The sequence below is a fragment of the Mycobacterium sp. IS-1556 genome (assembly GCF_001499985.1).
Taxonomy (GTDB): Bacteria; Actinomycetota; Actinomycetes; order Mycobacteriales; family Mycobacteriaceae; genus Mycobacterium.
Map to the genome: position 1 here is coordinate 56,122 of NZ_LQIM01000040.1, position 161,522 is coordinate 217,643.

Annotated in this window: 166 protein-coding genes and 1 riboswitch (1 of these 167 running past the window's edge); of the genes, 80 read left to right on the plus strand and 86 right to left on the minus strand. The window is 67.2% G+C overall.

Annotated features, from left to right (window positions below):
• The 4 genes from AU187_RS21940 to AU187_RS21955 all read right to left on the minus strand — a co-directional run.
• A protein-coding gene (locus AU187_RS21940; RefSeq protein WP_059167279.1) for a flavin-containing monooxygenase crosses the window boundary here: on the minus strand, positions 1-49 show its beginning. It extends 1,529 nt beyond the left edge of the window; only the first 49 of its 1,578 coding nucleotides appear in the window; it begins with the start codon at positions 47-49; its stop codon lies off the left edge, out of view.
• 9 nt (positions 50-58) lie between these two features.
• On the minus strand, positions 59-1,120 hold the full coding sequence (locus tag AU187_RS21945) for an alpha/beta hydrolase (RefSeq protein WP_082691870.1): 1,062 nt from the start codon (positions 1,118-1,120) through the stop codon (positions 59-61).
• Between the two features lie 64 nt (positions 1,121-1,184).
• Entirely contained in the window at positions 1,185-2,801 is a 1,617-nt protein-coding gene (locus AU187_RS21950; RefSeq protein ID WP_059167280.1) for a flavin-containing monooxygenase, read from the minus strand.
• 29 nt (positions 2,802-2,830) lie between these two features.
• Positions 2,831-3,382 carry an SRPBCC family protein gene (locus AU187_RS21955; RefSeq protein WP_082691871.1) on the minus strand — a complete coding sequence of 184 codons (552 nt, stop codon included), beginning with the start codon at positions 3,380-3,382 and terminating at the stop codon, positions 2,831-2,833.
• A gap of 336 nt (positions 3,383-3,718) precedes the next feature.
• Here AU187_RS21955 and AU187_RS21960 point away from each other — a divergent pair, with 336 nt between their 5' ends.
• From AU187_RS21960 to AU187_RS22030, 13 genes are all read left to right on the plus strand, one after another.
• Positions 3,719-4,345, plus strand: a complete 627-nt coding sequence (locus AU187_RS21960) for a class I SAM-dependent methyltransferase (RefSeq protein ID WP_286132114.1) — start codon at positions 3,719-3,721, stop codon at positions 4,343-4,345.
• A complete protein-coding gene (locus tag AU187_RS21965) occupies positions 4,342-4,557 on the plus strand; it encodes a hypothetical protein (protein ID WP_059167282.1) in 216 nt (71 codons plus the stop codon). Before AU187_RS21960 ends, AU187_RS21965 begins: the two co-directional genes overlap by 4 nt.
• Before the next feature lie 591 nt (positions 4,558-5,148).
• On the plus strand, positions 5,149-6,531 hold the full coding sequence (locus AU187_RS21975) for an ABC1 kinase family protein (protein WP_059167284.1): 1,383 nt from the start codon (positions 5,149-5,151) through the stop codon (positions 6,529-6,531).
• A gap of 480 nt (positions 6,532-7,011) precedes the next feature.
• Positions 7,012-7,923: an ABC transporter permease gene (locus tag AU187_RS21985; RefSeq protein ID WP_082691872.1), complete on the plus strand. Its 912-nt coding sequence runs from the start codon at positions 7,012-7,014 to the stop codon at positions 7,921-7,923.
• Complete coding sequence (locus AU187_RS21990) at positions 7,923-8,789, plus strand: MlaE family ABC transporter permease (RefSeq protein ID WP_059099159.1); 867 nt, start codon at positions 7,923-7,925, stop codon at positions 8,787-8,789. The genes AU187_RS21985 and AU187_RS21990 overlap by 1 nt, the downstream gene beginning before the upstream one ends.
• 3 nt (positions 8,790-8,792) lie before the next feature.
• Positions 8,793-9,845, plus strand: coding sequence for an MlaD family protein (locus AU187_RS21995; protein WP_059167286.1), 1,053 nt, complete (start codon positions 8,793-8,795; stop codon positions 9,843-9,845).
• A gap of 2 nt (positions 9,846-9,847) precedes the next feature.
• Complete coding sequence (locus AU187_RS22000) at positions 9,848-10,858, plus strand: MlaD family protein (protein WP_059099161.1); 1,011 nt, start codon at positions 9,848-9,850, stop codon at positions 10,856-10,858.
• On the plus strand, positions 10,855-11,868 hold the full coding sequence (locus AU187_RS22005) for an MlaD family protein (protein WP_059099221.1): 1,014 nt from the start codon (positions 10,855-10,857) through the stop codon (positions 11,866-11,868). The genes AU187_RS22000 and AU187_RS22005 overlap by 4 nt, the downstream gene beginning before the upstream one ends.
• A gap of 1 nt (position 11,869) precedes the next feature.
• Positions 11,870-13,036, plus strand: a complete 1,167-nt coding sequence (locus tag AU187_RS22010) for an MlaD family protein (RefSeq protein ID WP_059167287.1) — start codon at positions 11,870-11,872, stop codon at positions 13,034-13,036.
• On the plus strand, positions 13,033-14,076 hold the full coding sequence (locus AU187_RS22015; protein ID WP_059099163.1) for an MlaD family protein: 1,044 nt from the start codon (positions 13,033-13,035) through the stop codon (positions 14,074-14,076). The genes AU187_RS22010 and AU187_RS22015 overlap by 4 nt, the downstream gene beginning before the upstream one ends.
• The gene (locus AU187_RS22020) at positions 14,073-15,041 is read left to right on the plus strand and encodes an MlaD family protein (protein WP_059099164.1); all 969 of its coding nucleotides are present in this window, start codon (positions 14,073-14,075) and stop codon (positions 15,039-15,041) included. The genes AU187_RS22015 and AU187_RS22020 overlap by 4 nt, the downstream gene beginning before the upstream one ends.
• A 39-nt stretch (positions 15,042-15,080) precedes the next feature.
• Positions 15,081-15,824, plus strand: coding sequence for a PsbP-related protein (locus tag AU187_RS22025; protein WP_059099165.1), 744 nt, complete (start codon positions 15,081-15,083; stop codon positions 15,822-15,824).
• 4 nt (positions 15,825-15,828) lie between these two features.
• A complete protein-coding gene (locus AU187_RS22030; RefSeq protein ID WP_059099166.1) occupies positions 15,829-16,605 on the plus strand; it encodes a hypothetical protein in 777 nt (258 codons plus the stop codon).
• Between the two features lie 9 nt (positions 16,606-16,614).
• Here AU187_RS22030 and AU187_RS22035 read toward each other — a convergent pair whose 3' ends face one another.
• The 8 genes from AU187_RS22035 to AU187_RS22070 form a co-directional block, all read right to left on the minus strand.
• Positions 16,615-18,420 carry an SDR family oxidoreductase gene (locus tag AU187_RS22035; RefSeq protein ID WP_059099167.1) on the minus strand — a complete coding sequence of 602 codons (1,806 nt, stop codon included), beginning with the start codon at positions 18,418-18,420 and terminating at the stop codon, positions 16,615-16,617.
• A 9-nt stretch (positions 18,421-18,429) separates the two neighbouring features.
• On the minus strand, positions 18,430-19,386 hold the full coding sequence (locus AU187_RS22040) for an SAM-dependent methyltransferase (protein ID WP_059099168.1): 957 nt from the start codon (positions 19,384-19,386) through the stop codon (positions 18,430-18,432).
• Between the two features lie 129 nt (positions 19,387-19,515).
• Positions 19,516-20,202, minus strand: coding sequence for a two-component sensory transduction protein RegX (gene regX / locus AU187_RS22045; protein WP_059099169.1), 687 nt, complete (start codon positions 20,200-20,202; stop codon positions 19,516-19,518).
• Positions 20,199-21,383, minus strand: a complete 1,185-nt coding sequence (locus AU187_RS22050) for a sensor histidine kinase (protein WP_059099170.1) — start codon at positions 21,381-21,383, stop codon at positions 20,199-20,201. The genes regX and AU187_RS22050 overlap by 4 nt, the downstream gene beginning before the upstream one ends.
• A gap of 141 nt (positions 21,384-21,524) precedes the next feature.
• A complete protein-coding gene (locus AU187_RS22055) occupies positions 21,525-22,274 on the minus strand; it encodes a phosphoglyceromutase (RefSeq protein ID WP_059099171.1) in 750 nt (249 codons plus the stop codon).
• 108 nt (positions 22,275-22,382) lie between these two features.
• Positions 22,383-22,895, minus strand: coding sequence for a type III secretion system chaperone family protein (locus tag AU187_RS22060; protein ID WP_059099172.1), 513 nt, complete (start codon positions 22,893-22,895; stop codon positions 22,383-22,385).
• Positions 22,892-24,193 (minus strand): D-inositol-3-phosphate glycosyltransferase, encoded by a 1,302-nt coding sequence (gene mshA, locus AU187_RS22065; protein ID WP_059099173.1) that lies wholly within the window; start codon positions 24,191-24,193, stop codon positions 22,892-22,894. Before mshA ends, AU187_RS22060 begins: the two co-directional genes overlap by 4 nt.
• Before the next feature lie 35 nt (positions 24,194-24,228).
• Positions 24,229-25,518, minus strand: a complete 1,290-nt coding sequence (locus AU187_RS22070; RefSeq protein ID WP_059099174.1) for an ROK family protein — start codon at positions 25,516-25,518, stop codon at positions 24,229-24,231.
• Positions 25,519-25,699: 181 nt separating this feature from the next.
• Here AU187_RS22070 and AU187_RS22075 point away from each other — a divergent pair, with 181 nt between their 5' ends.
• On the plus strand, positions 25,700-26,467 hold the full coding sequence (locus AU187_RS22075; protein WP_059099175.1) for an SDR family oxidoreductase: 768 nt from the start codon (positions 25,700-25,702) through the stop codon (positions 26,465-26,467).
• 81 nt (positions 26,468-26,548) lie between these two features.
• On the opposite strand, the gene AU187_RS22080 is transcribed toward AU187_RS22075, so the two are convergent.
• Together AU187_RS22080 and AU187_RS22085 are read right to left on the minus strand one after the other, a co-directional pair.
• On the minus strand, positions 26,549-27,829 hold the full coding sequence (locus AU187_RS22080) for a L,D-transpeptidase (RefSeq protein ID WP_059099176.1): 1,281 nt from the start codon (positions 27,827-27,829) through the stop codon (positions 26,549-26,551).
• A 15-nt stretch (positions 27,830-27,844) separates the two neighbouring features.
• Positions 27,845-28,912: a UDP-N-acetylmuramate dehydrogenase gene (locus tag AU187_RS22085; protein WP_059099177.1), complete on the minus strand. Its 1,068-nt coding sequence runs from the start codon at positions 28,910-28,912 to the stop codon at positions 27,845-27,847.
• A 26-nt stretch (positions 28,913-28,938) separates the two neighbouring features.
• Here AU187_RS22085 and AU187_RS22090 point away from each other — a divergent pair, with 26 nt between their 5' ends.
• Genes AU187_RS22090 through AU187_RS22105 form a run of 4 tightly spaced genes read left to right on the plus strand, consistent with a single transcriptional unit; the run spans position 28,939 to position 32,116 of the window.
• Positions 28,939-29,445 (plus strand): DUF2505 domain-containing protein, encoded by a 507-nt coding sequence (locus AU187_RS22090; protein ID WP_059099178.1) that lies wholly within the window; start codon positions 28,939-28,941, stop codon positions 29,443-29,445.
• A 55-nt stretch (positions 29,446-29,500) separates the two neighbouring features.
• On the plus strand, positions 29,501-30,283 hold the full coding sequence (locus AU187_RS22095) for a class I SAM-dependent methyltransferase (protein WP_059099179.1): 783 nt from the start codon (positions 29,501-29,503) through the stop codon (positions 30,281-30,283).
• Between the two features lie 49 nt (positions 30,284-30,332).
• The gene (locus AU187_RS22100; protein WP_059099180.1) at positions 30,333-31,160 is read left to right on the plus strand and encodes a carbon-nitrogen hydrolase family protein; all 828 of its coding nucleotides are present in this window, start codon (positions 30,333-30,335) and stop codon (positions 31,158-31,160) included.
• A complete protein-coding gene (locus AU187_RS22105) occupies positions 31,157-32,116 on the plus strand; it encodes an LmeA family phospholipid-binding protein (RefSeq protein ID WP_059099181.1) in 960 nt (319 codons plus the stop codon). Before AU187_RS22100 ends, AU187_RS22105 begins: the two co-directional genes overlap by 4 nt.
• A gap of 3 nt (positions 32,117-32,119) precedes the next feature.
• Here the strand turns inward: AU187_RS22105 and AU187_RS22110 are convergent, their stop codons facing one another.
• The 8 genes from AU187_RS22110 to AU187_RS22145 all read right to left on the minus strand — a co-directional run bounded on the left by AU187_RS22110 (position 32,120) and on the right by AU187_RS22145 (position 39,648).
• Positions 32,120-33,592 carry a PrsW family intramembrane metalloprotease gene (locus AU187_RS22110; RefSeq protein ID WP_156442399.1) on the minus strand — a complete coding sequence of 491 codons (1,473 nt, stop codon included), beginning with the start codon at positions 33,590-33,592 and terminating at the stop codon, positions 32,120-32,122.
• A 41-nt stretch (positions 33,593-33,633) separates the two neighbouring features.
• Positions 33,634-35,262, minus strand: a complete 1,629-nt coding sequence (locus AU187_RS22115) for a S53 family peptidase (RefSeq protein ID WP_059099182.1) — start codon at positions 35,260-35,262, stop codon at positions 33,634-33,636.
• A 360-nt stretch (positions 35,263-35,622) separates the two neighbouring features.
• The gene (gene deoC / locus AU187_RS22120) at positions 35,623-36,315 is read right to left on the minus strand and encodes a deoxyribose-phosphate aldolase (protein ID WP_059099183.1); all 693 of its coding nucleotides are present in this window, start codon (positions 36,313-36,315) and stop codon (positions 35,623-35,625) included.
• Entirely contained in the window at positions 36,315-36,743 is a 429-nt protein-coding gene (locus AU187_RS22125; protein WP_082683961.1) for a DUF2599 domain-containing protein, read from the minus strand. Before AU187_RS22125 ends, deoC begins: the two co-directional genes overlap by 1 nt.
• On the minus strand, positions 36,743-37,027 hold the full coding sequence (locus tag AU187_RS22130) for a DUF2516 family protein (RefSeq protein WP_059099184.1): 285 nt from the start codon (positions 37,025-37,027) through the stop codon (positions 36,743-36,745). Before AU187_RS22130 ends, AU187_RS22125 begins: the two co-directional genes overlap by 1 nt.
• A 66-nt stretch (positions 37,028-37,093) precedes the next feature.
• On the minus strand, positions 37,094-37,729 hold the full coding sequence (locus AU187_RS26235) for a hypothetical protein (protein WP_059099185.1): 636 nt from the start codon (positions 37,727-37,729) through the stop codon (positions 37,094-37,096).
• Positions 37,730-37,791: 62 nt separating this feature from the next.
• A complete protein-coding gene (locus tag AU187_RS22140; RefSeq protein ID WP_059164893.1) occupies positions 37,792-38,220 on the minus strand; it encodes a helix-turn-helix domain-containing protein in 429 nt (142 codons plus the stop codon).
• A 90-nt stretch (positions 38,221-38,310) separates the two neighbouring features.
• A complete protein-coding gene (locus AU187_RS22145; protein WP_082683960.1) occupies positions 38,311-39,648 on the minus strand; it encodes a DUF445 domain-containing protein in 1,338 nt (445 codons plus the stop codon).
• Positions 39,649-39,751: 103 nt separating this feature from the next.
• Between AU187_RS22145 and AU187_RS22150 the strand changes: the two genes are divergently transcribed.
• From AU187_RS22150 to AU187_RS22160, 3 genes are all read left to right on the plus strand, one after another.
• Positions 39,752-40,459, plus strand: a complete 708-nt coding sequence (locus tag AU187_RS22150; RefSeq protein ID WP_059099187.1) for a TetR/AcrR family transcriptional regulator — start codon at positions 39,752-39,754, stop codon at positions 40,457-40,459.
• Positions 40,456-41,301 (plus strand): polyphosphate kinase 2 family protein, encoded by an 846-nt coding sequence (locus tag AU187_RS22155; RefSeq protein ID WP_059099188.1) that lies wholly within the window; start codon positions 40,456-40,458, stop codon positions 41,299-41,301. Before AU187_RS22150 ends, AU187_RS22155 begins: the two co-directional genes overlap by 4 nt.
• 115 nt (positions 41,302-41,416) lie before the next feature.
• Entirely contained in the window at positions 41,417-42,256 is an 840-nt protein-coding gene (locus tag AU187_RS22160; RefSeq protein ID WP_059167288.1) for a PDDEXK-like endonuclease domain-containing protein, read from the plus strand.
• A gap of 68 nt (positions 42,257-42,324) precedes the next feature.
• Here AU187_RS22160 and AU187_RS22165 read toward each other — a convergent pair whose 3' ends face one another.
• From AU187_RS22165 to AU187_RS22175, 3 genes are all read right to left on the minus strand, one after another.
• Complete coding sequence (locus tag AU187_RS22165) at positions 42,325-43,179, minus strand: 3-hydroxybutyryl-CoA dehydrogenase (RefSeq protein ID WP_059167289.1); 855 nt, start codon at positions 43,177-43,179, stop codon at positions 42,325-42,327.
• A 184-nt stretch (positions 43,180-43,363) separates the two neighbouring features.
• Positions 43,364-44,650, minus strand: a complete 1,287-nt coding sequence (gene aceA / locus AU187_RS22170) for an isocitrate lyase (protein ID WP_059167290.1) — start codon at positions 44,648-44,650, stop codon at positions 43,364-43,366.
• A gap of 267 nt (positions 44,651-44,917) precedes the next feature.
• On the minus strand, positions 44,918-45,694 hold the full coding sequence (locus AU187_RS22175) for an acyl-[acyl-carrier-protein] thioesterase (RefSeq protein WP_059167332.1): 777 nt from the start codon (positions 45,692-45,694) through the stop codon (positions 44,918-44,920).
• A 125-nt stretch (positions 45,695-45,819) separates the two neighbouring features.
• On the opposite strand from AU187_RS22175, the gene ramB reads away from it, so the two are divergent.
• Positions 45,820-47,247: an acetate metabolism transcriptional regulator RamB gene (gene ramB / locus AU187_RS22180; protein ID WP_059167291.1), complete on the plus strand. Its 1,428-nt coding sequence runs from the start codon at positions 45,820-45,822 to the stop codon at positions 47,245-47,247.
• Positions 47,248-47,257: 10 nt separating this feature from the next.
• On the plus strand, positions 47,258-47,809 hold the full coding sequence (locus tag AU187_RS22185; protein ID WP_059099226.1) for a carboxymuconolactone decarboxylase family protein: 552 nt from the start codon (positions 47,258-47,260) through the stop codon (positions 47,807-47,809).
• 11 nt (positions 47,810-47,820) lie between these two features.
• On the opposite strand, the gene AU187_RS22190 is transcribed toward AU187_RS22185, so the two are convergent.
• From AU187_RS22190 to AU187_RS22205, 4 genes are read right to left on the minus strand one after another with little or no spacing between them, the layout of a single operon-like run.
• A complete protein-coding gene (locus AU187_RS22190) occupies positions 47,821-48,090 on the minus strand; it encodes a hypothetical protein (protein WP_059167292.1) in 270 nt (89 codons plus the stop codon).
• Positions 48,087-49,481: a dihydrolipoyl dehydrogenase gene (gene lpdA, locus AU187_RS22195; protein ID WP_059167293.1), complete on the minus strand. Its 1,395-nt coding sequence runs from the start codon at positions 49,479-49,481 to the stop codon at positions 48,087-48,089. The genes AU187_RS22190 and lpdA overlap by 4 nt, the downstream gene beginning before the upstream one ends.
• A 9-nt stretch (positions 49,482-49,490) precedes the next feature.
• Positions 49,491-52,403, minus strand: coding sequence for an MMPL/RND family transporter (locus AU187_RS22200; protein WP_059167294.1), 2,913 nt, complete (start codon positions 52,401-52,403; stop codon positions 49,491-49,493).
• Positions 52,400-52,807 carry an MmpS family transport accessory protein gene (locus AU187_RS22205; RefSeq protein WP_502687786.1) on the minus strand — a complete coding sequence of 136 codons (408 nt, stop codon included), beginning with the start codon at positions 52,805-52,807 and terminating at the stop codon, positions 52,400-52,402. Before AU187_RS22205 ends, AU187_RS22200 begins: the two co-directional genes overlap by 4 nt.
• Positions 52,808-53,007: 200 nt before the next feature.
• Here AU187_RS22205 and AU187_RS22210 point away from each other — a divergent pair, with 200 nt between their 5' ends.
• Positions 53,008-53,685 carry a TetR/AcrR family transcriptional regulator gene (locus tag AU187_RS22210; protein ID WP_059167296.1) on the plus strand — a complete coding sequence of 226 codons (678 nt, stop codon included), beginning with the start codon at positions 53,008-53,010 and terminating at the stop codon, positions 53,683-53,685.
• A gap of 18 nt (positions 53,686-53,703) precedes the next feature.
• On the opposite strand, the gene AU187_RS22215 is transcribed toward AU187_RS22210, so the two are convergent.
• Genes AU187_RS22215 through adh form a run of 4 tightly spaced genes read right to left on the minus strand, consistent with a single transcriptional unit; the run spans position 53,704 to position 56,562 of the window.
• Positions 53,704-54,186, minus strand: coding sequence for a hypothetical protein (locus AU187_RS22215; RefSeq protein ID WP_059099197.1), 483 nt, complete (start codon positions 54,184-54,186; stop codon positions 53,704-53,706).
• Positions 54,176-54,454 carry a putative holin gene (locus tag AU187_RS22220; protein WP_059167333.1) on the minus strand — a complete coding sequence of 93 codons (279 nt, stop codon included), beginning with the start codon at positions 54,452-54,454 and terminating at the stop codon, positions 54,176-54,178. The genes AU187_RS22215 and AU187_RS22220 overlap by 11 nt, the downstream gene beginning before the upstream one ends.
• 36 nt (positions 54,455-54,490) lie before the next feature.
• Positions 54,491-55,039, minus strand: a complete 549-nt coding sequence (locus AU187_RS22225; protein WP_082691873.1) for a DUF779 domain-containing protein — start codon at positions 55,037-55,039, stop codon at positions 54,491-54,493.
• On the minus strand, positions 55,039-56,562 hold the full coding sequence (gene adh, locus AU187_RS22230; RefSeq protein WP_059099198.1) for an aldehyde dehydrogenase: 1,524 nt from the start codon (positions 56,560-56,562) through the stop codon (positions 55,039-55,041). Before adh ends, AU187_RS22225 begins: the two co-directional genes overlap by 1 nt.
• Positions 56,563-56,618: 56 nt before the next feature.
• Here adh and AU187_RS22235 point away from each other — a divergent pair, with 56 nt between their 5' ends.
• Together AU187_RS22235 and AU187_RS22240 are read left to right on the plus strand one after the other, a co-directional pair.
• On the plus strand, positions 56,619-58,622 hold the full coding sequence (locus AU187_RS22235; protein WP_059167297.1) for a prolyl oligopeptidase family serine peptidase: 2,004 nt from the start codon (positions 56,619-56,621) through the stop codon (positions 58,620-58,622).
• 9 nt (positions 58,623-58,631) lie between these two features.
• Positions 58,632-59,300 (plus strand): class I SAM-dependent methyltransferase, encoded by a 669-nt coding sequence (locus AU187_RS22240; protein WP_059167298.1) that lies wholly within the window; start codon positions 58,632-58,634, stop codon positions 59,298-59,300.
• Here AU187_RS22240 and AU187_RS22245 read toward each other — a convergent pair.
• The 4 genes from AU187_RS22245 to AU187_RS22260 all read right to left on the minus strand — a co-directional run bounded on the left by AU187_RS22245 (position 59,293) and on the right by AU187_RS22260 (position 64,371).
• Entirely contained in the window at positions 59,293-60,546 is a 1,254-nt protein-coding gene (locus tag AU187_RS22245; RefSeq protein ID WP_059167299.1) for a Dyp-type peroxidase, read from the minus strand. The genes AU187_RS22240 and AU187_RS22245 overlap by 8 nt on opposite strands.
• Positions 60,543-61,469 (minus strand): EfeM/EfeO family lipoprotein, encoded by a 927-nt coding sequence (locus AU187_RS22250; protein ID WP_059099202.1) that lies wholly within the window; start codon positions 61,467-61,469, stop codon positions 60,543-60,545. The genes AU187_RS22245 and AU187_RS22250 overlap by 4 nt, the downstream gene beginning before the upstream one ends.
• Positions 61,470-61,658: 189 nt before the next feature.
• On the minus strand, positions 61,659-62,912 hold the full coding sequence (locus AU187_RS22255) for an HNH endonuclease signature motif containing protein (protein ID WP_059167300.1): 1,254 nt from the start codon (positions 62,910-62,912) through the stop codon (positions 61,659-61,661).
• Between the two features lie 115 nt (positions 62,913-63,027).
• The gene (locus AU187_RS22260) at positions 63,028-64,371 is read right to left on the minus strand and encodes a cytochrome P450 (protein ID WP_059099232.1); all 1,344 of its coding nucleotides are present in this window, start codon (positions 64,369-64,371) and stop codon (positions 63,028-63,030) included.
• Positions 64,372-64,413: 42 nt separating this feature from the next.
• Here AU187_RS22260 and AU187_RS22265 point away from each other — a divergent pair, with 42 nt between their 5' ends.
• Positions 64,414-65,328 carry a crotonase/enoyl-CoA hydratase family protein gene (locus tag AU187_RS22265; protein WP_059099233.1) on the plus strand — a complete coding sequence of 305 codons (915 nt, stop codon included), beginning with the start codon at positions 64,414-64,416 and terminating at the stop codon, positions 65,326-65,328.
• A 32-nt stretch (positions 65,329-65,360) separates the two neighbouring features.
• Here the strand turns inward: AU187_RS22265 and AU187_RS22270 are convergent, their stop codons facing one another.
• From AU187_RS22270 to AU187_RS22285, 4 genes are all read right to left on the minus strand, one after another.
• On the minus strand, positions 65,361-66,206 hold the full coding sequence (locus AU187_RS22270; protein ID WP_059099234.1) for a hypothetical protein: 846 nt from the start codon (positions 66,204-66,206) through the stop codon (positions 65,361-65,363).
• A gap of 96 nt (positions 66,207-66,302) precedes the next feature.
• Positions 66,303-67,823, minus strand: a complete 1,521-nt coding sequence (locus AU187_RS22275; RefSeq protein WP_059099235.1) for an aldehyde dehydrogenase family protein — start codon at positions 67,821-67,823, stop codon at positions 66,303-66,305.
• 73 nt (positions 67,824-67,896) lie between these two features.
• A complete protein-coding gene (locus tag AU187_RS22280; protein ID WP_059099236.1) occupies positions 67,897-68,412 on the minus strand; it encodes a mycothiol transferase in 516 nt (171 codons plus the stop codon).
• A gap of 17 nt (positions 68,413-68,429) precedes the next feature.
• A complete protein-coding gene (locus AU187_RS22285) occupies positions 68,430-68,819 on the minus strand; it encodes a VOC family protein (RefSeq protein ID WP_059099317.1) in 390 nt (129 codons plus the stop codon).
• A 22-nt stretch (positions 68,820-68,841) separates the two neighbouring features.
• Between AU187_RS22285 and AU187_RS22290 the strand changes: the two genes are divergently transcribed.
• Together AU187_RS22290 and AU187_RS22295 are read left to right on the plus strand one after the other, a co-directional pair.
• Positions 68,842-70,584, plus strand: a complete 1,743-nt coding sequence (locus tag AU187_RS22290) for an N-acyl-D-amino-acid deacylase family protein (RefSeq protein WP_059099237.1) — start codon at positions 68,842-68,844, stop codon at positions 70,582-70,584.
• A complete protein-coding gene (locus AU187_RS22295; RefSeq protein WP_059099238.1) occupies positions 70,581-71,135 on the plus strand; it encodes a carboxymuconolactone decarboxylase family protein in 555 nt (184 codons plus the stop codon). Before AU187_RS22290 ends, AU187_RS22295 begins: the two co-directional genes overlap by 4 nt.
• Here AU187_RS22295 and AU187_RS22300 read toward each other — a convergent pair.
• The gene (locus tag AU187_RS22300) at positions 71,124-71,948 is read right to left on the minus strand and encodes an SDR family NAD(P)-dependent oxidoreductase (RefSeq protein WP_059099239.1); all 825 of its coding nucleotides are present in this window, start codon (positions 71,946-71,948) and stop codon (positions 71,124-71,126) included. The two genes, AU187_RS22295 and AU187_RS22300, sit on opposite strands and share 12 nt — an antisense overlap.
• A gap of 429 nt (positions 71,949-72,377) precedes the next feature.
• Between AU187_RS22300 and AU187_RS22310 the strand changes: the two genes are divergently transcribed.
• Positions 72,378-72,731, plus strand: coding sequence for a VOC family protein (locus AU187_RS22310; RefSeq protein ID WP_059099318.1), 354 nt, complete (start codon positions 72,378-72,380; stop codon positions 72,729-72,731).
• 10 nt (positions 72,732-72,741) lie between these two features.
• On the opposite strand, the gene AU187_RS22315 is transcribed toward AU187_RS22310, so the two are convergent.
• Positions 72,742-73,254 carry a DinB family protein gene (locus AU187_RS22315; protein WP_059099240.1) on the minus strand — a complete coding sequence of 171 codons (513 nt, stop codon included), beginning with the start codon at positions 73,252-73,254 and terminating at the stop codon, positions 72,742-72,744.
• Positions 73,255-73,693: 439 nt separating this feature from the next.
• On the opposite strand from AU187_RS22315, the gene AU187_RS26090 reads away from it, so the two are divergent.
• Positions 73,694-74,173 (plus strand): endonuclease domain-containing protein, encoded by a 480-nt coding sequence (locus AU187_RS26090; RefSeq protein WP_231740301.1) that lies wholly within the window; start codon positions 73,694-73,696, stop codon positions 74,171-74,173.
• A 111-nt stretch (positions 74,174-74,284) separates the two neighbouring features.
• Here the strand turns inward: AU187_RS26090 and groL are convergent, their stop codons facing one another.
• Positions 74,285-75,910, minus strand: coding sequence for a chaperonin GroEL (groL, locus tag AU187_RS22325; protein WP_059099241.1), 1,626 nt, complete (start codon positions 75,908-75,910; stop codon positions 74,285-74,287).
• A gap of 282 nt (positions 75,911-76,192) precedes the next feature.
• On the opposite strand from groL, the gene AU187_RS22330 reads away from it, so the two are divergent.
• Together AU187_RS22330 and AU187_RS22335 are read left to right on the plus strand one after the other, a co-directional pair.
• Complete coding sequence (locus tag AU187_RS22330) at positions 76,193-76,702, plus strand: cupin domain-containing protein (RefSeq protein WP_059099319.1); 510 nt, start codon at positions 76,193-76,195, stop codon at positions 76,700-76,702.
• A gap of 82 nt (positions 76,703-76,784) precedes the next feature.
• A complete protein-coding gene (locus AU187_RS22335) occupies positions 76,785-78,482 on the plus strand; it encodes a DEAD/DEAH box helicase (protein WP_059099242.1) in 1,698 nt (565 codons plus the stop codon).
• Here the strand turns inward: AU187_RS22335 and AU187_RS22340 are convergent.
• From AU187_RS22340 to AU187_RS22360, 5 genes are read right to left on the minus strand one after another with little or no spacing between them, the layout of a single operon-like run.
• Positions 78,479-78,979 (minus strand): SRPBCC family protein, encoded by a 501-nt coding sequence (locus AU187_RS22340; RefSeq protein WP_059099243.1) that lies wholly within the window; start codon positions 78,977-78,979, stop codon positions 78,479-78,481. The genes AU187_RS22335 and AU187_RS22340 overlap by 4 nt on opposite strands.
• 36 nt (positions 78,980-79,015) lie before the next feature.
• Complete coding sequence (locus tag AU187_RS22345; protein ID WP_231740302.1) at positions 79,016-79,288, minus strand: addiction module protein; 273 nt, start codon at positions 79,286-79,288, stop codon at positions 79,016-79,018.
• The gene (locus tag AU187_RS22350; protein WP_059099245.1) at positions 79,285-80,106 is read right to left on the minus strand and encodes an HAD-IIA family hydrolase; all 822 of its coding nucleotides are present in this window, start codon (positions 80,104-80,106) and stop codon (positions 79,285-79,287) included. Before AU187_RS22350 ends, AU187_RS22345 begins: the two co-directional genes overlap by 4 nt.
• A 25-nt stretch (positions 80,107-80,131) precedes the next feature.
• Entirely contained in the window at positions 80,132-81,601 is a 1,470-nt protein-coding gene (locus tag AU187_RS22355; protein ID WP_059099246.1) for a PH domain-containing protein, read from the minus strand.
• A complete protein-coding gene (locus AU187_RS22360; protein WP_156425467.1) occupies positions 81,598-82,092 on the minus strand; it encodes a PH domain-containing protein in 495 nt (164 codons plus the stop codon). The genes AU187_RS22355 and AU187_RS22360 overlap by 4 nt, the downstream gene beginning before the upstream one ends.
• A 56-nt stretch (positions 82,093-82,148) precedes the next feature.
• Here AU187_RS22360 and AU187_RS22365 point away from each other — a divergent pair, with 56 nt between their 5' ends.
• The 6 genes from AU187_RS22365 (at position 82,149) to AU187_RS22390 (ending at position 88,678) form a co-directional block, all read left to right on the plus strand.
• Positions 82,149-83,060 (plus strand): SDR family NAD(P)-dependent oxidoreductase, encoded by a 912-nt coding sequence (locus AU187_RS22365; RefSeq protein WP_059099321.1) that lies wholly within the window; start codon positions 82,149-82,151, stop codon positions 83,058-83,060.
• Entirely contained in the window at positions 83,060-84,253 is a 1,194-nt protein-coding gene (gene moeA, locus AU187_RS22370; protein ID WP_059099247.1) for a molybdopterin molybdotransferase MoeA, read from the plus strand. The genes AU187_RS22365 and moeA overlap by 1 nt, the downstream gene beginning before the upstream one ends.
• Positions 84,254-84,281: 28 nt before the next feature.
• Complete coding sequence (locus AU187_RS22375) at positions 84,282-84,980, plus strand: phosphatidylserine decarboxylase (protein ID WP_059099248.1); 699 nt, start codon at positions 84,282-84,284, stop codon at positions 84,978-84,980.
• Positions 84,977-85,837 carry a CDP-diacylglycerol--serine O-phosphatidyltransferase gene (gene pssA / locus AU187_RS22380; RefSeq protein ID WP_172800337.1) on the plus strand — a complete coding sequence of 287 codons (861 nt, stop codon included), beginning with the start codon at positions 84,977-84,979 and terminating at the stop codon, positions 85,835-85,837. Before AU187_RS22375 ends, pssA begins: the two co-directional genes overlap by 4 nt.
• Positions 85,830-88,058: an AAA family ATPase gene (locus AU187_RS22385; RefSeq protein ID WP_059099249.1), complete on the plus strand. Its 2,229-nt coding sequence runs from the start codon at positions 85,830-85,832 to the stop codon at positions 88,056-88,058. The genes pssA and AU187_RS22385 overlap by 8 nt, the downstream gene beginning before the upstream one ends.
• A 152-nt stretch (positions 88,059-88,210) precedes the next feature.
• Complete coding sequence (locus AU187_RS22390) at positions 88,211-88,678, plus strand: DUF1707 domain-containing protein (protein WP_059099323.1); 468 nt, start codon at positions 88,211-88,213, stop codon at positions 88,676-88,678.
• Here the strand turns inward: AU187_RS22390 and AU187_RS22395 are convergent.
• A complete protein-coding gene (locus AU187_RS22395) occupies positions 88,645-89,301 on the minus strand; it encodes a response regulator (RefSeq protein WP_059099324.1) in 657 nt (218 codons plus the stop codon). The genes AU187_RS22390 and AU187_RS22395 overlap by 34 nt on opposite strands.
• Positions 89,301-90,272 (minus strand): sensor histidine kinase, encoded by a 972-nt coding sequence (locus AU187_RS22400; protein WP_059099250.1) that lies wholly within the window; start codon positions 90,270-90,272, stop codon positions 89,301-89,303. The genes AU187_RS22395 and AU187_RS22400 overlap by 1 nt, the downstream gene beginning before the upstream one ends.
• Positions 90,273-90,483: 211 nt before the next feature.
• On the opposite strand from AU187_RS22400, the gene AU187_RS22405 reads away from it, so the two are divergent.
• The 12 genes from AU187_RS22405 (at position 90,484) to AU187_RS25580 (ending at position 101,981) form a co-directional block, all read left to right on the plus strand.
• On the plus strand, positions 90,484-90,987 hold the full coding sequence (locus tag AU187_RS22405; protein ID WP_231740303.1) for a CBS domain-containing protein: 504 nt from the start codon (positions 90,484-90,486) through the stop codon (positions 90,985-90,987).
• A 12-nt stretch (positions 90,988-90,999) separates the two neighbouring features.
• Positions 91,000-92,286 carry an ArsB/NhaD family transporter gene (locus AU187_RS22410; protein WP_059099251.1) on the plus strand — a complete coding sequence of 429 codons (1,287 nt, stop codon included), beginning with the start codon at positions 91,000-91,002 and terminating at the stop codon, positions 92,284-92,286.
• Between the two features lie 148 nt (positions 92,287-92,434).
• Positions 92,435-95,320 carry a Na+/H+ antiporter subunit A gene (locus AU187_RS22415; protein ID WP_059099326.1) on the plus strand — a complete coding sequence of 962 codons (2,886 nt, stop codon included), beginning with the start codon at positions 92,435-92,437 and terminating at the stop codon, positions 95,318-95,320.
• Positions 95,317-95,787 carry a Na(+)/H(+) antiporter subunit C gene (locus AU187_RS22420; protein WP_059099252.1) on the plus strand — a complete coding sequence of 157 codons (471 nt, stop codon included), beginning with the start codon at positions 95,317-95,319 and terminating at the stop codon, positions 95,785-95,787. The genes AU187_RS22415 and AU187_RS22420 overlap by 4 nt, the downstream gene beginning before the upstream one ends.
• A gap of 13 nt (positions 95,788-95,800) precedes the next feature.
• Positions 95,801-97,396 carry a Na+/H+ antiporter subunit D gene (locus AU187_RS22425; protein ID WP_059099253.1) on the plus strand — a complete coding sequence of 532 codons (1,596 nt, stop codon included), beginning with the start codon at positions 95,801-95,803 and terminating at the stop codon, positions 97,394-97,396.
• Entirely contained in the window at positions 97,393-97,938 is a 546-nt protein-coding gene (locus tag AU187_RS22430) for a Na+/H+ antiporter subunit E (RefSeq protein WP_059099254.1), read from the plus strand. Before AU187_RS22425 ends, AU187_RS22430 begins: the two co-directional genes overlap by 4 nt.
• Entirely contained in the window at positions 97,935-98,225 is a 291-nt protein-coding gene (locus AU187_RS22435; RefSeq protein WP_059099255.1) for a monovalent cation/H+ antiporter complex subunit F, read from the plus strand. Before AU187_RS22430 ends, AU187_RS22435 begins: the two co-directional genes overlap by 4 nt.
• A complete protein-coding gene (gene mnhG / locus AU187_RS22440; protein WP_059099256.1) occupies positions 98,222-98,584 on the plus strand; it encodes a monovalent cation/H(+) antiporter subunit G in 363 nt (120 codons plus the stop codon). Before AU187_RS22435 ends, mnhG begins: the two co-directional genes overlap by 4 nt.
• Entirely contained in the window at positions 98,571-99,476 is a 906-nt protein-coding gene (locus tag AU187_RS22445; RefSeq protein ID WP_059167301.1) for an SAM-dependent methyltransferase, read from the plus strand. Before mnhG ends, AU187_RS22445 begins: the two co-directional genes overlap by 14 nt.
• 76 nt (positions 99,477-99,552) lie before the next feature.
• A complete protein-coding gene (locus AU187_RS22450; protein ID WP_059099258.1) occupies positions 99,553-99,837 on the plus strand; it encodes a type VII secretion target in 285 nt (94 codons plus the stop codon).
• Between the two features lie 90 nt (positions 99,838-99,927).
• Positions 99,928-101,214, plus strand: coding sequence for a WXG100 family type VII secretion target (locus tag AU187_RS22455; protein WP_156425468.1), 1,287 nt, complete (start codon positions 99,928-99,930; stop codon positions 101,212-101,214).
• Positions 101,211-101,981 (plus strand): hypothetical protein, encoded by a 771-nt coding sequence (locus AU187_RS25580; protein WP_156425469.1) that lies wholly within the window; start codon positions 101,211-101,213, stop codon positions 101,979-101,981. The genes AU187_RS22455 and AU187_RS25580 overlap by 4 nt, the downstream gene beginning before the upstream one ends.
• A 71-nt stretch (positions 101,982-102,052) precedes the next feature.
• Here AU187_RS25580 and AU187_RS22465 read toward each other — a convergent pair whose 3' ends face one another.
• From AU187_RS22465 to napA, 5 genes are read right to left on the minus strand one after another with little or no spacing between them, the layout of a single operon-like run.
• Positions 102,053-102,691, minus strand: a complete 639-nt coding sequence (locus AU187_RS22465) for an LON peptidase substrate-binding domain-containing protein (protein WP_059167302.1) — start codon at positions 102,689-102,691, stop codon at positions 102,053-102,055.
• Position 102,692: 1 nt separating this feature from the next.
• Positions 102,693-103,823, minus strand: coding sequence for a glutamate--cysteine ligase (locus tag AU187_RS22470; RefSeq protein ID WP_059099262.1), 1,131 nt, complete (start codon positions 103,821-103,823; stop codon positions 102,693-102,695).
• A complete protein-coding gene (gene sodC, locus AU187_RS22475; protein ID WP_059099263.1) occupies positions 103,804-104,517 on the minus strand; it encodes a superoxide dismutase[Cu-Zn] in 714 nt (237 codons plus the stop codon). Before sodC ends, AU187_RS22470 begins: the two co-directional genes overlap by 20 nt.
• A 10-nt stretch (positions 104,518-104,527) precedes the next feature.
• Positions 104,528-104,986, minus strand: a complete 459-nt coding sequence (locus tag AU187_RS22480; protein ID WP_156425470.1) for a LytR C-terminal domain-containing protein — start codon at positions 104,984-104,986, stop codon at positions 104,528-104,530.
• A 40-nt stretch (positions 104,987-105,026) separates the two neighbouring features.
• A complete protein-coding gene (napA, locus tag AU187_RS22485) occupies positions 105,027-105,335 on the minus strand; it encodes a nucleoid-associated protein NapA (RefSeq protein ID WP_059099327.1) in 309 nt (102 codons plus the stop codon).
• Between the two features lie 123 nt (positions 105,336-105,458).
• Between napA and AU187_RS22490 the strand changes: the two genes are divergently transcribed.
• From AU187_RS22490 to AU187_RS22535, 10 genes are all read left to right on the plus strand, one after another.
• Entirely contained in the window at positions 105,459-106,052 is a 594-nt protein-coding gene (locus tag AU187_RS22490) for a peptide deformylase (RefSeq protein ID WP_059099265.1), read from the plus strand.
• Entirely contained in the window at positions 106,052-106,942 is an 891-nt protein-coding gene (locus AU187_RS22495; protein ID WP_059099266.1) for an N-acetylglutamate synthase, CG3035 family, read from the plus strand. Before AU187_RS22490 ends, AU187_RS22495 begins: the two co-directional genes overlap by 1 nt.
• Positions 106,943-106,945: 3 nt before the next feature.
• On the plus strand, positions 106,946-107,761 hold the full coding sequence (locus AU187_RS22500) for an exodeoxyribonuclease III (protein ID WP_059167303.1): 816 nt from the start codon (positions 106,946-106,948) through the stop codon (positions 107,759-107,761).
• A gap of 345 nt (positions 107,762-108,106) precedes the next feature.
• Positions 108,107-109,693 carry an HNH endonuclease signature motif containing protein gene (locus AU187_RS22505; RefSeq protein WP_059099268.1) on the plus strand — a complete coding sequence of 529 codons (1,587 nt, stop codon included), beginning with the start codon at positions 108,107-108,109 and terminating at the stop codon, positions 109,691-109,693.
• Between the two features lie 37 nt (positions 109,694-109,730).
• A riboswitch (TPP riboswitch) is annotated at positions 109,731-109,839 on the plus strand.
• Entirely contained in the window at positions 109,833-111,467 is a 1,635-nt protein-coding gene (gene thiC / locus AU187_RS22510; protein ID WP_059099269.1) for a phosphomethylpyrimidine synthase ThiC, read from the plus strand. It overlaps the preceding riboswitch by 7 nt.
• Positions 111,464-112,300, plus strand: coding sequence for a bifunctional hydroxymethylpyrimidine kinase/phosphomethylpyrimidine kinase (gene thiD / locus AU187_RS22515; protein WP_059099270.1), 837 nt, complete (start codon positions 111,464-111,466; stop codon positions 112,298-112,300). The genes thiC and thiD overlap by 4 nt, the downstream gene beginning before the upstream one ends.
• Positions 112,297-112,914 (plus strand): alpha/beta hydrolase family protein, encoded by a 618-nt coding sequence (locus AU187_RS22520; protein ID WP_059099271.1) that lies wholly within the window; start codon positions 112,297-112,299, stop codon positions 112,912-112,914. The genes thiD and AU187_RS22520 overlap by 4 nt, the downstream gene beginning before the upstream one ends.
• A complete protein-coding gene (locus AU187_RS25735; protein ID WP_059099272.1) occupies positions 112,911-113,648 on the plus strand; it encodes a DUF4190 domain-containing protein in 738 nt (245 codons plus the stop codon). Before AU187_RS22520 ends, AU187_RS25735 begins: the two co-directional genes overlap by 4 nt.
• A gap of 43 nt (positions 113,649-113,691) precedes the next feature.
• Positions 113,692-115,179 carry a flavin-containing monooxygenase gene (locus tag AU187_RS22530; RefSeq protein WP_059099328.1) on the plus strand — a complete coding sequence of 496 codons (1,488 nt, stop codon included), beginning with the start codon at positions 113,692-113,694 and terminating at the stop codon, positions 115,177-115,179.
• A gap of 19 nt (positions 115,180-115,198) precedes the next feature.
• On the plus strand, positions 115,199-115,477 hold the full coding sequence (locus tag AU187_RS22535) for a DoxX-related protein (protein ID WP_059099273.1): 279 nt from the start codon (positions 115,199-115,201) through the stop codon (positions 115,475-115,477).
• Here the strand turns inward: AU187_RS22535 and AU187_RS22540 are convergent.
• Positions 115,444-116,685: a TetR/AcrR family transcriptional regulator gene (locus AU187_RS22540; protein WP_059099274.1), complete on the minus strand. Its 1,242-nt coding sequence runs from the start codon at positions 116,683-116,685 to the stop codon at positions 115,444-115,446. The two genes, AU187_RS22535 and AU187_RS22540, sit on opposite strands and share 34 nt — an antisense overlap.
• A 102-nt stretch (positions 116,686-116,787) precedes the next feature.
• Here AU187_RS22540 and AU187_RS22545 point away from each other — a divergent pair, with 102 nt between their 5' ends.
• Genes AU187_RS22545 through AU187_RS22555 form a run of 3 tightly spaced genes read left to right on the plus strand, consistent with a single transcriptional unit; the run spans position 116,788 to position 118,616 of the window.
• Positions 116,788-117,012 carry a hypothetical protein gene (locus AU187_RS22545; protein ID WP_059099275.1) on the plus strand — a complete coding sequence of 75 codons (225 nt, stop codon included), beginning with the start codon at positions 116,788-116,790 and terminating at the stop codon, positions 117,010-117,012.
• Positions 117,013-117,025: 13 nt separating this feature from the next.
• A complete protein-coding gene (locus tag AU187_RS22550) occupies positions 117,026-117,373 on the plus strand; it encodes a hypothetical protein (RefSeq protein WP_059099276.1) in 348 nt (115 codons plus the stop codon).
• A gap of 22 nt (positions 117,374-117,395) precedes the next feature.
• On the plus strand, positions 117,396-118,616 hold the full coding sequence (locus tag AU187_RS22555) for an APC family permease (RefSeq protein ID WP_059099277.1): 1,221 nt from the start codon (positions 117,396-117,398) through the stop codon (positions 118,614-118,616).
• Here AU187_RS22555 and AU187_RS22560 read toward each other — a convergent pair.
• Genes AU187_RS22560 through thiO form a run of 6 tightly spaced genes read right to left on the minus strand, consistent with a single transcriptional unit; the run spans position 118,598 to position 124,336 of the window.
• The gene (locus AU187_RS22560; RefSeq protein ID WP_059099278.1) at positions 118,598-120,049 is read right to left on the minus strand and encodes a M28 family peptidase; all 1,452 of its coding nucleotides are present in this window, start codon (positions 120,047-120,049) and stop codon (positions 118,598-118,600) included. The genes AU187_RS22555 and AU187_RS22560 overlap by 19 nt on opposite strands.
• Complete coding sequence (locus AU187_RS22565; RefSeq protein ID WP_059099279.1) at positions 120,046-121,560, minus strand: M28 family metallopeptidase; 1,515 nt, start codon at positions 121,558-121,560, stop codon at positions 120,046-120,048. Before AU187_RS22565 ends, AU187_RS22560 begins: the two co-directional genes overlap by 4 nt.
• A 6-nt stretch (positions 121,561-121,566) precedes the next feature.
• Entirely contained in the window at positions 121,567-122,355 is a 789-nt protein-coding gene (locus AU187_RS22570) for an SGNH/GDSL hydrolase family protein (RefSeq protein WP_059099280.1), read from the minus strand.
• Positions 122,352-123,110, minus strand: coding sequence for a thiazole synthase (locus AU187_RS22575; RefSeq protein WP_059099281.1), 759 nt, complete (start codon positions 123,108-123,110; stop codon positions 122,352-122,354). The genes AU187_RS22570 and AU187_RS22575 overlap by 4 nt, the downstream gene beginning before the upstream one ends.
• Positions 123,103-123,300: a sulfur carrier protein ThiS gene (gene thiS, locus AU187_RS22580; protein WP_059099282.1), complete on the minus strand. Its 198-nt coding sequence runs from the start codon at positions 123,298-123,300 to the stop codon at positions 123,103-123,105. The genes AU187_RS22575 and thiS overlap by 8 nt, the downstream gene beginning before the upstream one ends.
• Positions 123,301-123,322: 22 nt before the next feature.
• Positions 123,323-124,336: a glycine oxidase ThiO gene (gene thiO, locus AU187_RS22585; protein ID WP_059099283.1), complete on the minus strand. Its 1,014-nt coding sequence runs from the start codon at positions 124,334-124,336 to the stop codon at positions 123,323-123,325.
• Between the two features lie 163 nt (positions 124,337-124,499).
• Between thiO and thiE the strand changes: the two genes are divergently transcribed.
• Positions 124,500-125,171, plus strand: a complete 672-nt coding sequence (gene thiE / locus AU187_RS22590) for a thiamine phosphate synthase (RefSeq protein ID WP_059167304.1) — start codon at positions 124,500-124,502, stop codon at positions 125,169-125,171.
• Here thiE and AU187_RS22595 read toward each other — a convergent pair.
• Complete coding sequence (locus AU187_RS22595; RefSeq protein ID WP_059099285.1) at positions 125,155-125,655, minus strand: NUDIX hydrolase; 501 nt, start codon at positions 125,653-125,655, stop codon at positions 125,155-125,157. The genes thiE and AU187_RS22595 overlap by 17 nt on opposite strands.
• Before the next feature lie 112 nt (positions 125,656-125,767).
• On the opposite strand from AU187_RS22595, the gene glnX reads away from it, so the two are divergent.
• The 4 genes from glnX (at position 125,768) to AU187_RS22615 (ending at position 131,102) form a co-directional block, all read left to right on the plus strand.
• Entirely contained in the window at positions 125,768-127,087 is a 1,320-nt protein-coding gene (gene glnX, locus AU187_RS22600) for a protein kinase G-activating protein GlnX (protein WP_059099286.1), read from the plus strand.
• A 17-nt stretch (positions 127,088-127,104) separates the two neighbouring features.
• The gene (locus tag AU187_RS22605; RefSeq protein ID WP_156425472.1) at positions 127,105-128,061 is read left to right on the plus strand and encodes a glutamate ABC transporter substrate-binding protein; all 957 of its coding nucleotides are present in this window, start codon (positions 127,105-127,107) and stop codon (positions 128,059-128,061) included.
• On the plus strand, positions 128,061-130,331 hold the full coding sequence (locus AU187_RS22610) for a serine/threonine-protein kinase PknG (protein WP_059099288.1): 2,271 nt from the start codon (positions 128,061-128,063) through the stop codon (positions 130,329-130,331). Before AU187_RS22605 ends, AU187_RS22610 begins: the two co-directional genes overlap by 1 nt.
• A 348-nt stretch (positions 130,332-130,679) precedes the next feature.
• The gene (locus tag AU187_RS22615) at positions 130,680-131,102 is read left to right on the plus strand and encodes an STAS domain-containing protein (RefSeq protein ID WP_172800340.1); all 423 of its coding nucleotides are present in this window, start codon (positions 130,680-130,682) and stop codon (positions 131,100-131,102) included.
• On the opposite strand, the gene AU187_RS22620 is transcribed toward AU187_RS22615, so the two are convergent.
• Genes AU187_RS22620 through fgd form a run of 4 tightly spaced genes read right to left on the minus strand, consistent with a single transcriptional unit; the run spans position 131,037 to position 136,310 of the window.
• Positions 131,037-132,179 (minus strand): acetate kinase, encoded by a 1,143-nt coding sequence (locus tag AU187_RS22620; protein WP_059167306.1) that lies wholly within the window; start codon positions 132,177-132,179, stop codon positions 131,037-131,039. The two genes, AU187_RS22615 and AU187_RS22620, sit on opposite strands and share 66 nt — an antisense overlap.
• Positions 132,179-134,281 (minus strand): phosphate acetyltransferase, encoded by a 2,103-nt coding sequence (gene pta / locus AU187_RS22625; RefSeq protein ID WP_231740305.1) that lies wholly within the window; start codon positions 134,279-134,281, stop codon positions 132,179-132,181. Before pta ends, AU187_RS22620 begins: the two co-directional genes overlap by 1 nt.
• Before the next feature lie 21 nt (positions 134,282-134,302).
• A complete protein-coding gene (locus AU187_RS22630; RefSeq protein ID WP_059167307.1) occupies positions 134,303-135,274 on the minus strand; it encodes an endonuclease/exonuclease/phosphatase family protein in 972 nt (323 codons plus the stop codon).
• A gap of 28 nt (positions 135,275-135,302) precedes the next feature.
• Positions 135,303-136,310: a glucose-6-phosphate dehydrogenase (coenzyme-F420) gene (gene fgd, locus AU187_RS22635; RefSeq protein WP_059167308.1), complete on the minus strand. Its 1,008-nt coding sequence runs from the start codon at positions 136,308-136,310 to the stop codon at positions 135,303-135,305.
• Between the two features lie 35 nt (positions 136,311-136,345).
• On the opposite strand from fgd, the gene AU187_RS22640 reads away from it, so the two are divergent.
• Positions 136,346-137,083 carry an MBL fold metallo-hydrolase gene (locus AU187_RS22640; protein WP_059167309.1) on the plus strand — a complete coding sequence of 246 codons (738 nt, stop codon included), beginning with the start codon at positions 136,346-136,348 and terminating at the stop codon, positions 137,081-137,083.
• Here AU187_RS22640 and AU187_RS22645 read toward each other — a convergent pair.
• Positions 137,080-137,358: a hypothetical protein gene (locus tag AU187_RS22645; protein ID WP_059099330.1), complete on the minus strand. Its 279-nt coding sequence runs from the start codon at positions 137,356-137,358 to the stop codon at positions 137,080-137,082. The genes AU187_RS22640 and AU187_RS22645 overlap by 4 nt on opposite strands.
• Positions 137,359-137,411: 53 nt before the next feature.
• The gene (locus AU187_RS22650) at positions 137,412-137,918 is read right to left on the minus strand and encodes a GNAT family N-acetyltransferase (RefSeq protein WP_059167310.1); all 507 of its coding nucleotides are present in this window, start codon (positions 137,916-137,918) and stop codon (positions 137,412-137,414) included.
• Positions 137,919-137,935: 17 nt separating this feature from the next.
• On the opposite strand from AU187_RS22650, the gene AU187_RS22655 reads away from it, so the two are divergent.
• Together AU187_RS22655 and AU187_RS22660 are read left to right on the plus strand one after the other, a co-directional pair.
• Complete coding sequence (locus tag AU187_RS22655; protein ID WP_059167311.1) at positions 137,936-138,796, plus strand: SDR family NAD(P)-dependent oxidoreductase; 861 nt, start codon at positions 137,936-137,938, stop codon at positions 138,794-138,796.
• A gap of 20 nt (positions 138,797-138,816) precedes the next feature.
• On the plus strand, positions 138,817-139,683 hold the full coding sequence (locus tag AU187_RS22660; RefSeq protein ID WP_059167312.1) for an SDR family oxidoreductase: 867 nt from the start codon (positions 138,817-138,819) through the stop codon (positions 139,681-139,683).
• Positions 139,684-139,768: 85 nt separating this feature from the next.
• On the opposite strand, the gene AU187_RS22665 is transcribed toward AU187_RS22660, so the two are convergent.
• The 6 genes from AU187_RS22665 to AU187_RS22690 are packed head-to-tail and all read right to left on the minus strand — an operon-like array spanning position 139,769 to position 144,080.
• Positions 139,769-140,188 (minus strand): hypothetical protein, encoded by a 420-nt coding sequence (locus tag AU187_RS22665; RefSeq protein WP_059099297.1) that lies wholly within the window; start codon positions 140,186-140,188, stop codon positions 139,769-139,771.
• Positions 140,189-141,415: an O-succinylhomoserine sulfhydrylase gene (locus tag AU187_RS22670; RefSeq protein ID WP_059167313.1), complete on the minus strand. Its 1,227-nt coding sequence runs from the start codon at positions 141,413-141,415 to the stop codon at positions 140,189-140,191. It abuts the gene before it with no gap.
• The gene (locus tag AU187_RS22675; RefSeq protein WP_059167314.1) at positions 141,412-141,825 is read right to left on the minus strand and encodes a rhodanese-like domain-containing protein; all 414 of its coding nucleotides are present in this window, start codon (positions 141,823-141,825) and stop codon (positions 141,412-141,414) included. The genes AU187_RS22670 and AU187_RS22675 overlap by 4 nt, the downstream gene beginning before the upstream one ends.
• Positions 141,826-141,845: 20 nt before the next feature.
• Positions 141,846-142,304, minus strand: coding sequence for an Rv0361 family membrane protein (locus AU187_RS22680; RefSeq protein WP_059167315.1), 459 nt, complete (start codon positions 142,302-142,304; stop codon positions 141,846-141,848).
• Between the two features lie 3 nt (positions 142,305-142,307).
• The gene (gene purT / locus AU187_RS22685) at positions 142,308-143,567 is read right to left on the minus strand and encodes a formate-dependent phosphoribosylglycinamide formyltransferase (protein ID WP_059167316.1); all 1,260 of its coding nucleotides are present in this window, start codon (positions 143,565-143,567) and stop codon (positions 142,308-142,310) included.
• A gap of 27 nt (positions 143,568-143,594) precedes the next feature.
• Positions 143,595-144,080 (minus strand): MarR family winged helix-turn-helix transcriptional regulator, encoded by a 486-nt coding sequence (locus AU187_RS22690; protein WP_502687787.1) that lies wholly within the window; start codon positions 144,078-144,080, stop codon positions 143,595-143,597.
• A 55-nt stretch (positions 144,081-144,135) separates the two neighbouring features.
• Between AU187_RS22690 and AU187_RS22695 the strand changes: the two genes are divergently transcribed.
• The 3 genes from AU187_RS22695 to AU187_RS22705 are packed head-to-tail and all read left to right on the plus strand — an operon-like array spanning position 144,136 to position 147,612.
• A complete protein-coding gene (locus tag AU187_RS22695; RefSeq protein WP_059167318.1) occupies positions 144,136-146,154 on the plus strand; it encodes an MMPL family transporter in 2,019 nt (672 codons plus the stop codon).
• Between the two features lie 53 nt (positions 146,155-146,207).
• Positions 146,208-147,416, plus strand: coding sequence for a cytochrome P450 (locus AU187_RS22700; RefSeq protein WP_059167319.1), 1,209 nt, complete (start codon positions 146,208-146,210; stop codon positions 147,414-147,416).
• Between the two features lie 4 nt (positions 147,417-147,420).
• A complete protein-coding gene (locus AU187_RS22705) occupies positions 147,421-147,612 on the plus strand; it encodes a ferredoxin (protein WP_059099305.1) in 192 nt (63 codons plus the stop codon).
• Here the strand turns inward: AU187_RS22705 and AU187_RS22710 are convergent.
• The 3 genes from AU187_RS22710 to AU187_RS22720 form a co-directional block, all read right to left on the minus strand.
• A complete protein-coding gene (locus AU187_RS22710; protein ID WP_059167320.1) occupies positions 147,609-148,280 on the minus strand; it encodes a hypothetical protein in 672 nt (223 codons plus the stop codon). The two genes, AU187_RS22705 and AU187_RS22710, sit on opposite strands and share 4 nt — an antisense overlap.
• Positions 148,281-148,371: 91 nt before the next feature.
• Positions 148,372-149,007 (minus strand): PaaI family thioesterase, encoded by a 636-nt coding sequence (locus AU187_RS22715; RefSeq protein ID WP_059167321.1) that lies wholly within the window; start codon positions 149,005-149,007, stop codon positions 148,372-148,374.
• Entirely contained in the window at positions 149,004-150,299 is a 1,296-nt protein-coding gene (locus AU187_RS22720; RefSeq protein ID WP_059099307.1) for an adenylosuccinate synthase, read from the minus strand. Before AU187_RS22720 ends, AU187_RS22715 begins: the two co-directional genes overlap by 4 nt.
• 79 nt (positions 150,300-150,378) lie before the next feature.
• Between AU187_RS22720 and AU187_RS22725 the strand changes: the two genes are divergently transcribed.
• From AU187_RS22725 to AU187_RS22735, 3 genes are all read left to right on the plus strand, one after another.
• Positions 150,379-150,957, plus strand: a complete 579-nt coding sequence (locus AU187_RS22725; protein ID WP_059167335.1) for a hypothetical protein — start codon at positions 150,379-150,381, stop codon at positions 150,955-150,957.
• 116 nt (positions 150,958-151,073) lie between these two features.
• Entirely contained in the window at positions 151,074-151,853 is a 780-nt protein-coding gene (locus tag AU187_RS22730) for a site-2 protease family protein (protein ID WP_059099308.1), read from the plus strand.
• A 43-nt stretch (positions 151,854-151,896) separates the two neighbouring features.
• Positions 151,897-152,787, plus strand: coding sequence for a cation diffusion facilitator family transporter (locus AU187_RS22735; protein WP_059099309.1), 891 nt, complete (start codon positions 151,897-151,899; stop codon positions 152,785-152,787).
• Here AU187_RS22735 and AU187_RS22740 read toward each other — a convergent pair whose 3' ends face one another.
• Positions 152,788-153,204 (minus strand): DUF3151 domain-containing protein, encoded by a 417-nt coding sequence (locus tag AU187_RS22740; protein ID WP_059099310.1) that lies wholly within the window; start codon positions 153,202-153,204, stop codon positions 152,788-152,790.
• A 116-nt stretch (positions 153,205-153,320) separates the two neighbouring features.
• Between AU187_RS22740 and AU187_RS22745 the strand changes: the two genes are divergently transcribed.
• Complete coding sequence (locus AU187_RS22745; protein ID WP_059099311.1) at positions 153,321-154,211, plus strand: Rv0361 family membrane protein; 891 nt, start codon at positions 153,321-153,323, stop codon at positions 154,209-154,211.
• A gap of 19 nt (positions 154,212-154,230) precedes the next feature.
• Here AU187_RS22745 and fbaA read toward each other — a convergent pair whose 3' ends face one another.
• Complete coding sequence (fbaA, locus tag AU187_RS22750) at positions 154,231-155,271, minus strand: class II fructose-bisphosphate aldolase (protein WP_059099312.1); 1,041 nt, start codon at positions 155,269-155,271, stop codon at positions 154,231-154,233.
• 153 nt (positions 155,272-155,424) lie between these two features.
• Between fbaA and AU187_RS22755 the strand changes: the two genes are divergently transcribed.
• Entirely contained in the window at positions 155,425-156,108 is a 684-nt protein-coding gene (locus AU187_RS22755) for a DedA family protein (protein WP_059099333.1), read from the plus strand.
• Here AU187_RS22755 and nhaA read toward each other — a convergent pair.
• The 5 genes from nhaA to AU187_RS22780 are packed head-to-tail and all read right to left on the minus strand — an operon-like array spanning position 156,105 to position 161,429.
• On the minus strand, positions 156,105-157,961 hold the full coding sequence (gene nhaA, locus AU187_RS22760) for a Na+/H+ antiporter NhaA (protein WP_502687788.1): 1,857 nt from the start codon (positions 157,959-157,961) through the stop codon (positions 156,105-156,107). The genes AU187_RS22755 and nhaA overlap by 4 nt on opposite strands.
• Positions 157,958-159,061, minus strand: coding sequence for a glycoside hydrolase family 76 protein (locus AU187_RS22765; protein ID WP_059099314.1), 1,104 nt, complete (start codon positions 159,059-159,061; stop codon positions 157,958-157,960). Before AU187_RS22765 ends, nhaA begins: the two co-directional genes overlap by 4 nt.
• 15 nt (positions 159,062-159,076) lie before the next feature.
• On the minus strand, positions 159,077-159,748 hold the full coding sequence (locus AU187_RS22770) for a TrmH family RNA methyltransferase (RefSeq protein ID WP_059099315.1): 672 nt from the start codon (positions 159,746-159,748) through the stop codon (positions 159,077-159,079).
• A complete protein-coding gene (locus tag AU187_RS22775; protein WP_059167322.1) occupies positions 159,741-160,640 on the minus strand; it encodes a hypothetical protein in 900 nt (299 codons plus the stop codon). The genes AU187_RS22770 and AU187_RS22775 overlap by 8 nt, the downstream gene beginning before the upstream one ends.
• A gap of 12 nt (positions 160,641-160,652) precedes the next feature.
• Entirely contained in the window at positions 160,653-161,429 is a 777-nt protein-coding gene (locus tag AU187_RS22780) for an SDR family NAD(P)-dependent oxidoreductase (protein ID WP_059156969.1), read from the minus strand.
• Positions 161,430-161,522 lie beyond the last annotated feature (93 nt).

The window sequence follows — 161,522 nt, forward strand, 5'->3', positions numbered from 1 at the left end:
CGACGAGCACCTCGTACTGGGGTTCAGCATGCACTGCGGCGTCGGACATGACGTTTCCCTACCTATCCGAACGGATCGTTGTCAATGGTGCCGGAGCAACGGCGGTCGGTGAGACGACTTCGCAAACAAACTGCACGACGTCCGCAAGGGCCTCGCGCGCTTCGGGGATGACGTCGGCAGCCGCATGGAAGACGTGGATGGCCTTTTCCCAGATCTGCAGTGTGTAGGGAACGCCGGCGTGGGCACACCTGAGCGCGAGAAGTTCAGCGTCGGGGAGCAGTACCTCCTCGGAACCCATCTGGATGAGTACCGGTGGTAGACCGGTGAAGTCGTGGTTCACCGGCGACCACGCCGGGTCGAGCTCTCCGCCGTCGGCCAGACCGCTCACCGCGGACATGGCGAGGATCTTGGCGGAGAGCATGGCGTCGCGCCGGTTGTTCGGATGTTGACGGTGGGGTTCTGGATCCAAGTTGGCCCACGGTGAGATCGCGGCGATGCCACCGGGCATCGGAAGACCTTCGTCGCGGATCGCCAAGGCGATCGCGAAGGCGATGCCGCCACCGGCCGAGTCGCCGGCCAGGACGATCTTGTCGGCAGCGATCCCCTGAACGAGGAGATGCTCGTACGCCTGCAAGCCGTCTGCGTACGCTTCGATGATCCCGGCCTTGGGCAACTGTCGGTAGTCGACGTTGAACACCGGCACACCGCTGTCACGGGCGATGCGACCCACCAGCCGGCGGTGGCTGTGTAGTCCGCCGCCAACGAACGCCCCGCCGTGGAAGTAGAGAATCGCACCCGCGGCGGGATCGTCCGGCGACGGGTGGTCTCGATGCCATACCCATTCGGCTCGAAAGTCAGGAAACGCCACCCGTCGCATGCGCGTTCCCCGCGATGGACGCAACGGAATCGTCGCAAGTTCTGCGGCATTGGAGATCCGAAACGCCGGTTTCCCGCGTAGCGGTCCGTGCACAGCCAAAATTGCAAGTCCATCGAGCGCCGGTCGCAACGTCGCACGGGAAAGCGCGTGGAGCGCGCGCAGTCGCAAGCCGGGCTTGCTGCCGAACTCGACGCGGACGGCGCCGCTGCCGACGTCGACTCGTCGTGTCGTCGATGCGGTCATGCCGAAGTCCCATGATTCCCACGATCCGTCGAGCTGACGGTCAAACGGTCACTGGTGCATTTACTCACGACGGAATACTCACCTCTTCCGGCCGCTGCGGTACAGCACGTTCGCCAGCAGACGACGCGACGGTCCGGTACTCGTAATCGTCACGATCGAATCGGGTGGCCTTGCGGTACGTCTTGAGCAACGGCCATGGCCGGATGTACGGCGACTCGCCCTGCGAGTTGACGAAGTACGTGTTCGAACCTGCGCATCTGTTGCCCAGATAGAAGCTCAGGTTCCGTCCGCTTCTGAGCATGTCTTCATGGAAACGGTCTTGCGCCTCGGGGCGCACTTCCGCGACTGTCGCGCCCCTCCGCCGTGTCTCGGCGATCACGGTCGAGATGTGCCGCATGGCGTTCTCCACGAAGTAGTGGAATGCGGTGCCCGTCCAGGAGTACGGCCCGACCATGATGAACCGATTGGGCACGCCCGATACCGAGGTGCTGTAGTACGCCTTCATGCCGTCGGTGTTGTATGAGTGCCCCAGGTCGAATCCGTTGCGCCCGATCACGGTTCCGGGGCGATAACTCTCCGGGTCGGAGAACACTTCGTAGCCTGTCGCGAGCACTAACGCGTCGATCTTGCGCTCCGTGCCGTCGGCGGTGCGGATGCCGTCCGGGGTGATCTCCTCGATCGGCGTGGTGATCAGGTCGACGTTGTCGCGGTTGAGGTTCGTCAGGTAGCTGCCCGCCAGACCGCCGCGCACGCATACAACCCCGAAATTCGGCGTCAGCTTCTTGCGCGTCTCAGGGTCCTTCACGTTGATCCGTAGCCAACCGCGGTAGAGCTTGTGACCGAGGTAGTCGACGCCAACCGCAGCCCTTCGCCATACCGGAGCGGGTGTATAGACGGCAATGCGGAGCAACCCGTCGATGATCGCCTGGGCCAACAGGTTCACGACGAACGATCCGCCGGGCATCGCGAGAAACCGCTGCATCCACGGCCGAAGCACAAAGTCCGGCTTCGGCATGTAGAGCTGCGTGGTGCGCTGGTAGAGGTCGAGCTGCGCGGCCTTCGGTGCCAGCTGCGGAGCGATCTGCATCGTGGTCGCGCCGACACCGATGATAGCCACCCGTTTGCCGGCGAAATCGTAGTCGTGGTTCCAGTCGGCGGGATATATCCGTTGTCCTTCGAAGGAATCCAGACCGGCGATGTCGGGCCTCGTCTTCGGGTTGATGTAGGCACCGACCGCACTGATGACGAAGCGCGCGGTGATCGTCTCGCCTGTGTCGACATGCAAACGCCACAAGTGGCAGTCGTCGTCCCACATTTCCTTGACGACATTGGTGTTGAATCGCATCTTGGCGGGCAGGCCGTGCTCCGTGGCCAGATCCTCCAGGTACTCCAGTATCTGGTCTCTCTTGGCGAACAAGCGGTCCCAGTCGGGCTTGCGTGCAAACGAGAACTGGTATGTGGTCGACGGTATGTCACATCCCGCATCTGGATAGTGGTGTGTGTACCACGTTCCGCCCATGCCGCCTACCCGGTCGACGATCAGGAAGTTCTGAACACCGATTTCCTGAAGCTTGATTCCCGCACAGATGCCGCCGAGGCCGGCCCCGATGACGACGGTCTCGTATTGCGGCTGCTCGAAAATTTCGGTGACAGCGGCTGATTCGGTTGTTGCCTGCGACATGCCTTGATTTCTCCTGGAGATTCGGCGGATTAGGCGGCAGCGATGGAGGAGCGGGCAGCCAGCCGCTTGCGCATTCCGGGTCCGAACGCGATGCGGTATGCAGTGCGCCAGACCGGCTTGACGTACTTGACGAACCGAAAGGGTGCGCGCGGGTTGATCGCAACCGTCCAGACGACATGGGTGCCACCGTCAGCCGTCTCGTGAAAAGTCACATCCTCGGCGTACTGACGAACCAGGGCGAACTGCATCCAGTTCCCACTCACCACACCGAAAGTGATTCTCTTGAGCGGCTCGTAGCGCCAGAACTGCTCGCGCTCTACCCACAGCACTCGAAACGGGTCATACACGCTGCCCATCTCGCGAACGATCCCGACGCCACGTTCCGGTGACGCGTAGCGGACCCCTGTCCCCGGGAAAGGCAGCCATTCCCAGGCTGCATCGCCATCAAGGACGTCCCATACGTCCTTGGGCGGTGCGTCGAACGTGAACTCAGTGGAGAACACCAGTGGCGCGGTGTCGAACGTCGAATCATCGACGGGCACGGCGGTCCACTGACGATGAAGGATGCCGGTTAAAGCCATGGACACTTTTCTGCTTTCACTCGACGACTGCGACAGATATCGACCTTATTCGGATATTAGTCCTATGTCAATGCTGCTTGAACCGTCTGAGCTGTGTGTTTATGGTGCAATATTGCTTCACTATCCACATAGTCCTATTATCTAGAAGGCCTGCCCGCGTTCGATGACGACGGAATTTGACCGCTGATGTCTCTCACGACAAGTCCCACCGCAACCTCCCGCGCCGTCGGGCTTCTCGATCCTGATCGATGTGGCCGGGTCGAGATCACTGGCGACGGCTACTGCGACGTGCTCGGAGAGGCCGCTCCCCCGGCAGACAGACTCATCCAGCGGCTGATGCGGACAAATGTCTATTCGGCGGGCTACCAACTCCTTCGTCCGGTCGGCCTGAAAGTCGCCGGCGGATTGAAGTCGCCCGGCCGGGACAAGGACCGCACCCGGGTCGCCGACTGGCTGCGTCTTCGTCCGGGCTGCACTGTCCTCGACATCGGCTGTGGGCCGGGGAACTTCACGGGTTGGTTCGGCGCTCAGGTGTTCCCGGACGGCCTCGCCGTCGGAGTGGACGCCTCACACCAGATGTTGCGCCGCGCAGTGGCCGACAACGCCGGTCCCGGCGTCGCGTACCTGCGTGGCGATGCCGAGAACCTTCCGTTTGCCGACGGTGTCGCGGACGCGACGACGTGCTTGGCGGCCCTATACCTCATCAATGAGCCGTTCCAGGCGATCAGGGAATTGGCCCGGGTCCTCAAGCCGGGCGGGCGCATGGTGATCCTCACGAGCCTCGCGCCCGGCGGTGTCAGCACCTCGCGACGAGGCAAGGTGATGCAAAGGGCCAGCGGCGTGCGGATGTTCGGTCGCGACGAGGTCACCGGGTTCCTGCGCGGAGCGGGTCTGATTGACATTCACCAGCACGTCGAAGGGCTGGCGCAGTTCGTGGTCGCCACGAAGGCGGAGCAAGTATGAATCCCGAACGCAATCCGCTGCTGGCGGAGCTGAAGGAGCCTCACGACATGCTGTCCAAGCTGTCGCCCGAGGAGTCAGTGTTGCTGCTGGGCATGCTGCGAAGTGCGAAGGCGAAACTTCAGAAGAGCTCGGATCGCTCCCTCGACGATGTTCTCAACGGTCTTCCTCGACTCATCCGCCCCGCAGCCCGCAAGATTCTGTTCGGGAGGTGAGACATCGTGGCCGACTTGGTGACTCGAGCACAAATCGCGCTTCTTGCAGATCTACTGGAGGCTGACCCCGCGGCGTTGGCCAGCCTGGAGCACCTCGGAGCCGACGGCGTCCGCGCCTTGAGGTGTGCGATGTCCGATGCGCTTTTCGACTCGCTGGCTTCAGTTTTCGCACGCGTGAGCAAGCTGGCGCCACTTGTCCCAAATGCCGTCGTCATTGCCGTCGCTCACAAGGCCGTACCTCCGGAAGTCGCCGGCCGCGCCGGTGGGGCCCTCGGTTTGGCACACGAAGACCGGGCTGTCGGTGTGCTGTCCGGGATGAACCGAACTGCTCGACCTGGCCGCCGTCCTCACCGATGACGGGCTGCGCAACCTCGCGTCCGCGCCGATCCTTGAAGACCAATCCTTCGCAGGGCGTTTCAGCGATGCGGCGGACACAGCCGATCGTCGAAAGACTTGGAAGCGAATCGAACACGCCCTCGAAGCTGTGCGGGAACCGGTGAAGGTCGTCGATTGACACCACGGTCATCGGCCCCCCAAGATCGTCACAGGCGGCAAAGAGGCCGTCCGACGACTCCGACGGAAGCGGGTGCCGTGACTGGTGCCGTCCCCAAGGCCCGAATATCCCGAGGCGGAAAGCTCGGGCGACTCGCCGCCGAACAGGCGGTGCGAAGCGCGGGCACGCGGCTGTCGATGATCGGCCGCTCCCAACGAGCCAAGAGCATTCTCGCCGAGCGCGCGACAATTGAGTCGGCGGATCAATTGGTCACCGTGCTCGGTGGCATGAAGGGCGCAGCGATGAAGCTGGGCCAGATGCTGTCAGTCCTCGATCTCGATCTGGTCCCTGAATCGCATCGCGAGCGGTTTCGCGAGAAGCTCGCCGCGCTCCGCGATCACGCGCCGATCGTCCCGTTCGCATCGATGCGGAAAGTCATCGAGACGGATATCGGCCCGCTGAGGCGGATATTCGCCGATTTCAACGACGAGGCCATCGCCGCCGCGTCCGTCGGACAGGTCTATCGTGCCAAGCTGCGCGATGGCCGCGACGTCGCGGTCAAAGTGCAGTACCCCGGCATTGACACGGCCATCAAGGCCGATATGCGAAACCTCGCGCTGTTCGCCAAAATCGGCAAGACAGTGTGGCCGACGTTGGGCGCCAACGGCTTCCTCGAAGAGATCTCGCGAAATCTGGTGAACGAGCTGGATTACCTCCAAGAGGCCCGCACTCAGCATTACGTCGCCCAGAAGTATCGCGGCCATCCGCTCATCTACATCCCCGACAGTGTTCTCGAATTCAGCAGAGAACGCGTCCTGATCACCGAGTACGTCGACGGGACATCGTTCGACGATCTGCGGAAACTTCCCGCCGAGGAACGCAACGACGTGGGCGAGCTGCTTTACCGCTTCTACATCGGTTCGCTGTTCCAGCACAACGAGTTCTGCGGCGATCCACACCCGGGAAACGTCATGCAGACGGCCGACGGAAAGGTCGTGTTCATCGACTTCGGGCTCTTCAATCGGATGGACCCCACCAACGTCGACTTCGAGCGCGTACTCCTGCGCGCCGCGGTGGAAGGACGAGCCAACGACATCTATCACCTGCTGATCGGCCGGGGCATCGTCGACGCCGATGCCGACATCACCCCACAGGAGTGCCTCGACTATCTGTGGGCGGCCGGTGAGTGGCACCTCGTCGACGACGAGATCACGGTGACGCCCGAGTTGGCCACCGGAGCGCTGGTAGTCGCGATCGATCCACGGGGGTCCGACCACTTCACCGGCATCAAGCGACAGTTGCTGCCGCCGGAGCACATTTTCTCGCGACGAGCCGACTTCTTCACGTTCGGCGCCCTCGGTCAGCTCGTCGCGACCAACAACTGGCATCGCATCGCGCGCGAGTGGATCTACGACGACCCGCCGGCGACCGACATCGGGCGGGCGATCGCCGACTGGGAGAACCGCGCCGGCAAGGGGTAAGCCTGTCGCGCGCCCATCCCTATTGACGCCACCGACAGCAAACATGAAGGTCCGCTGATCTTTCCGGCAATTTCGGTAGCGTTGCTATTTGGATAGTTGTATTATTCAGAAACTCATGGACCGCCGACCGCCGATTTCCCACCCGCACCGGAGTGCAGACTCGCACCACGGACGGCGCAGCGCCGCCAACCCGCCAGGCCGGCATCTGCCCAGGAAAACGAGCGCTTTTCCTAGCGGGAGGCGCGCCCAGAACCGGTGGATTGGAGCGGATCCGCCGGCTGAATTCCTGAGAGTGCTCCGGAATCCCTTGACCGAGCCGACTGTGACCGAGCACACTGATCGCCGGATTCTAGATAGCGGGGCTATCCGGAAAAGCCAGGGGCACGTAGACATCTCCGACACCCCGCGAGCAAGCGTGGCAGCTGTCATCGTCGTCGACGGGGACCGGTTGACGGGGCACGTGAACGAGGGGGTGAGCACTTGACGCAGACCGACACCGCGCCAGCGCCTCCCGCCGAGTCAACCGACGTCGATGCGAGTGGCGAGGACGGCGGCCCTAAGGTCGGCCGCCAACTGTCGACGGCTTTGGCCACGCCAGTGCGTTACGGGACGAGCCAGATCGACAAGTCGCTCAAGACTCTGGGGCGCTTCCTCGAGCTCGGCGCGCAGGCCTTCTACTATCTCGTCACCGATCTGATCCGATTGCGCCACCCATGGCGCGAGACCATCGGTCAGGCCTGGTTCATTGTCAGCGTCACGGCGATACCCGCACTCCTGGTGTCGATCCCGTTCGGCGTCATCGTCGCCGTTCAGGTCGGAAGCATCATCCAGCAAGTCGGTGCGACCGCCATCTCGGGCGCCGCCGGAGGTCTGGGCGTGATCCGCCAGGGCGCGCCGATCGTCGCGGCACTGCTGCTGGGCGGTGCTGCGGGCTCGGCGGTGACCACCGACCTCGGCGCGCGCACCATCCGCGACGAGGTCGACGCGTTGCGGGTGATGGGTATCGACCCGGTTCGCCGGCTGATCACGCCGCGGTTGGCCGCAATACTGCTCGTGGCGCCGTTCCTGTGTGTCTTCATCATCTTCATGGGTCTCGGTGCCGGCTACTTCATCAACGTCGCGTTCCAATCAGGAACGCCCGGAAGCTATCTGGCATCATTCGCCGCATTCGCCAACGTGGCCGATGTCGTGGTAGCGCTGATCAAGACCTGGATCTTCGGCGCGGTGACGATCCTCGTCGCGTGTCAGCGGGGGCTCGAGACCAGAGGCGGAGCTCGCGGAGTGGCCGATGCGGTCAACGCCGCCGTGGTCGTCGGCGTCGTCGCCGTCTTCGTGATGAACCTGGTCATCACGCAGCTGGTGACCATGATCCTGCCGACGAGGGTGGGCTGATGGCCACCCCGTCGAAATTCCTTCCCTTCGGGGCGGCGGCCCGCCTACCCCTGCGCATCGGGGGCGGGACGATGTCGCTGGCCGAACGACTCGGCCATCAGGCCACGTTCCTCGGCCTCGTCCTTGGCGCCGTGCCGAGGACGCTGAAGAACTATCGTCGCCAAACCGGCGCACTGCTTGTCGACATGACGTGGGGCAACGGCTCGATCATCGTCGGTGGCGGCACGATCGGTGTGCTGGTGTTCATGGGTGTCGCGATCGGGGCTTCGGTCGGCATCGAAGGGTTCGCCGCGCTCGACATGGTCGGCATGGGTCCGTTGACGGGCTTCGTCTCCGCCTACGCCAACACCCGCGAAATGGCACCGATGATCGCCGCGATCGGATTCGCCGCGCAGGCGGGGTGCCGGATGACCGCTGAGATCGGCTCGATGCGGATCTCTGAGGAGATCGATGCGTTGGAAGCCCAAGGCATCCGGTCGATTCCGTTTGTGGTGACAACGCGCGTCATTGCGGGCTTCATCACCATCGTTCCGCTTTACGTGGTCACGCTCTTGCTCAGCTACCTGTCCTGCGCACTGGTGGTCAACGTCCTGCACGGCCAGTCGTCGGGCACCTATTACCACTACTTCAACTCGTTCATTCAACCGTCGGACGTTTTGTTCTCGGTCCTCAAGGCCATCATCTTCGTCACCGTCATCATCGCCATTCACGGGTATCAGGGCTACTACGCCACCGGTGGGCCGGAAGGCGTCGGCGCCTCGTCGGGCCGTGCCATCCGCGCCAGCCTCATCTCCATCGTCATTCTCGACATGATCCTCACCCTCATCTTCTGGGGGCGCGACCCTGGCGTTCGGATCTCGGGGTAGCCCATGCCGATCTTCCACGACGAGTCCGGACGAGCAGCCAGCCAAACGAAACTGCGGTTGCGGGGCGTGGTCGTGTTCGCCGCCCTGGCCGTGGCCACCACGCTGCTGGTCCAGCTCGCCTCTGGGAAGTACGAGCCCGCGTTCAACCTCACCGTTGTCGCCAACTCGATCGGTGAGGGCCTCACGCCCGGCGCAGAGGTGAAATTCCGGGGCCTCACGATCGGTTCGGTGAAGAAGCTGGAGGCGATCGGCTACAACAGGCAGAAGCTGACCCTGGTGCTCGACCCACGACAGGCCGCCGCGTTGAAAGCGGATACCGGAGCCCAATTCACCTCATCGAACGTATTCGGCACGGCCGCAGTCGAACTCGTGAGTAGCGGACGCGGTGGTCGGCTCGCACCCGGTCGGACCTTGATGATCGGCGACGACGCGCGGTCCTCGTCGATCACCGGGCTGCTGCGCGAGGGGACCAAGCTCGCATCGGTGCTGGATTCACCCGCGGTCGACCGGATCATCGAGACGCTGCGCAAGCACGCCGACCTCGTCGAACCTTCCGCTCGGTCCCTTTTCGACACCGCCGAGATCCTCGTCGACGCACAGACCGTACCGATCTCACAGTCGCTGTCGGTCATCGCGTCGTTCGTCAACGGCGTCAACGACTTGGTTCCGCTCGCCGGGCTGCTGAACCAGCTCCTGGACGAGTTGACGTTCCTTGTGCAGCCGGGGGGGACCGACCGGACGAACACGATCCTCGTTCAGGTCAGTGGCCTGTTGAACTTCGTCGCCGATCTGTTCAACAAGAACAATCACTGGGTCGTACCGATGGCCAACGGCATCGTCAACGTCGCCGCACCTACCACCTACGCGCTGGGCAGCCTGGCACCGGCCTACGATCGCCTATCGGGGCTGATCGACCGGACCAGTGCAGCTTTCCCCATCATCGACGGCAAGGTCCGGCTGCGCATCGATGTGCTCCTGGACGCGATGCCCGGCCTGGCCGCTGCCCTGCCCGCCGAGCAGCCAGCACCACCGACACCTGTGGCGCCGGGGGGCTGACGGTGAACAAGACCGCACGATCCGCCCTCGCGTTGACAGTGTTTGCCGCGATCGCCTTGGTGTGCGCGCTCATCGTCGTCACCGCGCTGCGCAACCCCGTCGAGGGCGCGGAGTCCACGTACACCGCGACATTCAGCGACGTTTCCGGCCTGTACGTCGGCGACGACGTCCGGATCTCCGGCGTCCAGGTCGGCAAGGTCAAGACCATCCGACTGAACGGCCGCAACGCCGACGTGGAGTTCACTGTGGTGGCCAGTCAACCCGTGTACAGCGAGACCGTAGCTGCCGTCCGCTACCAGAACCTCGTGGGGCAGCGGTATCTGGAACTGGCCCAACCCGATGCCCCAGGCGCCCTGCTACCGGCGGGCTCCACCATCCCGATCGGCTCGACAATCCCGTCGTTCGATGTGGCCAAGCTGTTCAACGGTTTTCGGCCCATCTTCCGTACCTTGGACCCGGCAGAGTTCAACCAGCTCGGTGAGAACCTGCTGCGGCTCATCCAAGGCGACGAATCCGGTATCGGGCCCGTACTGCGCGACCTCGATGAGGTCTCCAAATTCGCCGCCGATCGCCAAGCGGTCTTCATCACCCTGATCCGCAATCTCGGAGAAATCTCGGTCGACCTCGGCGGCAAATCGAAGCAACTGTTCGACCTGATCACGACGCTCAACGGTGTTCTGATCCGACTGACGGCCAAGGCCGAGGGATTCCGTCAAGGCATCGACGAAGCGGTGCCGACACTGCGCAACGTGATCCAGATTCTGCAATACACCGAGCGCACGTTCGACGGTATGACCGTCCCGTTCTACGACCTGACCGCTCGGATGTTCCCCCAGACGCCGACCATCATCGCCGGGCTGTCGCTGGTGCCGTCGCTGATCCAGGGCCTGCGCAACCAACTCATCGAAGACAGGCCCGCTGTACCGCGTTTCACGTGTTCCAACGGCGAGGTGACCCTGCCAGGCATCGGCATCGTCTCCTTCGCCGAACAAAACCTGGTGGTGTGCCGATGAGGCTCTTCCGCCGCAACCGCCCCGCCCTGCTCGACGAGCACGCCGCCGGCGCCCGCAGCCGTCGGATCGGTGTCATCGGCAGCCTCCTCATCGTGGTGTCGCTGGTCGCAGCCGGTGCGCTCTATGTCAACCCCCTCGGGCAGCGCAGCTATACCGCGCACTTTGAAAGCTCGGGTGGGGCGCGGCCCGGTGACGAGATCCGCATCGCGGGAATACCCGTCGGCAAGGTCACCTCAATCGGTCTGGACGGCACCGTGGTCAAGATGACCTTCGAAGTGACGAAGTCACTCGTGATCGGCTCGGACTCCACGCTGGAGATCAAGCTACTCACTCCGCTGGGCGGGCATTACGTGGCGCTCGACCCCAAGGGGATTCACCCGTTGGGCGACAAGGTGATTCCCCCGCAACAGACGGCGACCCCGTTCGAGATCAACGACATCATTCAGGAGGCGACACCCCTGATTCAGGAGGTCGACGGTGACGTCATCCACGACACGTTCAGCGAGGTCGCCAACGCGGCGAACAAGTACCCCGACGCGTTGCGGGATGTCCTCCAGACCGCGAACACCCTGACGACGTCGCTGAGCCAGGTCACCGCGGACTACCACCGCGGACTCGACTTCCTCAACGAGTACTCCAGCGCTTTCGTCGCCGGCCGACAACAACTGGTCGTCATGGCGCAGCAGTTCGCGCTCGTGGGCGCCCGACTCACCACGAAGTCCGTAGAGATCGTCGAATTCTTCAGCCTGCTATCCGAACTCGCGCGCCTCGTCGACCGGTTGATGGTGTTCTACCACGATGAGGTCGCGCCGGTGGCCCACGGCATCGACGACATTTTCGACACGCTGTTCAGCCATCCCGAACGGATCGGCGAAGCGGCCGACGGCCTGGGCCAGATCCTGCGGATCGTGGTTCCGATGCTTAGCGGCAACGGCGTCGTGATCGACGAGAGCGACCGGCTCATGCCTGGCGAGGACGTGTGCATTCCCAACATCACCAGGCAGTGCTGAGATGAGGCCCCTACACTTTCTCCGCAACAGGTTCCGTGCCAAGTTCGTGGGCGTTGCGACCACCGCGATCGTGTTGACGGTGGTCGCCGCCGCGGTCGTCGGCGCAAAGACGTTGCTGCCGAAGATCGATGGCGTCCGTGCGATGTGCGCCGAGTTCACCGACGCGGCGGGTCTGTACACCGGCAACAAGGTGCAATTGCTCGGGATTGAAGTCGGCGAGGTCACGGCGATCACCAACGAGTCCGACCACGTCCGGGTCGACTTCACCGTCCGCAAGGATCTCGACCTGCCCGCCGACGTCGGGGCAGTCACCTACGGCGACTCGATCGTGACCGACCGCCACGTCGAGCTGACCAAGCCCTACGCCGGTGGACCCAAGTTCACCGGGCCGCAATGTATTGCGATCAAGTCCACGAAGACCCCGATCGGGATCAGCGAATCCTTCGCAGCGATCGGCGATCTCGCCGATGCCATCCTGGGCCGCGAGGCAGGCCAAGATCCGTTCAGCGCGCCTGGCGTGGCCGCGATCAATGACAGCCTGGCCGCGGCCAGCCGATCCTTGGACGGCACGGGCGTCACCATCAAGCAGACGCTGCAGAATCTCGTCGCGATGGTCGGTGATCCCTACAAGGCCGACGCCGACTACCGGCAGTTGCTGGAGAACAGCGAAATCTTCACCTCGGGGTGGCTGCGGCACTGGGACACATTCGCGGTCGTGATCAAGACACTGCCTGATACGGCCCTGTTGATAGAGAACCTCTCCGACCACTTCGCAACGGCGTTGAGCAGGCTCGTGCATCTGCTCCCGATATTGAAGGACACCCTCGATCGTTTCGCTCCGCGGGTCTACCACAACATCTCCGACAAGCTGATCCCCTGGGTCACTGACCTCCTCAACGCCTACACCCCTCACATTCTCGAGTTCCTCAACTCGCTTCCGCAGTTCACCAATTGGCTTTCCGACATCTACGAGCCCACATGGGGCACCCACAACGTCACGTATTACCCACCGCGCGTCGCGATCTCACCGACTCAGGCGAGCGCCATCTGCACCGAACTGCGGGCCCGCAACACACCGGGAGCCAATTCCGCGTGCGCACCCGGGACGGCGTCGGACCCCGTCACTCTCGGTCTCACCAACCTCATCCTGGGCGGAGCCCTCGGATGATCGCCGCACGCCTTTGTGTCCCGGTGATCACCGCGCTGGCGCTGGCGCTGACACCCGCGTGCTCACTCGATCCGACCGACCTGCCCGTGCCGGGCTCGTACGTGCCGGGTGACGCGTACCGGATCAAGATTGAGTTCTCCAGCGTGCTGAATCTGCCTGCGAAGGCGAAGGTGGATTCGGGCGGGGTGCAGGTCGGAGTGCTCGATCACGTGGCGCTTGACGGCAGTACCGCGGTGGCCAGCGTCGACATCTCATCGGATGTCCGGCTGCCTCAGAACACCCGCGCTGAACTGCGCCAAGCAACGGTGCTCGGAGACATCTACATCGCGCTGCTGACACCGGATCATCCATCGCCGATCACGCTTCACGATGGCGACGCGATCCCGTTGAGCAACACCGCCCCCGCTGACAACGTCGAGGATGTCCTGCGGTCCGTGTCCGACCTCGCGTCCGGTGGCGGACTGAACACCTTGCAGGACACGGTGATCAAGCTCAACAACGCCTTCCCGAACGACCCCGCTGAGATCACCGAAGTTCAGCAGAAGGTTGCGGGAACGCTGAACGACCTCGCGGCAAATCAGGACACCATCAACGAGATCCTGGCAAGCGCCCGTAACATCAGCAACAGCTTGGTGGAGAACACCGACACGTTCGACCGACTGGTAACCGAAGGCCCCGACAAGCTCATCGGACTCGGCAGCGTCACGCTGAACATCGTGCAGCTTGTGATAGACGCAGGCAAGCTGGCCCGCAACATCTCTCCGGCAATCGATCCGAACACCGCCGAGATACTTCAGATGATCTCGCATGCAACACCTTTCATCGGCGCGGTCGCCACTGCCGACACCACGATTCCGACGATCATGGACAAGACGGTCGACCTCATCCGCGACAAGCTCATCGGCTTCTTCCGTAAGGGCGGGCCCCGTTACACCGTGACCGGACTGCACAATCCGGACGGGTCGATCGGCCTGGATCCGGCGGCCCGCGCCGACGAGGTGATCACCAGGATGCAGACGATGGGCCTACTCGCGCCATGAAGTTCAACGCAGGAGCGACGCTGGTGATCCTCGCAATCATCACGTTGATCGGCGCCGGCTACATGTCCCTCGGGGTGCTCGATATGGGGCCGACGAAGCAGGTCACCCGGATTCAGTTGATGCTCGAAGCTTCCGGCGGCCTGCTCTCGACATCCGATGTCACGATGCGCGGCATCAAGGTCGGACGGGTCACGGACATCCAGGCCACCCCTGCCGGTTTGGCGGTGGCTATTGATCTCGACAGCGAACATCCGGTCCCCGTCGACAGCCCGATCAGCGTCGAAGCCCTCTCCGTGGCCGGTGAACAGTACATCGACTTCAAACCGGAAGTCATTGCGCCGCCCTACTTGTCGGACGGTGCGGTGATACCTGCCGACCGGGTGACAAGCGCCGTCACGGTGAGCGACATCCTCGCCCGCGGTAACGCGTTGTTCTCGGCGCTGAATCATGAGGACTTGCGCACCGTGGTGACCAATCTCGCGGAGGCGATCACCGGCAACGACGAGACCCTCGATTCGTTGGCGACGACGGCAGGTCTCTACGCCCGAATGGTGCAGGAGAACAAGCAACTGCTCAACACGCTCTTCGGCAACCTGTCCACACTTACCACCGGGATGGGCGACCTGAAGGTGGGCGCGGTCTTCTCCGAGACCGGCCATATCCTGCCCAGCGCGGTTCCCGAATTCGTCCGTCTGATCCGCGAATTCGACAGCCTGTCGCAGCTGGGCACCGACATGTTCGGCGACGACGGAGCCATCGAATCCCTCGTCGACAAGATCAGCCAATACATCGAACTGCTCGCCGGGCCCTTGAGTACCTTCGCCACCGTGCTCGAACCGGCGACGGCACCCATCCGCGATGTCGAAATCGACGCCGGACATTGGCTCGACTTCTGGGAGTCCACGTTCAACGACGAAGGCGCCATGCGTCTTCAACTTCTCGTTCCAGAATGGCCACAGCCGTAAGGGGGCATCATGACAATCAGAACAACGAGTGAGGCGGACATGGCAGACAGCTCCGAGGACGACGTCGACGAAGGCGCCACGGTCGAGCAGGAGAGCACCGCCAAGGAGTCGCACGACAAGGTAGACAAGGTAGGCAAGGTAGACGAGAAGCCCGAGCCCGTCGACGAAGATCACAAGCCGGCGTCCTCCCGCCGGAATCCCTGGCAATGGGTTGCCGCTGTGTTGCTCATCGTTCTCATCGGCGTCGGTGTGTTCGGTTATCTCCAGTACAAGAACGCCGCGGACCAGCTCTCGGCGATGCGTCAGGAAGAGGCCAACCGCGCCGCCGCCGCACAGCTGGCGAAGGACTACGCGCTCAAGTCGTTGACGTATTCGTTCAAAGACCCCGACGCATTCTTCCGATCGGTCGAGGAGGGCGTGTCCGACGCGCTGAAGGACAAGTACATCAATGCCGAAGACTTGCTCAAGGGCGTGATGCTTCAGGCGCAGGTCACCTCGACCGGTGAAGTGCTGGCGACGGAGGTGACCCCACAGCCCGGCGATGTCTACCAAGTGGTGGTGTCGGCCAGCCAGACCACCAGGAATTTGCAGAATCCGGAGCCTCGGGTGTCGATAGTTCTCTTGCAGATCACCGTCAACAAAGCGGGCGACACGTGGCAGGTCTCCGATATCGGCCCCAAGACCGGGAGCAAGGCCGCCAACGCCGATCAGGTGCTGCCCAGTCAACCGGGTCCTCCAGCTGAGCCCGGTCCGAGTCCCGGCCGACCGACTCCCCCGCGGTAGCACGATGTTTCGCGCGCTGGTCGGAACGACGGCGGTAACCGCGGCGGTGTTCGCCTGCTGCCCGCCGGTTAGCGCGGACGACACCTTGCCTCGTTGCGCTCACCACAAGACGATGATCAACCCCGCCGAACCGATGGGGCACGAGGACTGCCGGCTCATTTCCACGGATCGGAGGGGTTTGGCGTTCGACGTGACCTACTGGAGTACCGGCGGCCCCTCGGCGCCACCGTTGGCGGTGAAGATCGAGGTCACCGACGGGTCCGGCACCGTCACTCAGACCATCAACGAGGTCACCGAGCCCTCCGACCCGGCGCCGGTCGGCCTGGAGGATCTCGACGGCGACGGCCGCGAGGAAATTATCGTGCCGATCGCGCGTCGGTCGTACAACGGCGGCTCGAACACCCGGTTTTCCGTGTGGCGCGCAGAGGGGGACCGGGCGTATTTCGAACGAACTCAGATGGAGGGGCAAGCCGTCTACCCCAGCGGCGACGGCTACATCGTCACCAATTGGGGCGCATTGACCAGCCGCGATCTCACCTTCTACGTGCCAACCGGCGCCGGGTTCACCGTCGCGGTCACGTTGACCCTTCAGGCCGAGGACATCGACCTGCACACCGGGGAGGTGCGCACGGTGAGCTGCCGTACGCACCAACAAGAGGGTCTGGGCATGATCCGTATGGACATCAAGCGAGCCCAGGACGTCTTCTGCGCCTCACCGGCAGCGATGGCGATATGGCCGGACGCGCAACGGGTTTCGGCCGCCCCTTGGCGCCCGCGGTAGCACACGTCACTACCCTAAAGCGACCTTCCTGGCGGCGATCCGACCGATACCCGGGGCCAGCCTGTGCGCCAGGTACTGTAGCCGCGCTTCGGGCGTCACCGGGACGACGGACTTGTTCTTGCGCACCGCCGCGACGATCTGTTTGGCGACCTTGTCGGGACCGTAGCGGCGGAGTCGATACGCGCGATCGACCGTCGCAAGCTTCTTTTCGGCCTCCTGCTCGGAGAGGCCCGACACCACTGAACTGCGAACGATGTTGGTGTGCACGATGCCTGGGCAAATCGTGCTGACGCCGATACCTGCGGACGCCAACTCGGCGCGTAGGCAGTCGGAGAACATGAATACCGCGGACTTACTGGTCGAGTAGGCGGTGAAGCCCTGCTGCGGTGTGTAGGCGGCCATGCTGGACAGGTTCACGATGTGCCCGCCGAGACCGCGGCTGACCATCTTCGGCCCGAACGCGCGGCAGCCGTTGACAACGCCATACAGGTTGACGTCGAGCACGCGCTTGAACTCGTCGGACGTCGTCGCCAAGAACCGACCGGCCTGGCCCACGCCGGCGTTGTTGACCAGCACGTCGGGTACTCCGTGCGCGGCCACCACCTGCTCGGCATGAGCGACGACCGCCGCCTCGTCGGAGACGTCCAGTTGATAGGCGTGGGCGTCAGCGCCGAGCTCGCCGATCAGCGCGGCCGTCTCCTTCGCCGATGCCAGGTTGACGTCCGAGACGACGACCTCGGCACCGTCGCGGGCGAAGGCAATGGCGGTCTCTCGGCCGATGCCACTGCCTGCACCGGTGATCACCACGAGTTGGTCATCGAACGGCCTTCGCTTCCTGCCCATTTCGGCCCGGCGCAGCCCCCGTGTCGGAGGCAGACCGGAGACCGCGTCGATCAATTCGGTCGTCGCGGTCGCCAGAAGCTCGGGGTGCGAAAACGGCAACCAGTGCCCGCCGCGCACCACTCGCTGCCAAACCGCGGGAGCCCACTTGAGTTCGTCGGAGTAGCTGGCCGCGCGGACTGCGGGATCATTCGTCCCGACGATCACCTGCACCGGAACTTGGGTGAACTGGTCCCGCGGTTTGAGGGCCGACAAGATGTTGGCCCGGTAAATGCGCAACCCGTTGCCGATGTCCCGGTCGAAGGTGGGGCCCAGCCATATCTGGTTTGCGTCGGCCCCCTCGACGCGGGAAAGCCCTGTGCGCCAACGCTCGGCGGTCATTGTCATCCGGAAGAACGCCTTCGGGACGAGCGGCAACGCGAAGTACGCCATGTAGAGAAGCGAAGCCACCTGAGCTAGCACATGTGCGACATTCTTCGGCGTCGGCCGAGACAGCCGATGCCGCGCCCACATCGTCAGGTGCGCGGCGTTGGGGCCCGCAACCGACGTGAAAGAGGCGATCTTGTGCTGCGCGGTCGGATCGCACACGGCCTCCCACATCGCGACGCTGCCCCAGTCGTGGGCGAGCACGTGGACCGGTTTGCCGTCGCCGACTGCATCGATCACGGCGAGGTAGTCGCTGGCGAGGGCTGCCAGCTTGAACTCTCGATAGCTCTTCGGGTTCGACGACTGCCCATGTCCGCGGTTGTCGACGGTCACCACGCGGAACCGATCGATCAGATGTGGCGTGACGGAGTTCCACATGTCGTGCGAGTCCGGCCACCCGTGCAATAGCAGCAGCGTCTCGCCGGCCCGATTGCCTTGCTCGTAAACGGCGATGTCGATGTCGCCGTTGCGCACCACGCGGTGGGTGACCTGCGGTCCCGCGGAGGCCTCCTTCTCGTGACCGCCCACAAGATCCGATACCGATTCCATTGCGATCCCCTATGCCTTGGCCGCCACGGCCACAATGTAATCCGAGAAGAGTGTGGCAAACCGAAAACCCAAGGGAGTGAACGAATAACGAACGACAGGGTTCACATGCCGCATGTCGGCGTCGCGCAATCTCTTCGTCAGGAATCTGCCCAGCGGGGCATAGACGTCATCGGTGATGGGTCGTGTCTGAACATCCACAAAGCCCATGCACTGCAGGAGATCGCGATACCCGGCAAGGTCGGCCGCCGCGGCGACAGCCCATCGGGACGCACGCCGCCAGCCGCGACGCGCAACCTCGCGGCGGGCCAGCGCGGTCAGTGGTGTGCGCGTGGGCACGATGTCGGCCGTCACCAGAAGTCCGCCGGGTTGCAGCACCCGCAGCGCCTCGGCGAAGAAATCCACTCGCGACGGGAAGTGGAAGGCGGATTCCAGCGCCACCACCTTGGTGCACGATTCGTCTTCGAACGGCAGATCGGTCGCGGACGCGTTGACGAAGCTGATCCTGTCGGCCAACCCGGCCTCGGCCACCCGCCGTGTCGCGATTGCGACCTGCTCGGCAGCGACGTTTACTCCGGTGATGTACTCGGGGCCGAACTCGTTGATCCACAACATGTCTTGATCGCCGTAACCGCAGCCGCAGTCCACGATCGTGTCAGATGAGTTGAAGTCGGCGGTGCGCGCGAGCAACCGAGCCAAATCGCGACTCGCTTCGTCCAGGGTCGCCGGACCGTTCTTCCAATGGCCGAAGTTGATGAACAGCGATTCCTCGCCGTACAGATTCTGAGTACCGACGATGTCGTAGATCTGACCGGCCTTCGGACCGCCCGACGACGACAAAGAAACGGCCGCCATCTGTCGCCATTCGTCGGCCCATCGCCCTAGCCGAGCGCCGAGGGATTCATCCCGGGTGTTGCGCGGAATCGTCGTCACGTGCTGTTTCCCATCTGAGAGCGGGCCAACATGCATTACCCATACAGATAGTACTAGATACCTGAGGTACTGGATACCCTTCGTCGTGATCCACTTTTGCGCACGCGAGATCCGGTGTAGTTGGTCGCGCTCACCGCCGCCAACTACACCGAAATCCGAGGGCGGCTAGCCCTCGAGCTTGTAACCGAGGCCGCGGACGGTGACCAGGTGCACCGGGTTCGCGGGATCCGCCTCGATCTTCGACCGCAACCTCTTGACATGCACGTCAAGGGTTTTCGTGTCACCGACGTAGTCGGCGCCCCACACCCGGTCGATGAGCTGGCCGCGGGTCAGCACCCGGCCGCTGTTGCGCATCAGATACTCGAGCAGATCGAACTCCTTGAGCGGCAACGTGATCGGCTCCCCATTCACCGACACCACGTGGCGCTCGACATCCATCCGGACGGGTCCGGCCTCCAGCACGCTGTCGCTGAGGCCGATGTCGTCGTTGTCGGCGCCGCGCCGCAGCACCGCACGGATTCGGGCGATCAGCTCCCGCGCCGAGTACGGCTTGGTGACATAGTCGTCGGCGCCGAGTTCCAGGCCGACCACCTTGTCGATCTCGCTGTCGCGAGCGGTCACCATGATCACCGGAACGCTTGAGCGCGAACGTAATTGCTTGCACACGTCCGTCCCGCTCATACCGGGCAGCATCAAGTCGAGCAGCACGATGTCGGCGCCGGCGCGTTCGAACTCGGCGAGGGCGGTCGGCCCGTCGGTGACGACGGTGGCCTCGAACCCCTCCTTGCGAAGCAGAAAGGCCAGGGGATCGGCCAAGGACTCCTCGTCCTCCACGATCAGCACACTGGTCATTGGTCTCGCTGGTCCTCTCGTTCGTCCGATTCATGATCGGGGTAGGCCGGAATCGACAGCGTGAACGTCGATCCCGTACCCGGCTGACTCCACAGCCGGATGCTTCCGTTGTGGTTGGCCGCGACGTGCTTGACGATCGCCAACCCCAACCCGGTGCCGCCGGTGGCCCGGGAACGCGCCTTGTCGACGCGGAAGAATCGCTCGAACACCCGCTCCTGGTCCTCGCGGGCGATGCCGATACCGCGGTCGGTGACCGCGATCTCGATGGTGTCTCCGCGCCGCCTGCGGCTGATCGAGACCGACGACCCGTGCGGCGAGTAGGCGATCGCGTTGGACACCAGGTTCGCGATCGCGGTGACCAGCAACGACTGGTCACCCAGCGCGCGGAAACCGGTCGGCGCGTCGGTGGTGATCCTGATGTCGGCGTTGTCGGCCGGCACCTTGTGGCGGGACAGCGCCTCGGCGACCACGGTGTCGACGTCGACGGCGTCCAGGGCCGGCAGGGCCTCGGCGCCCTGCAGGCGCGACAGCTCGATCAACTCGCCGACCATGTTGGCCAGCCGGTTGGACTCGGCCACCATCTTCTCGGCGAACCGGCGCACGGTGGCGGGGTCGTCGGCCGACGCGAGCAGCGCCTCGGCCAGCACGCCCATCGCGCCGACCGGGGTCTTGAGCTCGTGGCTGACGTTGGCCACGAAGTCGCGGCGGGTGGCTTCCATCCGGGCGTGCTCGGACTGGTCGTCGACGTAGACGACCGCGAACCGGCGATCCTGCTCGGTCAGCAGTCGAACGTGGCCACGCACCGAGAGCCCGGACCGGCCGGGGTTGGCCCGCTTGTTTCCCGCGAGGTCCACTTCGGTGGGCTCGCCGGTGGTCAGCGTGCGCTCGGCGGCCCGCCAGGCCCGCTCGTCGAGCAGCCGGTCCCGGACCAAGCCCAGCTCACGGGCCCGGTCGTTGGCGTAGACGACATCACGGAAGTGGTCGACCACCACGATTCCCGTGGGTGACCGCGAAGCGACGTGGGAGAGCATCTGCGAGACGGTGATGCCGGCCTGCGCGCTGGCCCGACGCTGGCGACGTTCCCTCAGACGGGGCGCCAGCCCCGCTCCGAGGGCCACACCGGTCACCAGAGCGAGCAGTGCGACCACCGCTGCGAGCAGCAGTGCCGAAACGACACTCACGCGGAAATCGTACGCATCCGGTGAACGTCATCCCAGCAGCGTGCGGCCGAATCGGGACAAGTCACACAAGGAAAGAAGGAAATTCGGGCCCCGGCCTCCCCCTGTTAACCCGATGTTCGCCGTAGCCGCCCTATTGCGCGGCTATTTCGCGCCCTGGGACGCGACGGCGGCGGCGCCCGCGGCCGCGGCTTCGGGATCCAGGTAGGTGCCGCCGATGACGGTCGGCTTGAGATCGGAGTCCAGGTCGTAGCGCAGCGGGATGCCGGTCGGGATGTTGAGCCCGACGACATCCTCGTCGGACATGCCGTCGAGGTACTTGACCAGCGCACGCAGCGAATTGCCATGCGCCGCGATCAGCACGGTCTTGCCCGCCCGCAGGTCCGGTTCGATCGTCTCGGTGTAGTACGGCACGAACCGCTCGACCACGTCCTTGAGGCACTCGGTGCGCGGCGGGCCACCGGGCACGTCGGCGTAGCGCGGGTCGCCGTCCTGGCTGTAGGTGCTGCCGGGGTCGATCGGCGGCGGCGGGGTGTCATAGCTGCGCCGCCACGCCATGAACTGCTCTTCGCCGTACTTGTCCTTGGTCTCGGCCTTGTTCAGCCCTTGCAACGCGCCGTAGTGCCGCTCGTTGAGCCGCCAGTCGCGGTGCACGGGGATCCAGTGCCGGTCGGCCTTGTCCAACGCCAGGTTGGCGGTGGTGATCGCGCGGCGCAGCAACGAGGTGTAGAGCACGTCGGGTTGGCGGTCGAGCTCCTTGATCAGCTCGCCGGCCCGCACTGCTTCGGCGCGACCCTTCTCGGTGAGGTCGACGTCGACCCAGCCGGTGAACAGATTCTTCTCGTTCCAGTCGCTCTCGCCGTGGCGAAGCAGGATCAACGTGCAGTCACCCATGCCGAAATCTTCTCATGGCAGACGGATCGACTTCTGCCCGTACCGAGATCGACGAAATGGCGGGAATCTCGCGAGAAAAGCCGCCAAAACGTAGGTTTCGGCGAGGCGTCAGTCCTCGTCGTCGTCTTCGATCAGGTGGGCGAACGCCTGCAAGTTCTTCAACGACTCGCCGCGCGACACCCGCCACTCCCACTCCTTCTGGATCGACGAGCGAAAACCCAACTCCAGCAACGTGTTGAAGTCGTTGTCGACGGCTTCGAGCACCTGGCCGAGCACGCGGTCGACCTCCTCGGAGGTGACGGATTCCAACGACATCCGGCCGACGAGATAGATGTCGCCGACGTTGTCGAGCGTGTAGGCCACGCCGTAGAGCCGGCGGTTGCGCTTGAGGAGGAACCGGTACACGCCCTCGTGGTTCTCATCGGGTTTGCGGCAGACGAACGCCTCGATCCGCACCGAGTGTTCGCCGATGGACAGGATCGTGTTGGTCTTCAGCCGTCGCTCGCCGGGTAGTTCGACGATGATGCCGGGCAATCCGCCGTGCGCGCCCTCGTGGTGCGTGCAGACCAGGCCGTTCTCCTTGCACGCTTCCTCGATGACCTTCGCCGCGTCGGTGCTCATGCCCGCACCCCTCGTCGCCGCGAGAACCGCCGGCCGGTGCGGCGGGCGCCGCCGTCGCGTGACCGGTGGCGTGCCCGGTAATCGCCGATCGCACGCCCGTAGCTGGCCAGCAGCGCATCGACGGTGCGGGACCACGAGAACGTGGCGGCGTGGGCGATCGCGGCGGGTCTCATGCCGTCGGCGCGCTGCAGCAGATCGCCGATGGCGTGCGCCCAGTCCCCGTCGTCGTGCCCGTCGACCAGGATCCCGGTGACGCCGTCGCGCACCGCGACCGGCAATCCGCCGACCGCCGCGGCCACCACCGGTGTGCCGCACGCTTGCGCTTCCACCGCGACCAGGCCGAAGGACTCCGAATAGCTGGGCACCGCCACCAGATCTGCGGCCCGGTACACGTTGACCAGCTGTTCGCGCGACTGCGGCGGCAGGAACGTCACCCGGTCCGAGATACCCAGATCGTCGGCCAGCCGAACCAACCCGTCCGGGGCCTGCAACCCGTTGCCCGACGGACCGCCCGCCACCAGCACGCGCACCCCGGGCAGCTTGGCGACCGCGCGCAATGCCACGTCGGGCGCCTTCAGCGGCTGGATGCGGCCCACGAATGCGACGATCCGTTCGTCGGCGGCCAGCCCCAGCGCGGCGCGCGCCGCTTTCCGATCCCCCGGCGTGAACACCTCCAGGTCGACGCCCGGGTGCACGACGTCGATCCGCGCCGGATCTGCATGATGCATCGAGATCAGTTGCTGCGCTTCATGTTCGGTGTTGACTATCAACCGGTCGGCTTCGTCGACGACCTGCTGCTCACCGACCGCGCGCAGCGGCGGCTCGGGCGAGTCGCCGTCGGCCAGCGCGGCATTCTTGACCGCGGCCAGGGTGTGCGCGGTGTGCACCAGTGGGACGGCCCAGCGGTCGCGGGCCAGCCAGCCCACCTGACCGGACAACCAGTAGTGCGAGTGCACGATGTCGTAGTAGCCGGGTTCGTGCGTCGCCTCGGCGCGCAGTACCCCCGCAGTGAAGGCGCACAACTGCGTGGGCAGGTCGTACTTGTCCAGCCCCTCGAACGGCCCGGCCACCACGTTGCGCACCAGCACCCCGGGCGCCACCCGCACTGTCGGCGGATCAGACGACGAGGTCGCGCGGGTGAAGATCTCGACCTCGACTCCGCGGCGAGCCATCTGCAGCGCACTCTGCAGCACGTAGACGTTCATGCCGCCGGCATCGCCCGTGCCGGGCTGGGCCAGCGGCGACGTGTGCACCGACAGCACGGCTACGCGTCGGGGCAGTTCCGTTGCTAGGCGCACACAGTCATGTCTACACCGCGCCCGCAGGCGCCCAGTCACGCAGTGGCTTCGGCGGCCTCCCGGCGCTGCGCCCGGCGCATGGCCCCGATCGGGTCGGCGTACAGGCCGCCGAGCGACACCACACCCGCACCGGCCTCCTGAACGCGGTTGCCGAAGACGGTCAGCCGGATCTCGCGCGAAGGCATCACCGAACGCTGCGCGAACGCGGCCGCCGCGACGCTCATGCCCTCGGGATATTCGGTGAACGCCTGGCCGCCAACGATCAGGTCGTCGGGGTTGAGCATGTCGCGCAGCAGCGCGACGGCCTCGCCCAGCACCCGTGCCCGTTCGGCCAGCAGCTCCTGCGCGGGCCGGTTGCCCTGGCGGGCAATCTTGAACAGCGCCTGCATCGTCGAGCCGGGGCCCTCGGCGGCGATGATGCGCGCCTTGCGGGCCGCGATCAGCACCGCTTCGTCACTGACTGTGGACTCCAGTTGCCCTGTGCCACCGAGCAATTCGGACTGCACAGGCAGAGCGGCGATGGTGCCGGGGCCGCTGGCCGGCGAGTGAACCCGGCCGCCGATCGACAGCGCGTAGCCGACGGTTTCGCGGGCATAGACGTACAGGCTCGTCGACGTGTCCGAGGCCTGCCTGCGCCCCCCGAGCAGCAGTTCGGCCCCGGCCATCGCGTCCACATGCGAGGCGACCGACACCGGCAGACCGAGGGTTTCGGCGAGTACCGGCCCGACCGGCGCGTCGGACCAGCCGAGCCGCGGATGGTCGAGGTAACCGGTCGTGCTGTCGACGACGCCGCCGGCCGCCACGCCCACCCAGAGCGGGCGGCGGCGATGCCAGTGGCCCAGGTAACGGCGGGCGCTGTCGGCCAGCGACGCCAGCGCGGTGGCCTGCGGGGCCCGCGGAGTAGGCGTTTCGACGACGTCGAGGGTGCGACCGAAGAGGTCGGCGGCCACGATGCTGGTGCTGCGGGCGCCGATGTGGATCCCCAGCGTGAGGAACGGTTCGTGCTTCACCTCCACGGGCACGCGGGGCCTGCCGATCGCGCCGGAAACCGCGAGGTCGGCGCGTTCGCGCAGTACACCGGCCTCGAGCAGGGCGGTGACCTGGCGGTTGACGGTCGCGATGCTCAGGCCGGTGACCTGGGCGATGACGTCACGGGCGATGGGCCCGCGCAGGCGGGCCGCACTGAACACCGACGCGGCGGCGGCGTCGGCCACCTTCAGCGCCGGCGCGACGACATGCCGGCGGGCCAACAGCGCGCGCTTGGCGTGCTGGGCGCTGCGGACCGACGGCTTCGCGGGAAGTGTGGTGGTGACGGAAGTGCGCATCTGCTTGTCCTTCGGAGAGGTCGGCCGGTGGGTTCTCGGGCCACACCCGGCGACTCAGCAGGACAGCGGTTGTCCGGGGTCAGTCAGGCGCGGCGAAGTGCGCGACAACAACACGCACGCCGGGAACAGGCCTGACTGGACAGCACACGGTGAACTTAGCACGCCAACTAAAGTTGGGCAGATGACGACACCCCGGACCGACAGTCGAGTCGCGGTGGTCACCGGCGCCAGCGCAGGCATCGGCGCGGCCACCGCGAGAACCCTTGCCGCACAAGGTTTTCACGTCGTCTGCGTAGCCCGTCGCCAGCAGCCCATCGAGGCCCTCGCCGAAGAGATCGGCGGCACCGCGATCGTGGCGGACGTCACGTCCACCGAGGCGGTGTCGGCGCTGGCAGAGGCGCTGGACCGGGTACCCGGGCAGGTTTCGGTGCTGGTCAACAACGCCGGAGGCGCGCGAGGACTGGATCCGGTGGCCGAGGCCGACATCGAGCACTGGCGCTGGATGTGGGAGGCAAACGTGCTCGGCACACTGCTGGTGACCCGCGCGCTGTTGCCGAGGCTGATCGACTCCGGCGACGGGTTGATCGTCACCGTCACCTCGATCGCCGCGGTGGAGATCTACGACAATGGCGGCGGGTACACCTCCGCCAAGCATGCCCAAGGCGTGCTGCACCGGACGTTGCGCAGTGAGCTGCTCGGAAAACCCGTGCGGCTCACCGAAGTTGCGCCGGGCATGGTGAAAACCGACTTCTCGCTGAACCGGTTCGAGGGCGACGAGGAACGCGCCGCCAAGGTCTACGAAGGCGTCACCCCGCTGCTGGCCGAAGACGTCGCCGAGATCATCGGGTTCGTCGCGGGCCGACCGTCGCACGTCGACCTGGATCTGATCGTCGTGCGGCCGCGCGATCAGGTCAGCGGCGCCAGCGGATCCCGCTTCAACCGGCGCTAGCCGATCGCAATGTCAGCCTGACAGCGACGCCGCGCATATATAGCCGCGGCGGCGTTCTCAGCGCGACATTGCGTCAATGAACTAGCGGCCGGGGCGGCCGTTGACCGGTTGCGGTGCGCCCGAGGGGGTCGCGGGCGCGGTGCTCGGAATGTCCGGTCCGTTCTGCTCCGACAGCGCCGACATCGCCTTCCATTCGTCCCACGGCACCACCCAGTCCCAGATGTCGCCATCGGAGTACGACAACTCGATGCGGGTCCCGGTGACCTCGACGGGATCGCCGTAAACGGCGGTGTGGAAGTACTGCTCGGCGTCGGACTCCGAGAGGTTGATGCAGCCGTTGGTGACGTTGCTGCTGCCCTGCGAACCGAGGCTGGCGGGGTTGGCGTGGATGAACTCGCCGTTGTTGGAGATCCGCACCGCCCACCGCTCGTGGATGTTGGCGTAACCGGCCGCGGGATTGGTCATCCAGAAGTCTTCGTACTTCTCCGTGACGACGTGGATCCCGCTGCGGGTGACGTTGCGGTCCAGGTCACCCTCGCCGTAGCTGCACGGGAAGTCCATGATCACCGCGCCGTTGGCGTCGAGGACCTGGATGCGGTGCGACGACGCCTCGGCCCTGACGACTTGGCGACGGCCGATCTCGAAGCTCAGCGTCGCGTCCTGCGCGCCGTAGGCGTCGTCGCCGAACGGCACGCCGTACAGCTTGGCGTCGACGTGCACCTTGGTGCCGGCCGGGTAGTACTCGCGGGTGCGCCAGTGCACGCGGGACCCGCCGACCTCGTCGGGCAGCCACGCCCAGCTGCCCTCGACGGGCGGCTCGGTGGTGACCTTGAGCGCCTTCTCCACCGTCGCCTTGTCGCTGATCGGGGCGTCGAACTGGATGATGATCGGGGCGGCCACCCCGACCACCTGGCCGTCGGCGAGCTGGAACTGACCGCTGACCTGGGTGCTGGGGTTGATCGTGGAGAACGAACCGTCGACCTGCACCGCCTTGCCGTCGCGGCCGACGACCGAGCCCTTCCAGGTGTACTCGGCGCCGTAGCCCAGCGGTTCGGTGATCGTGAACTCGGTGCGGTCGCGGTTGAGCGCGCCGGCGACGACCTTGCCGTCGGGGTTGGTCAGGGTGATCCGCTGGAACCAGCCGTTGCTGACCTCGACGCCGGCGCGCTCGGTCGGCGAGATGTCGGTGGCGTCGTTGGCCGGCTTGAAGTTCAGCGTGGGTTCTGCGGGCGCGTCCTGCGCGGACGGTTCGTCGCCGTTGGCCATGCAGGCGGCCAGGGCCCCGGGCGCGACGACACCGACCGCCAGTGCGGTCAGGGCGCGCCGTCGGTTGAACGACGGCAGGGGTTCCCCGGTACTCACGTGGACCCAGCGTACCTACAGCGAACAGCCGATCAGGTCAGGCTCGGCTGTGAGTTCGATCCCGAAACTCGTTCGAACACCGTCACGTACCGTCCTGGCCAGCGCGATCACATCGGCGGTGGTGGCGCCGCCGCGATTGGTGAGCGCCAGCGCGTGCTTGGTCGACAGCCGCACGGAAGCATCCGCGCCCGGATATCCCTTGCCGAAGCCGGCGTGCTCGACGAGCCAACCCGCGGCGAGCTTGACGCCGTCGGGCGCCGGATAGTTGGGCACCGGCCCGTCCTGCTGGGCGCGGATCCGCTCGAACTCGGCGGGCGTGACGACGGGGTTGGTGAAGAACGAGCCGACGCTCCAGGTGTCGTGATCCGGGTTTTCCGAGCCGGCGTCGATGACCATGCCCTTGCTCGAGCGCAGTGCCAGCACCGCCTCACGCACCGCGAGCGGATCGGCGCGCGATCCTTGCTCGACACCCAGCGTGGCGGCCAGTTCGCGGTAGCGCAGCGGCGCGCTGCGCCCGTCGGGGTCCAGGGCGAACTCCACTTCGAGCACGATCGCGTCGTGCGCGCGTTTGAGGACGCTGGTGCGGTAGCCGAACCGCAGCGCGTCCGGGGTGACCCAGCGATCTCTCCCGGTGCGACGGTCCAGCAGCCGCACCCGCCGGATGGTGTCGGCCACCTCCGCGCCGTACGCGCCGACGTTCTGCACCGGTGTCGCGCCGGCGGATCCCGGGATTCCGGACAGGCACTCCAGCCCGCCCAGCCCGTGCGCCAGCGAGGTCACCACGACGTCGTCCCACACCGCGCCGGCCTCGACGCGAACCAGGTTGCCGTCGACGGTGATCTCGGTGTTCGCGAGGTAGATGACGGACAGGTCGGTCAACTGGTCACAGATCACCACGTTCGAGCCGCCCGCCAGCACCAGCGCGTCGTCATCCGGGCCGAGGTTGCGGACCACGTCGATCACTTTCTGGGTGGTGTCGCATGTGATCAGCCGCCGCGCAACGGGTCCGACGCGCAGTGTGGTCAGCGGTGCGAGCGGCACCGCCTCCTCGACCAAAGCGCCCCCGGGTTGCGAACTGACCACGGGCGGTAACGGTAGCCTGACCAGCTATGCCGCGTTCATTCGACATGGCCGCCGAGTACGGGGGCAGCGTCGAACAGGTCCACCGGGCTTTCAGCGACGAACGCTACTGGCTGGCGCGGCTGACCGATTCCGGCGCCGACGACTACTCGCTGGACTCCATGGTCGTCGACGAGCACGGCGGTATCGACGTTGTCACCACTCAAACGCTGCGGGTGGACCGGTTGCCCGGGGTGGTGACCCAGTTTCATCGCGGCGACCTGAGCTTCGTGCGCGAAGAGACCTGGAGCCCGGTCCGCGACGGCAAGGCCGACGCGACGGTCAAGGGGTCGATTCCCGGTGCACCGGCCGGTTTGACCGGCACCGCGGTACTGGCGCCGGCCGGTCCCGGTTCGCGGCTGGAGTTCACCGTCGAGGTCGAGGTTCGGGTGCCGCTCGTCGGCGGCAAGATCGAGAACTTCATCGGCGGTCAACTGGTGGATCTGCTGATCGCCGAGCAGCGCTTCACAACCGTGTGGATCGCCGAGAACGCCTGACGCTCAAGACGGCGCGGTTCCCGGCGTCGCCGTCGTCGCTTTCTAGAATCGGATCATGTGCGGGCCCATCGGTCAGCTGACGCGGGGCACCACCGGCTACAACCGGTTGCGTCGGAGCGATCGCTGGCTCGTCCACGCGCCGCGGGTCCGCGCGACCTTGCTCTCCGCCGAGGACCCGCTCGTCATCGATCTCGGTTATGGCGCGCTTCCGGTCACAACCCTGGAGCTTGCGGCACGGCTCCGCTTGGTGCGCAACGATATTCGTGTAATAGGACTGGAGATTGACCCCGAGCGGGTGCGCACGGCCCGCACCGCGGTAACCGACTCGGTCGAATTCGGCCTCGGCGGTTTCGAATTGGCGGGCATGCATCCGGTCCTGGTGCGGGCGTTCAACGTGCTGCGCCAGTACCCGGTCGAAACCGTCGCGCAGGCGTGGTCGACGATGCAGCGGCAACTGGCACCCGGCGGGCTCATCGTCGACGGCACCTGCGACGAGCTCGGCAGGCGCTGCTGCTGGGTGCTGCTCGACGCCGACGGGCCGATAAGCCTGACCCTGGCATGCGACCCGTTCGCGATCGAGCGACCCTCCGACCTCGCCGAGCGGCTGCCCAAGGTGCTGATCCACCACAACGTCGACGGTCAACCCGTGCACGCGCTGCTGACCGCCGCCGACCGGGCGTGGGCCAGCGTGGCGGGTCACGGGGTGTTCGGCCCGCGGGTGCGGTGGCGTGCGATGCTGGAGACGTTGCGCGACAACGGCTTTCCTGTCGCCCCCGCCCGTCGCCGGATGCGTGACGGGGTGCTGACCGTGCCTTGGTCGACGGTCGCACCGACCTGACGAACCGCCCGTGAGGCGTGATCAACGATCGAAGCCGTAGGCTGGGCCAATGCGGATTGCCCTAGCGCAGATCCTCAGCGGCACCGAGCCTTCCGAGAACCTTGCGCTGGTCGAGGAGTACACCCGGCGCGCCGCGGACGCCGGCGCCCGGATGGTGCTGTTCCCGGAGGCAACGATGTGCCGGTTCGGGGTGCCACTCGCTCCCATCGCCGAGCCGCTGGACGGACCATGGGCGTCGCAGGTGCGGGCGATCGCCGAGCGGGCGGGAATCGTCGTCGTGGCGGGCATGTTCGTGCCGTCCGGCGACGGGCGGGTCTTCAACACGTTGATCGCGACGGGGCCCGGCTCGGACGGACCCATCGATGCGCACTACGAGAAGATCCACCTCTACGACGCGTTCGGCTTCCAGGAGTCCAAGACCGTCGCGCCCGGGCGCGAACCGGTCGTGATCGACGTCGACGGGGTTCGCGTCGGCCTGACGCTGTGTTACGACGTCCGCTTCCCCGAGTTGTACGTCGAGTTGGCCCGACGGGGCGCGCAGCTGATCACCGTCCATGCGTCGTGGGGCAGCGGGCCGGGCAAGCTCGAGCAATGGTCGCTGCTGGCCCGGGCCCGCGCCATCGACACGACCGGCTACGTCGCGGCGGTCGACCAGGCGTGCCCGGACGCCGACATCGCGGCTCTGGGCCCGACCGGTGTGGGGGGCAGCCTGATCGCGTCCCCGACCGGTGAGGTGGTGTCGGCGACGGGCGCCGACCCGCAGTTATTGGTGGCCGACATCGACCTGGACGCCGGGCGCAAGGTCCGCGAGACGATCGCGGTGATGCGCAACCGCGCAGACTTCACCCGCCTCGATAAGGCAGAATCGCGGTCGTGACCGACCCCTGGGCTCGCCCGAACCAACCGCCGCCGCCACCGCCGGGGCCGCCACAAGGTCCGCCTGGGCCGCCACAGGGTCCACCGCCGGGGCCGCCACAAGCTCCGCCCGGGCCGCCACAGGGTCCACCGCCGGGGCCGCCACAAGGTCCACCCGGGCCGCCACAAGGTCCTCAAGGGCCGTCGGCCCCACAGAAGCGTCCGTCGTCCGGTTCGAAGATCAAGGACGTGTTCCGCGATCCGCTGTCGATCGTGCTGATCGTCGTCATCGTGATCGGGCTGACGCTGGCCGGCCTGCTGGCCGGTGAGCTCTACGCTCGCAACCGCGCCAACAACGTCGTCGCCGACGCCACGTCGTGCGTTGTCGAGGATGATGCCACCGCGTCGTTCGGCGTCATGCCGCCCTTCCTGATCCAGCACATGTCCGGTCACTACACGAACATCCACATCGAGACCGCCGGCAACCAGATCCGCGACGCCAAAGGCATGAAGGTCGAGCTGGCGATCCAGGACGTCCGCCTCGAGGACACGGCCACCTCGAGTGGATCGATCGGCTCGCTGGTCGCGGACATCACCTGGTCTTCGGAGGGCATCCACCAGACCATCACCGACTCGATCCCCCTGATCGGTTCATTCGTCACCGGCGTCACGACCAACCCGTCCGAAGGCACCATCGAACTGGAGGGCGCGCTGGGCAACATCGTCACCAAGCCCACGGTGGCCGACGGCGGGATCTCGTTGCAGGTTCTCGAGCTGACCGGGCTCGGCTTCACGCTGCCGCGGGAAACCGTCCAGCCGGCGCTGGATGCGTTCACCTCCGAGCTGACGAAGAATTACCCGCTGGGAGTCAAGGCCGATTCGGTCGATGTCACCGAAGACGGTGTGGTGAGCCGGTTCTCGACGCAGAACGCTGACATCCCCAAGGGCGAACAGGACCCCTGTTTCGCGGCGCTGTGACCGTCAGTCGGTAACCCCGCCCCACCGGAAACTGTTGACGTATCTGCCCATATCCATCGCCAGCTGCAGATTCGCACCGGAGGGATGGCCGGGGCCGAAGTCAGGGCTGAACTTCCGGTACGGGCCGATCGCGGACGCCACCAGCGCGTAGTCGTCGTGCACCGCGACCATCACGATCAGCCGAAGCCGGCTGAAGCTGCTGTTCGCGTCCTGGGGATAGTCGTCGGCGACGACGCCGTAGCCCAGCCGGTAGCCGACCATCGCGTTCGGGATCTCGTAATCCGTTGTGGCGTCCGGGTAATACTTGTCAATCAGATCCTCGGCGATCTGTTTGGGCGTCCGGTTGCCCGCGGGCAACCCGAACAACTCCAGGGTGCCTGTGTCCCCGCCGGTGAACTCCAGGACGACACCGTCGGAGTCGAACGTCACCTCGTATGCGCTACCGGGGCCCGGATACTGGACCGAGAACGCTTCGCCGTCGGCGAAGAACCGCGGGTTCGATTCGACGGGCTCGCCGATCGGTGGCCGCCCGCAGTCCGGTGGGCAGACGACCTTGGCCACCGCCGGAGTGGTCAACACTGCCGCGGCAACACCCGCGACGATCGCGACAGCGACGCCGACGGCGAGTGAACCCAGCACCCGCGTCCGCCTCGCCCGGCCGTCGCGGCCCGTCCGATCCGGCTCCATCGCAACCTGTTGTCCGATGCGCAGCGCGGACAATGCCAGCACGGCCACCGCGGCGTATACGGCCAGCTGCAGGCCGCCGGGCACCGGCGTGAAGTCCACCACTCCCATGACCGCGTAAAGAGCAAGCGTCACAGTCACACTCGCGACGATCGCCCGCACTCGACCCGTCCACAGCGCGATTCCCACCAGACCGCCCAGGGCGGCGGCCGTCACCGGCAGTGCGACGCCTCGCATCCCGGCCTGCAACAGCAGCGAATAAACCGACCGGTCATCGGCCGTCACGCCGGTCGCGAACTGCGGAAACAGCCGGACCAGCGTCGCCGCGGACGTGAACACGACAGCGCTCAACGCGCCGACGGCGTAGCCGTCCAGCGGCCTCGCCGGACGCCGGAACCCCACGATCACCGGCGGAATCAACATGAGAACCGCGCTGCCCAGCGGTATTCCGACGCCCACCAACCCGTGATCCAGATGTGGCCCCCTCGCCGCGAGCGCGACATCTTGAGATTGGGCGACCACCGTTCCCGTCGCCAACGCCCAGCCGATCCCGAGCACCGCCGCCAGCACTGCGGTCGACGCCAGCAGACGAGCGGACACATCGTCGCGCACACCCGCCTCACGCAGGTAGACCACGAACACCAGCGCCACGCCGACCGCGGCGACGGCGATCATCGGCGCCTGCCATCGCAACAGTGCGAACCCGACCAGCACCGCCGACAACACCGCAAGCGCCGCCGCGAACGGCACCCGCGAAGGCGGCGCCAGATGCGGAAACAGCGCGCTGGTCAACGGATCTCGCCACCCTCGGCGGCGCCGTGTCGAGGCCTTCGTCACCGCGACGTCCTCTGCAGGTCGAGAAGGTTGCGGGCGAGGTTGAATGTGTCGGGTGTGCCCAGACCGGTCACCAGGTCATAGCCCGGCAGGGACAGATCGACGGCGTTGCCGCCTCGACGTACGTCGCGGAAGCCGGGCCGGCTCGAACCCTCGGCCGCCCGGTAGAGCAACGGATTGAGATTGCCCAGCGGGCGTCCACCGTTGGCCACCAGGTACTGGTTCATCAGCACGGTCAGCGCCGCCCAGATCGGTGCCGCTTGCGAAGTGCCGCCGCCGATCACCTCGCGCTGGCCGAAGATGAACCGCACGCCGGTGAACGGATCGGCGACCGCCGAGACGTCGGGGACCAGGCGCCGCCGCTCGGTGTCGCGCTCCACCGACAACCGGTTCTGCCACTGCGGGCGGTCGAACAACTTGGACACTCCGCCGCTACTGCCTTGCGTCAGCGGAGAATCCACCCAGGCGTCTTCGCCCAGCCACTGTCCGCGGGTGCCCGTCGACAGCGTGGTGCCGCCGACCGACGTCATCGTCGGCAAGGACGCGACCGCGTCGACGCCGACGTCGTCCGGTCCTGGCGGGGCCGACCACCGTTCGCCGCCTTTACATTCCAGCCCCGCCGTGTCCCCGCTGGCGTCGAACGCCGAGGTGCCGCGCCGCTGCGCAGCGGCCAACGCCGCCGCCACCGGCGCGAGATCGGCCGCGCTGACGAACGCTTCGCATCCCCATCCGATAGACAGACTCCACACCGCGCCGGGATAGTCCCGGTCCACCGACTCGAACAGTTTCCCGAGCTTCTCGTACGCGCCGTCGCCCTCGACCGTCGGTAGCGCGTTGACGACGACCAGCCGCGCGTCGGGCGCAATGGCATGCGCCACTTGCAAATCCATCGCGGCCTCACCGCGCATCTCGGTGGGCTTCCCTCCGACGATCTCAGGGGTGAACCGGGGCAGACCGAAGGTGTCGGCGAACAGGTCGAGGTCGTTCTGCGCGGCGCTGTCGAACGTGAAGAACACGATCGTCGCGCCCTCACCGCTGAACCCGGCGTCGACGAGCGGCGTCGCGTTGTACGCCGACAGCAGCCCCGCCGGCGGTAATCCACCTGCGGGCACATCCAACGGAAGGAAGCCGGGCGCTTTGGTGTGGTGCGGGGTGTAGCTCATGATTCGGCCGACCGCCGTCACGACGCCATGCAATGCCGGCGGCACCGCAGGTTGCGCCGGCGATGCGTAGAACAATTTTCCCGCCGGGGCGCGGTAGTCGTGCACCGGCACTCCGAACGCCCGCCCGAGGTCCGCGGCGGCGCCCTCGACGATCGCCCATTCGTCGCTCGGCCGCCATCGCACCGACAGGTTGCGGGCCTGGCTCCAGTCGATCAGCGCATGGGGTCGGCCTACCGCGTCCAGCGTGACGGTGATCTGGGCGTCAGCGCTGCGCGAGGGACCCAGATCGGTCGAGTTGGCCAGCAGCGCCGCATAAGGACCGGCGATCAGCGCCGGGGCCTGCGACGAACAGGCCGCTGAAGCGGCGATCAGCAGCGCGGCTGCAAGAAGCGCTGAGGTGCGCCGCTTACTGGCCGTGGGGACCGCGATGCCGACCGGGCGTCGGGCCGGGAGCCGGAGGTGCATGGACCGTGGGCGAGAAGGGGTTCGGCTGATCCGGGTCGATGCGCGGAGCTTTCTCCGTCGGCGTCGCGGGGGGCGGCGCCGTGGTCGGCGTCGGAGTCGTTGGCGTGGTCGTTGGCGTGGTAATTGTCGTGGTGGTCGTCGTCTCCGGCGCCTGCTCCTCTTCCTGGGCGCAGCCGGCGGTGAACGCACCCGTCACGAGCACCGCGGCCAAACACGCAACGGCCGGAACTCGACGAAGCAAACCGTTATGAGCGATCATGATCGGATCCTATCCGGGGTTTCACGTGCGCAAGCGTACTGACAACACATCCGCGCGAAGACGACCGTCAGACTACAGCAAATTTGTCAACGGCACGTGAATCAGCGCTCGCGGTCGGTTCCCGGCAGGCCGTCCAGGACCGCCCTGGTGCCGGAGAGGCCCAACCGGCTGGCGCCCGCGTCGAGCATCGCGATCGCGTCGGCTGCCGTCCGGATCCCACCGCTGGCCTTGACCTGCGGCCCAACGCCGGCCATCAGTTCGACGGCCCGCACCGATGCGCCGCCAGCGGGGTGAAAGCCGGTGGAGGTCTTGACGAAATCGGCCCCCGCGTCCGCCGCGGCCCGGCACGTCGTCAGCAACGTGTGCGCATCCCCGAGCAGCAGCAGCGCGGCGGATTCGACGATCACCTTCAGCCGCGCGCGGTCACCGATCGCCGACCGCACCGCGCCGACGTCGGCGCGCACCGCCTCGAAGTCCCCGTGTAGCGCGGCGCCCACGTCGATCACCATGTCGATCTCGCCGGCTCCGTCGTCGACGGCGAGCCGCGCCTCCTCGGCCTTGATCACCGATCGATGCTTGCCGGATGGAAAGCCCACCACCGCGCAGATCACCTGCGCCGACGACGCAGCCCTGCGGGCGACCGCAGTCATCGGCGGAGACACACAGATCGCGTACGTCCCGAGGGCCGCGGCCTCGTCCGCGAGCGCGAGGATGTCGGCCTCGGTGGCCTCGGGTTTGAGCAGCGTGTGGTCGACCAGCGCGGCGACCTCGTCCCGGCGGTAGCTCTTGGCCACTAGAACGGTTCTTCGGTGCCGCCGGGGTTGCAGCCGGCCCGCACCATGTCCTCGTAGGGGACCTCGGGTCGCCATGGCTCGAGGTTCCAACTGGTCTTGCCGGGACTGTAGCGCTCGGCGAATTCCCAGTGGCAGATGAACTGCGGCTTCATCCCGGGGAAGTCCGCGTCGGGCGAAAGCGCGAGCACCTGGGCCCATGCCGCTTCGCCCTGCTCGGGCGTGGCCGGTCCGGACGCCTGGCGGGCGGCCGGGGTCGGATACACCCGCAGACTGGACAAATCGCCCCACTTGGCCCATTCGACATGGTCGACATACGGCGGCGCGGGAGGCACGGGGTTGGCCGACGCCACTGCGGCGGTGAGCAGAGGCACGAGGACGCCAGCGGTCACTGCGGCCGCCCGCAGGCTGACCGCGACGACGCCGCGCACTACCGCGACTTCCCCTGGATCTCCAGGAGTTTGGGCCGCACGTCGACCAGATAGACACCGGCCGCGACGGCGGCGATGGCGGGGCCCAGTACGGAGCCGAGCACCAAGGCCAGCAATCCGGCGACCCCGAGGATCACCAGCCAGACCGGCTTGGTCAGTTTGTCGGCGGCCGTGTAGGCGTCCGGCCGCTGGATCGCCGCGTGGACGAACGCGTACACGGTCGTCACGAGCACGGCGATCTGCAAAATGAAGAGGACGTAACCCACCAAGCCTTGGAGCTGCACGCTCTCAAGACTAAGCGGGTTACGTCCCCTTGGTCGACTTTGGGCCGTCAGACCCGCTGCCGAGTGCTACTTCTGGGTGACCTTCTTGGCCGCAGCCTTCTTGGCCGGAGCCTTCTTGGCCGGGGCTTTCTTCGCCGGAGCCTTCTTGGCCGGGGCCTTCTTGGCGGCGCTCTTCGCCGGCGCGGCGCCCTTCTCGGCCTTCTTCGGCAGCTCGACGCCGACCAGCTTGGCGGCGCGCTCACCCACGGCGCGGGTCTGCGCGGCCACGTTGCCCAGCGCCTCCTGCGTCAGCTCGACGGCCTGGTCGGTGTAGCCCTCGACACGGCCTGCGGCCTCGCTGAAACCGGGCTGGCTGCGCAGCCGCTCGATGGCGGCCTCGCCACGCTCGATGAGCCGGTTGTACGTGCTCTGCGCGGCGTCGGCGTAGCTCTCGGCGAACTTGCGCAGTTCCTCGGCGCTCAACCGCTCGCGCAGCTCACCGAACTGCGTCGGCAGGTCCTCCTGCAGCCGGTCGATCCGCGCACGGGTCTCCTCCACGCGGGTGCGGGAGTCGGAGCGGGCGTCGTCGGCGCGCTCACGGAGCGTCGCGACGATCTCGTTGACCCGCTCGAGTGCCAGATCGGCCGCGCCGACCGCCGCGAGCAGCGGGGCCTTCAGGTCCTCAACGGTCGGCTGGTTCTTGGCCGGGGTGTTCTTTGCCATGGTGCTCGTTTCCTTTCGAGGTATGTCGTTGGTGTCTGTCGGTTGGTCAGTCGAAGAAGTCTCTAGTCAGTCGCCGACTCCTCTTCTGTTTCGTTGCCGATGGCGGCAACTTCGGACTCGTTCTGCTGACGAAACGATGTGTAGATGTCGAGCAGCACCTGCTTCTGCCGCTCGGTGATCGCGGTGTCGTTGACGATGGCGTCGCGGACCTCGCTCGTCTCGCTGGGCTCGAGAATCCCGGCCCTCACATACAGCACCTCCGCGGACACTCGCAGCGCCTTGGCGATCTGATTGAGCACATCCGCGGAGGGTTTGCGCAATCCCCGCTCGATCTGGCTGAGGTAGGGATTGCTGACGCCGGCCTTCTCGGCCAACTGTCGTACGGATACCTGAGCGGCCTCACGCTGCGTGCGGATGAACGTGCCGATGTCCTGTGCGGCGGTCTGCGCAGCGTTGGACACAACGACGGCAAGTTTGTCATCCTGCGACATACGTGGCCCCCTCGTGCAACGGGTATCCAAAAAACGACACCATTACCGTACGACGGGGTGCTAACTTTTGCAAGCACTAGTTAGCGCAGGTCAGAATAGTAGTTGGGCTATCGAATAGATGACCAGCCCCGCCAATGAGCCCACCACGGTGCCGTTGATCCGGATGAATTGCAAGTCCCGGCCGACATGAAGTTCGATGCGCCGACTGGCCTCCTCGGCGTCCCACCGCTCGATGGTTTCGGTGATGATCGCGGTGATCTCGACGCCGTACTCGGCGACCAGGTGCTGGGCCGCCCGGATGATCCAGTTGTCGACCTTGTCGCGCAGATCGGCGTCGTCGCGCAGCGACTCCCCGATGTGGATGACCGAGTCCGCGATCCGGATGCGCAGCGCTGACGACGGGTCGTCGACCGACTCGAGGATGATGCGCTTGGCCGCCGTCCACGCGGTCTCGGCGGCCCTGGCGACCTCGTCGCGGCCCATGATCTGTTCCTTGACGTTCTCGGCGCGCTGGATCGTGGCCTCGTCGTGCTGCAGATCGTCGGCGAACTCGAACAGGAACCGGGTGGCCGAGCGGCGCAGTTCGTGGTCGGGATTGCGGCGCACCTTGTCGGTGAAGTCCATCAGCTCGCGGTGGATGCGGTCGCCGACGAGGTGGTCGACCCAGCGCGGCGACCAGGTCGGCGAATCGCGTTCGATCACCCGCTCGATGACGGGCCCGGCATTCAGCGACCACTGGAACGCGCGGTCGGCGAGCAGCTGCAGCAGGGCTTCCTGACGACGTTCCTCGAGCAGCGTGGCCAGGACGCGACCGACGGGCGGACCCCACTGCGGCTCGGCGAGACGCTTGACGATCATCCGGTCGAGCACGTGCTGCACATCCTCGTCGCGCAGCATTTCCACGAGGACACGCAGCACGGTGGCGGTCTCTGCCGCGACCCGCTCGGCGTGCGCGCGATCGGAAAGCCACTTTCCGAGCCGGCCCGCCACCTCGGCGTCGCGCAGTTTCGTCGAGACCACCTCCGGGGACAGGAAGTTCTCCCGGACGAACGTGCCGAGGCCCTCGCCGAGCTGGTCCTTCTTGCGCTTGATGATCGCGGTGTGCGGGATCGGGATGCCCAGCGGGTGCTTGAACAGTGCGGTCACCGCGAACCAGTCCGCCAGCGCGCCCACCATGCCGGCCTCGGCGGCGGCGCGCACGTAACCCACCCAGCCGGGCGCGCCCATCGACTGCGCCCACGTGCAGAGCAGGAAGATGACGGTGGCCCCGACGAGGAAGCTCAGCGCGACGACCTTCATCCGTCGCAGCCCGCGGCGCCGCTCGGCGTCTGCGGCTGCGTCGGCCCCGGCTAACGACTCGGCGAAGCTGGCCCGCGGTGCGGGCGGAGCCGCCACGGCGCGTCCGCCGGCGCTCGGTCTGTGTGCCACCCCTCCATCATCCGCTACGACGTGGGTGAGGCTCCGGACCGACAACCCGCGCTGTCAAGATCGGCCGTACTATCGGAGAGACGACGAACGGATCACGAGGAAAGTGGCACAGCAGACCGAAGCGATCGCGGTCAAGACGGACGGCCGCAAGCGGCGATGGCACCAGCACAAAGTGGAACGCCGCAACGAGCTGGTGGATGGCACGCTGGAGGCTATCCGGCGCCGCGGCAGCAATGTCAGCATGGACGAGATCGCCGCCGAGATCGGTGTCTCGAAGACGGTGCTGTACCGCTATTTCGTCGACAAGAACGACCTCACGACCGCGGTGATGATGCGGTTCGCGCAGACCACGCTGATCCCGAACATGGCCGCCGCGCTGTCGTCGAACCTGGACGGTTTCGCGCTCACCCGCGAGATCATCCGGGTTTACGTCGAGACGGTGGCCGCCGAGCCGGAGCCTTACCAGTTCGTGATGGCGAACAACTCGGCGAGCAAGAACCAAGCGGTCGCGACATCCGAGAACATCATCGCGCGCATGCTGGCGGTCATGCTGCGGCGTCGGATGGTGGAGGCGGGCATGGAGACCGGCGGCATCGAGCCGTGGGCCTATCACACGGTCGGCGGTGTGCAGCTGGCCACGCACTCGTGGATGTCGAACCCGCGGATGAGTTCTGATGAACTGATCGACTACCTCACCATGCTGTCGTGGAATGCGTTGTGCGGCATCGTCGAAGTGGGCGGATCGCTGCAGCGATTCCGCCAGCAGCCTCACCCGTCGCCGGTGCTGCCGCCCCCGCGGGCCAATCAGTGACCTCCACTTCCGAGATCGCCGAAGCGCTGAGGTTTCGCGCAGGCGACAAGGTGGCCGACATCGATCCCGAGGCCACGCCGGGGTTCAGCGGGTCGAAAAGCGATGGGGCGGCGGTGCAGTCCGATCGCAGCGCACGGTTGGCCGAGCTGCAGGAGATGCTCTACGCGAACTGGAAGGCAGCCGAAGACTCCCGCTCGGTGTTGCTGGTGCTCCAGGGCATGGACGCCGCGGGCAAGGGCGGTATCGTCAAACACGTTGTCGGGGCGGTGAATCCGATGGGCGTGCGCTACACCGCGTTCGGCAAGCCGACACCGGAAGAACTCGAGCATGACTTCCTGTGGCGCATCCGGCGTGCGCTGCCGCCGCCCGGACACATCGGCGTGTTCGACCGGTCGCACTACGAGGACGTGCTCATCGTGCGGGTGCACAATCTGGTGCCGCCCGAAGTGTGGGGTGCGCGCTACGACGAGATCAATGCGTTCGAGCGTGAACTCGTCGACGGCGGAACGACTCTGGTGAAGGTCGCGATGTTCATCTCGCTCGACGAGCAGAAGAAGCAGTTGCTCGAGCGCCTCGACGACCCGACGAAATACTGGAAGTACAACCCCGGCGATGTCGACGAACGCGGCAAGTGGCCCCAGTACCAGGAGGCCTATCAAGCGGTGCTCGATCGTACGTCGACGGATTACGCACCCTGGCACGTCGTGCCGTGCAACCGCAGGTGGTACAGCCGCCTCGCCGTCACCGAATTGCTGATTCAGGCCCTCGAAGGCCTCGACTTGTCTTATCCAGCGGCGGATTTCGACATCAAGGCCGAACGCAAGCGGCTGCTCGACTCCTAGCCCGCCGAGCGCACGCTCCAGGTACGGAAAAGCGCAAAAGATGTACGTGGGCCGTGCGCTCGGCGACAAAAATTTGGTGCGCTCGAGGTGGTCTGCGAGGCACGACGATTGACAGGTGCGCTGCGACGTCTTCCTCGGCTCAGAAGCGCTGGCGTCGGGTGCGGTGACGCGGCGCGGGCTTGCCCGTCGATACGTGAGGCTGCACCGCGACGTGTACGCGCCCACGGGCCTGACGCTGACCCCACGCGATCGGGCCTACGCAGCATGGCTCTGGTCGGGTCGACGGGCCATACTCGTCGCGCATTCGGCTGCCGCGATCCTCGGCAGCCAGTGGATTCCTGAGGATGCGCCGGTCGAGATCGCCCACACGCGCCGGCCCGCGACCGACGGCATCGTCGTCCGCAGCGACGCGCTCGCGGACGACGAAATCGAGTACCTGGACGGCTTCGCGTGCACCACGCCTGAACGCACGGCCTTCGACCTGGGCCGTCGACTCCCGCTGGACACCGCCATTATTCGCATCGACGCACTGCTGAACGCGACCTTGGCCAAACCCGCGGGAGTGGAGGCCATCGCCGAGCGTTACCCCGGCGCGCGCGGTATTCGCAGCCTGCGCGCCGCGCTGGACCTCGTCGACGGTGGCGCCGAATCACCTCAGGAGACGCGGCTTCGGCTGCTACTCGTTCGGGCGGGCCTGCCGCGGCCGGTCACCCAGATTCCGGTGGGGCGCCGGCGTATCGACATGGGGTGGCCGGATTGCCTGGTAGGCGTGGAGTACGACGGGGAACGGCACTTTACGAACCCCGAAGACTACGCCGCCGACATCGAACGCCTCGAATTCCTGGCGAGCCAGCGCTGGTCGATCGTGCGGGTGAGCTCACGACAATTGCGTTACGAGCAAGACCGCATCGTTGCACGGGTCAAACGAGCACGGGAGCGGGCCGGCTGTGGCTAACCCTCGCCGAGTGCACGCTCCAGGTACGGAAAAGCGCCGAAGACGTACGTGGGCCGTACACTCGGCGGCTAATAGGCGTAGAAGCCCTGGCCGGATTTCTTGCCGAGTTGGCCCGCCTCGACCATCCGCAGCAGCAGCGACGGCGGCGCGTAGTGCGGATCCTTGTACTCGTCGTACATCGAGTCGGCGATCAACTTCATCGTGTCGAGCCCGATGAGGTCGGAAAGCCGCAGGGGGCCCATCGGGTGCGACAGCCCCGCCACTATCGCCGTGTCGACGTCCTCGACCGTCGCGACACCCGCCTCGACCATCCGGATCGCCGACAACAGATATGGCACCAGTAGCGCGTTGACCACGAAACCCGAACGGTCAGAACACCGCACGACCTTTTTGCCCAGCGTCTCGCTCGCGAACGCGGCCGTCCGCTGCAGCGCACCATCCGAGGTGACCAGCGTGTTGACCAGTTCGACCAGCGGCAGCACCGGTACCGGGTTGAAGAAGTGCAGCCCCAGCACACGGCTCGGATTCTTCGTCGCCGCAGCGATTTTCATGATCGGGATGCTCGACGTGTTCGACGCCAGCACGGCGTCCGGATCGGTGACGATCTCATCGAGTTCTGCGAAGATCTTGCCCTTGACCGCCTCGTCCTCGACGACGGCCTCGATGACGAGCTGACGGTCCGCCATGTCGGCGAGCGATGTGCTGAACTTCAACCGCGCCAGCGCCGCGTCCCGATCGCTCTCGGAGAGCTTGCCCTTGCTGGCCGCCCGCTCCAGCGATCCGGTGATGCGCTTGCGGCCGGCTTGCACCAGTTCCTCGGAAGGCTCATAGACGACCACATCAGCGCCCGCCTTCGCGCACACCTCGGCGATACCGCCGCCCATCTGACCGGCGCCGACGACGCCCACTCGTTCAATGCTCACGACTTCTCCTCACAGCATCAGGCCCCGCCCAATATAAGGACGGGGCCTGATGGCACGAACCATGGGCTTAGTGGCTCCGGCTTGTCGGTTCCACTTCCTCCTCGCGGCCCGGGGGCCGCGCATCGTCAGTGGAACTGGCTTGTCGGTTCCACTTCCTCCTCGCGGCCCCGGGGGCCGCGCATCGTCAGTGGAACTGACCCTCTTCGGTCGAACCCGCCAGCGCGGTCGTCGACGAGTTGGGGTCGACGGTGGTGGCGATCCGGTCGAAGTAGCCGGCGCCGACCTCGCGCTGGTGCTTGGTCGCGGTGTAACCCCGCTCCTCGGCGGCGAATTCACGCTCCTGCAGCTCGACGTACGCGGTCATCTGGTTGCGGGCGTAGCCGTAGGCCAGATCGAACATCGAGTAGTTCAGGGCGTGGAAGCCGGCCAGCGTGATGAACTGGAATTTGAAGCCCATCGCGCCGAGCTCCTTCTGGAACTTCGCGATCGTCGCGTCGTCGAGGTGCTTCTTCCAGTTGAACGACGGCGAGCAGTTGTAGGCCAGCATCTGGTCGGGGAACTCGGCCTGCACGCCCTCGGCGAACTTCTTGGCCAGCTCCAGGTCCGGGGTGCCGGTCTCCATCCAGATCAGGTCGGAATACGGCGCGTAGGCCTTGGCGCGCGCGATGCACGGCTCGATGCCGTTCTTCACGCGGTAGAAGCCCTCCTTGGTGCGCTCACCGGTGATGAACGGCTGGTCGCGCTCGTCGACGTCGGAGGTGATCAAGGTGGCCGCCTCGGCGTCGGTGCGCGCGATGACGACGGTCGGCACGTCGGCCACGTCGGCGGCCAGGCGAGCCGAGGTCAGGGTGCGGATGTGCTGCTGGGTCGGGATCAGCACCTTGCCACCGAGGTGACCGCACTTCTTCTCCGACGCGAGCTGATCCTCCCAGTGCGAGCCCGCGACACCGGCCGCGATCATCGCCTTCTGCAGCTCGTAGACGTTGAGCGCACCACCGAAGCCGGCCTCACCGTCGGCGACGATCGGCACCAGCCAGTTCTCGACCGAGGTGTCGCCCTCGACCTTGGCGATCTCGTCGGCGCGCAGCAGCGCGTTGTTGATGCGACGCACCACCTGCGGCACCGAGTTCGCCGGGTACAGGCTCTGGTCCGGGTAGGTGTGCCCGGACAGGTTCGCGTCACCGGCGACCTGCCAACCCGACAGGTAGATGGCCTTAAGGCCGGCGCGCACCTGCTGGACGGCCATGTTGCCGGTCAGCGCACCGAGCGCGTTGACGAACTCCATGTCGTGCAGCTGGTTCCACAGCACCTCGGCGCCGCGGCGGGCCAGCGTGGACTCCTCGACGACGCTGCCCTGCAGCGCAACGACGTCCGCAGCGGAGTACTCGCGGGTGACGTTCTTCCAGCGCGGGTTGGTGTCCCAGTCCTTCTGGATCTCCTCGGCGCTCTTCGGCTTGCCAACGCTTGACATGGTGCTCCTTCGAATCTGTTCACTTCGCTGCGGCGCCGCCGGAATACCCGGCTTGTTAACGCCTAAACGGCCTTACCGTTCCGCTGATACGAGGATGCCTCACACTGTTAGCGCAGGTCCAGCCATTTCGTGTGCCAAGTTTCGCCAAGGGCTACCGAAATCTTGCAAAGTTTGCGAAGGCTGTCGTTACCTTAACCGGTTCAGAAGTTACCGGCGAGTAGTGGATTTCCGCAGGTCAGTACGCCCGTACTGTTAACCCGTTGATCATCAAAGCGTGAAGATGCAGGCGACCGCTTTCGCCTCTTCGCCGACCGCGTATGTGAGCGTTGTAACAGTGCGGTCGGTCAGCTCCGGACCGAATTCCTCCGTCGACCCCGGCGGGTGGACGTGGCTGAGAATCTCCATCTTGTCGCCCAGCGCGACGGCCGCATCGTGCTCGATCGCCACGCGCAGCGGATAGCGCGTCAGCTCCGGGTGATGGTGGAGGTAGTCCTCGACGACCGACCAATAGACCGAGTTGTTCATGTGGTCGAAGATGTCGATGTCGCTGACCCGGATCGGGTAGTCGGTGATCTCGTCGGCGTCCTCGCGGCTGCCCGCCGACAGGTACGCCTTCCACCGCAGCCGGTCGACGTCCGTCGTGCGGCGCAGCCCCTCGAGGAAGTCGTCGGAGATGCGCGCCGGCCCCTGGGTCTCCCGGTTGATGTTGATCCAGAAGGCTACGGATTCGATGAGCCCGCCTTTGCGCCCATCGATGCGGACCCGCATCTCGCACCACCGGTTCGACGTGCCCGAACACCAACGGCGCAGCCGGAGCATGTCCTGGAACTCGATCGGGCGGATCATGTCGATCATCGTGCGGCGCACGATCCACAACGGGTGGGTCTCCTGAAATCCCATCTCACGCAACTGGTCCGAACCGATGTCCTGGATGTGTCGCGTGGCCGCGTCGAACTTGAGCCGGCCCTGCCGATCCACGTCGGCGACCCGCAGCGGCCACTCGATGTCGAACACGTCGGGGTGCGGGTCAGGGACGGGCATCATGGCCTTCGCCAGACCCTGTCCCGCCCCGGGGCCAAGCTTGGTGCTCACGAAGGCCGATCCTGCCACAGCACCCGATCTGCCAACAATGCGAAGGTTGTCTTTGCAACGTTGCTACGCTGGTTGACGTGGCGAAAACGTTTGTCGGCGCCCGCGTTCGACAACTTCGCGGAGAGCGCGGATTCAGCCAGGCTGCCTTGGCGCAGATGCTGGACATCTCGCCGAGCTACCTCAACCAGATCGAGCACGACGTGCGGCCGCTGACCGTGGCGGTACTCCTGCGCATCACCGAGGTGTTCGGCGTCGACGCCACGTTCTTCGCCTCGCAGGACGACACCCGGCTGGTCGCGGAGCTGCGCGAGGTCACGCTGGACCGGGACCTCGACGTCGACGTCGACCTGGGCGAGATCGCGGATCTGGTGGCCGCACATCCGAACGTGGCCCGCGCGATGGTCGCCCTGCACCGCCGCTATCAGCTGACCACCACGCAGTTGGCGGCGGCCACCGAGGACCGGTTCTCCGTCGGCAGCGGTTTCAGCTCGGGGTCGGGGTCGATCACGATGCCGCACGAGGAAGTGCGCGACTACTTCTACGAGCGGCAGAACTACCTGCATGAGCTCGACACCGCCGCTGAGGACCTCACGATCCGAATGCGGATGCAGCGCTCGGAGCTGGCCCGCCAGCTGTCGGACCGGCTGACGATGGTGCACGGCGTGCGTATCTCGCGCCGCACCGACCTCGGCGAGACGGTCCTGCACCGATACGACCCGACGACGAAGACGCTGGAGATCAACAATCACCTCTCGTCGGGGCAGACCGTGTTCAAGATGGCCACCGAGTTGGGGTATCTCGAGTTCGGCGACCTCATCGACAAGCTCGTCGAAGAGGGCAAGTTCACCAGCGAAGAGTCGACGCGGTTGGCGCGACTGGGCTTGGCCAACTATTTCGCAGCCGCAATGGTGTTGCCGTATGCGCAGTTTCACGATGTCGCCGAGAACTTCCGTTACGACGTCGAGCGGCTATCGGCGTTCTATTCGGTCAGCTATGAGACCATCGCGCATCGGCTTTCGACACTGCAGCGGCCTTCGATGCGCGGGGTGCCGCTGTCATTCGTCCGCGTCGACCGTGCGGGCAACATGTCGAAACGACAGTCCGCCACCGGTTTTCACTTCTCGTCCAGCGGAGGCACCTGCCCGCTGTGGAACGTCTACGAGACATTCGCCTATCCCGGCAAGATCCTGGTGCAGGTGGCACAGATGCCCGACGGCCGCAACTACATGTGGGTGGCGCGCACGGTCGAACGCCGCGCGCAGCGCTACGGTCAGCCGAGTAAGACGTTCGCGATCGGACTGGGCTGCGAACTGCGGCATGCGCACCGGCTGGTCTATTCGGAGGGGCTCGACCTCTCCGGCGAGGTGGCGACGCCGATCGGTGCGGGCTGCCGGGTCTGCGAGCGGGACAACTGCCCGCAACGCGCCTTCCCCGCACTCGGGCGTGCGCTCGACATCGACGAGCACCGCAGCACCGTCTCGCCCTATCTGGTCAAGCAGCCCTAAACTCGCTGTGGTGAGCGAACTCGAGTCGGCACGCATCGCGCCCGGTGGTATCAAAGAACTCGGCCCCCTCAACTGGGCCATCGCCAAGCTCGGCGCGCGCGCCATTCGTGCGCCCCGGTTCAGCCTGTTCAATGTGCTTGGACAGCACCGGCTTCTGTTCCTGGCGTGGCTGCCCTACAGCGGGCTGCTGCTGGGCCTGTTGAGCAAGCTGCCGGTGCGCGACGCCGAGACCGTGATCCTGCGCGTCGGGCATCTGCGCGACTGCGAATACGAACTGCAGCAGCATCGCCGGCTGGCCCGCACCCGCGGCATCGGCCCGGACCTGCAGAAGAAGATCTTCGAGGGACCCGACGCCGAGGGGCTGACCGACCGCCAGCGTGCGTTGATCACCGCCACTGACGAGTTCGTCGTCACCCGGGGCGTGTCGGCAGAGACCTGGGCGGTGCTCGCCAGACACCTCACCAGAGCGCAGCTGATCGAGTTCTGCATGCTCGCCGCCCAGTACGACGGGCTGGCCGCCACGATCACCACTTTGAAAGTGCCGCTGGACTTTCCGGACTGACCGCCGCGCGGCTAGAGGTAGGTGATGCCGAGCACGATCAGCGACAGCAGCACCGGTGAGACGGGCAGCCCCCACAGGAACGCGGCCCACACCTCGGCCTTGCGCTCATAAGACCGCCGCCCCAGCCACGCGGCGACCGCGCCGCCGACGAACGAGACCCCGGCCACGACCAGCACCCACGTGCTGACGTCCGACGTTGCGGTGGCAAGCGAAATGCCTGCCAGCCACAGGACGTGGCCGACCACCAGTCCGCCGATGCCGGCGACCCAGATCGCTCTCAAAAGTTGATCATGTGGCCGAGCAGCCCGTGGAAGCACTCCTGCAGGGCCTCGGACATGGTCGGGTGCGTGTGCACGTTGCGGGCCAACTCGGTCGCGGTCAGGTCCCACTTCTGCGCCAGGGTCAGTTCCGGCAGCAGTTCGGAGACGTCGTGGCCGATCAGGTGGCCGCCGATCAGCTCGCCGTACTTGGCGTCGGCGATCAGCTTGACGAAGCCGCTGGGGTCGCCGGCGCCGTGTGCCTTGGCGTTCGCGGTGAACGGGAACTTCGCGACCTTGACGTCGTATCCCTCGTCGCGGGCCTGCTCCTCGGTGAGCCCGAAGCTGGCGACCTGCGGCTGACAGAACGTCGCACGCGGCAGCATCCGGTAGTCCCCCAGCGGCAGGGTTTCGGCCCCGGCGATGGTTTCGGCGGCGACGACGCCCTGGGCCTCGGCGACGTGCGCCAGCTGGAGTTTGCCGGTGACGTCACCGATCGCGTAGATGTGCGGCACATTCGTGCGCATGTAGTCGTCGATGCCGATGGCCTTGCGCTCGGTCACGGTGACGCCGGTGTTGTCCAACCCATAGCCCTCGATGTTGGGCGCGAAACCGATTGCCTGCAGCACCTTTTCGGCTTTGATCTCTTGTGAGTCGCCGTCCTTGCTGACCGTGACGGTTACTTCACCGCCGCTGTCGTCGATCGACTCCACCTTGGTGCCGGTGAGGACTTTGACCCCCAGCTTCTTGAACTGCTTCTCGATCTCCTTGGAAACCTCGGCGTCCTCGTTGGGCAGCGCGCGGGGCAGGAACTCGACGACCGTCACGTCCACGCCGTAGTTCTTCAGGACGTAGCCGAACTCCATGCCGATCGCGCCTGCGCCGGCGATGACGATGGACTTCGGCAGCTCGCGCGTCATGATGAGCTCTTCGTAGGTGACCACGTTCTCCGACAGCGACGTGCCGGGCACCAGGCGGGTGCTGCTGCCGGTGGCGATGATGATGTTGTCGAACTCGACGATCTCGGTGTCGCGCTCGTTCAGGTCGACTTCGAGCGTGTGGTCGTCCTTGAACTTGCCGTACCCGTGGATCTCGGTGATCTTGTTCTTCTTCATCAGGTAGTGCACACCCGCAACCCGGCCCTCGGCGACCTTGCGGCTGCGATCGAATGCCACGCCGTAGTCGAACGTCGCCTCCCCGCTGATGCCGAACTGCTTGGCCTCCTTGGTGAAGATGTGCGCGAGTTCCGCGTTGCGCAGCAGCGCCTTCGACGGAATGCAGCCGACGTTGAGGCAGACGCCGCCCCAGTACTTGGGTTCGACGATGGCGGTGTTCAGTCCAAGCTGGGCAGCGCGAATGGCCGCGACATATCCGCCGGGGCCTGCTCCGAGAACGACGACGTCATAGTGGGTCACGCCCCCACACTAATGGGCGTCGGTGATCAGCCCAGCAACGTCCTGCGGATCGCGCTGGATCGGCTTGGGCCACGGCGCCGGGCGCGGGCGCTGACGTACCTGCAGGGGCCACCAGAACCATCGCCCGAGCAGGGTCGCGACCGACGGTGTCATCAATCCTCTGATCACGAAGGTGTCGAAGATCAAGCCCAACGCGATCGTCGTGCCTACCTGCCCGATGACGATCAGGTCGCTGACTGCCATCGTCGCCATGGTGAACGCGAACACCAGGCCGGCGGCGGTGACCACGGGGCCGCTACCGGCCATGGCCCGGATGGTGCCGGTGCGCAGCCCGGCGCGGACTTCTTCTTTCATTCTCGACACCAGCAGCAGGTTGTAGTCCGCGCCGACTGCCACCAGCACGATGATGCCCATCGGCAGCACCATCCAGTGCAAGGGAATTCCAATGATGTGTTGCCACAGCACCACCGACATCCCGAATGCGGTGCCCAGGCTCAACGCCACGGTTCCCACGATGACCAAGGCGGCGACCAAGGCTCGGGTGATGACCATCATGATGACGAGGATCAACAGCAGCGCCGCTGTGACCGCGATGAGCAAGTCGTAGTCGGCGCCCTGCTGCATGTCGTCGAACATCGCCGCGGCGCCGCCGACGTAGACCAACGAACCCTCCAGTGGTGTTCCCTTGATCGCCGCCGCCGCAGCCTTTTTCAGCGGTTCGATGCGGGAGATGCCCTCCTCGGTCAGCGGATCGCCCTGGTGAATGATGGTGAACCGGACGGCATGCCCGTCGGGTGACATCATCAAATCCATACCGCGGATGAAGTCGGCGTTGGTGAACGCTTCCGGCGGAACGTAAAAGGAGTCATCGTTGAGGGCTTCGTCGAACGCTTCACCCATCGCCGCGCTGTCTTCCTGCTGTTCCATGGTCTGGTCCTGCTGCGCCTTCTGAACCTGATACTGGTTCAGCATCATCTGGCGCTGGTTCTTCATCGACTGGATCATCCCCGGCATCACCGCGGTCATCTCCAGCGTCAGGTCGGCCATCCGGTTGATGTCAGGAACCATGTCCTGGAAGTCGTCGGACATGGTCGACATGCCGTCGAGGGTGTCGAAGATCGAACGCAGCGACCAGCAGATGGGGATGTTGAAACAGTGCGGCTCCCAATAGAAGTAGTTGCGCACGGGCCGGAAGAAGTCATCGAAGTCGGCCAGGTTGTCGCGCACTTCCTGCAGAGTCAGGGACGTGTCGCCCATCTTGTCGGCCATACTCCGCGACACCACGGACAGCTCCCGGGTGATCGAGTTCATCTTCTCCATCGAGGCGATGGTGTGGGCCATCTCGTCGGCCTGGGCCAAGATGTTGTCGATGACGCCCTGTTGGTAGTCGTTGGACATGAGCTGGCCGACGCCTTGCTGGCCGATCATGTACGGGATCGTCGTATGTTCGATCGGCTTGCCGTCGGGCCGGGTGATCGCCTGCACCTGGGCGATTCCCTCGACCCTCGACAAGGCCTTCGCGATCTTGTCGATGACCAGGAACCCCGCCGGATTTCGCAGATCGCGGTCGGTCTCGACCATCAGCACATCCGGGTTCATCCTGGCCTCGGAGAAATGCCGGGTCGCGGCCGCGTAACCGACGTTCGCCGAGATGTCGTCGGGCAGAAACAGCCGGTCGTTGTAGGTCGTGTGATAGCCGGGCAGCGCCAGCAGGCCGACCATGCATGCCGCGAGGGCGATCACCATGAACGCACCGGGCCAGCGGACGGTCGAGGTGCCGATCCGACGCCACGCCCGGGTCGACGACTTGGCCCTTGGCTCCAGCACATTGCCGAATCGACTGACCACCGAGATCAGCGCGGGACCGAACGTCAACGCCACCACGATGCCGAACACCATCGCCACGGCCATCGGCGAGCCCATGCTCTCGAAGTACGGCAACCGGGTGAAGTTCAAGCAGAAGGTGGCTCCCGCGATGGTCAGCCCGGACGCCGCCACCACGTGGGCGGTCCCGTGAAACATCGTGTAGTACGCCGATTCTCGGTCCTCTCCGGACCGGCGTGCTTCCTGGTATCGGCCGACCAGGAAGATCCCGTAGTCGACGGCCGTGGCGATGGTCAAGGTGACCACCAGGTTGGTGGCGAAGGTCGTCAGGCCGAAGACATTGTGGAAGCCCAAAAAGGAGATCAACCCGCGCGCGCCGAGCAACCCCATTGCGAGCATGCTGAGCAGCACCAGCGTCGTGGCGATGGACCGGTAGATCACCAACAGCATGACGACGATGACGCCGAAAGTGAGCAATTCGATCGTCCGCATGCTCTTGTCGCCGACGGCGTTCTGATCCGTCGTCGTCGCCGCCGCACCGGTCACGTACACCTCGACGCCCGGGGGCGTCGGGTGTTTCACGACGATGTCGCGAACGGCGCGGACCGACTCGTTGGCCAAGGTCTCGCCCTGGTCGCCGGCGATGTACACCTGGGTGTAGGCGGCCTTCCCGTCGACGCTCTGCGCGCCCGCCGCGGTGAATGAGTCGGACCAGAGGTCCTGCACGTACTGCACGTGGTCGGTGTCGGCGCGCAGATCGCGGACCATCTGTTCGTAGAACTCGAGCGCTTCGGCGCCCAGCTTGTCCTCGCCCTCGAGCACCACCATCACCGAGCTGCTGGTGTCGTACTCCTCGAACGTGGTGCCGACGCGCTTCATCGCGATCATCGACGGCGCGTCCTGAGGACTCATCGAGACCGCGCGTTGCTTGCCCACCACTTCCAGCTGGGGCACCGCGGTGTTGAGGAAGCCGATGATGACGACCCAGCCCACGATGATCGGCAGCGCGAAGAGCCGGATCAACCGCGGAAGCCATGGCCGCTTCGGCCGGGCGATCGGGTTGGCGTCCGTCGGCGCGTCGTCGACTGGGGCGCTCACGCGGACTTCACCAAACAGAAGGTCTGGGCGTTCACACCCGAAGCCGTCTTTTCATCCTTGACCTCGTCGTCGACGGTGATCCGGCAGCCGATCGACCGGCCGTCGGTTTGGGCGATGACGTTCGGCGCCACCGACGGCGCCGTGGTTTCCAACGTCAGCGTCCACGGCAGATTCACGGTTCCGGCGCGCACCGGCTTGCCGTCAAGATCCAGGTAGTTGACCACGGCAGTTCCCGAACCGAAGACCTCGTAGGTCACCACCTTGGGAATGAACTTCTCCGCGGTGTCCGCTCCGATCGGCGTCACCAGGACGGGCTCGGCACCGAAGACCGTCCGCAGATGCGACACCGCGAGATAGCCCGCAGAAACGGCGACCACGATCATGACGGGGAGCCAAAAGCGCATGATCACCTTCAACACCGACGCGCCCCCGACTTCATACCAGCCGGCACGGGTAGTGCGCGGAATCGATCGACGGCAGTCAAAGTGCTGGCCTTTCGGCGTTGTTGACGACCCCGATCTCAAGGGGTGCTAGTCAGACAAGCTAACGAACGAAGCGGACAAGGTCAATCCGCTTTTATGTGCTGCGCATTACACTCGGCCGGATGAATGCGGGTGAGACGCACACGCAGCGGCCGGGCCCCCGGCCGCTGCGTAAGGACGCCGAACGCAACCGCAATCGCGTCCTGCAAGCCGCCCGGGAGTTGTTCGCGGCCAAAGGATTGGAGCCCAATCTCAATGACGTCGCGCACCACGCCGGCGTGGGTGTGGGAACGGTGTACCGGCGGTTCGCCACCAAAGACGACCTCGTCGAGGCGGTGTTCGTCGACGGCCTGGACCAGCTCACTGCATTGGCCGAAGCCGGGCTGCGACATCAGGACGCGTGGGAGGGCTTCGTGTGGTTTGTCGAGCACATGTGCGAGATGACCGCCACCGATCGAGGCCTGCGCGAAATCGCCTTCAGCAAGACCTACGGCGGCGACCGAGTGATAGCAGCACAAGGACGCCTTCACCCGGTGGCCACGAAACTCGTTGAGCGAGCGCAGATCGACGGCCGCCTCCGTTCGGACATCTCCCCCACGGACATGCCGATCATCAGCCTGCTGGCCGGGATGGTCAGTGAGTTCGCCGGTCACGTCGACACGAATCTGTGGCGACGCTACGTCGGTATCCTGTTGGACGGCATGCGTTCTCACGCTGAGAACGAGCCGTTGCCGGTGAGGGCGCTGGACGACGAAGGCCTCGACGCGGCGATGCGGACCTGGGAGCCCGCCAGCCGCTAGGTCACTACGCGGCGAGCCTCAGTACGGGATCAGCCCCACGAAACAGCGGCTGGCCCATTCGCAGTAGTAGAGACCGTGCAATACCGCCGCGCCGGCCACCGCCGCCAACGGCGCCGACATGACCGCGATCGCCAGCGCCGTCACCACCGGTCTGTTCGGCGCCATGGCGAGAAGCAGGCCACCCACCGTCGACGTGACGACGAATACCAGCACGACGAATACCGGCGCCGTCTTGTCGATCGAGTGGTACCACCAGTGGTAGAGGCCCCAGCCGGCCGCTGCGGAGAGCGCCCAGACGCCCGCGACGACGAGCACGAACTGCCACCGCTTGAGGTACTGGTAGTTGCCCGGGACCACCACGGGATGCGCCGGAACGGGTAACGGCTCCGAGGGGACCTGTTCGACGACGGCGCTCAGCGCCTCGAACTCGTCTGTCTGGAACGTCGGCGTATACGGCTGCGTCGGATCGCCGGGCAGTGTGTCGGTTCGTTCAGGCACCATGCACCGCCTGGATCGCCACCAGCACACCGAACCAGCCGGGCGCGATCGCGAGCACGAACGCGCCGACCGTCGTCACCCAACGCCGACCGGACAACAGAATCGCCAGCATGCCGAGCGCACCTGGCACACCGACGACGAGGGCAACGACGACGTCGGGCCGGATGGCCGCGTCGACCACCAGCGTCGAGGCGATCCCGAGGATCAGCCCCACCGCCGTGCCGACGAGGAGGGCACTGGTCAGCAACCACGCCCGAGGCAGCGGGATCACGATCACGAGGTTACGCGGATAGTCCTCGCTGGCCCGTTAGCCGCTCGGCGCGTTAGGTATCGGACACGCATCAATTGCGTCAACGTCAATGACGATGTGGGTGTCCGACGGCGGCGGCCGCTCACCCCGGGCGAAAGCCGCACCCGTGATCGTCTGTTGCTCGGCGAGCAACCGGTTCTCGGCGTCGGTGAACGCCCGGCCGCGAGACAGGAAGCGCACGCCCTCCGGCGCTTCGACGCTGAAGCCGCCGCCTCTCCCGGGTACGACGTCGATCACCAGTTGGGTGTGCTTCCATGCGTCGAACTGCGGCCCGGAGATCCACACCGGCACGCCTTCCCCGACGTCGAGGACCGCCAGCAGCACGTCGCGGTCGCCGACGACGAACTCGCCGTCGGGGTAGCACATCGGCGACGAGCCGTCACAACACCCGCCGGACTGGTGGAACATCAGCGCGCCGTGCCGGTCCTGAAGGCGGCGTAGCAGGTCGGCGGCGGCCGCGGTGATCAACGCCCGCGGCGGTGCCCCGTCGCGATTCGGGTGTCCGAACAGTCGCTCACCGACTGATTCGACACCGAAATCGCTCATCAGAAGAAGCCCTGCGCCTTGTTGCTGTAGGACACCAGCAGGTTCTTCGTCTGCTGGTAGTGGTCGAGCATCATCTTGTGGTTCTCGCGACCGATGCCGGACTGCTTGTAGCCGCCGAAGGCCGCGTGCGCGGGGTACACGTGATAGCAGTTCGTCCAGACGCGGCCCGCCTTGATGTCGCGACCGGCCCGGTACGCGGTGTTGCCGTCGCGCGACCAGACGCCTGCGCCAAGCCCGTACAGGGTGTCGTTCGCGATGGCGATCGCGTCGTCGTAGTCGCTGAACGACGTGACGGCGACGACGGGACCGAAAATCTCCTCCTGGAAGATTCGCATCTTGTTGTCGCCCGCGAAGATCGTCGGCTGAACGTAGTAGCCGCCGTTGAGATCACCGCCGAGTTCGGCACGCTCGCCGCCGGTGACGATCTTGGCGCCCTCGGACTTGCCGATCTCGATGTAGGACAACACCTTTTCCAGCTGATCGTTGGACGCCTGCGAACCGATCATCGTCTCGGTGTCCAGCGGATCACCCTGCCGTACGGCCTTGGTGCGGATGGCGGCGAGCTCGAGGAACTCGTCGTAGATGTCGGCCTGGATCAGGCTACGCGACGGGCACGTGCACACCTCGCCCTGGTTGAGGGCGAACATCGTGAAACCCTCCAACGCCTTGTCCTGATAGTCGTCGGCGGCGGCCAGCACGTCGGAGAAGAAGATGTTCGGGCTCTTGCCGCCGAGCTCCAGCGTGACGGGTATCAGGTTCTGCGACGCGTACTGCATGATCAGCCGGCCGGTGGTGGTCTCGCCGGTGAACGCGATCTTGGCGATCCGGTTGCTCGACGCCAGCGGCTTGCCCGCCTCGAACCCGAAACCGTTGACGACGTTGACCACACCCGCGGGCAGTAGGTCGCCGATCAAGGACATCAGATAGAGCATCGACGCCGGCGTCTGCTCGGCGGGCTTGAGGACGACCGCGTTGCCCGCCGCCAGCGCAGGGGCGAGCTTCCACGTCGCCATCAGGATCGGGAAGTTCCACGGGATGATCTGCCCGACCACGCCGAGCGGTTCATGGAAGTGGTAGGCGACGGTGTCGTCGTCGATCTGGCTCAGCGAGCCCTCCTGCGCGCGGATGGCCCCGGCGAAATAACGGAAGTGGTCGACGGCCAGCGGGATGTCGGCGTTGAGCGTCTCGCGGATCGGCTTGCCGTTGTCCCAGGACTCCGCCAGCGCCAGCGACTCGAGGTTCTCCTCGATGCGGTCGGCGATCTTGTTGAGGATGTTGGCGCGCTCGGCGGGAGCCGTCTTGCCCCACGCGGTCGCGGCGCCGTGCGCGGCGTCGAGCGCCTTGTCGATATCGGCTTCGGTGGAGCGCGGCACCTCGCAGAACGGCTGTCCCGTCACCGGCGTCGGGTTCTCGAAGTACTCCCCCGAAGCCGGCGGAACCCATTCACCGCCGATGAAGTTGCCGTACCGAGACTCGTACGACATCAGGGCATCTGCCGCGCCGGGGCGGGCGTAAGCGGTCATCAGTGACTCCCTCTCGAAACGGTGTAACGGAGCTCACACTACGCCCGGCCGCCACAATGGGTGTCGTGGACGACCCCTACCTCTGGCTCGAAGAGATCACCGGCGATGCAGCGCTCGACTGGGTCCGCAAGCACAACGAGCCCACGCTCGCCCGCTTCGGCGGTGACCGGTTCGAGCAGATGCGCGCCGAGGCTCTGGAGGTGCTCGACACCGACGCGCGCATCCCGTACGTGCGCAGGCGCGGCGACCACCTCTACAACTTCTGGCGCGACGCGAACAACCCGCGTGGCCTGTGGCGACGCACGACGCTGGAGAGCTACCGAACCGAGCAGCCGCAGTGGGACGTCCTGATCGACGTCGATCAGATCGCGGCCGACGACGGCGAGAATTGGGTGTGGGCCGGCGCTGAGGTACTCGAGCCGGACTTCTCGCTGGCGCTGGTAGAACTGTCCCGTGGCGGCGCCGATGCCACCGTGGTTCGCGAATTCGACATGACCACATGGCAGTTCGTCTCCGACGGTTTCGAACTGCCGGAGGCCAAATCGAGCGTGACGTGGCAGGACCGCGACACCGTGCTGGTCGGTACGGACTTCGGCCCCGGCTCGTTGACCGACTCCGGTTACCCGCGGATCGTCAAGCGCTGGCGACGGGGCCAGCCACTGTCCGACGCGCAAACGCTCTTCGAGGGCGAGGCCACCGACGTCAGCGTCGGATGCGGTTACGACGCGACACCGGGCTTCGAGCGATTGCTGATCACGCGGTCGTTCGACTTCTTCAACCGGCACCGCTACGAGTTACGCGGCGACACGCTGATCGAGATCGACGCCCCCTCAGATGCCGGCATCTCCTGGCACCGCGAGTGGTTGCTGATTCGGCCTCGCACCGATTGGACAGTCGGGTCGACTACGTATCGTGCCGGTTCCCTACTCGCCGCGAACTACGCCGAATACCTCGACGGCACAGGCGAACTGCATGTGGTGTTCGAGCCCGACGAGCACTCCAGCCTGGACAACTACGCGTGGACCCGTGACCGCCTGGTACTCGTCACGCTCGTCGACGTGATCAGCCAGGTGACGGTCGTGACACCTGGGACCTGGGAGCGAGCCGAGATCCCCGGAATTCCACCGAACACCAACACCGTCCTGGTGGACGTCGACGAGTACGGCGACGAAATGTTTCTCGACGCCAGCGGTTTCGACACACCGTCGCGGCTGCTGTGGGGCCGTGCCGGCGATGCGGTCACCGAGGTCAAGCGCGCACCGTCGTTCTTCGACGCCGCGGACCTCGAGATCAGCCAGCACTTCGTCGCGTCCGCGGACGGCACCATGATTCCGTATTTCGTTGTGGGGCACCGGTATAAGCAGGCACCCGGACCGACCCTGCTGAGCGGGTACGGTGGCTTCGAGGTGGCCAATACGCCGAGTTACGGCGGCGTTCTCGGCAGGCTATGGCTGAGCCGCGGCGGCACGTTCGTGTTGGCGAACATCCGCGGCGGCGGCGAATACGGCCCGACGTGGCACACCCAGGCCATGCGGGAGAACCGGCACCTCGTCTATGAGGACTTCGCGGCTGTCGCACAGGATCTCGTTGCGCGCGGCACCACCACCGTCGAGCAACTCGGCGCGCAGGGCGGCAGCAACGGCGGACTGCTGATGGGCGTGATGCTGACGCGGTACCCGGAACTGTTCGGCGCACTGGTGTGCAGCGTCCCGCTACTGGACATGCGCCGGTTCCATCTGCTGCTTGCCGGCGCATCCTGGATGGCCGAGTACGGGGACCCGGACGATCCCGACGACTGGGAGTTCATCTCGAAGTACTCGCCCTACCAGAATATTTCGGCGGATCGACGGTACCCGCCGGTGTTGATCACGACCTCGACGCGCGATGACCGGGTGCACCCCGGTCACGCCCGCAAGATGACCGCCGCGCTGGAGGATGCCGGTCATCCGGTCCACTATTACGAGAACATCGAGGGTGGGCATGCGGGCGCGGCGGACAACGCCCAAACCGCTTTCCGCTCGGCGTTGATCTACGAGTTCCTGCACCGAACATTGGGCTAGCCTGAAGCCATGGCCGATCTTCGCGAAAACTGGGCGGGGCGTTTCGGGAAGCTGGGCGGCGGGGCGTACGACTTCGCGGTGCAGCGAGAGTGGCTGGCCAGACCCGCCGGCCGGGTGCTGTGGGGCACCGACACCCGCCTGCTGCGCGACAGCCTCCGTGCGGTGGCCGACCTGCCGGACGGCTCGGCGGTGCTGGACATTCCGTGCGGAGGCGGGCTCGCGCTGCGGGAGTTGCGTGCGAACCAACGGCTACGCTACGTCGCAGCCGATATATCACCGGCCATGTTGGACCGGGCGCGCCATCGAGCCGCCGCGATGGGTCACGATGACATCGAGTTCATCGAGGCCGATATCGAACGGATGCCGTTCGACGACAACGAGTTCGACGTGTGCCTGTGCTTCAACGGTCTGCACTGCCTGCCCGACCCGCCTTCGGCGGTGCAGGAGATCACGCGTTGTCTGAAGCAGGGCGGGCGCCTCGTTGGAGATACGGTCATCCGCGGCGCGGGGCCACGGCAAGACCTCGCCATCGCGGCGTTTCGACGTGGCGGCATCTTCGGGCCCGGCGGCACCGCCGACGACGTGCGCGACTGGCTCACCCATGCGGGGCTTCGGATTGAGAAGCTTCAGCAATCAGGGGGCATCGTCCACTTCGCCGCGACGCGCGACGTCAGCTGAGCAACTGGTCGCCGAGGAACCGGTCGGGGCCGGTGACGCCTGGCAGGATGAAGAAAAACCCGCCGCCGACCGGCATGATGTACTCCTCGAGCGGTTCGCCCTTGAGCCGGTTGGCAACGGTGAGGAAGCCCTTCTCGAGGCTGCGCTGGTAGGCGATGAATGCGAGCCCCTGATCGAGTCGGCCTGCGCCGTCGAATCCGCGGGAGTAGTTGAAACCCCGTCGCAGAATGAGGTTTTCGTCTGTCTGAGGAGTGCGCGGGTTCGCCAGCCGGATGTGCGCGGTGAGCGGTATTCGCTTGCCTTCGGGGTCTTCTGGATAGTCGGGGTCGGTGAACTCGCCGGTCAGTCCGAGCGGCGCGCCGCTGACCTTGCTGCGCCCGATCAGCGCCTCCTGCTCGACGAGCTGCGTGCGGTCCCAGAATTCGACGAACATCCGGATGATGCGGATCGCCTGATAGGAGCCGCCGACTGCCCACTCCGGTTCTCCGTCCTGCGGGCCCACCCAGACGTGGCGATCCATGATCGCGTTGTCGTCGACGTCGAGGTTGGCCGTTCCGTCTTTGAAACCCAACAGGTTTCGCGGCGTCGCGGCCTCGGATGCCTGGCCGGCGCCGATACCCCTGGCGTAGCCGTCGACCATCCACCGCAACACCAGGTCACTGCGGGTGCGACGCATCAGCTGCCGCAGGGCGAAGATGACGGTGTCGCTGTGACCCGCTTCGATGATGATCGACAGATCACCGTGCGACAGTTTGGGATCCAACCGGTCGTTGGCGATGAACGGCATGGTGACCAGTTCCTTGGGCTTGCGGTCGGCCAGCCCGAAGCGGTCATCGAACAGCGACGCCCCGACGCCGACGACTATCGCGAGGTTGTCCGCGGGCGGCTGCTCGCCCAGGATGCCGGAGTCGACGGGCGGGTAGGCCGGATCGCGGGGCTCCGGCGGCTTGCCCGCCATGAGCGCGCGGATCTCTTCGGTGAGGTCCTGCAGGGCGCGTTTCAGGCTGTCGCGGTCCTTCGACTGCACGTTGAACGATGCGACCAGCCCCTGCTCCGGAATGGGCAACGCGGTGATGCCGGTCTGGTGTGCACCGTCGAATGGGACGAAGGCCGCCGCGGGTGCGGTGGGTGATTCGGGGTCCGATGAACAGCCGGCGAGGACCGATCCCGCGCCCACCACGGCACCGGTTCCCAACGCGCCGGAGATGAATCCTCGCCGCGAGAGTTCCGAGCGACCTTCGGTCACTGCAGCTTCAGCACTCCAGACACCTGCGACAGGTTCTCCGACAGCCCGGCGAGCTCGGCCTTCAGCTTGTCGATCACGTCGGGTGTCACAGTGACCTCGGGGCAGCGCGGCGACGGGTAGCGATCGTTCTCGGTGCAGAACAACACCCAGCCGTCACCGCGACGCAGTGGCGCCAAGGTTTCGAACACCGAATTGATTCCGGCGTCGATCTTGCCCAGCAAGGCCGGATCGGCTTGTACGAGTGCGGGATTGAGCTTGCCGACGGCGTCGCGTGCCCCCTGCAGGTTGGCGTCGAAGTCCCAGAGGTCGGTCTTGGAGTAGCGGTCCTCTTCGCCGGTGATCTTGCCCTCGGACACCTCTTCGATCAGCTCCGCGGCGCCGTTGGAGACGTCGACCGGCTTGACCTGAACCGACGGGAATTGCGCCTTAAGGTCGGCGACGTCCTTGTCGAGCTGATCGGCGAACGGCGCGCCGCCCTCGGTGGTGTTCTTCTCGAACAGCAGGAACTCGAGGCGATGCCAGCCGGTGAACTGGGGGTCGTCGACGCCGGCGAAGTCATCCACCCGAGCATCGATCTTGCGGTCGATCTCTTCGACCAGTCCGGCGATCGGCTCGATGCGTTCCCACGGCTGACGTGACGGCGCATAGGCGTCCTGGGCGGCCTTGAGGTCTCCGGCGCGGACCGCATCGGTGAATACCTTGACCACGCGCTGAAGTTCGTCGATGTTGCTCTGCACGTAGGCCTTGTAGTCGGCTGCCGCCTTGTCCAGCACAGCCGGATCGACCGCGGGGGCCGCGCTCGTCGTCGTGGTGGTCGTTCCACTGGCGGACGTCTCGCTGCCAGAGGAGTCGCCACCGGCGCATCCGGACAAGATCAGACCGACTGCGGTTATCGGGACTGCCCAGGCGAGATAGCGGTTCATGTGCACCTCTGCGTTCGGAGAGGCTGAACATAACACCCAGCGAACGCGCGGAGGATAGCCACACCTAAAAATTCAGCCTCGCGGACCGCGTCGCGAAAGGACGTGACGGTCGGCGATGGTCGACGGGTTCAGGAAGGCGTCAACCCGGTTGGCGTTGGCGCGGTGTTGGGATCGGCGATCGTCGCCGGTTCAGTTGGGTGATGGTGGGGGTTGGGGTTCGAAGGGGCTGTACCACCACCAGTCGGCGCGTTCACCGATCGGTCCGCGCCAGGGTGCGACCGCGGGTGGGGGTTGGGTCGGGGGCCGGGCCAGTGATGCGTTGGTCAGCTCTCGCCCGGCGGGATCCGTAACAGTCAGGTTGGGCGCGGGGCCGGTGATGGTGATCTCACCACGGTGATGCATCCGGTGGTGATACGGACACACCAACACCAGGTTGTCCAACTCGGTCGGCCCGCCGTCTTCCCAATGCCGAAGGTGATGAGCGTGCAGACCGCGGGTGGCCTCACAGCCGGGCACCACACACGTCGAATCGCGGTGCTCCAGCGCCCGGCGCAGCCGGCGGCTGATCTGGCGCGTCGTGCGCCCAGCGCCGATCAGCTGCCCGCGGCGTTCCAACCACACCTCACAACTGGCATCACACAACAAATATTGCCGATCGGCCTCAGAGAGCAGCGAACCTAAGTACAGCCAGCCGGCGCGCTTGTCGACATCGCAATGCACGATCACGCTGGTGTGCTGCCCGTGCGGGCGCCGCGCCACCTCAGCGTCCCAGGCCGATTCCACCATCCGCAGGAACGCATCGGTGAGCGTCGGAAACGCAGGCTGCTGATCACCGGCCGGCTCGCCGGTGTCGTGCTCGCGTTTCCACTCGGTGATCAACGCCTCCAGATGCAACTGCAACGCCGCGTCGAACGTCGCCGCCTCCACGTGCGGCAGTTTGATCCGGTAGTAGGTGTAGTGCTCATCGGTGTGCTTGCGGATCGACCGCTGCGGCTCAGGCTTGGGGTCAGGCGTAGGGCGCGGTTCGAGTTTGGTCGCGGTGCGCAGCTGGTTGACCGTGGCCACCGACGCCAGCTTCGCGTAATGCTCATCAGAACCCTGGCCCGCTCGCTGGGCGATCACGCCGACCTGATCCAACGACAATCGGCCCTGCGACATTTCGGCGGTGCAGCGCGGGAACTCCTCGAACCGATCGGCGATCGCAGCCACCGTCTTGGCCGTCGCCTCGGCCATACCCAACTTCCAGGCCACCAACGCCTTGACCGACCGCGCCCCGGTGATCCCCCACAAGTTGTCGTGATCGAGCTCGGCGACGATCTCCACGATGCGCCCATCAATGGCATTGCGCTGACCCGCCAACTCCTCCAACTGCCCAAACAACTCCTCCAAACGCTCGAGGCGACTCAAATCCACCTCAACACCAGACGGAGCGAACGAAACCATAACCGCATCATGACAGCACCCACCGACAAATCCGGCCGCCCGGACGGGGAAGCCTTAACTGTTCACGAATACCTATATATCGAAAACCGGCGAGTGGCAGGCTGATTCGTCGCGACTACCCGATCGAGGAAGGCACCGACCGAGTCGTCCGTCGCACGTCGAACTCTAAAGTCAACTGGTTCAACGTCATCGGCAGCGGCTGGTCCGGGCCCGGCTTCGGATCCGACGTCAACTCCAATCGCAAAGCACTCATCATGTGCGCCAATAGGGTGCTCGTCACGAGCAGCACCAGATTGCGGCCCGGGCACTCCGCCGGCCCGGCCGAGAACGGCACCAATTGTGGATAGCTCTGGGCGGTCCCGTCGAGCCAGATCTGGGGCACGAAGGAATGCGCGAACGGCAACAGGTCGTCGTCACGGTGAAATGCGGGCGTGACGATCATCAGCCCTGCGCCCTTGGCGATGGTCGACCCGTCCGCCCACTGAGTGTCCTCGGTGGTGTCTCGCAGGATTGTCGGCGTGGTCGGCCACAACCGCACCGACTCGAGCACGCATGCCCGCAGATACGGCCGCAGCGACACACGTTCGGGCTCTGCCGCATCGTCCGACGCCAGCGCCCGCTCGGGCGGATGGGTGGCCAGCAATGCCAGCGCACGCAGTGACGCCATGCCGGCCGCGTCGAATGCGAAGAGCCACTGCGGCATCTGTCCCACCGGATCCACCGCGCCGCTCGACGGCGTCTGCGCGACGACGCCCGCTAGACTTCCCGGCTCCGGATCCTCGACGTAACGGTGCAGACCCTCGAGGAACTTCGCGCGTGCACGGTAATGCGGCAGCGACAGAAACGACCAGTTGCCTGCCTTGCGCAGCCGCATCAGCGCATCGGTGATCAATTCGTCGTCTCGCGCACGGTCACCGAGCACCAGGCGACGCACCAGGCGCCACCACGCCGTCATGAACCGCGCCGAATCCAGACGGCCCCGCCTGGCCGCGTCGTCCACCAGTTCCCGGGCTTCCTCGGTGATCGTCCGCGCGAACGAGTCGGCCAGCCGATGGATGTCTGCGCCGCTGTCCAGCACGGCGTCGTTGTATTCGCGCCGCTGCTGACGGATGGGCCCGCGGGAGATCAACACGCCGTGCGGCTGAAACCACTGCAACGCCTTGCGTTTTTCCGTGTTGGCCGGATGAAACGGTGTCGGTGCCTGCGCCAGCACCCGGCCGACGTCCTCGGGATCCAGGATCACCACCATGCGCCTGCCGGGCACCGCCAATTCCACCGGGCCGCGGCCGAACTCGCGCCGCAGGCTCTGCATCCGCTGCACCGCGCGGGAGTCCGCTTGGACCGCTTCAAGTATTCGGACGACGGGCCGCCGTCGCGCGAGCACTCCCGCCGCGATCGACGCGGCGCCGAGGTCGACCAGAGTGGCCGCGGCACGGGCGCCGGTGAGTCGTTTCGTCACCGATCCCGGTTACCCGTCGCTTCCTCTGCCAAACTTGCAGTCATGACGCCGCCCGAGTCCGAGTCGCAGTTCGAAACCCTGCTCTACACCGCCGATCCGCCCATCGCCACCATCACCCTGAATCGCCCGGACCACCTCAACACCATCGTTCCGCCGATGCCCGACGAGATCGAGAAGGCGGTCGGGCTTGCCGAACGCGACCCGGCGGTCAAGGTGATCGTGTTGCGTGGCGCCGGGCGTGCGTTCTCCGGCGGCTACGACTTCGGCGGCGGCTTCACCCACTGGGGCGCCGCAATGACCACCGACGGCCGCTGGGACCCGGGCAAGGATTTCGCGATGGTCAGCGCCCGTGAGACCGGCCCCACGCAGAAGTTCATGGCCATCTGGCGGGCGTCCAAACCCGTCATCGCCCAGGTACACGGCTGGTGCGTCGGCGGGGCCAGTGACTACGCGCTGTGCGCCGACATCGTGATCGCCAGCGACGACGCGGTCATCGGCACGCCGTACGCCCGCATGTGGGGCGCCTACCTCACCGGAATGTGGCTCTACCGGTTGAGCCTGGCGAAGGTGAAGTGGCACTCGTTGACCGGTGAGCCGTTGACCGGAAAGGAAGCCGCCGCAGTCGAACTCATCAACGAATCCGTCCCGTTCGAGAATCTCGAGGCCCGCGTCCAGGAGATCGCTCACAAGCTCGCGCGAATCCCGCTGTCGCAGTTGCAGGCGCAGAAACTCATCGTCAACCAGGCATACGAGAACATGGGCCTGGCCTCGACCCAGACGCTCGGCGGGATACTCGACGGGCTCATGCGCAACACCCCCGACGCGTTGTCCTTCATTGAAACCGCTGCGACTCAAGGCGTTCGGAGCGCAATCGAACAACGAGATGGGCCGTGGGGCGACTACAGCCAGGCACCCCCCGAGAAGCGGCCCGACCCGTCACACGTCATCGAGCCGTGACGGCGTGGCATGACCGTATAGCCACAGACCGGTTATGCGTCACGCCGCCGCAGCCCGCCCAGCATCGAAACGAGCACGCCGAGCACCACCAACACGCCACCGGCCGCGAGGCTCAGATTCAGCCAGTGATGGAAGCTGTCTTCGGCGTGTCTGACCATCACGTCGGCCACCTCGCGAATGTCCCCGGAGAGCCGGTTGAGTGCATCGTTGATGTGACGGCGCACCACCTCCAACGCGGCCCAGCCCGCAGCGCCGACGATCAGCGCTGAAACGCCGAGCGCCGCAATGGCTTTGCCGCGGCGGCGGGCAGCCGCGACCGTCAGCAGCGCGAACACCCCGGTCAGGATCGTCGCGCCGATGCTGACCCACGGCCCCCACGTCGACACCTGCTTGAGCTGACCCGGCCGCCACGTGTCCGAGATCGACACCGGAACGGGCAGCGATTCTGGGGTCTCGACGCCGAAGTTGCCCAACGTCCGGCGGAACGACTCGTCGGCGAGCATCGGAGCCAGGTCGACGATCCACTCGTCGGTGCCCTCCACGTGTTGCGCCGAGTCGGTGAACATCCACCGGTGTCCGATGGCGTTGGCCAACCCGAATTGGCCCGGGAATGTCGGGTTGGCCGTGTAGGCCGAGGCCACCCCGCTGATGAAGGAGTTGTCGACGTCGTAGCCCTTCTCCGACAGCATCGAGGTGACCTCGGTCGTGAGGACGCCGGCCATCGCCTTCTGCAGTTGCGGGTCTTCGGCCGCCGAGGCGGCGAGCGCCGCGTAGCCGTTGGCGTCGACCACGTTTCGTTGCGCCCACATCGTCGGGACGGCCACCGCCAGCAGGACGGTGGTGACGAGCCAGAACAACACGGTCGCGAGCAGCCGCACGCGCGTCCTCCTTCACCGAAAGTACGGTTTCTGACACCAAACGCGAGTAACCGCGTCAGAAACCGTACTCCCGCCGTCGATTGAGCCGGACGTTCGTTACTTGGCGGCCCGCTTCGGGGTGATCAGCGCCAGCTTCGTCATCAGCTTGTTCATCCGCTTCAGCGCCCGGGGCGAGTTGTTGTAGTAGTTGCCGCCCGCGCCGACATTTGTGCGCGGCGCCACCACGGCCTCCTGGCGGCAGTACTTGCGGAGTCCCTCGGCCGCGCCGAACCGGGCTCCCAGGCCCGACGTCTTCCAGCCGCCCATCGGCGCCGTCGTGCACATCAGGTTCGAGATCACGTCGTTGACGTTCACCGCACCGCAGTCCAGGTGTACCGCAACGTCTTTCGCCCGATCGATGTCTTTGGAGAAGACGGCGGCACTCAACCCGTACGGGCTGTCGTTGGCCAGCCGGACCGCCTCGTCGACGCTGGCGACCTTCATGATCGGCAACGTCGGACCGAAGGTCTCCTCGGTCATGCACAGCATCGAGTGGTCCACGTCGACCAGCACGGTGGGCGGATAGAAGTTACCCGGTCCACCCTCGGGACGCTTGCCGCCGGTCAACGCCCGCGCGCCCTTCGCCAGCGCGTCTTCGACGTGCCGGGCCGTGACGGCAACCTGCGACTCGTCGATCAGCGAGCCGAAGTCGTATCCGTCGCCCGCGCCCATTTTCAGCTTCTCGACGTCGCGCACCACCGCGGCGACGAACCGGTCGTAGACCGACTCCAAGACGTAGACCCGCTCCACCGACACGCACGTCTGCCCGGCGTTGAAGAACGCGCCCCACACCGCGGCATGCGCGGCGAGATCGATGTCGGCGTCCTCGAGCACGATCATCGGATCCTTGCCGCCGAGCTCGAGGCTGACCGGGGTGAGGCGGCGGGCGGCGCGCTCCATCACCTTCGCGCCCGTGGCACTGGAGCCGGTGAACTGAATGAAGTCGCAGTTGTCGATGACGGCCTCGGAGACCTCCCGCGCGCCCTGCGCCAACGCCAGCACCTCCGGTGCTCCCGAGTCCAGCCAGCCGCGCAGGAGCAGTTCGGCCGTCAACGGCGTGCGCTCCGACGGCTTGAGCAGTACGGCGCAGCCCGCCGCCAGCGCACCGAGCGCGTCCATCAACGCGTTGGCCACCGGGTAGTTCCACGGCGCGATGATGCCGACGACCGGGCGGGGCCGGTAGTGCACCTCGATCTTCTTGATCGACAGGAACGGCAGCGACGCCGGCCTGCGCTCGGGAGCGAGCGCCTTCTCCATCGTCTTGATGTAGTAGGACGCGATCATGATCAACAGCGGCACTTCCTGCGCCGCGTCGACGGCCGACTTGCCGGTCTCCTTGATCAGCAGCGACTCGATCTCGTCGCGGTGCTCACCGAGCCACACCGCGTAGCGCGCCAACACCTTGGCGCGCCCCTTGGCGCCGCGCGCCTCCCACTGCCGTTGCGCCTCCCGCAGGCCGGCCGCGATGCGCGGCACGTCGGCGGGGTCGGTCCAGCGCACGGTGCCTGCGACGGCTCCGGTCGCGGGATTGTGGATGGTGCTGGTGTCGGGTAGGTCAACATCGGACGTCGCAGTCATGACCCCATGCTAACCATCTCGTGTGATCCAGATCGCAGGGGCGTTGACATGTGTCAAGTCGGCGGCCAGCGGGTCAGGCGATCCCCCGGATATACGCCGCCTGCCCGAGATGCTGCGCTCCGTCATCGACGATGCTCACCAGGCGCACGCTTGCGGTCACCGGGGGGTTCCACCGGTCGTCGACGATTCGGCTCAGTTCCTCGACCGTGACCGACGCGATGTATTCGAGCGTCGCCTTGTGTACGGCGTGGGAGTACCCGGCGAGCAGATCCGCCGATACGCGCACCCGGCCCACTTCCTCGGGGCTGTGCCCGTAGCCCATGTCGTCCCGGGGCAGGTCGAGGCCGAACCGGTCGACCCACCCGTCGCGCAACCACACCTGCTCGGTGCCGGCGATGTCGCTGATCTGGACGTCCTGTTGGCGGGCGCTGTGCCAGATCAACCACGCGATGCTGTTGGCCGTCGCCGTCGGGCGGAAGAACGCGGTCTCGTCGGTCAGCCCGTCGGTGAGGTTCTCGACATGTTCGATGAGCCGGGTGAACGAGTCGCGCAGAAGTTCACGGACCGCCGCCACGTCTGAGTCAGCCATGACCTCGACGTTATACGTCAGCCCTGCGGTCGCGCGCCGTGAAAGACGGCCTCGATGTTGTTGCCGTCCGGATCACGCACGAAGGCGCCGTAATAGCCGGGGTGGTATTCCGGCCACAACCTCGGAGCGTGCAGCGACTCGGCGCCGGCCTCCAATGCGGCGTCGTAGAAGGCCTGCACCGCGTCGGTGTCGGCGGCCTGGAACGCGAAGTGCACCTCGCGGTTGGGACCCGCCGCGTCACCGGCGCTCATGTCGGCGATCCAGAAGTCGGGTTTCCCCTCCGTGCCGTAACCGATGGCGACCTGATAATCCATCTGGCGGGTGAAGCCGAGCACGCCCAGGACCTTGTCGTAGAACGCCTTCGATCTGTCCCAGTCCGCGCAGTTGATTCCGAAGTGATCGATCATCGCCACATCGTAGATTCGACGTATGACATACGAACTCGTCATTCGCGGCGGCACCATCGTCGACGGCCTCGGCGGCGAACCGTACGTCGGCGACGTCGCGGTCTCCGACGGCGTGATAGCGGCGGTCGGCACCGACGGCGTTCCGGTGGGCAGCGGCGCGCGTGAGATCGACGCGACGGGGCTGCTCGTCACCCCGGGATTCGTCGACCTGCACACCCACTACGACGGCCAGGCGATCTGGTCGGACCGGCTGAACCCGTCGTCGGCGCACGGTGTCACGACCGCGGTGATGGGCAACTGCGGGGTCGGCTTCGCCCCATGCCGCGCCGAGGATCACGAGGTGCTCGTCGACGTGATGGCGGGCGTCGAGGACATCCCCGGGGTGGTGATGGTCGACGGGTTGCCGTGGGACTGGGAGACATTCCCCGAATACCTCGACGCGCTGGACTCGCGCCGCAGGGATATCGATGTGGCCGCATATCTTCCGCACTCGCCGCTGCGGGTGTATGTGATGGGTCGTCGCGGTGCCGACCGCGAACCCGCCACGCCCGAGGATCTCGCGCGGATGAAGGCGCTGGCCAAGGAGGCGGTCGAGGTCGGCGCGCTGGGCTTCGCGTCGTCGCGGTTCTCGTTCCACAAGACCGCCAGCGGTGAGCTCATCCCGACCTACGACGCCGCGCAGGCCGAGATCGACGCGATCGCGGCAGGTGTCGCCGAGGGCGGCGGCGGGCTGATCCAATTCGTCCCCGACATCGCCGCCGGCGGTTACGCAGGAGTGCTGCAGTCGGTTTTCGAGGCCGCGCAGGACCACGGGTTGCCGGTGACGTTCACGCTGGCGACGGGCAACTCCGGCGATCCGATCTGGCCGGACGCGATCACGATGGTCGAGAAGTTCAACTCCGCCGCCACCCCGGACTCGGCAATCACCGCCCAGATGTTCCCGCGCCCAATCGGTTTGGTGATCGGACTGGAGCTGACCGGGAATCCGTTCGTGTTCTACCCCAGCTATCAGGAGATCGCGGACCTGCCGCTGGCCGAACGCGTTGCCGAAATGCGCAAGCCGGACGTGCGCGCCCGCATCCTCGCCGACAAGCCCGCCGAGGGCGGACATCCGCTGCTGTACCTGGCCCAGGCATGGAACTGGATCTTCCCGCTGACGGAGAACCCGAACTACGAGCCCGATCCGTCGACGTCGATCGCGGCGCGGGCCGCCGCTCGCGGCGTCACCCCGATGGAAGAGGCCTACGACCGCCTACTAGACGACGACGGCCACGCAATGCTGCTGGTGGCGATGGCCAACTTCGAGAACAACTCGCTCGACACCGTCGGTGAACTGATGCGCCGCGACGACGTCGTGCTGGGTCTCGGCGACGGCGGTGCCCACTACGGAATGATCTGCGACGCAAGCTATCCGACGTTTTTGCTGGCGCACTGGGCGCGGGACCGCGCGAAGAGCAGGCTCGGTGTCGCCGAGGCGGTCCGCGAGTTGACCTCGGTGCCGGCCCGGGTGGCCGGCCTGGCCGACCGCGGCCGAATAGCGGTGGGCTACAAGGCCGATCTGAACGTGATCGACCATGACGCGCTGCGGTTGCACAAGCCCGTCATCACCAACGATCTGCCCGCCGGCGGCCGCCGCCTGGACCAGAGCGCCGACGGCTATGTCGCGACCGTCGTGTCGGGCGAGATCATCGCCGAGAACGGGGTGCCCACCGCCGCCCGACCCGGCAGGTTGATCCGCGGCCGGCAACCGGCGCCCGCTGCATGACGCGGGTCGCACCGCTGCCACCGCCGTGGAGCACGCAGGACGCCGCAGGCATCAACGGGTGGGGGCACCCCGATCGCACCTACGAGCCCTTACTGCTGGTCCGTTGTCTTCAACGTCATCCGAATCTGGCAGCGCGGCTGCGGAAGCTGGGCGAGTCGCTCTACGTCGACGCGCGCCTTCCGCCGCGGCTGCGCACCATTGCGATCCTGCGGATCTGCGCTCTCCTGCGTTGCGAGTACGAGTGGGGTGGTCAGGCTGCGTTCTGGGGTCCGATCGCCGGTGTCAGCGACGACGAGTGTGATGCGCTGGTCACCGGCGCCGATCCGGGCTGGGGTGCGTTCGAGGAGGTGCTGATCGCCGCGGTCGACGAACTGGAGGACACCGGCTCGTGGTCGGACGACACGTGGAAAGCGTTGGGCGACAGCCTCAATGACGAGCAGCGGATGGAGTTGCTGGTCGCAGTCGGGTGGTACCGCACCATCTGCACGCTGTGCAACGGGATGGCGCTGCCGGTCGAGGGTTGGATGCGGCGCTGGCCGTCAGACGGCTGACCGGTCGCGCCGCAGCGCCGGGTGTTGGCCGGCGAGCGTTTTGAGCAGCACCGGCCGCGGAAGCAGTTGCAGCAGACGGGTACTGAGTCGGCTGGGCAGCCCCGCGATCACCGTGCCCTTGTCGCGCTCGAGCGCCTCGACACCGACGCGCGCGACGTCGCGCGAGGGCATCCACATGAACTTGGGGAACGCCGCGGCGAACTTGCGCTCGTCCATCCCGGCGGACTGCAGGAACTCGGTGCGCACCGGTCCAGGCGCCAGCATCGCGACGGTCACGCCGGTGCCCGCGAGTTCGGCTCGCACCCCTTCGGTGTAGGCCTTCACAAACGCCTTGGTGCCCGCGTAGCCGGACTGCCCGGGGAACGGGTGGAAGCCCGCGGTGGATCCGACGTTGAGGATCGCGCCGCGACCACGCGGCACCATCTGCTGCACGGCGCGGGTGGTCAGGTCGATGACGGCCTCGACGTTGACACGTACCTGGGCAATCTCATCGGCCACCTCGGATTTCACCACCCACCCGAGCGTGCCGACGCCGGCGTTGTTGACGAGGATGTCGACCGTCAACCCGCGGGCCTCGATCTCGTCGAACAGGCGGGCGCGGGCGGCGGGGTCGGCGACGTCGCACGCGACGACCTCGGTGCGCACGGCCTTTCCGAGTTCGCCGGCCAGGTCGCGCAGCCGGTCCTCACGGCGGGCGACGAGCGTGACGCCGTGGCCGCGGGCGGCAAGTTCGCGGGCGATGTCGGCGCCGATGCCCGAGGAGGCGCCGGTGACGACGGCGGTGGTGGTCGGCGAGGGAGGCGGCAATGGCATACATGAACCTAACGCTTGGCCGAGCGGACGTATTCTCGGCCTATGAGCGTCAAGGTGGATCTCGACCGATTGGCCGACGTGCTGGGCGACTTCGCGTTCGCCTACCTGATCTCGGTCGGCGACGACTACCGCGCGCACACCGTCTTCGTCGAGCCCGTCTTCCGCGACGGCCGCCTCGACGTCGGCACGGTCGGCAGGCACACGCGCGAGAACACCGAGCGGCACGGCGACGTCACGGTCGTGTGGCCGCCGCGCGAGGCCGGCGGGTACTCGCTGATCGTCGATGGCCGCGCACAACCGTCGAACGAGACGCTGACAATCGAACCGACCCGTGCGGTGCTGCACCGCAAGGCCACCGCGGAGTCGACGTCGACCAGCCCGGACTGTCGGCACGACTGCGTGCCGCTCGACGACAAGTCACCCGCTGCCATGCGCACCACGCGCGTGATAGCTGATCTTCGGGTTGCCGACATCGAGGCCGCCAACAGCTTCTACGTCGACTTCCTGGGTTTGCGCACCGAAGAATTCAACTTGGGTTGGGTGGCCCGCTACACCTCCCCGGACACCGGAGCCAACGTCCAATTGGTCACCCGTGATGCGACCGCCCCGGAGGATCCCGTGGTGTCGGTATGCGTCGACGACGTCGGCGCCGCGTACGCAGACGCGCAGCAGCGCGGCTATGAGATCGTGCATCCGCTGACGACGGAGGCGTGGGGGGTGCAACGCTTCTTCGTCCGGGCACCGGACGGCAACGTCCTCAACATCGTCGACCACCCGGCCTGACGCCGGCGCCTCAAACGCCCGTAGCGCCGTCGATCCGCTCGCGGATGAGGTCGGCTTGCCCGCAGTGGCGGGCGTACTCGCCGATCATGTGCAGGTAGATCCACCGCAGGCTGACTTCACCGCCGTTGAAAGGGCAGGTGTCGGTCAGGTCGCGGGTGGCGCAGTTTGCGCGGGCCTGCATGATCTCGGTGCGCCAAACCGCTTGCGCCGCAGCGAAAGTCGACTGCTCTGACAGGTCGAACCCACCGTCGTGGCCGGACGCGCGAACTGTCGAGCCGTAAATCGGCGGGGCGTCTTCACCGGCCAGCACGCGGCGGAACCAGTTGCGTTCCACCTCGGCCATGTGCTGGACCAGTCCGAGCAGGGTCAGCGGCGACGGTTCGACGCTGGCGGTGCTCAGTTCGACGTCGTCCATCCCTTCGCACTTCATGGCCAGCGTCGCGCGGTAGAAGTCGAGCCATGCTTCCAGCGTCGTGCGTTCGTCGGCGTTCAGCGGCGGGGCGAGCCGTTCGATTTCCGTCACGGGGACAATACAACCGCAGTTATCCACAGGTTGGCGACAAGCGCCCTTTCGACCGCCGCGGTTGTGGGCTGCTATTGAGCGGTGGCGGATTTCGAACGCATCCTCGCTGCAAACGGCGGAGTCGTGTCCGTGGCACAGTTGCGCACAGCAGGATGGTCGTATTCGCAGATCAAGAAGCTGCCGCAGGGTTGGCGGCCGGTCCGGCGGGGTTGGTACGTCAGTCCGGCTGCCAACCCTCACGTCGTTCGAGCCGTTTCGGCCGGGGGTGTGCTTGGTTGCGTGTCGGCGCTACGCCACCGGCACATTTGGGTTTCCCGATTCCGAATTGCACATCCGCTATTCCGCCCGAGCACGCCGGTCCCGTCCCGGAGTTCGCTCCTGCCAGCCCCACCGTCTGAATCCACCCACCATCGGTGCGATCGACCCGATAGAGATCGCGGTGGCGTCGGCGGCGAACTGTCTCGATGCGGAAGGGTTGGTCATCGTGCTCGACTCGATGCTGAACAAGCGGATGATCGACATGGCAGATGCGAGATCAATTGTCGCAGCATCGCGTTTCGCACGCCTCAACCTCGCCGAGCGGTGCGACCCCAAGAGCGAATCGGGAACAGAGACGATGATCAGGTTGCGGCTGCGGGCCGCCGGAATCCACTTGCGGACTCAAGTGGTGATTGCGGGAGTGGGGCGCGTCGACTTTCTCGTGGGCAATCGTCTCATCATCGAAGCCGACAGCCGCGAGCACCACCTGCCCAAGTACCAGGTGGACCGGACACGGGACAGAGTTGCGACCGGGTTGGGGTATCTGGTGATTCGGCTGACGTATGAGGATGTCGTGCATCGCTGGGACGTGGTGTTCGCCGACATTCAATCTGTTATTCGGCGGCGATGGCATCGCCGTGCAATCACAACGTCAGTCTGAGAGCGTCGCCGTGGATATATAGCCGCGACGACGCTCTCAGCGCGACGTTGCGTCAGGCACGAAAAAGCCCGGCCTGCCGAAGCAGACCGGGCTCTTTCCAGTGGGACAGACTCAGAAGTCCATGCCGCCCATGCCACCGGTCGGGTCGGCCGGACCAGCGGCCGCCTTCTCCGGCTTGTCGGCGACGACCGCCTCGGTGGTCAGGAACAGCGCCGCGATGGACGCCGCGTTCTGCAGCGCCGAACGCGTCACCTTCACCGGGTCGGCAACGCCGGCCTTGAGCAGGTCCTCGTAATCACCGGTCGCGGCGTTGAGGCCGACGCCCTTGTCCGAGTTGCGGACCTTCTCGGCCACCACGCCCGGCTCCAGGCCACCGTTGAGGGCGATCTGCTTCAGCGGAGCCTCGAGCGCCACCCGAACGATGTTCGCGCCGGTGGCCTCGTCACCTTCGAGCTTCAGATCGTCCAGCGCCGGCGAGGACTGCAGCAGGGCCACGCCGCCACCGGCGACGATGCCCTCCTCGACGGCCGCCTTGGCGTTGCGGACCGCGTCCTCGATGCGGTGCTTGCGCTCCTTGAGCTCGACCTCGGTGGCAGCGCCGGCCTTGATCACCGCAACACCGCCGGCCAGCTTGGCCAGGCGCTCCTGCAGCTTCTCGCGGTCGTAGTCGCTGTCACTGTTCTCGATCTCGGCGCGGATCTGGGCCACGCGGCCGGCGATGGCGTCGGAATCACCGGCACCCTCGACGATCGTGGTCTCGTCCTTGGTGACGACGACCTTGCGCGCCTTGCCCAGCAGCGAGACGTCGGCGGTCTCGAGCGAGAGCCCGACCTCTTCGCTGATGACCTGACCACCGGTGAGGATGGCCATGTCCTGCAGCATCGCCTTGCGGCGGTCACCGAAGCCCGGGGCCTTGACGGCGACGGACTTGAAGGTGCCGCGGATCTTGTTCACGACGAGCGTGGACAGCGCCTCGCCCTCGACATCCTCGGCGATGATCAGCAGCGGCTTGCCGGACTGGATGACCTTCTCCAGCAGCGGCAGCAGATCCTTGACCGTCGACACCTTCGACGACACGAGCAGGATGTACGGATCCTCGAGGACCGCTTCCTGCCGCTCGGCGTCGGTGACGAAGTAACCCGAGATGTAGCCCTTGTCGAAGCGCATGCCCTCGGTGAGCTCGAGCTGCAGGCCGAAGGTGTTGGACTCCTCGACGGTGATGACACCCTCGTTGCCGACCTTGTCCATGGCCTCGGCGATCAGCTCGCCGATCTGGGTATCACCGGCGGAGATCGCGGCGGTGGCGGCGATCTGCTCCTTGGTCTCGACCTCCTTGGCCGACTTCAGCAGCGTCTCGGTGATCTTCTCGACGGCCTTCTCGATGCCGCGCTTGAGGCCGAGCGGGTTGGCGCCGGCGGCCACGTTGCGCAGACCCTCGCGCACCAGCGCCTGGGCGAGGACCGTTGCCGTCGTGGTGCCGTCGCCGGCGACGTCGTCGGTCTTCTTGGCGACTTCCTTGACCAGCTCAGCGCCGATCTTCTCGTACGGGTCCTCCAGTTCGATCTCCTTGGCGATGGAAACACCATCGTTGGTGATCGTGGGGGCGCCCCACTTCTTCTCCAGGACGACGTTGCGACCCTTGGGCCCCAACGTCACCTTTACCGCGTCGGCGAGGCTGTTCAGGCCCCGCTCGAGGCCCCGGCGGGCCTCTTCGTCGTACGCAATTGTCTTGGCCATTGCGAAGTGTTCCTCCGAAAGTGGGTAGTGCACATCAAGAGCGACCGCGTGCGGGTCGCTCCATCAAAGCTGCGGTCGGGTGCAGTGCCCGCGACGGACGGCTCGGGTGTGCTCCGCAGATGCGGCCCGTTGCCTCACCGTCCCGACCTAGCACTCACCGGTCGCGAGTGCCAATTGCATTTCTAGCACTCGGCCATGGCGAGTGCAAGGTCGTTCGGCGCCGCGTTCCCGCCGCTCGCGGCCCGTCAACGCGCGTCGGCCCGGTGTGGCAGGCTGACGCTGATGTCGCTGTGGGATCCCCGGAACGTGCCACCCTATCCGCCGGCCCGCTACACCGCGGAGGAGCCGGAGGCCAGTGCCTGGTTGCGGCGCGCCACCGAGCCCGCGGACTACGACGCATTCGGTCTGGTGAAGTACCACTATCTGGCGAACCAAAAGGCGACCGACGGCGACTACGGGCTCTACCGCGTGGAGATCGCGCCCAACGGCGGCGGACCCGGACCGCACTTCCACCGCGCCATCTCCGAGGCGTTCTTCGTGTTGTCCGGCACGGTCAGGCTCTACGACGGTAGGGACTGGATCGACGGGCACCCGCACGACTTCCTCTATGTGCCACCGGGCGGCGTCCACGGCTTCCGCAACGAGGCAGACGAGCCGACGTCGCTGCTGATGTTGTTTGCTCCGGGCGCGCCGCGCGAGGCGTACTTCGAAGGGTTGGCCCAACTCGGCGAGCTCACCGACGAGGAGCGCAGCCAGTGGTTCACCAAGCATGACAATCACTTCGTGGAGTGACACGCCGCACGACACGCTTTGAAAGGTGCGCGGCCGTAATCCGTTGCGCTAGGCTGCTGTCCGATCAGTGAGGAGTCTCTGGGTGCGGGCAGAAGCAGCGCCCGACACCCAGGCTTTGCGAGGCTGGCAGCGTCGGGCATTGGTGCGGTATCTTGGCGCCAAACCGCGCGATTTCCTTGCCGTGGCAACTCCCGGCGCGGGTAAGACGACGTTTGCCCTGCGCGTGGCCGGTGAGCTGTTGGCCGACGGCACCGTCGAGCGGATCACCGTCGTCGTGCCGACCGAACACCTCAAAATCCAGTGGGCGCTGGCCGCCGCGAGGCTCGGCCTCTCGCTGGACCCGAAGTTCTCCAACAGCGCCTCGCACACTTCCTCGGAGTACCACGGCGTCGTCGTCACCTACGCCCAGGTGGCCAGCCACCCGACCCGGCATCGGGTGCGCACCGAGAACTACCGCACGCTCGTCGTCTTCGACGAGATCCACCACGGCGGCGACGCGAAGAGCTGGGGCGAGGCGATGCGCGAGGCGTTCGGCGACGCCACCCGCCGACTGTCGCTGACCGGCACCCCGTTCCGCAGCGACGACAGCCCGATCCCGTTCGTCACCTACGAACCCGACGGTGAAGGGGTCCTGCGCTCACGCGCCGACCACATCTACGGCTACTCCGACGCGCTGGCCGACGGCGTGGTGCGGCCGGTGGTGTTCCTGGCCTACTCCGGCGAGGCACGCTGGCGCACCAGCGCCGGCGAGGAGTATGCGGCGCGGCTCGGCGAACCACTCAACGCCGAGCAGACCGCACGCGCGTGGCGCACCGTGCTCAACCCCGAGGGCGAGTGGATTCCCGCGGTTCTGCAGGCCGCCGACACCCGGCTCACGCAGTTGCGCAACGGCGGCGTGCCCGACGCGGGGGCGATGGTGATCGCGTCGGACCAGAAGGCGGCACGCGCCTACGCCAAGGTGCTCACCACGCTGACCGGGGAACCGCCGACGCTCGTGCTCTCCGACGATCCCGGGTCCTCGGAGCGCATCGCCGAGTACGCGGGGGGCAGCAGCCGCTGGCTGGTCGCCGTGCGCATGGTTTCCGAGGGTGTCGACGTGCCGCGGCTGGCCGTCGGCGTATACGCGACCAGCGCGTCGACCCCGCTGTTCTTCGCCCAGGCGATCGGCCGCTTCGTCCGATCCCGTCGTCCCGGCGAGACCGCGAGCATCTTCCTGCCGTCGGTGCCTGCGCTGCTCGACCTGGCCAGCGAGATGGAGGCGCAGCGCGACCACGTGCTCGGCAGGCCGCACCGCGAGTCGCAGGGCGAGTGGGACGACGCGGCCCTCGAGGAGGCCAACAAACAGAAAGACGAGGCGGGCGAGCTCGACAACGGTTTCGAGATGCTGGGCGCCGACGCCGAGCTCGACCAGGTCATCTTCGACGGCTCCTCGTTCGGCACCGCAACGCCTGCGGGCAGCGAGGAGGAGGCCGACTACCTCGGCATCCCCGGGCTGCTCGACGCGGATCAGATGCGAGACCTGTTGCGCCGCAGGCAGGAAGAACAGTTGACTCGCCAGACCGCCTCGGGCGAGGTGCCCCGGGTGTCCACCCACGGCCAGCTCCGCGAACTACGCAAGGAGCTCAACACGCTGGTGTCCATCGCGCACCACCGCACCGGCAAGCCACACGGCTGGATCCACAAGGAGCTGCGCCGGATCTGCGGCGGGCCGGCCGTCGCGGCGGCCACGACGGATCAGCTGCGGGCCCGCATCGAGGCGGTCCGCAGCCTCCAGCCTTAGCGGCGCGCCTCGGCCACGGATGCCAGGTTCTTGAGCGAATTGTCCAGGTGCGACGGGTCGAACGGTGGAAACGGGATGTCGCGACGGTACGACGCGGGAACATTCGACCAGTCATAGGTCAACGTGACCGCCGTGCTGCCCGGCCCCGAGGCCTCGAGGTCGTACCGCCACACCCAACCGCCGAATTCGACTTCCGCGCCGGGCATCATGTTGCCTCGGTCGTCGGGGCCCTGGCCTGGTTGCCACGCGATCGCGTTCGGGCGGTCGAGGATCTCGACGCGGTTGGACATCTCGTAGGCCTTCGCGGGATGGTTGTCGTGGTACATCGCCATCCGGAAGATCTGGCCTGGCTCGGCGAGTGTCTTTCCGTCCAGCGATTCGCGCACCCAGCCCGTGCCGTCGATGTCCTGATGTGTCGAGGGGTCGGCCAGCACGTCGAACACGGTCTCGATTCCAGCGTTGACGGTTGTTCTCGCCTGTATGCGTTCTTCAGTCATGTCGGTACTGACTGGCCCGGCCGCGAGAAGTCATCGCTAAAACACCCCGCAGCCGGCCACCCCGCATACCAGCGAGCTGACCAACAGCAGCGGCCAGAGCGCCACCGCGACCACCAGCGCCGCGATGTTGGCGAAGATCGTGAAGTCGCCGGACAACGCCGCCTCCAACTGCCCGAGCAGCTCGATGTGGAACATCGCATACCCGACGCCGATGACCGTGTAGAGCAACGCGAGCCACAACGCGAGCTCGAGGTAGGTATTGATGCCCCGCTGCAGCAGCATCTGCTGCATCCGTTGCCACATCGTCATCCCCCGAGCTCGAGCAGTTCGGGCAGATCGGCGACGGAGTCGAGTACGTGGTTCGGCTGCATCGCGAATTCGTCTGCGGCCCAACGGTCGAGCGTGTCCTGGCGGAATTTTCCGGTGCGCACGAGAACCCCGGTCATGCCGACCACCTGCGCGGCCAGCACGTCGTTGTTGAGGTCGTCACCGATCATGTACATCTCATCGGGCTCGACGCCGAGACGGCTTGCCGCAGCGAGGAACCCCTCGGGTGCGGGCTTACCGACCGCGGTGGCTTTGCGGCCGGACGTCTCCTCCATCCCGATGAGGTACATGCCGGTGTCGATGCGCAACCCGTCGGTCGTCGTCCATGCGGTGCTGCGGTGCATCGCGACCACCGGGACACCCTGAGCCATCCAGTCGTAGACCCACGACAGCGTCAGGTGGGTGTACTGCGGGCCCGCGCCGCCCAGCAGCACCACGTCCGGGGCGTCGGGGGCTTGGGGCCCGTCGAACTCGTCCGAATACACGATGTCGATACCAGGCATGTCCTCGGCGATCTGCCCGCTGTTGACCAGGAAACACCGGGCGTCGGGATAGGTGTCGCGGACGTACTGCGCGGTCAGCACCGCTGCGGTGATCACCTCGTCGGGGCGGACATGCATCCCCGCCTCGGTGAGCAACTCGGCGATCTGCCCGCGGGTCTTCGTCGTCGTGTTGGTCAGGTACGCGCAGGCAATCTGGTTGTCGGTCAACGCCCGCACGGTGTCTGCCGCACCGGCGATCGGCTGCCACGACGTCACCAGCACGCCGTCGATGTCGAACAGCACCCCACCGATCGCCATGGCCCGACAGTAAACGGCGCGCCGGTCAGCGCAACTCGGACCCCGCGCCCGCCCACCTCGTGTCGGCGACCCATGGCGACGCCTCGGCGGCGATCGACCACGCCAGATCCGCGGGTACGTCGATCACCTGATAGCGCTTGACCCCCGCGGCGGTCGCGGCCACCAACGTCGCGACCCCGGCCCGGCGCTGCATCCAGGTCTGACGCACGGTCCAGCCGATGATGCCCGACGCCTCGATGCAGTCCCGTCGGCGCTGCAGGCTGCCGGTACGTGCGACCAGCCAGCCGTCGCCCACCCGGTGTCCCAACGACCGGGCACGGTCGACGGCCAACAGCGCGCAACCCGCGGCCAGCACGGTCCACGGCGCCCACACCCAGGCCGGCGTCGGCGCGACGAGCAGCGCTACCGCCACGAGCGCGGGCAGTACCAGCGCGCGTGTCCACCGCCGGCGCGTCGCGACGGGGCCGTGCGTGCGAAGGGGACCGGTCACCGCGTCGCGGCGTTCGATCAGGTCGGTCAACATCGCCTCGGCCGTGCGTTTCGGACACGGCGGCAATAGCAGAGACGCCTCGCCCTCTCCCCCGACACCGGTCATCACCGCGTCGAGGCGGGCGCCGCCGAGCAACCGCACCAGCAACGGTTCCCGCAGCGTGCCCCCGCGCAGCCGGCGCATGTCGAAGGTGTGCTCGCGGACCCGGACCAGACCGTGCTTGAGATGCAGCACCTCGAAGTCGCGCCGCAGCTCGAGGTTTCCGTAGCTCAACAACGACTGCAGAACCGAGAGCACCACCGAGGCCGCCAGGATGGCCACCGCCGCAACGGCGATGCTGGCCGCCACCCCGAACCGTTCCGCGGCCGCCAGCCCCGACCGCGCGACCTCCGAGTCGCGGACCGCGCCCTGAGCACCCACCTGGTACACCAGACCGACCGCCGCGGCGATCATCGCGAGCCCGGTGAAGCTGAGCGGGCTGTAGCGCAGCCACGACGGCGTCCACCGGGCGAGCACCCGGCCCGGCGCGCTCGGCTGCTCCGCATCTGCCGCCAGCGAGTCGGCCAGCAGCACCGCGCGCAGCCGGCCCACCTGCTCGGAGCGCACGGCGTCGAGCGCGAACACTGCGTCGCCCCTGGCCTCCTGACCCGTGCCGACCCGCACCACCGTCAACCCCAGCAGCCGGTGCAGTAGCCGCGCCTCGGTGGACACCGATCGAATCCTGTTGCGCGGCACCGAGAGCAGCTTGCGCTGCAATACGCCGGTCCGTAGCTGGACGTCCTCGGCGCCGATGCGGTAGGTGGTGGTGAACCAGCGTGCCAAGCCGATCGCCACGGTCACCCCCAGTGCGGCGTACGCCAGCAGCGGGTTGCCCGTCGCGGTGCCGAGCACCAGCGTCCCGACGATCACCGGGATCTGGCGTATCACCTCGTGCACGGGGTGCACCAACAGCATCCGCGGGCTGAGCCGCTGCCAGTCGCCCTCGACGGGGACGGCGCTCGTCATGTGGCGTCCTCGCCGCCGAGCGCGGCGATGTCGGTGAGGCGCGCGACAACCCCGTCGGCGACGTCGGCGTCCAACGCCACGATGCGCACCGCGCCCGCCGACGACGCGGTCGTCACGGTCACGTTCGCGAGCCCGAACAGCCGATCCAGCGGTCCGCGTTCGGTGTCGACGGTCTGCACGCGCGAGATGGGCGCGATCCGGCGCTCCTGGGTCAGCCAACCGGTGCGGGTGTACACGGCCCGCGGGTCGACGTCCCACCGATGCACCCGGTACCGCCAGAGGGGCACCACCACGACGAACACGGCGATGCCCAGCAGCGTGCCCACCGCCGCGAGTGCGTGCACCCACCACACGTGCGGGTCCACCAACAACCACACGAACTGCCCGACCGCGAGCACCGACCATGGAATCGCCGCGCCGATCGCCCACACCAAGGGCGCCTTGCGGCTCGGCTTGTTCGCGGGGTCGGAGAGATTCACGAGATCGGTCATCAAGCGTCCAGCGTAGGTAACCGCGACGGCATCGGTCGCTGGGTATGTTGAGCGTCATGGGCAGCAAGTGGACCGCGGCCGACATTCCGGATCAGTCCGGGCGGACCGCCATCGTCACCGGCGCGAACAGCGGCCTGGGCTACGACACCGCGGCCGCGCTGGCCGCCAAGGGCGCCCAGGTCGTGCTGGCGGTGCGCAACCTCGACAAGGGGACCGAGGCCAGGGACCGCATCAAGGCGGCCAGCCCCAACGCCGTCATCACACTGCAGGAGCTCGACCTGTCCTCACTCGACAGCGTCCGCAGGGCCGCCGAGGAGCTGCGCGCGGCGCATCCGCGCATCGACCTGCTGATCAACAACGCCGGCGTGATGTACGTGCCGAACCGCGAGCCCACCCGAGACGGCTTCGAAATGCAGTTCGGCACAAACCACCTCGGCCACTTCGCGTTGACCGGCCTGCTGCTCGACCATCTGCTGACCGTCGACGGGTCGCGCATCGTGACGGTCAGCAGCGTCGGGCACCGGATCATGGCCCGAATCCGCTTCGAGGACCCCCACTTCGAAACCGGGTACAACCGGGTGCAGGCCTACGGGCAGTCGAAGCTGGCCAACCTCCTGTTCACCTACGAACTGCAGCGACGGCTCAAACTCAAAGGCGCGCCGACGATCGCCGCGGCCGCGCATCCCGGCTTCTCCGACACCGAGTTGATGCGCTACATCCCCGGCTTCGTTCCCGACTTCGTCTGGAAGATCGCCACCCAGCCGGCGTCGATGGGCGCGCTGTCGACGCTTCGGGCGGCCACCGACCCGGCCGTCCAGGGCGGGCAGTACTACGGTCCCGACGGCATCGGCGAGGTCAAAGGGCACCCGAAAGTCGTTGCCTCGAGCGAACAATCGCACAACGAAGACATCCAGCGCCGGTTGTGGACCATGTCCGAGGAGCTGACCGGCGTCACGTACCCCATCTGATGCGCACCGTCGAAGAGCATCAGCGCGTCGTCGCCGCGTTGATCGCCCGCCGCGCACCGGTCAGCATGCCGATCGCCGACGCGCTGGGCCTGGTGCTGGCCGACGATGTCGTCGCACCGTTGTCGCTGCCCGGCTTCGACAACTCCGCGATGGACGGATACGCCGTGGTCGCCGAGGACGTGGCGGCGGCGACGCCCGAGCATCCGGTCCGACTGCCCGTCGCCGAGGACATCCCGGCGGGCCGCACCGATGTGCTGACGCTGAAACCCGGTACGGCACACCGCATCATGACCGGCGCGATGTTGCCCGCAGGTGCGACCGCGGTGGTGCCGGTCGAGGCGACCGACGCGGCCACCGACACCGTGGAGATCCGCGCCGGCGCGAGACCGGGCAAGCACATCCGGCGGGCCGGCGAGGATGTCACCGCCGGTACGGCGGTGCTGCGCGCCGGGCAGGCGGTCACACCTGCCGCGTTGGGGCTCGCGGCCGCGCTGGGCCTCGGCGAGCTCACCGTGATCCCGCGGCAGCGGGTGCTCGTGATGTCCACCGGCACCGAACTGGTCGCACCCGGCACCCCGCTGGCGCCCGGTCAGATCTACGAGTCGAATGCGGTGATGCTGGCCGCTGCACTGCGCGACGCGGGCGCCGACGTGGTGGCTTCGCCGATGACCGGGGACGACGTCGAGTCGTTCCGCGACGCCCTGGCGCGGCATACCGGCGACGCCGACCTCATCATCACGACCGGGGGCGTGAGCGCGGGCGCCTACGAGGTCGTCAAGGACGCACTCGGCGGATCGGTGGAGTTCGTCAAGGTGGCCATGCAGCCGGGGATGCCGCAAGGCTGCGGGAGAGTGGACAACACACCGATCATCACGCTGCCCGGAAATCCGGTGAGCGCGCTGGTGTCGTTCGAGGTCTTCATCCGGCCGCCGCTGCGCGCCGCGATGGGCCTGCCCAACCCCGACCGGCCGCGACGCACCGCGCTTCTGACCGACGACATCACGTCGCCGCGCGGCAAGCGGCAGTTCCGCCGCGGCGTGCTGGACGCCGACGCCGGAACGGTGACCAGCTACGGCCCACCCGCCTCGCACCACCTGCGCTGGCTGGCGTCGGCGAACTGCCTCCTGGAGATCGCTGAGGACGTCGACGCGTTGCCGGCAGGGTCGCAGGTTCAGGTGTGGGACCTGGCCTGACCGGCTTGGCCCGTAGAATCGCTGCACGATGGCCAGACGCCCCGACCTGAAATCCGGCCCCGCGCGGCTCTTGGCGCTGGCCCGTACCACCATCCCCCCGATGCACCCTGCCGGGCTGCCGTTCGTCGGCGCCAGCCTCGCGGCCGCGGCCCTGGGACGGCGAAACCGGTGGCTGCGCGGTGCCGCGCTGACGTCGGCCGCCGCGAACGCGGCGTTCTTCCGGCACCCCCCGCGGGTGCCCCCGACGCGTCCCGGTTTGGTCGTCGCACCGGCGGACGGCTTGATCTGCCTCATCGAGGAGGCAGCGCCCCCGGCCGAACTCGGTTTACCCGCAACGCCGTTGCCGCGGATCAGCATCTTCCTGTCGATCTTCGACGCGCACGTGCAGCGGGCCCCGGTCGGCGGTGAGGTCGTCGCCGTCGAGCACCGGCCCGGATTGTTCGGCTCGGCCGAACTCGAGGCGGCCAGCGAGGACAACGAACGCAACAGCGTTCTCATCCGCACGGCCGACGGCGTCGAGGTGATCGCCGTGCAGATCGCGGGCCTGGTGGCGCGGCGCATCGTGTGCGACGCCAAAGTGGGCGACAAGTTGGCGATCGGCCAGACCTACGGTTTGATCCGCTACGGCTCACGGCTGGACACGTACCTGCCTGCGGGCTCCAACATCCTGGTGACGACGGGACAGCGCGCGCTGGCGGGCGAGACGGTATTGGCCGAACTGCCGTGATCCGGCCCCGCATCAAACGCTCCGTCGTCAGCCTGCGGATTCTGCCCAGCGCGATGACGGTCGCCGCGATCTGCCTCGGACTGAGCGCGGTCAAGATGGCGCTGGACGACCGGCCGACCGAGGCGATGGCGTTTCTGGCGGTCGCCGCGATCCTCGACGCGCTCGACGGGCGCATCGCCCGCGCCCTCGGCGCGACATCGCGCATGGGCGAGGAGATCGACTCGCTGGCCGACGCCGTGAACTTCGGTGTCGCACCGGCTTTCATCGTTTACGGCACACTGCTGTCGCAGTCGCGGATCGGCTGGATCGTGGTGCTCGTGTATGCGGTGTGCATCGTGCTGCGACTGGCGCGCTTCAACGCGATGCTCGAGGTCGACAAACCGGCTTACGAGAAGAAGTACTTCGTCGGCATGCCCGCACCCGCGGGCGCGATCGGCGCGATCGGTCCGCTGGCCGCCAAGATGCAGTTCGGCGAGGGCTGGTGGACTTCGGAACCCGCGGTCGTCATCTGGATGGTGGGCGTCTCGCTGCTCGTGGTCAGCACGATCCCGATGCGCAAGATCCACACCTTCTCGGTGCCGCCCAACATGGTCGCGCCGCTGCTGGCGCTCGTGGCGATCGGTGTCGCGGCGGCGATTCTCTACGGCTACGTCGTGATCCTGATCATCATCGGCGCCTACGTGGTCCACATCCCGTTCGCGATCCGCACCCGCCGCTTCCTGGCCGCGCATCCGGAGGTATGGGACGACAAACCGCGCCAACAGCGGGCGGCCCGACGGGCGATCCGCCGCGCCCAGCCGCACCGCCGGTCGGTGATGCGACTTGGACTGCGCAAGCCCGGTTCTCGTCATGAGTGAACTGCAGTCCGACCGCCCGGCTCCCCGGCACCAGCTCTCCTTGACCGCGCGGCTGAACACCTCGGCGCTGGACTCGCGCCGAGGGGTGGTCCGTCTACACCCGGAAGCCATTGCCGCGCTTGGTGTTCGCGAATGGGACGCCGTATCGCTCACCGGTTCCCGCACCACGTCCGCCGTGGTGGGCGAGGCACCCGCCGGGGTGCCGGCGGGCACCGCGCTGCTCGACGACGTCACGCTGTCCAACGCCGGACTGCGCGAGGACACCACCGTGCTCGTCGCACCGGTCACCGTCTACGGCGCGCGGTCGGTGACTTTGTCGGGCTCTCGGCTCGCCAGCCAGTCCATCTCCCCCGCGACGCTGCGGCAGGCATTGCTCGGCAAGGTGATGACGGTCGGTGACACCGTGTCGCTGTTGCCGCGCGAACTGGGACCCGACATCCCGAGCTCGCGCGCGACCGCGGCGCTGGCGTCGTCGGTCGGCATCACCTGGACGTCCGAGCTGTTGACGGTGACGGGCACCGATCCGGCGGGACCCGTGAGCGTACAACCGAATTCGGCGGTCGGCTGGGGCGACGCCGCGGCGAGCGGGGCTGCCGCGCCGCCTGCGAACACCACCACCGGCCGGGCCGTGGTCACCGCGCCGGAGAAGACACCGCCGGCGCTCGGCATCGACGACCTCAAAGGCGCACAAGCGCAGGCGCAGCGGCTCACCGAATGGCTCAAGCTGGCGCTCGACCAGCCGGAGCTACTCGAAACACTGGGCGCGACAGCAAATCTCGGCGTACTGGTGTCCGGACCCGCCGGTGTCGGCAAGGCCGCGATGGTGCGTGCGGTCTGCGCCGACCGTCGGCTGGTGGAACTCGACGGCCCCGAGGTGGGCTCGCTGCGCGCCGAGGACCGGCTGACGAGCGTGGCGTCGGCGGTCGCGACCGTCCGCGATGGCGGTGGCGTGCTGCTGATCACCGACATCGACGCGCTGCTGCCGTCCACCGCCGAACCGGTGGCCACGCTGATCCTCACTGAACTTCGCAACGCGGTCGCCACCCCCGGGGTGGCATTCGTCGCGACCTCACAGCAACCCGACAACGTCGACCCGCGGCTACGCGCCCCCGACCTGTGCGACCGCGAGCTCGGATTGAGCCTGCCCGACGGCGCGATCCGCAAGCAGCTGCTGGAAGTGCTGCTGCGCGATGTTCCGGCCAAAGACCTCGACCTCGAGCAGATCGCCGGGCGCACACCGGGATTCGTCGTCGCCGATCTGTCCGCACTGGTGCGTGAGGCGGCGCTGCGGGCCGCCGCGCGAGCCAGCGCCGACGGCGAGCCACCGGCCCTGACCCAGGAGGACCTGCTGGGCGCTACGACCGTCATCCGCCCGCTGTCGCGGTCGGCCACCGAAGAGGTGTCGGTCGGCTCGGTGACGCTCGACGACGTCGGCGACATGGCGGCCACCAAACAGGCGCTGACGGAAGCGGTGCTGTGGCCGCTGCAGCATCCCGACACGTTTCAACGCCTCGGCGTCGCTCCGCCGCGCGGCGTGCTGCTCTACGGGCCACCCGGCTGCGGCAAGACGTTCGTGGTGCGGGCGCTGGCCAGCTCGGGCCGGCTGTCGGTGCACGCGGTCAAGGGCGCCGAGCTGATGGACAAGTGGGTCGGCTCGTCGGAGAAGGCGGTGCGCGAGCTGTTCCGGCGGGCCCGCGACTCGGCGCCGTCGCTGGTGTTCCTCGACGAGATCGACGCGCTGGCGCCGCGGCGCGGCCAGAGCTTCGACTCCGGGGTCACCGATCGCGTGGTGGCCGCACTGCTCACCGAACTCGACGGCATCGAACCGCTGCGCGATGTGGTGGTGCTCGGTGCGACGAACCGGCCCGACCTGATCGACCCCGCGCTGCTGCGCCCGGGCCGGCTGGAGAAGCTGGTGTTCGTCGAACCCCCCGACGCCGAAGCCCGTCGCGAGATCCTGCGCACCGCCGGCAAGTCGATACCGCTGGCTTCCGAGGGTGAGCAGGCCGTCGACCTCGATGCGCTGGCCGGCGAACTCGACGGCTACAGCGCCGCCGATTGCGTGGCACTGCTGCGCGAAGCCGCGCTGACCGCGATGCGACGCTCGATCGACGCCGCCGACGTCACCGCGGCGGACGTCGCCCAGGCCCGCAAGAACGTGCGGCCGTCGCTGGATGCGGCGCAAGTCGAGTCGCTGCGCGCCTTTTCCGCCGCCCGCTGAGTCACCGTCGCGAACAAACGCAAAAGGCCTCAGAAAGGCGGGTTTTGCGAGCAGTTTACGGCTGCTCGGCAAGCGGTATCTTGACAATGGCTAGTTCGCGCGGCATAGTCGACACCCAAGAACTTGTCATTGTCAAGATCGAGGAGGTCGCCATGCCCGCCACCGCACCCGCCGTCCGCGCCGGAGACCCCGATCGGGAGAAGACCGCGGACCTGCTCGGCCAGGCGCTCGCCCAGGGCTACCTCGAAATGCCGGAGTACGAAACGCGACTGCAGGCCGCGTTCGCCGCGACGACCCGCCCCCAACTGCGCGAACTCACCGCCGATTTGCCCGTCGAGCGGCTCAAGCGCAATGACCCGCGGCGGCACGAGGCCCGCAGGCGGTTGGCCCGGCGCGGCGTCCAGATCCATCTGGCCGGCTACCTGACGATGGTCGCGATCGTGCTGACCGTGTGGTTGGCGGTCGGACTGACCGCGGGCGCCTGGTACTTCTGGCCGATCTGGCCGATCCTCGGCGCAGGCATCGGCCTGCTCGGTCACGCGCTGCCCGTCCGGTACGCGCTACCGGCGACGCCCTGCCAGCGCCGTCACGGCTCGATCAATCCGGCGCGAATCGCGTAGCGGGTCAACGCCACTCGATCCTGCAAGCCGAGTTTGGCGAGCAGGTTCGTCCGATGCCGGTCGACGGTCTTGACGCTGATTCCCAACGTGTTCGCGATGTCTCGCGACGAGTACCCCTCGGCGATCAGCTTGAGCACCTCCTCTTCGCGCGGCGTGAGGATGGTCTCGGGCAGCCCGTCGCCCTGCCGCGCGCGGTGCAGATAGTCGCGGATCAACGCCGTCACCGCACCCGCGTACAGAAACGGCTCGCCACGCAGCGTGGCCCGACACGCTTCGAGCAGGTCGCGGTCGGCGACGGACTTCAGCACATAGCCCGACGCACCGGCCTTCAGCGCCTCGAAGAAGTACTGCTCGTTGTCGTACATCGACAGGATTAGGATCCGGACGTGCGGATGGACCCGGTTCATCTCCCTGGCCGCCTGCAGGCCCGTCATTCTGGGCATCGCGATGTCGAGGATCGCCAGATCGACCGGGGTGTTCTCGAGCACCGCGAGTGCCTCATGCCCGTCGGCCGCCTCGGCGACCACCCGCAGATCGGGCTCGGCGTCGAGGATCATCCGCAACCCGCTGCGCACCAGCGCATGATCGTCGGCGAGCAGGATGCGCGCCGGCTGGGCGAACATCACCAACACCGCCGCGACGGAATCGACAGCCGCACCTCGGTGCCGTCACCGGCCGGGGAGGCGATCGTGAGGTCGGCGTCCACCAGCAACGCGCGCTCGCGCATCCCGTTGATCCCGGCGCCCTCGCTGACCACACCGCCGACGCCATCGTCGGCGATGCGCATCGTCAACCGATCGTCGGTGGTGTGCAGATCGAGCCACGCCTTGGTGGCCCCGGCATGTCTGGCGATGTTGGTCAGGCTCTCCTGCGCGACGCGGTAGCACACCAGCTCGACGTCCGGCTTCAGCCGTTCCGATTGCAGGACAATGTGTTTGACGACGGGCAAGCCGGTTGCGTTGGTGAACTCGGTGCACAGCGCGTTGAGCGCACTGTGCAGCCCCAGGTCCTCCAACGCCTCGGGACGCAACCGCCGCGCGATGCTGCGAACCTCGTCGAGGCTCGCGCGGACCGCTTCCTGGGTGTCGGCGAGCTCACCGCGGATCTCGGCGGGTGCACGGTCCACGGCCCGCTTGAGGATGAGCAGCGCCACGGTCAACGTCTGCCCGATCTCGTCGTGCAACTCGCGCGCGATGCGCCGGCGCTCGTTCTCCTGCGCGGCCAGGGCCGACGCGCTGGCCGTGGTGCGTTCGGTCTCGAGGCGGTCCAGCATCGTGTTGAACGACGCGATGAGGTGGCGCAGGTCGCCGTTGCCACGGTCATCGACGCGGTCACTGCGGCGGGGCGGATCGACGCGCCGCATCGATGCGGCGAGCCGGTCGAGCGGCGCCAGGCTCGATCGCAGCAACAGCGCGTTCGCGGACAGGATCACGGCGAGCCCGACGACGAGCACCGGAATCTCGGTGAGCTTGATACGGGAGGACACCGAGGCGGGCGAAACCGCCAGGATCAGCGTGCCCAGCGTGAAGATCAGGCCGTTGATCAGGAAAACCCGCCGAAACAGCGCGGTCGCCGGCGTGCGCGCCCGTTTCATGACCTCAGCGTGGACCGTTGCCTCGGCGTTTGTCCATACACTGCGCCGCCCCGGCCGAATGGGTGTCAGCCCCGATGGCGGCCCCGGTTGAAGGCATCGAAACTGTCCTCACCATGCATATCTCGCCTGGATGGGAGGTCGAGATGCTGACAGGTCGACCCGTTCCGAACGGTTCGTGCAGGGTCGACGAACCGATCGGAGAGCGAGGACGATGACACTTACCGCCGACACCCCCGGGACCGGATGGAACGAGGTCATGCAAGCACACGAGATCGCCGTGACCCCTCCGACGGTCCGGATGGACGATCCGGTGTCCAAGGCCGTGCAACTGATGGTGGTCAACCGGCTGCCGGGGCTCGTCGTGGTCGACGACTCGGACCATCCCGTCGCGGTGCTGCCGGGCACCCAGGTGCTGAGGCTGACCATTCCGGAGTCCTATCGCGAGGACCCGGCACTGGTGCGCACCGTCGACGAGATTCACGCCGACCTGTTCTGGCACGGGCCCGGCCGGCTCACCGTCGGGGACTGCCTACCCACTCCGGTGGCCAAACCGGTCACGGTCGCGCCGGACGCCACGCTGCTGGAGATCGCCACCGTGATGGCCACCAAGCGGAGCCCGCTGATCGCCGTCGTCGACCCGGGCGGCAAGCTCGTCGGCGCGGTGACGTTGGAAAGGCTTTTGACGAGCCTTGCCGTGGCCGGCCCCAACGACTGAGCCACCGGTTCCGTGCTGGCTCCGCTTCTGGCGCTGGCGATTTTCGTTGTCGCCTTTTGGTTTCTGGCGACTGAGCGCGCTAACAAGGTCACGACGGTTCTGGTCGCCGCGGGGCTGATGACCCTGTTGGGTCTGGCGCCCGGGGAGAAGGTGTTCTACTCCGAGCACGAGGGCATCGACTGGAACGTCATCTTCCTCCTGCTCGGCATGATGGTGATCGTCGGCGTCGTCAAACAGACCGGCGTCTTCGACTTCCTGGCGATCTGGGCCGCAAAACGCGCCAAGGGCAGGCCTTTTCGCCTCATGGTCATGCTGATGCTGATCACCGCGGTGGCCTCGCCGGTGCTGGACAACGTCACGATCATCATGCTCGTCGCGCCGGTGACGCTGGTCATCTGCGATCGGCTGGAGATCGCAGCCCAGCCGTTCCTCATCGCGGAGGTGCTCGCGTCGAACATCGGCGGCGCGGCCACCCTCATCGGCGATCCACCCAACATCATCATCGGCAGCCGCGCCGGCCTGACCTTCAACGACTTCCTGGTCAACATGGCGCCCGTGGTGGTGGTGATCTTCGCGCTGTTCGTGGTGTTCACCAAGTGGCTGTTCCGTCACGACCTGCGCGCCCATGAGATGCGCGTCGACAAGGTGATGGTGCTGCAGGAGCGGCGGGCGATCAGAGACACCCGCCTGCTGGTGCGGTCGATGTCCGTGCTCGCACTGGTCATCGTCGGGTTCGGCCTTCACTCGGTGCTGCACGTCGCGCCCTCGATCGTCGCGCTTCTCGGTGCGGGAACGATGCTGCTGGTCACCAACGTCGACGTCGCCGAGGTCCTCCCCGAGGTGGAGTGGCCGACGCTGGTGTTCTTCATGGGTCTGTTCGTCATGGTCGCCGGACTGGTGCACACCGGGGTGATCGGCTGGCTCGGCGATGCGGCGGTCAACCTCTTCGGCGACAACTTCTTCATGGCGGCGACGGGACTGCTGTTCGGGTCCGCGGTGCTCGGCGCGTTCATCGACAACATTCCGTATACGGCGACGATGGCCCCGGTGGTCGAGGACATGGCGGCCCAGGCTCCGGATGCGGAGACCGGCCGGGCGCTGTGGTGGGCGTTCGCGCTGGGCGCCTGCTTCTCCGGCAACGGCACCGCGATCGCCGCGAGCGCGAACGTGGTCGCGATCGGCATCGCCCAGCGCGCCGGTCACCGCATCAGCTTCTGGCGCTTCACCCGCTACGGCATCGTGGTGACGCTGCTCAGCACCTTGCTGGCGTGGGTGTACGTCTGGCTGCGGTACTTCTGATGGATCTGTCGCTCGCGACGCCGGGAGGTACCCCTGATCGGCCCACGTAGAATATCCATCAACCGAAGGCCATTACTCGGCTGACACCCCGACCATCAGTTCTCCGGTTGGCGGCCGCGTGCCGTCCAACCCAACCGATCGGAGTGCCCTGCTCGCCGTTCTGCTCGCCCACGCGGTCGCCACCGCGCTGGCGCCGCTGCTTGTCTACAGGTGGGGGCGGACGGCGTTCTACCCGCTGGCGCTGGTGCCGCTCGTCTCGCTGATCTGGGTGGCGCTGAACTGGCCGGCGGCTGGTCGGTCGAGAACCGTCGACGTGCCGTGGGTGCCCGAGCTGTCGATGGACATCACGCTGCGCTTCGACGCGCTCGCGGCGATCATGAGCGTGCTGGTGCTCGGGATCGGTGCGTTGGTGCTGTTCTACTGCGCCGACTACTTCCAGCACCACGACGGCCGCGTCGAGAACCGGTTGCCCAGTTTCGCCGCCGAACTGGTCGCGTTCTCCGGCGCGATGTTCGGCCTGGTGATCAGCGACAACATGTTGATGCTCTACGTGTTCTGGGAGATCACCACGGTGCTGTCGTTCCTGCTGGTCGGCCATTACGCCGAGCGCGTCACCAGCAGGCGGGCGGCGACCCAGGCGCTGCTCGTGACGACGTTCGGCGGGCTGGCGATGCTGGTCGGCATCATCGTGCTCGGCAACATCGCCGGCACCTACCTGCTGTCTGAACTGCTCGCATCGCCCCCCGCGGGAGCGGCGGTGTCGGTCGCCGTCGTGCTCATCCTCGTCGGTGCGCTGTCGAAGTCGGCGATCGTGCCGCTGCACTTCTGGCTGCCGGGCGCGATGGCCGCCCCGACACCGGTCAGCGCCTATCTGCACGCGGCGGCCATGGTCAAGGCCGGTGTCTACCTCGTCGCACGCATGACACCCGGGTTCGCCGACGTGGCCCCGTGGCGACCGATGGTCATCTCGCTGGGGCTGCTGACCATGCTGTTGGCGGGTTGGCGCGCGGTCCGCGAGTACGACCTCAAGCTGATTCTGGCGTTCGGCACGGTCAGCCAGTTGGGGCTGATCACCGTGATGGTCGGCACGGGCGGCAGCGACATGATGCTCGGCGGGCTGGCCATGCTGGTTGCGCACGCCATGTTCAAGGCGGCGCTGTTCATGGTCGTCGGCATCATCGACCACGCCACCGGCACGCGTGACATCCGCAGGCTGGCCTGGCTCGGCGACCGCGCGCGCCCGCTGCTGATCATCGCGATCGGCGCGACCGCGAGCATGGCCGCGTTGCCGCCGTTCTTCGGTTTCGTCGCCAAGGAGGCCGACTTCGAGACCGTGCTGTACAGCCCGTATCTCGGTACCGCTTCGCCTTTCGTGCTGGCCGGCATCGTGCTCGGCTCGGTGTTCACCACCATCTACAGCTTGCGCTTCCTGTTCGGTGCGTTCGGCCGCAAAGGACAGCGACAACCGAGCAGGCGCGTCGCCGAGATGCACCGCACGAAGCTCGCGTTCATGGCCGCGCCGGCCATCCTCTCGGCGGCGGGACTGGCGTTCGGGATCTGGCCCGTCGGCATCGGCGACGTGCTGGAGGACTACGCCGACACGGTGCCCGGCGGCGAGGACTACCACCTCGCGCTGTGGCACGGGGTGAACCTGCCGCTGCTGTTGTCGGTGCTCGTGGTCGCGACGGGCATCGCCGCCTTCGTCGGGCGCGAGCGGTTGCGCAAGATCCGCACCGTGCGCGAACCGCTGGGCAACGCCGATCACATCTACGACGGCGTCGTGCGCAAGCTGGACCTGTGGTCGGTGGAGCTCACCGCGGTGACCCAGCGCGGTTCGATCCCCGCGACCCAGACGGCGATCCTGTCGACGCTCGTGTTGGTGCCGACGATGGTGCTGGCGCTCGGCGCCCGTGACCGCCCGAACTTCGCGCTGTGGGGTTCGCCGCTGCAGGTGGTGATCGGCCTGATCATCCTGGCCGCCGCACTGGGTGCGCTGGTGATGCGAAACCGGTTGGCGGCGGTGCTGCTGGTCGGCGTGACCGGCTACGGCTGCGGCGCGATCTTCGCGTTGCACGGCGCACCCGACCTCGCCCTGACCCAGTTCCTCGTCGAGACGCTGACGCTCGTGGTGTTCGTGCTGGTGCTTCGGACGTTGCCCGCCGAGGCGGACCGCGTCCACATCAAACGGAATCGCTGGCCGCGGGCCATGCTGGCGCTCGCGGTCGGTGCGACCGTGACCACGCTGACCGTGTACGCGATGGCCGCGCGCACCGGCGTCCCGATCGCGTCGTTGATCCCCGATGCGGCGTACTACCGCGGCCACGGCGCCAATGCCGTCAACGTGCTGCTGGTCGACATTCGCGCCTGGGACACCATGGGCGAGATCATGGTGCTCCTGGTCGCGGCGACCGGGGTGGCCTCAATGGTGTTCCGGCACAGGAGGTTCGGGGCACCACCGCGGGTGGCCGATGCCGGCCAGCCGGACATCGGGCGGCTTCCTGCGATCCTGAACACCAGCCCGGCGGCCGGGGAGATCACCTGGCTGCGGGGCAGCGAACTGCGCGACCCGCGGCACCGGTCGCTGATCCTGGAGGTCGCCACCCGGCTCGTCTTCCCGCTGATCATGGTGTTGTCGGCGTACTTCTTCTTCGCCGGGCACAACACCCCCGGCGGCGGATTCGCCGGCGGGTTGACCGCGGGCCTGGCGCTGGTGCTGCGCTATCTCGCGGGCGGACGTTACGAGCTCGGCGAGACGCTGCCGTTGGATGCGGGCAAGATCCTCGGCGTGGGCCTGTGCCTCTCGGCGGGCACCGCGTTCGCATCGCTGCTCGTGGGCGCGCCCGCGTTGTCGTCGGCGCTCATCGAGATCGAGGTACCGGTGCTCGGCACCGTCAAGTTCGTCACCGCGTTGTTCTTCGACCTCGGGGTGTACCTGATCGTCGTGGGCCTGGTGCTCGACGTGTTGCGCAGCCTCGGCGCCCGGATCGACGTGGAGTTGAGCCAGGAACAGAAGACGGCGGTGGCGGCCCGATGACCACCGCTTTCGTGCCACTCGTCCTGCTCGGCGGGCTCACCAGCGCCGGTGTCTACCTGCTGCTCGAGCGCAACCTGACCCGAATGTTGTTGGGACTGCTGCTGATCGGCAATGCGATCAATCTGTTGATCCTGGTGGTCGGCGGCCCGTCCGGTAATCCACCGGTGCGGGGCCGCACCAGTGAGGGCCACACCACCACCGCAGATCCGTTGGCGCAGGCGATGATCCTGACGGCCATCGTGATCACGATGGGCATCGCGGCGTTCGTACTGGCGATGGCGTACCGCAGCTACCGGTTGACCACCGAGGAGGAAGTGGGCGTCGACCCGGAGGATGCCAAGGTCTCCGAGCTGGCCGCGCTGGACACCGCCGCCGTCGAGGAGGACCGTCCCCGCCCCGATCGTTCGCGCGACACCGATGCGCCCGACGAATTGGACGCGCTGCCCGGATTCGAGGGCTCCAAATGACGGGCGGGCGCGCATGACGTTGGCGGGTACGTTGACACCGCTGCCGGTGCTGATCCCGACGCTCGGCGCGGCGGCCACGCTGATCGCCGGTCGACGGCCCCGACTGCAGCGACTCGTCACGCTTGTCGCGCTGTCGGTCGTCGTCGCGGTGTGCGGCGCGCTGCTCTACCTCGCCGACCGGGACGGCACCCTCGTGCTCTACGTCGGCGGCTGGGGCCAGTCGGTGCCCGGGATGGGACCGCTGGGCATCACGCTGGTGGTGGACCGTCTGTCGGCGATGATGCTCGTGGTGTCGTCGATCGTGTTGTTGGCCGTGGTGTTCTACGCGATCGGCCAGGGCATCCGCGACGGCGACGAACGCCAGCCCGTGTCGATCTTCATGCCGACCTATCTGGTGCTGTCGGCCGGCGTCTACATGGCGTTCCTGGCCGGCGACCTGTTCAACCTCTTCGTCGGATTCGAGGTGCTACTGGCGGCGAGCTTCGTGCTGCTGACCATCGGGGCGAGCAAAGACCGTGTCCGCGCCGGCATCTCGTACGTGATGGTGTCGATGGTCTCGTCGCTGATATTCCTGTTCGGTATCGCACTCGTCTACGCGGCCACCGGGACGCTGAACCTGGCGGAGCTCGCGGTGCGCCTCGACGACGTGTCGACCGGCACCCGCTCGGCGATGTTCGCCGTGCTGCTGGTGGCCTTCGGCATCAAGGCCGCCGTGTTCCCGCTGTCGGCGTGGCTGCCCGACTCCTACCCGACGGCGCCCGCACCCGTGACCGCCGTGTTCGCCGGGCTGCTGACCAAAGTCGGTGTGTACGCGATCATCCGGGCGCACTCGCTGCTGTTCCCCAGCGGCGGCCTCGACCCAGTGCTCTTGGTGGCCGCCCTGCTGACCATGATCATCGGCATCCTCGGCGCGATCGCGCAGAGCGACATCAAGCGACTTCTGTCGTTCACGCTGGTGAGCCACATCGGTTACATGGTGTTCGGCATCGCGCTGTCCAACCAGCTCGGCATGTCGGGCGCGATCTACTATGTGGCACACCACATTCTGGTGCAGACGACGCTGTTCCTGGTGGTCGGGCTGATCGAACGCCAGGCCGGTGCGTCGACGATGGACCGCCTCGGCGGCTTGGCGGCCGCCAGCCCGCTGCTGGCGTTCGTGTTCGTCGTGCCCGCGCTCAATCTCGGTGGCATACCGCCGTTCTCCGGCTTCATCGGCAAGATCGCGCTGCTGGAGGCGGGCGCGCAGGACGGCTCGGTGCTGGCTTGGACGCTGGTCGGCGGCGGCGTGGTGACCAGTTTGTTGACGCTCTACGTGGTGGCGCGGGTGTGGACCAAGGCGTTCTGGCGATCTCGCGAGGATGCGCCCGAGGGTCATCTGTCTGCAGCGTCACCCTCGGCGTTGCTCGATGAACCCGAGGACATCGAGTTCGTCGACCGCGACCACGTCGGTCGCATGCCGGCCGGGATGGTCGCGCCCACCGGCGCGCTGATCGCCGTCGGGCTGGCGCTGACCGTGCTCGCCGGGCCCATCTTCGGCTACAGCGAGCGGGCCGCCGGCGAGGTGTTGGACCGCGGCCAGTACATCACCGCCGTGGTGGGTCCGCGATGAGCGCGCCCGTGCGAAGTATCGCGTTGCGCCTCTGGGTGATCTGCTGGCTGGTGCTCGTCTGGGTCCTCCTGTGGGGCAACCTCTCTGCGGCCAACCTGCTTTCGGGCCTCGCTGTCGCGTTGTTGATCACGCTGCTGTTGCCGCTGCCGGCCGTGCCCGTCGAAGGCAAAGTGCACCTGCTGTCCCTGATCCGGCTGCTGCTGACCGTCGCCTACCGGTTGGTGCTGTCCTCGATGCAGGTCGCGTTGCTCGCGGTGAAGCCCCGTCCCCCGCTGTCGGCTGTGCTACGCGCGCAGCTTTCGGTGAAATCGGATCTGGTGCTGGCGCTGGCGGTCAACATCTTCAACCTGATTCCCGGCTCGATCGTGCTCGAGATCGACCAAACTCGGCGGCTGCTCTACATGCACGTCATCGACGTCGGCTCGGACCGCGCGCTGAGCGCGTTCTACCACCAGGTGGCCGTGGTGGAGCGGCTGCTGGTCGCGACGTTCGAACGTCAGGAAGACTGGCGGCCCGCGGCTGCCGAGGAGGACGACGCATGAACACCGTCTGGGTCATCGCCGCCGTGATGATCACCGCTGCGGCGGCGATCACGATGTTCCGTCTTCTGGCCGGGCCGAGCACACTGGACCGTCTGGTGGCGGTCGACACCCTCATCGCGGTGGCGATGTGCGGGATCGGTATCTGGGCCGCCTACAGCCTGGACAGCACCGTGACGTACGGCTTGACCGCGTTGGCGTTGATCAGCTTCGTCGGCACGGTGAGCGTCGCGCGTTTCCGTGTGCCCGACGTCGAGACTCCACCGGCAGCTCGGAGGAGGCGGCGATGAACGTCCTCGACATCGTCACGAGCGTGCTTGTGCTGGGCGGCTCGACACTCGCGCTGACCGCGGCGATCGGCGTGGTGCGCTTCCCCGACACGTTGACCCGGATGCACGCGGCTTCCAAACCGCAGGTGCTCGGCCTCCTGTTGGTGCTCGCCGGCGCCGCGATCCGGCTGCGCGGCCAGGCCGACGTCGGCATGCTCGTGCTGACCGGATTGTTCACGGTGATCACCGCGCCGGTGGTGGCGAACCGGGTTGGTCAGCTCGCGTACCGGGAACAGAACGTCCGAGACGATCTTTTGACCACGGACGAGATCGACGAGTTCGCCGATCACATGGAAAGCGGTGGCAATGGCCAGGACTGAGGACGACAGCTGGGACATCACCGAAAGTGTCGGCGCGACTGCGCTGGGTGTGGCTTGGTCCCGCGCGCTCGAGCAGGACAGCGATTGCCCGCTGTTCACCGACCCCTACGCGAAGATGTTCGTCGACGCTGCGGTGGAGCGAGGTTGGCAACTGCCGCCGACTTACATGGTCGAGCGGATCAAGGCCATCGGAGGGTATGCGGCCTCGCGCACCAAGTGGTTCGACGAGTTCTTCGTCGCCGCGGGCGCCAACGGGATCGACCAGGCGGTGATCCTCGCCGCCGGACTCGACGCGCGGGCCTGGCGGCTGCCGTGGATCGACGACACCGTGGTCTACGAGATCGACCAGCCGATGGTGTTGGCGTTCAAGGCCGAGACGCTGCGCAAGCACGAGGCGACACTCGCCGCCACGTATGCCCCGGTGCCGATCGACCTTCGTGACGATTGGCCGAGAGCGTTGCGCGACGCGGGGTTTGACGCCAGCGAGCCGACCGCGTGGGCTGCCGAAGGACTGCTGCCATACCTACCTGCCAGCGGTCAGGATCTGCTGTTCGAACGCATTCACGAACTCAGTGCGCTCGGCAGCCGGATCGGCGTCGAGTCGTTCGGCGCGGGCTTCTTCGACCCGGAGTATCTCGCGAGTCGACGCGAGAAGCTGCAGCAGTACCGGCAGGAGGCCGGCGTAGAGGACGACGAGAACGTGTTCGACGTCGAGCATCTGTGGTTCGTCGAAGAGCGCACCGAGGTGACCGACTGGCTGACCGACCACGGTTGGGAAGTGACCGCTATCGCTGCCGCGGATTTGATGGACCGCTACGGCCGATGCGCGGCCGGCGAAGCCGACGAGTCCACGCCCCGAACGGTTTTCATCGAGGGCCACAAGATCTGCTGATGCTCGCGTGCTGAGCCGATGGTGTCGGCCAATTGACGTCAGGTCAGGGGGGCCGGTGTCGGGTAACTTCTAGGCCATGGAGGTTGATCCTGAGATCCTGAAGGCGTTCGCCGGTCAAGTCGATACGGCGTCATCGCTGATCCGTGAAGCTGACGTCGGCAACAAGGTGTCCGATGCCGCTGACGGCTTACCCGGTTCCACTACTCAGTGGGCTGCACGACTGGTCGGTGGGCATGTGACAGAGCGGGCCGACGCGATAGCCGCGAATGTCAGCAGGATCGGCGCGGCGGTCCGCGGTGCGGGCAACACCTACGAGGTGACCGACTCCGACCTTGCGGGAAATTTCAAGGGGATCTTCTAACCGGTGCTCCCATCTCGTTCGCGCCTCGAGGGCTGGAACCCTGACTCGCTAACTTTCACGGGCTCGACGGTCATGACGAGCGGTGAATCCGTGGAACAGGCTGTCGACCGCATCAGCAACAACCTCAAGATCATGCCCGAGACCAAGGCGTGGTCCGGTGAGGCGCACGACGCGGCCTCGGGCATGTTCGACCGCGCGCACCAGACAGCCGCAGAGTTCAGCGACTACACCACCGCGATCGCTGGTGCCCTCAGAGAAGGCGCCACCACTATCGGTGCTGCCCGAAAAGCGCTGCTGGACAAAGCTGACGATATCGACCGCGGCCCACTTAGCGTGTCGGAGGGATGGGTGGTGTTGATCGATCCGGGCTCTCAAACTGCCGACCAGATCGCCCAGCTGATGAATCAAGTCGCGACCGAACAGGCCGCCGTCAACGAGTTGTTGGTGGCCGTCGGCGACGCCGACACGACCACAGCCGACAAGGTGGTGGCCGTGGCAAAGCCGTTCGGTTTCGCGCCTCCTGACACCGGCGGACTGCCTGGCATGATGGCTCCCGGCGCGCAGCGACCGGCAGACGACGTCCCGGATCCTCGCGACCCGCTTGGGCTCATGCAACAAGCGACCGTGCGCGGTGAGGAGATGGCCATGACTGTCCGCGAGACAACATCGCGGTACAACGACGAAGGCCATTTCGAAAAGACTTTGCTCATGCAGGACGGAAGCAGGCATGTCATCACCGAGTACAAGCCCGATTACAAGAACGGCGTCCCCGACATGACAACCGATGACCACTACGACGCCGACGGCAATCTGATCTCGTGGACTAGCTCGACACGCACGCCGCGGGGTTACAAGAAGACCATCATGAACTGGGCGGACGGGACACAGTACGTCATCGACGAAACGCCGGAAGGCGTGCGCAATGGAGCTTTCACCTTGCCTGACGGCCGACCTGGCGTTCTCCCGCCCGATAGCCCCCTGCTCGTGCAGACCGTCCCCGACCGCATTGGAGATGTCCTGACTGGCTTGGAAACGCACATCGATCGCGGCGGCAAGATCCCGATGCTCTCGATGGACGCAGTGGAGAAGGTCGGGGCCGGCGCCAAGTACGGCGGACCAGCCCTGGGTGTGATGTCAGCGATGTACGACTTCCTCGCGGCGCCGACTCCCGCCGACAAATGTGTTTCGGTCTTCGCAGGCACCTTCGCGCTCGCCGGCAATGCCGGTGGTGCGGCGGGCGGGGCAATTGCCGGCGGCGCAATACCCGTCATCGGTCCTGTGGCCGCTCCGGCACTTGCCGTCGGCGGGTCAGTGGCTGCCGGCGCGTGGATGAAGTCCGTCGGCACCAAGGTTGGCGAGGTGTTGTGCGGAGCATGAAGGCACTGCCCCCACCGCCAAACTGGGACAAAGGTCTGTCCGTCTTGGGGAAGCTCGGGCTTCTGATCGTCGGGGGCGGCGTTGTTTACGGCTTGGCTCAAACGGTGGTCGCGCTGCAGCGTGGCTCCGCCCTCGCTGCGCTGACTGCTGGCGGAATGACTGTGTTTTTCGCTGGATTCGCCGCCACGCTCGCGACGACCTTTTTCAGCTCACCCGCACGGTTTGCTTCCTCTGATGGTCGCGGAACGACGGTGCGTATCAATCCCTTGATCGTCTGGTGCTACGGGGTCGCCTCTGTCGGCGGTGCGGTCGGATCGGCTTGCTACGTCGCGTTTGTTTCACGAGGAGTTGCAGAGCTACCTTTCACCACGCCAGGGCCGGATACCGTCACCCGATACTTGATGATCAGCCTGCTGGTGCTCTCACTGACTGGACTGGCGGCGATACTCAGGCGCCCCGGGGCGGCCTACTTACGCATCGGACCCGACGGAGTCGAAAACGCTGACATCTTGCGAACCCGCAATGCGCGATGGGCTGACATCGTAGATATCACCGATATGGCCGACAAGCGGACCCGAAACCCAATTGTTCTCGTGCTCAACGACGCCCAGTCAATCGTCGTACCAAACGCCGACCGCTACGAGCCCGACTTCGGGCCGCTGTACTGGATGGTCCGCCACTACTGGAAGCATCCGGAAGACCGCGACGAACTCACGGACGGACGCGCGCTCGAGCGGCTGCGCAACGCGCAGTTCGTCCCCGAGTAGCCGCCGAATCTGAACATACGCGCGATAATCTGCCGAAATCGCATGTCATAACTTCAGTTTCGGCCGAGCGCCTACTCCCCCGACGAGAGCTGGAACTCGACCATCGCGGTCACGGTCTCCACGGCGTCGCTGAGCGACGCGAGCCGCTCGGCAGCAGAAGGCGCCGCCAGCACCGCATAGCGGTCTGCCTGGCCCATCGGCAGCCGAGACGCCAACGCGTACAACCACTTACCAGCGTCATCGGAGGCATCGGCTCCTCTCACGATGTCGCGGGCGTCGACCTCGGCGCCGCGGGCGGCGGCGATGCGTTCGAACAATGCGACGATGCGGTCCTCGACATCACGGATCGCATCCACCTCGACGGGGTCGCCCGGTGCGTCCGGCCACGGCTCGACCGCGGCGCGCGGGTACGGATCGTCGGGTTGCCACTCGATCACCCGGATACGTTCGCCCATCATGCATTTCAACCGATATCGGCCATCGCCGAAGTCTGCGACCTCCGCGATGTGCGCGAGTGCACCGATGTCGCTGCGGGTGTCCCCGCCGCCGACCTCCCGGCCCGCCGCAATCAGCACCACGCCGAACGCCGGGTCCGACTCCGCCAGACAGTCCGAAACCAGCGCACTGTAACGGGGTTCGAAGATGCGCAGCGGGAGTTCCTCGCCGGGCAGCATGGCCACCTGCAGCGGGAACATCGGGATTGCCGGCACGTCAGATGTCCAGTTCGGCGACCAGGGCGTCGACCACCGCACGCAAGTCACCGTCGTGCTCCTCGGCGACGCGGCGTTGCCGTTGATACGACGCGCCGGAGGTGTAGATGTCGGCGACGCGCCTCAGTTCGTCGGCACAGTGCAGCGACGCGGCCACCGGTTCGAGCCGGTTCAGCAACTCGTCCAGATCCTCGGTCACCAGCCGCTCGTTGCTGTCGGCATCCTGGATGATGATCGCGTCCAACCCGTATCGCGCCGCGCGCCACTTGTTTTCCTGCACATGCCACGGCGGCATGGTGGGCAGCGACTCACCCGCGTCCAGGCGCCGGTCGAGGTCGACGACCAGACAATGCGTCAGCGCCACCAGCGCACTCAGCTCGCGCAGATTGGACACACCGTCGAAGACTCGCACCTCCACCGTGCCGATGTGCGGGGAAGGCCGGATATCCCAACGGATTTCGTTCATGTGGTCGATGATGCCGGTCTTCTTCTGGTCGTATACGAAGCGTTCCCACTCCGCCCATGTCTGGAAGTGGAACGGCAGCCCGGCCGTCGGCAACTGCTGGAACATCATCGCCCGGTTGGAGGCGTAACCGGTGTCCTCACCGTCCCAGAACGGCGACGACGCCGACAACGCCAGCAGGTGCGGGTAGTGGTTGAGCAGCGAGGTGTTGATCGCCATTACCTTGTGCGCCGACCGAACTCCCACGTGCACATGCACGCCCCAGATCAGCATCTGCCTGCCCCACCACTGGGTCCGTTTGATCAGTTCGGCGTAGCGCGGGGCGTCGGTGAGGCTGCCCGGCGACCATTTCGCGAACGGATGCGTGCCGGCGCAGAACAGGTCCATGCCGCGGTTGCGGACGATCTGGCGGGCGGTCCCCAGCGTCGAGCGCAGGTCGTCCATCGCCTCGGGCACCGAATCGCAGATCCCCGTGACGAACTCGACCGTGTTGCGCAGCAGCTCTTTGTGCACGCGCGGGTTGTCGCCGAGTTCTTCGATGACCGCGGCCGCCCCGTTGCTCAAATCACGCGTCGTGGCGTCGACGAGGGCGAACTCCCACTCCACCCCGACGGTCGGCCGAGGCGAGCCGGCGAAGTCGATGCGGCTGTTAGCCGGTACCGATAACACCGCATGCCACCCGCGAGCCGGCGTCACCGGTCGCCAGAGTGGCCGCGTCCGGTGGCGGATCACCGTTGACCTGCTGGTAGCGCTCCGGCGGGATGTTGGCGAAATTGTCCGCCTTCTCGTGGATGATGATCGCCGTTCCCGCGCCCCCGGTGAGTTCCTCGGCGGTGAACGCGTCGGTCGTCGTCACCAACTTCGCCGAACCGTCCTCGCGGACCTGCAGTGACGACAGGTCACCACTGGCCGGGTGCCCGCTGTGCCCGGGCACCTGGAAGTGTCCGCCCGCGGAGTTGAAGTTCCCGGGTGCGCCGCCGGTGGGCGCGACCGAGTTGGCCTCGCACTTGCCGACCTGGTGAATGTGCATGCCGTGGAAGCCGGGCGTGAGCTCACCGGGTGTCGTCGTCTCCACGGTGACCGTGGCATAGCCGCCGCTGAACTGGATGTCGGCCTTGGCGACCGGGGTGCCGTCAGCCATTTTCAGTTCGGCCGTGAGTTTCTCGCCGCCGGGCTGACCTTCGCCCTGGCCTTCGCCGTGACCGCCGCTTCCCTCACCCGGCGGCGCCGCGGGCGCTGGAGAACCGGTCCAGACGGACGGTGTCGTGCCGGGCGCGCTGCTGGGTTGTTCGGGTGCGGCGCAGGCGCTCAACGCGAGAGCGGGGACGGAGAACAAGGCAGCAGCGGCGACGGTCTTGAACATGCGCAAGAGCCTAACCGGTGACCACCACGACGACACCCGGCGGTTGCTCGGCGAGCCCGGGCACCCGCGGTTCGACGGGCGCCTCGAGCAGTCGGCCCACCTCTTCGGCGGCCTCGCGCTCGCCGGGGGCGTCACTGAAGTACACGGTGGTGGCGGTCACCTCCGGCAGTTCCAGGTTGCCGGTCTCGGTGACGTTCCAGCCGGCCTCGCGCAACCGGTTGGCCGCCTCCTCGGCCGCGCCCTGCACCGTCGAGATGTTGAAGACGCGGACTTCGGCCTTTTCCGGGGCCGCCGGTGTGCTCGTCGGCGTGCTGGTCGTCGTCGTTGTGGCCAGCGGCGCCTGAGCGTCGTCGTCGTCGCTGTCGGAACCCATCGCCTGAAACGCCACCAACAGGAACACCACGCCGAGAAAGAGCAGCACCATCACCATGGCGCGCAGTGGCAACCCGGACGAGTCTCGCTGGTTCATTGCGCCCACCTTATCGAGCGGGCCACGGGGCCCGGGAAACTCAGGTGACGTCGAAGCCGAGACGGCGCGCCGCCCGGGCCTTCTGCCGGCTGGCCCGCAGCCGTCGCAACCGTTTGACCAGCATCGGGTCCGCCGCGAGCGCCTCAGGCCGGTCGACCAACGCGTTCAGCACCTGGTAGTAGCGGGTCGCCGACATGGAGAACAGTTCCCTGATGGCGTCTTCCTTGGAGCCCGCGTACTTCCACCACTGCCGTTCGAACGCGAGAATGTCGTGCTCGCGCCGGGTCAGCCCGTCGGAGAGTTCGGAGTTGTCCCCGGATTGCTCAGTCCGCGCGATCGCGCCGTCCATCTGGCTTTTGGACCCTTCCGACAACTTGAATGACATCGCTGTGGTTCGGCGCTCATTCAACCACGGGTTTGGTTGATGAGCCGTCCGACATGCCCGCGAGTCGGCTCATTAAGCTTTCCGAGCATGGCAGTCGTTCCGATCCGCATCGTAGGAGATCCCGTCCTGCACACCGCCACCGAGCCGGTGCCTGTCGGGGACGACGGTTCGCTGCCCGCCGATGTCGCGGACTTGATCGCCGACCTCTACGACACGATGGACGCCGCGAACGGGGTCGGTCTGGCCGCGAATCAGATCGGGGTCGCCAAGCGGGTGTTCGTCTACGACTGCGCGGAGGTGCGGGGCCGCATCACCCGTCGCCGCGGCGTGGTCGTCAACCCGGTGCTGGAAACCTCCGAGGTGCCCGAGACCATGCCCGATCCGGACGACGACGACGAGGGTTGCCTTTCGGTGCCGGGCGAGTCGTTCCCGACGGGGCGGGCCACCTGGGCGCGGGTGACCGGCCTTGACGCCGACGGCACGCCGATCACCATCGAGGGAACCGACCTGTTCGCCCGGATGTTGCAGCACGAGACCGGCCACCTCGACGGCTTTCTGTATCTGGACCGGTTGGTCGGCAGGCACGCGCGCAGCGCCAAACGCACGGTGAAGTCGCACGGCTGGGGTGTGCCGGGCTTGTCGTGGCTGCCCGGTAAGGATCCGGATCCGTTCGGGCACTGATGCAATTACCTCCGGCCGGAGTTCGGGTGATGATCCGCTACCGGCTGCCCGCGGGTTCGGAACCGCCGCTCAACGACGTGGTCGGCCACCTTTTGGAGACCGGTCCGACGCTGAGGGTGCGCACCAAACACGGCGACACCGTGTCCGTCGACGCCGACGACGTGGTCGTCATCAAGGAACTGCCGCCGGCGACCGTGCGCACCGCCGACATCCGCAACCTCGAACACGCGGCGGCGCTGGCATGGCCGGGGATCGAACGACGATGGGTCCGCGGGTGGCTCCTGCGCGCCGCCGGCGGCCACACCCATCGCGCCAATTCCGCTGTGCCGCTAGGTTTCGAAGCGGACGCCTCGGCACTATCCGAAATCGCCGACTGGTACGGCGAGCGCGGACTGACGCCGTGGTTGTCGGTTCCGGACCGGCTATACCGGCTCGCCGATGCCCCGCCGCACCTCGAGACCGTTGTCATGGCGCGCGACATCAGCGCCGAAAACTGCTCTCCGACAGTGCTTCTCGGTGCCATACCGAATCCCGAGTGGCTAGCGCTGTATTCACGCGACGTGCCGGTCGACGTGTTGACTGCGGTCGTGGACGGCGAGGTCACGTTCGCGACGATCCCCGGTGCGGCGGTCGGCCGGGCCGCGGTGACAACTGCACCCGACGGCCGGCGCTGGGTGGGATTGTCGGCGGTGCGGGTGGCCGAGACAGCGCGCGGACGGGGCATGGCGCGGCAACTGTGTTCGGCGCTGCTGGGCTGGGGCGCCGAGCATGGCGCGGCTCGCGGCTACGTGCAGGTGCTGGCCGACAATGCGGCGGCCATTCGACTTTACGAGTCGATCGGGTTCGCGGTGCAGCACCGAAGCCGCTATATCGACGCTCGTAGCCTGTAGGCCATGCGGATCGCCACCTGGAACGTCAACTCGATCCGGGCCCGGGTCGAGCGGGTCACCGACTGGCTCGAGCGGGCCGACGTCGACGTGCTGGCGATGCAAGAGACCAAGTGCAGCGACGAGCAGTTTCCGACGATGCCGTTTCTCGCCGCCGGTTACGAGGTGACGCACTGCGGCTTCAACCAGTGGAACGGGGTGGCGATCGCGTCCCGGGTGGGAATCGACGACGTGCAGGTCGGTTTCGAGGGGCAACCGACCTGGAGCGACAAACCCGAAGTGGAAGCGGCGGCCGAAGCTCGAGCGCTCGGCGCCACGTGCAACGGCGTCCGGGTGTGGAGCCTGTATGTGCCCAACGGCCGGTACGTCGGCTCGCCGCACTACTTGTACAAGCTGCAATGGCTTGCGGCGCTGCGTGATACGGCACACAAGTGGTTGTCAGACGATCCCGCCGCGCAGATCGCGCTCGTCGGGGACTGGAACATCGCGCCGACCGACGAGGACGTGTGGAGCGTCGACTTCTACCGCGGCAGTACCCATGTCACCGAGCCGGAACGCGAGGCGTTCGACGCGGTGGTCGAGGCCGGGTTCACCGATGTGGTGCGGCCGTTCGCGCCGGGCCCAGCGGTCTACACGTACTGGGACTACACCCAGTTACGGTTCCCGAAGAACCGCGGGATGCGCATCGACTTCGTCCTCGGCTCGCCCGCGCTCGCGGCGCGCGTCACGCATGCCGAGATCGTCCGGGACGAACGCAAGAGCGGAAAGGACCGCATCGGCGCGCCCAGTGATCACGCCCCGGTGCTGATCGAGTTCTCCTGACGGAGATTTGTCAGACCGGTTCACCGCACTAACTCGCCCGCTGGTAGCGCGCCGCGGTGGCCTTGGTGATTGCTCTGCGCTCGGTCAACGTCGACCCCACCCACTGGGCGTATGCGCGCAATTTCAATGACGCAACGAATACCCATTCGCGCACATTTCAGATGAGTCAACGCGCTCGCCGAGCATGCCCCACCGGCGCCCGACGTCGAATACGTCGGCAACGGCCGACGCCGCGGCCCACGCCCCGAAAAAAGCAAACCGTCACCGATGTCCTGACACAGAACTGTCACCGATGTCCTGAGACATCACAGAAATTTGTCAGACCGGCCTGACATAATCGAACACATGTTCGATACAATCGGTCCGGACGCAGCAATCGCCGCGATAGAGGCGAGCCTGCGCCAGGAGTCGACGCTGATGGCGCACCGGATGGCCGCCATCGCCGCCCTGCTGGCTTCCCGCACGGCCGAGGCCGAAGGCATCGACCCTGATCCCGGCTGGTCGATGGTGACCGGATTCGCTCGGACGTCGGCTGAGATAGCAGCCGCGATGAACATGGCTCCGTCGGTCGCGAGTCGACTGGTGTCGCACGCGGAGTCTCTCGTCACCCGCCTACCGAAACTCGCGAGGCTGCTCGAACAGGGCGCCGTCGACTGGACAACCACACAGCTGATCATCACGCGTACCGAGTTGGTCTGCGACTCACTGATCGGCCGGATCGACGAGGCAATGGCGGAACGGCTCGCGCGGTGGCAGACGTGGTCGCGCCGGCGCGTTAAGGACGTGGTGGACAGGTTGGTGTGCGAGATCGACCCAGAGGCCGCCAAGGAACGGCGCGCATCGTCTGAGCGCGACCGTTACATCAGCGTTTCGCCTCAAATCGACGGGACGGCTCAGCTGCGCGGACGCATCAGCGCGAGGGCCGGGGCGGCCTTCGACCGACGGCTCTCACAGCTCGCTATGTCGGTGTGCGCGAACGACTCCCGCACCGTCGCTCAGCGGCGCGCCGATGCGCTGGACGCACTCACCGAGGGGCGCGGTCTGCCATGCGACTGCGGCCGGTCGGATTGCCCCGCCCGCCCGGAGGAAGGGGCGCAGTCCTCGCGAGTCGCCACGGTGCTCAACATCATCGCAAGGGAGGAAACGGTCGTCGGCGAATCAGACCAGCCCGGATACCTGGAGGGCTTCGGCGTCATCGACGCCGATTTGGTGCGCGAGATCGCCGAGACAGCGACGATGCGCCCGCTCGAGCCGCCCATCGTCACTCCCGAGCAGTCGGTGCGGTACCAACCCTCGGCCGAGGTCAACCGCTGGGTCCGCTTCCGCGACCTGACGTGCCGGTTCCCCGGATGCGACCGACAGGCCGCCATCTGCGACCTCGACCACACGACACCGTTCAATCACGCCGACCCGGCCGCCGGCGGGTTGACCGTTCCGTGGGGCTTGGCCGACTACTGCCGAGAACATCACCGCATGAAGACATTCCACGGCGGTCCCGACGGGTGGCGTGACGAACAACTGTCCGACGGGACGATCGTCTGGACGTCACCGACGGGCAGGACCTATCGGACCTCCCCTGCCGGGTTCGACCTCTTCCCGCAGATGCGACCCGCGTGCGCAGAGCCGACGCCTCGCAAGCGAAACCACAAGCGGGAGAGGGCCACCCGAATCAAGCGGCTGCGGGCCCAGTTGGCAACTCAGCGGCCGATCAACGCCGAACAGCGCCGCAGGCTCCGGGAGCGACGACGTGAGATCGAGGGACGTCAATGGCGCAATCGATCACGCTTCCTGAAAATCGTCTTCAAAGGCACGGCCCCGAGCACCAGCCCGTGGTGCCGCTGGATCGACGATCCGTTCGAGCCCGAAGACCTGCCACCCGACTGGGAACCGCCACCTCCACCGCCGCCCGGTCCGGACGAACCGCCGTTCTGACGCTTCCTACTCCCGACCGGCTGCGCTAACGTGGCTGGCGTCCACACACGGGAGCGCACACCAGTGCGCTGAGAGGACGGGTGGGCCCGTCGACCGTACGAACCTGACCGGGTAATGCCGGCGTAGGGAGAAATTCAAGATGACGCATGTCACCGTCAATCCGTCCGTGACCACCGGCCCCATCGAGGGCAGCACCAAGATCTATCGCGACGTCGACGGTGTGCCGGGCGCGAAGGTGCCGTTCCGCCGGGTGAACCTGTCCAACGGTGAGCACCTGGACCTGTACGACACCTCCGGCCCGTACACCGACCCCGCGGCGAGCCTCGACCTGCATGCGGGCCTACCGCCGAGACCCGGCGTGACGCGCGACCGCGGCACGCAATTGCAGCGGGCCCGTGCCGGCGAGATCACCGCCGAAATGGCGTTCATCGCCGAACGCGAGGGCGTGGCCGCCGAGTTGGTGCGTGACGAGGTGGCTCGCGGTCGTGCCGTGATCCCCGCCAACCATCACCATCCCGAGAGCGAGCCGATGATCATCGGCAAGGCCTTCGGGGTGAAAGTCAATGCCAATATCGGTAATTCGGCAGTGACAAGTTCAATCGCCGAAGAGGTCGACAAGATGGTGTGGGCGACGCGATGGGGTGCCGACACGATCATGGACCTGTCCACCGGCCGCGACATCCACACCACGCGCGAGTGGATCCTGCGCAACTCTCCGGTGCCGGTCGGAACCGTGCCGATCTACCAGGCGCTGGAAAAAGTCAACGGCGATCCCGCCGAATTGACCTGGGAACTGTACCGCGACACCGTGATCGAGCAGTGCGAACAGGGTGTCGACTACATGACCGTGCACGCCGGTGTGCTGCTGCGCTATGTGCCCCTGACGGCCAAGCGCGTCACCGGCATCGTCAGTCGCGGCGGTTCCATCATGGCTGCCTGGTGCCTGGCGCATCACCGGGAATCGTTCCTCTACACCCATTTCGATGAGCTGTGCGAGATACTGCAGCGTTACGACGTGACGTTCTCGCTCGGCGACGGCCTGCGGCCCGGCTCGATCGCCGACGCCAACGACGCGGCCCAGTTCGCCGAGCTGCGTACCCTCGGCGAACTCACCAAGGTCGCGAAATCGCATGGCGTGCAGGTGATGATCGAGGGACCCGGTCACGTGCCGATGCACAAGATCGTCGAGAACGTGCGCCTGGAAGAGGAGTGGTGCGAGGAGGCGCCGTTCTACACGCTGGGGCCGTTGGCCACCGACATCGCTCCCGCCTACGACCACATCACCAGCGCCATCGGCGCGGCGATCATCGCCCAGGCGGGCACCGCGATGCTGTGTTACGTCACGCCGAAGGAACACCTCGGTCTGCCCGACCGCAAGGACGTCAAGGACGGCGTGATCGCCTACAAGATCGCCGCGCATGCCGCCGATCTCGCCAAGGGCCACCCACGCGCGCAGGAACGTGACGACGCCCTGTCGCGCGCACGCTTCGAGTTCCGGTGGAACGACCAGTTCGCACTGTCGCTGGATCCCGACACCGCGCGCGCGTTCCACGACGAGACGCTGCCGGCCGAGCCGGCGAAGACCGCCCACTTCTGCTCGATGTGCGGGCCGAAGTTCTGCTCCATGCGGATCACGCAGGACGTCCGCGATTACGCCGCCAAGCACGGACTCGAGACCGAAGAAGACATCGAGGCCGCACTTTCGAAGGGCATGGCCGAGAAGTCGCGCGAGTTCGCCGAACACGGCAACCGCGTGTACCTCCCGCTGGCATGACCTACCTGCCGCTGCCCGAACCGGGTACCACACCGGTGCGAGTGATGACGATCGCCGGATCCGATTCGGGCGGCGGCGCGGGCATCCAGGCCGACATGCGCACGTTCGCCCTGTTGGGCGTGCACAGTCTCGTCGCGGTCACCGCGGTGACGGTGCAGAACTCGATGGGCGTCAAGGGTTTTCACGAGGTCCCGCTCGACGTCATCGCCGGACAGATCGAGGCGGTGGCGTCCGACATCGGTGTGCAAGCCGCCAAGACGGGGATGCTGGCGTCTTCGGACATCATCGACACCATCGCCGACGTGTGGCGCCGGCAGGGCCTCGCGGGCGCGGTACCCCTGGTGGTGGACCCGGTGTGCGCCTCGATGCACGGCGATCCGCTGTTGCATCCCAGTGCCCTGGATTCCCTGAGGACACAACTGTTTCCGCTCGCGACGCTGGTCACCCCGAACCTCGACGAGGTGCGCCTGCTGGTCGGGATCGATGTCGTCGACGACGCCACGCAGCGTGAGGCCGCCCGCGCGCTGCACGCCCTCGGACCGCAGTGGGCGCTGGTCAAGGGCGGGCACCTGCGCACGTCGACGCGGAGCCCGGACCTGCTGTTCGACGGCGCCGACTTCCACGAGTTCGAGGCCACACGTATCGACACCGGACATGACCACGGCGCCGGCGACACGTTGGCCGCCGCCGTCGCCAGCGCACTGGCCCACGGATATCCGATGCCCGATGCCGTAGCGTTCGGCAAGCGCTGGGTCACCGAATGTCTGCGCGCCGCTTACCCGTTGGGCCACGGCCACGGCCCGGTGTCCGCACTCTTCAGGCTGACCGAGTGAACCTCGAGCAGATCGCGGGCATCGCCCACACACCCGATGGTGCTCCCGCGGGCGTCGTCGTCCTCACCCATGGTGCAGGCGGCAGCCGAGAGGCGCCGCTACTCAAGAAGATCTGCGATGAGTGGGCCCGCCGCGGGTGGCTTGCAGTGCGGTACAACCTGCCGTACCGACGGCGCCGACCGAAGGGGCCGCCGTCCGGATCCGCCAAGGCCGACCAGGCCGGGGTGGTCGAGGCCATCGGTGTCGCTCGTGAACTGGCCGACGGTCCGGTCATCGCCGGCGGGCACTCGTACGGCGGCAGGATGACGTCGATGGCGATCGCCGAAGCGCTCGCCGACATCGACGTGCTGACGCTGTTCTCCTATCCGCTGCATCCGCCCGGCAAGCCGGAACGTGCCCGCACCGAACACCTCCCGCGCATCGCGACACCGACGGTGTTCACCCACGGCACCGCCGACCCGTTCGGTTCGATCGACGAGCTGCGGCCGGCCGCCGCGTTGATCGACGCACGCACCGAGGTCGTGGAGATCACCGGCGCCCGGCACGACCTGGGCTCCAAGACCCTCGATGTGCCCGCGCTCGCGGTCGACGCCGCGATACGGTTGCTCGCGTGACCACGCCGCCGGGCCCGCCCCCGCCGTACGGACCGCCGCCGTCGCCCTACGGCGAGCAGCCCAACCCGTACCCGCCGCCCGAATCCCCGTACCCGCCGCCACCGGCGGCTCCGTACCCGCCGCCGCCACCGCCTCCGTATTCGGACCAGGGACCGGGCTACTACCCACCGCCCCAGCAGCGGCCGACGAACTGGTGGGCCATCGTCGCGCTGATCTTCGGGCTGCTCGGCGGCGTGGTGATCAGCGTGGTCTGCGGCATCGTCGGCTTGAAGAAGGCCAAGGAGGGCCAGGGCGGCCGGGGTCTGGCGATCGCGGGGCTGGTGCTGTCGGCGCTGTGGGTGCTGGTGATCGTCGCAGGCCTGCTGTTCTATTTCATGATCAGCGAGGACACCGTGACCGCGACCGAAGTGAGGCAGGGCGACTGCCTCGCCGAGATCCCGGGCGACACGCGGGTGCGCACCGTGCAGACCGTCGGGTGCGACGAGAGCCACGCCGGTGAGGTGTTCGCGGTGCTGCAGATGCCCGACGGCGATTTCCCGGGCCAAGCCGCGATCGACGCCTACGCCGAGAAGTGCGCCCCCGAACTGGCGGCCTACTCACCCGCGGCGATGACCGACGATTCGGTCCAGTTGTATGTGCTTTATCCCACAGCCGAGACGTGGGCCGAGGGTGATCGCGCCGTCACCTGCGTTGCGACGCTGGATCCGCCGCGTACCGGTTCGATAAAGGGGTAAGCCCGAACCCGTAAGTGTGTGGTACCTGAGGTACCGTTTTTACATGACTTCGGAACAATTCGACGCCGTCATCATCGGCGCCGGTTTCGGTGGCATCGGCGCGGCTATCCAGCTCAAGCGGATGGGCTACGAGAATTTCGTGATCGTCGACCGCGAGTCCGATCTCGGCGGCACCTGGTACGTCAACCACTATCCCGGTCTCGCCGTGGACGTTCCCACCACAAGTTACTCGTACAACTTCGAACCCAACCCGAAGTGGTCGCGGATCTACTCGACCGGCGCGGAGATCAGGCAGTACGCCAACGAGGTCGCCGACAAGTACGACGTCCGCCGCCACATGCGCTTCGAGACCACCGTCGAGGGCGCCCGTTGGGATGAGGACGCCCGGGTCTGGAGCATTGCACTGAGGGGCGGCGAAACGCTCGTCGCCCGCTTTCTCATCACCGCGACCGGCTTCCTGTCGCAACCACGCCTGCCGGACATCCCCGGCATCGCCGACTTCGAGGGCAAAGTCATCCACACTGCCGCCTGGGACGACGACTACGACCCTGCCGGGCGCCGCGTCGCGATCATCGGCACCGGCTCCACCGCCGTTCAGCTGATCCCCGAGCTGGCCAAGACAGCCGGCGTCCTGACGGTTTATCAACGCACCGCGACCTACGTGTACCCCCGAATCGACTTCGGCTTGTCCGACCGTGCCAAGCGACTGTTCGCCAGGATCCCGCTGACCCAGCGGCTTGTCCGCGCCGTCACCGACGCCATCTACGAGTTCTTCGCTTACACGTCGCTGCACCATCGCCGGCTTCTCTTCCGCCGTCTCCTCGTCGGCGCGGGAGACGTCGACAAGATGTTCCGGTTCGCCTCGATCCGCGACAAGAAGCTTCGCGCCAAGCTCACGCCCGGCTATGACTTCGGCTGCAAGCGGCCGACATTCTCCAACAGCTACTACCGGACCTTCACCAAGCCGAACGTGAACCTGCAGGCCGACGGTATCGACCACATCGAAGCCGACGGCATCGTCAACGTCGACGGCACCAAGACGATCATCGACACTCTCGTCCTCGCCACCGGATACGACCTGTGGGAAGCAAACTTCCCCGCGATCGAGATCATCGGGCGTGAGGGCCGAGACCTCGGAAAGTGGTGGCGGGAAACCCGATTCCAGGCCTATCAAGGGATGTCGATGCCGTACTTCCCGAACTACCTCAGCCTGGCCAGCCCGTTCGCCTTCATCGGGTTCAACTTCTTCAACTCGGTGGAATATCAGATGCGGCACATGGAACGGCTGTTTGGTGAGATGAAGCGCCGCGGAGCAACGACATTCGAAATCACCGAGGATGCCAATGCCCGCGACCTGGCGCGGATGACCGAACTCAACGGCGACTCGGTGTTCACGAGAGGGAACTGCGTGGCATCCCGGTCCTACTATTTCAACCCGAGCGGCGAGGCGACGCTGCTGCGCCCGATGCGGACCCGTACCGCGTTCCAGGAGGCCGCCACGTTCCCGCTGAGCGACTACCGAATCGCGTGAGCAGATAGGAAGAGCAGCTGTGTCACTTCAGGAGTCGCGCAGCGGTTCGCGCGCGGCCACGTTGGCAGGTCTGGGCGTCGCCGCCACGGGTCTCGCGCACTTCGCCAAGCCAGAGCTGTTCGAGTCGGTGACCGTACAGGCGTTTCCCGACAACACCCGCGAGTACATCTACCTCAACGGCGCCATCGAGACCGCACTCGGACTCGGGCTGGCCATCCGCAAGACCCGCAAACTGGCGCTCGTCGGGGCTGTCGGTTACCTGGCCTACTTGGCGGGCAACGTGGCGCGTAACCGGTAGCGGCCGACCAGCGTCACGTCCAGCAGCCGCTGCAGGACCGCCCGGTTCTGCGGCGTGTTCGCGTATCGCATCAACCGGCCCATGTCGATCACCAGGGACATGGCCGCGTGCACGGCGAACCGGGCCTGACCCGGCGTCCACTCCGGCCGCACCGCAACCACCAACTCCATCCAGGACTCGACGGTGGCGCGCTGCATGTTGCGCAGGATCTTCTGGTCGGTCGGCGACATGTTGAGCCGCTCGGTGTAGTAAACGTAGTCGAGTTCGGGCTGCGCGAACGACCTGGCCACGTAGGCGTCGATGACCGCGCTCAGCGCGTCTTCGGGGTCCGCGATCGAACCGGTGATGGCCGTCATCTCCTCCGAGAGCCGATCGGCCGCGCGGCGGAACGCCGCCGCCAGAATGTCGCTCTTGCCGGCGAAGTAGCGGTAGATGCCCGACGCGGGCATGCCGACCGCCGCGGCGATGTCCTCCATGCTCGTGTCGCGGTACCCCTTGATGTTGAACAACCGCATCGACTCGTTGAGCAGCGCTTCGTATTTCGACGGCTCGGTACCCGTGGGAAGCGGCGCGGGCGGCTGCTCGGTGACAGGGTCGATGTCGGGCAGTTCCATCGCCACGACCGCTTGCGCTAGGTCGGCCAACAGCGCCCGCACCTGGACGGCGGGCAGCTTCGCTCGATGGTCGACGATGCTGCCGATGACCGACAACACGGCGATGGACAGCGTCCAGCGTTGCCGTGACGTCAGCTCCGGCCGCAGGACACCGAGCGGGTGTTGGATGCGGTGGTGGACGGTGCGCATCTGTGCGATGAGCGACGCCTGGTCGTCGCCGCGTAGATAACGGCCTTCCCAGCGATAGAGGCCACCCGATTCCCGATTCGCCATCGCGGTGTCGGTGAGCGCGGCGACCAACCGGCGCAGTTGCACTTGCGGATCCTCGGTCGCGGACCCGTCGGCGAACGCCGTGGCGTCTACCAGCTGTTGTCCCAGGCTCAGCACGGCATCGCGGAACAGGTCGTACTTGCTCGCGTAGTGCCGATACAGCGCGGCCGCCGAGATCCCTACCCGGGATGCGATCGCTTCCATGCTCACGCCGTAGAAGCCCAGCGCGCTGAACGCCTCGGCGGATGCGCGGGCGATCTGCGCCTTGCGGTCCTTCGGCCGGCGCCGGACCGCGTCACCGCTCGCCGGCCGAGTGCGCGACATGGCAACACGATAACGGACCAAGCGCCTACATATCGGCCCACTTCGGTTGCCAATAATGAGCGAACTTGCCCGATCAAGCAGAATGGCCATTAACATAAGGGCGTGTTCGGGGCGCTGCGCAAGATTCTGGGCTTTCAGGTCTCCATCGGCGAGCTGATCACGGTGGCGCTGGTCATCGGCACGCCGTATCTGCTCGTCGGCGTTTTCTGGTCCACCATGCACACCGAACATCTGCGGCAGATGGCGGGAGCCGACCTGGTCGTCTCGTATCTCGGGGCGATCGTATCCTGGCCGGTGCTGCTGTTCGCAGACGTCTGTATGACATGAACGGGGGAACAGGTTGTCTCAGCGACATCATCGACTCGCCTATACCGGCATCGTCGCCGGCGTCGTGCTGATCATCGGCTTGCTGGCGATGAACTTCCCGGTGTTTCTGGACAGCTACGACCAGTACGGCTGGCAGATCAAGTGCGGGACGGGTTACGTCACCAATCTCACCCAGGCGGCCGCGACCGTCGGTGAGGACAACTACGTCGAGCAGTGCGAGAACGCGCTGCTCGGCCGCCGGATGTGGACGATCTCGATGGTGGTGCTCGCCGGCGCGGTACTTCTCACCACCCTGGTCGCGGCCGCGACGACCTCCGCGCGCGAGTCGTTGCAGCCGCACCACAACGCCGCACCTCATTAAGGCCTGAACTAGCATTCCGGCGGTGAGCACGCCGGACGGCCCAGCGCTGCACCGGCGCCTCGGCACCTTCGACGCGGTGACCATCGGGCTGGGCTCGATGATCGGTGCAGGCATCTTCGTCGCCCTCGGACCCGCCGCGGCCGCGGCGGGGTCGGCGCTGCTCATCGGTCTCGCGATCGCCGCCGTGGTGGCCTACTGCAACGCGACATCGTCGGCGCGGCTGGCGGCGCGCTATCCGCAGTCGGGCGGCACCTACGTCTACGGACGCGAACGCCTCGGCGAATTCTGGGGCTTCACCGCGGGCTGGAGCTTCATCGTCGGCAAGACCGCGTCGTGCGCGGCGATGGCACTCACGGTCGGCTACTACGTGTGGCCCGCCTCGGCGCGCGGGGTCGCGGTCGGCGCGGTCGTCGCGTTGACCGCCGTGAACTACGCCGGGATTCAGAAGTCGGCAGTGCTGACCCGCGTCGTCGTCGCCCTGGTGCTCGCGGTGCTCAGCGCCGTGGTGGTGACGGTCCTCGGCTTCGGCGAAGTTGATACCGCCCAATTGTCACTCCACGCCGATGCCTCGCTCACAGGCGTGTTGCAGTCCGCCGGCTTGCTGTTCTTCGCGTTCGCGGGCTACGCGCGGATCGCGACCCTCGGTGAGGAGGTCCGCGATCCCGCCCGGACCATCCCTCGCGCGATACCGCTGGCGCTGGCCATCACGCTCGCCGTCTACACCCTCGTCGCAATCGCGGTGCTGGGCGAATTGGGCAGCGACGCACTTGCTTCCGCGACGGCGCCACTGGCCGATGCGGTGACCCAGGCCGGCTTCCCCGGCCTCGACGCCGTGGTGCGCGCCGGCGCCGCTGTGGCAGCGCTCGGCGCGCTGCTGACGCTGATCCTCGGGGTGTCACGCACCACGCTGGCGATGGCGCGTGACCGCCGCCTGCCGCACGCATTGTCGGCCGTGCACCCGCGGTTCGGCAGCCCGCACCGCGCCGAGGTGGTGGTCGGGGTGGCCGTCGCCGCGCTGGCCGTGGCCGTCGACGTACGCGACGCGATCGGGTTCTCGTCGTTCGCGGTGCTCCTCTACTACGCGATCGCCAACGCATCGGCCTGGACCCTGGGCCGCCGAACGATTCCGACGATCGGGCTGGCGGGCTGCCTGCTGCTGGCCGTCCTGTTGCCGCTCTCGTCTGTGCTTGTCGGCGGGGTCGTCGTGCTCGTGGGCGCCGTCGCCTACCGGCTGCGCCGCTGATCCCGTGGCGGAACGCCGTTGACCCCGTCGAGCGACCGCGCGTAGGTGCCGACGGCGTAGGCGACCGCCGGCCCGAGCACCGAGAGCGCGTCCCGGTTGATGCTGTCGACGGTGTCCCGTTTGGTCCGATAGTTCGGGTCGAACGGGACTCCCGCTCGGCCACCCCAAAGACGCGCCTGCACTTCACTTTTGCGTTGCGAGGCGCCGGCCGTCAGACCGCCGATCGGCACCCCCGCGGCGAGAAACGGGTAGTAGTCGGTGAACTGGCTCAGCGGCATGTCGGCGGGCCGCACGCCCGCGGTGTTGAGGTAGGCGGCCAGCGTGCGTTCGAGACCGGCCGAACCGGCAGGCACCGAGCGGGTGGGGATCTCCGGGTTGGGCTGGGCCGACTGGTCACCGTCGTAGGTGAAGTAGCCGGCATTGGGCGAGCCGAGCATGTCGAAGTTCAAATACAGCGCGATGTCGCGCAGTTCGTCCGGCGAGAGTCCCTGCAGGTATTTCGTCGGCCCGGCCGACCCGTTCTCCTCCGACGCCCAGAACGCGAAGCGCACCGCGTTGGCCGCCGGCGGCTGCGAACCCAACGCCGCCGCGGTCTCCAGCAGCGCAGCGATTCCCGTCGCGTCGTCGTTCACGCCCGGGCTGGCAGCGGAGCTGTCGAGATGTGCGCCGGCCAGGACGACGTTGTGAGGGTCTCCGGACCTGGTCTGCGCCACTACATTTCGGGTTCTCTTCATGACCGGCTCGCCGTCGAGGATCAGCCGCACCGGCGCCGTGGTCCGCCGCAGGGCGGTGTCGGCGTTCCGGTCGATCACCCCGACCGGAACGGTGAGGTCCTGGTAGTAGCCCGGCGTGAACAGACCGGCGGGGCTGCCGCCCGGTCCCGGGGTGCTGACCACGAGAAGGCCGACGGCGCCCTCGGAGACCGCCGCGTTCTGTTTGTCGACGACCGAGCAGCCGGTGTCGTCGACGACGGCGATCGCGCCCCGCACCGATGTGCCGTCGTAGTCGGACGCACGGCAGCCGGCGGCTTTGCGCGGCCGCAGCGTGACGGCGTTCAGACCGCCGGGCGGAGTGGTGATCAGTAGAGACGCCTGGTCGACGGGGAACTCGCGCCCGCCCACCCGCATCGCGGGGTTGCCGCCCTGGATACGGTCGAGCAGCTCGAACTCCGGAGTCGTGACGTCGAATCCCCTGTCGCGCAGGAAATTCGCGACATAGTCGACGGTGGCGTCGTAGCCGGCGGTGCCCTCGGCGCGGTTACCGTCGTTGCCGTCGGCGATCTCCTGCAGCTTGCGCAGGTGGGTGAACATTCCGTCGACGCCGACCTTGGCCGCCAGGTCCTGCGGCGTCGGCGGCGGCTCCTGCGATGAGCACGACGTCAGTGCCGCGACGACCCCGACAACGACTCCGATACTGGCCGCCCACCGTCTCATGAGGCGAGCGCGTGGCGGGTCCGCAGATCGCGGGTGGGCAAGCCGTTGGGGCCACCTTGATCTTGCGCGTAGATACCGATCGCGTACGACACCCCCGCGCCGTGGATGCCCAGCGCGGTGCGATCGATGTGGTCCAGGGTGTCGGAAGCCTTGTGGTAGTTGGGGTCGAACGGCTGGCCGGCCTCGCCGCCCCAACTCTCGGCCTGCTCGGGTGTCATGTCCTTCTCGGCGCCCGAGAAGGTGCCGCCTGACGGGATGCCGGCCAGGGCGAATCCGTCATAGTCGGAGCGGCCGTCGAAAGTCGTGTCCTCTGCCGGTTTTCCGGCCGCGTCGAGGTATGCCACCAGGGTGCGTTCGATGCCCGCCGAGCCTTCGGGTATCCGGCTCGGGGCGCCGTCCGCGTCGGGCGGCAGGGATAGGTTTCCGTCGTAGGTGAAGTAGCCCGGATTCGGCGATGCGACCATGTCATAGTTCAGGTACATCGAAATGTCTTTGAGCGCCTCGACATCCAGCGACTGCAGATAGTTGTTCGACCCGAACAGCCCGACCTCCTCAGCACCCCAGAAGCCGAACCGTACCGCGTTGCGCACGTCGGGGGAACCGCCCAACTGCACCGCGGCCTCGAGGACAGCTGCCACTCCGGAGCCGTTGTCGTTGATGCCGGGTCCCTCCGGGACACTGTCGAGATGGGCTCCGGCCATCACGACGTTGTGCGTGTCGCCGGTCTTGGTCTGGGCGATGACATTGCGGGTGTGTTCTGTACGCACGCCCGCATTGAGTTTGAGCGTGGTGTCGCCCGGAGCGGCCCGCAGCCGTTCGCCCTCGGCCTTGGAGATGCTCACGACGGGGATCTCCACCTCGGTGTCTTCCCCGAGGGTGCCTCCCATCTCGTCGTTCTCCTCGTTGTTGGCGACGATCAAGGCCACCGCTCCGCGTTCGGCCGCCGCCTGCTCCTTGTCCGAGAACGGGCACACGCCGCGGTCGACGAGCACGACGGCGCCCTTGACGGGTAGGCCCTCGTAGTCGGAGGCCGTGCATCCCGGCGTGTCCTCGACGCGGGCGGGCACCAGTGGCCCCGACACGCCGTCGGGCGGCGTGCCGATCGTGAAGTTCAACGGCTTCGCGGTGATCTCGGTACCGCCGACGGTCAGCGCAGGTTCGTCGGCGAACGGTAGCCGCACCTCGAACTCGGGTGTCTGCACGTCGAAACCGTTGTCGCGCAGTATGTCAGCGACGTACTCGACGCTGGCGTCGTAACCCGCTGTGCCCAGCGCCCGGTTACCGTCGTTGGCGTCGGCGATCTCCTGCAACCGGACCAGGTGCGCGTACATGGCGTCGGCGGAGGTTCGCTGCGCGAGCGTCCTGGCGAACTCCACGGCCGCGGGTGCGACGCCGGCCTGCGTGGTGGGCGGCTGCACCGTCGGTTGCTCTTTGTCGCGGCCGCATCCGCCGAGCACCACGACGGCGGCCGACATCAGCGCGATTGCTTTCGAAACCCTTGTGTGGCTCATTGCCCACTACGTTAGCGTCGCCGGGCCCGTCAGCTGAGCGACAACAAACTCCGCCACGGCGCGCATGCCCGCCGCGTTGGGATGCAAGGGGGCAGGGGTGCCAGGCTGGAAAAGTGTGAGCAGCCCGAAATTCGTGGCCCAGGGATCGGCCGACCAGGCGTGATGTGCGCGGCTGGGCTCGGCGACCCGTACCAGTCCGCAGCCGGTGGTGGCCGCCGCTTCGGCGGTCAGCCGCTCCAGCGTTGCGGCGACGTGACGGCCGGCCGCGACGTCGGTCTCGGACAGCGGCGGCGCCGCCGTACCGGCAGGCGGCAGCAAGGTGAGGTAGTCGACGAACAACACCGTCGCGCGCGGTGAGCGGGTACGCAAAGTCCGGCCGACCTCCTCGAGCGACGCGGCGACCTCGGTCAGCGCCGCCTCGCGGGCCCGCGGGTCCAGTTGTGCGCGCAGCAGCCCGCCCAGCAGCGGCACCTTTCGTAGGGCGGGCGGCAGGCCGGCGGCGAACAACATCTGTACGTAGCCGACATCGTTGCCGCCGATGGTCACGGTGACCAGGTCCTCGCTGCCGTCCAACGCCGAAACCTGCGGCGGCGCATCATATTGCGCCTCGTGCAGCACATTGGCTGTGGTCGCGCCGGAATACGTCACGTCGACGAGGTCGAGCCCCAACTTCTCGGCGACCAGGTGCGGGTAGTTGCGCGCCGATCGGCCCGCGCGCCGGGGTGCGCCATCGGCACGGGGCGCGATTCCCGGGCCGGCCGCCATCGAACTTCCCAGTGCGACATAACGACTCATGGGGCCGGACTGGAAGCCCGGGCCCAGAACCGCTTCGGAATGCGACCCGCCTGCCGCGCCAGATGACCGGCGGTGACGGCGGCGGCCATCGCTGCGGCCATGGCGGGCGGATCCGCGGCACGGGTGACGGCGGAGGCCAGGAGCACGGCGTCGCAACCGAGTTCCATCGCCAACGCGGCGTCGCTGGCGGTGCCGATGCCCGCGTCCAGCACCACGGGAACCGAAGCGGCCTCGACGATCATCTCGATGTTGTGCGGGTTGGCGATGCCCAGACCGGTGCCGATCGGCGAACCCAGCGGCATCACCGCCGCGCATCCGATGTCTTCGAGCCGGCGCGCGAGCACCGGGTCATCGTTGGTATAGGGCAGCACGATGAAGCCATCGTCGACCAATTGCTCTGCCGCCCTGACCAGTTCGACCGCGTCGGGTAGCAGCGTGCGTTCGTCGGCGATGACCTCGAGCTTCACCCAGTCGGAGTGCAGCGCCTCGCGCGCGAGTTGCGCGGTCAGCACCGCCTCGGCCGCGCCGCGGCAACCCGCGGTGTTGGGCAACGGCGTGATGCCCAGGCGGTTGAGCAGCTCGAGCACTCCGGTGCCGCCCTCGGCGTCGACGCGCCGCATCGCCACGGTGGTCAATTCGGTACCGGAGGCGACGAGCGCCTCTTCCAGCACAGCGAGGTTCGCCGCGCCGCCGGTGCCGAGGATGAGCCGCGAACCGAACTCGCGACCGGCGATGGTCAGTTTCGTATCAGCCACCCTGCACCGCCGTCACCACCTCGACGCGGGCGCCCTCGGACAGCGCGATATGCCACTCCGACTTCGGCAACACCGACCAGTCCACCGCGACCGCGATGCCCTTCTCCGGGAAGCCCAGTCGTTCCATGAGCGCGGCGACCGTCGTCTGCGCATCCACTTCAACCGCTTCGTCGTTGACAAGTACCTTCATCGCATTGCTCCTCGCGTACGCGTCATCGCATTGCTCCAACCATCACATCGAGTTCGGCCGCGATCCGTTCGGCGGTCCACGGCGCGAGAAGAAATCCGTTGCGCCCATGGCCCGCAGCGACCAGTGTGCGCTCATCGAGGCGTTCGACGAGCGGCAGTCCATCGACGGTCATCGGCCGAAGGCCCGCAGCGCATTCGGCGAATTCGTACTCGCCCAGGGCGGGCATCACCGCACATGCGTCGTCGAGCAGTTCGCGTACTCCCGTCACCGCCGGTGCGGTGTCGCGGCCGTGTTCGTATTGGGTCGCGCCGACCACGACTCCGTCGGCGCGGGGCACCAGGTACACCTGCCTGCCGTGAACCCGGGCGCGAACGACCCGCGTCGGTACGGGCATGCAGCCGCGGCGCCACCGCAGTCGCAGCACCTCGCCCTTGACCGGGCGGATCGGCAGATCGGGCCAAAGGGTGGGCGCGTCAACGCCGTTCGCGATGACCACGGCGTCGGCCTCTACCTGGGCGAGATCTGACACGGGCGGCGCCCACTGCACCCCGAGCCGCTCACACAGCGCGGCCAGCTCCCGCACCACCGCGCGGTTGTCGACGGCCAGTTCGGTTTCGGCGCGAAAGCCGTGCCGGATACCTTGTGCCAGCAGCGGTTCGATGTCCCGGGCGCTCGACGTCACCGTCACCGGATGCCCCTGGGCCGCCAGCCACTCGCCGACGGTCCTGAGGTCGGCGGCGTCGGCGCGGTCGACGGCGACGACCAGGGACTCACGTGCGGTGACGACGTCGTCGGGCAGGCCGTCGAGGAAGCCGCCGTGCCACAGGTGCAGCGACTCCAGCCCCAGCTGCAGCAGCTTCTCCTCGCCGGGCCAGCCCTCGCTGTGCGGGGCCAGCATGCCGCCCGCGACCCACGACGCGCCCCGTTCGTCGGTGCGGTGCACGCGCACGTTCCAGCCGCCCATCAGCGCGCGACGCGCCACGGCCAACCCGATGACGCCGCCGCCGATCACGGCGAGACTTGCGTTGGTCAACATCCCTCCCTTCGCCGGCATGACCCGGATCAGGTGCGACGGTAAGGGCAGGTGCGCATGCCCACTCTCAGTCCCCGGTCCCGGGACTCCCGCGTTCGTCAATCCACCCTACCCGGCGGCGTCAGCGACGATCGGGCGTGCGGCGCCGATCGGCTAGCGTCGCGGTGTGCACGAACCTCGGAAGCGCCTGGCCACCGCGTCGCTGTACCTGTGCACCGACGCCCGCCGTGAACTGGGCGATCTCGCGGAGTTCGCCGACGCGGCGTTGGCCGGCGGCGTCGACCTCATCCAGCTCCGGGACAAGGGGTCAGCGGGCGAGCAGCGGTTCGGCCCTCTGGAGGCGCGTCAGGAACTCGAGGCGCTCGAGGTGCTCGGCGACGCCGCGCGCCGCCACAACGCACTGCTGGCCGTCAACGACCGCGCGGACATCGCCGTGGCCGCCGGCGCGGACGTGTTGCACCTGGGCCAGGACGATCTTCCGCTTGCTGTCGCCCACGACATCGTCGGCGATCGGCCGGTGATCGGCCGTTCCACCCACGACGTCGATCAGGTCGACGCCGCGATCGCCGAAGCCGTCGACTACTTCTGCGTCGGCCCCTGCTGGCCCACGCCGACCAAACCGGGCCGGCCCGCCCCCGGCCTCGACCTGGTCCGGCACGCGGCCCGGCGGGATACGGCCAAGCCGTGGTTCGCGATCGGCGGCATCGACGCAGCGCGGTTGCCCGAAGTGCTGGCGGCCGGCGCGCGGCGCATCGTCGTGGTGCGGGCGATCACAGCCGCCGAGGATCCTCGAGCGGCCGCCGCACAGTTGAAGGCGGCGCTCAGAGCTGCGGGTTGACAAGAAGCGGGATCGAGGCGAACTCGTCGCGCAGCCGCTCCCAACTCGCGGCGAAGCCGGGATGCAGCGGCAACTCGGCGACCTCGTCGACGGCGACCCAGCGCAACTCGGCGCTTTCCTGGTTGGGCACGGTGTGCAGCATCGCGGGCGCATCGGCGATGACCGTGCTGTACGTCCAGCTGACTCCATCGGCCGCGACGATCTTCGTCTGGACCACCTTGCGCACGGTCAGCCGGTCCTGCGGCAGGCCCGCCTCTTCGTGCGCCTCCCGGATGGCGGCCTGCTCGGCCGTCTCGTGACTGTCCCGCGCGCCGCCGGGCAGACCCCAGGTGCCGCCCTGATGACTCCACGGCGCCCGGTGCTGGAGCAGCACCACCGCAGCGCCGTTGTGGCCGGGAGCCCGCAGCAGTAGGCCGGCCGCGCCGTACCTACCCCAGTAGGCCTGGCCCGCCGAAACCACCCAGCCGTCACCGTCGCCACGCACGCCTCAACAATAGGGGCGCCCGCGTTGCCGGAAACTCTTAGACTTCTTTTATACAGTTGAGAGCGGTCGGAACGACGAGCCGGAAAGCGATGCTGATGAGGTCCGCGCGAACGTGACTGTGGAGTTGGCGCACCCGTCGACGGAGCCGCTCGCCTCGCGGTCACCGGGAACACCGGCGCACCAACGGTGGTGGTTCCTGTGGACCACACCCGGCCGGATCCTGACCATCGGGGTGGTGCTCTCCGCGCTCGTGATCGCCAGCGCATTCGCCACCTCGACGACGATCAACGACCGTCAGCAGGCACTCACCACGGTGCTCAACCACACCGAACCGCTGGCGTTCGCCGCCGGACAGCTGTATACGACGCTCTCGGTGGCCGATGCCGCCGCGGCCACGGCGTTCATCGCCGGCGCGGAGCCCCGCGACGTCCGGCACCGATACGAACAGGCGATCACCGACGCGTCGGTCGCGGTGACCCGGGCATCGAGCGGGCTCACCGACGAGGATCTGGTGCAGTTGCTCGGCCGGGTCAACGCCGAGCTGTCGATGTACACCGGTCTGGTCGAGACCGCGCGCACCAACAACCGATCGGGCAACCCGGTCGGCTCCTCCTACCTGTCCGAGGCGTCGGCGTTGATGCAGACCCAGATCCTGCCCAGCGCGCAGCGGCTCTACGAAGAGACCTCGGCACGGGTGGATGCCGAGACCAGCGCGTCCACCCGGATCCCGGGCCCGGTCATCCTCGTCGTTCTGGCGACCCTGTTGTTCGGCGTGTTCGCCAACCGCTGGCTGGCCCGCCGCACCCGCAGGCGGATCAACATCGGCTTCGTCGCGGGCGGCCTGGCGGTGCTGATCATGTTGATCTGGGTGGGGACGGCGCTGATCATCTCGACCGCCGACAGCCGCAGCGCCAAGGACACCGCCGCGGAGTCCCTGAAGACCATCACGAACCTCGCGATCACCGCCCAGCAGGCGCGCGCCGATGAGACGCTCTCGTTGATCCGGCGCGGCGACGAGGAGGTGCGCAAGCAGTCCTACTACCAACGCATCGACATGATGCAGCAACAGCTTTCGGACTATCTGGCTCGCGACGACGCGATCGACAAGACCGATCTCGCCGAGGCCGAACAACTGTTGAAGAAGTGGCGCGCCGCAGACGACCGGATCAACGCCTACATCGGCGTCGGTAACTACCAGGCCGCGACCCAGGTGGCGTTGGGCACCGGCGAGGACGACTCCACGCCGGCGTTCAACAAGCTCGACGAGGCGCTGAGCAAGGGCATCGAAGAGAGCCGGAACCAGTTGCGCAACGACATCATCAACGCTCACCGGGTGTTGTCCGGCGCGACCGTCGGAGCCGCGGTACTCAGCGTCGCCGCGGCAGTCGCGGTGGCGCTGGGACTCTGGCCGAGGTTGAGTGAGTACCGGTGACAGCCAGGCTTTTCGGGGTGCTCTTCGGGATCCTCACCAGCGCCGCACTGGTGCTCACCGGATGCGGACAGGCGGCGTCGGTGACGTCGACGCCCAATGTCACGCTGCCGCCGCCCACCCCGGCCGGCATGGAGGAGCTGCCGCCCCGGCCAGTTCGCCCGCCGGACGAATCCGAGGACGAGTGCAACCGCACGGCGAGCCTGCGACCGTTCAACACCCGAGCCGAGGCCGATGCGGCGGTCGCGGACATCCGCGCGCGCGGCCGGCTGGTCGTGGGGCTCGACATCGGCAGCAACCTGTTCTCGTTCCGCGACCCGATCACCGGTCAGGTCACCGGATTCGACGTCGACATCGCCGGTGAGATCGCGCGCGACATCTTCGGCACCCCGTCCCAGGTGGAGTTCCGCATCCTGTCGTCGGCCGACCGCATCGCCGCCCTGCAGAACAACCAGGTCGACGTCGTCGTCAAGACCATGACGATCACCTGCGAACGCAAGAAAGTGGTCGGCTTCTCCACCGTCTACCTGACTGCCAATCAGCGCATCCTCGCGCCCCGCGACTCGACGATCCGGCAGGCGTCGGACCTGTCGGGCCGGCGGGTGTGCGTCGCCAAGGGCACGACGTCGCTGCAGCGGATCCAGCAGATCACCCCGTCACCGATCATCGTCGGGGTGGTGACGTGGGCTGACTGTCTGGTGGCGCTGCAGCAGCGGCAGGTCGACGCGGTCAGCACCGACGACTCGATCCTGGCCGGCCTGGTGTCACAGGATCCGTACCTGCACATCGTCGGGCCGAGCCTCAATGAGGAGCCTTACGGCATCGGGATCAACCGGGAGAACACCGGTTTGATCCGGTTCGTCAACGGCACGCTCGAACGTATCCGCCGTGACGGCACGTGGAACACGTTGTACCGCAAGTGGCTCACGGTGCTCGGGCCCGCGCCCGCGCCCCCGGTTGCGAGGTACTCCGACTGATGTCCGAGACACAGCGCGAAGAGTTCGACGAGGGCCCGGGCACACAACCCGCGAGCTTCGACGACATGGGCATGGACTCGGCGTCGACCATCCGCCCGATGGCCACCCAGGCGGTGTTCCGGCCGCAGTTCGACGACGACTCCGAGGGCGCCTCGGTGGGCACCGGCGACACCGAGCCGCAGGACCACACCACCACGACGAGGGCATTGTCGCGGACGCGGCGCCTCGGTGGCGGCCTGGTGGAGATCCCGCGGGTGCCCGCCAAGGACCCGCTCGAAGCGCTGATGTCCAGCCCGGTGGTCGCCGAGTCCAAACGGTTCTGCTGGAACTGCGGACGTCCCGTCGGCCGCTCCGGCGGCGGCAAACGCGCCCAGTCGGAAGGCTGGTGCCCGCACTGCGGTAGCCCGTACTCCTTTCTGCCCCAGCTGAATCCGGGTGACATGGTCGCCGACCAGTACGAGATCAAGGGCTGCATCGCGCACGGCGGACTGGGCTGGGTGTACCTGGCGTTCGACCACAACGTCAACGAGCGGCCCGTGGTGCTCAAGGGTCTGGTGCACTCCGGCGACGCCGAGGCGCAGAAGATCGCGATGGCCGAACGGCAGTTCCTCGCCGAGGTGACCCATCCCGGCATCGTGAAGATCTACAACTTCGTCGAGCACGAGGACAAGCACGGCAACCCCGTCGGCTACATCGTGATGGAGTACGTCGGCGGCACCTCGCTCAAACAGGCCAAGGGTGAGAAGCTGCCCGTCGCCCAAGCCATTGGCTACATGCTCGAGATCCTGCCGGCGCTGGGCTATCTGCACTCGATCGGGCTGACCTACAACGACCTCAAGCCCGAGAACATAATGATCACCGAGGAGCAGCTCAAGTTGATCGACCTCGGTGCGGTGTCGACGATCAACTCGTTCGGCTACCTCTACGGCACCCCGGGATACCAGGCGCCCGAGATCGTGCGCACCGGGCCGACGGTGGCGACCGACATCTACACCGTCGGGCGCACCCTCGCCGCGCTGACCCTCAACCTGCGCACCCGCAAGGGCCGTTACGTCGACGGGCTGCCCGAGGACGATCCGGTGCTGGCCGAGTACGACTCGTTCGGCCGCGCGCTGCGCCGGGCGATCGACCCGGACCCCCGGCGCCGGTTCGGCAGCGCGGACGAGATGTCGGGCCAGCTGCTCGGCGTGCTGCGCGAAGTCGTGGCCAAGGACACCGGGTCGCCGAGACCCGGTCTGTCGACGGTCTTTTCGCCCGCCCGGTCCACGTTCGGCATCGATCTGCTGGTCGCGCACACCGACGTGTACCTGGACGGGCAGGTGCACTCCGAACGGCTGACGGCCCAGGAGATCGTCAAGGCGCTGCCGGTTCCGCTGGTGGACCCGACCGACGTCGGCGCGGCGGTGTTGTCGGCCAGCGTGTTGAGCCAACCCGTGCAGACGCTCGACCAGCTGCGGGCGGCTCGGCACGGGGCGCTGGAGTCCGAGGGCATCGATCTGTCCGACTCGGTCGAGCTGCCGCTGATGGAGGCGCGCGCCCTGCTGGACCTTGGCGACGTCGCCAAGGCCACCCGAAAGCTCGACGACCTGGCCGGGCGGGTGGGCTGGCCCTGGCGGCTGGTCTGGTTCAAGGCGGTGTCCGAGCTGCTGACCGCCGACTATGTTTCGGCGACAAAGCATTTCACCGAGGTGCTGGACACCATGCCCGGTGAGCTGGCGCCCAAGCTGGCCCTGGCGGCCACGGCTGAACTGGCCGGCGGCGCCGCTCAGCAAACCCCGGCGGGCAAGTTCTACAACACGGTGTGGTCCACCGACAACGGGGTGATCTCGGCGGGCTTCGGACTGGCCCGCGCACAGTCTGCGGCCGGTGAGCGAGACGCCGCCGTCAAGACGTTGGACAAGGTGCCGGCGATGTCCCGGCATTTCACCACCGCCCGGCTGACCAGTGCGGTCACGCTGCTTTCCGGCCGGTCGTCGAGCGAGATCACCGAGCAGCAGATCCGCGACGCGGCCCGCCGCGTGGAGGCGCTGCCCGACACCGAACCGCGGGTGTTGCAGATCCGGGCCCTGGTGCTGGGCACCGCGATGGACTGGCTGGCCGACAACACCGCGAGCACCAACCACATCCTCGGCTTCCCGTTCACCGAGCACGGGCTGCAGCTCGGCGTGGAGGCGTCGCTTCGCGCCCTCGCCCGCGTGTCGCCCACCCAGGCGCATCGCTATGCGCTGGTCGACCTCGCCAACAGTGTCCGCCCGACGAGCACGTTCTAGCGGTCCGGCCACGCCGTCCTGGCCGCTCGCCGCTTGGCAAAAGTCGTCGTCGCCGCCGGCGACCCCACACGATGGGAGCCTACGGAATCCGTAGGCGGCGTCAGCAAACCCGGCCCCACGGAGCGCTTCTTTACAGCGTCCGCGCATGTAGTAACACTCGATGGTCTGCTCGCGGAATCCGTAGTAATCTGCATCACAGGTTGAGGTCACAGCCAACTGCAGAAGTCATCGGGGTGTGAACTCCCGACGTGCGGCTCGGAGAAACAGTAAGGCGCCCTGACGGCATCGGCGGTTTCAAATGCGTCTCGACAACAGGAGTGCACCGTGTCCGCTGTAGGAACCTGCAGGGTGTTCCGGCCGGATCCCCGGTCGTTCGATCGGTGCGAACACCATCACCGCGCTAGCTTCTCGGCGTCTCACCGGAAAGGTTCGACGGTCCTCGTGACGGTCGATGGAGAGCTCGATGCGACCAACAGCCGCGCCCTCGCCGGATACGTGGAAGGACAGATCGCGGGCACCAGACGCCTGGTGATCGACCTTCGGCTCGTCGACTTCTTCGGCACGGCGGGATTCGCCGCCCTGCACTACATCAACGTGATCTGTTCACGGAGCGGGATCGACTGGGAGGTGCGCTGCGGCAGGCAGGTGCGCCGGCTGCTGGCCATCTGCGATCCCGCGGGCGAGCTGCCGCTCGACAAGCCGCGCTCACTGCTCGACGAGGTGGGTGCAGGCGCGAGCGATCGCCAACTCCTCATCAGTGGGAACCACTAGCACCGTCGTCGGGGAACTATCGGCCGAGATGCGCCGGGCCGTCTTCTCGGGGCTGGCGTTGAGCCGTTCATCGAGCTCGATTCCCAACGGCGCCAGCCCGCTCAGCGCGTCGCGGCGCACCGCCGCGTCGTTCTCGCCGACACCCGCCGTGAACGTGATGACGTCGGCGGAGACCAGCAGCGCCAGGTACGCGCCGATGTACTTGCGCAGCCGGTGGATATACACGTCGTACGCCAATTGTGCTGCGGTATCCCCGGATTCGATGCGCTGGTGAAGGACCCGGAAATCGATTTCGCCGCCGAGGCCACGTACACCGGATCGGCGGTTGAGCATCTCCTCGATGTCCTCGACGCCCATGTTCGCGGTGCGCCACAGGTAAACCAGCACACCGGGATCGATGTCTCCGGACCGGGTGCCCATCACCAGCCCCTCCATCGGAGTCAATCCCATGGAGGTGTCCACCGGGCGTCCACCGACGATGGCCGACGCCGATGCGCCGTTGCCCAGGTGCAACACGATCTGGCGCAGTGAGTCCAGCGGCTCCCCCAGATACGCGGCGGCCTGTTCGCTGACGTACTGGTGCGACGTGCCGTGGAAGCCGTATCGACGGATGTGCCACTGCGCGGCAACGTCGCGGTCGATCGCGTAGTTCGCGGCCGCAGGCGGTAGATCGTGGAAGAACGCGGTGTCGAAGACAGCGACATGGGGCAGGTCGGGCAGCGCCTTGCGCGCCTCCTCGATACCCAACAGCGCGGGCGGATTGTGTAGGGGCGCAAGGGCGGACAATTCGTCGATCTTGGCGACCAGCGCGTCGTCGATGAGTGTCGGCTGATAGATGTCCGGACCGCCGTGGACGACCCGGTGCCCGACGGCGACGAGCCCGAGCGTGTCGAGCCGCTGCCCCGACTCCGCCATCTGGTCGAACGCCTTCTGCAGCGCCTCGGCGTGGTCGCGAACCTGGCCCTCCCCGATACGCTCGACGATGCCGTCCACCACCATATCCGCTGAATCAGGCTCGACGACAGCATATTTGAGCGACGACGAACCCGAGTTGAGCACCAGGACGCTGCGGGCCATCAGAGTGTCTGCGCCTGGATGGCGGTGATCGCCACGGTGTTGACGATGTCCTCCACCAACGCCCCGCGCGAGAGGTCGTTGACGGGTTTCTTCAGCCCCTGCAGCACCGGTCCGATCGCGATCGCGCCCGCGCTGCGCTGCACCGCCTTGTAGGTGTTGTTGCCGGTGTTGAGGTCCGGGAAGATCAGCACCGTCGCTCGGCCGGCCACCTTCGAGTCCGGCATCTTGGACTTCGCCACCGACGGTTCCACCGCGGCGTCGTACTGGATCGGCCCGTCGACGAGCAGATCCGGCTCCCGCGCGATGACCAGTTCGGTTGCCGCCCTGACCTTCTCGACCTCCGCGCCGGATCCGCTGGTGCCCGTCGAGTAGGACAGCATCGCGACCCGCGGTTCGATTCCGAAGCTGGCCGCGGTGCGTGCCGACGAGATCGCGATGTCGGCCAGTTGCTCCGAGGTCGGATCCGGGACGATCGCGCAGTCACCGTAGGCCAGTACCCGGTCGGCCAGGCACATCAGGAAGATGCTGGACACGGTCTCGACGTCGGGTAGCGTCTTGATGATCTCGAACGCCGGTCGCACCGTGTGCGCGGTGGTGTGCCGCGCCCCGGACACCATGCCATCGACCATGTCGTTGTACACCAGCATGGTGCCGAAGTACGAGACGTCGTGGATGGTCTCGCGGGCCTGTTCGACGGTGACGCCCTTGTGCTTTCGCAGTTCGGCGTACTGCTCTGCGAACTTGTCGCACAAGTCGCTGGTCTGCGGGTTGAGCACCGTGGCGCCGGAGATGTCGACGCCCAGTTCGGCTGCGCGGGGCCGGATCTGCGATTCGTCGCCGAGGATCGTCAGCTCGGCGACGCCGCGGTGCAGCAGCCGGCCCGCCGCGGTCAGGATGCGGTCATCGTCACCCTCCGGCAGCACGATGTGCTTACGGTCGGACCGCGCCCAGTCCAGCAACTGGTAGGTGAACATCTGCGGAGTGACTACCGCCGGTATCGGGATCGCCAGCTGGGCAAGCAGTTCCGCGATGTCGACGTGGGACTCCATCAGCGCCAGTGCCGTGTCGATCTTGCGCACCGAAGTCGCCGTCACCCGGCCGCGGGCCGACGCCACCCGGCTCGCCGTCTCGAACGTCCGAAACCTGGTTGCGATGATCGGCAACCGCAACCCCAGCCCCGACACCAACGCGGCGATCGCCGGATGCAGTTCCAGGCCACCGTTGAGGATGATGCAGGACAGTGACGGAAAGCCCTCGGCGGCATGGGCACTGGCCAACGCGAGCACGACGTCGGACCGGTCACCCGCCGCGATCACGGCGACACCCTCGGTGAGTCGCTCGAGTACCCGTTCGGCGGTCATGCCCGCGACCATCAGATCCATCGCCTCACGTGACAGCAGCGCCGGATCACCGCTGAGCAGCGTGCCTTCCACGGCCTGCTGCAGTTCGGCGACCGAGGGCGCGACCAGCAGCGGCTCCTCCGGCAGCGCGTAGCACTTGGGCTCGAAGCGTTTCAGCGCGTCGGTCACCGCGGACAGCTGAGCCGGATCGCAGCGGTTGGCGACGACAGCCGCGGTGTGCGCGTGCTGGGCGGCGATCTCGCCGAGGCAGATGTCGACGATGTGGGCGACCTGCTCGGGAGTGCGATCCTTGGCTTTCACCGCCAGCACCACCGGGGCGCCGAGGTTGGCCGCGATACGCGCGTTGGTCGACAGCTCGCTGGGCGCGGCGACGTCGGTGTAGTCGCTGCCGACGATCAACACCGCGTCGCAGCGGTCGGCCACTCGGTGGTACCGGTCGACGATGTCGGCCAGCGCGCCGTCGGGGTCGTCGTGCAGCCGCTCGTAGCCGACGCCCACGCAGTCGTCGTAGGGCAGCCCGGCGGTGCTGTGTTCGAGCAGCAGTTCGAGGATGTAGTCGCGGTCCTCGCCGAGCCGGGTGATCGGCCGGAAGACACCGACTTTGGCCACCGTGGCCGTCAGCCGGTGCAGGATGCCCAGCGCGACCGTCGACTTGCCGGTGTCCCCTTCCGGCGATGCCACGTAGATGGCGGTTGAGCGCTCGCGTGAAGACAACGGCTCCGGAACGGGGTCGGCGGGCACGCGACCCAGCCTAAGGCAATCTCATCCTGCGGTCGGTTCCATCGGCACGTCGACGGTGGTCGCGAGTCCGCGGTGGTCGGAGCCTGGAAGCGGGGCGGTGTAGGCCGCCGTCGCCGCACAGTTACGCGTCAGCACATGGTCGATGCCGATCACCGGCAACCGGAACCGCTTGCCGGGATAGCTGCGGGTCATGCCCGCGCCGGCCTGCTCGGCAGCGTCGCGATACCCCTCTGCCAGCAGGGCCCGGAACGGTCGCATGTCGTAGGTGGCGTTGAGGTCGCCGGCGACGACGACCGCGCCGGAACCGGCGTCACGGGCGACGGCCCGCAGCGTCTCGGGTAACCGCGCGATGTCGCCGCTGAACCAGCGCAACGGCTGCACCCACGGCGCGGCCAGGTGCACGGCGAGCACGGTCAGGTCGGCCCGTACCCCGGGCACGCGGACGCGGGCGCTGAGCATCGGCATCTGATAGCCCGCGACGGAGGCGGAGGCCACGATCGGATGACGGCTCCACACGCCGATGCCCGCCGCCATCGGGCGCGGGTCGAGCACCCGGTGGCCGAACGCGGCGTCGAGTCCGGCGGCCGACATCGCGTTCGCGGCTTCCGGCGTCATCTCCTGCACGACGAGCACATCCGCCGACCCGGTCGCCAGTTCGACGATCGCACGCGCGTCCGCCCGCCCCATACCGAGGTTGGCCGTCACGACCCGCAGCGCAACCGAGGGCACCGGGGTCTTCTCCGGCCCGAAGTACCGCGGGGCGAGCACGGCGAGCATCACCAGGCACAACACCGCGGCCAGGATCGTCGGTACCCACCGCCGCGCCACGGCGAACAGCGCCATGGCCGCGATGCCCGCCGCTGTCAGGTACGGCGCCGCCGCCGCGAGGATCAGCACGATCTCGTGATCGATCGGCAGATAGCGTGACAGCAGCCCTGCGAGCGCCACCGCGAACGCGAGCGCGCCGAGGACCGTTGCCGGTACTCGAATCATCTTGTGCGGGAGGGGTTCTCGACGTGAATCAGCCGAGGCGGCGCAGCCGCGGCTCGAGGTCGCGCTGAAACAGCTCGAGGAACCGGCGCTGATCGTGGCCGGGGGCGTGGAACACCAGGTGGTTCAGCCCCCACTCGACGTACTGGCCGACCTTCTCGACGGCCTCGTCCGGATCCGACGCGACGATCCACCGTTTGGCCACCTGCTCGATGGGCAGTTCGTCGGCGGCCTTCTCCATCTCGATCGGATCATCGATGGAGTGCTTCTGCTCTGCGGTCAGCGACAGCGGCGCCCAGAACCGGGTGTTCTCCAACGCAAGCTCGGGGTCGGTGTCGTAGGAGATCTTGATCTCGATCATCCGGTCGATGTCGTCGACGTTTCTGCCCGCGGCCGCTGCGCCTTCGGAAACGGCGGGGATGAGCTTGTCTTTGTAGAGCTCCTCGCCCTTGCCGCTGGTGCAGATGAACCCGTCGCCAGCGCGGCCCGCGTACTTGGCGACCACCGGCCCTCCCGCCGCGATGTACACCGGGATGCCACCCTCAGGCACGTCGTAGATCGAGGCGCCCTTCGTGCGGTAGTACTCGCCGTCGAAGTCGACCCGGTCCCCCAGCCACAACTCGCGCATCAGCTTGACCGACTCCCGCAGCCGGGCGAAACGCTCCTTGAACTCCGGCCAGTCGCCCTCGTAGCCGGTGGCGATCTCGTTGAGCGCCTCGCCGGTGCCCACGCCGAGGAAGATCCGGTTCGGATACAGACAGCCCATCGTCGCGAAGGCCTGCGCAATCACCGCGGGGTTGTACCGGAACGTCGGGGTCAGCACCGAGGTGCCGAGGATCAGGCTCTTGGTGCGCTCGCCGACCGCGGTCATCCACGCCAGGGAAAACGGTGCGTGACCGCCCTCGTGGCGCCACGGCTGGAAGTGGTCGCTGACCGTCGCGCTGTCCATGCCGTGCTCTTCGGCGGCCACGGCCAGCTCGACCAGTTCCCGTGGCGCGAACTGCTCCGCCGACGCCTTGTATCCGAGTTTCAAGTCCACACGTCGTTTCTACTCCACCCTCCTAAACTCGCGGCATGGCAGCAGAGCTGAGCGCCATCACCGACAGCGTCCACTTCGCCTACACCGAACTGGTCAACTGGACGCTGGTCACCGACGACACCGGGGTGGTGTTGATCGACACCGGCTTCCCCGGCAACCGCGACGACGTGTTGCGGTCGGTGCGCCAGCTCGGCTTCGACGTCGACGACCTGCGCGCAATTGTGTTGACGCACGCGCACATCGACCACTTCGGCTCGGCGATCTGGTTCGCGAAAACGCACGGCACGCCGGTGTACTGCCACGCCGCCGAGGTCGGTCACGCCAAGCGGGAGTATCTCGAGCAGGCGTCGCCGGTCGACATCGCCAGGCACATCTGGCAGCCGCGCTACCTCACGTGGTCGGTGGCGATCACCCGCAAGGGCGGGATGGTGCGCGACGGAATATCCTCCGCGCAGGCCCTCACCGCAGAGGTCGCGGCGGGCCTGCCCGGCAAGCCGATGGCGATTCCAACGCCGGGCCACACCGGCGGGCACTGCTCATTTCTCGTCGACGGTGTGCTGGTGAGCGGTGATGCGTTGGTCACCGGTCATCCGCTGCTGTCGCACGACGGGCCGCAACTGCTGCCGGGCCTGTTCAACCACGACCAGGACGGCTGCGTGCGCAGCCTGGCCGCGCTCGGCCTGTTGGACACCGAGGTGCTGCTGCCGGGGCACGGCCCGGTGTGGCGGGGGTCGATCCGAGACGCGGCGGAGGCCGCGGCGGCCAGAACTTAGACGATTTTCTGGTAGCCGAGCAGGAAGACCGCGGTCAGGCACAGGCCGCACGCGACCACGATCGTCGGCATCAGGATCATGGCGTCGAGCTCGTCGTCATCGAGCACGTCGCTTTCGAAGCGGCCGAACAGCACCCGCGCCACCCCGGTTCGGCGGAAGGTGTGCACCATGGTGCGGACGGCTTTGCTCTCGCGTCGTCGACCGATGAACACCCGCGACGCCACCCCGATCAGAAACGTCAACAGACCGGCCGCAACCAGCAGCCAGCCGACCATCGTCTGCGATAACGCCACAATCACCCCCGGTGTCGGCGACACCTCGATTCAGCTTATCGGCCGGGGCGCAGGTCCTTGGCGAACGCGATCGGATACACCTCGCCGTCGGCGGGTAGCGGCTCGTCGAGGCGCGTGTAGCCCGCGGACAGGTACAGCGCCTCGGCTTCGGGTTGGCGGTCGCCGGTCGTCAGGTAGACGCGGGCATAGCCGCGGGCGACGATCTCGCGCTCCAGTTCGCCCAGCAGCGCCTTGGCGTAGCCACGCTGCCGGTGGTCGCTGTCGGTCCAGATCCGCTTGAGTTCGGCGGTGGCATCGTCGAACCGGCGGAACGCACCGCCGGTAACGGGTCGTCCGCCGCTCAGGCCGATGAGCAGACCGCCGTTCGGGGCTTCGAACTCGTCGGCGGGATGGCTCCGCAGCCACGTCATCACCCGTTGTTCGGTGCCGCCGTAGCGACGGGCGTACTCGACCGCGAGTTCGGCGAGAAGCGGCTCGGCCAGCGGATCGTCCTGACCGACCGACACGAAGCGGAGCTGATGGACTGCGGCGGACTCGCTCACGCGCTTATCCTTCCGCAATGACCTCGGAGCCGAGCGTGTCGGGCAAGGTGGCTTTCATCACCGGAGGGGCGTCTGGCATCGGCGCAGCGCTGGCGGCCAGGCTCGCTGACGGGGGCGCGGAGGTATGGATCGCCGATCGCCAGATCGGCGCCGCGCAGGAGTTGGCGCAACGCCTCAACAGCGGTGGCGCAACGGCACATGCGGTCGAGCTCGACGTGCGCGACTACCCATCGTTCGAGAGCGTCGTCGCCGACGCGGTGCAGCAGTCCGGACGGATCGACTTCCTGTTCAACAATGCCGGCATCGGGGTCTCAGGTGAGATCGACTCGTACACACTCGACGACTGGAACGACGTCATCGACGTGAACCTGCGCGGCGTGGTGCACGGCATCCAGGCGGTCTATCCGATCATGATCCGTCAACGCTCCGGCCACATCGTCAACACCGCGTCCATGGCCGGACTCACCACTAATCCGAGCATGGCGAGCTATACCGCGACCAAACATGCCGTGGTCGCGCTATCGCGGACGCTGCGGGTCGAGGCCAAGCGTCACGGCGTGCAGGTCTCGGTGCTGTGTCCGGGCGTGATCCGGACGCCGATCCTGACCGGCGGGGAGTACGGGCGGAACAACCTGCCCGGTGTCACCGAGCAGGACCTGCTCAAATCCTGGGAGCAGGCGCGGCCGATGGCACCAGAGGTTTTCGCGCAGCGCGCTCTTCGCCGCGTGCTGCGGAACGACGCGGTCATCGTGGTGCCTGCGTGGTGGAAGGCGTGGTGGTATCTGGAACGGCTCTCGCCCGCGGTGTCGTTGCGCTTTGCAAGTCTGCAGCTCAAGCGTGTCCGGGAAATGACCGCCACGCTTCCAAGCCAAACTTGACAGGTGTAAAGTTCGGCCGCATGGACAACATCAGGGGTAGGACCATCGCGATCACCGGCGCCGCCCGCGGCATCGGCTACGCGACCGCGAAGGCGCTGCTGGCTCGCGGGGCGCGCGTGGTCATCGGCGATCGCGATGTCGCGCTGCAGGAGTCGGCCGTCGCTGCGTTGACCAAGCTCGGCTCGGTGTCCGGCTACCCGCTCGACGTCACGGACCGGCAGTCGTTCGAGACGTTCCTCGACAAGGCCCGCGTCGACGGCGGCGGCCGCATCGACGTGTTGATCAACAACGCCGGCGTGATGCCGATCGGCCCGTTCCTCGAGGAGTCCGAGCAGTCGATCCGGTCGACGCTCGAGGTCAACCTGTACGGCGTGATCACCGGCTGCCAGCTGGTGCTGCCGGAGATGATCACGCGGCGCAGCGGCCACGTCATCAACATCGCCTCGCTGTCCGGGCTGATCCCGGTGCCGGGTCAGGTGGTCTATGTGGGCGCCAAGTTCGGCGTGGTCGGATTGACCGCGGCGCTCGCCGACGAGGTCGCACCGCACGGCGTCGACGTGTCGGTGGTCATGCCGCCGTTCACCCGCACCGAGCTGATCTCGGGCACCAAGGAGACGATCGGCACCAAGCCGGTCGAGCCGGAGGAGATCGCCGCAGCGATCGTGAAGACGCTCGACAAGCCGAAGACGCATGTCGCGGTCCCGCCGTTCCTGCGTTTCACCGCCCAGGCCGCGCAGATGCTCGGCCCCCGCGGGCGTCGGTGGATGAACCGCAAGCTCGGGCTCGACAACGTATTCCTCGAATTCGACACCACCGCCCGCAAGAACTACGAGGACCGGGCCCGCACCGCGCAGGGCGTCGTCGAGGGACAGGCCGACAAGTCCTAACCGGCCGCCTACGCTCGAGATTGCATACAGGGTCGTGATTCGGGACGAACAGCCCTGGGTGCAATCTCGCGCGTAGGACCCGCCGCTAAGCGTCGGGGAACGTCGGCGCTGGATCTCCCAGCCGATAGCCCTCGATGACCTCCACACAGTCGAACAGTTCCTCGAGGCCGAACTGATAGTCGTCGGCAGTGCCCACGAACACCACATGTGCGACGTCCGCGGCGTCGTCAGCGGTCAGCACGATCGTCGTCACGTTGACGAGATCCTCATCGGGCACGTCGGCGTGCGACGGCGGATAGAACCACAACGCCGACTCCTCATCGGAGAGCTCGTCGTCGAACACCCAGCCCCGCTCTGTGATTCGCGCGTCGAATGCCTCCAGCACCGCCGCCGTCGCGGTCTGCTCGGTCAGCGCCTCCATCACGCCGTCGGGAACCCACCGCTCGTTGCGGGCGGCCTGCCGCTTGCGCCGGCGCGCCTTCTTCGCATCGCTGCGCTTGGACACCTACGCGAGCGCCTGGTCCAGGTCGTTGAGCAGATCGTCAGTTCCCTCCAACCCCACCGAGATTCGCACCACGCCGTCGCCGAGCCCGATGGCCGCGCGGCCCTCCGGCCCCATCGCGCGGTGTGTGGTGGTCGCGGGGTGGGTGATCAGGGACTTGGCGTCGCCCAGATTGTTCGAGATGTCGATGATGCGCAGTTTGTCGAGCACCTCGAACGCCCGCTCCTTGCTGCCACCCTTGAGCTCGAACGTGACCACCGTTCCGCCCCCGGTCATCTGGCGCTTGGCCAGGTCGTACTGCGGATGGGATTCCAGGAACGGATAGCGCACCCAGCTGACCGACGGGTGCTTCTCCAGGAACTCGGCGATACGCTGCGCCGACGCGTTCTGGTAATCCACCCGAACCGCCATCGTCTCCAGGCCTTTGAGCAGCGTCCACGCGTTGAACGGGCTCAGCGCGGGCCCGGTGTGACGCATCAGCTTCTGCACCGGCTCGTCGATGTAGGCCTTGTCGCCCAGGATCGCGCCGCCGAGCACACGCCCCTGCCCGTCGATGTGCTTGGTGCCGGAGTACACGACGACGTCGGCCCCCAACGGGAAACCCTGCTGCAGGATCGGCGTCGCGAACACGTTGTCCAGCACGACTTTTGCGCCCGCGGCGTGGGCGAGGTCGCATACCGCGGCGATGTCCACCAGCTGCTGCATCGGGTTGGACGGCGTCTCGAAGAACACCGCCGCCGTCGGCACCGAGAGCGCCTCTTCCCACTGCGACAGGTCGTCGCCGTCGACGAACACCGTCTCCACACCCCAGCGCGGCAGGATCTCGTTGCAGACGACGAAGCACGACCCGAACAGGCTGCGCGCGGCGACCAGCCGGTCGCCGGCCGCCAGCAACGCCCCCAGCGACGTGAACACCGCCGCCATCCCCGACGCCGTCGCGAAACAGGCAGGCGCGCCTTCGATCAGCCGCAAGCGCTCCTCGAACATCGAGATCGTCGGGTTGCCGTAGCGGGAGTAGACATAGCGGTCGCTTTCACCGGTGAACGCCCTCTCCGCCTCGGCAGCGGAGGAGTAGACGTACCCCGAGGTGAGGAACAACCCCTCGGCCGTCTCTTCGAACTCCGACCGCAACAGCCCGCCGCGCACGCCGATGGTGGCCTGGCTGACGCCGTCGGGCAGTTCCGCGGGTGTTCGGACGGACGGCACGGGGTTCTCCGGGCCAGAAGTCATGACTGCTTCCAGGGCAGGCCGACGGCCTTCCACCCGGTGCGGCCGCGATGGCGATTCTGGTCGAGGTTGCCCTCGAAGCCGTCGAGCACGTTGTACGACGGCGCGATGCCCGCCTCGGTAGCGGCCTCGGCGGCGCCGATCGACCGGTTACCGGACCGACACAGGAACACCACCGGCCTTTCCCCGGGGGTGATTCCCGCCGACTTCAGCTCTTCGACGAACGACTCGTTGTGCGTGCCGTCGACGCGATTCCATTCGATGAACACGACATCGCGCTGCAGCGAGGACAGGTCGGGCACGCCGACGAAGCGCCACTCGGCGTCGGTGCGGCAGTCCACCAGCACGGCGTCGGGGGTGCCGGCCAGCAGTGACCATGCCTCCTCGGGCGTGATGTCTCCGGCATAACTCACGATCGTTGAGTGTCCCACAGCTACTTGGGTCCGGGGGAACAGACCTTCCACGCATCGCCGTCGCGCACGAAGGTCATCTCGACCGCTTTCTTCTCGTCCGGGGCCTTGTCGAAGTGATACGTCACCGTGGCGGTCGCGCGGTCCGCGTCGATCTTCACATCGGTGACGTCGTCGACGAACCGCTCACCGCGCTGGTCAACCGAATTGCGTTGCGCTGCGAGCACTTCCGTCTCAGTACCGGCGTGGGCCGGACACGTGTAGCCGCGGAAGTCGGAGTAGTTCTGCCGCTGCAGCGCGTCGTTCTGCCCGACCGCGGCCCGGGCGACCTGCTGATCGGCGGGCGGCTCGTCGTCCTCGAAGAGATTCAGCAGGCCGATTGCGATCACCACGAGCACAAAGATTGTGAGCGCGATCAGGAACGGTGCCGCGGTCGATCGGTCGGCGGGTTCCGACTCGGGGTCTGGCGTGGCGTCTGTCACGGGCTACCAGAGCCGGCGCAACGCGGCGGTGACGCGCCGGGCGCGGTCCCGGGCGACGATCGGATCGGGCGCGGTGGCCAGCGCCACCGCGAGTCGCCGCCTGGCCTCGGTCTCGTCGGGACGGTTGAACAGCCGGACGTCGCTCTCGGCGACGGTGAGAGCGTCGGCGAGCACCGCCTGGGGGTCGCCCCCGATCGCCGGGTTCGCCTCCGCCCCGGCATAGCTGACCTCCGCGGCGGCCGGCGAGATCATGATGGTGTCGACGGGCAGCCCCAGGATCGCGCGGGCATGCAACTCGAATTCCGAGAGTCGCTGCGAGCGCAGCGTGACCAGGCCGCTGTCGTGCGGTCGCGGGCGGACGTTGTCGAAGTAGACCTCGTCACCGCTCACCAGCAGCTCGACACCGAACACGCCGCGGCCGCCCAGCGAATTCACGATGCGCGCGCCGATCGACTTCGCGGCGTCCAGCGCGGCCGGCGCCAACCGCTGCGGCTGCCACGACTCGAGGACATCGCCGTCCGCTTGGCGGTGCCCGATCGGCTCGCAGAAGTGCACCGCGGGTCCCGTCGGCCCGACGGTGCGGATCGTCAGCAGCGTGACCTCGAAGTCGACCTCCACCACCGACTCGACCATCACCCGGTTGTGCGGCATCCGGCCGGCGGCAACGGCGCGCTGCCAGGCGGGTTCGACATCCTCCGGGCGTACCAGCACCGACTCGCCTTCGCCGGGGGCCGAGGCGATCGGCTTGACCACCAATGGAAAACCGGCGTGCTGCGCGATCGCGGTGAGTTCCTCGGTCGAGCCCGCGAACCAGAACGGCGCGGTGGGCAACCCGAGCTCGTCGGCGGCCAACCTGCGCAGGCCCTCCCGATCCAGCGACAGCCGGGTGCTGCGGGGGGTCGGGAACACCTCGACCTCGCCGCGTTCGGCGACCGTGATCAGCGCATCGGCCGCGATCAGGCCCGCCTCGGCCACCAGGTAACGCGGGTTCTCCTTCTCGATCAGCGCCGACAGCACCTCGGCGTCGTTCATCTTGGCGACGATCGGGCGGTCGGCCACCCCGTGTGCCGGGGCGTCGGCGTAGCGGTCGACCGCGATGACCTCGGCGCCGAGCCGCTGGAACGCCAGCGCCAACTCGCGGCTCAGTTCGCCCGAGCCGAGCAGCATCACCGAGGACGGACCGGCCGTCCCGGCGGCAGGTTCCGGTCCGGTCACCGCGTCACCGGCGTCGAGCGGCGTCTGGTTGTCAGGGGTGTCACTCATCGCGCGTCCAGCCTGCCAGACGTCGACTCAGTTCGAGAGAGCAGACTGGTCGAGCTGCCCACGGAATTGGCGCATGGCGTCGATGAGGGCGGTGAACGTGCGGTGCGCCGCGGCCAACTCGGCATCGGACAGCCCGGCCAGCGCGTCGTGCGTGCGTTCGGCCAGCGGGGTGAAAAACCCTCGCGCGACATCCATTCCGTGATCGGCCACCCGAAGGATCACCTTGCGGCGGTCAAGGGGGTCGGACTCCCGCCGGAAGTGCCCGGAGGCGATCATCCGCTCGACGAGGTACGTGATCGCCGCGGCCGACATTCCCATCCGTTTGCGCAGGTCTCCGGCCGTCAACGGGGACCCCTGCGTCTCTGCGACCATCACATACAGCAGAGCGCGAAAGTCGTTGGCGGCGACGTCGTGTCGGCTCGCGAACAGCCTGCCGATGCCGTCGGATTCGGCGTTGATCGCGCGCACATCGGCGGCGATCGTCGCCTCGAGCGCGTCGCGGTCCTCCGGCACGATCGAAAGCATAGGCCGTTTGCCTGGTCGTTAAGTATCTGAAATATTCGTCGGCATGTCCCGGCGCATCTCCTGGGTACTCGCGGTTCTCGTCGTGCTGGTCTCCGGCGCCCTGATGGCGCTTGTCGGCAGCGACGACTCGAGCGCGCGATCACCGGTACCCGTGCCCGACTCCGCCGAGTCGGCGCGCGTCGACGCGCTGCGGGCGCAGTTCTCGGGCGGCGACCGGGTTCCGGCGATAGTCGTGATCACCCGCGACGACGGCGCGCCGCTGCGCCCGGACGACGTCGCCGCCGTCAAGCAGAGGTGGCCCGCGGCCCAGGTGTCGGCCGACGGCGTTGCCGCACTGGCGGTCGTGCCGCTGGATGCCGACCTGACCGGGTTCGCACTCACCGACGAGGTCGAGAAGCTGCGTGCGGCGGCCGCCGACGGCCTGCCCGCAGACCTGCGCAGCGAGGTCACCGGCGGCCCGGCGTTCGGCGCCGACATCGCGGACTCGTTCTCCGGAGCCAATTTCACGCTGCTGGCCGTCACCGCGGCCGTGGTGGCGCTGCTGCTGATCATCACCTACCGCTCCCCTGTCCTGTGGCTGGTGCCGCTGGCGGTGATCGGTTTCGCCGACCGGGTGGCAGCGGTGCTGGGCAGCGCGGTCGCCCAGGGCTTCGGCATGACCCCGGACGGTTCGACGTCGGGCATCACCAGCGTGCTGGTCTTCGGTGCGGGCACCAACTACGCGCTGCTGCTCATCTCGCGGTACCGCGAGGAACTGGGCCGTACGGAGAACCACCGCGACGCGCTGGGCACCGCGGTACGCCGGGCCGGTCCGGCGATCGTCGCCAGCAATGCCACGGTGGTGCTGGCCCTGCTCACGCTGGTGTTCGCGTCGTCGCCGAGCGTGCGCAGCCTCGGCGTGCAGGCGGCTGCCGGCCTGATCGTGGCCGCGGTGTTCGTGATGCTCGTTTTGCCGCCGCTGCTGAGCCTGTTCGGCAAGCGGCTGTTCTGGCCGTTCGTCCCGGCTGTCGGGGCCGAACCGCTCACCGACAGCGGCGTCTGGCACCGCATCGCCGAGGCGGTGGCTCGCAGGCCCGGACGCGTCGCCGCGGTGACGGTGGCCGCCCTGGCGGTGTTGTCCCTCGGGATCTCGAGCACCCCGGTCGGGCTGTCGCAGACCGAGCAGTTCCGGGTGCAGGCCGAATCGGTCAGCGCATACGAGACGCTGGCCGACCACTTCCCCAGCGGCCTCACCGACCCGACCCGCGTCATCGCGGCGACGGACCGCGCCGCGGCGGTGCAGCGCGCGATCACCGAAACCCCTGGTGTCGTCTCGGCGCACCCGGCCGGACAGAGTCCCGGTGGGCTGACCCAATGGTCGGTGGTGCTCGACGCCGAGCCGGCTTCGGACCGTGCCTTCGAAACCATTGACGCACTGCGCAACTCAGTGCGCGGCGCCGATCCTGAAGCGCTGGTCGGCGGCTCCGATGCCACCGCGCGCGACGCCAGCGCCGCCGCGTCCCGCGACAGGCTGGTGGTGATACCGGCCATCCTGGTCGTGGTGCTGGTCGTGCTGTACGTGTTGCTGCGCGCAGCGCTGGCCCCGCTGATCCTGGTGGCGGTGACCGTGTTGAGCGCGCTGGCCGCGCTGGGCCTGGGCGGCTGGGCCAGCGTTCACCTGTTCGGTTTCCCTGCGCTGGACAACACCGCGCCGCTGTTCGCGTTCCTGTTCCTGGTGGCGCTCGGCGTGGACTACACGATCTTCTTGGTCACCCGGGCCCGCGAGGAGACCCCCGAACACGGCACGCGCAATGGGATCGTCCGCGCGGTGTCGGCCACCGGCGCGGTGATCACCAGCGCGGGCATCGTGCTGGCCGCGGTGTTCTGCGTGCTCGGGGTGCTGCCGCTGATCGTGCTGACGCAGGTCGGCATCATCGTCGGCCTCGGCATCCTGCTCGACACGTTCGTCGTGCGCACGGTGATCATCCCGGCGCTGTTCACGCTCATCGGGCCGCGCATCTGGTGGCCCGCGCTGCGGGGCCGGGTCGCCGAAACCGACGTTTCGGTCGATTTGCGTGAGTGAAAACGACCATAACGTCGATCTCGGCGACGGCGCCGCGCCTGTAACGTCGTGTCATGACGCAAGCGCCCGAACGGCCGCCTCTGCACATGCGTCGCGACGCCTTCGCCCCGACGCCGGAGTTGGGCGAGATCCGCGAGACCACCGGCGTGCGCACCGTGTCCAATGCGTTCGGCATGACGGTCTACCTGATCACCCGGCACGACGACGCCAAAGAGGTGCTCTCGGATCACGAGCGTTTCTCCAACGGCCGCCCGCCGGGCTTCGTCCTCCCCGGCGCACCAACGCTTTCCGAGGACGAGCTGGCCCGTTCCCGGGCGGGCAACCTGCTCGGGCTGGACCCACCCGAACACCAGCGGCTGCGGCGCATGCTCACCCCGGAGTTCACGATCCGGCGGATCAAGCGGCTGCAGCCGCGCATCGTCGAGATCGTCGACGCGCAGCTGGACCTGATGGAAAGTGCCGGTGCGCCCGCCGATCTCGTCGAGCACTTCGCGCTGCCGGTCCCGTCGCTGGTGATCTGCGAGCTGCTCGGGGTGCCCTACGAGGACCGCGACGACTTCCAGCACCGCAGCGCGCGCCAACTCGACCTGTCTCTGCCTGTCGCCGAGCGGTTCGAGTTGCAGCGGGCCGGCCGCGCGTACATGCGGTCGCTGGTCGAACGCGCGCGCCAGGATCCGGGTGATGACATCCTCGGAATGCTGGTGCGCGAACACGGCACCGAGCTCACCGACGACGAGCTCGTCGGCATCGCCGGGCTGTTGCTACTGGCGGGCCATGAGACCACCTCCAACATGCTGGGCCTCGGCACCCTCGCGCTGCTGCGACATCCCGAACAGCTCGCCGCGGTGCGCGACAATCCCGACGCGGTCGCCCCCGCGGTCGAGGAGCTGCTGCGCTGGTTGTCCATCGTGCACACCGCCATCCCGCGGATGACCACCACCGACGTCGAGATCGCGGGTGTTCGGATCCCGGCCGGACAACTGGTGTTCGTATCGCTGCCGTCGGGTAACCGCGATCCCGACTTCATCGACGCCCCCGACATTCTGGACATCGGCCGCGGTGCCGCCGGGCATCTGGCGTTCGGCCACGGCGTGCACCACTGCCTTGGCGCGCCGCTGGCCCGGATGGAGATGCAGGTGGCGTTTCCCGCTGTGCTGCAACGCTTCCCGGCACTGCGGCTGGCGGAGGATTTCGCCGATGTGCAGTTCCGGTCATTTCATTTCATCTACGGTTTGAAGTCGTTGTCAGTCGACTGGAGGTGACGGCATGAGGGTGCAGGCCGACCGTGACGTGTGCATTCAGGCGGGCAACTGCGTGATGTCGGCCGACGCCGTGTTCGACCAGGACGACGACGGGATCGTGGTGGTGCTGGTGGATGAGGTGCCCGACGACGAACTCGACCATGCCCGCGAGGCCGTGAAGCTCTGCCCCTCACAGGCTTTGCGGTTGATCGACTAGTCGGTGCGGTCGAGGTCGAGCACGCCGGCGCGTACCAGCAGCAGCACGCTGACCACCAGCACCCAGACGGGGAAGGCCAGCACCAGCCACATGCTGACGTCCGCTGCGACGAGGAGCACGAGAGCGGTCACATACGTGACGGCGACCAGCCAGGGCGGCATCAGGTTGGTCCGCAGCCAGATGGTGGCCAGCGAGATCATGAACACCGCCGCCATCCGCAATCCGTATGTGGTGCTGAGGACTTCGAGCATCGCGATACCGAAGTCCGCCACCTGATCGCGGGACGTGACGTCGGCCTGGTCCGCCCTGCTGGCGACCAGCCCGGCGCCCACCGCCGACGTCGCGAACGTCATCGCCAGAAACAGCAGGCCGCTGCCGATGAACACCGACGAGAAGAACTTGTCCTCGTAGCGCCCGAACCCGTCGCGGATCACGCCGATGAACCACAGGAACGCGATGCCCGCGAACGGCGTCAGGATCGCCGACAGCCGTAGCTGGCCGCTGGCCCCGGCGATCCACTGCGACCCCGGCTCGGCGCCTGCGGGCACCGCGATGCGGACGAGCACCAGCGCGGTGCCGAACAGCAGCGCGAACAACACGCCCGCCAGCGCCGCCGCGCGCGGGGTCGTCAGCCGTCGCAGATGCCGATCGGCAGGATGGGTCGCCACGCGGTCATGGTGTCAGGTCTGCGATCGAAACTGCGGACAGATCGCGAATGTGCGCCAGATCGCGATCTGTCCGCAGTCTCGGCGCAGGGGTTCACGGCTGGCCGGCGAGCAGCTGGATCATCAATCCGTTCGCCTCGGCGAGCAGGTTGTCCTCGGGATCTCGCAACTCGGCGTTGACGAAGGCCTTGCGCCCGTCGGCCTCACGCAGCCAGCCACGCGCCGTCAACTCGGTGTCGATCGGGGTCACCTTGCGGTAGTCGACATGCAGGAAACCGGTGCGGCTGATCGGACGTCCGACGGCGTGAATCACCATGCCGAACACGGAATCGAACAGCAACGGCAGCACCCCACCGTGTACGGCGTGGTTGCCGCCGACGTGGTACCGGCTGAACTGCACCTTGAGGTCCACACCGTTCGAGTCGAGCCGCACCTTCCGGTACGGCGGCATCAGCAGGCTGCCCGCGCCGGGAAGCGACGGCACGCGGTTGGCCGGGCCGACGCCTTCGGCCGCTTCGAACGGGTCGAGCAACGCGACCAGCGCCTCGGCCTGATCGGCGGCCTCGTCCCAGGTGTCGCTGTCAGGATCGGCGGACACGGCGAGGTCCTGCGCCCGGCGCATCGCCGCGAGGAACCGGCCGAAGCCCGGACCGGGTTGGGCGCGTTGAAAATTCGGGAAGCCGCCGTGTTTGTCGTAGTCGGGGTCGACGAGGTGGGGATCGTCGGTCACGGGCGCGCCAGGATGTCGCGGCGCACGATGGTCTGGTCCCGGCCTGGCCCGACGCCGATGCACGAGACATGCGCTCCGGCAAGCTCTTCCACCCGCAACACATAGTCGCGAGCCTTGGCGGGCAGGTCCTCGAATTCGCGGGCGCCGGAGATGTCCTCCCACCAGCCGGGCAGTTCCTCGTAGATGGGTTCGGCGTGGGCGATGTCGGACTGGGTCATCGGCATGTCGTCCAGACGCTGGCCGTGGACACGGTATCCGACGCAGACCGGCACGGTTTCGAGGCTGGAGAGCACGTCGAGCTTGGTGAGGAAGTAGTCGGTGATGCCGTTGACCCGGGTGGCATACCGGGCGATCACCGCGTCGAACCATCCGCAGCGGCGCCGCCGGCCGGTGGTCACGCCGAATTCGCCGCCGGTCTTGGACAGGTACTCACCGTTGGCGTCGAACAGTTCGGTCGGGAACGGCCCCGAGCCGACCCGCGTCGTGTAGGCCTTGAGGATGCCGAGCACGGTGGTGATCCGCGTCGGTCCGATACCGGAGCCCACCGCGGCGCCACCCGCTGTCGGATTGGACGATGTCACAAAGGGATACGTGCCGTGGTCGACGTCGAGCAGGGTGCCCTGGGAGCCCTCCAGCAGCACCGTCTCGCCTTTTTCCAACGCCGTGTTGAGCAGGTAGCGGGTGTCGGCGATGCGGTGTTTGAAGCCCTCGGCCTGGTTGAGCAGGTTGTCGACCACCTCCGCGGCGTCGAGCGCCTTGCGGTTGTAGATCTTGACCAGCACCTGGTTCTTGAATTCCAGTGCGGCGTCGATCTTTTCGGCCAGCAGAACCGGGTCGAGCACGTCGGCCATCCGGATCCCGATCCGGGCGATCTTGTCCTGGTAGCAGGGGCCGATGCCGCGGCCGGTGGTGCCGATCTTCTTGCTGCCGGCGTAGCGCTCCACGACCTTGTCGATCGCGACGTGATACGGCATCAGCAGGTGCGCGTCCGCCGAGATCAGCAGCCGCTCGGTGTCGACACCACGGTCGACCAGCCCCTGCAGCTCGGTGAGCAGCACACCGGGATCGACCACCACACCGTTGCCGATGACGTTGGTGACGCCGGGCGTGAGGATCCCCGACGGGATCAGGTGGAGGGCGAAGTTCTCCCCCGTCGGCAGGACGACGGTGTGGCCGGCGTTGTTGCCGCCCTGGTACCGCACGACCCACTGGACGCGCCCACCGAGTAGGTCGGTGGCTTTTCCTTTGCCCTCGTCGCCCCATTGCGCGCCGATGAGCACGATTGCCGGCATAGCTAGGTCTCCCGATAATCTGCATCAACACTGTGCAGCCGGTGAGCTACCTTATCCCAGCCGTATGCGAGGAGCCGCGTTGAACGCCACTGACGTCGTGGTGTTGCTGTTCGGCGGCCGGCGACCACCTCGCGCGCTGCGGGCTCTGCCCGTCGCCGAGGACCCCGACACACCCTGCCGACGCCTGATCGTGGTCGGCTCCGACGCCGACCTGGCGACAGTGCTGACCCGGCTGATGCGCACCGACCGGCTCGGCGTCGAGGTGGCGCACGTGCGGCGCCCGTGGCAGGCGCGACGGGCCCTGCGCGGCAGCGCGGCCCGGGTTCCGCTCATCCGCGACGACGCCGGCGCGGTGATCGTCGGCGCCGCCGAGTGGCGGGGCGAACCGGCCGGACAACCGCTGCACGGCGAGGCCGTCGTCGACGACACCGTGCTGTTCGACGGCACGGTGCCCGCGGTGCGCATCGAGCCGACGGACACCATGCCCGGCTTGCGTGCGGCCGTCGTCGGGGCCGGGCCGCGGCGCTGGGCCGCGGGCCGCGCCGCCCAGCTCGGCACCAGCGGCGCCCGCGTCGTCCGCGACGGTGTGCCTGCGGCCCGGCCGGTGAAGCGTTCGACGTTCTACCGGCACACCGAAGGGTGGCTGCGGGTCGGGTAGCCACCCGCCGAGGCTGCGGGTCGCTTCAACGACTCGACGAGACCGACGCAATGGCGGAATCCACCCGCATTTTTCCGCCATTACGTCGGTTTCGGCGAAGCGGTAGGTTTCGTGAGGTGACGATCCATCCGCTGCATCAGTCGGTGCGGCCGAGCCCGATCTTCCTGGCGATCGTCGCGACAACGGTGGTCGGCGGTGTGCTGGCGTGGCTGTCAGCGGACAAGGTCGAAGCGCTCGCCTACGTCGGCGTGTTCGTCTTCGTCATCGCCGGCTGGGTGGTGACTCTGTGCCTGCACGAGTTCGCGCACGCATACACCGCGTGGAAGTTCGGTGACCACGACGTCCCAGTCCGCGGCTATCTGACGCTGAACCCGCTGAAGTACTCGAATCCGCTGCTGTCGATTGGGCTTCCGGTGCTGATCATCGCGATCGGCGGAATCGGGCTGCCGGGCGGGGCGGTTTGGGTGCGCACGTCGTTCATGACCAAGCGTCAGAAGTCTCTGGTGAGCCTCGCAGGTCCGGGCACCAACCTGGTGTTCGCGGTGCTGCTGTTGGCTCTGACCGCGCTGCTGCGCGACTCGGAGCGTTCGGTGTTCTGGGCCGGTGTGGCCTTCCTCGGGTTCCTCCAGGTGACGGCGTTCGTGCTCAACATGCTGCCGATCCCCGGCCTGGACGGCTACGGCGCGCTGGAACCCCACCTGAGCCCCGACACGCAGCGGGCGCTGCAACCCGCAAAGCAGTGGGGGTTCTTCATCCTGCTGCTCTTGCTGCTGGCGCCCGGGCTCAACCAGTGGTTCTGGGACATCGTGCTGTGGTTCTTCGACATCTCCGACGTGCCGCGCCAGCTGGTCGGCGCAGGCAATTCGTTGACAAGGTTCTGGTCGGCCTGGTTCTGATCGCCACTTGCGACATATGCGAAGTTTTGCATAGATTGCTGGCATGGGTGCCGGCCACGATCACAGTCAGCGTGACACCCGCGTCAGCCGGATGGTCATCGCCGCGGCGATCCTGACCGGGTTCTTCGCGCTCGAGCTGATCACCGCGCTGCTGATCAATTCCATCGCGCTGCTGGCCGACGCAGGCCACATGCTCACGGACCTGGTCGCGATGTTCATGGGCCTGACCGCGGTGCTGCTCGCCCGCCACGGCAGCGCCTCACCCGCCCGCACGTACGGCTGGCATCGCGCCGAGGTCTTCACCGCCGTGGCCAACGCGGTGCTGTTGCTGGGGATGGCGGTGTTCATCCTCTCGGAGGCGTTCGAGCGCCTCGGCGACGCGCCGGAGGTGCCGGGCGTGCCGATGATCGTCGTCGCGTTGGCGGGTCTGGTGGCCAACGCGGTCGTCGTCCTGCTCTTGCGGGCGCATTCGGAGAACAGCCTGGCCGTCCGCGGCGCCTACATGGAGGTCGTCGCCGACACGGTCGGCAGCATCGGCGTGCTGATCGCGGGCATCGTCACGGTCACGACGGGCTGGCCGTACGCCGACGTCGTGGTCGCCGTGTTCGTGGCGCTGTGGGTGCTGCCGCGGGCGATCTCGCTGGCACGCGCGGCGTTGCGCATCCTGTCGGAGTCGTCGCCCACCCACATCGACGTCGAGGAGCTACGCACCGCGTTGTGCGCCGTCGAAGGCGTGACCGAGGTGCACGACCTGCACGTGTGGACGTTGGTCCCCGGTAAGGACATGGTGACCGCGCACCTGACCAGCGACCGGGACTCGGCCTTGGTGCTCGACGACGCGCGCGCGGTGCTCACCGCGCGCGGGCTGGACCATTCGACGGTTCAGGTGGAACCGCCCGACGGCGACACCGACTGCAGGTGTGAAGCGGAGTAGTCAGGCAAGCCCGAGTTCGGCCCGCGCCGACGGGTCGCAGTCGTCGAGCAAATCGAGGCAGCGCTGGTTCTCGTCGGTCTCGCCGATCGCGTCGGCCGCGCGCGCCAGCGCGGCCACACAGCGCAGGAAGCCGCGGTTGGGCTCGTGACGGAAGGGCACGGGACCGAAACCCTTCCACCCGTTGCGCCGCAACTGATCCAGCCCGCGGTGGTAGCCGGTGCGTGCGTAGGCGTACGCGGTGATGGCCCTGTCGTCGGCCAGCGCCTCCTCGGCCAGCGTCGCCCACGCGACCGAGGCCGACGGATGTGCGGCCGCCACGATCGCCGGGTTCTCGCCCGCGGCGAGTTCGGCCTCGGCGTCGCTGTCGCCCGGCAGCAGCACCGGATCCGGACCCAGGAGATCACCCATCCGTGTCATGGCCCCCATTGTGCCGTGCACGTCACCGGCACCGATGGGCGCACGGGTTCGAGCGACGGGCCGGACCAGTGACTAAGCTTCCCGCCGTAGCGTCGTAAGGGAGGACCGCAGCAGGCATGTCGAACCCATCAGGGCCTGACCAGCCGGAAGACGTCTCGGCCGCGCCGGACGCTTCGGACATTGAAGCCTCCGAGAACCCCGAAGCGCCCGAGCCCGCGGATTCCACAGGCGACGAGGCAGCCGTCGACGACGCCCCGGAGGCAGAGGGCTCGCACGATCCGGAACCGGCGACCGAGGTGATCGAGCAGCACGGTGACCACGAACCCGCGACCGAGGTCATGGCGGCCGCCCAACCGCAGACAGCGGAGGCGCCGCACATCCAGGAGGGTGAGCGCCGATTCACCGCGCCGTCGGGTTTCGACGCGGGCACGACGCAGCGGATCGACACCCCGGCCGAACCGGCCACCGAGGTGTTCGCCTCCCCCTCCGAAGTGGCGGGACAGCAGAAACCCGTTGCCCCGCAAGTCATTCCGGCGCGTGGCGAGGCGCCCAAGCCACCTGCGCAGCGCCGCAGCTGGGGCTGGGTGGTGGCTGTGGTGCTGGTCATCGCCGCGCTGGTCGCGATCGCGGTGCTCGGCACCGTGCTGCTCACCCGGGACTCGCAACCGAGGGCGTCGCAGGAGGAGATGGTCCGCGCCGCCATCGAGGAGTTCGACACGGCGATCCAGAGCGGTGATCTGGCGAAGCTGCGCGGTATCACCTGCGGAAGCAAACGGGACAGCTACGTCAAGTACGACGACAAGACCTGGGCGGAGATCCACGAGCGGGTGAGCAAGACCAAACAGTATCCGGTGGTCGCCAGCATCGACCAGGTGGTGATCAACGGCGATCACGCCGAGGCGAACGTCACCGCTTTCATGGCGTACGCACCTGCGGTCCGGTCGACCCGAAGCTTCGACCTGGAGTTCCGCGACGACCAGTGGAAGATCTGCCAAGCGCCCCAATAGGCGACTTCACTGGTTTGCTTCACTGGTTTGCGGTGACCGAACGACCGGCGCTGTGCAGATCCCGGCACGCCTCGATGACGCGTTCGGTCATCGACGCCTCCGCCTTCTTCAGATAGCTGCGCGGGTCGTAGGCCTTCTTGTCCCCGACCTCCCCGTCGATCTTCAGCACGCCGTCGTAGTTGGTGAACATGTGCGCCGCGACGGGCCGGGTGAATGCGTACTGGGTGTCGGTGTCGACGTTCATCTTCACCACGCCATAGCGGAGCGAATCCTCGATCTCGGACTTCAGCGAACCCGAACCCCCGTGGAAGACGAAGTCGAAAGGCTTTGCATCCGAGGCTAATCCGAGCTTGGCGGCCGCGACCTTCTGTCCCTCGGCGAGCACCTCGGGCCGCAGTTTGACGTTGCCGGGCTTGTACACGCCGTGCACATTGCCGAACGTCGCCGCCAACAGGTATCTGCCGTGTTCGCCCGCGCCGAGCGCCTCGACCGTCTTCTCGAAATCCTCTGCGGTGGTGTAGAGCTTGTCGTTGATCTCGTGCGCCACGCCGTCTTCCTCACCGCCGACCACGCCGATCTCGATCTCCAGGATGATCTTCGCCGCGGCGGCCTCCTTGAGCAGTTCACGGGCGATCTCGAGGTTCTCGTCGATCGGCACCGCTGACCCGTCCCACATGTGCGACTGGAACAGCGGCTGACCGCCCTCGGAGACGCGTTGCTGTGAGATCGTCAGCAGCGGCCGGACATAGGTGTCGAGCTTGTCCTTCGGACAGTGGTCGGTGTGCAGCGCGACGGTGATCGGATACTTCGCGGCGACGACGTGGGCGAACTCGGCCAGCGCGACCGCACCGGTGACCATGTCCTTGACACCCAGGCCGGAGGCGAATTCGGCTCCGCCGGTGGAGAATTGGATGATGCCGTCACTGGCGGCGTCGGCGAAGCCCTTGATCGCGGCGTTTACGGACTCCGACGACGTGCAGTTGATGGCCGGAAACGCGAACCCGTGCTCCTTGGCCCGGCCGAGCATCTCCGCGTACACCTCGGGCGTTGCGATGGCCATGAGCGGTCCTCTCGGCGGTTTCGGCGATTATCCCACCGAACGGCCCACCTCACATGGCCAAGACCATGCGATACCGGGGCCGGCACGCGCTGGCCGGTATCTTGGGGCACTGTGACCATCTCGGCCCTCGCGGCGACCGACCAGCTGGCGCTGATGCCGGACTTCCTCGACCCGATGACGCTGCTCGGCTACTTCGGCACGTGGGCGCTGGTCGGGCTGCTGGTGGTCATCTTCGTCGAGTCGGGGGTGTTGTTCCCGATTCTGCCCGGTGACTCGCTGCTGTTCGTGGCGGGCATGCTGGCTGCCGGTACGGCCGCGTTGGCCGAAGGCGGCGGCGAGGTCATCAACTTCCAGCTGTGGCAGCTGCTGGTGTTCATCCCGATCGCCGCCATCCTGGGCGGCCAGGTCGGCTACTGGATCGGCCGCAACCTCGGCACCGCGATGTTCAAGCCGGATGCGCGGTTCCTGAAACAGAAGTACCTCGAAGAAGCACACGTGTTCTTCGAACAACGCGGCCCGTTCGCGATCGTCATCGCCCGGTTCGTGCCGATCGTGCGCACGCTCGCACCGCTGACCGCCGGCGCCGCCCGGATGAACTACGGGGCCTTCACGCTGTTCAACGTGATCGGCGCGGTCGTCTGGGGCGTCGGGCTGACGCTGCTGGGCTACTGGCTCGGCCGGTTCGAGATCATCCAGAAACTGCTGGAGCCGATCGTCATCGCGATCGTGGTGGTCTCCGTGCTGCCGATGTTCATCGAGTGGTTCAAGCGGCGCCGGGCCGCCAAGCGGGCCGGGATCGCGGCGCCGCCGGTCGACTCCGGCGAGCAGCCGGGCTAACGGCCGACTCGACCGCTCTCGAGCGCGCGGATCAGGCTGGCGGCGTCGAACGGGCCCCTGTGCCGCTTGCCGTTGACGAAGAACGTCGGCGTCGAGTTCAGGTCCATCAGCTCCGCGTCCTGCGCGTCGTCCTGCACGTGGTGCAACGCCTTCGACGGGTGCGCGCGCACGTCCTGGTCGAACCGCTCGATGTCGCAGCCCGCCGCCACCGCGTAGCGGTACATGTCCGACCACTCCAGGTCGTCCTGGTGGCCGAACAGCTCCCTGGCCATCTCCCAGAATCTGCCCTGCGCCGCGGCTGCCTCGCTTGCGCGCGCGGCGTCGAACGCGCGCGGGTGGGCACGTTCCAGCGGCAGATGACGCCACACATAGCGCAGTTCGGCGCCGAAGTGGTCGCGCACTTCGTCGATCGCACCGGTGGCCCGGCTGCAGAACGGGCACTCGAAGTCGCCGTACTCCACGAGCGTCAGCGGGGCGTCGGGATCTCCCTTGATGTGGTCACGGTCCGGGTCGATCGGCCGCAGCAGTTTCAGCCCGACCGGGTCCGGCGGGCTGAGCCAGTCGGTGATGCGGAAGATCGCCCACCCGAGCAGGAATGCGACCACCGAGGCGATCAGCACGCCGATGATCGCCTGCTCCTGGCGCCCGGGGTCGTCGATCGCGATGTCGACGATGAAAAGCGAGATCGTGAAACCGATTCCCGACAGCGCAGCACCGCCGGCGATCCGGCGCAACGTCAGTCCTGGCGCCAGTTCGCCGACACCGCTGCGCCGCATCACCCACGTCGAGGTGGTGATGCCGACGAACTTGCCGACCACCAGACCGACGACGATGCCCCATGTCAGCGGCGAACGCAGGGCCGCCGACACGCCGGCCGCATCGAGCACCACCCCGGCGTTGACCAACGCGAACAGCGGCAGCACCACGAAGGACACATACGGCCGCACGCCGGTCTGCAGGCGTTCGTTGATCGAGATCGAATCCCGCAGGCCGCGGGTCACCTCGCGGGCGTAACGCGAGTTCGGCGACTGCCGGAACGCGCGGATGCGCGCGACGACCTCCTCGACCTGGCTGCGCTCCGGCGAGTACACCGGGATCAGCAGCGCCACGGCGACGCCCGCCAGCGTCGGGTGTACACCGGCCATGAACAGCCCGATCCACAGCGCGAAGCCGAGCGCGGCGTAGGCGGGGCCGCGCGCCGCCGGCAGGAACTGCACCAGCGCGAGCGCCACGATGATTGCGATCGAGACCGCAAGCGGCGCAACGCTGATGCGGTCGGAGTAGAACAGCGCGATCACGCCGAGCGCGCCGACGTCGTCGACGACGGCCAAGGTCAGCAGGAAGATCCGTAGCCGCGCCGGGAACTTCGGCTTGATGACCGCCAGCGCACCGATCAGAAACGCGGTGTCGGTGGATATCACCACACCCCACGCCTCGGCGTTCTCGCCGGACGGATTGAACATCAGGAAGATCGCGGCGGGCACCGCCAGTCCGGCGATGGCCGCCACCACCGGCACCGCCGCCCTGGCCCGGTCGGTCAGCTCACCGATCGCGAATTCGTGCTTCACCTCGAGCCCGACGATGAAGAAGAAGAACGCCATCAGCCCGTCGTTGACCAGATGTTTGACGGTCAGCTCGAAGCGGTGCTCGGCGAAGGTGAACCCGACGTGGGTATCGAGAAACGCCCAATAACCATGCGCCCACGGCGAATTCGCCCAAACGAGCGCGGCGATCGTGAAGAGCAGCAGCAGGGCGGCCGCCGTGTTCTCCTCGGTCTTGACCGCCTTGGCGTCGCGGCTGAACCGTGTCGGCAGCAGGCGGACGATCCGCGGAACCGAGTGCGAGGCGCTCACTCCTCGGTCACGGCGTGGGCGGCTTCCATCAGCATCCATCCCGACAGCTGCACCGACAGGTCGCGCTCGGGCACCTCGGAGGCGTTGACCGCACCCTCGACGAACTGCGCCTGACTGCCTGCGGCGGTGGGGATTTCGGCGGTGCGCTCCCAGAACGCGCTGAACAGGGGCAGCCCGTCGACGGTCTGGCGGTTCTGCCACGCCGCCTCCGCGGAACCCAGCACCAGTGAGCGGGCGGTGTCACGGGCCGCGCCGTCGTCGTCGTCGTGCTGCGGCAACGTGGTCGCGACCAGTGCGAGATAGCGCGCCAGGATGCCGTTGAACAGGCCGCCGTCGCCGCCACCGGCGCCCTTGATGACACCGTCGGGCGCCATGTTTTCGGCGACCGCCGCGACCAGCCGGTGCACCCGCCTGGCGTGGTCGGGGTCATCGGTGCGCGCGGCCAGTTCGGTTTCCAGGCCCAGCACCACGCCCTGGCAGTACGTGTACTGGGCGCGCACCAGCGAGCCGCCCTTGATCCCGTCGAACACCAGGTGGGTGTCCGGGTCGATCAGGGTCTCGTCGATCCAGTCCGACATCTGCTGGGCGCGACGCAACCGGTCGTCGTAGCGGGCCAGGAAGATCGCTGCCGGGCCGTTGGCCGGGGCGTTGAAGAACTGGTCCTGCTTGCGCCACGGGATGCCGCCGCCGTCCTCGGGCACCCAGGCGTTGACGAACTGATCGGCCAGTTTCTCGAGCGCCTTCGGTCGCTGCACCCCCGCCAGCCTGGCTGCGCGTTCGAGCGCCAGCGCCAGCCACGCCATGTCGTCGTAGTAGTCGTTGGTCCACCGCAGGTTGTTGCGCAACCGGTGCGTGCGGATCTGGCGGACGATCATCTTCTGCCGCTCGGGTCGCGGGTCGCGCACCTGCGCGTCGACGAGGTTGTCCAGCAGATGCGCCTGCCACCAGTAGTGCCACGTGCCGAACAGTCGGTGCTGCCGCGCCGCGGGCCAGGCGACCACGCCCAGTTGTGTGCCGGGCAAGCCCCACAGCCGTTTGAGGTGTCGCTTGGCGATCGCGGCCTCAGCGCTGGTTGCGCGGTTGGCCCAGAGCTGATCCATGGTGTCGATCCTGCCCTACCAGGCCGCCGAAAGGTCCCCGTGTTGAGTGATCCAGGTGTGCATCGCGATACCGGCGGCGACGCCGGCGTTGATGCTGCGGGTCGAGCCGAACTGGGCGATGGACACGGTCAGCGCGGCGCCGGCCCTCGCCTCGTCGGTGATGCCGGGCCCCTCCTGGCCGAAGATCAGCAGGCAGTCCCGCGGCAGCGAGGTGGTCTCGAGACGCGCGGCGCCCGGGATGTTGTCGACGGCGACGACGGTGAGGCCGGCCTCGGCGGCGAACGCGAGCAGTGCGGCGGTGGTGTCGTGGTGGCGCAGTCGCTGATAGCGATCGGTCACCATCGCGCCGCGGCGGTTCCAGCGCCGTCTGCCGACGATGTGCACGGTGTGGACGGCGAACGCGTTGGCGGTGCGCACCACCGCGCCGATGTTGGCGTCGTTGCCGAAGTTCTCGATCGCAATGTGCAACGGGTGTCTGCGGGTATCGATGTCGGCGATGATCGCCTCCTGCGTCCAATACCGGTATGCGTCAACGACGTTGCGGGTGTCACCGTCGCGCAGCAGCACGGGGTCGTAGCGCGGGTCGTCAGGCGGCGGGCCGGGCCACGGACCTACGCCGGGGCCCTCACCCCACTCCGTCGGTCCCGGAGGCGCGGCGGCGACATCCTGGCCCGGCGGCTCAGGCATCCTCGGTCCACAGCGCGGCATGCGTGCCGACCAGCGAAACCGTCGCATACAGCAGGGCTCTGTTGATCTCTCCCTGGGTGCACAGCGACGCACGAACCTGGACCGCGTCGCGGGAGGCGTCGGGCAGCACCAGCACCGAATCGCCGTAGATGTCGCACGCGTGGTTGAGTCCGGGTGGGGGCAGCGTCGGCGACACCAACACCATCGCGGGCCCGCCACGCTGCTCGGAGACGTCGCGGTACTGCTCGGCCAGGGCGCTGATCTCGAGGCCGATCAACATGTAGCCGTTGCCGGTGAACGCGTTCGGGTCGCCGAGCGCCGTCGCGTCGAGCATGGCGCCGTCGGCGCGGAACGCGTCGAGGCTCGTGGTCTCGAGCGACAGCCCGGTGTCGTTGTCCCTGACCGCGGGCAGCCCGACGGGGAACGCCAACGGGTGCGCGATAGTGGTGCCCGGCACCCGGTCGCTCGGCGAGTAGGCGTACACGCCTCGCACCTGCACCTGGTCGCGCGCCGGCCCGATGCATACCGTGCCGGTGAGGCGGTCCGGCGTCGGAGCCGAAAGTGGTTGCACCTCAAGGTTGGTCACATCGCGGCACGCTCCGATCGCGTTGGCCTCGATCGGGTGTGCGAGGGCACCGTAGAGGCCGAACCGGATGTCTTCGGGCTTGGTGTGCGCGCCGCCGGGCTCCGATGGTGACGCGTCGACGTCGAACAAGACGTAGTCGCCGTCGAAACGCAGGTTCGACACCGACATGTTCCAGCCCAGCGTCGCAAGCGATTCGCCGATGGTCGCGGTCTGCGCGGCGTAGGGCCGCTCCAACCGGTCGTCAGTGGAACACGAACAGGCCGCGACGACGATGATCGCTGCCAGCGCTGCGGTCAGGGCACGCACGTGAGGCAAGCTCTACGTCCTGCTGCGGCCACGGCCGACGACTTTCGTCATCGCTCGCACCAGGTTTCGCGGCACGAGCCGCCCGCCGACGGTCAAAGCCTTGTACTGCAGGCCGGGCACGATGACCACCTTGTTCTTGGCCACGCCCGCCATTGTCTCGCGCACCACGTCGTCGACTTCGAGCCAGAACCACGACGGCGTGCCGTCCATGTCGATACCGGCGCGCTGGTGGAACTCGGTGCGGACGAAGCCCGGACAGAGTGCGTGCACGCCGACGCCGGTGCCGCCCAGGCCGTTGGCGAGGCCTTCGGAAAACGCGATCACCCACGCCTTGGACGCCGAATACGTCGAACCGCGGCCGGGCAGCAGGCCGGCGACGCTGGCGACGTTGATCACCGTGCCCCGGTGCGCGGCCAGCATCGGCGGCAGCGCGGCGTGCGTCAGCTCCATGACCGCGGTGACGTTGACGTCCAGCTGCGACTGCAGCAGCGCGAGGTCGGCGGTCCAGAACTCCCCGGAGGTGCCGAACCCCGCGTTGTTGACCAACACCCGCACGCCGGCGGCCAACCGGTCGGCGACCTTGGCCCGGTCGGCGGCCTCGGCGAGGTCGGCGGTGAGCACCTCGACGTCCGCGCCGGTTTCGTCGCGCAGTTCGGCGGCCAGGCGCTCGAGTCGCGCTCCGTCGCGGGCGACGAGGACCAGGTCGTGACCGTCGCGGGCGTACCTGCGGGCGAAACCCGCGCCGATGCCGGACGTCGGCCCGGTGATCAGTGCGACGGGGCGAGACATGCTCTAGAGATTACTTACCGCTGATAGTGCGGCGACTGCCGTCCGTTGCGCGACGGCGGTTGCCGCACTATCAGCGGTAAGTAATCTCCGGAT

Bases quoted from the DNA above. Each gene is read 5' to 3' on its own strand.
- AU187_RS21945 (WP_082691870.1), bottom strand. From the start codon at position 1,120: ATGACCGCATCGACGACACGACGAGTCGACGTCGGCAGCGGCGCCGTC.
- AU187_RS21950 (WP_059167280.1), bottom strand. From the start codon at position 2,801: ATGTCGCAGGCAACAACCGAATCAGCCGCTGTCACCGAAATTTTCGAG.
- AU187_RS21955 (WP_082691871.1), bottom strand. From the start codon at position 3,382: ATGGCTTTAACCGGCATCCTTCATCGTCAGTGGACCGCCGTGCCCGTC.
- AU187_RS21960 (WP_286132114.1), top strand. From the start codon at position 3,719: ATGCGGACAAATGTCTATTCGGCGGGCTACCAACTCCTTCGTCCGGTC.
- AU187_RS21965 (WP_059167282.1), top strand. From the start codon at position 4,342: ATGAATCCCGAACGCAATCCGCTGCTGGCGGAGCTGAAGGAGCCTCAC.
- AU187_RS21990 (WP_059099159.1), top strand. From the start codon at position 7,923: ATGGCCACCCCGTCGAAATTCCTTCCCTTCGGGGCGGCGGCCCGCCTA.
- AU187_RS21995 (WP_059167286.1), top strand. From the start codon at position 8,793: ATGCCGATCTTCCACGACGAGTCCGGACGAGCAGCCAGCCAAACGAAA.
- AU187_RS22005 (WP_059099221.1), top strand. From the start codon at position 10,855: ATGAGGCTCTTCCGCCGCAACCGCCCCGCCCTGCTCGACGAGCACGCC.
- AU187_RS22010 (WP_059167287.1), top strand. From the start codon at position 11,870: ATGAGGCCCCTACACTTTCTCCGCAACAGGTTCCGTGCCAAGTTCGTG.
- AU187_RS22015 (WP_059099163.1), top strand. From the start codon at position 13,033: ATGATCGCCGCACGCCTTTGTGTCCCGGTGATCACCGCGCTGGCGCTG.
- AU187_RS22020 (WP_059099164.1), top strand. From the start codon at position 14,073: ATGAAGTTCAACGCAGGAGCGACGCTGGTGATCCTCGCAATCATCACG.
- AU187_RS22025 (WP_059099165.1), top strand. From the start codon at position 15,081: ATGGCAGACAGCTCCGAGGACGACGTCGACGAAGGCGCCACGGTCGAG.
- AU187_RS22030 (WP_059099166.1), top strand. From the start codon at position 15,829: ATGTTTCGCGCGCTGGTCGGAACGACGGCGGTAACCGCGGCGGTGTTC.
- AU187_RS22035 (WP_059099167.1), bottom strand. From the start codon at position 18,420: ATGGAATCGGTATCGGATCTTGTGGGCGGTCACGAGAAGGAGGCCTCC.
- AU187_RS22040 (WP_059099168.1), bottom strand. From the start codon at position 19,386: ATGCATGTTGGCCCGCTCTCAGATGGGAAACAGCACGTGACGACGATT.
- regX (WP_059099169.1), bottom strand. From the start codon at position 20,202: ATGACCAGTGTGCTGATCGTGGAGGACGAGGAGTCCTTGGCCGATCCC.
- AU187_RS22055 (WP_059099171.1), bottom strand. From the start codon at position 22,274: ATGGGTGACTGCACGTTGATCCTGCTTCGCCACGGCGAGAGCGACTGG.
- AU187_RS22060 (WP_059099172.1), bottom strand. From the start codon at position 22,895: ATGAGCACCGACGCGGCGAAGGTCATCGAGGAAGCGTGCAAGGAGAAC.
- AU187_RS22070 (WP_059099174.1), bottom strand. From the start codon at position 25,518: ATGCGCACTTCCGTCACCACCACACTTCCCGCGAAGCCGTCGGTCCGC.
- AU187_RS22075 (WP_059099175.1), top strand. From the start codon at position 25,700: ATGACGACACCCCGGACCGACAGTCGAGTCGCGGTGGTCACCGGCGCC.
- AU187_RS22090 (WP_059099178.1), top strand. From the start codon at position 28,939: ATGCCGCGTTCATTCGACATGGCCGCCGAGTACGGGGGCAGCGTCGAA.
- AU187_RS22095 (WP_059099179.1), top strand. From the start codon at position 29,501: ATGTGCGGGCCCATCGGTCAGCTGACGCGGGGCACCACCGGCTACAAC.
- AU187_RS22100 (WP_059099180.1), top strand. From the start codon at position 30,333: ATGCGGATTGCCCTAGCGCAGATCCTCAGCGGCACCGAGCCTTCCGAG.
- AU187_RS22115 (WP_059099182.1), bottom strand. From the start codon at position 35,262: ATGCACCTCCGGCTCCCGGCCCGACGCCCGGTCGGCATCGCGGTCCCC.
- AU187_RS26235 (WP_059099185.1), bottom strand. From the start codon at position 37,729: ATGGCAAAGAACACCCCGGCCAAGAACCAGCCGACCGTTGAGGACCTG.
- AU187_RS22140 (WP_059164893.1), bottom strand. From the start codon at position 38,220: ATGTCGCAGGATGACAAACTTGCCGTCGTTGTGTCCAACGCTGCGCAG.
- aceA (WP_059167290.1), bottom strand. From the start codon at position 44,650: ATGTCAAGCGTTGGCAAGCCGAAGAGCGCCGAGGAGATCCAGAAGGAC.
- AU187_RS22175 (WP_059167332.1), bottom strand. From the start codon at position 45,694: ATGATGCCCGTCCCTGACCCGCACCCCGACGTGTTCGACATCGAGTGG.
- AU187_RS22205 (WP_502687786.1), bottom strand. From the start codon at position 52,807: ATGCGCTTTTGGCTCCCCGTCATGATCGTGGTCGCCGTTTCTGCGGGC.
- AU187_RS22210 (WP_059167296.1), top strand. From the start codon at position 53,008: ATGAATGCGGGTGAGACGCACACGCAGCGGCCGGGCCCCCGGCCGCTG.
- AU187_RS22215 (WP_059099197.1), bottom strand. From the start codon at position 54,186: ATGGTGCCTGAACGAACCGACACACTGCCCGGCGATCCGACGCAGCCG.
- AU187_RS22225 (WP_082691873.1), bottom strand. From the start codon at position 55,039: ATGAGCGATTTCGGTGTCGAATCAGTCGGTGAGCGACTGTTCGGACAC.
- adh (WP_059099198.1), bottom strand. From the start codon at position 56,562: ATGACCGCTTACGCCCGCCCCGGCGCGGCAGATGCCCTGATGTCGTAC.
- AU187_RS22235 (WP_059167297.1), top strand. From the start codon at position 56,619: ATGGGTGTCGTGGACGACCCCTACCTCTGGCTCGAAGAGATCACCGGC.
- AU187_RS22240 (WP_059167298.1), top strand. From the start codon at position 58,632: ATGGCCGATCTTCGCGAAAACTGGGCGGGGCGTTTCGGGAAGCTGGGC.
- AU187_RS22250 (WP_059099202.1), bottom strand. From the start codon at position 61,469: ATGAACCGCTATCTCGCCTGGGCAGTCCCGATAACCGCAGTCGGTCTG.
- AU187_RS22255 (WP_059167300.1), bottom strand. From the start codon at position 62,912: ATGGTTTCGTTCGCTCCGTCTGGTGTTGAGGTGGATTTGAGTCGCCTC.
- AU187_RS22265 (WP_059099233.1), top strand. From the start codon at position 64,414: ATGACGCCGCCCGAGTCCGAGTCGCAGTTCGAAACCCTGCTCTACACC.
- AU187_RS22275 (WP_059099235.1), bottom strand. From the start codon at position 67,823: ATGACTGCGACGTCCGATGTTGACCTACCCGACACCAGCACCATCCAC.
- AU187_RS22280 (WP_059099236.1), bottom strand. From the start codon at position 68,412: ATGGCTGACTCAGACGTGGCGGCGGTCCGTGAACTTCTGCGCGACTCG.
- AU187_RS22285 (WP_059099317.1), bottom strand. From the start codon at position 68,819: ATGATCGATCACTTCGGAATCAACTGCGCGGACTGGGACAGATCGAAG.
- AU187_RS22290 (WP_059099237.1), top strand. From the start codon at position 68,842: ATGACATACGAACTCGTCATTCGCGGCGGCACCATCGTCGACGGCCTC.
- AU187_RS22295 (WP_059099238.1), top strand. From the start codon at position 70,581: ATGACGCGGGTCGCACCGCTGCCACCGCCGTGGAGCACGCAGGACGCC.
- AU187_RS22300 (WP_059099239.1), bottom strand. From the start codon at position 71,948: ATGCCATTGCCGCCTCCCTCGCCGACCACCACCGCCGTCGTCACCGGC.
- AU187_RS22310 (WP_059099318.1), top strand. From the start codon at position 72,378: ATGCGCACCACGCGCGTGATAGCTGATCTTCGGGTTGCCGACATCGAG.
- groL (WP_059099241.1), bottom strand. From the start codon at position 75,910: ATGGCCAAGACAATTGCGTACGACGAAGAGGCCCGCCGGGGCCTCGAG.
- AU187_RS22330 (WP_059099319.1), top strand. From the start codon at position 76,193: ATGTCGCTGTGGGATCCCCGGAACGTGCCACCCTATCCGCCGGCCCGC.
- AU187_RS22340 (WP_059099243.1), bottom strand. From the start codon at position 78,979: ATGACTGAAGAACGCATACAGGCGAGAACAACCGTCAACGCTGGAATC.
- AU187_RS22345 (WP_231740302.1), bottom strand. From the start codon at position 79,288: ATGACGATGTGGCAACGGATGCAGCAGATGCTGCTGCAGCGGGGCATC.
- AU187_RS22350 (WP_059099245.1), bottom strand. From the start codon at position 80,106: ATGGCGATCGGTGGGGTGCTGTTCGACATCGACGGCGTGCTGGTGACG.
- AU187_RS22355 (WP_059099246.1), bottom strand. From the start codon at position 81,601: ATGACGAGCGCCGTCCCCGTCGAGGGCGACTGGCAGCGGCTCAGCCCG.
- AU187_RS22360 (WP_156425467.1), bottom strand. From the start codon at position 82,092: ATGACCGATCTCGTGAATCTCTCCGACCCCGCGAACAAGCCGAGCCGC.
- AU187_RS22365 (WP_059099321.1), top strand. From the start codon at position 82,149: ATGGGCAGCAAGTGGACCGCGGCCGACATTCCGGATCAGTCCGGGCGG.
- moeA (WP_059099247.1), top strand. From the start codon at position 83,060: ATGCGCACCGTCGAAGAGCATCAGCGCGTCGTCGCCGCGTTGATCGCC.
- AU187_RS22375 (WP_059099248.1), top strand. From the start codon at position 84,282: ATGGCCAGACGCCCCGACCTGAAATCCGGCCCCGCGCGGCTCTTGGCG.
- AU187_RS22385 (WP_059099249.1), top strand. From the start codon at position 85,830: ATGAGTGAACTGCAGTCCGACCGCCCGGCTCCCCGGCACCAGCTCTCC.
- AU187_RS22390 (WP_059099323.1), top strand. From the start codon at position 88,211: ATGCCCGCCACCGCACCCGCCGTCCGCGCCGGAGACCCCGATCGGGAG.
- AU187_RS22395 (WP_059099324.1), bottom strand. From the start codon at position 89,301: ATGTTCGCCCAGCCGGCGCGCATCCTGCTCGCCGACGATCATGCGCTG.
- AU187_RS22400 (WP_059099250.1), bottom strand. From the start codon at position 90,272: ATGAAACGGGCGCGCACGCCGGCGACCGCGCTGTTTCGGCGGGTTTTC.
- AU187_RS22405 (WP_231740303.1), top strand. From the start codon at position 90,484: ATGACACTTACCGCCGACACCCCCGGGACCGGATGGAACGAGGTCATG.
- AU187_RS22420 (WP_059099252.1), top strand. From the start codon at position 95,317: ATGACCACCGCTTTCGTGCCACTCGTCCTGCTCGGCGGGCTCACCAGC.
- AU187_RS22425 (WP_059099253.1), top strand. From the start codon at position 95,801: ATGACGTTGGCGGGTACGTTGACACCGCTGCCGGTGCTGATCCCGACG.
- AU187_RS22430 (WP_059099254.1), top strand. From the start codon at position 97,393: ATGAGCGCGCCCGTGCGAAGTATCGCGTTGCGCCTCTGGGTGATCTGC.
- AU187_RS22435 (WP_059099255.1), top strand. From the start codon at position 97,935: ATGAACACCGTCTGGGTCATCGCCGCCGTGATGATCACCGCTGCGGCG.
- mnhG (WP_059099256.1), top strand. From the start codon at position 98,222: ATGAACGTCCTCGACATCGTCACGAGCGTGCTTGTGCTGGGCGGCTCG.
- AU187_RS22445 (WP_059167301.1), top strand. From the start codon at position 98,571: ATGGCCAGGACTGAGGACGACAGCTGGGACATCACCGAAAGTGTCGGC.
- AU187_RS22450 (WP_059099258.1), top strand. From the start codon at position 99,553: ATGGAGGTTGATCCTGAGATCCTGAAGGCGTTCGCCGGTCAAGTCGAT.
- AU187_RS25580 (WP_156425469.1), top strand. From the start codon at position 101,211: ATGAAGGCACTGCCCCCACCGCCAAACTGGGACAAAGGTCTGTCCGTC.
- sodC (WP_059099263.1), bottom strand. From the start codon at position 104,517: ATGTTCAAGACCGTCGCCGCTGCTGCCTTGTTCTCCGTCCCCGCTCTC.
- AU187_RS22480 (WP_156425470.1), bottom strand. From the start codon at position 104,986: ATGAACCAGCGAGACTCGTCCGGGTTGCCACTGCGCGCCATGGTGATG.
- napA (WP_059099327.1), bottom strand. From the start codon at position 105,335: ATGGACGGCGCGATCGCGCGGACTGAGCAATCCGGGGACAACTCCGAA.
- AU187_RS22490 (WP_059099265.1), top strand. From the start codon at position 105,459: ATGGCAGTCGTTCCGATCCGCATCGTAGGAGATCCCGTCCTGCACACC.
- AU187_RS22495 (WP_059099266.1), top strand. From the start codon at position 106,052: ATGCAATTACCTCCGGCCGGAGTTCGGGTGATGATCCGCTACCGGCTG.
- AU187_RS22500 (WP_059167303.1), top strand. From the start codon at position 106,946: ATGCGGATCGCCACCTGGAACGTCAACTCGATCCGGGCCCGGGTCGAG.
- AU187_RS22505 (WP_059099268.1), top strand. From the start codon at position 108,107: ATGTTCGATACAATCGGTCCGGACGCAGCAATCGCCGCGATAGAGGCG.
- thiC (WP_059099269.1), top strand. From the start codon at position 109,833: ATGACGCATGTCACCGTCAATCCGTCCGTGACCACCGGCCCCATCGAG.
- thiD (WP_059099270.1), top strand. From the start codon at position 111,464: ATGACCTACCTGCCGCTGCCCGAACCGGGTACCACACCGGTGCGAGTG.
- AU187_RS22530 (WP_059099328.1), top strand. From the start codon at position 113,692: ATGACTTCGGAACAATTCGACGCCGTCATCATCGGCGCCGGTTTCGGT.
- AU187_RS22540 (WP_059099274.1), bottom strand. From the start codon at position 116,685: ATGTCGCGCACTCGGCCGGCGAGCGGTGACGCGGTCCGGCGCCGGCCG.
- AU187_RS22560 (WP_059099278.1), bottom strand. From the start codon at position 120,049: ATGAGACGGTGGGCGGCCAGTATCGGAGTCGTTGTCGGGGTCGTCGCG.
- AU187_RS22565 (WP_059099279.1), bottom strand. From the start codon at position 121,560: ATGAGCCACACAAGGGTTTCGAAAGCAATCGCGCTGATGTCGGCCGCC.
- AU187_RS22570 (WP_059099280.1), bottom strand. From the start codon at position 122,355: ATGAGTCGTTATGTCGCACTGGGAAGTTCGATGGCGGCCGGCCCGGGA.
- thiS (WP_059099282.1), bottom strand. From the start codon at position 123,300: ATGAAGGTACTTGTCAACGACGAAGCGGTTGAAGTGGATGCGCAGACG.
- thiO (WP_059099283.1), bottom strand. From the start codon at position 124,336: ATGTTGACCAACGCAAGTCTCGCCGTGATCGGCGGCGGCGTCATCGGG.
- AU187_RS22610 (WP_059099288.1), top strand. From the start codon at position 128,061: ATGTCCGAGACACAGCGCGAAGAGTTCGACGAGGGCCCGGGCACACAA.
- AU187_RS22620 (WP_059167306.1), bottom strand. From the start codon at position 132,179: ATGGCCCGCAGCGTCCTGGTGCTCAACTCGGGTTCGTCGTCGCTCAAA.
- AU187_RS22630 (WP_059167307.1), bottom strand. From the start codon at position 135,274: ATGATTCGAGTACCGGCAACGGTCCTCGGCGCGCTCGCGTTCGCGGTG.
- AU187_RS22640 (WP_059167309.1), top strand. From the start codon at position 136,346: ATGGCAGCAGAGCTGAGCGCCATCACCGACAGCGTCCACTTCGCCTAC.
- AU187_RS22645 (WP_059099330.1), bottom strand. From the start codon at position 137,358: ATGGTCGGCTGGCTGCTGGTTGCGGCCGGTCTGTTGACGTTTCTGATC.
- AU187_RS22655 (WP_059167311.1), top strand. From the start codon at position 137,936: ATGACCTCGGAGCCGAGCGTGTCGGGCAAGGTGGCTTTCATCACCGGA.
- AU187_RS22660 (WP_059167312.1), top strand. From the start codon at position 138,817: ATGGACAACATCAGGGGTAGGACCATCGCGATCACCGGCGCCGCCCGC.
- AU187_RS22670 (WP_059167313.1), bottom strand. From the start codon at position 141,415: ATGACTTCTGGCCCGGAGAACCCCGTGCCGTCCGTCCGAACACCCGCG.
- purT (WP_059167316.1), bottom strand. From the start codon at position 143,567: ATGAGTGACACCCCTGACAACCAGACGCCGCTCGACGCCGGTGACGCG.
- AU187_RS22695 (WP_059167318.1), top strand. From the start codon at position 144,136: ATGTCCCGGCGCATCTCCTGGGTACTCGCGGTTCTCGTCGTGCTGGTC.
- AU187_RS22700 (WP_059167319.1), top strand. From the start codon at position 146,208: ATGACGCAAGCGCCCGAACGGCCGCCTCTGCACATGCGTCGCGACGCC.
- AU187_RS22705 (WP_059099305.1), top strand. From the start codon at position 147,421: ATGAGGGTGCAGGCCGACCGTGACGTGTGCATTCAGGCGGGCAACTGC.
- AU187_RS22720 (WP_059099307.1), bottom strand. From the start codon at position 150,299: ATGCCGGCAATCGTGCTCATCGGCGCGCAATGGGGCGACGAGGGCAAA.
- AU187_RS22735 (WP_059099309.1), top strand. From the start codon at position 151,897: ATGGGTGCCGGCCACGATCACAGTCAGCGTGACACCCGCGTCAGCCGG.
- AU187_RS22740 (WP_059099310.1), bottom strand. From the start codon at position 153,204: ATGACACGGATGGGTGATCTCCTGGGTCCGGATCCGGTGCTGCTGCCG.
- AU187_RS22745 (WP_059099311.1), top strand. From the start codon at position 153,321: ATGTCGAACCCATCAGGGCCTGACCAGCCGGAAGACGTCTCGGCCGCG.
- fbaA (WP_059099312.1), bottom strand. From the start codon at position 155,271: ATGGCCATCGCAACGCCCGAGGTGTACGCGGAGATGCTCGGCCGGGCC.
- AU187_RS22755 (WP_059099333.1), top strand. From the start codon at position 155,425: ATGCCGGACTTCCTCGACCCGATGACGCTGCTCGGCTACTTCGGCACG.
- AU187_RS22765 (WP_059099314.1), bottom strand. From the start codon at position 159,061: ATGGATCAGCTCTGGGCCAACCGCGCAACCAGCGCTGAGGCCGCGATC.
- AU187_RS22770 (WP_059099315.1), bottom strand. From the start codon at position 159,748: ATGCCTGAGCCGCCGGGCCAGGATGTCGCCGCCGCGCCTCCGGGACCG.
- AU187_RS22780 (WP_059156969.1), bottom strand. From the start codon at position 161,429: ATGTCTCGCCCCGTCGCACTGATCACCGGGCCGACGTCCGGCATCGGC.